Annotated in this window: 210 protein-coding genes (2 of these 210 cut by a window edge); 57 read left to right on the top strand and 153 right to left on the bottom strand. The window is 53.0% G+C overall.

Annotated features, from left to right (window positions below; genetic code table 11):
- The 8 genes from NST04_RS18780 to NST04_RS18745 all read right to left on the bottom strand — a co-directional run.
- A protein-coding gene (locus NST04_RS18780; RefSeq protein ID WP_341185585.1) for an ATP-binding protein crosses the window boundary here: on the bottom strand, positions 1 to 770 show its 5' end (the start). Its footprint begins 1,150 nt before the window's first position; 770 of the gene's 1,920 nt are visible here — the first part of the coding sequence; it begins with the start codon at positions 768 to 770; its stop codon lies off the left edge, out of view.
- Positions 771 to 931: 161 nt separating this feature from the next.
- Positions 932 to 2,248, bottom strand: a complete 1,317-nt coding sequence (locus NST04_RS18775; protein WP_341185584.1) for a hemolysin family protein — start codon at positions 2,246 to 2,248, stop codon at positions 932 to 934.
- A 315-nt stretch (positions 2,249 to 2,563) separates the two neighbouring features.
- Positions 2,564 to 2,965, bottom strand: coding sequence for a spore coat protein GerQ (gene gerQ / locus NST04_RS18770; RefSeq protein WP_341186795.1), 402 nt, complete (start codon positions 2,963 to 2,965; stop codon positions 2,564 to 2,566).
- A gap of 192 nt (positions 2,966 to 3,157) precedes the next feature.
- Complete coding sequence (locus NST04_RS18765) at positions 3,158 to 3,580, bottom strand: cell wall hydrolase (protein WP_036695386.1); 423 nt, start codon at positions 3,578 to 3,580, stop codon at positions 3,158 to 3,160.
- A gap of 240 nt (positions 3,581 to 3,820) precedes the next feature.
- Positions 3,821 to 4,219 (bottom strand): DUF2500 domain-containing protein, encoded by a 399-nt coding sequence (locus NST04_RS18760; RefSeq protein ID WP_036695387.1) that lies wholly within the window; start codon positions 4,217 to 4,219, stop codon positions 3,821 to 3,823.
- Between the two features lie 274 nt (positions 4,220 to 4,493).
- Positions 4,494 to 4,670, bottom strand: a complete 177-nt coding sequence (locus NST04_RS18755; RefSeq protein WP_340753410.1) for a hypothetical protein — start codon at positions 4,668 to 4,670, stop codon at positions 4,494 to 4,496.
- A gap of 229 nt (positions 4,671 to 4,899) precedes the next feature.
- A complete protein-coding gene (locus tag NST04_RS18750; protein WP_341185583.1) occupies positions 4,900 to 6,192 on the bottom strand; it encodes a WD40/YVTN/BNR-like repeat-containing protein in 1,293 nt (430 codons plus the stop codon).
- 41 nt (positions 6,193 to 6,233) lie between these two features.
- The gene (locus NST04_RS18745) at positions 6,234 to 7,619 is read right to left on the bottom strand and encodes an APC family permease (RefSeq protein ID WP_341185582.1); all 1,386 of its coding nucleotides are present in this window, start codon (positions 7,617 to 7,619) and stop codon (positions 6,234 to 6,236) included.
- Positions 7,620 to 7,812: 193 nt separating this feature from the next.
- Between NST04_RS18745 and NST04_RS18740 the strand changes: the two genes are divergently transcribed.
- The gene (locus NST04_RS18740; RefSeq protein ID WP_341185581.1) at positions 7,813 to 8,742 is read left to right on the top strand and encodes an L-lactate dehydrogenase; all 930 of its coding nucleotides are present in this window, start codon (positions 7,813 to 7,815) and stop codon (positions 8,740 to 8,742) included.
- 267 nt (positions 8,743 to 9,009) lie between these two features.
- Here NST04_RS18740 and NST04_RS18735 read toward each other — a convergent pair whose 3' ends face one another.
- Together NST04_RS18735 and NST04_RS18730 are read right to left on the bottom strand one after the other, a co-directional pair.
- The gene (locus tag NST04_RS18735; RefSeq protein ID WP_341185580.1) at positions 9,010 to 9,939 is read right to left on the bottom strand and encodes a tyrosine-type recombinase/integrase; all 930 of its coding nucleotides are present in this window, start codon (positions 9,937 to 9,939) and stop codon (positions 9,010 to 9,012) included.
- Between the two features lie 35 nt (positions 9,940 to 9,974).
- Positions 9,975 to 10,886, bottom strand: coding sequence for a LysR family transcriptional regulator (locus tag NST04_RS18730; protein WP_341185579.1), 912 nt, complete (start codon positions 10,884 to 10,886; stop codon positions 9,975 to 9,977).
- Between the two features lie 120 nt (positions 10,887 to 11,006).
- On the opposite strand from NST04_RS18730, the gene NST04_RS18725 reads away from it, so the two are divergent.
- On the top strand, positions 11,007 to 12,281 hold the full coding sequence (locus NST04_RS18725) for an APC family permease (protein ID WP_341185578.1): 1,275 nt from the start codon (positions 11,007 to 11,009) through the stop codon (positions 12,279 to 12,281).
- 454 nt (positions 12,282 to 12,735) lie between these two features.
- Here NST04_RS18725 and NST04_RS18720 read toward each other — a convergent pair whose 3' ends face one another.
- Both NST04_RS18720 and NST04_RS18715 read right to left on the bottom strand, forming a co-directional pair.
- Positions 12,736 to 14,112, bottom strand: coding sequence for a DUF4179 domain-containing protein (locus tag NST04_RS18720; protein WP_341185577.1), 1,377 nt, complete (start codon positions 14,110 to 14,112; stop codon positions 12,736 to 12,738).
- Positions 14,109 to 14,645, bottom strand: coding sequence for an RNA polymerase sigma factor (locus NST04_RS18715; protein ID WP_341185576.1), 537 nt, complete (start codon positions 14,643 to 14,645; stop codon positions 14,109 to 14,111). Before NST04_RS18715 ends, NST04_RS18720 begins: the two co-directional genes overlap by 4 nt.
- Before the next feature lie 136 nt (positions 14,646 to 14,781).
- On the opposite strand from NST04_RS18715, the gene NST04_RS18710 reads away from it, so the two are divergent.
- Positions 14,782 to 15,732 (top strand): alpha/beta hydrolase, encoded by a 951-nt coding sequence (locus NST04_RS18710; RefSeq protein ID WP_341185575.1) that lies wholly within the window; start codon positions 14,782 to 14,784, stop codon positions 15,730 to 15,732.
- A 96-nt stretch (positions 15,733 to 15,828) separates the two neighbouring features.
- Here the strand turns inward: NST04_RS18710 and NST04_RS18705 are convergent, their stop codons facing one another.
- Positions 15,829 to 16,185: a hypothetical protein gene (locus NST04_RS18705; RefSeq protein WP_341185574.1), complete on the bottom strand. Its 357-nt coding sequence runs from the start codon at positions 16,183 to 16,185 to the stop codon at positions 15,829 to 15,831.
- Between the two features lie 183 nt (positions 16,186 to 16,368).
- Here NST04_RS18705 and NST04_RS18700 point away from each other — a divergent pair, with 183 nt between their 5' ends.
- Positions 16,369 to 17,661 (top strand): outer membrane protein assembly factor BamB family protein, encoded by a 1,293-nt coding sequence (locus tag NST04_RS18700; RefSeq protein ID WP_341185573.1) that lies wholly within the window; start codon positions 16,369 to 16,371, stop codon positions 17,659 to 17,661.
- A gap of 2 nt (positions 17,662 to 17,663) precedes the next feature.
- Here NST04_RS18700 and NST04_RS18695 read toward each other — a convergent pair whose 3' ends face one another.
- Positions 17,664 to 18,893 carry an aminotransferase class I/II-fold pyridoxal phosphate-dependent enzyme gene (locus tag NST04_RS18695; protein WP_341185572.1) on the bottom strand — a complete coding sequence of 410 codons (1,230 nt, stop codon included), beginning with the start codon at positions 18,891 to 18,893 and terminating at the stop codon, positions 17,664 to 17,666.
- 719 nt (positions 18,894 to 19,612) lie between these two features.
- Between NST04_RS18695 and NST04_RS18690 the strand changes: the two genes are divergently transcribed.
- Positions 19,613 to 20,023 carry a MerR family transcriptional regulator gene (locus NST04_RS18690; RefSeq protein WP_341185571.1) on the top strand — a complete coding sequence of 137 codons (411 nt, stop codon included), beginning with the start codon at positions 19,613 to 19,615 and terminating at the stop codon, positions 20,021 to 20,023.
- A gap of 28 nt (positions 20,024 to 20,051) precedes the next feature.
- Positions 20,052 to 21,023 (top strand): aldo/keto reductase, encoded by a 972-nt coding sequence (locus NST04_RS18685; RefSeq protein WP_341185570.1) that lies wholly within the window; start codon positions 20,052 to 20,054, stop codon positions 21,021 to 21,023.
- A gap of 85 nt (positions 21,024 to 21,108) precedes the next feature.
- Here the strand turns inward: NST04_RS18685 and NST04_RS18680 are convergent, their stop codons facing one another.
- The gene (locus NST04_RS18680) at positions 21,109 to 21,609 is read right to left on the bottom strand and encodes an AAA family ATPase (RefSeq protein ID WP_341185569.1); all 501 of its coding nucleotides are present in this window, start codon (positions 21,607 to 21,609) and stop codon (positions 21,109 to 21,111) included.
- A 75-nt stretch (positions 21,610 to 21,684) separates the two neighbouring features.
- Here NST04_RS18680 and NST04_RS18675 point away from each other — a divergent pair, with 75 nt between their 5' ends.
- Positions 21,685 to 21,858, top strand: coding sequence for a hypothetical protein (locus NST04_RS18675; RefSeq protein WP_341185568.1), 174 nt, complete (start codon positions 21,685 to 21,687; stop codon positions 21,856 to 21,858).
- 73 nt (positions 21,859 to 21,931) lie between these two features.
- On the opposite strand, the gene NST04_RS18670 is transcribed toward NST04_RS18675, so the two are convergent.
- Positions 21,932 to 23,716: an ABC transporter substrate-binding protein gene (locus NST04_RS18670; protein ID WP_341185567.1), complete on the bottom strand. Its 1,785-nt coding sequence runs from the start codon at positions 23,714 to 23,716 to the stop codon at positions 21,932 to 21,934.
- Positions 23,717 to 23,861: 145 nt separating this feature from the next.
- On the opposite strand from NST04_RS18670, the gene NST04_RS18665 reads away from it, so the two are divergent.
- A complete protein-coding gene (locus tag NST04_RS18665; protein ID WP_341185566.1) occupies positions 23,862 to 25,103 on the top strand; it encodes an MDR family MFS transporter in 1,242 nt (413 codons plus the stop codon).
- A gap of 518 nt (positions 25,104 to 25,621) precedes the next feature.
- On the opposite strand, the gene NST04_RS18660 is transcribed toward NST04_RS18665, so the two are convergent.
- The 8 genes from NST04_RS18660 to NST04_RS18625 all read right to left on the bottom strand — a co-directional run bounded on the left by NST04_RS18660 (position 25,622) and on the right by NST04_RS18625 (position 34,736).
- Positions 25,622 to 26,989 carry an FAD-dependent oxidoreductase gene (locus tag NST04_RS18660; RefSeq protein WP_341186794.1) on the bottom strand — a complete coding sequence of 456 codons (1,368 nt, stop codon included), beginning with the start codon at positions 26,987 to 26,989 and terminating at the stop codon, positions 25,622 to 25,624.
- 14 nt (positions 26,990 to 27,003) lie between these two features.
- Complete coding sequence (locus NST04_RS18655; RefSeq protein WP_341185565.1) at positions 27,004 to 27,852, bottom strand: carbohydrate ABC transporter permease; 849 nt, start codon at positions 27,850 to 27,852, stop codon at positions 27,004 to 27,006.
- Positions 27,836 to 28,750, bottom strand: coding sequence for a carbohydrate ABC transporter permease (locus NST04_RS18650; protein WP_341185564.1), 915 nt, complete (start codon positions 28,748 to 28,750; stop codon positions 27,836 to 27,838). Before NST04_RS18650 ends, NST04_RS18655 begins: the two co-directional genes overlap by 17 nt.
- 18 nt (positions 28,751 to 28,768) lie before the next feature.
- Positions 28,769 to 29,461, bottom strand: a complete 693-nt coding sequence (locus tag NST04_RS18645) for a hypothetical protein (RefSeq protein WP_341185563.1) — start codon at positions 29,459 to 29,461, stop codon at positions 28,769 to 28,771.
- Positions 29,462 to 29,547: 86 nt separating this feature from the next.
- Positions 29,548 to 30,837 carry an ABC transporter substrate-binding protein gene (locus NST04_RS18640; protein ID WP_341185562.1) on the bottom strand — a complete coding sequence of 430 codons (1,290 nt, stop codon included), beginning with the start codon at positions 30,835 to 30,837 and terminating at the stop codon, positions 29,548 to 29,550.
- A 131-nt stretch (positions 30,838 to 30,968) separates the two neighbouring features.
- Complete coding sequence (locus NST04_RS18635; RefSeq protein ID WP_341185561.1) at positions 30,969 to 31,736, bottom strand: response regulator transcription factor; 768 nt, start codon at positions 31,734 to 31,736, stop codon at positions 30,969 to 30,971.
- Entirely contained in the window at positions 31,729 to 33,534 is a 1,806-nt protein-coding gene (locus NST04_RS18630; protein ID WP_341185560.1) for a cache domain-containing sensor histidine kinase, read from the bottom strand. Before NST04_RS18630 ends, NST04_RS18635 begins: the two co-directional genes overlap by 8 nt.
- 242 nt (positions 33,535 to 33,776) lie before the next feature.
- Positions 33,777 to 34,736: a helix-turn-helix transcriptional regulator gene (locus tag NST04_RS18625; RefSeq protein WP_341185559.1), complete on the bottom strand. Its 960-nt coding sequence runs from the start codon at positions 34,734 to 34,736 to the stop codon at positions 33,777 to 33,779.
- A gap of 101 nt (positions 34,737 to 34,837) precedes the next feature.
- On the opposite strand from NST04_RS18625, the gene NST04_RS18620 reads away from it, so the two are divergent.
- Complete coding sequence (locus NST04_RS18620; RefSeq protein WP_341185558.1) at positions 34,838 to 35,791, top strand: Gfo/Idh/MocA family protein; 954 nt, start codon at positions 34,838 to 34,840, stop codon at positions 35,789 to 35,791.
- A 712-nt stretch (positions 35,792 to 36,503) separates the two neighbouring features.
- Here the strand turns inward: NST04_RS18620 and NST04_RS18615 are convergent.
- The 5 genes from NST04_RS18615 to NST04_RS18595 all read right to left on the bottom strand — a co-directional run bounded on the left by NST04_RS18615 (position 36,504) and on the right by NST04_RS18595 (position 40,328).
- A complete protein-coding gene (locus NST04_RS18615; RefSeq protein ID WP_036695408.1) occupies positions 36,504 to 36,992 on the bottom strand; it encodes a flavodoxin domain-containing protein in 489 nt (162 codons plus the stop codon).
- Positions 36,993 to 37,003: 11 nt separating this feature from the next.
- A complete protein-coding gene (locus NST04_RS18610) occupies positions 37,004 to 37,903 on the bottom strand; it encodes a hypothetical protein (protein WP_341185557.1) in 900 nt (299 codons plus the stop codon).
- A 1-nt stretch (position 37,904) separates the two neighbouring features.
- On the bottom strand, positions 37,905 to 38,537 hold the full coding sequence (locus NST04_RS18605; protein WP_341185556.1) for a TetR/AcrR family transcriptional regulator: 633 nt from the start codon (positions 38,535 to 38,537) through the stop codon (positions 37,905 to 37,907).
- Positions 38,538 to 38,723: 186 nt separating this feature from the next.
- Positions 38,724 to 39,785 (bottom strand): hypothetical protein, encoded by a 1,062-nt coding sequence (locus tag NST04_RS18600; RefSeq protein WP_341185555.1) that lies wholly within the window; start codon positions 39,783 to 39,785, stop codon positions 38,724 to 38,726.
- Positions 39,786 to 39,818: 33 nt separating this feature from the next.
- Positions 39,819 to 40,328, bottom strand: a complete 510-nt coding sequence (locus NST04_RS18595) for a GNAT family N-acetyltransferase (protein WP_341185554.1) — start codon at positions 40,326 to 40,328, stop codon at positions 39,819 to 39,821.
- A 135-nt stretch (positions 40,329 to 40,463) separates the two neighbouring features.
- Between NST04_RS18595 and xerS the strand changes: the two genes are divergently transcribed.
- From xerS to map, 4 genes are all read left to right on the top strand, one after another.
- Positions 40,464 to 41,558 (top strand): tyrosine recombinase XerS, encoded by a 1,095-nt coding sequence (gene xerS / locus NST04_RS18590; protein ID WP_341186793.1) that lies wholly within the window; start codon positions 40,464 to 40,466, stop codon positions 41,556 to 41,558.
- 47 nt (positions 41,559 to 41,605) lie between these two features.
- On the top strand, positions 41,606 to 42,475 hold the full coding sequence (locus NST04_RS18585) for a pentapeptide repeat-containing protein (RefSeq protein ID WP_341185553.1): 870 nt from the start codon (positions 41,606 to 41,608) through the stop codon (positions 42,473 to 42,475).
- Between the two features lie 143 nt (positions 42,476 to 42,618).
- Entirely contained in the window at positions 42,619 to 43,245 is a 627-nt protein-coding gene (locus NST04_RS18580) for a TetR/AcrR family transcriptional regulator (protein ID WP_341185552.1), read from the top strand.
- Between the two features lie 57 nt (positions 43,246 to 43,302).
- Entirely contained in the window at positions 43,303 to 44,052 is a 750-nt protein-coding gene (gene map, locus NST04_RS18575; RefSeq protein WP_341185551.1) for a type I methionyl aminopeptidase, read from the top strand.
- A 546-nt stretch (positions 44,053 to 44,598) separates the two neighbouring features.
- Here map and NST04_RS18570 read toward each other — a convergent pair.
- The 8 genes from NST04_RS18570 to NST04_RS18535 all read right to left on the bottom strand — a co-directional run bounded on the left by NST04_RS18570 (position 44,599) and on the right by NST04_RS18535 (position 51,072).
- A complete protein-coding gene (locus NST04_RS18570) occupies positions 44,599 to 45,873 on the bottom strand; it encodes a molybdopterin molybdotransferase MoeA (protein WP_341185550.1) in 1,275 nt (424 codons plus the stop codon).
- A 185-nt stretch (positions 45,874 to 46,058) separates the two neighbouring features.
- Positions 46,059 to 46,565, bottom strand: coding sequence for a DUF4178 domain-containing protein (locus NST04_RS18565; RefSeq protein ID WP_341185549.1), 507 nt, complete (start codon positions 46,563 to 46,565; stop codon positions 46,059 to 46,061).
- Between the two features lie 38 nt (positions 46,566 to 46,603).
- Entirely contained in the window at positions 46,604 to 47,014 is a 411-nt protein-coding gene (locus NST04_RS18560; RefSeq protein WP_036695415.1) for a DUF350 domain-containing protein, read from the bottom strand.
- Between the two features lie 126 nt (positions 47,015 to 47,140).
- A complete protein-coding gene (locus NST04_RS18555; RefSeq protein WP_036695416.1) occupies positions 47,141 to 47,809 on the bottom strand; it encodes a PspA/IM30 family protein in 669 nt (222 codons plus the stop codon).
- 68 nt (positions 47,810 to 47,877) lie between these two features.
- Positions 47,878 to 48,228, bottom strand: a complete 351-nt coding sequence (lpdD, locus tag NST04_RS18550) for a prenylated flavin chaperone LpdD (protein WP_341185548.1) — start codon at positions 48,226 to 48,228, stop codon at positions 47,878 to 47,880.
- An 87-nt stretch (positions 48,229 to 48,315) separates the two neighbouring features.
- Positions 48,316 to 49,248, bottom strand: coding sequence for a dihydroorotate dehydrogenase (locus NST04_RS18545; protein WP_341185547.1), 933 nt, complete (start codon positions 49,246 to 49,248; stop codon positions 48,316 to 48,318).
- Entirely contained in the window at positions 49,241 to 49,945 is a 705-nt protein-coding gene (locus NST04_RS18540) for a dihydroorotate dehydrogenase electron transfer subunit (protein ID WP_341185546.1), read from the bottom strand. Before NST04_RS18540 ends, NST04_RS18545 begins: the two co-directional genes overlap by 8 nt.
- Before the next feature lie 86 nt (positions 49,946 to 50,031).
- Complete coding sequence (locus NST04_RS18535) at positions 50,032 to 51,072, bottom strand: NADH:flavin oxidoreductase/NADH oxidase (protein WP_341185545.1); 1,041 nt, start codon at positions 51,070 to 51,072, stop codon at positions 50,032 to 50,034.
- A 174-nt stretch (positions 51,073 to 51,246) separates the two neighbouring features.
- On the opposite strand from NST04_RS18535, the gene NST04_RS18530 reads away from it, so the two are divergent.
- Positions 51,247 to 52,143, top strand: a complete 897-nt coding sequence (locus NST04_RS18530; RefSeq protein ID WP_445667926.1) for a polysaccharide deacetylase family protein — start codon at positions 51,247 to 51,249, stop codon at positions 52,141 to 52,143.
- A 144-nt stretch (positions 52,144 to 52,287) separates the two neighbouring features.
- Here the strand turns inward: NST04_RS18530 and NST04_RS18525 are convergent, their stop codons facing one another.
- Entirely contained in the window at positions 52,288 to 52,971 is a 684-nt protein-coding gene (locus NST04_RS18525) for a 3D domain-containing protein (protein ID WP_036695422.1), read from the bottom strand.
- A 300-nt stretch (positions 52,972 to 53,271) separates the two neighbouring features.
- On the opposite strand from NST04_RS18525, the gene ppk1 reads away from it, so the two are divergent.
- Positions 53,272 to 55,392 (top strand): polyphosphate kinase 1, encoded by a 2,121-nt coding sequence (gene ppk1 / locus NST04_RS18520; protein WP_341185544.1) that lies wholly within the window; start codon positions 53,272 to 53,274, stop codon positions 55,390 to 55,392.
- On the opposite strand, the gene NST04_RS18515 is transcribed toward ppk1, so the two are convergent.
- From NST04_RS18515 to NST04_RS18500, 4 genes are all read right to left on the bottom strand, one after another.
- Entirely contained in the window at positions 55,340 to 56,866 is a 1,527-nt protein-coding gene (locus tag NST04_RS18515) for a Ppx/GppA phosphatase family protein (protein WP_341185543.1), read from the bottom strand. The genes ppk1 and NST04_RS18515 overlap by 53 nt on opposite strands.
- A gap of 108 nt (positions 56,867 to 56,974) precedes the next feature.
- Positions 56,975 to 57,697, bottom strand: coding sequence for an amino acid ABC transporter ATP-binding protein (locus NST04_RS18510; protein WP_341185542.1), 723 nt, complete (start codon positions 57,695 to 57,697; stop codon positions 56,975 to 56,977).
- Positions 57,684 to 58,343: an amino acid ABC transporter permease gene (locus NST04_RS18505; protein WP_339314715.1), complete on the bottom strand. Its 660-nt coding sequence runs from the start codon at positions 58,341 to 58,343 to the stop codon at positions 57,684 to 57,686. Before NST04_RS18505 ends, NST04_RS18510 begins: the two co-directional genes overlap by 14 nt.
- Positions 58,344 to 58,478: 135 nt before the next feature.
- Complete coding sequence (locus NST04_RS18500) at positions 58,479 to 59,303, bottom strand: transporter substrate-binding domain-containing protein (protein ID WP_341185541.1); 825 nt, start codon at positions 59,301 to 59,303, stop codon at positions 58,479 to 58,481.
- 234 nt (positions 59,304 to 59,537) lie between these two features.
- On the opposite strand from NST04_RS18500, the gene NST04_RS18495 reads away from it, so the two are divergent.
- Complete coding sequence (locus tag NST04_RS18495) at positions 59,538 to 61,301, top strand: alpha-glycosidase (protein ID WP_341185540.1); 1,764 nt, start codon at positions 59,538 to 59,540, stop codon at positions 61,299 to 61,301.
- Positions 61,294 to 61,665, top strand: coding sequence for a nuclear transport factor 2 family protein (locus NST04_RS18490; protein ID WP_341185539.1), 372 nt, complete (start codon positions 61,294 to 61,296; stop codon positions 61,663 to 61,665). Before NST04_RS18495 ends, NST04_RS18490 begins: the two co-directional genes overlap by 8 nt.
- Positions 61,666 to 62,021: 356 nt before the next feature.
- Here NST04_RS18490 and glgA read toward each other — a convergent pair whose 3' ends face one another.
- On the bottom strand, positions 62,022 to 63,458 hold the full coding sequence (glgA, locus tag NST04_RS18485; RefSeq protein WP_341185538.1) for a glycogen synthase GlgA: 1,437 nt from the start codon (positions 63,456 to 63,458) through the stop codon (positions 62,022 to 62,024).
- A gap of 45 nt (positions 63,459 to 63,503) precedes the next feature.
- Positions 63,504 to 65,420, bottom strand: coding sequence for a 1,4-alpha-glucan branching protein GlgB (gene glgB / locus NST04_RS18480; protein ID WP_341185537.1), 1,917 nt, complete (start codon positions 65,418 to 65,420; stop codon positions 63,504 to 63,506).
- A 216-nt stretch (positions 65,421 to 65,636) separates the two neighbouring features.
- Here glgB and NST04_RS18475 point away from each other — a divergent pair, with 216 nt between their 5' ends.
- Positions 65,637 to 66,857, top strand: a complete 1,221-nt coding sequence (locus tag NST04_RS18475; RefSeq protein WP_341185536.1) for a glucose-1-phosphate adenylyltransferase — start codon at positions 65,637 to 65,639, stop codon at positions 66,855 to 66,857.
- A 107-nt stretch (positions 66,858 to 66,964) separates the two neighbouring features.
- Here the strand turns inward: NST04_RS18475 and NST04_RS18470 are convergent, their stop codons facing one another.
- The 5 genes from NST04_RS18470 to NST04_RS18450 all read right to left on the bottom strand — a co-directional run bounded on the left by NST04_RS18470 (position 66,965) and on the right by NST04_RS18450 (position 72,399).
- Positions 66,965 to 68,395, bottom strand: a complete 1,431-nt coding sequence (locus NST04_RS18470; protein WP_341185535.1) for a sensor histidine kinase — start codon at positions 68,393 to 68,395, stop codon at positions 66,965 to 66,967.
- The gene (locus NST04_RS18465) at positions 68,392 to 69,090 is read right to left on the bottom strand and encodes a response regulator transcription factor (RefSeq protein ID WP_076079320.1); all 699 of its coding nucleotides are present in this window, start codon (positions 69,088 to 69,090) and stop codon (positions 68,392 to 68,394) included. Before NST04_RS18465 ends, NST04_RS18470 begins: the two co-directional genes overlap by 4 nt.
- Complete coding sequence (locus NST04_RS18460; RefSeq protein ID WP_341185534.1) at positions 69,083 to 70,390, bottom strand: hypothetical protein; 1,308 nt, start codon at positions 70,388 to 70,390, stop codon at positions 69,083 to 69,085. The genes NST04_RS18465 and NST04_RS18460 overlap by 8 nt, the downstream gene beginning before the upstream one ends.
- A 33-nt stretch (positions 70,391 to 70,423) precedes the next feature.
- Complete coding sequence (locus NST04_RS18455; RefSeq protein ID WP_036726471.1) at positions 70,424 to 71,149, bottom strand: phosphonate ABC transporter ATP-binding protein; 726 nt, start codon at positions 71,147 to 71,149, stop codon at positions 70,424 to 70,426.
- 89 nt (positions 71,150 to 71,238) lie between these two features.
- A complete protein-coding gene (locus NST04_RS18450) occupies positions 71,239 to 72,399 on the bottom strand; it encodes an MFS transporter (protein ID WP_341186791.1) in 1,161 nt (386 codons plus the stop codon).
- A 160-nt stretch (positions 72,400 to 72,559) separates the two neighbouring features.
- Here NST04_RS18450 and NST04_RS18445 point away from each other — a divergent pair, with 160 nt between their 5' ends.
- The 3 genes from NST04_RS18445 (at position 72,560) to NST04_RS18435 (ending at position 75,101) form a co-directional block, all read left to right on the top strand.
- Positions 72,560 to 73,477 (top strand): ArsR/SmtB family transcription factor, encoded by a 918-nt coding sequence (locus tag NST04_RS18445; protein WP_341185533.1) that lies wholly within the window; start codon positions 72,560 to 72,562, stop codon positions 73,475 to 73,477.
- Between the two features lie 24 nt (positions 73,478 to 73,501).
- The gene (locus NST04_RS18440; RefSeq protein ID WP_341185532.1) at positions 73,502 to 74,254 is read left to right on the top strand and encodes an HAD family hydrolase; all 753 of its coding nucleotides are present in this window, start codon (positions 73,502 to 73,504) and stop codon (positions 74,252 to 74,254) included.
- Between the two features lie 109 nt (positions 74,255 to 74,363).
- Complete coding sequence (locus NST04_RS18435; RefSeq protein WP_341185531.1) at positions 74,364 to 75,101, top strand: DsbA family protein; 738 nt, start codon at positions 74,364 to 74,366, stop codon at positions 75,099 to 75,101.
- A gap of 99 nt (positions 75,102 to 75,200) precedes the next feature.
- Here NST04_RS18435 and NST04_RS18430 read toward each other — a convergent pair whose 3' ends face one another.
- The 3 genes from NST04_RS18430 to NST04_RS18420 form a co-directional block, all read right to left on the bottom strand.
- Positions 75,201 to 77,477 (bottom strand): type IA DNA topoisomerase, encoded by a 2,277-nt coding sequence (locus NST04_RS18430; protein WP_341185530.1) that lies wholly within the window; start codon positions 77,475 to 77,477, stop codon positions 75,201 to 75,203.
- A gap of 103 nt (positions 77,478 to 77,580) precedes the next feature.
- Complete coding sequence (locus tag NST04_RS18425) at positions 77,581 to 77,994, bottom strand: hypothetical protein (protein ID WP_341185529.1); 414 nt, start codon at positions 77,992 to 77,994, stop codon at positions 77,581 to 77,583.
- A gap of 67 nt (positions 77,995 to 78,061) precedes the next feature.
- The gene (locus NST04_RS18420; protein WP_341185528.1) at positions 78,062 to 79,792 is read right to left on the bottom strand and encodes a proline--tRNA ligase; all 1,731 of its coding nucleotides are present in this window, start codon (positions 79,790 to 79,792) and stop codon (positions 78,062 to 78,064) included.
- Between the two features lie 528 nt (positions 79,793 to 80,320).
- Between NST04_RS18420 and NST04_RS18415 the strand changes: the two genes are divergently transcribed.
- Positions 80,321 to 82,321 carry a methyl-accepting chemotaxis protein gene (locus NST04_RS18415; RefSeq protein ID WP_341185527.1) on the top strand — a complete coding sequence of 667 codons (2,001 nt, stop codon included), beginning with the start codon at positions 80,321 to 80,323 and terminating at the stop codon, positions 82,319 to 82,321.
- Between the two features lie 218 nt (positions 82,322 to 82,539).
- Here the strand turns inward: NST04_RS18415 and NST04_RS18410 are convergent, their stop codons facing one another.
- The 7 genes from NST04_RS18410 to pdhA form a co-directional block, all read right to left on the bottom strand.
- The gene (locus tag NST04_RS18410) at positions 82,540 to 84,027 is read right to left on the bottom strand and encodes a glutamate synthase subunit beta (protein WP_341185526.1); all 1,488 of its coding nucleotides are present in this window, start codon (positions 84,025 to 84,027) and stop codon (positions 82,540 to 82,542) included.
- 156 nt (positions 84,028 to 84,183) lie between these two features.
- Entirely contained in the window at positions 84,184 to 84,675 is a 492-nt protein-coding gene (locus tag NST04_RS18405) for a dihydrofolate reductase (RefSeq protein ID WP_341185525.1), read from the bottom strand.
- Positions 84,672 to 85,466 (bottom strand): thymidylate synthase, encoded by a 795-nt coding sequence (thyA, locus tag NST04_RS18400; RefSeq protein WP_036726453.1) that lies wholly within the window; start codon positions 85,464 to 85,466, stop codon positions 84,672 to 84,674. Before thyA ends, NST04_RS18405 begins: the two co-directional genes overlap by 4 nt.
- Positions 85,467 to 85,709: 243 nt before the next feature.
- On the bottom strand, positions 85,710 to 87,122 hold the full coding sequence (gene lpdA / locus NST04_RS18395) for a dihydrolipoyl dehydrogenase (protein ID WP_076079331.1): 1,413 nt from the start codon (positions 87,120 to 87,122) through the stop codon (positions 85,710 to 85,712).
- Between the two features lie 3 nt (positions 87,123 to 87,125).
- Positions 87,126 to 88,781: a 2-oxo acid dehydrogenase subunit E2 gene (locus tag NST04_RS18390; protein ID WP_341185524.1), complete on the bottom strand. Its 1,656-nt coding sequence runs from the start codon at positions 88,779 to 88,781 to the stop codon at positions 87,126 to 87,128.
- 109 nt (positions 88,782 to 88,890) lie between these two features.
- Positions 88,891 to 89,868 (bottom strand): alpha-ketoacid dehydrogenase subunit beta, encoded by a 978-nt coding sequence (locus NST04_RS18385; RefSeq protein WP_341185523.1) that lies wholly within the window; start codon positions 89,866 to 89,868, stop codon positions 88,891 to 88,893.
- A gap of 15 nt (positions 89,869 to 89,883) precedes the next feature.
- Positions 89,884 to 90,951: a pyruvate dehydrogenase (acetyl-transferring) E1 component subunit alpha gene (gene pdhA, locus NST04_RS18380; RefSeq protein ID WP_341185522.1), complete on the bottom strand. Its 1,068-nt coding sequence runs from the start codon at positions 90,949 to 90,951 to the stop codon at positions 89,884 to 89,886.
- Positions 90,952 to 91,216: 265 nt separating this feature from the next.
- On the opposite strand from pdhA, the gene NST04_RS18375 reads away from it, so the two are divergent.
- Entirely contained in the window at positions 91,217 to 91,948 is a 732-nt protein-coding gene (locus NST04_RS18375) for an alpha/beta hydrolase (RefSeq protein WP_341185521.1), read from the top strand.
- A 137-nt stretch (positions 91,949 to 92,085) separates the two neighbouring features.
- Here NST04_RS18375 and NST04_RS18370 read toward each other — a convergent pair whose 3' ends face one another.
- Complete coding sequence (locus NST04_RS18370; protein ID WP_341186790.1) at positions 92,086 to 92,559, bottom strand: low molecular weight protein-tyrosine-phosphatase; 474 nt, start codon at positions 92,557 to 92,559, stop codon at positions 92,086 to 92,088.
- Positions 92,560 to 92,725: 166 nt separating this feature from the next.
- Here NST04_RS18370 and NST04_RS18365 point away from each other — a divergent pair, with 166 nt between their 5' ends.
- Positions 92,726 to 93,367, top strand: coding sequence for a thiamine diphosphokinase (locus tag NST04_RS18365; RefSeq protein ID WP_341185520.1), 642 nt, complete (start codon positions 92,726 to 92,728; stop codon positions 93,365 to 93,367).
- A gap of 280 nt (positions 93,368 to 93,647) precedes the next feature.
- Entirely contained in the window at positions 93,648 to 94,187 is a 540-nt protein-coding gene (locus tag NST04_RS18360) for a C40 family peptidase (RefSeq protein WP_341185519.1), read from the top strand.
- Between the two features lie 74 nt (positions 94,188 to 94,261).
- On the opposite strand, the gene NST04_RS18355 is transcribed toward NST04_RS18360, so the two are convergent.
- The 18 genes from NST04_RS18355 to NST04_RS18270 all read right to left on the bottom strand — a co-directional run bounded on the left by NST04_RS18355 (position 94,262) and on the right by NST04_RS18270 (position 112,649).
- A complete protein-coding gene (locus NST04_RS18355; RefSeq protein WP_341185518.1) occupies positions 94,262 to 95,020 on the bottom strand; it encodes a winged helix-turn-helix transcriptional regulator in 759 nt (252 codons plus the stop codon).
- Positions 95,021 to 95,140: 120 nt separating this feature from the next.
- Positions 95,141 to 95,443 carry a Dabb family protein gene (locus tag NST04_RS18350; protein ID WP_341185517.1) on the bottom strand — a complete coding sequence of 101 codons (303 nt, stop codon included), beginning with the start codon at positions 95,441 to 95,443 and terminating at the stop codon, positions 95,141 to 95,143.
- Between the two features lie 14 nt (positions 95,444 to 95,457).
- Positions 95,458 to 96,525: a ThiF family adenylyltransferase gene (locus NST04_RS18345; RefSeq protein ID WP_341185516.1), complete on the bottom strand. Its 1,068-nt coding sequence runs from the start codon at positions 96,523 to 96,525 to the stop codon at positions 95,458 to 95,460.
- Between the two features lie 77 nt (positions 96,526 to 96,602).
- Positions 96,603 to 98,159 carry an ABC-F family ATP-binding cassette domain-containing protein gene (locus NST04_RS18340; RefSeq protein ID WP_341185515.1) on the bottom strand — a complete coding sequence of 519 codons (1,557 nt, stop codon included), beginning with the start codon at positions 98,157 to 98,159 and terminating at the stop codon, positions 96,603 to 96,605.
- Positions 98,160 to 98,304: 145 nt separating this feature from the next.
- Positions 98,305 to 99,825 carry a serine/threonine protein kinase gene (locus tag NST04_RS18335; protein WP_341185514.1) on the bottom strand — a complete coding sequence of 507 codons (1,521 nt, stop codon included), beginning with the start codon at positions 99,823 to 99,825 and terminating at the stop codon, positions 98,305 to 98,307.
- A 126-nt stretch (positions 99,826 to 99,951) separates the two neighbouring features.
- A complete protein-coding gene (locus NST04_RS18330; protein ID WP_341185513.1) occupies positions 99,952 to 101,019 on the bottom strand; it encodes an SAM-dependent methyltransferase in 1,068 nt (355 codons plus the stop codon).
- A gap of 5 nt (positions 101,020 to 101,024) precedes the next feature.
- On the bottom strand, positions 101,025 to 101,798 hold the full coding sequence (locus NST04_RS18325; protein ID WP_341185512.1) for an ABC transporter ATP-binding protein: 774 nt from the start codon (positions 101,796 to 101,798) through the stop codon (positions 101,025 to 101,027).
- Positions 101,798 to 102,121 (bottom strand): thioredoxin family protein, encoded by a 324-nt coding sequence (locus NST04_RS18320; protein ID WP_340993191.1) that lies wholly within the window; start codon positions 102,119 to 102,121, stop codon positions 101,798 to 101,800. Before NST04_RS18320 ends, NST04_RS18325 begins: the two co-directional genes overlap by 1 nt.
- The gene (locus NST04_RS18315; protein ID WP_341185511.1) at positions 102,118 to 102,978 is read right to left on the bottom strand and encodes a deoxyribonuclease IV; all 861 of its coding nucleotides are present in this window, start codon (positions 102,976 to 102,978) and stop codon (positions 102,118 to 102,120) included. The genes NST04_RS18320 and NST04_RS18315 overlap by 4 nt, the downstream gene beginning before the upstream one ends.
- Positions 102,968 to 103,783: an Fpg/Nei family DNA glycosylase gene (locus NST04_RS18310; protein WP_341185510.1), complete on the bottom strand. Its 816-nt coding sequence runs from the start codon at positions 103,781 to 103,783 to the stop codon at positions 102,968 to 102,970. The genes NST04_RS18315 and NST04_RS18310 overlap by 11 nt, the downstream gene beginning before the upstream one ends.
- Positions 103,784 to 103,828: 45 nt before the next feature.
- Positions 103,829 to 104,617 carry a TIGR01457 family HAD-type hydrolase gene (locus tag NST04_RS18305; RefSeq protein WP_341185509.1) on the bottom strand — a complete coding sequence of 263 codons (789 nt, stop codon included), beginning with the start codon at positions 104,615 to 104,617 and terminating at the stop codon, positions 103,829 to 103,831.
- A 293-nt stretch (positions 104,618 to 104,910) separates the two neighbouring features.
- Entirely contained in the window at positions 104,911 to 105,861 is a 951-nt protein-coding gene (gene rnz / locus NST04_RS18300) for a ribonuclease Z (RefSeq protein ID WP_341185508.1), read from the bottom strand.
- Between the two features lie 235 nt (positions 105,862 to 106,096).
- Complete coding sequence (metH, locus tag NST04_RS18295; RefSeq protein WP_445667947.1) at positions 106,097 to 109,474, bottom strand: methionine synthase; 3,378 nt, start codon at positions 109,472 to 109,474, stop codon at positions 106,097 to 106,099.
- Positions 109,475 to 109,643: 169 nt separating this feature from the next.
- Positions 109,644 to 110,072: a FixH family protein gene (locus NST04_RS18290; RefSeq protein ID WP_341185506.1), complete on the bottom strand. Its 429-nt coding sequence runs from the start codon at positions 110,070 to 110,072 to the stop codon at positions 109,644 to 109,646.
- Between the two features lie 445 nt (positions 110,073 to 110,517).
- Positions 110,518 to 111,303: an HAD family hydrolase gene (locus tag NST04_RS18285; RefSeq protein WP_341185505.1), complete on the bottom strand. Its 786-nt coding sequence runs from the start codon at positions 111,301 to 111,303 to the stop codon at positions 110,518 to 110,520.
- 35 nt (positions 111,304 to 111,338) lie between these two features.
- Positions 111,339 to 111,866 (bottom strand): hypothetical protein, encoded by a 528-nt coding sequence (locus NST04_RS18280; RefSeq protein ID WP_036695464.1) that lies wholly within the window; start codon positions 111,864 to 111,866, stop codon positions 111,339 to 111,341.
- Between the two features lie 47 nt (positions 111,867 to 111,913).
- Positions 111,914 to 112,123: a DUF896 domain-containing protein gene (locus NST04_RS18275; RefSeq protein WP_036695465.1), complete on the bottom strand. Its 210-nt coding sequence runs from the start codon at positions 112,121 to 112,123 to the stop codon at positions 111,914 to 111,916.
- A 109-nt stretch (positions 112,124 to 112,232) separates the two neighbouring features.
- The gene (locus NST04_RS18270) at positions 112,233 to 112,649 is read right to left on the bottom strand and encodes a LysM peptidoglycan-binding domain-containing protein (RefSeq protein ID WP_341185504.1); all 417 of its coding nucleotides are present in this window, start codon (positions 112,647 to 112,649) and stop codon (positions 112,233 to 112,235) included.
- Between the two features lie 197 nt (positions 112,650 to 112,846).
- Here NST04_RS18270 and lexA point away from each other — a divergent pair, with 197 nt between their 5' ends.
- Together lexA and NST04_RS18260 are read left to right on the top strand one after the other, a co-directional pair.
- Positions 112,847 to 113,473, top strand: coding sequence for a transcriptional repressor LexA (gene lexA / locus NST04_RS18265; protein WP_036695466.1), 627 nt, complete (start codon positions 112,847 to 112,849; stop codon positions 113,471 to 113,473).
- A gap of 188 nt (positions 113,474 to 113,661) precedes the next feature.
- Positions 113,662 to 114,000: a L,D-transpeptidase gene (locus tag NST04_RS18260; protein WP_341185503.1), complete on the top strand. Its 339-nt coding sequence runs from the start codon at positions 113,662 to 113,664 to the stop codon at positions 113,998 to 114,000.
- 79 nt (positions 114,001 to 114,079) lie between these two features.
- On the opposite strand, the gene NST04_RS18255 is transcribed toward NST04_RS18260, so the two are convergent.
- The 4 genes from NST04_RS18255 to NST04_RS18240 all read right to left on the bottom strand — a co-directional run bounded on the left by NST04_RS18255 (position 114,080) and on the right by NST04_RS18240 (position 115,347).
- On the bottom strand, positions 114,080 to 114,298 hold the full coding sequence (locus tag NST04_RS18255; RefSeq protein ID WP_036695468.1) for a hypothetical protein: 219 nt from the start codon (positions 114,296 to 114,298) through the stop codon (positions 114,080 to 114,082).
- A 110-nt stretch (positions 114,299 to 114,408) separates the two neighbouring features.
- Positions 114,409 to 114,630, bottom strand: coding sequence for a hypothetical protein (locus tag NST04_RS18250; RefSeq protein ID WP_036695469.1), 222 nt, complete (start codon positions 114,628 to 114,630; stop codon positions 114,409 to 114,411).
- A 93-nt stretch (positions 114,631 to 114,723) separates the two neighbouring features.
- Positions 114,724 to 115,083 carry a hypothetical protein gene (locus NST04_RS18245; RefSeq protein WP_341185502.1) on the bottom strand — a complete coding sequence of 120 codons (360 nt, stop codon included), beginning with the start codon at positions 115,081 to 115,083 and terminating at the stop codon, positions 114,724 to 114,726.
- Positions 115,084 to 115,098: 15 nt separating this feature from the next.
- Positions 115,099 to 115,347 carry a hypothetical protein gene (locus NST04_RS18240; RefSeq protein WP_341185501.1) on the bottom strand — a complete coding sequence of 83 codons (249 nt, stop codon included), beginning with the start codon at positions 115,345 to 115,347 and terminating at the stop codon, positions 115,099 to 115,101.
- A gap of 697 nt (positions 115,348 to 116,044) precedes the next feature.
- On the opposite strand from NST04_RS18240, the gene NST04_RS18235 reads away from it, so the two are divergent.
- Positions 116,045 to 116,443: a hypothetical protein gene (locus NST04_RS18235; RefSeq protein WP_341185500.1), complete on the top strand. Its 399-nt coding sequence runs from the start codon at positions 116,045 to 116,047 to the stop codon at positions 116,441 to 116,443.
- A 380-nt stretch (positions 116,444 to 116,823) separates the two neighbouring features.
- Here NST04_RS18235 and glnA read toward each other — a convergent pair whose 3' ends face one another.
- The 22 genes from glnA to NST04_RS18125 all read right to left on the bottom strand — a co-directional run bounded on the left by glnA (position 116,824) and on the right by NST04_RS18125 (position 145,132).
- The gene (gene glnA / locus NST04_RS18230; RefSeq protein WP_036724635.1) at positions 116,824 to 118,152 is read right to left on the bottom strand and encodes a type I glutamate--ammonia ligase; all 1,329 of its coding nucleotides are present in this window, start codon (positions 118,150 to 118,152) and stop codon (positions 116,824 to 116,826) included.
- Positions 118,153 to 118,181: 29 nt separating this feature from the next.
- Positions 118,182 to 118,592: a MerR family transcriptional regulator gene (locus NST04_RS18225; protein WP_019910684.1), complete on the bottom strand. Its 411-nt coding sequence runs from the start codon at positions 118,590 to 118,592 to the stop codon at positions 118,182 to 118,184.
- A 260-nt stretch (positions 118,593 to 118,852) separates the two neighbouring features.
- The gene (locus NST04_RS18220) at positions 118,853 to 119,386 is read right to left on the bottom strand and encodes an AAA family ATPase (protein ID WP_341185499.1); all 534 of its coding nucleotides are present in this window, start codon (positions 119,384 to 119,386) and stop codon (positions 118,853 to 118,855) included.
- Between the two features lie 60 nt (positions 119,387 to 119,446).
- Positions 119,447 to 120,700 (bottom strand): methionine gamma-lyase family protein, encoded by a 1,254-nt coding sequence (locus NST04_RS18215; RefSeq protein WP_341185498.1) that lies wholly within the window; start codon positions 120,698 to 120,700, stop codon positions 119,447 to 119,449.
- A gap of 174 nt (positions 120,701 to 120,874) precedes the next feature.
- Positions 120,875 to 122,164 carry a GTPase HflX gene (hflX, locus tag NST04_RS18210; protein ID WP_341185497.1) on the bottom strand — a complete coding sequence of 430 codons (1,290 nt, stop codon included), beginning with the start codon at positions 122,162 to 122,164 and terminating at the stop codon, positions 120,875 to 120,877.
- A gap of 32 nt (positions 122,165 to 122,196) precedes the next feature.
- Positions 122,197 to 123,171: an AAA family ATPase gene (locus NST04_RS18205; RefSeq protein WP_341185496.1), complete on the bottom strand. Its 975-nt coding sequence runs from the start codon at positions 123,169 to 123,171 to the stop codon at positions 122,197 to 122,199.
- 90 nt (positions 123,172 to 123,261) lie between these two features.
- Positions 123,262 to 123,918, bottom strand: a complete 657-nt coding sequence (locus tag NST04_RS18200) for a YdcF family protein (protein ID WP_341185495.1) — start codon at positions 123,916 to 123,918, stop codon at positions 123,262 to 123,264.
- A gap of 3 nt (positions 123,919 to 123,921) precedes the next feature.
- Complete coding sequence (locus tag NST04_RS18195; protein WP_076079356.1) at positions 123,922 to 124,476, bottom strand: DUF402 domain-containing protein; 555 nt, start codon at positions 124,474 to 124,476, stop codon at positions 123,922 to 123,924.
- Between the two features lie 158 nt (positions 124,477 to 124,634).
- Positions 124,635 to 127,286, bottom strand: a complete 2,652-nt coding sequence (locus NST04_RS18190) for a transglycosylase domain-containing protein (RefSeq protein WP_341185494.1) — start codon at positions 127,284 to 127,286, stop codon at positions 124,635 to 124,637.
- Between the two features lie 139 nt (positions 127,287 to 127,425).
- Positions 127,426 to 127,665, bottom strand: a complete 240-nt coding sequence (hfq, locus tag NST04_RS18185) for an RNA chaperone Hfq (RefSeq protein ID WP_036695479.1) — start codon at positions 127,663 to 127,665, stop codon at positions 127,426 to 127,428.
- Positions 127,666 to 127,684: 19 nt separating this feature from the next.
- Positions 127,685 to 128,665: a tRNA (adenosine(37)-N6)-dimethylallyltransferase MiaA gene (gene miaA, locus NST04_RS18180; protein ID WP_341185493.1), complete on the bottom strand. Its 981-nt coding sequence runs from the start codon at positions 128,663 to 128,665 to the stop codon at positions 127,685 to 127,687.
- Positions 128,655 to 129,434, bottom strand: a complete 780-nt coding sequence (locus NST04_RS18175; RefSeq protein WP_341185492.1) for a class I SAM-dependent methyltransferase — start codon at positions 129,432 to 129,434, stop codon at positions 128,655 to 128,657. The genes miaA and NST04_RS18175 overlap by 11 nt, the downstream gene beginning before the upstream one ends.
- Positions 129,435 to 129,476: 42 nt before the next feature.
- Complete coding sequence (gene mutL, locus NST04_RS18170) at positions 129,477 to 131,570, bottom strand: DNA mismatch repair endonuclease MutL (RefSeq protein WP_341185491.1); 2,094 nt, start codon at positions 131,568 to 131,570, stop codon at positions 129,477 to 129,479.
- Between the two features lie 481 nt (positions 131,571 to 132,051).
- Entirely contained in the window at positions 132,052 to 134,910 is a 2,859-nt protein-coding gene (gene mutS, locus NST04_RS18165) for a DNA mismatch repair protein MutS (RefSeq protein WP_341185490.1), read from the bottom strand.
- Positions 134,911 to 136,422: 1,512 nt separating this feature from the next.
- Entirely contained in the window at positions 136,423 to 138,108 is a 1,686-nt protein-coding gene (locus tag NST04_RS18160; protein ID WP_341185489.1) for a putative amidoligase domain-containing protein, read from the bottom strand.
- Between the two features lie 455 nt (positions 138,109 to 138,563).
- On the bottom strand, positions 138,564 to 139,121 hold the full coding sequence (locus NST04_RS18155; RefSeq protein WP_036699039.1) for an outer spore coat protein CotE: 558 nt from the start codon (positions 139,119 to 139,121) through the stop codon (positions 138,564 to 138,566).
- A gap of 259 nt (positions 139,122 to 139,380) precedes the next feature.
- Positions 139,381 to 140,400 carry an HD-GYP domain-containing protein gene (locus tag NST04_RS18150; RefSeq protein WP_036699042.1) on the bottom strand — a complete coding sequence of 340 codons (1,020 nt, stop codon included), beginning with the start codon at positions 140,398 to 140,400 and terminating at the stop codon, positions 139,381 to 139,383.
- A 136-nt stretch (positions 140,401 to 140,536) separates the two neighbouring features.
- Complete coding sequence (locus tag NST04_RS18145; RefSeq protein WP_341185488.1) at positions 140,537 to 141,526, bottom strand: aromatic acid exporter family protein; 990 nt, start codon at positions 141,524 to 141,526, stop codon at positions 140,537 to 140,539.
- 95 nt (positions 141,527 to 141,621) lie between these two features.
- Positions 141,622 to 142,374 carry an ABC transporter permease gene (locus NST04_RS18140; RefSeq protein WP_445667946.1) on the bottom strand — a complete coding sequence of 251 codons (753 nt, stop codon included), beginning with the start codon at positions 142,372 to 142,374 and terminating at the stop codon, positions 141,622 to 141,624.
- Positions 142,375 to 142,454: 80 nt separating this feature from the next.
- Positions 142,455 to 143,234 (bottom strand): ABC transporter ATP-binding protein, encoded by a 780-nt coding sequence (locus NST04_RS18135; protein ID WP_341185486.1) that lies wholly within the window; start codon positions 143,232 to 143,234, stop codon positions 142,455 to 142,457.
- A 14-nt stretch (positions 143,235 to 143,248) separates the two neighbouring features.
- Positions 143,249 to 144,220 (bottom strand): ABC transporter substrate-binding protein, encoded by a 972-nt coding sequence (locus tag NST04_RS18130; RefSeq protein WP_341186789.1) that lies wholly within the window; start codon positions 144,218 to 144,220, stop codon positions 143,249 to 143,251.
- A 267-nt stretch (positions 144,221 to 144,487) separates the two neighbouring features.
- Positions 144,488 to 145,132 carry a hypothetical protein gene (locus NST04_RS18125; RefSeq protein ID WP_341185485.1) on the bottom strand — a complete coding sequence of 215 codons (645 nt, stop codon included), beginning with the start codon at positions 145,130 to 145,132 and terminating at the stop codon, positions 144,488 to 144,490.
- Between the two features lie 184 nt (positions 145,133 to 145,316).
- Here NST04_RS18125 and NST04_RS18120 point away from each other — a divergent pair, with 184 nt between their 5' ends.
- Positions 145,317 to 145,556, top strand: a complete 240-nt coding sequence (locus NST04_RS18120; protein ID WP_036699054.1) for a hypothetical protein — start codon at positions 145,317 to 145,319, stop codon at positions 145,554 to 145,556.
- A gap of 137 nt (positions 145,557 to 145,693) precedes the next feature.
- Here NST04_RS18120 and NST04_RS18115 read toward each other — a convergent pair whose 3' ends face one another.
- Positions 145,694 to 145,831, bottom strand: a complete 138-nt coding sequence (locus NST04_RS18115; protein ID WP_179090468.1) for a hypothetical protein — start codon at positions 145,829 to 145,831, stop codon at positions 145,694 to 145,696.
- A gap of 328 nt (positions 145,832 to 146,159) precedes the next feature.
- Here NST04_RS18115 and NST04_RS18110 point away from each other — a divergent pair, with 328 nt between their 5' ends.
- The gene (locus NST04_RS18110) at positions 146,160 to 146,786 is read left to right on the top strand and encodes an FMN-dependent NADH-azoreductase (RefSeq protein ID WP_036699056.1); all 627 of its coding nucleotides are present in this window, start codon (positions 146,160 to 146,162) and stop codon (positions 146,784 to 146,786) included.
- 447 nt (positions 146,787 to 147,233) lie between these two features.
- Here the strand turns inward: NST04_RS18110 and rsgA are convergent, their stop codons facing one another.
- The 4 genes from rsgA to NST04_RS18090 all read right to left on the bottom strand — a co-directional run bounded on the left by rsgA (position 147,234) and on the right by NST04_RS18090 (position 150,865).
- On the bottom strand, positions 147,234 to 148,325 hold the full coding sequence (gene rsgA / locus NST04_RS18105) for a ribosome small subunit-dependent GTPase A (RefSeq protein ID WP_445667945.1): 1,092 nt from the start codon (positions 148,323 to 148,325) through the stop codon (positions 147,234 to 147,236).
- A gap of 537 nt (positions 148,326 to 148,862) precedes the next feature.
- Complete coding sequence (locus tag NST04_RS18100; protein WP_341185483.1) at positions 148,863 to 149,534, bottom strand: HAD family hydrolase; 672 nt, start codon at positions 149,532 to 149,534, stop codon at positions 148,863 to 148,865.
- Between the two features lie 155 nt (positions 149,535 to 149,689).
- Positions 149,690 to 150,148: a DUF3939 domain-containing protein gene (locus NST04_RS18095; RefSeq protein WP_341185482.1), complete on the bottom strand. Its 459-nt coding sequence runs from the start codon at positions 150,146 to 150,148 to the stop codon at positions 149,690 to 149,692.
- Positions 150,149 to 150,268: 120 nt separating this feature from the next.
- Positions 150,269 to 150,865: a DUF2087 domain-containing protein gene (locus tag NST04_RS18090; RefSeq protein WP_341185481.1), complete on the bottom strand. Its 597-nt coding sequence runs from the start codon at positions 150,863 to 150,865 to the stop codon at positions 150,269 to 150,271.
- Positions 150,866 to 151,063: 198 nt separating this feature from the next.
- Between NST04_RS18090 and NST04_RS18085 the strand changes: the two genes are divergently transcribed.
- Together NST04_RS18085 and NST04_RS18080 are read left to right on the top strand one after the other, a co-directional pair.
- Complete coding sequence (locus tag NST04_RS18085; protein ID WP_341185480.1) at positions 151,064 to 152,050, top strand: YpdA family putative bacillithiol disulfide reductase; 987 nt, start codon at positions 151,064 to 151,066, stop codon at positions 152,048 to 152,050.
- Between the two features lie 21 nt (positions 152,051 to 152,071).
- The gene (locus tag NST04_RS18080) at positions 152,072 to 152,515 is read left to right on the top strand and encodes a DUF441 domain-containing protein (protein WP_340753298.1); all 444 of its coding nucleotides are present in this window, start codon (positions 152,072 to 152,074) and stop codon (positions 152,513 to 152,515) included.
- A 105-nt stretch (positions 152,516 to 152,620) separates the two neighbouring features.
- Here NST04_RS18080 and NST04_RS18075 read toward each other — a convergent pair whose 3' ends face one another.
- Positions 152,621 to 154,369, bottom strand: coding sequence for an ABC transporter ATP-binding protein (locus NST04_RS18075; RefSeq protein WP_341185479.1), 1,749 nt, complete (start codon positions 154,367 to 154,369; stop codon positions 152,621 to 152,623).
- Between the two features lie 119 nt (positions 154,370 to 154,488).
- Between NST04_RS18075 and NST04_RS18070 the strand changes: the two genes are divergently transcribed.
- The gene (locus NST04_RS18070; protein WP_341185478.1) at positions 154,489 to 155,004 is read left to right on the top strand and encodes an ADP-heptose synthase; all 516 of its coding nucleotides are present in this window, start codon (positions 154,489 to 154,491) and stop codon (positions 155,002 to 155,004) included.
- Between the two features lie 225 nt (positions 155,005 to 155,229).
- On the opposite strand, the gene NST04_RS18065 is transcribed toward NST04_RS18070, so the two are convergent.
- Complete coding sequence (locus NST04_RS18065) at positions 155,230 to 155,532, bottom strand: HesB/YadR/YfhF family protein (RefSeq protein WP_341185477.1); 303 nt, start codon at positions 155,530 to 155,532, stop codon at positions 155,230 to 155,232.
- Between the two features lie 519 nt (positions 155,533 to 156,051).
- Between NST04_RS18065 and NST04_RS18060 the strand changes: the two genes are divergently transcribed.
- From NST04_RS18060 to NST04_RS18050, 3 genes are all read left to right on the top strand, one after another.
- A complete protein-coding gene (locus NST04_RS18060; RefSeq protein WP_341185476.1) occupies positions 156,052 to 157,800 on the top strand; it encodes an ABC transporter ATP-binding protein in 1,749 nt (582 codons plus the stop codon).
- 22 nt (positions 157,801 to 157,822) lie between these two features.
- Positions 157,823 to 159,916, top strand: coding sequence for an ABC transporter ATP-binding protein (locus tag NST04_RS18055; protein ID WP_341185475.1), 2,094 nt, complete (start codon positions 157,823 to 157,825; stop codon positions 159,914 to 159,916).
- A gap of 168 nt (positions 159,917 to 160,084) precedes the next feature.
- Positions 160,085 to 161,425, top strand: coding sequence for a winged helix DNA-binding domain-containing protein (locus NST04_RS18050; protein ID WP_341185474.1), 1,341 nt, complete (start codon positions 160,085 to 160,087; stop codon positions 161,423 to 161,425).
- 567 nt (positions 161,426 to 161,992) lie between these two features.
- On the opposite strand, the gene NST04_RS18045 is transcribed toward NST04_RS18050, so the two are convergent.
- The 5 genes from NST04_RS18045 to NST04_RS18025 all read right to left on the bottom strand — a co-directional run bounded on the left by NST04_RS18045 (position 161,993) and on the right by NST04_RS18025 (position 165,902).
- A complete protein-coding gene (locus tag NST04_RS18045; protein WP_339310040.1) occupies positions 161,993 to 162,457 on the bottom strand; it encodes a hypothetical protein in 465 nt (154 codons plus the stop codon).
- A 142-nt stretch (positions 162,458 to 162,599) separates the two neighbouring features.
- Positions 162,600 to 163,286 (bottom strand): hypothetical protein, encoded by a 687-nt coding sequence (locus NST04_RS18040; protein ID WP_341185473.1) that lies wholly within the window; start codon positions 163,284 to 163,286, stop codon positions 162,600 to 162,602.
- Between the two features lie 20 nt (positions 163,287 to 163,306).
- Positions 163,307 to 164,251: an ABC transporter ATP-binding protein gene (locus NST04_RS18035; protein ID WP_341185472.1), complete on the bottom strand. Its 945-nt coding sequence runs from the start codon at positions 164,249 to 164,251 to the stop codon at positions 163,307 to 163,309.
- A gap of 206 nt (positions 164,252 to 164,457) precedes the next feature.
- On the bottom strand, positions 164,458 to 164,805 hold the full coding sequence (locus NST04_RS18030; RefSeq protein ID WP_036699084.1) for a four-helix bundle copper-binding protein: 348 nt from the start codon (positions 164,803 to 164,805) through the stop codon (positions 164,458 to 164,460).
- A 95-nt stretch (positions 164,806 to 164,900) separates the two neighbouring features.
- Entirely contained in the window at positions 164,901 to 165,902 is a 1,002-nt protein-coding gene (locus tag NST04_RS18025; RefSeq protein ID WP_341185471.1) for a CobW family GTP-binding protein, read from the bottom strand.
- Positions 165,903 to 166,084: 182 nt separating this feature from the next.
- Between NST04_RS18025 and NST04_RS18020 the strand changes: the two genes are divergently transcribed.
- Both NST04_RS18020 and NST04_RS18015 read left to right on the top strand, forming a co-directional pair.
- Positions 166,085 to 166,600, top strand: a complete 516-nt coding sequence (locus NST04_RS18020; protein ID WP_341186788.1) for a MogA/MoaB family molybdenum cofactor biosynthesis protein — start codon at positions 166,085 to 166,087, stop codon at positions 166,598 to 166,600.
- A 118-nt stretch (positions 166,601 to 166,718) separates the two neighbouring features.
- Positions 166,719 to 166,934 (top strand): hypothetical protein, encoded by a 216-nt coding sequence (locus NST04_RS18015; protein WP_341185470.1) that lies wholly within the window; start codon positions 166,719 to 166,721, stop codon positions 166,932 to 166,934.
- Positions 166,935 to 167,036: 102 nt separating this feature from the next.
- Here NST04_RS18015 and NST04_RS18010 read toward each other — a convergent pair whose 3' ends face one another.
- The 11 genes from NST04_RS18010 to miaB all read right to left on the bottom strand — a co-directional run bounded on the left by NST04_RS18010 (position 167,037) and on the right by miaB (position 180,751).
- The gene (locus NST04_RS18010) at positions 167,037 to 167,636 is read right to left on the bottom strand and encodes a DUF1349 domain-containing protein (protein WP_341185469.1); all 600 of its coding nucleotides are present in this window, start codon (positions 167,634 to 167,636) and stop codon (positions 167,037 to 167,039) included.
- Entirely contained in the window at positions 167,636 to 168,844 is a 1,209-nt protein-coding gene (locus tag NST04_RS18005; RefSeq protein WP_341185468.1) for an MFS transporter, read from the bottom strand. Before NST04_RS18005 ends, NST04_RS18010 begins: the two co-directional genes overlap by 1 nt.
- Before the next feature lie 250 nt (positions 168,845 to 169,094).
- Positions 169,095 to 171,401, bottom strand: a complete 2,307-nt coding sequence (locus NST04_RS18000; protein ID WP_341185467.1) for a thiamine pyrophosphate-dependent enzyme — start codon at positions 171,399 to 171,401, stop codon at positions 169,095 to 169,097.
- 26 nt (positions 171,402 to 171,427) lie between these two features.
- Positions 171,428 to 172,438 carry a 2-oxoacid:acceptor oxidoreductase family protein gene (locus NST04_RS17995; RefSeq protein WP_341185466.1) on the bottom strand — a complete coding sequence of 337 codons (1,011 nt, stop codon included), beginning with the start codon at positions 172,436 to 172,438 and terminating at the stop codon, positions 171,428 to 171,430.
- A gap of 528 nt (positions 172,439 to 172,966) precedes the next feature.
- On the bottom strand, positions 172,967 to 173,473 hold the full coding sequence (locus NST04_RS17990) for a hypothetical protein (RefSeq protein WP_341185465.1): 507 nt from the start codon (positions 173,471 to 173,473) through the stop codon (positions 172,967 to 172,969).
- A gap of 650 nt (positions 173,474 to 174,123) precedes the next feature.
- Positions 174,124 to 175,353, bottom strand: coding sequence for a glycosyl hydrolase family 8 (locus NST04_RS17985; RefSeq protein WP_341185464.1), 1,230 nt, complete (start codon positions 175,351 to 175,353; stop codon positions 174,124 to 174,126).
- Between the two features lie 350 nt (positions 175,354 to 175,703).
- Complete coding sequence (locus NST04_RS17980) at positions 175,704 to 177,155, bottom strand: nicotinate phosphoribosyltransferase (protein ID WP_341185463.1); 1,452 nt, start codon at positions 177,153 to 177,155, stop codon at positions 175,704 to 175,706.
- Between the two features lie 64 nt (positions 177,156 to 177,219).
- Positions 177,220 to 177,762: a cysteine hydrolase family protein gene (locus NST04_RS17975; protein ID WP_341185462.1), complete on the bottom strand. Its 543-nt coding sequence runs from the start codon at positions 177,760 to 177,762 to the stop codon at positions 177,220 to 177,222.
- A gap of 48 nt (positions 177,763 to 177,810) precedes the next feature.
- Positions 177,811 to 178,581, bottom strand: coding sequence for an NUDIX domain-containing protein (locus NST04_RS17970; protein WP_445321783.1), 771 nt, complete (start codon positions 178,579 to 178,581; stop codon positions 177,811 to 177,813).
- Positions 178,582 to 178,723: 142 nt separating this feature from the next.
- Positions 178,724 to 179,176: a RicAFT regulatory complex protein RicA family protein gene (locus tag NST04_RS17965; protein ID WP_036699099.1), complete on the bottom strand. Its 453-nt coding sequence runs from the start codon at positions 179,174 to 179,176 to the stop codon at positions 178,724 to 178,726.
- Positions 179,177 to 179,200: 24 nt separating this feature from the next.
- Positions 179,201 to 180,751: a tRNA (N6-isopentenyl adenosine(37)-C2)-methylthiotransferase MiaB gene (miaB, locus tag NST04_RS17960; protein WP_341185461.1), complete on the bottom strand. Its 1,551-nt coding sequence runs from the start codon at positions 180,749 to 180,751 to the stop codon at positions 179,201 to 179,203.
- 175 nt (positions 180,752 to 180,926) lie between these two features.
- Here miaB and NST04_RS17955 point away from each other — a divergent pair, with 175 nt between their 5' ends.
- Complete coding sequence (locus tag NST04_RS17955; protein WP_341185460.1) at positions 180,927 to 181,709, top strand: MerR family transcriptional regulator; 783 nt, start codon at positions 180,927 to 180,929, stop codon at positions 181,707 to 181,709.
- Positions 181,706 to 182,182: a hypothetical protein gene (locus tag NST04_RS17950; RefSeq protein WP_341185459.1), complete on the top strand. Its 477-nt coding sequence runs from the start codon at positions 181,706 to 181,708 to the stop codon at positions 182,180 to 182,182. Before NST04_RS17955 ends, NST04_RS17950 begins: the two co-directional genes overlap by 4 nt.
- Before the next feature lie 120 nt (positions 182,183 to 182,302).
- Here NST04_RS17950 and NST04_RS17945 read toward each other — a convergent pair whose 3' ends face one another.
- From NST04_RS17945 to NST04_RS17925, 5 genes are all read right to left on the bottom strand, one after another.
- Positions 182,303 to 183,397, bottom strand: a complete 1,095-nt coding sequence (locus NST04_RS17945) for an NADH:flavin oxidoreductase (RefSeq protein ID WP_341185458.1) — start codon at positions 183,395 to 183,397, stop codon at positions 182,303 to 182,305.
- Between the two features lie 108 nt (positions 183,398 to 183,505).
- Positions 183,506 to 184,351, bottom strand: coding sequence for a rhamnulose-1-phosphate aldolase (gene rhaD / locus NST04_RS17940; RefSeq protein ID WP_341185457.1), 846 nt, complete (start codon positions 184,349 to 184,351; stop codon positions 183,506 to 183,508).
- Between the two features lie 70 nt (positions 184,352 to 184,421).
- The gene (gene rhaA, locus NST04_RS17935) at positions 184,422 to 185,678 is read right to left on the bottom strand and encodes an L-rhamnose isomerase (RefSeq protein WP_341185456.1); all 1,257 of its coding nucleotides are present in this window, start codon (positions 185,676 to 185,678) and stop codon (positions 184,422 to 184,424) included.
- 15 nt (positions 185,679 to 185,693) lie between these two features.
- Positions 185,694 to 187,166, bottom strand: coding sequence for a rhamnulokinase (gene rhaB, locus NST04_RS17930; RefSeq protein WP_341185455.1), 1,473 nt, complete (start codon positions 187,164 to 187,166; stop codon positions 185,694 to 185,696).
- Between the two features lie 28 nt (positions 187,167 to 187,194).
- Positions 187,195 to 188,346 carry an iron-containing alcohol dehydrogenase gene (locus NST04_RS17925; protein WP_341185454.1) on the bottom strand — a complete coding sequence of 384 codons (1,152 nt, stop codon included), beginning with the start codon at positions 188,344 to 188,346 and terminating at the stop codon, positions 187,195 to 187,197.
- A gap of 265 nt (positions 188,347 to 188,611) precedes the next feature.
- Between NST04_RS17925 and NST04_RS17920 the strand changes: the two genes are divergently transcribed.
- Both NST04_RS17920 and NST04_RS17915 read left to right on the top strand, forming a co-directional pair.
- Positions 188,612 to 189,367, top strand: a complete 756-nt coding sequence (locus NST04_RS17920) for a DeoR/GlpR family DNA-binding transcription regulator (protein ID WP_341185453.1) — start codon at positions 188,612 to 188,614, stop codon at positions 189,365 to 189,367.
- A gap of 53 nt (positions 189,368 to 189,420) precedes the next feature.
- A complete protein-coding gene (locus NST04_RS17915) occupies positions 189,421 to 190,476 on the top strand; it encodes an ankyrin repeat domain-containing protein (protein ID WP_341185452.1) in 1,056 nt (351 codons plus the stop codon).
- 31 nt (positions 190,477 to 190,507) lie between these two features.
- Here NST04_RS17915 and NST04_RS17910 read toward each other — a convergent pair whose 3' ends face one another.
- The 9 genes from NST04_RS17910 to NST04_RS17870 form a co-directional block, all read right to left on the bottom strand.
- Positions 190,508 to 191,800 (bottom strand): L-cysteine desulfidase family protein, encoded by a 1,293-nt coding sequence (locus tag NST04_RS17910; protein WP_341185451.1) that lies wholly within the window; start codon positions 191,798 to 191,800, stop codon positions 190,508 to 190,510.
- A 106-nt stretch (positions 191,801 to 191,906) separates the two neighbouring features.
- Entirely contained in the window at positions 191,907 to 192,101 is a 195-nt protein-coding gene (locus tag NST04_RS17905; protein ID WP_341185450.1) for a hypothetical protein, read from the bottom strand.
- A 535-nt stretch (positions 192,102 to 192,636) separates the two neighbouring features.
- On the bottom strand, positions 192,637 to 193,569 hold the full coding sequence (locus tag NST04_RS17900) for an IS3 family transposase (protein ID WP_341182892.1): 933 nt from the start codon (positions 193,567 to 193,569) through the stop codon (positions 192,637 to 192,639).
- 5 nt (positions 193,570 to 193,574) lie between these two features.
- The gene (locus tag NST04_RS17895; RefSeq protein WP_340750738.1) at positions 193,575 to 193,889 is read right to left on the bottom strand and encodes a helix-turn-helix domain-containing protein; all 315 of its coding nucleotides are present in this window, start codon (positions 193,887 to 193,889) and stop codon (positions 193,575 to 193,577) included.
- Positions 193,890 to 194,216: 327 nt separating this feature from the next.
- Positions 194,217 to 195,110: a phosphogluconate dehydrogenase (NAD(+)-dependent, decarboxylating) gene (gene gnd, locus NST04_RS17890; RefSeq protein ID WP_341185449.1), complete on the bottom strand. Its 894-nt coding sequence runs from the start codon at positions 195,108 to 195,110 to the stop codon at positions 194,217 to 194,219.
- Positions 195,111 to 195,176: 66 nt separating this feature from the next.
- Positions 195,177 to 196,715 carry a glucose-6-phosphate dehydrogenase gene (zwf, locus tag NST04_RS17885; protein WP_341185448.1) on the bottom strand — a complete coding sequence of 513 codons (1,539 nt, stop codon included), beginning with the start codon at positions 196,713 to 196,715 and terminating at the stop codon, positions 195,177 to 195,179.
- 177 nt (positions 196,716 to 196,892) lie between these two features.
- Entirely contained in the window at positions 196,893 to 197,123 is a 231-nt protein-coding gene (locus tag NST04_RS17880; protein ID WP_341347804.1) for a hypothetical protein, read from the bottom strand.
- A 7-nt stretch (positions 197,124 to 197,130) separates the two neighbouring features.
- Positions 197,131 to 198,348 (bottom strand): Ger(x)C family spore germination protein, encoded by a 1,218-nt coding sequence (locus NST04_RS17875; protein ID WP_341185447.1) that lies wholly within the window; start codon positions 198,346 to 198,348, stop codon positions 197,131 to 197,133.
- On the bottom strand, positions 198,345 to 199,859 hold the full coding sequence (locus NST04_RS17870) for a spore germination protein (RefSeq protein WP_341185446.1): 1,515 nt from the start codon (positions 199,857 to 199,859) through the stop codon (positions 198,345 to 198,347). Before NST04_RS17870 ends, NST04_RS17875 begins: the two co-directional genes overlap by 4 nt.
- A 180-nt stretch (positions 199,860 to 200,039) precedes the next feature.
- Here NST04_RS17870 and NST04_RS17865 point away from each other — a divergent pair, with 180 nt between their 5' ends.
- The 3 genes from NST04_RS17865 (at position 200,040) to NST04_RS17855 (ending at position 203,330) form a co-directional block, all read left to right on the top strand.
- The gene (locus tag NST04_RS17865) at positions 200,040 to 201,146 is read left to right on the top strand and encodes a GerAB/ArcD/ProY family transporter (protein WP_341185445.1); all 1,107 of its coding nucleotides are present in this window, start codon (positions 200,040 to 200,042) and stop codon (positions 201,144 to 201,146) included.
- Between the two features lie 98 nt (positions 201,147 to 201,244).
- Entirely contained in the window at positions 201,245 to 202,105 is an 861-nt protein-coding gene (locus tag NST04_RS17860; RefSeq protein WP_341185444.1) for an AraC family transcriptional regulator, read from the top strand.
- A 118-nt stretch (positions 202,106 to 202,223) separates the two neighbouring features.
- Entirely contained in the window at positions 202,224 to 203,330 is a 1,107-nt protein-coding gene (locus tag NST04_RS17855) for a glycoside hydrolase family 88 protein (protein WP_341185443.1), read from the top strand.
- A gap of 359 nt (positions 203,331 to 203,689) precedes the next feature.
- Here the strand turns inward: NST04_RS17855 and NST04_RS17850 are convergent, their stop codons facing one another.
- Together NST04_RS17850 and NST04_RS17845 are read right to left on the bottom strand one after the other, a co-directional pair.
- The gene (locus NST04_RS17850; protein WP_341185442.1) at positions 203,690 to 204,331 is read right to left on the bottom strand and encodes an alanyl-tRNA editing protein; all 642 of its coding nucleotides are present in this window, start codon (positions 204,329 to 204,331) and stop codon (positions 203,690 to 203,692) included.
- Positions 204,332 to 204,461: 130 nt separating this feature from the next.
- A complete protein-coding gene (locus tag NST04_RS17845) occupies positions 204,462 to 206,579 on the bottom strand; it encodes a glycoside hydrolase family 52 protein (RefSeq protein WP_341185441.1) in 2,118 nt (705 codons plus the stop codon).
- 174 nt (positions 206,580 to 206,753) lie between these two features.
- Between NST04_RS17845 and NST04_RS17840 the strand changes: the two genes are divergently transcribed.
- The 4 genes from NST04_RS17840 (at position 206,754) to NST04_RS17825 (ending at position 209,998) form a co-directional block, all read left to right on the top strand.
- Positions 206,754 to 207,719, top strand: a complete 966-nt coding sequence (locus NST04_RS17840; RefSeq protein WP_341185440.1) for an AraC family transcriptional regulator — start codon at positions 206,754 to 206,756, stop codon at positions 207,717 to 207,719.
- Complete coding sequence (locus NST04_RS17835; protein WP_341185439.1) at positions 207,716 to 208,066, top strand: cupin; 351 nt, start codon at positions 207,716 to 207,718, stop codon at positions 208,064 to 208,066. The genes NST04_RS17840 and NST04_RS17835 overlap by 4 nt, the downstream gene beginning before the upstream one ends.
- A 296-nt stretch (positions 208,067 to 208,362) precedes the next feature.
- A complete protein-coding gene (locus NST04_RS17830) occupies positions 208,363 to 209,115 on the top strand; it encodes a YdcF family protein (RefSeq protein WP_341185438.1) in 753 nt (250 codons plus the stop codon).
- 61 nt (positions 209,116 to 209,176) lie between these two features.
- Positions 209,177 to 209,998 (top strand): aminoglycoside phosphotransferase family protein, encoded by an 822-nt coding sequence (locus NST04_RS17825; RefSeq protein WP_341185437.1) that lies wholly within the window; start codon positions 209,177 to 209,179, stop codon positions 209,996 to 209,998.
- Positions 209,999 to 210,089: 91 nt separating this feature from the next.
- On the opposite strand, the gene ybaK is transcribed toward NST04_RS17825, so the two are convergent.
- The 4 genes from ybaK to NST04_RS17805 form a co-directional block, all read right to left on the bottom strand.
- Positions 210,090 to 210,560 (bottom strand): Cys-tRNA(Pro) deacylase, encoded by a 471-nt coding sequence (gene ybaK / locus NST04_RS17820; protein WP_341185436.1) that lies wholly within the window; start codon positions 210,558 to 210,560, stop codon positions 210,090 to 210,092.
- 12 nt (positions 210,561 to 210,572) lie between these two features.
- Positions 210,573 to 210,845, bottom strand: a complete 273-nt coding sequence (locus NST04_RS17815) for a YolD-like family protein (RefSeq protein WP_341186786.1) — start codon at positions 210,843 to 210,845, stop codon at positions 210,573 to 210,575.
- Between the two features lie 85 nt (positions 210,846 to 210,930).
- Entirely contained in the window at positions 210,931 to 212,355 is a 1,425-nt protein-coding gene (aspA, locus tag NST04_RS17810; RefSeq protein WP_341185435.1) for an aspartate ammonia-lyase, read from the bottom strand.
- A 239-nt stretch (positions 212,356 to 212,594) separates the two neighbouring features.
- Entirely contained in the window at positions 212,595 to 214,274 is a 1,680-nt protein-coding gene (locus tag NST04_RS17805) for a hypothetical protein (RefSeq protein ID WP_341186785.1), read from the bottom strand.
- A 223-nt stretch (positions 214,275 to 214,497) separates the two neighbouring features.
- Here NST04_RS17805 and kduI point away from each other — a divergent pair, with 223 nt between their 5' ends.
- Genes kduI through kduD form a run of 3 tightly spaced genes read left to right on the top strand, consistent with a single transcriptional unit; the run spans position 214,498 to position 216,915 of the window.
- On the top strand, positions 214,498 to 215,331 hold the full coding sequence (kduI, locus tag NST04_RS17800; protein ID WP_340940149.1) for a 5-dehydro-4-deoxy-D-glucuronate isomerase: 834 nt from the start codon (positions 214,498 to 214,500) through the stop codon (positions 215,329 to 215,331).
- Between the two features lie 34 nt (positions 215,332 to 215,365).
- The gene (locus NST04_RS17795) at positions 215,366 to 216,121 is read left to right on the top strand and encodes a DeoR/GlpR family DNA-binding transcription regulator (protein WP_341185434.1); all 756 of its coding nucleotides are present in this window, start codon (positions 215,366 to 215,368) and stop codon (positions 216,119 to 216,121) included.
- Between the two features lie 38 nt (positions 216,122 to 216,159).
- A complete protein-coding gene (kduD, locus tag NST04_RS17790) occupies positions 216,160 to 216,915 on the top strand; it encodes a 2-dehydro-3-deoxy-D-gluconate 5-dehydrogenase KduD (protein WP_341185433.1) in 756 nt (251 codons plus the stop codon).
- A gap of 104 nt (positions 216,916 to 217,019) precedes the next feature.
- On the opposite strand, the gene NST04_RS17785 is transcribed toward kduD, so the two are convergent.
- Both NST04_RS17785 and NST04_RS17780 read right to left on the bottom strand, forming a co-directional pair.
- Positions 217,020 to 218,444: a hypothetical protein gene (locus tag NST04_RS17785; RefSeq protein WP_341185432.1), complete on the bottom strand. Its 1,425-nt coding sequence runs from the start codon at positions 218,442 to 218,444 to the stop codon at positions 217,020 to 217,022.
- Positions 218,441 to 219,190, bottom strand: a complete 750-nt coding sequence (locus NST04_RS17780; protein ID WP_341185431.1) for an ABC transporter ATP-binding protein — start codon at positions 219,188 to 219,190, stop codon at positions 218,441 to 218,443. The genes NST04_RS17785 and NST04_RS17780 overlap by 4 nt, the downstream gene beginning before the upstream one ends.
- Positions 219,191 to 219,357: 167 nt before the next feature.
- Here NST04_RS17780 and NST04_RS17775 point away from each other — a divergent pair, with 167 nt between their 5' ends.
- The 3 genes from NST04_RS17775 to NST04_RS17765 are packed head-to-tail and all read left to right on the top strand — an operon-like array spanning position 219,358 to position 220,681.
- Positions 219,358 to 219,579: a helix-turn-helix transcriptional regulator gene (locus NST04_RS17775; RefSeq protein ID WP_036699162.1), complete on the top strand. Its 222-nt coding sequence runs from the start codon at positions 219,358 to 219,360 to the stop codon at positions 219,577 to 219,579.
- Positions 219,566 to 220,018 carry a hypothetical protein gene (locus tag NST04_RS17770; protein WP_341185430.1) on the top strand — a complete coding sequence of 151 codons (453 nt, stop codon included), beginning with the start codon at positions 219,566 to 219,568 and terminating at the stop codon, positions 220,016 to 220,018. The genes NST04_RS17775 and NST04_RS17770 overlap by 14 nt, the downstream gene beginning before the upstream one ends.
- 27 nt (positions 220,019 to 220,045) lie before the next feature.
- Entirely contained in the window at positions 220,046 to 220,681 is a 636-nt protein-coding gene (locus NST04_RS17765) for an NUDIX hydrolase (protein ID WP_341185429.1), read from the top strand.
- A gap of 103 nt (positions 220,682 to 220,784) precedes the next feature.
- On the opposite strand, the gene NST04_RS17760 is transcribed toward NST04_RS17765, so the two are convergent.
- The gene (locus tag NST04_RS17760) at positions 220,785 to 222,863 is read right to left on the bottom strand and encodes a beta-galactosidase (protein WP_341185428.1); all 2,079 of its coding nucleotides are present in this window, start codon (positions 222,861 to 222,863) and stop codon (positions 220,785 to 220,787) included.
- A 190-nt stretch (positions 222,864 to 223,053) separates the two neighbouring features.
- On the opposite strand from NST04_RS17760, the gene NST04_RS17755 reads away from it, so the two are divergent.
- Entirely contained in the window at positions 223,054 to 223,926 is an 873-nt protein-coding gene (locus NST04_RS17755) for an AraC family transcriptional regulator (protein ID WP_341185427.1), read from the top strand.
- A 373-nt stretch (positions 223,927 to 224,299) separates the two neighbouring features.
- Here the strand turns inward: NST04_RS17755 and NST04_RS17750 are convergent, their stop codons facing one another.
- Both NST04_RS17750 and NST04_RS17745 read right to left on the bottom strand, forming a co-directional pair.
- Positions 224,300 to 226,039, bottom strand: a complete 1,740-nt coding sequence (locus NST04_RS17750; protein ID WP_341185426.1) for an ABC transporter ATP-binding protein — start codon at positions 226,037 to 226,039, stop codon at positions 224,300 to 224,302.
- Positions 226,036 to 227,775, bottom strand: a complete 1,740-nt coding sequence (locus tag NST04_RS17745) for an ABC transporter ATP-binding protein (protein ID WP_341185425.1) — start codon at positions 227,773 to 227,775, stop codon at positions 226,036 to 226,038. The genes NST04_RS17750 and NST04_RS17745 overlap by 4 nt, the downstream gene beginning before the upstream one ends.
- 161 nt (positions 227,776 to 227,936) lie before the next feature.
- Here NST04_RS17745 and NST04_RS17740 point away from each other — a divergent pair, with 161 nt between their 5' ends.
- On the top strand, positions 227,937 to 228,806 hold the full coding sequence (locus NST04_RS17740) for a LysR family transcriptional regulator (protein ID WP_341185424.1): 870 nt from the start codon (positions 227,937 to 227,939) through the stop codon (positions 228,804 to 228,806).
- A 177-nt stretch (positions 228,807 to 228,983) separates the two neighbouring features.
- Here the strand turns inward: NST04_RS17740 and htpG are convergent, their stop codons facing one another.
- Positions 228,984 to 230,686, bottom strand: partial view of a molecular chaperone HtpG gene (htpG, locus tag NST04_RS17735; protein WP_341185423.1) — the 3' portion only. The gene runs 181 nt beyond the window's last position; the window shows 1,703 of its 1,884 coding nt (coding positions 182-1,884); the start codon falls outside the window, past its right edge; its stop codon occupies positions 228,984 to 228,986.

Below are 230,686 nucleotides of genomic sequence, written 5' to 3'. Positions count from 1 at the left end.
TACCGCTGCTCGTTGAAGGCTGCTGACTGGAGTATCCGCTGCCGGTCCCTGTACAGCAGAGCAAGGACGATCGACACAATGAACAGGAAAGAGCCGCAGAGGATCATTCCCAGTATGGAATCCTGCAAATAGAGCACTTGTCCGGCAGCACTGGAATGTTCTCCTATGGGGAATGAAGCGCCTGCCATGGCAGCGTAATGAATACCTGTGAACGCGCCGGTCAGGGTCAGGACAAGCAGCAGCTTTTTGAAGCTGAACATATTATAGGCCTGCTCCAGCCATTTCGGATCATAGGATGCGGTGACCACCGGGACGATCAAGGCGAACAGTACCGCCAGTGTAATAGAGAAGGCGCCTTGCTCATACGTTGCCGTAAGTCTCATCGACAGAATGCCGCTGAAATGCATAATCAGGATGCCGCTGCTGAACAGGAGTCCGCCCATGGCCAGATAGACCCTGCTGCGGGTGTGCGGGTTATTCAGCATAACTAACAGCATATAAGAGGCTGCGACGGGAATCACTAGAGAAAACGCCAGCAGAGGCAGATTATACGATACAGGAACGCCCATTTCCATTGCGCGCATCCCGATGAAATGCATGCTCCACAGGCCTGTGCCAAGCACCAGGGAGATGAGCAGGATGAACCGGGAGCTCCGATGGCCGCGAAGCAGACGTTCCGTCAGGTCCAGCGCCGTGAAGCAGGAGAGAAAGGCTATCGCAACCGACAAGAGGACAAGCAGATCATTGTAAGTGTTAAAAGGATGCTCCAACGCTCCCGCCCCTTTCTTGAATCGGATATATTACATGTATTTACACTTCCTTACCCGCCTTAAATCCGGCCGAATCTCAGTAACGCCAGAACCATCCAGCCTTATAATGACAAAAAAGCACAGCGCTATAGTAGCGCCATGCTCATATTGTATGCAGCAGCTTATGCTCCGGCTTCTTCCGTCAATAACTGCAGCTTCAGCAGCTTAATCCGGGAAATCCGCTTATTATCGGTTTCTTCGACCACGAATAAATGATTGTCGAACTCAATGGACTGGTCCTTTTGCGGCGGACTGACCTCCAGCTTGGAATACAGCCAGCCGCCGATCGTATCATAATCATCAGTCTCCATATGGATTCCGAGCTTGTCGTTAATCTCTTCAATCAGCATTAGTCCGTCAACGGAGTACTCATCCTCTCCCAGCTGCTCAATGCCGGGACGCTCCTCGTCGAATTCATCCTGAATCTCACCGACAATCTCTTCCATAATATCCTCCAGTGTAACCATCCCCGAGGTACCGCCGTACTCATCAATAAGAATGGCGATCTGGGTCTTGGCACGCTGCATGACCTTCAGGAGACTGCTGATCTGAATCGATTCCGGTACCGTCAATATCGGACGGATCAGTTCATTATAGCTCAGTGCCTTCTCCCGGATCATATCCTTGATATGAATGAAACCAAGAATATGGTCCTTGTCACCGTCACAGACCGGATAACGGGTTCTCATGCCGTCGAAGGCAATCTCCAGATTCTCCTCCGTCTCCAGATGCGTGTTCAGACAGATCATCTCGGTACGCGGAATCATAATCTCCCGGGCCATCGTGTCGGCAAATCCAAAAATATTATCCACCAGTGTCATTTCTGTGTTGTCGATCAAGCCGCTTTTGTTACTCTCCTGCATCAGAATGCGGATTTCTTCCTCCGTATGCGCAGTAGCCAGCTCGGAAGCCGGTGTCAGACGGAAGATCCGCAGCAGTCCCCGGGCAAGCCCGTTAACCACCCAGATGAATGGAAACATGATCCGGTAGAAAACGTTCATCGGTCCCGCAGTTAACAGAAGCACCGCCTCAGCCTTGTTCACAGCAATGGTCTTCGGTGCAAGCTCGCCGAGTACGATATGGAGAACCGTGATAAACATGAAGGCAATAATCAGGGAGATGACAAATACAGTCGTTTCATCAAAGCCCAGACCTCTGACCAGCGGCCCCACAATCGTGGCCACGGCCGGTTCTCCCAGCCAGCCCAGTGCAAGTGAAGCAAGGGTTACCCCAAGCTGGCAGGCTGACAGAAATCCATCCAGATTATGGACAATGTTCCTTGCCGCCAGCGCTCTCTTGCTTCCTTCCTCAATCAGCGATTCAATGCGCCCGCTGCGCACCTTCACCATCGCGTACTCCACCGAAACGAAAAAACCGTTAAGCAGCACAAGCAAAATAATAAGTCCTACATGTAATATACCGGGTAAAGGGTCGCTCAATTTATACTCCTATCCACCGTAATCTGTACGGCTGGATAGGCCCACCTCCTTCGTTTGCTCAAAATGTCAGACTCGATTACGCGAAGAGAACCCTTGCGTATCAATTCCCCAATGCCCTCATCTCCTATACAAAATCACGGATTATAAATAATACTTTCATTATATAAATATATTAGGTGAAACAGCAAGCATGCGTGTCCCCTCGAAAAATACAGCATATGTACGTACGGGAGCATAAGTAACGGCTGACCGCCTCAAACCAAGGCGGACAGCCGTTTTTGGGCAATTCTATGGATAAATGGCCGGAAAAGCGGATTAACAGTTACGCACTCCCAGCGGATTCCCGACAACGCCCGGATATTGATAGACAAGCGGCTCTTCGAAAGTGGCGTAATCAAAGTTAACCATCAGCAGCACCACCCGCTGTCCGGTAGCCCGGTCGCTGATAATCAGGTGGTCACGGCCCGCAGCTTCAAGCACCCCGGTGTAGACCTTGGCATTCCAGTCCTTGTTATTCTCATATGTGAAATAGAAGGTGCCCACCTTGCCAAGATTTAGGCGGAAAATATTCTCCACATAGGACTGTTCAAACACGGGGGCAGTTGTGGAGACCACCGTGCCGCCTGGCATCATGGGACTTCCGCTGCTTACCTGAGGCGGCATGGCGACCATGTTTCCCATGTTTCCCATGTTCCCCATGTTTCCCATTTTCCCCATATTTCCGATGTGCCCCATGTTGTTCATATTGGTCATGTTATTCATGTTCTCCATATTGTTCATATTGTTCATGTTGTTCATATTGTTCATGCTGCCTGCGGGATTGCTGCCCATCATATAAGGAACTGGGCGGTAGGGTTGAACGATCATGTACGGATTACCTCCTAAAGTGTAATAACTGCCTTGTCTTGCCTAGTATACTGCCGGACAATCTCCCTGTGTCGGAGTGAAGAAGCAGTGGGCCTTGTAGCGTCCGGTATTCTGCTGATTGTACCAGGTCGCCGGGCAATCGCCGACCGGGCGGAAGAACCAGAGCGCATTCGAGGCCGGCCAGGTTCGCTCCCCGTTAATCGCTCGTTTCGCCAGCCGGATATCGGCCTCCCGCGCCCGCTGATAGAAATATCCCTTTTGCGGGGCTTCGAAGCCGCCGGGGCTCTGATACACCATGTCGTTCACACTGCGGATGTTGTTGAAATCCAGACAGTTGCCAAGAATCCGGTTCACGCCGACATTGCCGACCATCAGCATGCCTGACTCCCCATCCTCTTCAGCCTCGGCCCGCATCAGCCGTGCAAGCACTCTTACGTCCTCCGAGTTAGTTTTGATGACAGCCACGCGTTCTCCTCCTTGCATTCATTTCATTAACAGGTGAAGCTGTGCAGACTATTGTTTTCTCCGTTGTTCTTTTGCTGCTCGCTGTATTGTATGTGTATTCGCCCAGGAGGTGACAGTCTGCACCCAATTTCCTGCCCCCTCTCCGTTCTTTCCCATGCTGGCGGCACGCCAAAAACCCCCTGGTTCCTGAGCGGGAACCAGGGGGTTACAATCACCATCTATAATGCATTGCCATCTTAGCTACTCTGCCGTGGAGTAATGAGGACGCCGTTGAAAGCCATGATACCGGGTCCCCTGATACGTCAGTATACCTTGGTCTCCCTCAGCGCTCATCCCGTATTCCTGTCCCTCCACCTTGAATTCCCTGCGCACCCCATCCTCAGCTTCATAGGTCAGATAGTAGGTGGTGCTGGTCCGGCTGGAGAGACTATCCTCCTGGGACTGCTGCTGGCGCACTTCGGTCCGCTTGCTCACGATACGGGCGGGAATGGACTGCAGGGGGGCTTTATTGTTCCGGCTCCACTGAAGCAATCCCCGGCCCGCAGACACAGCGATGATCCCCACGACCAGAGCGAGAAAGACCGGCAATACCGTTCCTGTAAAATCGAACAGCCAGGATGGATCACTCCCCGTTCCCATTGTCTCTTCCCCCTTATTCCCAAGTAGTTAGCACACCTGCCCATATAGGCTTCTCTACATGTATATGCCTCTTGTCTGCAAGACAGCACCGGCAGAAACGCAAGTAGAAACGGCTTCGCCGTCCTTTTATAGGACGGTACCGTTTCAGCCAGAAATAGAAAGGATAAGTTATCGTGTGAAACCTATAAGTTCTTATAATTGCAAAAAGACCATTCAGGTTCCGGTACTGCCTGGAACTTAAATGGCCTTCTATAATACCCGAGTGGCGGTTACATTAAGCATGTACGAGGTCTAACAGTTGTCTGGTTTCGTTCGTTTCTTCCGGCATCATGCCGTTGTCTGCCCAGCAGGCTTTGCATTGTTCTTCAGTCTGGCACAGGTGAGCGTCATCGCAGTTGTAGCACAGTTGCATCAGGTTTCTAGTCATATAATTCGTTTCAAAAGTTGTCATTGTAATCTCTCCTCTTCGGGTTGGAAGTTTGTTTGAAAGTTTGTGAAAAAAGTAACTTGTTCTCTATGTGTTAAATATATCACAGGATTCAGAATTTGTCATGTGATTTTTTTCACATTTTTAAAGAAAATTTTAAATAAGATTTTTCCTTATATTGTAGAGGCCTTTAAGCAGATTTAATGTGAAAAAAAGAGGCTATCCGTCAGAACGGACAACCTCTTGCAGAGTATTACATTACGCGCCAGCTCTCGCCGCCGTTGGTGGTCTGAAGCAGGATCGACCTGCGTTCCTCCTCCTTCGAGATCAGCAGCCAGCCGACATCGCTTGAAATGAATTGCAGCTTCACTACCTCCGGATACTCCAGAAGCTTGGACTGAAGCACCGTGCTGGCCGGAAGGGCCGTCCAGGTCACTCCCTGGTCCACCGTCTTATAGAGCAGGTTGCCTTCCAGCGACCAGCCCGTCATGGCATTCAGGAAGTCGGGTGCCACATTCCGGTTCATACCGGAGAGCGCCGGCCGCCCGAATGTGGTGAACTTCCAATTCTCTCCCCCATTGGCGGTAAAATAACCGTTAAAGCTCATGCTGCCTTCTTTGTCCTTCTGACAGCCAACCGGCATCCAGCCCCCGGCCGCATTCTTCCCGAAGAACTCAGGGACACCGGTAACCACCCGGTCACATCCTGCAAAGCTATCATTGACCAGGAATTCCGAACCGGGTACCCAGGTCGCCCCTCCATCTCTGGTCATATAGATCTTGGGCAGAGCGCCAGTCTGCAGCATAACAAACCCGCGGCTCTCATCATTAAAGATCATCCCTGTCGTGACACCGGCATGTGGAATCGAACTAGTCGGCAGATTCGGATTATACTGCTCATTCTGCATCACCAGATTCCAGGTGGCTCCGCCATCCTTGGTAGCATACAAAGCTTTGCTCTCTTTGGTGGCACTAGCATCCCACTTGGTCATCAGCCAGCCGTTCAGACCAGAGCTGAAGTATATAGAGGCCAGCTTGTTGGAGTCGGGGAACGCAGAGATCTGCCAGCTGTGTCCTCCGTCTGTGGTACGCAGCACCACGGTCTCGGTAGAGCCGAACGAGCTGCGGATAATCCAGCCATGCTCGGGGTCAGTGAAGAAAATCTCTTTGCCGTAGACCGGATTGCTCAGAAATTGTACATTCGTAGCTGGTGAAATATTCGCCCAGGTCTTGCCGTTATTCAGCGTCATGTACATTCGCAGCTCATTGCGCGTTACCCCCCAGGCCAGTCCTGCTGAAGCATTCAACAGCCGGAAGTCGGTCAGCCGCGTCTGAATCTGGTATTTCTTTGCATTTTCGGGTTCCACATTCTTGTTATCCGGGGTGATGACTGTAATCATCTGCCCTTCTTCCGGCGCTTCAGTCGGCTGAGGAGGCCGGGTAGCCTCCGGCGGAGGGGCGGACGAGCAGGCCGAGAGAACCAGCAGAGTCATAAGAAGCATCAACGCCACTCTTAGAATCTTGGAATATGAAGCTTTGGCTGACAATGCGCTCTCTCCTTTTCTTCATTCATGATTATTTAAAAAGATTATTTCTTCGTATTCAGATTACTGCGTTTGTAGCCATACAACGAGTAGATCACCAGCCCGATTGCAACCCAGATGATGAAGCCGATCCAGGTCTCTTTGCCGAGATTATACATTAAGTAGCCGCAGGTCGCCGCACTAAGGAGCGGAACCAGCGGAACCCATGGAACCCGGAAGCCTCTCTTAAGATCTGTCTTCGTCCGGCGGAGCATAATGACCCCGAGTGACACAACCAGGAAGGCAAATAAGGTTCCGATACTCGTCAGGTTGGCCAGCCTGTCCAGAGGAACGAAGCCGGTAAGCACGGCGATCAGACTGCCCACCATCCAGGTGCTGTGCACCGGGGTATGCGTCTTGGAGCTAACCTTGGACAAGCTCTTCGGCAGCAGCCCGTCACGCGAAATAGCGAACAGCAGGCGGGTCTGGCCGAACAGCATAACCAGCAGAACAGTCGTCATTCCGGCAATCGCCCCGATGGAGATCAGTCCGGCAATCATATTCTGGCCTACGAACCGCAGGGCAAAGGATACCGGGTCGCTGACATTCAGACTCTGATAAGGCACAATGCCCGTCAGGACCAAGGATACGGCGATATATAAGACTGTACAGATAGCAAGAGATGAGATAATACCGATTGGAAGATCGCGCTGCGGGCGCTTCACTTCTTCTGCGGCGGTTGAAATGGCATCAAAGCCAATATAGGCAAAAAACACAGTAGCCGCGCCGTTCATCACGCCATGAATCCCGAACGGCAGGAAGGGCGTCCAGTTCTCCGGCTTCACATAGAAAATGCCGGTGATAATGAACAGCAGCACTACGGAGATCTTGATTGCGACCATCACTGCGTTGAAGCGGGCGGTCTCCTTAACCCCCCGTGTAAGCAGATAAGAGATCAGCAGGATAATAATGACGGCAGGCAGATTGATGAACGTTCCCTTATCCGCATTATACGCTCCAGACAAAGCTGTCGGCAAATGTATACCAAAGCCCTCCAGCAGCCCCTGGAAATAACCAGACCATCCGCTGCTGACTGCTGCGGCAGCAACCCCGTATTCCAGTACAAGATCCCAGCCGAGCACCCAGGCCAGCAATTCGCCGAAGGCCACATAGCTGTAGGCATAGGCACTGCCGGATACCGGCAGGGTCGAAGCAAATTCGGAGTAGCACAAGGCGGACAGCACACAGGCAATCCCCGCGATGATGAAGGATAGCACCAGTCCAGGACCGGCATGCTCTGCAGCAGCCACACCCGTCATTACAAAGATCCCGGTGCCGATAATGGCGCCTACCCCAAGCATCGTCAAATCCAAGGCGCCCAGTGTCTTGCTAAGCTTCTCCGCTCCGGCATTCTGGGGAATGGCCAGCGGTTTTTTGCGGAATAAATCCATACTTCAGTTCGCTCCTGTCAAGTGGTTGAGTGGATAATAGAAAAACCTTAGTTAGCTTACCCTATTTCGGGTAATGGATGAAAAGCGGACAGCTTGAAAACACTATCCCTAGCGATTATGATGGATAAGATTGGACAGCAAGTGGAACGGCTCTGCCTTCCTTATACTACCAAAATACAAATGCTGGAGGAGATTGAACATGGCCCCATTTAAGCCCAATCGCGTTGTAGTCATCGGTACCGGTGCAGTCGGAACCACTACAGCCTATACGCTGCTGCTGCGTAAGCGCATGCCCGAGCTTGTACTGATCGATGTGAACCACCAGAAGGCGCTTGGTGAAGCGCTGGATATGAACCATGGTATGCCTTTTGTAGGAGGCGTGAAGCTATGGGCCGGCACCTATGAGGATTGCCGTGAAGCCGACATTATTATCGTCACAGCCGGAGCCTCCCAGAAGCCTGGTGAAACCCGGATCGACCTGCTCCGCAAGAACATCTCGATCTTCAAAGATATCATCCAGAAAATCACGAAATACAATCATCACGCCATCCTGCTGATTGCGACCAATCCGGTCGATATCCTGGCTTACGCTACCCTGAAGATCAGCGGCTTCGACCGCAGACGGGTTATCGGCTCAGGAACGGTACTGGACAGCGCCCGCTTCCGTTACCTGATCGGAAAGCACAAGGAGATTGATCCGCGCAGCATTCATGGACAGATCATCGGGGAGCATGGCGATTCCGAGCTGCCGGTCTGGAGTCTCGCCAATGTCGCCGGGATTGATCTGGGCTTCGATGAAGCCGAACGCAAAGAAATCTTCGAGGATACGAAGAATGCCGCTTACGAGATTATCGACGCCAAGGGATCGACCTCCTATGCCATTGCGCTTGCACTGGACCGCATTGTAGCGTCCATTCTGAACAATGAAGGCTCTGTTCTGAATGTATCCACATTGCTGAACAACTACAACGGCGTCTCCGATGTGTTCCTCGGCGCTCCGTGTGTTGTAGACCGCTCCGGGGTGCGTGAGGTACTGGATCTTCCGCTCAGCGAAGAAGAACAGAGCTTATTCCAGCAGTCCGCTGACAAGCTCAAGAGTGAAATTTCCAAGCTGGAGCTGTAATTTCAGCATGAACAAGCCGGCCGCCAATCCGCAGGGATTGGCGGCCTTTTTTTTGAAATCTAAGCATCCAAGCATTTACAAGCCGCGAAGACGCGTTAAGCGACTAAAGTGAATGTTGCGATTGATTTCACAATCCGTTTTTCCCTTTCTCATGGTAGCAATTCATAGACAAGTTGTCATCCTAAAAATGCACATTCCATGTAATTTATGCGTTAGGGTATGAACAAAAGTTCATACTTCAAGTGATATGAATGCTGGACAGGCCGATTACAGGCTGCCGCGTAGCTTATCAGCGCTGCTGATTTGCAGCCGGGACATCGCCTCTTCCTTCTCCCGGCTCGTGATATGCGTATATACTGTAGTCGTCTGAATGGAAGAATGACCCAGCAGCTCCTGTACGGTCCGCAAATCTGCCCCTTTGCGCAGCAGCATGGTGGCGAAGGAATGACGCAGCTTATGACTCGAATAGGCACGCTGCTGGGAAGAGGGCAGCTCACTCTGGAAGCGGCTGAAGGTATCCGCAGCAATGCCCTGAATTCCCCGGATCGACAGTCTGCGGCCCTTCTGTGAGATGAACATGGCCTCTTCTTTGCTCCGCCAAGGGACCAGCCGGTCTGCAATCGCCTGATCGAGATAAGGGGCCACATCCTCCGGAACCGGAATGCCCCGCCATTTGCGCCCTTTACCGAAGACCCGCAAGGAACGTCTGTCTACATTATAATCACTCAAATTCAGCGTATGTACTTCTCCTACCCGAAGCCCCATATAGGACATAAGCAGGAAGACCGCCAGATTGCGGCTTCTGTACTTGCCGTCCACCGCTGAGAGGAACCGCTCCAGCTCTCGCTCCTCCAGATAGACCGGCTCACGGTTTTTGTCAGTCTTGGATTTCTTGATTCCTGCCGCCGGGTTAATCGATAACAGCTCCAGCTCGGACAGTGCCTTGAACAGACAGTTGACCGAGGCATGCTTGCGGTTACGGGTGGCATCGCTGACTCCGCGCTCACGTACCGAAGTCAGGTAGGACACCACATGCAGCTTTTTGACCGTTCCCAGCTCCCTGCCGTTCAGACTGTCCAGGAATTCCCGCACATCGGCAAGGTAGGATTTCTGGGTGTGTGCTGTATAACCGGCATCCTTCATCCAGATCAGGAAGGCCTCCAGCTCTTCTTCGTATGTTAGTTCAAGCTTATTCATGATCCGTCCCCTCCCTCTTAAGTACAACTATTATATCATTCCGCAGCAGCAGCTTCTCTCCATCCGGCAGCATGCTTCTCTACCATTCTGAGGAACTCGCTGAGCGCAGGAGACTTCCATTTCTTGTTATGGTAAGCGATCTGGGTGGCCACCCGCTGCGATTGGTCATTCCAGTTCAGCCGGCCCAGCTTGCCTTCCGCCAGCTCGCGCTTCACCGTAATCTGCGGCAGAAAAGAGAGGCCGAGACCGGCCATCACACACTGCTTGATCGCTTCAATGCTCCAGAACTCCAGATTCGGATCAGGAAAGACGCCGTGGCTGTTCAGATGACGTTCAAACAAGGTACGGTAGGTGCAGCCCGCTTCAGTATGCAGAATGGTTACGTTCTTCAACTGATGCGGCTCCACTTCAGCAAGCTCCAGCAGGGGATGATCCAGCGGAGCTACCAGAGCCATGGCTTCATGGATCAGCGTCTCACAGTACACATCCTTATACTCTGTTTCCGGCTGCAGCAGGAAGGCCAGATCCAGCTCCCCGGAGCGGATGAATTCGGTCAGCTCCCAGCAGGCCCCCGGCTTCAGGGTAATCTGCACCTGCGGATAACGGCTGCGGAAATCCTTAATAATGCCGGGAAGCCTAAAAGCCGCCAGGGATTCCGGTGCGCCAATCCGCAGCGAACCGGCTATTTCGTGCTCAGAGCGGAGGGCATTCTCAGCCATCGTGTGCATTTTGGAGATTTCTTGAGCATACGGCAGCAGGCGGCGGCCTGCATCGGTAAGCATAATCTTTTTGCTGATCCGGTCGAACAGGGGTTGCCCCAGCTCTGCTTCCAGCGCCTGAATCTGAGCGGTAATGCTGGACTGGGCATAATCCAGCTTCTGCGCTGCGCGGGTGAAGCTTCCGGTCTCTACCACAACGAGAAAGGTGAACAGATGCTTCGATTCCATGGCGGACCTTCCTTTGATCCATCGGTTTTTCGAATGGATGTTATTTGATAATTCCGTTTTTCCAATGGATCTATTATCTGATACTCTATAACTAAATACAAGGAAAGCAGGATTATACATATGAAGAAACACACTTCGTTAAAACGTACTATCGGCATGCCTCAGGCCATTGCCTTATACATTGGGGCTGTCCTCGGCTCGGGGGTATTAATTGTACCCGGACTGGCCGCCGAGATGGCTGGCCCTGCTTCGCTGCTGGCCTGGGGCTTCATGACTCTGCTCATTCTTCCGCTTGCCTTATCCATGGGCCTGCTCTCTGCCAAGTTCCCTAACGCCGGGGGCGTCTCCCATTTCGTTACGCTAGCCTTCGGGCCGAAGGCCGGGGCCCTGGTCGGCTGGTTCTTCCTGATGTCCGTTCCGATCGGCGCGCCAGTCGCCGCATTGACCGGTGCAGGATACATGACCGCAGCGATGGACTGGGGCGATCCGGCAAGAATCGCCCTTGCCGCCGGGATGCTGGTGATTGGACTCCTAACGAACTGGATCGGAATGCAAGTCGCCGGTAAAGTGCAAATTGCTGTGGTAATCGCTATAGTTGCCGTACTGGTCTTCTCTTTTGCCGCTGCGCTTCCGGGGATGGAGCGTGCCCACTTCACTCCGTTTGCGCCGCATGGCTGGATGAGCGTCGGGCAGGCGGCAGCTATCCTCTTCTGGTGCTTCATCGGCTGGGAAGCCGTTTCGCATCTGTCTGAAGAGTTCAAGGAACCGGAGCGGGCTGCGGTTAAGGGTGTGACCATCGCGGCCATCATTGTCGGTGTCCTGTATTTCCTCTCGGCACTTGCTACTGTTGGTCCGCAAAGCTATCTGCACGGCGGAGCAGATAGCTCCCTGCTCTGGATCATCAGCCAGCCGCTGGGGGCATGGGGCGGCTTCATTGCCGGACTCACGGGTCTGTTCATCTGCACAGCGACGATCATTGCCTATGCAGGTGCGGCTTCACGCGTGGCGTATGCCTTGTCCCGGCAAGGCTATGCTCCGGGCTGGATGGGCCTTTTATCCAGTCGTTATCAGACACCTGTGGGGGCAATCAGCTTCCTGACGCTCTGCTTCACCCTGATATTGTCGCTCTACGGCAGCGGAGCACTCTCGATAACCACGCTGATCACTTTTCCCAACGCCACCTTCATTCTTACCTATATCGGAGGCTGCGCCGCCGGAATCCGCCTCTTGCGCGGCAGCCGTACGGGCGTAACGATCAGCTTCATTTCTTTTGCCGCCACACTGGCCGTGTTCCCGTTCACAGGCTGGGCGATTCTCTACCCGCTGCTGATTACGGTGGTGTTTGCCGGGGTGGACTATTTGAGATCCGGGGTAGGGCGTGTGGGGGAGCGATGAGGGGGATTGTAATGCTACACACTTTGGACTGCTAAACACTTTGGAGTTGGTCTGGAAGGTACTATAATGCTACATACTTAAGGGCTGGACTCGAAGCCTGGTCGTCGCTGCGGTGAACATTTGGCCCTCCGGCCGCTGTTGTATTTAGATTTCCTGATCATAACCGCTCTTCGCGGTAGAAATCCAAATCAAGCCTATGCTTCCGTTGTGAGCTTTCCTGCGGAAAGCTTTCAGGCGGACGCTATCGCTCCTCCAGTTCCAAATTTCCCCTCCGCTTCTTTTTGCTTTTCGTTAATTCTTTAATCAAAATCACCTGCATACCTGCAAACAAAGTCTTCATACGGATGATTCAAACGGATCATTCAAAGTCACATCCTTCCAACTACAAATAGGCCACGCCCGTCCCTGGCAGGACAGTCGCGGCCAATCTTTGATAAACGTTGAATTTCAGCAGCTATTCGTTCCACTGAATCGGAATCCGCAAACGGAATTGTTGTATATCCTCTGGATAGGAGAAGTACCGGGCCATAATCTCAAGCTTATCAGAAGGCTGCACGGGCGGGAAAATCAGCTTAAACGCCAGTTTATCCCGGCTAATCCGCACCGGCTGTCCTGTTTGTGTGATTGGCTGATTTTGTCCTTGCAGTAAGGTTAGCTCGGTTAACTGGCTCATCACCTGACTGGCCTCATAGTATACAACTGTCTGCTTCTCCTCGTAATCAACAGCCGTAACTGTAACCGTTCCTCCCTGATTCCCCTGCAGCGTTAACGGTAATGATCCATTCAGGCTCTGGCGATCTTCTTCTGATTTAATTTGCTTATTTTCTAGTGTCTCATAGGCGATCAGGGTCATGTATTCCGGTTTGGGATTAAATTCTGTCAGCGGAGAGAAGTTGAAATAATAGTACTCTTCAGTCGCCCCATCTCCACCTTTATTCATATACAAGGTCCCAATTTCATCTTCAAGCATTACATAAAGCCATGGATGAGGATAACTTTTCATCACAATCACTTGCGAAGTTACAGGACCCAGTGTCAGCTTGTCTACAGTGTAAAGTGAGTTATCGTACGTGAAATCCAAGTCCTTGGGATATACGGTTGTGCTTAGCGCGGCACTCTTTTCCCTATCCAGCAGGACAGATACATCCCAGTTCCCCCTTGTTGTCCCGATACAATCAATACTCATATTAAGCCTAAGCTGATCCGGCAGGTCCTTGTCCCCGAAGCTTAGACGGGTTGTACCTACGAAGGTATGATCTCCTGTAATCGTAAAATCGTGGCTGGAGATTCTTTGCGGATGATGTCCTTCGAAATTGAGTTTATAGAAGACTGCCGCTTCCTTGCCGGTAATGGGCTCTGAGGATGACGGGTAGGTCACCTCATAATTAATCACCAATGAAATACCGTCATAGTATTCCTCTACCAGATTGAAGGTAATGCCTTTATCGGTAATCAGTGCGCCTGCCGGATTGCTGAGATGCTTCTGTTCAATCGGCCTCAACTCCCCGCGGTCAGCACCTTTGTCATACAGATAATCGAAGAAAGGAATGACTCGCAGCGCCTCTGCTACCGGGGGCGAGATGAATCCGATCCCAACAATTATTCCGGCTGTAATGCCCAGAGCAGCTGCAGCGCCGATGATCCACTTCCTGTATGGTGATAACCGGCGTCTGCCCCTTGGTGCTTCCTTTAATCTTCCTATATGCAGTTGCCACAATTCATCAAAATGAACAGAAGAAGGCATACTATGAATCATGTGTTCAGCTTCTTGCTGCAATTGTGCGGTTACTGCCTCGGATTGAGCATCCAGCCTGTCCTTAGCTGTCGTCATTTAAGCCCCTCCTTCATCATCAGCACGCCGGGGTCAAGATCGCCGCATTCTCTCAGCTTGCGCAGTGCCGCATGAAGCCTGGATTTGCAGGTTCCCAGCGGAATACTTAATACCTCTGCGGTTTCGGGAAGCGATAATCCGGCATAATAGTGCAGGGTAATCACTTCGCGCAGCTTCACGGACAGATGGCTGACTGCCTGCCATAACTCCAGCTGATTCTCACTATGCAGAGCGAAGCTCTCGGCGGAGTGCTCTTTTCCCTCTACAGGAACGCCCGCCAGCAGTTGTATCCAGGTCTTTCTGCGTAACAGATTACGGGACGTATTGACGGCAATCCGGTACAGCCAAGGCCGAAGCGGCCTGGAGGGATCATACAAATGATACTTTGCAAAGGCACGCAGAAAAGTCTCCTGGGTAAGATCATCGGCCAGCACCCGCTGCTTGGTCATCATAAGGGCAATCCCATAAATATAAGCGGAGTGTGCTTCAAACATTTCCTTGGCCTGCTCTTCTGTGATGGGATAATCCTTCACGCTCGCTTCCCCCCTTTCTTACTGGATATACACTTTGAACCGGGCCATCCGTTCGATTTACGTTTCAGAAACTTGTCAGGCGGTTATGGATGAGAAGAGCTTGACCTAATCTGCTAGGAGAAGGAGACTGTAACCTATGTCTGATCATAAAAAAGTTATTCTTGAACCAGCAGCTCAGAAATTCGCCGATGATAATGCCAAGCCTCCCTTCCTGCCCGATCTGGGTCCGGAAAAAGGCCGCGAAACGGTCAACACCGTTCAGGCTGGCGATATCGAAAAACCCGAGGCAGATCTTCAGGATCTGACTGTAGCGGGCGGTCCCGGCGGTGAAGTGAAGGTCCGCATTGTCCGTCCGGTGGGCACCTCCGGCACTTCCCTGCCAGTCATTCTCTATATTCATGGAGCAGGCTGGGTCTTCGGCAACAGCCACACGCATGACCGGCTCATCCGCGAGCTGACTGTGGGCACGGGTGCTGCCGTGGTCTTCCCGGAATACAGCCTCTCCCCGGAAGCCAAATATCCAACGGCCATTGAAGAAATCTACGCGGTTCTGGAATGGATTGCTAGTGAAGGCTCCACGTACGGACTTGACGCCTCCAGGCTGAGTGTCGCTGGAGACAGTGTCGGTGGCAACATGACTGCTGCCATTACCCTAATGGCCAAAGAGCGCGGCGGTCCGGCCATCTCTAAGCAATTGCTTTTCTATCCGGTTACAGACGCTTCCTTCGATACGGAATCGTATCATCAGTTCGCAGAAGGCTATTTCCTCCAGCGCGAGGGGATGAAATGGTTCTGGGATCAATATACCACCGATCCTGAGCAGCGGGCACAGATTACAGCCTCTCCGCTGCGGGCCAGTCTGGACCAGCTTAGCGGTCTCCCGGAAGCCCTGATTATCACTGGTGAAGCCGATGTTCTCAGAGATGAAGGTGAGGATTATGCGAACAAGCTCCGCGAAGCCGGAGTCCCTGTCACAGCCGTACGCTTCCAGGGCATCATCCACGATTTCGTGATGCTGAACGCTCTGGCAGATACTAAGGCTAACCAAGGAGCTTTGCTGCTGGCTACAGCTTGGTTAAAGCAATAACCCCTACAATCCTCTGAAACATAAAGAAGCCCGTAACGGAACATCACTCCGCTGCGGGCTTCTTTCGTTTCGTGTAAATCTGCTTGTAGATATCGTCTATTTCCGCTGGGAATAGAACTCCGCTGCTTTGATCAGCATATCCTTCAGTGAACCGAAGGAAGTAGTCTTTGATACATGCTCGTCAAGCTGATCCTGCGGGAGCGACTTCATCTCCTCTGCCGAGCCGGCAGAGAATCCTCCTTTTTGCAGCAGATCCTTCACGGACTCGAAGGGAGTGAACTTTTGCAGAAAAGAACTCGATAGAAGCTGCTCCAGCGGCAGCTTCTGCAGCAGTTGCTCGAGAGGCAGCTTGTCCAGCGGCAATTTCTGCAGTAATTCACCTACACGGCCGTCTTTGAGGGAACCGACCACTCCTTGTATTTTATCGCCTAATCCTCCAATGTTAAATCCCATAAGGCCAACCTCCTGAATAACTGTAGTTGATCCTTATTACCCCGAATGATGATCCGCGAATTAAATAAGGTAACATAATATTGATTATGTTACCTTACAATACTGTCATTCCTGGTTCAGCAACCATTTGAAGATTTCAGCGTCTTATTGTATAGAACAAAATTTACCAAGGAGCTGAATCTATTGTCATCTTTCCGACCGTTCTTCACCAGCTTACTTACTCTTTCTCTGCTGTCCACGGCCAGTTCCGGCACTTCAACAGTTCTTGTATCCACTGCACATGCAGCATCTGTAGGTTCATCAGCCACTACTTCCTCCTCCGCAAATGCACTGCTGACACCATTGTGGCAAGTATCTGCGGATGGTACCGGAATATATGACCAGCAGCAAGCGGTTATGAACGGCACCCTCTACTATTCCCACAAAAATATGTTATATGCGAAACATATAGCTACAGGCAAGACCCTATGGTCCTACAAACAGGGGGAGCACCCCCAGATTCTCACCTCTAACTCCGTATTCTTCATTAACAATCAGGAACAGCTCGTCAAAGTATCCGCTTCTACCGGCAAGCTGGTCTGGAAGGTTAAGCTATCAGCCAAGCCAATGGAGATTGGCGGACAAGCCCGCCTGATTAATGGGACCCTCTATTTCGCTAACGAGAGCGGAGGAATGGCGGCATATCATCCTGTTACTGGTAAAAAGCTGTGGGAGAACAAAGATATTCCAATGTACGCCGGGAAGATCTACGGTGAATTCTCCGGTGTAATTGTAGCTTCCAGCACCGTTGATAATATTCGCACACAATTCTTCGGCCTGGACCCGTCCACCGGTAAACGTCTCTGGAGAACCGAGGGTTTACACAGCTATGTGACTTCCGAGAAGGGACAGCTGGTGTTGCAGGAGCAAGTGCCTGGATACCAGATCACTCTGGTGCAGCTTAATCCTGTTACCGGCAAGATTTCGGGGCAAGAGAAGTATAAGCCGCACGGCAATGTGTCCGGGCTCAGCAGCTATACGGCTTCCATTCAGAATTCCTATCTGTATTCGGTCAACACTGTTAACGGCAAGGACGAATACGTTCTTACCCGCTTCACACGAAGTAGGGACACAGCGGCCAGCTTCAAAAGCTATGCAAGCTACGGCAACTGGCTAACCGGTCCCATTGGCGGAATGGCGTACTTCCAGCAAGGGACGCAGGTCAGCGGAATCCGGCTTGCCGACGACAGTGTCGTTGTCTTCGATCATCCGGCAGAACCGGTGATGCAGCTTCAGCGTACCAGCCATGCTGTATTCGCCATATATTCGAACGGCAATATCTCAATTAATCATGCCGATACTGGTGCTTTGCTGGGAATGATCCGAAGCGGGGCGTCCTCTCCCCGCTTCGGCGTCATTTCCATTGTGAACGGAACAGCAATCATTCCTACCGAAAACAATATCATTGCTGTTACTTTGCCCGCTGAGTATCAGTAATGTTAGCAGCCTCCAGGAATTGTTCGCAGAAACTCCCCGATTCTCCGGGCGGCTTCTAGGAGCCGCTCTTCCTCCTCAACCAGCGCAATCCGCACATACCCTTCCCCCTGGCTGCCAAAAGCATCTCCCGGAATCACCGCAACTCCAGTTCTCAGCAGCAGGTCTCGAGCGAAACGGCGCGATCTTCCCGCTTCTCCTTGAATTCCATAGGCATCCGGCAGTCTTGCCCAAATAAACATAGTAGCTTCCGGCGAGGATACGGCCCACCCTTCAAGATACAGCGCCTCTACCACTAGATTCCGCCGCCGCTCATACAGTGCAGCCACACCTTGGTCCGGCCCGGAGGCCATCGCTTGCTCCAGCGCGGCAACCGCCGCTTCCTGAATCGGCTCGAAGACGCCGTAATCCACATTGCTTTTCAGCTCCCGCAGCGCCCCTACTGCCTGAGCATTACCCGTCATGAAGCCGATGCGGCAGCCGGCCATGTTGAAGCTTTTGGAGAAGGAATGAAATTCAACGGCAGTGTCCCGCGCCCCAGGTACCTGCAGGATGCTGATCGGCTGGTAACCGTCGAAGCCCATCTCTGAGTATGCCAGATCATGTACAACCAGAACATCCCACTTACGGGCAAGTTCCACCAGCCGCTCCATATAAGCCAGATCCACCGTAACCGAAATTGGATTACCGGGAAAACTGAGCAGGATAAAAGCCGCTTCGCGCCACACCTCCTCAGGAATACTCTCCAGATCCGGCCGGAACGCATTCTCCTCCAAAAGCGGCAGCGGCCAAGACCTAACCCCCGCTATAGCCAGCGCTCCTGAATAGATGGGATAGCCGGGGTCCGGCACAATCGCCAGATCGCCCGGATTGCAGACAGCGAGCGCCAGATGCGAGAGTCCGTCCTGCGAGCCCATCAATGATACGATTTCCTCTTCGGGATCTACCTCTGCGCCGAAACGCCACTGCATCCATTTTGCCGCCTGATTCCGAAAGGCTGTACTTCCTTTGGATGACGGATAAGCATAGCTATCCTCCCGAAGTACCGCATCACTTAACGTCTGACGAATCTCCGGCAGAGGTGCCCGGTCGGGGCTGCCAATTCCAAGATCGATGATGTTAAGGCCCGATTGCTGGGCCTCTGCCTTCCAGGCAGCCACCTCCGCAAAGATCGATGATCCGAGATGAGACAGCTTGTCTGATCTCCATTTCTGCTGCTTGCTGCTATGAATCAATGGACTCCCTCCAGCGTATGTATTTTAAAATAGTATAGCATGGGTTTCGCAATCCGAAGAGGAGAAAGAACAGTCACATTCTCTGCAACGCCCTCCTCATGGGTATTAATTCCATTATTAATATATTATTCTACCAAAATCACTCTATTAAAGGTGACAACTAGTGCGGGAAGTGATATAAAAATCGATTTGAAGCGAAACAGCGTATAATTTATGTTATACGCTGTTTTTTTGAGGTATTTGATGTATAGAAAACTATAGGTTCCTGCTTCATAGAAACGGTGTGTGTACATTTACAGAAGTTCATGGTGCTCGCAAGCAGACACACGGCCTGAATGTATGTCAAAAACAGCATACACCGTGCCCGAAGCAGACATCTGGACCCAATGTATGTCAAAAACAGCATACATTGTGCCCACAAGCAGACATCTGGACCCAATGTATATCAAAAACAGCATACATTGTACTCGCAAGCAGGAATATGGACCCAATGCATGTCAAAAACAGCATACATTGTGCTCACTCGAAGGTAATCTTATTCATCCATTAGGATGTTTTTTTTACTGCATTGGTCTGCCTTAATCGCTCCAGTTTTGTGATCCGGACGATAACCGCTGTCTCCTAAAATAACGCTTGCCTTAAAGTGCTCTTTAAGGCTTAGGATAAGAAAGAACCCGCCCATTCCGCAGGAAAATAACCGATAAGGAGTGATACGGTCCATGACATTCACAATCAAAGAAGCTTCAGAGCGGCTGGGTTGCCCGGCGCATACGATACGTTTTTATGAGAAAGAGGGGTTGCTGCCTTATATTAAGCGGGATAAGAACGGGAACCGGCTGTTCGAACAAGATCATCTGGATTGGATGAGGCTGATGACCTGTTTCCGGGCAACCGGGATGAAGCTGTCGTTGCTGAAGGAGATGGTAAATCTTGCGCTTGATGGAGATTCCACGATTCCACAGCGCAAGGCGATCTTAAACCAGTACAAGGAGGAATTATTTCGACGCCAGAACGAATTGGCCGAAGCGCTCGACGCTGTCAATAACAAACTGTCCATATACGAAGACATCGAGAAAGGTACCCTTCCTTCCGAGAGCCAATTGTTAATGAAGATGGAGGAGTCAGAGTGACAACAAACACGAAAGTGAGGATGAACAAATGAAGCAGAGAATTTTGGGCAATAGCAATATTCGCGTCTCTTCGATCGGACTGGGCATTATGGGGATGTCTCCAGGTATTTACGGGGTGACTGACGATGAACAGTCGATTCAAACGATCTACCGCGCTTTGGACATAGGCGTCACGATGTTCGATACTGCGGACGTCTACGGGAACGGGCATAACGAACAGCTGCTCGGCCGTGCACTTCAAGGACGCCGCGAGCAAGCCATTATCGCCACCAAGTTCTCGTACACTCCGAATTACGAGCGCATCAACGGTCATCCTGATTACGTTAAGCAAGCAGTAGAGGATAGCCTTCGCCGTCTGAATACGGATTACATTGATCTTTACTATCAACATCGCGTTGATCCGCAAATCCCAATTGAGGAAACGGTCGGAGCGATGGCAGACTTGGTCAAGACAGGTAAAGTCCGGGCGCTTGGCCTGTCCGAGGCTTCCGCCTCCACCATCCGCCGCGCTCATGCCGTGCATCCGATCTCCGTGCTGGAGAGTGAGTATTCGCTCTGGAGCCGTGACATCGAAGAGGAGATCCTCCCTGCCGTAAGAGAGCTGGGGATTACCCATGTGGCCTATAGTCCACTGAGCAGGGGCTTTATCTCCGGCGGGCTCCGCACCTTCGAGGACCTTGCCGAAAGCGATCTTCGCAGATGGATGCCGCGGTTCCAAGGAGACAACTTCCGGAAGAACATTGAGGTTGTCGACAAGATTAAGGAGATTGCAGCGGAGAAGGACTGCACCCCTTCCCAATTAGCTATTGCCTGGACGATTTCTGGCGGTGCACTGCCTATCCCGGGTACGAAGCGTATCAAGTATCTGGAGGAAAATGCGGCTGCGGCAGATATCCTTCTTACGAAGGAAGACCTGGAACGCATCGAGCAGGTCAGCCCCAAGCATGACGTTCACGGCACACGTTATATGAAAGAACAGATGACGCTGCTGGACGGCTAGACTATATGAAGAAAAAGCAATGGTCCACGGAACCTGTGGACCATTTGAATGTGGAGATGAATAGAAGATGAATTAATCGGTGTAACTACACATTATTGTTCTCAATAATATGTAGAAGCTCTTTTATAATGACATCAATCTCCTTACCGTTCGTATTCAGCTTTCGTGTATTCATTTCTTTGTAATTTTCTAACCGGTTGATGCTATTTTTAATTTCACTCTCACTCCTCGCATACTGACGCATACGCTTTATCAACTCTTCCTCAGAGCACATTAACGTAACTTTTATTAGCTCATATTCCTTTCCCTTCAAGCCTACTAGAATTTCATCTAATATACTTTCCTTATGAATCACCCAAGAGAAGAAGACATACTCGAACATGGAATTGTCAAGATACTGATTAAGTATAAAATGGATGTTATTCATTACCATAGTTTTGTTCTCTTCGGTAACCTTCCAGGGGTTCATTTGCCAGCACCAATCTCCATCAAGCCATACCGAATGTTGTAATTCTTTATATAGCTTACTGACAATCGTACTTTTTCCCACTCCCATGGTTCCGTTTACGATAACAAGCTTTTTCATAATGCCCTCCTTCGAATGATTTTTCAGCTGAATAAGGCATAGGATAGAGTATTACAGATGAAAGTGGGAATTCACATGTCCAAGAATAAGCGCGGCAAAGCACTTTACAATACCCCCTCCCGGGCCAGAGGCACCTGTCCGATCTGCGGCAGCACGCGGATTAAGCTTTTGTATTTCGGCAAGGGCCCAGAGGGCGAGAAGCTGACGGTCTGCAAAAAATGTGACGGCAAGCAGCAGAAAGCGGTCTGAATTACGCTGTAATTTTAAATGTATCATAAAAAAACGGCCTGTCTCCCCTTCAGGAGCAGCCGTTTCTTTTTGCCTACTGAAACCCCAATTTCACCCACAGCTTGGAGATATCCAGAAATCCGAAGGAGCCGGGTTCCAGGCCGAACAAATTCTGACTTAATTGCGCTTTTTTATTCATGTGACAGCCATACAGTACCCACCCGTTATCCCGCAGCTTGTCTTCGGCCAGCTCCAGCACGTCTGCCCTCTCCCCGGCATCCAGCCGGTCGAAAGGCATCAGTACCTCTTTCAACTCAGATTTCTGGCTGTCCAGCAGCAGGTGATGCAGATAATTGGACTCGTTGCGGAAGTAATTGATCATTCCCCACTGCCAGTCATCCTCCAGCACTTCTTCGCAGATTACAAGATCCGCATGGTGGATTAAGTCCGGCAGATCGTACTCTGCTAAAGGATACAGCTCAAGCTGTAATCCAATCTTCCTGCTACGTTCCTGCAGCCAAAGCGCCTCATCCCGCTCCTCCTGGTGCGTGCGGTAGGCCAGCTTCACTGTCTCTCCCCGGTAGCCGCCTTCCTGAAGCAGCACTCTCGCTTCCTCTAATAATGGTTCTTCGAACTCCCGTTCACTGCTCTGCCAGGGAAGGAAGCTGTCCGCCGGCCTAATCCGGTTGCCTCCCAGCTCACGGATCAGGGCAAGCTGATTGTAGAGAATACGCATGGCCTTCCGGACTGCGGGATGATGGTGTATGCCTTCTTTTCGAAAATTAAACAGAAGGTATCTGCACCCGACAGCCGGATAATCGATACTGTGGCTCCTCCCCTCTTCCGCTGCGGGCACGCTGCTGGGGCTGCTGTTGGCGTCTGTTAACTGATATTGACGTACCCCCGAGGCCAAATGCGGCAGGTACCAGATCTCGACCCGGTCCAGCAGAGGGCGGATTCCATAATAGAGATCGTAAGCGCCGAGTACAAGCACATCCTGGCTCAGATCTAGTACCTGATAGGGCCCTGTGCCGACCGGATGCGCAGCGAAATCCACATCATACGGTACAATGGACATATAGATCGAGCTGAAGAGATGCAGGAAAAAGAAATTAGGCTGCACCAGATCGAACCGGATACGGTAGTCCCCCTCCAGCTCCACATGGATGATATCCTCAAAATGACAGATCGCCGGACTTTTAAGTCCGATCAGACGCTGGAGGGTTTCTTTTACATCCCGGGAAGTCATCATGCGGCCGTGGTGGAAGCGCACCCCCTTGCGCAGATAGAACAGGTAGCTCGTACTGCTCTCGTTAGCCTCCCACGTGTGGGCCAGCCCCGGCAGGAAAACCCCGTTCTGTGCATCATAGGTAATCAAGGTACTGCAAATATGCCCCAGTAAATAGGTCTCAAAAGCGGTGTATACGGTAGCCGGGTCCAGCTTCTCCATCGCACGGTTACGGGAGATTCGCAGCACCTCCTGCCCGGATGTGGAGCCGGGTTCACTCCAGAAGCCCATTTGCATATCTAGAACCGCCAACAGGCGCTCTTTGAGCGGCTCATTGACCGGGTATTGGCCGATCAATTCGATGGCAGGCTTAATCCGGCCTTTGCTGACCAGCTCCTGGAATCCCTCCTCCAGCACCTCATCCACATGACGCAAAAAAGTCATCTGCGAGCGGTTCCCTCTCCCTCTTCCGGGTATCCAGGCAATCAACTGCTGCTCCACCAGCTTCCGCAGGATAAACTTCACATTGCGCGGTGTGCAGCACAGGATGCCGGTCAACTGCTCAATCGTCACCGGAACCGGCTGCTGGTGGCTGTACGCCGGGGCCAAGGCTGCGGCCAAACAGAGATAATGTGTGCTGCTGGTGTCCATCTTCCGAGCCTCCTTATAAAAGGTGAAAAGTTACATGCAATCCTTACACTTTTATTTCCCCCTTTGTTCTATACAATTATACTTAATCTTTCGATAAGAAGCATGCATCACATTTAAAACATCTGATTAGGAGACAAGGATTCAAATGAAACAACATCTGCGCCACATTCACCCGCTGGCCTGGACCATCATCATTGGAACGATGTTCGGCCGGCTGGTTACTTCGATGAGCATTCCTTTTCTCTCCATCTATCTGACGCAGGTGCTTGGCGCTTCCGCAACCCAGACCGGGTTCACAGTGGCCGTCAGCTCGCTGGCAGGGGTAATGGTCAGCTTCTACGGCGGTTATATCTCGGATGTCATCGGGCGCCGGATCGTCATGCTGGTCTCCGTATTCGGCTGGGCCTGCGTATTCTTCGGCTTCGCCGCAGCGCAGCATCTGTGGGTCTTCTTCCTGGTGAACACGCTCAACGGACTGTGCCGCGCCGTATTTGAACCGACTTCGCGGGCATTATTGTCTGATATTACCCCGCCGGAGCAAAAGCTGCTGGTCTTCAATCTGCGGTATGCGGCTGTGAATCTGGGTGTGGTCTTCGGTCCGATTATCGGCCTCCAGCTCGGCTCCGCCAAGTCCACCTTCCCGTTCATGATCGCAGGGATCGTCTATATCGCCTATGGCCTTGTTCTGTTCCTGCAATTCTCGGTCCACCGTGCCAGCATGCCTGTGCATGGAGAAGCCCGGACCCCGAAGCTGCTGGATGCGCTCGCAGTTACCGGCCGGGACAAGGTATTTCTTCCCGTTCTGCTGGGAACCATCTTTTGTGTACTCGGTTATGGCCACTTCAGTTCCACACTGGCGCAATATCTCGCGATGAACCCCCATTTCAGCAATGGCAGCCAAGTTTTCTCTTATATGCTGTCGCTTAATGCAGTGACGGTGCTGGTCGTTCAGTACCCTATTGTGCGTACAGCCAGCAAGTTCCCGCCAATTATCCCGCTGATTCTGGGCAATGTCTGCGTAGCCCTTAGTCTGCTGCTGTTCGGGATGCCAGGAGGAGTCCCTCTGCTGATGTTCAGCGTGGTTCTGTTCACTGTCGGGGAAGTCCTGCTCTTCACGATGATGGATATGCTGATCGACCGGATTGCCAAGCCGGAGTGGAAAGGCACTTACTTCGGTACGATTGGCTTCAATAATATAGGCAGCGTCATGGCGCCTATTCTCGGAGGATTGCTGCTGGATCAATTCGGCGTTCTGAACGGGCCCGCTGTATTCGTACCGCTTGCGCTGACCACGGCGCTCGGTCTTCCTTTCCTGATTACCGCGCATAAAAGACTTCGCATCCGCGAAGCCGCCGAAGCAAGTGCACAGCGTGAGCTTGGTGCTTGAGGTGTTAACTACATGAATAATCCCCTGACCTGCTGTAAAACGGGTTTGGGGGGTTATTTACTTTCATGCAAGTAACCTCTTAATAGTTAACATAACATTTATTACGTTACTAAATGGCAATGTACTTTATTCCAGCCCTGCTTCTTAATTGCCGACGTACTCTTGTAGCTCTGCTGGGTAGTCCCACACAAAGTCAGCTTGAACTACTAGTAGCCGCACCAAACGTCGTACCAGCCCAACCAGATACTGTTTTTAACATACATTCAGCCCAGATACCTTACCCCAGCCGATTGTATGTTGTTTTCAACACACATTTGGCCCCATGTACCTCACACCAGTCGATTGTATGCTGTTTTTAACACACAATCAGCCCATGGACCTTACGCTAGCCAAATGTATGTTGTTTTCAACACACATTTGGCCTAGCTGCCAATGTATATGCTTATAACACCCACGCCCAGCAAAAAGCAGACAACACACACCGTAAATAACGATGCGTGTCGCCCGCCCTATATATCTTATAATACTACCCCATCCCGTTTCAGCTGCTCCTGCAGCTGCGGAATATCGAGCGCCTGCGGCTTCACCCCTGCGGCAGCCGCGAGCGCTGCTGCTGTTCCGGCTGCCTGGCCCGTAGCCATGCAGCTTGGTGTCAAGCGGGTCGTGGCCAGCGCTTCGTGCGAAGTCGAGATGCATCGGCCTGCGGCCAGCAGATTGGATACATTGAAGGATAGCAAGCAGCCGTAGGGAATATCGTACGCGCCGTCTCCGGCGATGAAGGAGGCTGTTACCCCCTTGCCGGACGGATCATGAATGTCAATCGGGTAGCCGCTGCGGGCAATGACATCACTGAACTTCCGGCCTTCTACGACGTCTTCCTTGGTCAGCTGGTAATAGCCTTTGATCCGCCGTGATTCGCGGATGCCGATCTGCGGCGCTACCGCTGAGATCGAGGCCCGTTCGAAGCCCGGAATGTCGCGCTTCAGAAACTCGGCCATGTGCAGCACCTGCTTGCGGCCCTCCTGCTCCGCTAAGGTCAGATCCTCTGCATTCGTTGCGTCCAGCCCCTGAACGCGGGTACAGTTGATCAGCACCTCGTCGTCTGCCGGACCGGCAAAAAACAATACCTGGTCGCGGTTGATCGGCACCTCTGCCCGCTTCCATTGCGAGTAGAACCCGCTTACTCCGGTGAGCGGCAGGTCCGGCAGCTCGGCGATCGGCGTTTTGCTGTAGAACTCTTCGGGATGGCTAATCATATACGCTTTGACCTTGTGCAGATCAACGCCGCGCATTCTGAACTTCATCGTCATCGGCTGGGAGCGGTTGTCCCCGTCCCGGCCTTGCAGCGTTTCTGCCCCGGACAGCTTCGCTACGTCGGCATCTCCGCTGCAATCCACGAAGATGCGCCCCGCAACAGGCGTGCGTCCAGATTTGTTAGTCACCACGACATGTTCAATGGCGCCGTCACGGGTCATCACCTCATCCACAAAGCTGTGCAGCAGCAGCTTCACCCCGGCTTCGCGCAGCATATCTGTAGCTACCACCTGATATATCTCAGGATGGTACGGCGTCAGCGTATGCACGAAGCCGACCGTATCCCGCAGATGGCCCGGCGAACCCCCGCTGGCCTGCAGCCGGTCTACAATTTCCTGGGCGATGCCCTTAATGACCTGTTCACCTGAGTCTGTGTGAAAGGTCATCCAAGGATAGACCATAGCAGCGGTAGACATTCCGCCCACGAACCCGTATCGTTCAATGAGCACCGTCTGCGCCCCCAGCCGTCCGGCGGCAATGGCCGCCGTGATTCCTGCCGGCCCTCCCCCTACGACAACGACATCTGCCTCTATTGCAGGATTCATATCATCTACTCCTCTCTGGTGTGTTATTCCTTTCCGGTGTGCTATTCCTTCAGCCCCGTCATAGCTACGCCCTCGATGAACCGCTTCTGCGCCAGGAAGAAGACGATCAGCAGCGGCACGGTTGCCATGACGGTGGCGCTCATCAGATAATGCCAGGAAGTGCCCACTTCATCTGTAAACAACGATAATCCCAGCGGCAAAGTCATCAGCTCACGCGTATTAATGAAAATAAGCGGGTCGAAGAATTCATTCCAGATGGACACGAACGTGAAAATCGTCAGTGTTGCCATCCCGGGACGGGCAATCGGCAGCATGATCTTCCAGTAAATGCGGAACCGGCTGCAGCCGTCGATCATCGCCGCTTCCTCAAGCTCCGTGGGTACAGTGATGAAAAATTGGCGCATGACGAAGATCCCGAACACGCCGCTTGCGCCGAAGATCGGCAACAGAATCAACGGCAGATGCGTGTCAATCCAGCCCAGGTCGCGCATGAACAGGAACATCGGGATCGCCGTCACTTCATGCGGAATCATCATCGCACTGAGCAACACCAGAAATACGGCATTTCTTCCGGTGAAGGGAATCTTGGCAAACGCATAACCGGCCAGCGAAGCGAAAAACACCGTTCCCGCCACCACGACAAACGAGATATAGACACTGTTAAAATAGAAGCGGTGAAACGGGATCAGCGTAAAGACATCCACATAATTCTGAAACTGAAATACCGGCGGAATCAGCTGCGGCGGGTAGGTGAAAATATCCTGCGGCCGTTTGAAGGAGGTGGACAGCATCCACAGAAACGGAACAAGCATAATCAGCGATACCGCCGTTAATGCAGCATACACTCCTGCTACAGACCACTTTTTGCTGGCACTAGGCGTCGCTCTCATTGAATACCCACCTCTTTCGCAGCTGCCACTGCAGCAGAGTCAAGATCAACACGACAAAGAACAACACAAATGCAAGCGCCGAAGCGTAGCCCATCTGGAACAGCTTGAACGCTTTTTCCCAGATGTAATAGACCAGCACCTTGGTGCTGTTACTCGGGCCGCCCTGGGTCATGACATAGATCTGGCCGAATACCTTCAGCGAGCCAATTACGGTCATCACCACGGTCAGAAATACGGTTGGCGTAATCATAGGCAGGGTCACGTTGAAAAAGCTCCGGGTTTTGCCTGCCCCGTCCAGCTCAGCCGCCTCGTAGAGCGAACGCGATACCTGCTGGATCGCAGCGATGAAGAGCACCATATTCAGCCCCACGTTCTTCAGTACACTTGTTACGATAACAGCCGGCATTGCCAGTCTCTCGTCATACAGCCAGGCGGCCCCTTTAATGTTGAACAGCATCAAGAGCTGATTGATCAGCCCGGAATCGGTGGCGAACATGTACTTCCAGACGATGGACCATACGATCAGCGAAGTCATTACGGGAACGAAGATCGCGGTACGGAAGATGCCGATACCCTTCAGGCTTCGGGATAACAGCAGCGCCAGCATCAGAGCCAGCACAATGTTAAACGGCACCAGACCCAGTGTGAAATAAGCCGTGTTGCCGAAAACCTTCCAGAACAGCGGGTCCACCGCAATATCCTTGTAATTATCCAGACCGACAAACCGGTGCTCGCCAAGCAGCGGCCAGTCATTTAGGCTCATATAGAGCGCTTTCCCCATCGGAAATAACAATAATAACGTGAAACCAAGCAGCATTGGCGATATAAAAAGCCATCCGGTCACCTGTGCCTCGCGGGCAAGCGGACCCTTGTTTCGTCTCTTGACCTTTCTGTTCATGCCGGAATTCACCGCCCCCTAGCTCAATTTGTCTATGGCACCACGGAACGAGCTAACCGCACGCCGCAGCTCATCTTCTGTCTTGCCCGTCACCACTGCACCTAACATGATCGCTTTCACTCCCGCGCGCTGCAAGGACGGTACATCTCCTGTAACCAGCTTGCGCTGGGAAGGCACCAGTACGGGAAGACCGGAATGGTCGGCCAAATACCGGTATTTCAGCAGATCTGCGAAGCTAAGACCCGTCCCGTATTCGCTGCCAGGCACAATCGAAGCTTCAAGCGCTGTGATCCCGAACTGCGCCCCTTCCCGGACCTGACTGAGATCATAGGTGTCATTAATGGCAAAGGTCCGGTCCAAGCCGTGATCCTCCAGCATAAAGGACGGCAGATGATGGGCATAGATCGAATAGAAATCGAACCCGAGCGGCGCAAGCCGCCTAACCTCTTCTTCCGACACACCTTCTAAGCTGCCTGAGGGCACTACCCCAAAGGGACCGTCAAAGGTAGAGCGAATCTCGCTAAAAATATCTTCATAGCCCTCAAGCGGACCGAAATGCGTACCGCTGGCCCGGTGGCCGACATTAAAATGAACCTTCAAAGCATCTGCGCCTTCCTCAAGCGCTGCTTTTGCCAGTCTTACATCATTGGCAGGAAGGCTGATAATCAAGGACAGGCCGCTTTGCTCCAATCTGCGCTTCAATTTACCCATTGTATTTCGCTCCCCATAACGGGCGGTCCGTCAAGCCGGACGCTGCACTCTGCTGAACGCCGGTTGACGGCCCCTTGCCCGGAGTCTTATTTCAAAATGGCCTCGACATCGCTCTGCATCTTCGCCATGTTGTCCTTGGCGGATGCGGATTGGCCGAACAGGCGGTCAAAGCCTTGCAGCACCGCATTATCGATATCTTGCCAGCGGATGTGGCCTGGAATGATGCGCGCCTTCGGCATTTCATCGATAACAGCTTGCATGATGTGCTCGGCTGGCGGGTTGTTCGGCTGATTCAGGAACGCATCGGAACTCAGCACCGATGTGCGCGGAGGTACGAAATAAGTAGATGTCGCCTCAATGCCTGACTGGCTGGCGAACAGCTTGAGAAGCTTTTTGGCTTCCTCCGGATGCTTGCTGTCCTTGAACAGCGTATAGCCTGCTTGGCCCAGCATCGGAACACTGCCTGCGGAGCCGGACGGCATCGGTGCAATGCTCCATTCAAACCCTTTAATGTCTCGCGCTTTCGAGACATAGCTGTAGTTGTCGAAGAACATTCCCAGATTCCCCGCATCGAAGCTGATCTGCTCGCCTGCTTTCGGGTGGGATTCGTCCTTATACATCATCCGCTCCAGCAGCTCCAGGGTCTCCACGCCGTACTGGTCGTTCCAGGTGAAAGCGGTCAGATCCTCATTGAACGGGCCGCTTCCATAAGACCAGGCGTACGAAGACAGAATGGCCCAGGTCTTCCAGTCACGGAAGAAGTTCGCGCCATATACCCGGCCCCCAGCGTCTTTGACAGCAATTGCTTTGGCGGATTCCTCGAAGGTCTTCCAGGTCCATTTCCCTTCGGAGGCCAGTGTATTCGGGTCGGTCAGGTTCGCCTTATCGAACAGCGTCTTGTTGTAGAACATGACCACCGGCGGTGTCGAGAACGGCAGGCCAAGCAATTGATCCCCGTCCCGGAACAAATCTAGCGTGCTCGGAATATAATCGTCCAGGTTAAAGGAAGCATCGTCTTTGAAGGAGGAGACATCCGCCAGAATCCCGTTGGCCTTGAACTGCGGGATCATCCGCTCCGAGACCCAGGCGATATCCGGAAGGGATTTCCCAGCGGCCAGGACGGATATTTTCTGCTGATAATCCGTGAATGGCACCGAATCCATGGTCACCTTAATGCCCGGATTGTCTGCTTCAAATTGGCTGATCAGCTTGTTGTACACATCCATATGCCCTTGATTGCCCCACATCAGAAACTTTAACTCCACATCTCCCTGTTTCCCGGGACTCTCAGCATTTCCGCTTGCTGCGGGCTTGGCACAACCTGCCGTTAAACCCAGCAGCATGGCTGAAAGAAGCACTACTCCTGCTTTTTTCATGAATATCCCCCTTTGATATGTTAGTTTTAATGACTCTTTTAGTATAAAGGAGACGTATCCGGTGTAGAAATCATCCAAAATACAGGAATGGTTCGTTATATTTATGTTTTTACGTTAGATTAACTAACATTTCATTCTTGACTATTAAATTGATTGCGGTATTCTCCACCCGTCATCCCCGTCTGCTGCTTGAACACCAGCATGAAATGCTTCGGGCTTTGATGGCCGGATAGCCGGGCGACATCATAAATTTTAAGCTGGGTATGGCTGAGCAGCCACTTTGCCCGTTCCATGCGGGAATCGGTTACATAGTCTGAATAATTGCAGCCCGCCTCCCCCTTGAACAGCTGGCTCAGATACGTAGCGTTCAGATTGACATGGGAAGCTACCGTCTGCAGCCGCAGATCTCCATCAATATGCAGTCTGACATATTCCTTAACATCCCGTATGATTTTGCGTGTATCTCCACCGCTCTCCACCCGCAGCGGGTCTGGCATCTGTTCCAGGGATGACATTCCGTGACGCTTATCTAGCAGCAGCCGTGCTTTTTCCATCACGCTAACCAGCTCATGGCGTTCTACCGGCTTTAACAGGTAATGAAGAACGCCGTATTCTATGGCTTTTTGGGCATATTCAAATTCTCCGTATCCGCTCACAATAATGACCAGCAGCCCGGGGTACATCGACTTCACCTTTTCAGCCAGCGCCAGACCGTCCATTTCCTTCATACGAATATCGGTAATCATCACGTCCGGCAGCTCGGACTTTAAGTACAGGAGCGCCTCCCGTCCACCCGGCATTTCAGCCGTTACCTCGAAAAAGGGCGCCGACCGGCTAATGAGCTCGCGCATCCCTTGTCTGATCACGATTTCGTCCTCTACGAGCAGCACTTTATACATCCTCTTCTCCCCCTGATTCCGGTATCGTTATCGTAATGGTCACGGCCAGCCCTTGCCCCGGACTTCCGTCAACCGTAAGGCTCCCGCCTTCCCCGTACAGCAGCTTAATCCGCTGGCCGATATTGCGCAGCCCCAGACTCTCCTTCTCGCTTCGCCGGAGCGAATCCATGGAGGGGTCTTGTTCGATCTCCCGGTTCAGCGCCGTGAGTTCCTCCTCCTCTAAGCCGTTCCCGTCGTCACGCACCGTAATGAATAGCTCGTTGTCAAAACGCAGCGCTGACACCCAGATCGTGCCTGCTTCACGCCCCGCGATCCCGTGATCTATTGCATTCTCCACCAGCGGCTGAATGGTAAGCTTCGGAATGCGCAAATGCAATACTTCTTCTTCAATCTCGTTATGCACCGTCAGCTTACCGCCGAAACGAATCTGCTGGATACGCACATAGGAGTCTACGAATGCTATCTCCTCTCCCAGCGATACGAGCCGGCCGGCCTTGTCAATGGTATAGCGAAGCAGCTTGCCCAGTGCGGATACCATATCCGATACCTCTTCATGCCTGCGCTGGACGGCCATCATATTGATCGACTCCAGCGTATTATAGATAAAATGCGGGTTAATCTGGCTCTGCAGGGCGGACAGCTCTGCCTCCTTTTCCCGGAGGCGGGTCACAAGCACCTCATGAAACAGGCGGTTGATTTCGTCCATCATCTTGTTGAATCCGCGCCCGAGCTGCCCGAATTCATCTCCCCCCAGCGGACTGACCCGCTTGTTGAAATCGCCCCGCTCCACCCTGGACATATTACTCTTGAGCTCCACCAGCGGGAGGGTAATCCGGTACGATACCGCATAAGCGAGCAGAAGCACCGTCACCAGGCAAAAGAGGGCAAGCCATAACGTGAAAATCATCATCGCGCGCGATTCCTTCAGCATAACTCCAATGGGAGTCAGACCGATCACGGACAAGCCCGAATACGGGGACTTATGGCTGATAAACAAATAATCTGTGCCGCCCAGCCTCTCCCGCTCCCCGCCACGCAGCTCATTGATCCGCCCGGAGCCCATAAGCTGGCCGTAGGCCGACTGCCCGTTATCCGGCTTTTGCTCATACAGCAGCCGCTGGTCTCCATCGATGATCATCAAATTCGTGGACTCTTCAATCTTCAGCTTCGAGAAAACGGAGCCGAAGGCCGATTGCTTAGCGTCGATAAGGATATAGCCCAGACGTCTCAGCGTACTAGGTTCCTTGATAACTCTGGCCACCGAAATATATGATGAGGGGTCGGTTCCGGCATAATAAGACGGAAGATGCGGAGGAAGAATAATCCACTCGCCGTCCGACCGCGTAAGGGCGCTGAACCATTCGTCATGCCTGCCATCCCACGAGGTGTTGACCGCAAGCGGTTCCACGTTGGAGAACAGGGTTCCGCTGTTACTAAGCAGGTGAATCCCCCGGATTTCCGGGCGATCATAGGCCTGTGCAGAGGTATATAGCTTCATTTTCTGATAATCATCAGACAGTGCCCATGTGCCTGAGCCCATAGGACCATCGTATTTAGCCAGAATAGATAACACCTGTTCATCATACAGAGGCATCAGCGACAACCGCTCCAGATCCTTCAGCAGCCTATCCAGATTGGCGTTGGCCTGTCCGGCCACATCCACTGTATATTGCTTTGTTTTCTCGTTCAGGGTGGAGGAGAAATGACGGTACGTCACCATCCCCTGCACACTTAACGGCAGCAGCGTCAGCATGGTGAACAAGAGCAGCAGTCTGGTGCGCATTTTACTTCTTCTCAACCGTAGGATCAGCCCCCGCAGCATCTCAAGTCCTCCTTTTGTTAAGTAAGCTGACATCTAAACCTCTTTACAGTTTATCGTATAATGTTCTGTAATTGAATTCTATCCTCTTATGTTTGGAAAAGGTACGGTTCAACAAAGTCAATAAACCCCAAACCTGCTGACAAGCAAGGTCTGGGGTTTATTATTGTCACTCTTGGATCACTAGTTAGGTTAACATAACATTTATTATGTTGAAGTAACTAGTGATTATACATTTTATCCCACATTTGTACTTGATTGCTGAAATACTCTCTCAGCTCCGGCGGTCCCACAATTTCAGCATGAACCAATAGCGGCAGCACCCTCGCACAGGCTGAGCTATAATCATACATATTCACCGTAACCAGCTGAGCTTCTCCATCAGATTGGGTATTCATGACCTCCAGCCCCTGCAATATCTGCTCATTCTTAACGCGAGTACGGATGACCACCGGATAGAACTCCCGCGCTCTGCTGGTCAGAACGAAGGCTTGCTCTGCTTGACTCCAGTAGCCTTGGAGAGAGAACTGCTCAGGGATGGCATAGGTCTCGTCCAACAAGGTAACGGCTGTGAACCTTTCGCATTTGAATGTTCGCAGATCACCTGCCCGCTCGCAATAGGCCGCAAGATACCACTCCCCCTGCTTCACGATCAGTCCATAGGGCTGCAGCTTCCGCAGCGATTTCTCCCCATTCACCTTAAGATAATCTGCCGTAATCTTCAGCTCCCGCCACACCGCAGTGCGCAGAGTCTCAAGATACGGCACTGTTGCCTGAGCGCTCCACCACGGCGTAGCATCGAACAGGAACCGGCGCTGCGCGGTACGTATATCCTCCTGGTAAGGTGCGGGCAAACTTGCTTCCAGCTTCAAAAGCACACTCTTGAGCAGCAGACTCGTCTCTCCTGAACCGCTGGCCGGCATGCCCATCCCTGTCAAAAAGAGCTGGACCACCTCTTCCCCATGCAGCCTCCGCAGATTGACCGTATAGCCTTCCATGAGCGAAATCCCGCCGTTCGGCCCGGTGGCCGACACAAGTGGAATGCCCGATTCCGCCAGGACATCAACATCCCTATAGATCGAACGGACAGAGGTTTCCAGTGCTTCGGCCAGCTCCTTGGCCTTCATTTTGCCCCGGGATTCAAGCAGTAAAAGTATAGCAATCAGTCGGTGCAGCCGCATGCGTCTCCCCCAATTCTCATGATTCGTTAGCTATTCTTGCCACTCTGTTGTCAATAATACTGCGTTAAGATGAATGTATCAAAATCAAGGAGCTGCTGCAAATGAACATTGGCATATTGGGAACTGGATTCGGGGCGTATCACGCCTCTCTGCTGAAGCAAATGGAGTTCGTGAACCAGATCGTGGTCTTCGGGAGGAATGAGGCCAAGCTGCTGAAGCTGAAGGAAGAGCTCGGGGTAGAGATTACGATGAATGCTGAGGACATTCTGTCTGATCCCGCGATTGACGTAGTGGATATCTGTCTGCCGTCTGCGTTACATAAGACCTATGCGGTAGAGGCGCTGAGACGGGGCAAACATGTTTTTTGTGAGACGCCAGTTGTTCTGGAGCCTGAAGAAGGGCGGGAGCTAATGGACGCTGAACAGCGGTATGGCCGCAGCATCCTCGTTAACCAATTCATCAAATTCGATTATGCCTATGAATACCTGGAACAGGCGGTTCGTGAGCAGACCTACGGGAAGCTACTGCATCTGAGTATGCGCCGGGAGACTGCTCCGCTCTGGGGAGATCTGGGCCTCCCGGCCATCGCTGCCAATCTGATGATTCATGAGCTGGATTTCGTCGCCTGGCTGATGGATTCACCTGAACCTTCTGCGGTCTGGGGGACCTCCGGGGGCAAGGATGGACAGGCGCTGGTCCTGGCCTCCTTCCTGCAGCCCGAGTGGAGTGCACAGCTCACCGTTTCTTCGCAGATGCCGGGGAGTTATCCTTTTACTATCGGGTATGAAGCCTATTTCGCGCAGGCGAAGCTGGAGTTCCGTGAGTGCAGTGGTGCGAATGGGGTGATCCAGGCGAGCCTTGCCGCGTACACTTCCGAGGGACAAGTGTCCATCCCGCTGATTCCGAGTAATACCTATGCCAAAAGCTTGCGCCACGCCCTCTTGAGCCTCAGGGACGGGACAAATTCTACGCTGTCGCTGCGACATGCGCTGAAGTCTCTGAACATGGCCTTCCAAATGACGGATCAGCTTACAGCGGGCACAGTAGCTTTGTGATTCTGCCGGCCAGAAACTGGCCAATGCAGGCTTCAAGTATCGGGCCGCCCGGTACTAAGCGAAGTTTGGGGAACGGAAGTTGTTGGATTTTCTACATTTGCTGATGAACGAATCGTCCCTCTTGGGACAACAGTTGGAAAAATGGCACTTCTTCAGGCGCATTCCCGGCTAATACGTAACATCGCCTCCAGTAGATGCTGTTTTTCCAATTGCTTCGGGAAATCTATTGAATACTACTGAAACAAGATACATTTTTCCACGTGTTTCCTTCAACAGCTTCACTCGGCAACCCTCTGCCGGCTCATCCCTCACTGCCTTGGCCCAATGGGTTGACAACGAAGGCCCGATTTGGCAGGGTTTTTCCTCCTTTTTCCGTGTGTTAGCCGCTAAGTTCAGATCAGAGTTTGACGTTAGGCGTAGTGATTAGGGGAGCTTGTATTTTTGTTTTTTCTATTGTGAATTTTTCATATGTTGAAATATGGTGATTAGAAAGTGTGGAGTTGCTGTATTCCGTTTTGTGGGTTTTGTTTTGTTACACTATCGTTAGCGACTTTAAGTTAACATAATATTTATTATGTTCTATCGATGTATTGCCGTCGATGTTTTGCCGTCTCTCTTTTCGTCTAATTCCCCTTCAATTTAACGCATTGGCGCTTCAAAATACTGCTGCTCCACCTCATTACATCGCCGCTAACCTTCGTTCTCCTCCACCCTACCCGCCTGCCGCCATCGTATGCGCGAAGCGTTCCAGCTTATCCATGGACAGCCCGCCTCCTGTCTTGTGCTCCTTGCCTTTTACCATACGTATAACCCACTTATCCAGCGCAGATATCCGGTCCGGGTAGATCTCATCGCCCATGATCTCTCTGGCAAGCGCCTTGTTGTAGATGATCCCGGGATATGCCTGCTTAAGCTCCTGCTCCCCCTTCTCCCCTGTCATTCCTGCACAGATGTACAATCCCAGCCGTTTGGTTAAAAGCTCTTGCTTGTGCTGGGCTGTAAATGCAGCCATCTCCTTACGGATTCTTCCATAGTAGATCGAGCCGCCTAAAATTACTGTGTCGTAGCCAGTCAGATCGGGCAACTTGCCAGATCTCAGATTCACCACCTCAGCCCCGTCCAGCCTGGCTTGCAGCAGTAAAGCGGCTTTTTCAGTACATCCGTATTTGCTTGCATACACGATCAAGATCCGATTGCTCATGAAGTCCGCCTCTATTCTATAGGTAATGGGATTGCAGGTGGTGCGGGTTCCTGCGCGTTGCGAAGTACAAGAATGAGACACCAGATGACTGCCAGATTGAAGATTGGAAACAGGATCAACTCTACCATGGAGACATGAACTCCTGCCCTCAGCATCCCAATCATCATGGAGGAAATAGAGGTTAGCAGGGTTGCCGCTTTTACCAGGACAACAGGAGCCAGAAGGTAACCGTAAGACTGCCTACGGACGAGCAATCCCCCTGTTAGCACCATGACCGGAAGCAATACAGCTAAATCCAGTGCCTGAATCACCAGCGTGGTATAATGCTCCAGCCCCTCAGGTGAGGTACCCTGCCGCCAGCCGCCGGCAATCCGTCCCAGCCAAAGCATGATAATCAGGAAGGCGATCAGCAGCAGGATGAAGCCAATTCTTACCGCCGGAAGCTGCGAATTCATCAATACCCCATCCCGCTCCAACGAGCGAAAGACCATAATAAATGCAAATAAGCTTGCCGAGAAGAGCATGACATAGACCAGAAACAGATCATTATACATGGCCAGAAAACAGTATGAAGCATAGGTATAGGTGAAATATCCGAGCGCTCCGGCCAGCAGCAGCCGTCCTCTGATCATTCCTCTAAGACTCAGGAGCAGAGATACGAGCAGCAAAGGAATTCCCGCCACTAGCGTAATGCCATCTTGAGCGATCGCCTGAGAGGCTGCGGATAAAGAATCATCCTTGTAGATGCCGGTACCGTACAACTCAATCTTTTCTCCCCGGATGGAGGTATAGAATGGATGACTTCCCCCCTTCTCCGCCCCGTCACCTGAAAAGAGCCCGATTCCTGACGCAACAATCCCAAGCACTATCACCATCCACGTTAACAAGCTAATGGTTCGTCTATGTCTCACCTTAATCCCCCGATCCTTGTGCAATATGGACCATCGCTTCTATGTGCCGGTTAATCAGAGCCTCCTTCTGCGCCTCAGGCAGATTCCCCTCCACCATCAGCCTCATAATCAGCCCAAAAGCTGCGCTCCAGATAATTTGGGCGGTGAGCTCAAGCTCCCTCTGCTCACAGGAGGCCATACCGCTAAATTGACGGAGCGTATCACAGAGACCCGCGATCCCGCTGCGTTCCAGGGCTGCTCCCTGATGCAAAACCCCAGTGTGGCTAAGCACGGACGGCGAATCATTCAGCATCATACTCCGGTACTGTGAGCCTTCTGCGGTTGTGACCTTAATGAACTGTCTCAGCGAGCGTCTTAAGCGCTCTTCTGGAGAGGTTTCATCCGCTGAAGCTTCCGATCCGGCAATCAGTCCGCCCATTAGCTCCCGGTAGCCCCGCTGAAGAAGCTGCTCCACAATGTCCTCTTTCCCCTGAAAATAGTGATAAATAATACCGGCTGAATACTCCATCCGTTCAGCGATTTTGCGGATCGACAGCTGCCTGATCCCCTTCTCTGCCAACAGCTCGCCAGCCGTAGTCAGAATCAGATTACGCATCGCTTCGCGCTCCTGCTCTTGTCTCTCTGCTTTGCCCATGATCGTTAGACTCCTTCTGTTTGGGTGTGGCTGTTCCGGACTCAATTAAACACTGTAATGTTTTTGAACACCGTTCAACCTAAATTATAGCCGCCGGGACCTTAGAAGGTTGTGATTATTTATACAGCAAAAAAGCCTGAAACCCCATAGGTGTCTCAAGCTTTCGAGCTTCGGCAGGTGCTCTGCCTAATCAATACTAGCGATCTTCCACTCCCCTTGCTTATTCAACAGCAGGGAGATCTCAATGTTGCTGTCCGTAATATAGCCCTCAGAGGTCATCTGCGTAAACTCCACAAAGAAGGCCGCCCGTTTAGTTCCCTCGACAGGAATTCCGACTACGGTCAGTTTATTGAAGCGGTAGACATTCTTATTATCCAGTAAGTAGGGTTGTAAGTTGTCATTAAGCAGCGGTGAATACATCGTGGCAGCGAACTTTTCTTTGTCCTTAGCTGCCCAGGCTGCAATACAGTCCAGTGTCTCCTGGAGCGCTTGCTTATTGCCCGGACTGGAGCCTACATCAGGGACCTTGAAGAAGACCCCCGGCTTAATCGGAGGTTGCTTCTCCATGTACTCCATACCACTCAGCATGGATGTGAAGAGGGGAAGCAGCTTATCCCGTTGTTCATCTTGAATGTGGATCTCGGCCCGGTAAGAATCCTTGTTGGCTGTGAAAATAAAGGCCTCAACCCTCCGGTCCCCCTCCACCCTGCTCCCATCATACTCCTTGAACTTCAGCAGTCCCGGGTCTGTACCCGGTTCGAACTTCCCGCCCATTGCATCCTTCTCAGAGCTTAGCTTAATTAACGTAATATAATTATGCTTGTCCGCTGTCCCCCACGCCGTTCTGCCCTCCTGTTCAAAACGAATCATCGTCTCCGGCAGAAACACTCCCAGCGGTAAAGTCTTGTCTGCGGAGTAATCCGCTTGGACATTGACGCCATCCAGCTCGTAGCCGCTGCCGCTTCCTGTATACTCCCGTACTTCGGGAATCAGCGACTTGGATTTGACAGCAGGCGCGGCTGTTGCCGACGGAGCCGGAACCGCGGTTGCAGGAGCCGCTATTGCCGTAGCTGCTGCGGGCGTTGCTGACGGCTGATCCGTATGCTCAACACCCGAAGACCCCTGATCCGCGGCATTACTGCAGCCTGTGCTGATTGCTATTACAACCGCTATACAGCCCGCTCCCCATAAGCTCATTCGCTTGGACAATCTAATCACCTCAGTTACCAGACGCCGGATACGATCCAAAGTTGCGCTGAAGCCTGCCAGGAATAGCTACATTTATTTCTTAACTCCGTTAGTATTTAATGTGCTGAAGTATTGGCTGGGATTGCCTTGGCGCGAGTTGAACCGCTCCTGGAAATCACCGCCGGTATACGCTCCGATGACCCGGTGCCAGAAATCCCGCGCGGGGGTGTTGGCACGAATCTGCGACACCTTCCAGCTGCCGGGGAACATGTCGAACAGCCGGTGTGCCGCCCAGGTTCCTACGCCGCTGCGCCGGTAGCGCTGCATCACAAAGAACTCCGTCATATAGAACTCGCCCTCCGGGTCGCGCAACAGACGGTCGATCAGGGCAAAGCCTGCGACATTGCCGTCTACGGTGAACAGGTAGGCAAATTTATTTTTACCGCTGCTCCAGTAAGCCTCAAGTCCGGGATAGGACGGGAACAATCCTTCACGGTCCACCTGCAGCTCCAGGTAGCGGGTAAAGTCATACAAATAGAACTGCATCAATCTGCTTATAATCTGCTTCTGTTCTTTAGGAACCAGCTCGATTCCAAGTTCCATTAAGGTTCACCTCTGCCGTTTTCGTTTACTACCCATCATATAACTTTGTCTCATCAGGAGCAAGGTTTGCCGGAAACATGGTAAGATAGAAGCACAGCCCTCCCCCTGGGGGAAACTATAAAGAAGGTGAAGCTCATCAGTATTCAAAAAGCTACCGACCGGGCAAACCTGGATCAGCGGCTGCCGCAGATGCCCTGGTTCGTCCAGCAGTTTATCGACTATAAACGGCCGGATCTGTCCCCCTCCACACTGCTGGAGTATATCCGGGACTATGAATCCTTTTTCGGCTGGCTGCGGGGTGAAGGTCTGTCTGTTGCGGCCAGCAATGCTGACATTACTCTGCTTGAGCTGGAGACCCTGCATATGGACAGCATTGTCGGCTACCGTCTGCACTTGACCACCCGGGCTGAGAATGCCAATTCGCGGGTGACCGTCTCCCGTAAGCTGTCTGCGCTGCGCTCGCTGTTCCATTATCTGAGCCAGATTGCTGAGGATGAGAACTTCTACCCGCTGCTGAAGCGTAACATTATGGCCAAGGTTGAGATCAAGCGCATTCACAAGCCGAAGGATACGGCCGCCAAGCTCAAAGGTAAAATTCTGGAGGACGAAGAACTGCTGGAGTTCGTGGGCTACATTTATGATGGATATGGGACAGATGTGGAAGCCAATAAGCAGGCTTATTATTCTTGGCAGCTCAACCGTGAACGGGATGCCTGTATTGCCAGTCTTATTCTGAATTCCGGCCTGCGCGTCTCCGAGGTGGTCAACCTGAACGTGGATGATCTGGATGTCAACAATAAGCTGCTCTATGTCTTCCGTAAGGGTCATAACGACGAGACCTTCAAGACCCCGGTCTATTTCCGGGAACAGTCGAAGGATGATCTCAGCTTGTATCTAGGCCTCCGCCAGAGCAGGTATAAGACGCCGAAACGGGAAAAAGCCCTCTTCATTGCCCTGCCCAACGGCAGCAAAGAAGGCAAACGGATGACCAAACGGGCGATCCAGGAGATGATCATTAAATACGCCAAACGGTTCGGCAAGCCTTATCTGACGGTGCATAAGCTGCGGCACTCTTTTGCCACCGATTATTACCTGCAGAACGATATTTACCGGACGAAGGAACAACTGGGCCATGCTTCTACGGAGACTACCGAGATCTATGCCCACCTCACGGATAAAACGATGTCTGAGGCGATTGAACGCCGTATGGACAATGACCCGCCGCAGTAACGTATGAACCGCTATGTTAATCCCAATCATTTTTTGGAGGAATACACTTGTTAGACAATCATTCATTTCCTGAATCCCATACTACGAATCCCGGACTGCCGGAGCTGCAATCGGATTGCCTGAACTGCTTCGGACTATGCTGCGCAGCGCTTCATTTCTCTGCTTCCTCAGACTTCGCTATTGACAAGCCTGCCGGACAGCCCTGTCCCAATCTGCGGGAGGACTTCTTATGCGGCATTCATACGGAGCTAAGAGAACGCGGCTTCCGGGGATGTACAGTATACGACTGCTTCGGGGCCGGTCAGAAAATCTCCAATCTGACCTATGGCGGACGCGACTGGCGTCAGGCTCCCGAGACTGCGGGACAGATGTTCGAGGTTCTTCCTGTAATGCGCCAGCTGCATGAGCTGCTATGGTATCTGCACGAGGCACTGACGCTGCGCGGGGCCGAGACCCTGCATGTTTCACTTATCCAAATGCTGGAGCAGACGCAGGCCCTCACCCTGCTCAGCCCGGAAAAGCTGCTTCAGCTCGAAGTGCCTGTGCACCGGGCTGAAGTCAACGAACTGCTGCTGCATGCCAGCGAGCTAGCGCGCACCGCTGCCCGCAAGCAGCTCTCACCGGCTCCGAAGCGCCAGAAGAACTTCGGACGCGGGGCTGATCTGATTGGGGCCAAGCTGCGCGGGGCCGACCTTCGCTGCCTCAGCTTACGCGGCGCGTATCTGATCGCTGCAGACCTCAGCGGTGCTGACCTGCGGTTCGCCGATCTGATTGGCGCAGATTTCCGCGACACGAATCTGCGCGGAGCCGATCTGCGGGGCAGCCTCTTCCTGACTCAGGCGCAGCTGCAAGCTGCCCAAGGCAGTCCGTCCACCAAGCTCCCGGAAGCCTTAAGGCATCCGGAGCACTGGGTCTAAGGAGAATAAACCGGATGATGTTCTATCCGGTTTTTTTTGTGTTGTTCAGAGGGTTGGTTCAAACATTTCTCCTTGCCATATGCCTACCTTTGTTTTATATTGACATGACAGCAGGTCTAAAACAAACGAGGTGAACGGATAAGATGACTCCCCGCACGAAGGAACAGAACGAAGATATCCGGCTGCGGCGGCTGGTGCAGATCCGCAAAGCAGCAGCGGACGTATTTTTGAATAAAGGGCCTCTATTAGAAATCCGGGATGTGGCTGCGGAGGCCGGTCTCGGTTATGGTACGGTCTATCATTATTACAGCAATAAGGGCGATTTGCTTCACGACTTGTTATGGGATGCGCTCGACCGGGCAGCGGAATGGCTGAAGTCTCCGCCTATGGCAGAGCCGGAGCTACCGTTAAAGCTCCCGCTGGAGAGCTCTGCCGCCGGGGTGCGGCTATTGCAGCTATGGGCGGAAGATCACGCTATCTATCTGTTGTGTAAGCAGGCGGGTGAGGGATTCCCTACCCTGCCTGAAGCCCGCTCTTCCCCGCTCATTGCCGGGTTCCGCCGGGAGGTGCTGACCCCGCTGTCCACGATGCTTGGCACCGGACTTATGGAGGTCTCAGTGTCTCCTGAGCGAGCAACTGTCGATGCGCAGCATGAATTACAGCACACAGAGATGCTGCTAGCTGCTCTGGTCGGCTGTGCTGCATTGTCCCTCCGCAGAGGGCAGCTGAATGAAGATGCAACGGAGATCGTCAGAGTTCTGAAACTATAAAAGAAAGACACTAAAAGACAGACACTATTGAAAGATGAAGGAGCGGATACACACAACATGATTATTCTTAAATCCCCCAGAGAAATTGAAGAGATGAAGCAAGCCAGCCAAATTGTTGCCGATTGCTACCGCGAGGTGTCCAAACACATTGTACCTGGAATCACTACGCTTGAAATTAATGATTTTGTGGCCAAACATATCACCCAGCTCGGCGGCAAGCAATTCACCAAAGGCTACAACGGATTCCCTGCCGAGACCTGCATATCTATTAATGATGTGGTTGCTCACGGGATTCCATCCAGCAAACGGGTCGTGAAGGAAGGTGACTTGCTGAAGCTGGATATTGTGGCGCAATACGGAGGTTGGTTCGGAGATTCGTGCATGAGCTACGCTGTGGGTGAGATCGGGCCGGAGGCGCAGAGATTAATGCAGGTTACGAAGGAATGCCTCGACCTGGGCATTGCCCGGGCTGTTCCGGGAGGACGGCTGGGTGACATCACATCGGCTATCCAGCAGCATGCCGAAGCACACGGTTATTCCGTCGTGCGTGATCTGTTGGCGCATGGCATCGGACGAAGCCTCCATGAGGAGCCGAGCTATGTACACATCGGCACTGCTGGCAAAGGCATCCGCCTCAAAGAAGGCATGGTATTTACGATTGAGCCGATGATTAACGAAGGCACATACGAGATCACCATCGACGATGATGAATGGACCGCGAGAACGGCTGACGGCAAGCTCTCCGCACAGTATGAACATACCATTGCAATTACTGCAGATGGACCTTTAATTTTAACGGCACAGTAATTATTGTAGTAGAACCCTCCCGTTTCTGTCTAGGGACTGTCCCCTATTAGAAAACTGGAGGGTTTTGTTTGTTACCCTTGTAACCGGGTTTTGCGGTTATGGCGTTGGAAGCAGTCGCGCGATAGGATGGTATTGCTTGTTGGGTGCTGGTTAGTGTTTTGGGGGTAGATTTTGAACTTACTATTGTGAATTTTTCATGTGTTGAATTTTTAACTAATTTTGAATTCAAAGCAGCAGTTATTCGGGTGCTGTAGACGCTGGAACGATAGCAACTGTATTTTGTACAATAGAACGCGGTAAAAACGGCTTCGAAATAAAATCTATTGTATTCCGTACAATCGAATGTTGAACAAAGGACCTTTTTCATCCAAAACACAACATTCTACTGTATGAAGTACAATAGAATCTCATTTCACGGTCAATTAGGCGGTTTCTATTGCAGGAAATACAATCAGCTACCGTTATCAGATAAATGACCGGGTTTTGCGGTTCTATTATGAATTTTTCATATGATGAAATAGTATAATTACTGAGACTTGCCATGTCTCATCCCCTGATCTCACCAGGCAGCTTCAGCACAGTTACCTTGTCACCAGCAGATAATTGTCCGCTGTCCGGCGGGATGACGATCAGGCAATCGCTGTCTTTGATCGTAACCGTGACGGATGACTCGTCTACAGCGGCTGGATAAGCATAGAGCACTGCTTCGCGGATCTCCAGACGGGCGCGGACATAGCGGGTGAAGCTGTTGGCCCGCTTATAATCTTCACCCAGCACCGCGGTCCACTCGGGCAGATACGGCTGGGCTGCACCCTGCATCAGCCCGATGACCGGACGGGCAAACAGCTGGAATCCTACGAAACAGGCGCCCGGATTGCCGGATAAGGCGAGCAGGATGCTCCCGCCGCGAACGGCTGCTGTAGTGACGCTGCCGGGGCGCATGGCTATTTTATTGAACAGCATCTCTCCGCTCTGCTCACGGACCAAATCCCCCATAATATCATAATCACCGACAGATACGCCGCCGGTAGTAATCACCAGATCATAGCTCTCCAGGGCCATCTGCACCTTACTGCGGGCCAGCTCCATATCATCGATGATCGCTCCCAGCATCACGGGCTCACCGCCCGCCTCCCGGATTAGCGCCTCCAGCATGGGGGAGTTGCTGTTGCGGATTTTGCCCGGGACTAACGGCTCGTCCACCTCCAGCAGTTCAGTTCCGGTAGCGAAGACCGCTACCTTGGGTCTGCGGCGGACCGGAACCTCCGGCACCCCGAGCGCTGCCAGAACAGCAATTTCACCAGCGCCGATTAGAGTCCCTTCAAGAAGCACTGGATCACCTGTTCTAAGCTCTAACCCGCAAGGGGTAATATGCAGCCCCCGCTCTTGCGGCTTGCGAATACCGACATAGGTAACTCCGCCTTCCATCCGGCTCTCCGTAGCTTCCATCATAATCACTGTATCTGCGCCGCCTGGAATCTGCGCTCCCGTCATAATGCGCGCAGCAGTACCTGCTGTAATCTCTCTGGAGGCTACTGCGCCGCAGGGAATGACATCTACGACTTCAAGCCATACCGTGTCAGGTTCTCCTGCCGCTAAAGTGTCTGCCGCAATCACGGCAAAGCCGTCCATGCTGGAGCGGTCAAACGCCGGAAAAGGATGCGGTGCATGTGCAGACTCAGCCAGATAACGCCCGCTGCTGAGATGCAGGGGTACAGCTTCCTGTGCAAGCAGCGCAGCATAAGGCTTCAGCCTGCCTTGCGCCTCTGCAACTTGAAGCGCTGCCCGCTGAAATTTATCATTACTGTATTCGTTTGTCACTCTTCAATTCACTCCTTCTGTTTCATCCGGTGGTTTGCTGCTCATTAAGCCAATTATGCCCTATTCTAACATGAAGACATAGCAAAAGGGATGCACAGGCCTGTAACAAGCACATGCATCCCTTATTCAATCCCAATTCTGTTCCATTGTCTGCTGTCAGCAGAACAGCCCTGCTCCAGTCAAGCTTATGACGCGCGGATCACTCTGACATCAGCCGAAAGGACACTTTCACCCTCATAGAGCATGAACCGTCCATTCTGCCATTCCACGCGCAGCAGCCGCGAATTATCCGACTGGTATTGCCAGACATGCTGCTCCCCGCCGTTCATATAAGGCGTCTGTCCGGTAACGGCGGCATATCCTTCATATTCTTCTTCCAGATAAAAGGTCCGGTCATCCAGCTCCAGGGTAGCCGGAACCTCGGAAGGACTGTCCAGACGCCCGTCGATCGGGTGATACAATCTGTATTGCAGCTCTTCCCGCTCTTCTATATACAGATAGGCGATCCGGCTCCCGTCGCGCAGCGTCAGTACGACTGCATTCCGGCCGCTCGTCTTCGTCCGGCCCGTCACTTCATAGGTGACCAGGGAGACCTCACAGATATCTCCGGGAGACAGGGTCAGCATGCTTGCGGGCGCTTTAGGCGCCTCCGGCTTCGAGAACAGATTGCCGATTCTTTTCCAAAGACCCAAAGCCATCATCCTCCTACAGATTGGTACGCTAATCTTTCTTATCCGCGAATAAAGGCCGCAATAATCAATGCTCCGGTCACATGCAGCGAGCCTGCCATCAGGCCGTAGCCGACCTTGCCAAGCTGGGTGCCATGATCCAGTTCAAGGTTCCCCCACCGGCTCAGGAGCTGCTCTACCGTCTTCTCCAGCACGAATAACAGGACAAAAGATACTATAGAGACTATAAGGGCGGTCCCGAGCCGGTTCGCCGCAGCAATGGATGCCGATAAAATATAGCCTTGTGACAGCAGCTTCAACACCAGCCGGGTAGTCACAGCCATGTTCCCCGCCTTCAGCTCTTCCATATCATTATAACGGGTAAACAGCGAATCCACGAGCATCAGCACACACAGCAGCACTGCGCCGCTGACCGTCCATACTACCATGGACACCAGGGTATCGAAATCCATTACTCCAGCCCCCGCTTGTTCATATTTCCTAACAGGTAAGACAAACATAAAGCGAAGGAGAAACCGCTGGTTCTGTCTCCCCTTCGCCTGTGGACAATTGCCTAAAGTCCGGCTTCTGCCAATATGTTATTGTTTCTCGTATTGCTTCATCAGCGCAGCCAGCTCATCTTCAACCGCCTGGTCTTTGCCCAGTTTCTCGAACTCATCATCCAGCGATTTGTTGCCCGAGCTCATCTCGTTGCTGGCTTCTGCCTGTGCTTCGGCCTGCAGCATCTTGTCTTCCATCCGTTTGAGTCCGGCAGAAGCGGAGTCGGAGCTGAAGCCGCTCATCGCTTTGTTGATTTCGGTCTGCGCCTTCGCAGCGTTGTAACGGGCAACGAGTGTCTCCCGCTTGTTTTTCATCTGGGTAAGCTGTTTGCGCATTTCGTCGAGCTTGCCGCGCAGATTGTCTGCGGAAGCCTTGTTCTGGTCGAAGCTGGCCTTGTACTCTACAAGCTTGGCTTCAGCCGATTTCTTCTCTTCAAGAGCACGGCGGGCCAGATCGGCATTACCGGCCTGAGCGGCTGCATGAGCTTGCTGATTACGCTTGTTCACCAGCGCTTCCTGCTCTTCGTACAATTGTTTGAATTTCTTCTCAATAGCGATCTGGGCAGCTACCGCTTTCTCGGCATCCTCCAGATCCTCCGTCATGTCACGGATGTACTGGTCGGTCATTTTAACCGGATCTTCTGCTTTATCAATAATCGCATTCACATTGGACATGGTCAGATCACGCAATCTTTTAAATATAGACATGGTTCATTCCTCCAAAAGTAAAGTTAGTGGTTCAATGGTATCTTTTACGCAGGGAGATGAGGATCGTTTCAAAAATTTCTTCCGGCCTTCTGCACTAAATATTGCTCCACCTTATCATTCACAATATTTACGACCGCAAGGATGCCTTCTTTGCTCAGATCGTCATAGTGAATGCCCATCACAACCGTGACTGTCCGGTTCAATGCGGCCGCAGCCTTCAGCGCAATGGCTTCACTGATCGTATGCTCCTTATGATGGGGAACGGCAGAGGTCATCACCCGCGCGAGTTCTCCGTCCATGTACGCCGTACTTGCCGCACCGATATGGCGCACTCCACCAGTAATCAGCAGCAGCAGATCACGGCCCACCTCGGTCTCGGATAACACAATATCATCAGGATGCACCGGATTCGTTGTCAAGATGAACTCCCCTCCCTTTATATTAACCATAGGCTGTAGAGATCTCTCCTTCTGCGTCAAAAAGATCATTGCAAACCGGCCTGCTGCCTATACAATACCACGGATCTCATCCAGTGAGGAAATATTCTCTTCCTTCATAAACTGCTGCAATTCTTCTACAAGCGTGCTGCCCGCCCGCAAATTCATGAAGTTGTAGGTTCCAACCTGTATTACAGTCGCTCCCGCCATAATAAATTCAATAATATCCGTAGCCGAAGTGATGCCGCCCATACCGATTACCGGAATGCTTACCCTGCGGGATACCTGGTGCACCATACGCAGAGCCACCGGCTTAATGGCTGGTCCGGACAGTCCCGCATAGAGGTTATTGAACACACTGCGGCGGCGGCGGACATCAATCTTCATCCCGGAGATCGTGTTGATCAGAGAGACGGCGTCCGCACCCTCTGCTTCGCACATCACTGCCATCTCTGCGATATCCTCGGCATTCGGCGACAGCTTCACGGCCAGCGGCAGGCTTGTAGCCGCCCGTACCGCACGAACCACTTCCTGGGCTGCCGGAGTTTTGATGCCAAAAGCAATCCCGCCCTCCTTCACGTTCGGGCAGGAGATATTCAGCTCAATCATATCCACGGCCGGATTTCCGGCCAGAAGACGGGCATCCGCATCACGCTGAATCAGCTCAGCGCCCAGTACGTAATCCGCCAGCGTGTTGCCGCCAAGGTTCACAATACGTGCGGTATCTAGTGTCTCCCAATATGGAAGTTCCTTGGCCAGAAAAGCTTCTACGCCAGGATTCTCAAGTCCTACGCTGTTCAGCATCCCGGAAGGGGTCTCATAGACGCGGATTCCGGGATTACCGGCTTTGGCATGAAGCGTAAGCCCTTTGCCGGAGATTCCGCCAAGCAGTGAAACATCATATAACCGGCCATATTCACGGCCGAAGCCGAAGGTGCCGGAAGCCATCACAATCGGGTTCTTGAAGGATACACCGGCAATCGTTGCACTTGTATTAATCATGGAATAATACCTCCTCAGCCAGGAAGACAGGACCGTCTGCACAGGCTTTGCGCTGCCCGTCCTTGCAGGAGACGCTGCAGACCAGACAAGCGCCGATGCCGCAGGCCATCCGGTTCTCCAGCGACAGATAGACGTCTGGGCGCTTACCTGCGGAATCCGCAGCGGTTCCCTTAAGCTGTGCGGCCTTCAGCATCGGATGCGGGCCGCAGACGAAGATATGGTCATACGCCGAGAAATCCACGCTGTCCAGGATCAGTCCGCCTACATCGACGGTCAGCTCAGCAGCCAGAGGACGGAAGGCTTCAGTACGGAATGGCTCGCGGCTGAAGCCGAGATAGATATCGCTTCCCGGAAGCTTCTGCGCACAATAATACAGCGGAGCAATTCCGATCCCCCCGCCCACTAACGCAACCTTACCTTCTACCTGCGGGAAGCCTGTACCGAACGGCCCCTCCAGCTCCACCGGATCGCCCGGATTCAATCCGGCAAGGATCTCAGTACCTTCGCCTACTACGTGATACAAGAATTCAACACCGTTATCATTCACCTGATGTATGCTAAGCGGTCTGGACAGCAGCGGATAGGCTCCCCACGCCCGCAGCATGTAGAACTGACCCATCTCCCCGCTGTTCCCCCCTTCAACTGCCAGGTGGTATACTCCTTCAGCCAGCCGCTCATTACTAATCACCGTCGCCACGTTATCAAGCTCCTTCAAATTTAATCTTATTAACCATGCCTGAGAAGGAACTTAAAATCTGTGACATTTTTCACAAATGATGCCCTCTATTTCTTGTTCCAGATTCCGCGCACATAAGGCTTGGGCAGATCGGACGGATTGATTCCGCCCAGTGCCTCGGCAGCGTGAAGTACCCAGTACGGATCACTGAGCATGCCCCTGCCTATAGCCACCAGCTCAGCCTTCGCTTCTGTAATGACCGCCTGCGCTTCCTCATACGACTCCAGACGCCCTACTGCGATAACAGGGACCTGCAATCCGCTGCGTATGTATTCGGCAAGCCCCACCTGATAAGCCGGTCCTGGACCTGGTCCGCCATTGGACACGGCTGGCCCCTCCCCGCCCGAGGATACATGGAACAGGTCTACGCCTGCATCCTTATACCGGCGGCAGAATTCCAGCGCATACGCTTCATCATAACCACCCTCCACGTATTCCTTGGCGGACACCCGCATGATCAGCGGCATCTCAGCCGGCAGCACCTCACGCACTGCCACTACCACCTGTTCCCCGAACAAGATGGGGTCTTGTCCATACTCATCATCCCGGACATTGGAGAGCGGGGAATGGAACTGGTGGATGAGATAGCCGTGCGCTCCATGCAGCTCTACAGTATCGAATCCCGCTTCGACTGCACGGCGCGCCGCTTCCCGGTAGGCGGTGATCAGCCCGGCGATCTCTTCACGGCTAAGCGCCTTGGGCATTGCATAGTTGCCGTCGAACGGAATCGCTGAAGGAGCAACCGGCGGGGCGGCATCGACAGCTTTGCGACCGGCATGACCAAGCTGAATCGCTATCTTCGCTCCATAGGCATGAACGGCCTCCGTCAACCGCTTGTACGCCGGAATCTGTCCATCGTCCCAGATCCCGGTGTCCTGATTCGAGATCCGTCCGTCCGGATGAACCCCGCTCATCTCTACAATAATGAAGCCTGTACCGCCGACCGCACGGCTGACATAATGCACATGATGCCAATCCGTTGGAATACCGTCCTGCTTCTCAACCGCATACTGGCACATCGGCGGCATAACCACGCGGTTCTTCAGGGTTAAAGCCTTAAGTTCATAAGGTGTAAACAAATCAGCCATGCTTGTCTCCATCCTTCCCGTATCTATGATCCATCTCAGTATACAACGATTTGGGGAAGTGATAAATCTTTGAATACTCTGCGGACGGTACGGCATAAATTCACGGCTGCTTGGAAATAACAACCCTTATATTCTAAACTAACCGGACCCATGGTTGGAGGAGGCATCGTCCTGATGAAACTGGCAATATTCCGCCGCATAGTGCTGTTTATATCCGTCATTGCCCTGGCCCTGTCTGCACCGGCTGCCGAGCTTGTGTCTGTCTCTGCAGCTGCGGCAGATAGTCCTGCGCCAGTGCCTGCACAAGAGATCCGGCCATCGTCCCGGCCACAAGCTTCTATTGAAGACGAACCGGCGGTGCCGGCCGGATCGGCGGCCTCCCAATCTTCTGTCAGACACCCTAAAAAAAGCAAAGGCCTCTCCCTCAGCCAGTTGCTGCGCAAATACCCGGAGACCCTCAAGACCCAGGGGCCCCGCCGCAAGATCATCGCTCTTACCTTCGATGATGTGCCTGATCCGCGCTTCACCCCGCAGCTCCTGGATGTGCTGCGCAAATATAAAGTCAAAGCCACCTTCTTCGTGGTCGGCAGCCGTGCCGAGAAGCACCCTGCCCTGGTAGCACGCATGATCCGCGAAGGCCATGCCATCGGCAACCACTCCTATAATCACCCCCAGTTCAGCAAGCTGAGTATGAATGCGTTCCGCATCCAGATTATCCGGACGGAGAATATTCTGCAGCTGCTGGCCGGATACAAGCCGAAGCTGATCCGTCCGCCGTATGGCGATATCAACGAGCCTCAGCTTAAATGGGCGAAGTCGCATGGCTATAAGCTGGTGAACTGGAACGTTGACTCACTCGACTGGAGAGGACTGTCCAAAACCCAAATCAAGCACAACATCCTCTCCCGGGCCGGCAGAGGGGCTATTATCCTTCAGCACGGGGGCGGCGGCAGAGGCAGTAACCTCCAAGGGACGCTGCAGGCGCTGCCAGAGATCATCGGCATTCTGCGGCAGCGCGGATACAGCTTCGTGACCGTTCCCCAGATGCTCCAGGTCAGCAAGAGCAAATAACCGCTTGATCATTAGTTATCGTGTGCAACATATAAATTCTTATATTTTAAAAAAAGGAAACAAAACCGGCGGAAGCTGCCTGGTTTTGTTTCCTTTTCATGATTACATATTGCGCTTGCTATGGTGCAAAGATTCATTATCGGTTTATTCAATAATATATAAATGTACATACTGATAACCGAAATCGGCTACAAAGCTCTGGCTGCCCGGAATAAAGATATCGATCCGGTTGCCCTTGATCGCACTCCCCATATCCGTCGCTGTCGCTACGAAGGCTTGCTTCGGAAGGCCCGGATGGGTATACCCGGTCACGAGCACCTTCGTTCCCAGCGGAATCACGCTCGGGTCAACGGCGATGGTTCCGAGCTTCAGCGCATTGCCGAAATAATCGACTGCGCCCCATTTGCCATTCTCGCTGGCTGCCGAGGAATAGGCGGAAGCTTTGACCTGCAGCACTTTGGCATAATTAAATTCTTTGCCCCAGGCTTGAACTGTGTTGGTTGCCGGCTGCACACTCAGGGCTTGAACTTCTGCTGCGTCCACAGCTTCTACTGAAGCTGCTGCAGTATTGGCTACTGCCACAGTCTTGGCTTGAACATCACCCGGAATGGTAAATTTCAGCCCGGGATAGATATTTAGCGCTGAAATCTGCGGGTTCGCATTCATAAGCTCATCAACGCTTATGCCATAATGATTGGATAGAGTATAATAGGTAGTAGTATCTCCAGCGATATGTACGCTGTCAGCTTGAACGGGAGCTGCGTGAAGCAAGGTGCCGAGTCCCAGTACGGCCGCCAGGGCGGTGATGGCTCTGATCTTGAGTTTCATGAATTGCCTCCTTCAATGGTGACGCCAGGTTTGTAAACTAACAGTAATGAATATATCACAACTTTGTAACCATTGGCTATGTTTTTGTGGCAATTGGAAATAATTATCCCAAATAAAGCGTTAACACCGATATAAATATTACATATTCTTAATCATTATTAAGGGACCCGGCATAAATATGCCATGTTTCCTGAATATTCGCAAAAATTTTACACAGTTTTAACATTTCTCACGCAAGCAAATAGTAGAATGAAAGAACACGATATCTTAACTAGACATTGAAGCAACCTTGGAGGGTCCATGAACGTGAATACAGATGAGAAAAAAATCAACAATATTAGTCCTGCAACAGCCTATCTTAACCGTGACCTCAGCTGGATCGAGTTCAACCGCCGGGTGCTCGGCGAGGCACAGGACCCTGAGAACCCGCTGATTGAGCGGGCTAAATTCCTGGCCATAGTGTCCAGTAATCTGGATGAGTTCATCAGTGTCCGGGTAGCCGGCATCCAGGATCAGATCCGGGCGGGATATACCAAAAAAGACTTTACCGGCTACACGCCCTCCGGCCTCTATAAACGCCTCAGCAAACGGGTCACCAAAATCGTCGCCGACCAGTACCGCACCTTTAAGGATATTTCACGCAGCCTGCATAAAGAGGGTATTGTGTTCGTTGATTATGAAGACTTAACACCGGCACAGGAGCAGTCGATTGAGGAGTACTACCGTGATATTATTTTTCCTGTGCTGACTCCTATGGCCGTCGACCAGAGCCGTCCGTTCCCGCTGGTCCACAGCCAGTTCATCTATCTGGCTGTCGTGCTGACAAGGAAGAACAGCCAGGAGGAAGAGCCTTACTTCGCCATTCTGCAGATTCCGTCCAATCTGCCGCGATGCATTCCCTTGCCGCACCGCGCGAACAGCAAAAAACGGCAATTCGTATTCATTGAAGATGTAATCCGCCATCATATTCAGACCTTGTTCAGCGGTTATGAACCGGTAGCCGTCAGTGAATTCCGCCTGACCCGCAACTCTGACCTGACGATAGATGAAGAAGGCGCGGAGGACCTGCTGGAGGAGATTGAGAAAGAGCTCCGCAAACGCCGCCGCGGTGTGCCTGCCCGTCTGGAAGTCCAGAAAGGCATCCACCCCTATGCGCTGGAGCAGCTGCAGGCTGAATTCGAGCTGGAGGACTTCGTCTTCGAAATCGAAGGCCCGCTTGATCTCGGCTTCCTGCGCAGCTTCACGAGCAGTCTGAAGGGCTTCAGCTATCTGCTCAATCCGCCTGTCGAGCCGATGTATCCGGCGGAGTTCGATGAGAATGAAGATTTCTTCGAGGTGCTGAGCCAGCGCGATGTGCTGGTCTATCATCCGTACGAATCCTTCGATGCCATGACGGATTTCATTATCCAGGCCTCCGAGGATGAGCAGGTGATGGCGATCAAAATGACGTTGTACCGGGTCAGCGGCAATTCTCCGCTGATCACTGCCCTTGCCAACGCGGCCGAGTCCGGCAAGCAGGTTACGGTGGTCGTGGAGCTGAAGGCCCGCTTCGATGAGGAACGCAACATCGCCTGGGCGCGTAAGCTGGAGCAGTCCGGCTGCCACGTGGTCTACGGTCTCGTTGGCCTCAAGACCCATGCCAAGGTGACGCTGATCGTCCGCCAGGAAGGCTCGGAGCTGCGCCGTTATGTTCATGTAGGAACAGGCAACTACAATGACAGCACGGCCAAGGCCTATACCGACCTTAGCCTGTTCACCGCCAATCATGAGATTGGCCTGGATGCGTCAGAGCTGTTCAATCAGATGACAGGCTACTCTGCCAATTACAACTGGAACTCCTTCATCGTAGCACCGACCAATATGAGTCTGTCGCTCCAGAAGCTGATTCTGCGTGAGGCGGAGCATGCCGCCGCAGGCCGGCCTGCCCGGATTATCGCCAAGATGAACTCCCTGTCGAACCAGGAGGTTATTGACTATCTGTATAGCGCTGCCCAGGCTGGAGTATCTATAGATCTGATCGTCCGGGGAGTCTGCTGTCTGCGTCCGGGAATTGAAGGCCTCAGTGAGCGCATTACGGTCCGCAGCATTGTGGACCGCTTCCTGGAGCATTCACGCATCTATTACTTCGAGAACGGCGGCGATCCCGAGGTCTACCTGTCCAGTGCCGACTGGATGACACGTAACCTGACCCGGCGGATCGAGCTGATGTGTCCGGTGAAGGATAGCAGTATCCGCGATCAGATTGTCAAGATTCTGGAGCTGTCGCTGATGGACAATGTCAAATCCAGCTTCCTTCAGCCCAACGGATATTATGAACGGATCGACGACAAAAAGGCCCCGCTCCGGAGCCAGTTCGCCGCTATGGATGTTACCCGCTGGAAGGGAAGCCGAGCTTTACCTTCACCGACCAAGCATTCCTGAAGGCTTTGAGTGCATTCTCAATGTCCTCCAGGCCGATAAGCACTTGTCCGCCCTGAAGCTCCAGATCCAGCGTATGATTATGCAGACGGGACTTCAGCCCGCTGACAATGCCGATCTCGGTGCTGTCCAGCGCAATGCTTAACTGCACTAATGTACCCAGCTTATGAATCCATTCCTCGTCGGAAGGCAGCAAAATGTCCTTATGCATCAGGGACAGCTTCTGCTTCCGGCTTTTTGTGCTGTAGGAAGCGATGTACGCGCTAAGAATCAGCTGGCGGTGCGTCAGTCCCCGGATGGGTGAATTCATCAGCCAATAGTGGGTGTGCCGCTTAGATTGATAATAATTAATGTTAGAGCCTGTCCGGTGCAGCATAATCGCCACATAGACCAGCATCTCCTGCTCCTCCCGGTTCCCTTCCCGCTCAAAGGCCCCCAGCAGACTCAGCGCCAGCTTGTTGATATGGTCGAGATGCCGCTTGGAGGTACGGATATCGAAGCGGATAATCGTATCCAGACTGTACTCCAGCGCGCTGTCACGCACCGGCTGCTCCGGCTCCAGCAGATCATGCAGCATGCCCTCACGCAGGCCTTCGCCGCTAATCAGCGCCCGGCTGGCACCAATGTAATGATAGACGGTATGGAAAATAATCAGCCCGGACACGATGATATCCGCCCGGCTTTTGGACAGCCCGTCCAGGTCCTTGCGCTTCTCAAACGAAGTAGCAGGCAGAACCTCCATGAACCGTTCGATCGTCTCGTGCTCCAGCGCGTAACCATGAGAATTAGGCAGCGAATAATCGCGGTTCCTCTGATCGAGCTTAGCCAGTGAGCGAAGCGTTCCTCCCAGCCCGTATAGCGGAAGTCCTGTGCCCGTCGATAGCCAGTCATGCTCCACCAGCCTGCCGGTTACGTATAATTGCAGCTTGCGGATCTGATCCGCATTCCAGTTGCCGCCCTGGCTGAACATCTGATTTGTGTTGACCGCACCGAACGGGAACGAGATACTCTGCTGATAACGCCGTCCGCGGAATAAGGTAACCTCGGTACTCCCTCCGCCGATATCAATCACGAAGCCGTCCTGGACGTCAAAAGCATTGATGACTCCAAGGAAGCCGAAATACGCCTCCTGATATCCGGTGACCACTTCAATCGGAATGGACGAAGCCTCGGACAGGTAGCTGATGATCTCCGCAGAGTTCGCAGCATTACGGATGGCGGCGGTGGCGCCTGCGCGGATTTTCTCAACTTCAAAGTCATCACAAATCTCTTTGAACTGCTGAAGAACAGGTATGATCGTATTCATATCCTTCTTCTCCAGCCGGCCTTCCTTCGTAATCTTCTCGCTCAAACGGGCAGAGTACTTACATTCCTTGATGATTTTGTAGCCGCCTGCCTGTGTCGTGTCATAAATTACAAGCCGTATGGAGTTGGAACCAATATCAATAATGCCGATCCGGCAAAGATCATCTCTCATCTGTATGTACTCCTTTTCAAGTAGATTGATCATTTGTATACTATATCAAACATTGTGCACTCCGCCAAAATAAAATAACCCCATACGGTGGGGTTATTAGCCGGCCTACTATAATACCTTGCTGAGAAAATCGCGCGTGCGGGCATGCTTGGGATGACCGAACACCTCTGCCGGTGTCCCTTGCTCCACAATCACGCCGCCGTCCATGAACAGGATACGGTCCCCCACCTCACGGGCGAAGCCCATTTCGTGCGTTACAATCACCATGGTCATGCCGTTCACTGCCAGCTGCTTCATAACCTCCAGCACTTCACCGACCATCTCCGGGTCCAGCGCCGAGGTTGGCTCGTCGAACAGCATGACATGCGGCTGCATAGCCAGCGCCCGGGCGATTGCGATCCGCTGCTTCTGTCCGCCGGAGAGCTGGGCCGGATAAGCATCGCGCTTGTCCTCAAGGCCTACCGTACGCAGCAGCTCCATCGCGAACTTCTCCGCCTCCGCAGCCTGTTGCTTCTTCACCTTAAGCGGGGCGAGCATAATGTTCTGGAGCACAGATTTGTGCGGGAACAGGTTGAACTGCTGGAACACCATCCCCATTTTCTCGCGGGTCACGTTGATGTCATGGCGCTTCGCGGTAATGGATTGACCCTCGAAGCTGATCTCGCCGCCTGTGGGCTGCTCCAGCAGGTTCAGACAGCGCAAAAAGGTGCTTTTGCCCGATCCGCTGGGGCCGATGACAACAACGACCTCGCCCTTGTGAATATTCAGATCAATGCCCTTCAGGATCTCCAGCTTCCCAAAGCTCTTCCGCAGGTTCTTAACCTCGATCATCCGTGTTCAGCCTCCGTTCCAATATACCCAGCAGCTTGGATAGTGTGAATGTCAGTACGAAATACATGATGGCAATAATAACATAGGGTGTTAGCCCCTCATACGTAATCGTTGTAATGGTCTTCGCCTGAAAGAACAGGTCTGCAACCCCGATCATAGACACGATTGAAGATTCTTTGATGATGGTAATAAATTCATTGCCGATGGCTGGCAGCACGTTCTTAATCGCCTGCGGCAGCACGATGTAGCGCAGCGTCATCCCCTGCTTCATTCCGAGGGAACGCGCCGCTTCAACCTGACCGCGGTCTACACCCTGAATCCCCGCGCGGAAAATCTCCGCCAGATAAGCAGAACTGTTGATGGTTAATGTAATCGCACCGGACTGGATCGGCGTAAACTCAAGTCCAAGCTCCGTTAACCCGTAGTGAATCAGAAACAGCTGTACCAGCATAGGCGTCCCGCGTAAGAATTCGACCCATGCGGTGGCGATAAAGCGCAGAATTCTCCATTTGGACATCCGCAGAAGCGACACCAGGATGCCGAGTACGAAACCGAAGAATACCCCCAGTACTGCAAGCAGCAGTGTGTACTGCAGACCGGATAAGAATAAATTACGGTACTCATAAGCCATATCGAATACATTCATTGCCCTCAGACCCTCCTCTTCTCAAAAAAATAGAAAACGGCGGATCACCGCCATTTTCTGCATGGTTGAGCATGATCCCGCAGCCTGCTGCGGGCCTATCTTGATCTCTGCTATCCGCATACGCGGCTTCGCGTATTATTTGCTCTCAGCAAGCTCGCTTGCTGCCGCTACGAATTCATCAATCTTGCCTTCGGAGTTCAGGCGTCCAAGTGTCTTATTCACTTGATCGAGCAGCTCGGTGTTGCCCTTCTTCACGCCAATGACATAACCGTCATCTTCAACCTCCGGCTTGGCATCGGTAATCACGAGGCCCTTGACGTTCTTCACAAAGGACTTGGCTACAGGTCCTTCCATGATGGAAGCATCCACCCGGTTCGACTGCAGCTGCAGGACGATTTCGGAGATTTTGCTGAGGGAGGTCAGCTGTGCGCCTTCAATGCCCTTAGCGATACCCTCCTGGATGGAACCGGTCTGAATTCCGATCTTGGCGCCCTTCAGTGCGTCCATGGTAGCGAATTTGTCCTTATCAGCTTCACGCACTACAACAGCCTGCTCTGCCTTATAGTAGATGTCCGAAAGGCCTACAGCTTCAGCGCGTTCCGGTGTGGGGCTAAGTCCCGAGATAACCATATCGATCCGGCCGCTAGCCAGCTCATTCAGCAAAGAGTCGAACGGAAGATCCTTAATCTCCAGCTCCTGGCCCAGATCAGCGGCAATCTCCTTGGCAATCTCGATATCGAAACCGACAATCGTATCCTTACCTTCAACTATCTTGTGGAATTCATATGGAGGAAAGTCTGCGCTTGTGCCCATAATCAGCTTCTTAGCCGGCGCCTCTGTGCTTGCAGCACCGCCATTTCCGCTTGCTGCGGTATTGTTCTTATCGTTATTGGAGCCGCATCCGGCCAAGAGTCCTGCTGCCAGCAGCAGTCCCATAGAAAGTTTACCCCATTTGTTCATTTGTTCCGTCTCCCCTATTCTGTTTATGTTCTCTCTACTGTTCCGTCTCATTGACCGATTTATTATAAATCACTTCGTATGAATATGCAAAGACAATTTTGTGACAAAAACCTGTTACGGCGACAAAAAAATGCACATCCTATGAAGGTGGTATATAATACTATCTACTATAGATTATCTCCAATTGCCGCATGAATCATTACAGCTTCCACCCAACTTACAGGAGGTGCTACTATGCTGCTTGAAGCGATGTACCATGTTCCCCGTGACAAATGGGCCTATGCCTATGATACTGAAACGATTCATCTGCGTGTGCGCACCAAACGTGATGATGTGGACTATGTAGTCGCCCTTACCGGCGACAAGTACGATTGGCAGCATACTTCTTATGACATTATTATGGAGAAGGCCGCCTCCGATGACAAATTCGACTACTGGGAAGCGGCGGTCCGGCCCAAATATAAGCGGCTTAGCTATACTTTTCGCGTGAGTAAAGGGATGGAGACGGTCTATCTGCTCGACAACGGGATCCGCTCCGAATGCCCGCCGCCGCCGAATCACTTCTACGAATTCCCCTATATCCACGGGATCGACTTGTTCCGGGTTCCTCCCTGGGCGAAGGATGCGGTGTTCTACCAGATCATGACCGAGCGGTTCGCGAATGGCAATCCCCTGATTAATCCGGAAGGCACGCAGCCCTGGGGCGGCAAGCCCGAGCTGAATAATTTCTTCGGCGGCGACCTTCAGGGCGTGCTGGATCATCTGGATGATCTGCAGGAGCTGGGCGTCAATGCCCTCTACTTCACCCCGCTGTTCGTCTCCCCCTCCAACCATAAATATGACATTGTAGATTACCGGAGAGTCGACCCGCATTTCGGCGATAATGAGCTGCTGAAGCAGGTCGTCGAGGAATGCCACAGACGGGGCCTGCGCGTCATGCTTGATGCCGTATTCAACCACTGCAGCGACCAGTTCCCGCCCTTCCAGGATGTTATGGCCAAGGGAGAATATTCGGTTTACCGGGACTGGTTCCATGTGAACTCTTTTCCGGCTGAGATTGTGGACGGCATTCCCACCTATGACACGTTTGGCTTCTACGGCAATATGCCGAAGTTCAACACCGCCAATCATGAAGTAAAATCCTATCTGCTGGAGGTGGCCGAATACTGGATTAAGGAGATCAAGGTGGACGGCTGGCGCCTGGATGTGGCCAACGAGGTGGACCATCACTTCTGGCGCGATTTCCGCAAGGTGGTCAAAGCGGCGAACCCGGATGCTTATATCGTCGGCGAGGTGTGGAGCGATTCCTTAACCTGGCTGCTCGGCGACCAGTTTGATTCGGTGATGAACTATCCCTTCTCGGGGACGGTGCTGGAATTCTTCAACGGCGGGATGGACGGCATCACCTTCGGTCAGCGGATCGGCGGCCTGCTCATGCGTTATCCGCAGCAGACGAATGAGGTGGTCTTCAATCTGCTCGGCAGCCATGACACTCCCCGCTTGCTCACCGTGCTTGGTGAAGACAAACGGAAGCTGAAGCTGACGGTGGTCTTCCTGTTCACCTTCATGGGCACTCCCTGCATCTATTACGGTGATGAGATTGGCCTGACCGGCAACGAGGACCCGGATTGCCGCAAATGTATGGAATGGGATCAGGGCAAGCAGGACCGCGAGCTGTATGACTTTTACCGGATGATGATTAGTTTGCGCAAGGAGCATAAAGCCCTCCGCGAAGGCCGCTTCCGGATTCTTCAGGCCTGCGAGCACGACCCGTGCATCGTCTATGAGCGCGCCGATGAGCTGATCCACTTCACGGTCTGGATGAACAATTCACCGCAGCCCCGCACGCTCAGTCACCCGATGGAGACCAGTGACTGGCTGGATGCACTTACGGGTGAGGCGGTCGTTCCAGAACGCGGGATGATGAACGTGGCGCTTGAGCCGTACGAGTACCGGATTCTGTTCCGGCATATTGTGGAGGTGGAATCAAATGATTGAACGTGAGCAGCGGATTAGACAATATTTCGATTCATGGATTAATAAGGAAAACTCTATATTAAGTACCATCTTCGATCCCAACATTGTATACACCGAAAGCTACGGCCCTCAGTATCGGGGATTTGACACCCTGATGTTGTGGTTCGAGGACTGGAATACGCGTGGTACGGTACTCAACTGGACGATCAAGCAATTCATCCATCAGGGCCATATGACTGTGGTGGAATGGTACTTTAAGTGTGTGTATGATGATGTGACCGATGCGTTTGACGGAGTCTCCTTAATCGAATTTAATCCCGGGAACCAGATCGTGAGTCTAAAAGAATTCCAATCCAAAATCCCCCATTCTTATCCTTATACCTGACTTGAATTTTCTTATTTCTTTAATGCTACTTGTTTAGTTGGAAAAACGCATCTTAATTTAGCCAATTTTCATGGTTAGAGGCAATTAGTTGGATAAACGTCATCTCTTTTCGCTGAATCCCTTAATATGAGGAAGTTTGGGCTAATTAAGTGCCATTTTTCCATTTGCTGCTGAGGATGTGTTTTTCCTTCCGTTAACAAGTGCCTGAAATACACCTATTCCCTCCAGCTAATCGGCACAAATCCCCCTGGTAATTATGGTTCCTCGAATCCGGGGAATCAAGTGCAACAGAAAAAGGCATCCCTTAGTTCATGATGAACTGAGGGGTGCCTTTTCCATCCTGATCCTGCTATTTCCTATTCCGCTGGAGCGGCCGTAATGTTGTTATAAATATCAATATACTGCTGTGCGGATACGTTCCAGCTGTAGTCGCCGGAGAATGCGTTTTTGGCTACTTTTTTCCAGTGCTCGGGCTTGTGGTAGAACGATACGGCGCGGCGGAGCGTGTGCATCATATCATGGGCGTTGTAATCTTTGAAGGTGAAGCCGTTGCCCTCTCCGGTGTATTCGTTGTACGCCTGCACGGTATCATTCAGCCCGCCTGTCTCACGGACCACCGGAATGCTGCCGTAACGCAGTGCGAGGAGCTGGCTGATGCCGCAAGGCTCGAATTTGGACGGCATCAGGAAGATGTCGCTGGCGGCGTAGATTTTGCGCGACAAGGCATCACTGAAGGTAATCTGCGAGGACAGCTTGGTCGGATAACGCCACTGCGCCTCACGGAACCAGCGTTCGTAGACTTCATCCCCCGTCCCCAGCAGCACGAACTGAATGTCATCATAGTACAGCAGCTCATCCAGCACACGGGTCAGCAGATCGAGTCCTTTGGAATCCACCAAACGCGTAACCATAGCTACCATAGGAATGTAAGGAGCGACCGGCAATCCAAGCTCCTGCTGTAGTCCCAGCTTATTCTCGGCCTTCTTGGCCAGGTTGGAGCGGTACTTGGTGAAGATTGCCGTGTCACTGGACGGATTATAGCTCTTGGTATCAATTCCGTTAACAATGCCGCTCAGCGCGTCAGAACGCGAAGTCAGGAGGCCGTCGAGACCATAGCCGTAATACGGGGTCCGAATCTCATCGGCATAGGTCGGGCTAACGGTAGTGACATGATCACTGTAGACAATCCCGCCCTTCATATAATTCACATTCCCGTAATACTCCACGCCCAGGAAATAGCTGTCATCCAGACCCAGCAGCTCACCCAGCACCGTATACGGAAAGACTCCCTGATACAGGAGATTATGTATGGTGAATACCGTACGCATCTCACTGTAGAACGGATTATGCCGGTAGTGCGCCTGCAGCAGCAACGGAACAACCGCAGCATGCCAGTCATGGCAATGGATCACATCCGGCTGGAAGCTAATCGCCGGCAGGCATTCCAGCACCGCCCGGTTGAAGTACGCGAACCGCTCGCCGTCATCCATATAGCCATAAATTCCGTCACGGCCGAAGTAATACTCATTGTCGATGAAATAGACGGGAATCCCTTCAAACACCACCCGTTCGATCCCGCAATACTGATTGCGCCAGCCAATCGGGACCTCCAGCGTAGCGACATGCTCCATCTGTGCGGAATACTTCTCAGGAATTCCTTTGTATTTGGGCAAAATCACCCGCACATCGACGCCGGCCGCCTTGAGGGCCTTGGGCAAAGCGCCGATGACATCGGCCAGCCCGCCTGTTTTGATAAATGGATGGGCTTCCGCTGCGGCAAATAATACTTTCATTCCATCTCCCCCTTATATAGTGGCTTCTTCGGACAATTCCTGCCCTTAAACGGTCTTGCGGCCTGACTTCTTAAGCACCAAGAAGCTCAGCGGAGGCAGGGTCAGCTCTATACTGTTCACCTGATTATGCCACTCGGTCTTGGTGCTCTTCTGCGGCTCATTATGGAAGCCCGATCCGCCGTATTCGTTGCTCTCCGAGCTAAATAACTCTTCATATACTCCGGGACGCGGCACGCCAATACGGTAATGGCGGCGCTCGGCCGGCTGGAAGTTGATGATTATCAGCAGCGTGTCCACCGGACGCTTGCCTCTGCGGATATAGGATACGACACTCTGCCCGCTGTCATCAGCGTCAATCCACTGATAGCCAGTCATGTCATGATCGAGCTCCCACAGCGCTTTTTCGGCAAGGTACAGCTTATTCAGCGCAGCCGTATAGGCCTGCATCCGCCGGTGGCTCTCATAATCCAGCAGCAGCCAGTCGAGCTGCTCCTGATCCTTCCATTCAATGAATTGCCCGAACTCTCCGCCCATGAACAGCAGCTTCTTGCCCGGGTGGCTGATCTGATATCCGAGAAGCTGGCGCAGGCCGGCGAATTTCTGCTCATAGGACCCCGGCATTTTGTCCAGCAGCGACTTCTTGCCATGCACCACCTCGTCATGTGACAGCGGCAGTGTATAGTTCTCGGCATACGCATAGCATATCGGGAAGGTCAACAAATTATGATGATACGGGCGTGCTCCGAAATCCCGTTCTATGTAGCCCAAGGTGTCATTCATCCAGCCCATATTCCATTTGTAGTTGAAGCCAAGGCCGCCTTCATGCACCGGTGAGGTAACGCCCGGCCAGGCACTGGATTCTTCCGCCATCATGAGCGCCTTCGGATAATACTGGAAAATCGTCTGGTTGAGCTGCTGAATGAAGCGGATGGCTTCCAGATTCTCCAGGCCGCCATGCTCATTCGTCCGGTACTGATGGTGTTCCTTCTCGAAATCAAGCCGCAGCATACTTGTAACCGCGTCCACGCGCATGCCGTCAATATGATACTTCTCGAACCAGAACAATGCATTTGAAATTAGGAACGATGAGATTTCAGGCTTGCTAAAGTCAAAGGACAGGGTGCCCCAGCCCGGCTTCTCCGCCAGCATCGGATCGGCATACTCATACAGCGGCGAACCGTCGAACAAGCGCAAACCATGGGCATCCTTGGCAAAATGGGCCGGTACCCAGTCCAGAATGACCCCGATGCCTGCCTGATGCAGCTGATCGATCAGGTACATCAGATCCTGCGGCTCTCCGAAACGGCTGGTAGCGGCAAAATAACCGGTTCCCTGGTAGCCCCAGGACAGATCATAAGGATGTTCAGCCAGCGGCATGAACTCCACATGGGTATAGCTCATTTCACTCAGGTAAGGAATCAGCAGGCTGCTGATCTCCCGATAAGTATAGAGTTCGCCGTCTTCCTTTTGCCGCCAGGTGCCTAAATGCATTTCATAAATGTTCATGGGTGCCTGATATGGACCTTTACTCTTCCGCCGCCATGCGGCATCCCCCCATTTGTAGCCGTCCAGATCCGCCACAACGGATGCTGTAGCCGGACGCACTTCAGCGTGGAAGGCATAAGGGTCTGCTTTGAGGAAGCTTGTACCATCTGCTCCTGTAATCCTGTATTTGTAAAAAGTTCCCGGCTCCATTCCCGGGAAAAAACGACTCCAAAATCCTGAATCGGGTATCTTATATAACGTATCAAGATCGGATGTTCCATCCCAGCTGTTATGATCTCCCGCCAGTCCTACATATGCCGCATGAGGAGCCCACACGGTAAAGCGAACGCCGGCCTGCCCTTCCTGGACGGCAATGTGCGCGCCAAGCATCGTATAGCTGCGATAATTCGTGCCCTCATGGAACAGATAAATATCTTCAGCGGACGGGAGGTTCTCTGTCTTTGGTAAATCGGCCAAATCATCACCACCTTTGTATATAGGATGCACCTTTTACATTACCCGAATATGCAGCATTTGAAAATGATTTTGAGAGTGAATCCGGCGATTTCTGAATAAAGAAAATGTTTATGTAATTTTTCTTGATTCACAGCAATATAATTCACCTATGCCGTTTCAAGCGCCCAGCTTGCGTGTATATTACAAGCATTGACAAAAAAATGGGAGGGATAACAAATGAGTAAAAAAGATTGTATCGCCATGCTCCTGGCAGGCGGGGAAGGCCGCAGATTGGCCCCTTTGACTTCCAGCATGGCTAAGCCTGCAGTCCCTTTCGGCGGACAGTACCGGATTATTGATTTTCCCCTCAGCAACTGTGTGAATTCCAAGATTGATACTATCGGAGTATTGACTCAGTACGAAGCAGAATCCTTACATCAGCATATCGGTGAAGGCGAGCCCTGGGGGCTGCACAGCCGCAGTGACCGGGGTGTACGGCTACTCCCTTCAGGTATTGAAGGCAGAGAGAGCTATACAGGCACCGCCGATGCTATTTATAAGAATATTGAATATATAGACAGTCAGAACCCGGAGCATGTACTTATCCTGTCGGGAGACCATATCTACCACATGGACTACCGCAAAATGCTCGATTATCACATTGCCAAGTCCGCAAAAGCCACCATTTCGGTCATGGAGGTCCCTTGGGATGAAGCAAGCCGCTTCGGCGTGATGAACGTGGATGAAGATTTGAAGATCTCCGAATTTGCCGAGAAACCGAAGGCTCCGAAGAGCAATCTGGCTTCCATGGGTATTTATCTGTTTGAGTGGTCGTACTTGAAGGCTTATTTACTGCGGGATGCCGCGAATGCGGAGTCCGGTCATGACTTCGGCAAGGATGTTATTCCGGCCATGCTGGATGCGAGCGATGAACTGTTCGCTTACCGCTTCGAAGGCTACTGGCGGGATGTGGGTACCGTTGGCAGCCTATGGGAAGCTCATATGGATCTTCTGCAAAAAGATGGATTCCAGCTGGATAACTCACGCTGGCCGATGTACAGCCGGGCACAACGCACCAAGCTGGCTGCGATCAGACCCCGCGCTCAAGCTGCTTCAGCAGATTGCCTGATTCATGAAACCTGCCAGCTCGAAGGCAACCCGCAGCGCTCAGTCATCTTCGGCGGTGTGGAGATCGGCAAGCAGAGCAGAATCAAGCAGAGCGTGGTGATGCCGGGTGCCCGGATTGGGCGCGGTGTTCTCATTGAACATGCCATCATCGGTGAAGGTGCTGTGATCAAGGACGGTGTTGTCATCAAAGGCACTGCAGACAATATCGTTGTTGTAGGCCCGCATGAGATTGTAGCAGCCAAGCCGCTGGTCCGTACCCAGCCTGCCCGCCTGCTTCAGGAGGTCTATGAGACGGCCGGCCGTCTGCGCGCCGAAGGAATGCCTTCATAAACAAAAGTTCAGCCCTAAGGGCTGCTACATACAAAGGGATACAGCTCCGGTCCGCCCGGATGATAGCTGTATCCCTTTTGTATATATCTTTCCACTTGGCTTGCTTATCAAGTTGTTGGCGAATTACTCACGCGGGCATTCCCCTGCTGGCAATCATCCAGCGGCAGAATGACGGTAACCTGAGTACCCTTGCCCAGCTCGCTGTCCATTTCCAGCTTGCCGTTATGAAGCTCCACAATCTGCTGGGAGATCGCCAGCCCCAGGCCCGTCCCCCCGTTAAGGGCATCGACCTGGAAGAAGCGGTCCCGCACTCTTGACAGATGCGCTTCGCTGATGCCAATACCGCTGTCACGAACAGTGACAGCCATCTCGGTACCGGATAGACGCTCCGCCGACAGCACGATACTGGAATCCTCCGGCGAGAACTTCACCGCATTATCCACCAGATTGAGGAAGACCTGCTTGAGGCGGTTGGCATCCCCCTTGATGAAGATCGTCTCCTCGCATTCCAGCAGCAGATGAATCCGTTTCTTCTCAGCCTTGGCCCAGATATTGAGCAGCGTCTCCTGCAGCAGAACCTTAATATCCACTTGTCCCATCGACAGCTTCATTTCGTTCTGTTGCAGCTTCGAGAAGTCGAGGATTTCTTCCACCAGCCCGATCAGCCGGTCACTCTCCCTGGAGATAATTCCGACCCCAAGCTTGGTCTCTTCAGGGTCATAGCCCCCGGAGACCAGCGTCTCGCTCCAGCCCTTGATGCTGGTCAGCGGAGTGCGCAGCTCATGAGAGATCGAGGAGATGAAGTCATCCTTGATCTGGTTGCTGCGGACAATCTCGTCCGCCATATAGTTGAGCGTTGAAGCGAGTTCCCCGATCTCGTACCGGTAATCGCCTTTGATCCGGGTCGTGAACTTGCCCTTCGCCATCTGCACCGACACTGCCGTAATATTATTCAGCGGACGCACAATCGAATTGGCGAGCCCGAAGCTGAGCAGCAGTACGATGGTGAGGACTGCCACACCGATGCCAATAGAGAGCAAAGTAAGGTTAAGCAGATTACTGTTCACGCCTTCCAGCGATGTCAGATAGCGCAGGACATAAGTGTCATGAGCGGTGATCTGCACCATTTTGGATACTGCCATGACATTCTCATTGGTACCTGCCTGGCGGCCCACCCAACGTCCGATACTGCCGCCTACCGCCTCGGGAACATCACTGGTGGTAATCGTCCGGTCCGGCTGGAACCCGGTTGAGCTGGTAATAATATCCCCTTTAAGCGTCAGGACCTCCAGCTCGGTAAACTCCACATTGAATAATCTAAGCAGCTTCTGCAGCTGGGCCTGTGAACTGTCTCCCGAAAATTCATATTTCACCAATGTCTCGGCCACACTGATATGCGTGGTGATTTTACTGTAGATACTGTTGTAATAATAGGTGCGAATCGACAGAAGGAAGATCGTCTCGACCAGGAGAAGCGCTACAAAGACTACAAGAATATAGTGCAGTACGATCTGTCTGCGCATCCCCTTCTTAATCATTGTACCTGGCCTTTCCATTTATAGCCGTGTCCCCACACCGTCTGCAGGTATTCAGGCTCCGATGGATTATTCTCGATTTTTTGGCGCAAGCGGCGGATATTGACGTCAACGATCTTGGGGTCGCCCATATATTCTTTGCCCCAGACATGATCAAGCAAGGAGTCACGGCTGAGCGGTGTATTCTCCTTCTCCAGGAAGAACTGCACCAGCGAGAACTCTGTGGGAGTAAGCTCAATGGCTTCTCCGCTCCGCTTGAACTGCTTGGAGATCAGATCCAGGGTGAACGGACCCGACTGGAACGATACCTTGGCTGACTGCTCGCGGTGAACATTGACCCGGCGCAGCAGCGACTGGATACGTGCGATCAGCTCAGTGGGACTGAACGGCTTACTGACATGGTCATCTGCCCCTACGGACAGCGCATAGACCTTGTCCTGCTCCTGTACCTTGGCTGTCAAGAAAATAATCCCCAGCCGTTCATTGGTCTCCCGGATGCGTCTGCATACCTCAAAGCCGTCGATGCCGGGTACCATCACATCCAGCAAGGCGATATCAATATCATGTATAGTGGTCAGCTTGTGCAGCGCCTCGTTACCGTCTGCCGCCTCCAGCACCTCAAAGCCGTTGCGCTTCAGGTTAATAACAATAAAACTGCGGATGGACTCTTCATCCTCCAATATCAGTACTTTACTCATCGATTCCCTTCCTTTCAATAGAGGATTTGATTCGTCCGTCCTCTCCTCCGATTGTACTCTGTTCCAGTTCTCCCCGGTATCCAATCATCTTATCCAGATCGCGTCCGAGCAGCTTCCAGCCGGTGTTCTTCACATTGTCCCATTCCGCAGGCGAGAAGAATTTCACTTCAGCGACCGTCTCTCCGGTATCCGTCATGATGAATTTGAGCGATTTGTTCTGAACCGACTTCGTGTCCACCGTCACCCGCTCCTGCCATTCGGGGGCAAAGTTAATGGTGAACCGGTCCAGCGGATCATTGTAGAGCTGGGTACTGAAGGTCAGGCCGTCTTTCCCGTCCCATTTGTAATAAGAATTGAAATAAGGAATGGCCTCAGGATCGAAATACTCCCAGCCCTTGGGGGGAACCAGCAACCCTATCTCTATAATTCCATCCGAATCAATATCCTCGCTGACAATTCTGCGGTCCTTGAAGGTGTGGCTATCCCCTGGAATAGCGACACGCAGCTTGTTATTCTCCATTACAACTAAGGTTGTATAAGCAGAACGCGCATCCACAGCAGAATCCAGAACAATACCTTCTTTATTTGCAGCTACTTTTCCTGAGACAATATTGTAATAACTATTGAAATAGGGGTCCAGATCGTCGAGTTCATCCAGCACCTTGAAGCCGTCATTATACTGATAGGTAGTTATTGTAGCGAATTCATTACGCTTGAAGTACACCACGGTAATATCCACGATTCCATCCTCGTTCAGATCATCGATGATATATTTGGTATATGGCTTGGTTAGAATCTCTTCCAGCACTCCCCCGGAATAACTGTAGACAACCATGCCCTTCACACCCTTATCTTCCGTGCGGGAATAACCGGCAATAATGTTGAGCTTACCGTCACCTGATACATCCTGAAGATCTACAGAATCAAGGGTGTTGCCAATACCATCGAACGTAAGCTTCTTGACCCAGGATTCCCCCTGCTTCTCCAGAATCATCCCGTGATTAACCACGGCTTCATTCTTCGTCTGGTAGAACACAAGCGTCTCCATCACGCCATCCCGGTCCAGGTCCTCTGTAAAGATGGAGCTATTATCATCATTGGCCGGACGGATCAAGGTGCCATCCAGCGCCTTCAAGGAAGAATTGATGGCTGCCATCAGCGAAGCCTTGTCCGCAGGCAGCTGGGGCACCCTCATCTGGGATACCGGATCGCTGATGAAGGTGCAGCCGGGCAGGGTAAACAGCGACAGGGCGGCTGCGGCAAGTCCTCCAAGAACACGCATACGCATATTCAACTTCATTTACGCTCTCCTTACTGAACGCCTTGCCTTACTTCACAGATGCAGCCGCTCCTGTGAGGTCAGCCGGCGTCCTTTGACATCATGCTTAATTCTTCCGTCCTCCAGCACCCACAGACGGCTGGCGTAACGCTCGGCCAGCTCAATCGGCAGCACCGTAAGCACGGTAAGTCCTGTCTCCTTGCACAGATTGCGGAGGGTCTCCAGAACATTCTCCGCAGTCTTGGGGTCAAGGCCCGTAACCGGCTCATCCGCCAGGATGACCTTGGCGCCGTGGACCAGTGCCCGGGCAATGGCTACACGCTGACGTTCACCGCCGCTGAGCTGGCCGGACTTCAGCTTGGCCTTGTCAAGCAATCCTAGCAGATCAAGCTGGTCCATCGCCCCCATATAATCATCTGAGCGGACCATGCCTGTAGCCATCCGCCACAGCGGCGTCTGGGAGGCTTGTCCAATCAGCACATTCTTGAGTGCAGTGCGGTTCGGATTCAGCTCCGCATTCTGCTCCAGATAGGCCCATTCCCGGCGGATCTTACGTTTGCCGGCGAAGGGGCTCTTCATAATATCCTGCCCATCTACCCTGAAATTCCCTCTGTCCCACTTCTCACGCAGGGCAAGGCAGCGCAGCAGTGTTGATTTCCCGCTGCCGCTGGCTCCCAGCAGCGCTACAAATTCTCCCGGTTCTAATTGAAATCCGATATCCTGAAGCACCGGTGTTTTATCTTCCCCGACCGCTTTGGCCAAATGTTCAACTGTAATCATAGGTCAGCCTCTCCTGTCTTCGACTCTACTCTATAGTGTACTCTGAAAGCGGGATCAAATTCCATGCGAGCATTCGTTCTTATTCTACCTCATATCGTCTTCCGTGGCGAGAACAATAACCCTGCCAGCCCAAATACAATATACAGCCCGCCCATCACGGCAAACACACTGCCGCCCCAGCCGAATTGCAGCAGCAGCCCGCCGATGCCCGGACCCGCTATACTTCCCAGACTATAATGGAAGGAAGCGACTACATTGGCAGCGGGAAGCAGCTTGCGCGGCAGGATATCGGCGGCATAGCTTAACCCCAGCGAGAAAAAAGAGCCGACAAGTCCCCCGGCCACCATCAGCACCAGCAGGGTGAGCAGGAAATGGTCACCGGTAAACGGAAGCAGCGTGAAGGCCAGGCCTCCTCCTGTCCCCGCAGCAATCAGAATGGCCTTGCGGCCAAAGCGGTCGCTCCATATGCCGAGCGGCAGCTGGAGCAGCAGGCCCCCGATGCCTGCAAAAGGCAGCAGGGCGGCAATCTGGTCTGTACTGAATCCGGTGCGCAGCCCGTATACCGGGAAGCTGCTGTTCAGGCTGGCTTCCATATAGCCGTATAGCAGCGCCGGAATCAGCGCATACCAAGCAAGCCGGTAGCTCCGGCCAAACCTGCTTGCCTGGCCTTCGCTGTGATCCATAGCTTCCGGCCGTGAGTCAGGCAGCTTGAAACCGACAATCAGCAGCACAATTACGAACAGCAGGGCTGTAATCAGGAACGGTGCGGACTGTCCGAACCGCAGCAGGCTGATACCCAGCGGTCCGAGGCTGAAGCCCAGGCCGTAGGACATCCCGTATAGCGACAGGTTCCGTCCACGGTGCTCTGCCGGCGTCATGAGCAGCACCCAGAGCTGCGCGGCGTAGTTAACCGCCGAATCGCCGATCCCGACTAGCACGCGGAGCACGAACCAGATCTTCACGCCGGTAAGGAGCGGGAACAGCAGCAGTGATACCAGCACGAGCGCGAGACCCGCGGCGATCAGCTTTTTGAAGCCGATGGCGCCAAGCACCCGTTCCGCAATCAGGGTCATGGCAAATGAGCCTACATACAGCGCAGCTGCGTTAAGTCCGTTCAATGAGGACGATACGCCCTCCTGCTCCAGCAGAATGGATAAGACCGGCAGCAGCATCCCCTGGCTAAGCCCTGCCAGAATAATCACAGCAATCAAAATCGAATAATTCATTCTACCGCTCTGACCATGCGGCATCGGTGTGGAATCTGACACAAATAAATCCTCCTATGTAATTCATTGATGTGCGGAACCTGATGTCCATGCGGCAAACACCGAACATTATAGTAGACAACCCTCTTCAAAACAAGAGATAATATATAGAAGTGACTGATTTTCTGGAGGTGATCCGGCTTAAATGAAGTATGAACTTAACATTGATGTTTCCCCCGTATACGAACTGCTGGACAGTTTCATGCTATATGTAACCAAGAAATGGACTTCTAACCTGGACATCGGCACCGACTGGATCCGGGATGTGGACGGCCGCTTCACCCCCGCTCAGCTGGCTGCACTGAAGCAGGCCGCCGAATGGCCGTTCGAAGATTATGATGTACTCTATGCCTGGGCCTACAGCCGGGGCGAGGCTTCCAAGGTGCTGCAGTTCCTGGCTGCGCTGGAGAACTCTTCACTGGAGGATTGCCTCCGGCGGACCGAGCCGTTCTTCCATAACTTCACGGCTGAGGAATGCGCACGGATCAAGAACGGGTATACGCCACTTTTGCGGATATGGTATGAGCATTATTTCCGCCATGTGGAGCATACCCTGCTGCCGCTTCTGATTGAAGACGCCTCCGAGAAAAAAATGCTGGAGAGCAAAATGGACATGGTCCCGCTGATCGAATATGCTTCCGGCGGAATTGTCATTGAGGATATTCCCGGGCTGGAGACGATCGTGCTGCTGCCTACCGTGCATAACCGGCCGATCAACACGTATTGCTTCTTCAAGAACCTGATGCTGGTGCAATATCCGGTAGATGTCCCTTCCGATAATGAAGAGGAGCCGCCTACGGTGCTGCTTCGTTTAACACAGGCTCTCTCTGACCCTACCCGGCTGAGACTGCTGCGATTCGTGGCAAATGAACCGAAGACACTGTGGGAGATGCAGTCCGAGCTGAACCTGTCCCGGGAGATGCTGATGCATCATCTGCTTAGTCTGCGGGTCGCAGGGCTGCTGCGGGTCCATCTGCGCGGTGAAGGCACCGAACGCTATAGCATACGCCCTGACGGGGCCTCGGAGCTCCAGATGTTTCTGGAGTCTTACATCCGTATCTAACACACCAACTTAGGAGTGAACCTCATGAAGTATTTGACCCAACAAGTGATCTTTGATCTCGACGATACCCTGGTGCATTGCAATAAGTATTTTGACCTCATTCTTGGACAGTATTTCGAGCTGATGTCAGACTGGTTCAGCGATTATCAGCCTACCATCGGCGAATTGCGCACTAAGCAGCTAGAGATTGATGTCGAGACCGTTAGCACAAGCGGCCTGGCCAGCGACAATTTCCCGAAATCGCTGATTGCCACCTACCGTTATTTCTGCAGCAAATATAACCGCAAGCCCGATGCGTTCGAGGAACGGCAGCTGATGAAGCTGGGGATGAGCGTGTATGACCAGGAGGTGGAAGCTTATCCCGGCATGGTGGAGACGCTGGATACCCTCAAGCAGGAGGGCCATTCGCTCTATCTCTATACCGGCGGCGACGACACCATCCAGCAGCGCAAAATCGCCCAAATGAAGCTGGACGCCTATTTCGATGACCGCATCTATATCCGCCAGCACAAGAATGTGGAGGCGCTTGAGAATATCCTGACCACCTACCCGTTCGACCGCAAAATCACCTGGATGATCGGCAACTCCCTGCGTACGGATGTATTGCCCGCGCTGACTGCCGGGATCAACAGCATCTATCTGAAGCAGCCGAATGAGTGGCTCTACAATCTGATTGAGCTGGAACGGGAGATGCAGCAGTCCGTCCTGACCATCTCTGCCATTCACGAGGTGCCTCCGGTGATCCGCACCGCTGCGCTGCGGGAGCATCACGGCTGATTGACCAGCATCATCTGAAGCAGGCAATTGTTACAAATGGCATAGGCAGCCTGCCGCCGGTATGTTTATACTATCTGAGTAGATTTTCACACCGCTCAGGAGGCTGGCCATGAATAACAAAGCTAACCGTTCCAGGAACACCCCGAATCACGGGCGTCTGCTCCCTATGCTGCTTGCAGTGATTGCCGTGCTGCTGATTGCCCTTCTTGCCTTCTTCCTTACACAGGGCAAATCTTCCGGCACAGAGGCGCTCGATAATCTCCCCAACTACACCGATGTGAAAGGCAAAATTGTCGTAGACGGGCTGAAATACGAGAAGCAGCCGCATTTGGGCAGCGAAGACGCCAAGGTGAAGGTGATCGAATTCGCCGATTTCAAATGCCCTGCCTGCAAAAATTGGACCGCCACCTACCTCGATACGTTCATCAAGGACTACGTTGACAGCGGAAAGGTCCAGTTCTACTTCATGAACTTCGCCTTCATTGACCGGGATTCTTATCTGGCCGCCAGTGCCGGGGAAGCTATCTATCAGCAGAATAACGAGAAGTTCTGGGAGTATCTCCACAAGCTCTACGAGAACCAGGGTGACGAGAGCAAGATCTGGGCAACCCAGAAGTTCATCAGTAAGTTCGTGAAGGATAATATTACAGGAATTGACCAGGAGCGGTTCGAGCAGGATCTGAAGAACCATACGTATATGTACGATGTCAAAGAGGACTTCAAAATCGCCGGAGCCTACGGCGTCAACGGCACACCAAAGTTCATGGTGAACGGCGTCCTGCTGCCGGATTCCTCCTATGAAGGCTTAAGTGCCGCCATTGAAGCAGCCTTAAGTGAAGCTAAGTAACTTAACCCCAAAACACTTAATTTCCTATTAAAAGAGCGCCCCGGCCGGGAGATCTGGCCGGGGCGCTCTTCAGTTAATGAATGATCAACAGGTAATGAATTATTCCACAGCCAGCTGGCCCGTATCCATATTCTGCAGCACCAGCTTGCCTTCAAGCGGCTGGCCGTCCTCGCCGGTCAGCTTCAGCTTCCCGGTTCGGCCCTTCTCAATCAGGGCCTTCACCTGAGTGTCGGTAAGCGTGCGCCCGTGATTCTCCTTCCAGATCACGAAGCCGCAGCCCTCCTTATAATGAGAGCAGCCGTAGCCCTTGCGGCCCATGAAGATCATGCCGCCGCAGCCGGGACGCGGGCAGCTGCCGATGACCTTCGGCCCGGTATCCCCGCTCTTCCCGGCAGCCGCAGGTGCCGCGCGCCGCGATTTTGCCGCTGCGGGCGTGCCCCCGGCCGGTTTGGATTCGGCGGCCTTGCGCGGCGCAGCAGCGGAGCTGCGGCCCTTGCCGCCGCTGTTCAGCGAAGGCGTCTCGCCTTCGAAGGAGGTCTTGGCGGCGCGCGACTGCACGCGTACCTTGTCCACAATCATCGAAGCGAAGCGCTTGACGTTCTCCATGAATTGCCCGTCCGCTGCGGTGCCGCGGGCAATTTCATTGAGCCGGCGCTCCCACTGTCCGGTCATTTCCGGGGAGGTCAGCAGCTCCACGCCTGCCCCGCGGATCAGCTCAACCGCCGTCCGCCCCTTTTGGGTGATGGCGATCTTTTTCCCCTGCATCTCCACATAGCCGACATTCTTCAGCCGTTCAATCGTAGCTGCCCGGGTCGCCGGAGTGCCCAGCCCCGAGTCCTTCATGGCATCGCGCAGCTCTTCATCCTCAATCTGCTTGCCTGCACTCTCCATGGCCTTCAGCAAGGTTCCTTCCGTGTAATGCTTCGGAGGCTGGGTATCCTTCTCCTTCACAATGGCATCGCTGCAGAGCACTTCACCGTCCGCGTTGACCGAGAACGGCTCGTTCACCTCAAGCTCCTCTTCCTCCTCATCCTCCTTGCCTTTACCCTTGGCCGGTTTGGATTTGTCCTTCTTCTGGTCTGCATAAATCACCTTCCAGCCGAGGCTGAGCAGCTCCTTGACCGTCGTCTTGAACTTCTCGGCTTCCACTTCGGTCATCACCGTATGCACCTTATATTCCGCTGCCGGATAGAACTGGGAGAGAAAGCGGCGGACAATCAGATCATAGAGCTTGGCCTCATCCGCACTCAGCCCGTTCGCCTTACGATTCGTAGGCAGAATCGCATGGTGATCCTCCACCTTGGACGGATTACAGATAAATTTGTTGCCTTTATGGACCAGGTTACGGTTCGCACCCTTCACCCAATCGTCGTACTGCGTGCCCTGAAGGGCCGACAACGTCTTGTGCATTTCAGGAATATTCTGCTCCGTAACATAGTTGGAGTTGGTACGCGGGTATGAGATTACCTTGTGCTTCTCATATAGCGCCTGGGCGATATCCAGTGTTTTTTTGGCGGAGAAGGCGTATTTCCCGTTCGCCTCACGCTGCAGCAGCGTCAGATCGTACAGCTTGTTCGGATATTCCTTGGTCTCTTTGACCTCATAGAGAACAATCCGGGCGGGCTTGCCTTTGACCTTGCCCGCAAGCGCCTCTGCCTTCGCACCATCCGTTAACCGGTCACCCTGCCACATTCCCTTATACGTCAGCTCATTCTGGGTGAAATGCCCTTCCACCTCAAAGAACTTCAGCGAGGAGAAGGCCTCGATGGTCTTCTGACGGTCATAGATCAGCGCAAGCACCGGGGTCTGTACCCGGCCTACTGAGAGCAGCACATTATGCTTGGTGGTAAAAGCGCGCGAGCCGTTCATCCCGATCAGCCAGTCCGCCTCGCTGCGTGCCCGGGCCGCTTTGGTCAGATTCTCGTATTCCGACCCGTCCTTCAGCTCCTGGAAGCCCTTGCGGATCGTCTCCGGTGTCAGATCTGAGATCCACAGCCGCTTCACCGGCTGGTTCAGCTCCAGGTAACGCTGAATCAGCGAGAAAATATGCTGACCCTCACGCCCGGCATCGCAGGAGTTCACCAGCAGATCGCTGCGCTTCGCCAGCTCCCCGATCACCTTCAGCTGATCCATGGTGCGTGCATTGGGCAGCAGCTTGAACTCCTCGGGGATGATCGGCAGATCATTAATGTTCCATTTTTTATATTTATTGTCGTAGGCTTCAGGCTCTGCCAGGCCAATCAGATGCCCAATTGCCCAGGTGATGATGTACTGCTCCCCTTCCAGATAGGAACGGTAGTTTTTGGCCTTCGGTTCTATTGCGGCGGCGATATTCCGCCCCATGTCCGGTTTCTCCGCAATAATGAGTGTCTTCAACAATAATCGCTCCTTACCCTCGGTTCATTACAAAAGTTGTCCAGTAGTCTATTATACCATTCCCGGACCCCAAAATCCGCTTCACATGATTAAAGCCTGTGACCTATGGGCGGAAGATAGCCATCAGAATGAGCAGCGTCCCGACGATCAGGCTGAACAGCTCAAGCACATCTCCCCTGGACCAGTGCCTGCGGAAAAATACAATTGCAGGCTGGGCAAGCCCCGCTATCAGATACAGAACGGCCAGCAGCAGACCAAAGGAAAGTATGGTGAAGACAGGCGCATTGCTTTGCGGACCCCCAATGAAGGTAATCAGCACAATTAGCACGGACAGAATATACAGAATACACCGGAAGAAGATAATCCACGGCCCGGACTTTGCGGGTGCCGGTTCTACCGGGACTTGCTGTTCCTTGGCCCGCTCTTCCAATAGGCGGCGGATCTCTTCGGGATGCTCGTTACGCATTTTCTGCATCTGTCTGGCATTGTCAAGCCGGCGTCTCAAGCGTCCAAACATTCTTTCCCCCTCCTCTCCAAGGTAGCGGATTCATGTGGCTTTTCCCCTATTTTACCAGAGCTTCAATTCAAGCAAAAGCAGTATCCGGTGCGGACTTCAGACTGCTTACGCGCAGCACGGCCTCACCCATATCAATTACTTCCTTGTTACCCGTTCTGCGGTCCATGTATTCAACCCTGTGCTCTGCGGCCAGCTTGCCGACAACCAGCGCAAACGGTATACCGATTAGTCCGGCATCCTTGAATTTGACCCCGGCCCGCTCATCGCGGTCGTCCAGCAGGGTATCGATGCCCAAGGCGGTCAGCCGTGCATACAGGGCTTCGGCCAGCTCACGCTGTGCTGTATCTTTGATAGACATCAGCAGAATATGAACCGTATATGGAGCCAGGCTCTGCGGCCAAACCAGCCCTTGGTCATCGTTGTTCTGCTCAGCCACTGCGGCCAGCAAGCGGGAGATTCCTATGCCGTAGCAGCCCATTACCATTGGCTGGCTGCGGCCGTCTGCATCCAGATAATCTGCCCCCAGCTTCTCGCTGTAGACCGTCCCCAGCTTGAAGACATGCCCTACCTCGATGCCCTGATGGAAATCCAGCTCCCCTTCCCCGCACTGCGGACAGCTGTCGCCAGTGACCGCATTACGGAAATCCCCCACCTGCGTCAGCGGAAAGTCCCGGCCGGGCACCACTCCACGCAGATGGTAATCCTCATCCCCCGCGCCTGTGACTGCTTCAGTCATCGCTGCAACAGCAGCATCTACCAAGACAGGCACAGACAATCCGGCAGGACCGACATAACCGTTTACGGTTCCGGCGCTCTCCTGTACATGCATGGCATCAGCCAGCATAATGTCACCGCAGCTGAGGTACTTCTGGACCTTCAGCTCATTCACCCCATGATCGCCTCGGACCAGCACAGCAAATGTCTTGCCTCCGCCCGTGTAGATTAATGTCTTGATGATATCCTGCGGTCTGAGCTGACTCTCCTGCTCCAGCTGCTGAATGGTCTTCTGGGCAGGGGTATGGAATCGCTCTGGAGCAGGCCGTCCGGCAAAATCTTGTCTATGCGGCGCGGCCCCGCTCTGCACTTCCGCCTGCTCCAGATTCGCAGCATATCCGCATAGGGAACACACAGCTACCGTATCCTCGCCTCTCTCTGACAGAGCCATGAATTCATGATTCTGGCCTTTGCCGCCAATCGCTCCGGCATTCGCCTGCACCGCCCGGTACTTCAGGCCGCAGCGGTCAAAGATCCGCTCATAAGCGCTGTACATCACCTGATAGGCCAGATCCAAGCCTTCCCAGTCCGTATCAAACGAATAGGCATCCTTCATCAGGAATTCCCTGCCCCGCAGAAGTCCTGAGCGCGGACGACGTTCATCCCGGAACTTCGTCTGGATCTGATAGACGGTCAGCGGCAGCCGCCGGTAGGAGCTGATCTCTCCGCGCATTAGCGCCGTAACCACTTCCTCATGGGTCGGACCCAGCACGAACTCACGGTCGTGACGGTCGCGGAGCTTCATCAGCTCTTTGCCGTACACCTCATAACGTTCCGATTCTCTCCAGAGCTCTGCTGGCTGCATGGAAGGCATAAGAACCTCCTGCGCACCGGCGGACTCCATTTCCTGGCGCACGATCTGTTCTATCCTGCGCAGCACCCGCCGTCCGAGCGGCAAATAGGTGTATACCCCGGCGGCCACCTGCCGGATATATCCCGCACGCAGCAGCAGCTGGTGGCTCCTTGTCTCTGCTTCGGCAGGAGCTTCGCGCAGAGTAGTAACTAATAGATTGGTTTGACGCATACAGATCAGCCTCTTTCGTCGATAAGTGTGTACAGATATAGAACATTTCGCTGCCATAATGAGAACGCAAAAAAGACGCATCCGTCAGGGACGAATGCGCCGTGTTACCACCCTGTTTCAACCTCCAGACTCTCCAAGCCTGCGGTCCTCTAATCCGGATAACGGCCGGGTCCGGCAGAATTATGCCCATCTTCAGCATAAGCTGCAGCTTCCAAGGCAGGATTGGTGTCTTACGCACTCGGGGGATCTTTCAGCCGGTGAATCCCCTCGCTGTTCCGGCGCTTACAGATACCAGGTCCTTGGTCAACGCTGTTACGTTATAAATGTTGGTACTTAATCTATACGATATTTCGGGCTGCGTCAAGGCGGCGATGAACAGATCGTGAATGCAATTAAATATTTTGCAGCAAATATCTTCAGATATGACAAGAATGTGTCGATAAATTCAATAGGATAAGAGGTATTCAGAGAGAAACGGCTAGCGATACTACCAGCCGATTTCCATGTACCAGAGGGGGAACCGTTCCAATGTTCAAGTCAGTCAACCGCTTCATCAGCAAGCTCAGATCACGATCACTGCAAAGGCAAATGATGATGCTTTTCACCATAATGCTGGTGATTCCGATCCTCTTGGTCAGTTATTTCTCCTATTCCAGTGCGAAACGGGAATTGGAGCTTAAAATGCAGAAAGCCACACATTCCAGTGTCGATCTGGTCGCCGGGACCATTCAAGAATATGTATCCGCTGCTATGCGGAATGTAGATTTGCTCAGCCGCCAGATTGAGTCTTCCGAGGTCGATGTTAAGGCTCCCGGCACACGCACGCTCATTGATCAGTTCATGAAGGCACATCCTGAGCTGGAGATTCTTACGGTGGGCAACGAACAAGGAGCCTGGATGAAGGCCCCGGACCCCGGCAAACAGGATTATGATCCGCGTACTCGGGACTGGTATAAGGCGTCCATGCAGAATGCCGGTACCACAACAATCATTGATCCTTTTGTCTCGGCAACTACCGGCAACTATACGCTGTTCCTGTCCCATTCGCTGGAGGATGGCAAAGGAGCTGTCACCACCAGCCTCAACCTCAAGGCAATGAGTGAAAGAATCCATACCACCCATCCAGGTGAAACCGGCTATTTCTACATTGTGGACCGTAATCATAAATTCGTCTCTTATCCCGGCAAAGCTGCAGGTGAGGATGTAGCAGATTATATAGTGAAGCTGCTGGCTAACGACAGCGGGGACCTGCATTATACCAATCCGGACACGAAAATGGATATGCAGGGTTACTATACAACTGATCCGAATACCGGGTTCAAAATTGTCGGCATCCTGCCCACCCAAGAATTCTCGGATGCCTCACAGCCCATTATCTATACTGGACTTATGGTTCTGGGCGTGGCCTTGATTGTCGCCCTATCGCTGATGTTCCTGATTGTCCGCTCCATCACGAAGCCGATCCGCAGTCTGAACCGTTCTGCACAGCGGGTAAGCGAAGGCTATCTGAATGAACAGATTGAGATGAACCGGGTGGATGAGATCGGTCAGCTGGCACAGAATTACAACCTGATGATAGGCTCTCTGCGCGGCATCGTCTCGGATATTTCGGACACTTCGGGACAATTGGCAGCCTCCAGCCAGCAATTGAATGCCACCACTGAAGAGAACTCCAGAGCCACCGCTTACGTGGCTGAACTGGTGCAGGACTCCTCTGAGGGTGCGCAGACACAGACCTCGGCTATGGCAGAGACCTCGCGCGCGATGGAGGAAATGTCTTCCGGTATTCAAAAGATTGCCGAAGCCGCTACCTCCATCGTCGATTCTTCCGCGGACACTGAAGCAGATGTGCGCAGCGGCAGCCGGAAAATGGAACAGGTCAGCCAGCAAATGGATGCCATCCGGACCTCTACTCATCACTCTTCGCAGCTAATCGGGCAATTGAACGGCCTGAACGATGAAGTCTCCGCAATGAGCAGTGCAATTTCGGCCATTGCCGTACAGACGAATCTCCTGTCGCTTAATGCCGGCATTGAAGCGGCCCGGGCCGGAGAGCAGGGCCGGGGCTTCGCCGTCGTGGCTTCTGAGGTACGGAAGCTGGCTGATCAATCGAAGAATACCGCCGGGGATATTCAAGATACCCTCCAGCAGATGACCCGGTTGATCGACGAGACCTATGAAGCGATCCGGCATACCGTTGCAGCCGATGTAGAACTGGGTATTCAGGTTACCGCCGAAGCCAAGGAATCCTTCACCAGCATTGAACAGTCGACCGCAAAAATCAACAGCCAGCTGCATGACATCTCCGCTATTACCGAGCAGATGTCAGCAGGAGCGCAGGAGGTTGCCGCTTCCGTACACGAAATCTCCAGTATTTCCCGTTCCACCTCAGATGCCTTCCAGAGTGTAACGGCAGCTACAGAAGAACAGCTCGCTTCCATGGAAGAGATCTCCGCCTCCTCTACAGAGCTGTCCAGAATGGCGGGCGATCTGCAGCTTAAGATTGAACGGTTCAAGCTGGAAGACTAATCCCAGTGATTATGTGAGCGGTGAAGGCCATTCATTCTCATAGCAGCATAATCCCATAGCGCACAAGTGGAAACGGCTTTGCCGTCCTTTTAAGGACGGTACCGTTTCAGCGAGAAATAGAAGGATAATGTATAGCGTGAAACATATAAATTCTTAAATTTTAATAAAAAGCCGTCTCTCAACAATGCTGAGAGACGGCTTTTTCGTGCATATCGGATTTAAGCAAGTACAGTCGAACCCATCAGATATTTATCCACTTCACGAGCTGCTTCGCGGCCCTCGTTGATGGCCCAGACCACCAGACTCTGTCCGCGGCGCATATCGCCGGCTGCGAATACTTTATCCACGTTCGTATTGAATTTGCCATAGCGGGCCTTCACATTGGTACGGCGGTCCGTATCCAGCTTAAGCTGCTCAATGATATCCTGCTCCGGTCCGTCGAAGCCAATCGCAATCAGCGCCAGCTGAGCCGGATAGACAGCCTCGGTTCCCGGAACCGGCTGATAGATCTTCCGTCCTGTCTCGTCCACCGTCCGGCGGATCTGAACTGTATGCAGCTCCTTGAGGTTACCTTCTTCATCGCCGACGAACTTCGTCGTCATGATAGAGAATTCGCGCGGGTCTTCACCGAAGACCGCTTTGGCTTCCTGCTGGGCATAATCCAGAGTGTAGACATTCGGGAACTGGGGCCAAGGGTTGGCAATCGGATCACGCGTAAGCGGCGCTTTGTCATGGGTGCCGAACTGGGTGATGCTATTGCAGCCATGCCGCAGGGAAGTTGCTACACAGTCGGAGCCGGTGTCGCCCCCGCCCAGCACGATTACGTCCTTGCCTGCGGCGGATACGTAATTGCCATCCTCCAGATTGGAGTTCAGATAGCTCTTGATCGTGCCGTTCAGATAATCCATGGCATACATAACCCCTTTGAGGTCATGGCCCTCCACGTTGAAGCGTCTTGCCTTGGTCGCACCGCCGCAGAGTACAACGGCATCATATTCATCCACCAGCTGCTGTGCCGGAATGTCTTTGCCAATCTCTGTGTTAACCACGAACTCGATACCTTCTGCAGCCAGCAGATCGACGCGGCGCTGTACGACACGTTTGTCCAGCTTCATCGTCGGAATCCCGTACATCAGAAGGCCGCCGATCCGGTCACTGCGCTCAAAGACAGTTACCGTGTGACCCGCTTTGTTCAGCTGGGCGGCTGCGGCCAGTCCTGCCGGACCGGAGCCGACAATGGCGATCCGTTTGCCTGTACGCTTCTCCGGCGGACTCGGGACGACCCAGCCCTCTTCAAAGCCCTTGTCCACAATGGCCAGCTCGATCGTCTTAATCGTAACAGGCTGTCCAATCAGACCGACGGTACAGGAGCCCTCGCAGGGTGCAGGACAGATGCTGCCGGTGAATTCAGGGAAGTTATTGGTCTTGTGCAGGCGCTCCAGCGCTTCCTTCCACAAGCCGCGGTAGACCAGGTTATTCCACTCCGGGATCAGGTTATGCACAGGACAGCCTGAAGTACCGCCGCTCATATCCATGCCGGTGTGGCAATACGGTGTGCCGCAATCCATACAACGGGCACCCTGGGTCCGAAGCTCGTCCTCGGTCAGATGCTCGTGGAATTCTTCCCAATCCTTCACGCGCTGCTCGGGATCGCGGTCCCCTGGGAGCTGGCGCTTATACTCCATAAATCCAGTAGGTGTAGACATATATACGTTTCCCCCATCCGTTCTCTTCGTGTTGATGTATAGTACACCATTTCTAATTTTAATTATATTAGCATTCAATACTTTCGCACTGTAATGGACTAATCTGCTGATTATTTGTACTATTTCACATCTTGTGTCAGAGAAAACGCTTCATCGTCACTCCTTGCGGTCATACACCATAAAACGATAATCATACGGATTCTGCTCATTCTTGAGTCCCGGGGTATTGGAAACTTCCTTCCACTGGGTCCAGTCTACCTCAGGGAATCGCGTATCGCCTTCAATCTCCGCCTCTATCATTGTAACACGCAGCTTGTCGGCATACGGCAGCATCAGGCTGTAGATCTCGGCTCCGCCGATCACCATCAGCTCATCCTCCTTGCGCCCCTCAGCCAGCGCCTCAGCCAGCGAATGGATGACCTCAGCCCCTTCGGGTGCGAAGTCCTTGTCGCGCGTCAGAATCAGGCTGGTACGTCCCTTCAGCGGCTTGCTGCCCAGCGAATCCCAGGTTTTACGGCCCATCAGCATCCGTTTGCCGAGTGTCTCTGCTTTGAAATAAGCGAAATCCAGCGGCAAATGCCAGGGCATATCGTTATTTTTGCCAATTACGCCATTCGAGGCCATCGCCCATATCATGGTAATACTCATATAGCAACCGGCGCCTTGATTCCCGGATGGTAGACATAGTCGGTAAATTCAAAATCCTCAAAGGTATAATCAAAAATACTGTCCGGCACTCTGCGGATGTTAAGCTTCGGCAGCGCATAAGGCTCGCGTGCAAGCTGTGTAGCTACTTGTTCCATATGATTTGTATATATATGCACATCTCCGCCGGACCAGATGAAATCTCCGACCTCAAGCCCCGTCTGCTGCGCCACCATATGGGTAAGCAGCGCGTAGCTGGCAATGTTGAACGGAAGCCCAAGGAATGTATCCACCGAACGCATTGTAAGCATGCAAGAAAGCTTGCCGCCGGCTACGTAGAACTGAAAAACGAAATGGCAGGGCGGAAGCTTCATCTGCTCAATCTCGCCTACATTCCACGCACTAACAATATGGCGCCGTGAATCGGGATTATGCTTAATCGACTCAATTACATTCGCAATCTGATCGATATGCTGCCCGTCCTTGCTCTCCCAGGCCCGCCACTGCGAGCCGTACACCGGTCCCAGCTCCCCGTTCTCATCGGCCCATTCATCCCAGATCGAGACGCCGTTCTCCTTCAGATACGTTGTATTGGTATCCCCTTTGAGGAACCATAGAAGCTCATGTACCACCGACTTCAGATGAATGCGCTTGGTGGTCATCAGCGGGAAGCCCTTCGACAGATCGAAGCGGAGCTGACGCCCGAAGACGGACACTGTACCTGTACCTGTCCGGTCGCTCTTAGCTGTACCGTTGTCCAGAATATCCTGTAATAAATCCAAGTAATTACGCAAGCCGTATCGCACCCCACTCTCTTTTTTCTTCTACCAGTTTACCATGAGCTGACGGTCGTTGTAACTTCCCTAATGATAAAAAAAAGCAAAAAAACATTCATTTCTCTCCCCGAATTGGGCTGACTGCCAGCTATTTCCGAACATTCATGACAGTGACTTCAGTCAAAAGAGGATGTTCCCTGACCATCTGCATGGCTTCGGGAACATCCTCCTATGTTCTTACCGCATAAGCTTAGGCGGTTATTATTTCATTACGTGGATCGGGTGGCCTTCTACCAGCTCAGCCGCTTCCATGACGATCTCGCCAAGGGTTGGATGCGCATGGATGGTCAGTGCGATATCTTCAAGCGTTGCGCCCATTTCAATCGCCAGACCCAGCTCAGCGATCAGGTTGGAAGCTTCGATACCGACGATTTGCGCGCCAAGCACCTGATTGTTATCGCTCTTCGCTACAATCTTGATGAAGCCTTCAGGAGCATTCAGGGACACGGCACGGCCGTTGCCTGCGAACGGGAACTTGCCGGCTTTCACCGCATAGCCCTTATCCTTCGCTTCCTTCTCGGTCAGGCCTACGCTGGAGCATTCTGGATCTGTGAATACTACAGCCGGCATTACCTTGTAATCCACAACCGATTTGTGTCCGGCAATGGCTTCCGCAGCAATCTTGCCTTCGTAAGAAGCTTTGTGCGCCAGGGCAAGACCCGGAACGATATCGCCGATTGCGAAAATGTTAGGAATGTTAGTCCGTCCCTGATGGTCTACCTTCACCAGACCGCGGTCATCCAGCTCAACGCCGATCAGATCCAGACCCAGTTCGCCGTCAGTATTCGGGCGGCGTCCAACGGTTACCAGCAGGTATTCAGCAGTAACTTCTTTGGATTCTCCGCCAACGGAGTACTTCACAGTAACTTCCTTGTCGTTCTGAACCGCAGATTCTGCTTTGGCGTTGGTTACAATTTCAATGCCAGTCTTAGCCATATTTTTGGCCACCAGACGGGTCATGTCTTTGTCGAAGCCAGGCAGAACAGTGTCCAGACCTTCAATGATGGTAACCTTGGTGCCGAATTTGGAGTACATCTGACCCAGCTCCGCACCGATGTAGCCGCCGCCGATAACGATCATGCTCTTAGGAATTTCAGGCAGATCCAGCGCTTCCGTGGAGGACAGGATGCGTCCGCCGAACGGGAATGGCTTCAGTTCAATCGGACGGGAGCCCGTTGCAATAATGCAGTTATTGAACTTATAGCGCGGGGATTCATGATCATTGAACAGACGGGCTTCGTTTGTGCTGATGAACATAGCTTCTCCGCTGAATACTTCGATCTTGTTGCCCTTCATCAGGCTGGTAACGCCGGAAGTCATTTTCTTGACTACGCCGTTCTTGAAGGCCTGAGTCTTGGACCAGTCCACCTTCACGTTCTCGGCAGTAACACCGAATACTTCACCGTGCTGGGCAGCCTCGAATTGATGAGCAGCCGAGATCAGAGCCTTGGAAGGAATACAGCCGCGGTTCAAGCACACGCCGCCGAGTTCCGATTTATCTACAATGATGACCTTTTGGCCGAGCTGGGCGGCACGAATTGCCGCCACATACCCGCCGGGACCTGCACCAATTACCAATGTGTCGATTTCGATTGAAGCGTCTCCGACTACCATTAATTACACCTCCATAACTAACATATCAGGATTTGCAAGCAGGGTCTTAATGTAATTCATGAAATTCTGTGCTGTTGCGCCGTCAATAATCCGGTGGTCAAAGCTCAGGGACAGAGCCATTACAGGTGCTGCAACGATTTCGCCATTCTTCACAACAGGCTTCTCAGTGATACGTCCGGTTCCGAGAATAGCAACTTCAGGGAAGTTGATAATCGGAGTGAAGAACATACCGCCGGCAGAGCCGATGTTACTGATCGAGATCGTGCTGCCCTTCATTTCATTCGGTGCCAGCTTGCCGTCGCGACCGCGTACAGCCAGATCTGTAATCGCACTTGCGATCATCCAGATGCTCTTGCGGTCAGCGTCCTTGATGACAGGAACGATCAGACCGTTGTCTGTATCCGTAGCGATACCGATGTTGTAGTACTTCTTGTAGACAATTTCGTTCGAAGCTTCGTCAATCATCGCGTTAAGCGCAGGGAACTGACGGGAAGCAGCAACGAGTGCCTTCACGATGAACGGAAGATAAGTAACCTTCACGCCCTTCTTCTCGGCTACCGGCTTCATGCGGGCACGGAAGGCAACAAGCTCCGTAACATCCACCTCGTCCATGATGGTAACATGCGGTGCAGTGTAAGCCGATTTAACCATAGCATTGGCAATCGCCTTACGGATACCCTTGAATGGTACGCGTTCTTCTTCCAGGTTTGCATTGCCGGAAGCTGCTGCCGGTGCTGCTTCTTTGGCTTTGGCTTGCGGTGCTGCCGCCGCTGGTACAGAAGCTGCAGGAGCCGCTGCCGCAGGAGCTGTAGAGCCGCCTTTCAGGAAGGCTTCCACATCTTCAAGTGTGATCTTGCCGTTCTTGCCGGAGCCGTTCACCTTGGAGATATCTACGCTATTGTCGCGGGCATACTTGCGTACGCTTGGTGTTGCCAGCACTTCACGGTCAGGAGCTGGAGCTGCTGCTGCCGCTGCCGGAGCTGTACCTTGGGAAGGAGCTGCTGCCTGGGCACCGGATGCTTCAGCATGGCCGCCCTCCTCATGAGGAACATCACCTTCTGCAGCAATGATAGCCACAACTTCACCTACACGGCAGACCTGACCGTCTTTGGTGAACACTTCGACTACAGTACCGTTGACTGGAGAAGGAACCTCCACCACTGCTTTATCATTCTGAACTTCCATAATGATATCGTCGTCGGTGATTTTGTCTCCAACCTTGATGTGCATCTTGATGATTTCCCCTTCATGCAGGCCTTCGCCCAGTTCAGGGAATTTGTATTCAAAGTTCGTTGCTCCGCCAGTAGCCGGGCTGCTGGTTGCCGGAGAAGAAGTAGTATCTGCTCCGCCCTTGGCTGCATCAGCTTCCTGGGAAGCATGCTCTGCCGGATGGCCGCCTTCTTGCTCAGGGATGTCGCCTTCGGCATCAATAATGGCTACAACTTCGCCTACACGGCATACTTGGCCGTCCTTGGTGAAGACTTCAAGCACTGTGCCGTTGACCGGACAAGGCACCTCTACTACCGCCTTGTCATTCTGAACTTCCATTACGATATCGTCATCGGTTACTTTGTCGCCGGCTTTGATATGCATTTTGATAATTTCGCCTTCATGCAGACCTTCGCCCAGCTCAGGGAACCGGTACTCAAATTTTGCCACCTTGATAACCTCCTATAAATTATGTTGAGTTATTCCAACAGCTCTGTTTAGCAGAAGACAGAAACGGCTGCCGCCCTTAAATACAAGGACGGCAAGGTCGTTACTTATCCTAGAATTCCATGACTTTCTTAACTGCCGTAATAACACGTGCAGGGGTAGGAATCCAAGTGTCTTCGATTTGAGCGAACGGGTAAATTGTATCTGGACCTGCTACACGAAGCACTGGGGCTTCCAGGTGCAGCAGAGCTTTTTCATTAATCTGGGCAATAACCTCAGCGGCTACGCCGGAGCTCTTCTGAGCTTCTTGTACAACAATCGCACGGTTGGTCTTCTTGATGGAAGCCACAATAGTGTCGATATCAATTGGGCTAACGGTACGAAGGTCGATAATTTCGACTTTGATGCCTTCTTTTTCGAGCTGGTCAGCCGCTTTGGTCGCTGTATGTACCATTAGGCCGTAGGTAATGATAGATACATCCGTACCTTCGCGAACTACATTCGCTTTGCCGAGTTCAACGGTATATTCGCCTTCAGGCACCTCTGCACGGAAAGCATGATACAGGTTCAAGTGTTCCATGAAGAATACAGGGTCATTGTCGCGGATCGAAGCGATCAGCAGTCCCTTCGCATCATATGGGTTAGAAGGAATAACTACCTTGATCCCAGGGCTCTGGGCAATCAGACCTTCCAGGGAATCGGTATGCAGCTCAGCTGCTTTAACGCCGCCGCCGAATGGAGTACGGAAGACTACAGGAGCGTTGTACTTGCCCCCGGAACGCCAGCGCAGGCGTGCTGCCTGAATAACGATCTGATCAAGAGCTTCGAAGATGAAGCCTACGAACTGGATCTCAGCGATCGGGCGGAAGCCCTGCACGCCGAGACCGAAAGCCAAACCGCCGATAGCGGACTCTGCCAGCGGTGTATCGAAGATGCGCTCCTCGCCAAATTCCTTCTGCAGCCCTTCTGTTACACGGAACACGCCGCCTACATTACCAACGTCTTCTCCGAAGATAAGGACATTGGGGTCACGAGTCAGTTCAACGCGCATTGCGTCACGAATTGCTTCTTTCATATTCATCTGTGCCATTGCCTGATATCCCCCTTATTCAAAATCGGCTTTTTGTTCTTCAAGATGTTTCGGAGTTACCTCGAACATGCTGTCGATCAAGCCGGGAATGGTCATTTTTTCGGTCTGTTCTGCTTTCTTAATCTGCTCGTTAACAGTCGCTTTCGCTTCTTCTCTTACGCGCAGAGTGTCCTCTTCAGTCCAGAGGCCTTTCTTCTCCAGGTACTTGGCAAGACGGGCAATCGGATCTTTCTCATTCCATTGTCCTTCTTCTTCCTTCGTACGGTACTTACTGGCATCATCGGAGAGGGAATGCGGACGGAAACGGTAGGTTACCGCTTCGATCAGTGTGGCGCCTTCGCCTTTGCGGGCACGTTCAGCAGCCTGCTGTACAGCAGAGATTACTGCAAATACGTCCATACCGTCGATCTTGATTCCGGGAATCCCTGCGGCAACCGCCTTGTGGGCGATGGATTTCGCTGCCGTCTGCTTCGAGAACGGAGTGGTGATGGCATAGCCGTTGTTCTGAACGAAGAAGATCACCGGCAGCTTGAATACTCCTGCATAGTTAAGGCCTTCGTAGAAGTCACCTTCAGACGAACCGCCGTCACCGGTGTATGTGATTGCAACGTTCTGCTGTTTCTTCAATTTGAAGCCCATAGCAATACCGGTAGCATGAAGGATCTGTGCTCCGATAATGATCTGCGGCATCAGTACATTCACGCCATCAGGAATCTGTCCGCCATGCTGATGTCCGCGGGAATACAGGAAAGCCTGATATAATGGAAGGCCATGCCATACGAGCTGTGGAATATCGCGGTAGCCCGGGCAGACGAAGTCTTCCTTCTGCAAAGCGTACTCGCTGCCGATCATTGTAGCTTCCTGTCCGGATACCGGTGCATAGAAGCCGAGACGGCCTTGACGGCCCAGGTTGACAGCACGGTCATCCCAGGTACGGGTAAATACCATACGGTACATAATTTCTTTCAGTTGGTCATCGGTAAGTTTAGGCATCATTTCCTTGTTGATAATTTCTCCATCCGGGGAAAGAACCGAAAGGGCCTCAACGTCCTCTGTATACACTTCATAGGGAACCTTAGTCATTATCTTCACCTCAATAAAAAAATTTGAATATCAGTGGTCTCTGTTATAGAATTATTATACACCTGTTGTATCTGTTTCGTCAAAGAAATACGCATAAAATTTATGTTTCCATAAATTTTGTATGTATAACAGGCGTTTAAATATCCTATAACAGATTAAAGGATATTTATCAAGTAAATGATATATCCCACATTTGCCGCTTGGCTAATTTTAACGCAACACTAAGTCTTAAGCAAAATTCGACATGAAAGGTGACGATTTGACAATGAGCGAACCTGTTTTTCTGAAACGTACAATTGTAAAACAAACACTGTGGAGTGAACACCTGCAGGAAGAGCGCAAGCTGCGTATCTATCTTCCCCCCGGATATAATGAAGTACTCAGCTATCCCGTCGTCTACTGCCAGGACGGTGAAGAATTCTTCAACTTCGGCCGGATTGCCACCTTGGCCGGTCAGCTGATTCTGGAGCAGGATGTGGAACCCTTCATTATAGTGGGCGTCGAAGTGAACGTGGCAGTCCGCACCGCTGAATACGCTCCGTTCGGCAGCCGCTTCAAGCAGTACCTCGCATGCTTCGCCGAAGAGATTATTCCCTACATTGAACATAATTATCCTGTCCGGCGTACACCCGAGGAGCGGATCGTAGCCGGTGATTCCCTGGGCGGCAGTGTCTCCCTCCACCTCGCACTGGCGTATCCGGGATTATTCAGCCGTGTGCTTAGCCTCTCCGGCGCTTATTATCCCGAGACCCGCGAGATGCTCTCACAAGAGGAGGATCTCTCCTGGCTTCAGATCAATATGGTTGTAGGGCTTCAAGAGCGGGACTACAAGACCGACACCGGCGTCTATGATTTCGTAGAGATGAACCGGGAGACCAAAGCCATGCTTGAAGCCAAGGGGGCGACGGTGTCCTACCGCGAGAAGGACGGCCAGCATCTTTGGGGTTTTTGGCAAAAAGAGCTCCCGGAATCATTACTCTATTTCTTCAGCTCCTGAAACAGCAAATAGAACCTTAAAAGTGAACATCTTACGAACTTATGTATTGCAGCTCGATTGACTGCGCTTTCATCACCAATCGGACATACGGTGCCGTTCCTTAAAACATAAGGACGGCAACCGGTCCGGCTGTGGCACTATGCCTGCTGTAGCTTCTCCCCAATAATCTGTTCCAGCAGCACATCACAACCGGCGTTGATTAAATCATAGACCTGCTCGAAATTGCCGGTGAAATACGGGTCAGGCACTTCACGCAGCTCCTCATCCGGTAACAGATCCATGAAGAACAACAGCTTGGACTGCTCACCGCCGGGAATTTTGCGTACATTCTCCCCGTTGGACTTGTCCATACAGATGATATATTCGAATCTCTCGAAATCCTCACTGGCAACCAGTCTTGCTCTCATATTCTCATAGCTGATACCGTGCAGATCCAGGATACGCTTTGTCCCTTCATGCGGCGCTTTCCCGATATGCCAATCTCCCGTCCCTGCAGAATCCACTGTAATCTGATCCACAAGCTGACGCTGTTCAATCTTGCTGCGCAGCACAGCCTCCGCCATCGGCGAACGGCAAATATTCCCCAGACATACAAACAACACGTTAACGATCCCTCTCACCTCCTGCGCTCAAGCATTCCTTAACATCCTCTACGGATGGGTGCGGCCAGCCGCACTAACCCTATTTTAGCGTCAGCGCGGCAATTGTACAACTTTTGAAACTGCTATATACTGTTCAGGATGATGAACTTAATTCAACTACAAGGAGGGGGAGCTATTGCCATCCGGGCGTATTGTAATTGTTGCAGGCGGCAAACTTACAGCGGAATGCCTGCACTTATTAGATGAAGAGGATTATATTATCGGCGCTGACCGGGGAGCGCTGTTCCTGATTGACCATGGCTTCACCCCCCAGCTTGCCGTCGGTGATTTCGACTCTGTCTCTCCTGAGGCACTGGAGCGGATTCAGGCGGGAAGCAAGGAGACTATCAGCTGTGATCCGGTCAACAAAGACCTTACTGACAGTGAAATGGCCCTGGATCTTGCCCTGAACCTCCAGCCGCAGTCTATTCTGATGATCGGGGTAACGGGAACACGCATGGACCATACGCTGGCCAGTATTCAGATGATGACAAGAGCACTGCAGCGGCAGGTAGCCTGCTCCATTATGGATGCGAACAACTACATTACGCTTACCGGCTCTCAGGCGGTTGTAGAGGAACGGGGATATACCTATGTCTCCTTGCTGCCTCTGACTCCCGAGGTAACGGGCATCACCCTTCAGGGCTTCCAATATCCTCTGGAGAACGCCACCCTCAAATTAGGCCAGTCCCTGGCCGTGAGCAATGTGTTGCAGGAGCACAAGGGAACCGTTCATATCGAGAGCGGACTGCTGCTGATTATTCAGAGCAAGGACTGAATACATAGATCTTTTGGAGACATAGCTGTAACCTTTGTTTCAAAATCAAAAAGCCGGGAATCCCTTGACGTTCAAGGGAATCCCGGCTTTTTTTGTCGAGTAAAATATCTAAATATTAATATTTTGTAACTTTTAATGCGATTTTAATATAACGCTTACATTGTATATCCCGCCTGCTTTTAGCCCATCTCTTCCATAATTTAGGTCTGTCATAACCTGCTATACTACGAATCAGAGAACGAAACTACTAGAATAGATTACAAACTTGGAGGTATACAACATGAATAAGCAACAATGGTTTAAGCAAGCAATGACAATCGGTCTATGCACAACAATCGGGTTCAGCGCCTTACTCGCAACCGGAGCAGGAACAGCCCCTGCCGCCGCTTCTGCTGTATCCGCTGATGCTGTATCTGCCGATTCCGTATCCGCATCTTCCACCGGCTCCAAAGTGGTCAGCTTCGGCAAAAAGTATCTGGGTACGCGTTACCAGTTCGGTGCCTCCACTTCAACTACACGTTATTTTGACTGCTCCTCCTTTACTCAATATATTTTCAAAAAATATGGTGTAGATCTGCCCCGTACGTCCGTAGCCCAATCTAAAGTGGGTAAATCGGTCACCAAGGCCAATCTGCGCGTCGGCGATCTGGTGTTCTTCTCCAGCGGAAGCCGGGCCAACGGCAAGAACGTCACCCATGTGGCTGTATATGCCGGCAATGGCAAGATTCTTCACACTTACGGTTCACCCGGCGTAACCATTTCAGATCTGAATTCGGGTAACTGGAAAAAAACCTACCTGAAGTCGCGCCGCGTACTGTAACAGCCAAAAGATCTATTATAGCTTGTACCAAGAGAGTACATGCCTATTAGCCGGAGAGCTGCTTGCAGCGGCCGTCAGCTTATGGCCCCGCTCTCCGGTGTCCGCAGTACATATCCGGTTCCACGCACCGTATGAATCAGTTTATTCCGGCGCCCTTTATCCACCTTGAGCCGCAGATGCCGGATGTACACATCCACCACATTGGTGTCCGCATGAAAATGATACCCCCACACCTGCTGTAATATCTCAGCCCGGGGACAGACTTCATTCAGATTCTCTGCCAGATAATACAGCAGATCGAATTCCTTGGGGGTCATCTTCAGCTCGGCTCCATCCCGGCTGACCTGCCGGCGCCCGGGATCAAGAATCAATCCGTCTACCTTAAGCAGCGTGGCCGTATCTCTTCGGCGGCCTGTCAGCTTAAGTAAATTCAATAATCTGCGTTTGAACTCACCGGTATGTACAGGCTTCTCCATATATTCGTTGCCTCCGGCATCAAATACGGAGACAGCCGCTTCCCCTCTGTCTTCAGGTGTTCCTCCGGATAGGACCATTACCGGCAGAATCATCCCCTCCTTCCGCACCTCCGAGACGGCTTCCCAGCCCGCCCAGCCTCCGGGTTCATCCAGCTCCGCGAGCAGAAGCACAGGCTCACCGCCTGACAGCAATAAGCGAAGACTATTCAGGTCTTCGCTTATTGCTGTTGTCATCCCAAGGCTATGGATGGCTTCCTCAAGCCCGGTATGACCGGCTGCCCTCTCCTCCCGGTCTGCATCTGCTTCAAGGCTATCCGGGCGCGGTCCGGGTATGTACCATGCGATCTTTTCATTCACCGGGATCGTCCCCCTTCACCAGTCTTGCACCGGCTGTGCCGCCGCAGATGATGCTTAGAATTCCCGCAAAACAAAGAGACCATTCGGGGGAATGGTCTCTTTACGGCATTAATTATAACCTTAGAGTACGAAATCAATCTCCTGGAACGCAGCGACCTGAGTGTCCCAGCGTTCTGCTACAAAAGCCTGGTGCGCCGGATGATGATTATAGGCATCATAAGCTGCCTGATCAGCGAACTCCATCGAGAAGGCGTACTGGTGCTCACATTTGGCGCTGACCTGACGCAGCACCTCGAAATTCCCGACCGCCGGAATCGCGCTAAGAATCTCAGCTCCATCCCGCAGGAAAGCTGTAGTCTCCTCTGAATCGGGGGCGGATTTCAGTGTAAATACCGCCATGTGACGGATGGCTCCCTTGTTCATTGTGATCTCCTCCATTATCCGAAATACCGGTGATAATAGCTGCGGGCGGCAGCGATATCACTCGTTCCATGTATTAAGGCTCTCCCGTCTGCGAATACAACCATCCGGTACGGCTCCTCTGTAAAAGAAACCAGATACGGGTTGCTCTCCACCTTACCGCTGCCGAGCCTGGACAGGCGGGCAGCCGTCTCCTCCAAGTCAAGACTTCTACGGTGTGCCGGACGAATCTGCACCGTATCTCTGCCGCACAGCACATCGCTGCGCTCTGTGTTAGAAGCTGACAGATACGGATAGCTCCGTGATTCACCACATGAGGGACAATCGTTCTTCTTCGCCGTCCGAACCCCAATCTCCTGCTGCTCATTACGCCAGATATCGAAGGTCAGCAGCTTGCCGCGCAGCTTGTCCTTGAATCCCCCGAGCAGCTTCAGCGCCTCGGCCGTTCCGTTCGTGGTAACCATCTGCACCGCTTGCGGAAGAATGCCCGCTGTGTCGCAGGTATCCCCGCCCAGCGGGATCGTGCCCAGCAGACAATTCAGACAGGGGGTTTCACCCGGCAGAATCGTATATGTAATGCCGTAACTTCCTACACAGGCTCCGTAGATCCAGGGGATGCCGTGCTTTTGCGCCAGGTCATTAATGATCAGCCGGGTATCGAAGTTATCCGTCCCGTCCATAATCAGATCCACGCCTTCAAGCAGGCTCGCAAGCTCCTCTGCACGCACATCAAGCACATGGGACTCGATCACAATCTCCGAATTGACCGCCGTCAGCCGGGTACGGGCTGCAGCCGCCTTAGGCATGCGCAGACGGGCATCTTCTTCCGTATACAGCTGCTGGCGTTGCAGGTTGCTCCACTCGACATAGTCACGGTCAACGAGGATCAGACGTCCTACTCCGCAGCGGGCCAATGTCTCGGCGATCCCTGTCCCCAGCGCCCCCATGCCAACGACCAGCACACTGGAACTTGCCAGCCCCTGCTGTCCTGCTGCGCCGAACGGCGCGAAGCGGACCTGTCTTGAATATCTGCCATCCCTGCCGGCTGAAGAAGCCGGGAGCGGCGTGTTTTGGTCAGGACCCATCTCTGAACAGCCCCCTATGTACGTTTTTGGTGAAAAACCGGGAAAAGCGCAAACCTCCACTTTTCCCGGACTCCATATTATACGGTCTGTGCCGACCACTGCTCCACATTCCAGACCTTCGTCACCCAATCCTCGTAAAATTCCGGTTCATGGGACACCAGCAGAATCGTACCTTTATATTCCATAAGCGCCCGCTTCAGCTCAGCCTTGGCCACAATATCAAGGTGATTCGTAGGCTCATCGAACAGAATCCAGTTGCTCTCACGCATCATCAGCTTGCACAGGCGTACCTTAGCCTGCTCGCCGCCGCTCAGCATGTTCATCGGACGGGTGATATGCTCGTTTTTGAGACCGCAGCGGGCCAGATGGCCGCGCACTTCATTCTGGGTCAGACCGGAGAATTCACTCCATACGTCTTCAATCGGCGTGATATTTTGGGCCTTTAGCTCCTGCTGGAAATAGGCGGAACTCAGATAATCACCAAGATACGTTTTTCCGCTGAACGTAGGGATGACACCCAGAATCGTTTTGAGCAGCGTAGATTTGCCGACCCCGTTGTAACCGACAATCGCAATCTTTTCACCGCGTTCTATCATCATATTCAGCTTACCTGGCAGCAGCGGACGGTCGTACCCGATCTCGAAATCAACGCCCTCGAACACCGTCTTCCCGCTGGCCCGGCTCTCCTTGAACTGGAAGGTAGGCTTCATCGCCTCTTCCGGCTTGTCAATCCGCTCCATCCGTCCAAGCTGCTTCTCGCGGCTCTTGGCCCGGCCTGAGGTGGAGGCACGCGCTTTATTGCGCTGGATGAAATCCTCCTGCTTTTTGATGAAATCCTGCTGCTTCTCGTACGCATCAATGTGCTGGGCCTTGTTCATCCCCGCCATCTCCAGGAACTTCTCGTAATTGGCCGTATAGCGGGTCAGCTTCGAGAACTCCAGATGATAGATCACATCAACCACCTTATTCATGAATTCCGTGTCATGGGAGATCAGCATGAATGCATACGGATATTGCTTCAGATAATTCGTCAGCCAGTCTATATGCTCCACATCGAGATAGTTGGTAGGCTCATCGAGCAGCAATACATTCGGTTTCTCCAGCAGCAGCTTCGCCAGCAGAACCTTGGTACGCTGACCCCCGCTCAGGGAAGTGACATCCCGGTCCAGACCGATCGCGCTCAGGCCCAGTCCGTTCGCCATCTCTTCAACCTTCACATCGATGAGATAAAAGTCGCCGATATCGAGCTGCTCCTGAATGTCGCCCATCTGCTCAAGCAGCAGGTCCAGCTCCTCGGGAGTCGCCTCCCCCATTTTATCGGTAATCGCCATCATCTCATGCTCCAGCTCCAGCAGCGGCAGGAAGGCATCCTTAAGCACATCGCGCACGGTTTTACCGGCGGTAAGCAGGGTATGCTGATCCAGATATCCGTAACGGACCCGCGGCGTCCACTCCACCTTGCCGTTGTCCTTCAGTAATTTGCCGGTCAAAATATTCATCAGCGTCGATTTGCCCACGCCGTTCGCACCCACGATCCCCACATGCTCTCCATCCAGCAGACGGAAGGACACATCCTTGAACAACACCCGGTCCCCGAAATTATGGGAAACGTCTTCTACACTAAGTAAACTCATAAATTCTCTGCAAGCTCCATTCTATATTGTAAATACCAAGAGGTTCAATAATTATAGATATCGCTCCATTTTAGCACACCTGCGCCCTGCACTGAAATAGAAATAAAGCCCGATTTCTGAAAATCCGTCAATAATCTCTGAGCATTCAGCTCTTTTTCTGAAACAATCTACTATTCTTTGCAGGAAAACGGGCACCTTTAAGTGGTCCGAGCAGCGCCTTGATCGTCTGAACCAGCTTTCCCTTACTCTGAAAAGGGTCCTGCTGAAGCGGCAGGCTGCATACACTGGCAGGTTCAAGCAGGGAAGCCAGCAGCTCCACAGTATGCTCCCCGGCCAGCGGCAGACCAATCCGCCATTCCGGCAGGGGAGTCAGACCTCTGCGGCGCAGCCAGTGCAGAATATCCTCCAGCCGCCAATCCGCACCGGAGGCAATCAATAACGGGAGCCTGCTGCCGGTGAACACCCCCAGCGCCCCCTCACCGCCGCCGGTTCCAAGATCCAGAACGATGTAAGCATAGGCTTGATCCGGCAGCTGCGGGAGTCCCTCCGAAGGGGGAAGCTTCCAGTAGTCCACCCCCATCCAGTTGAACGGTTGCTCCTGTGTTCCCTGAACAACGCTTATTTCAGGGCTCCCCGCCATTTCCTTCATGCGGTTAAATACCTGCGAACCGGGATTACAATCTACCCATGCCGTCCGTCCTGCGGGCGACAGGCAGCGGCTGACAGCAAGCGATGTATGCGTGGTCCCAATTCCTGGGGACACCCCTAATACTGCCACCACCACAGCAGAGGGCTGCGACTCCTTGTCATCCGCAGCCTTGCGCATGTTCGTCCGTTCATGTCCAGCTTCCACCCCGCCGCCAATCTCCAGTTGCCGGAGAGCCGCCCTTACCTCCTCAGCACTGCCATACCGTTCCTCCGGGTGATGCCGCAGCAGACGTCTGATGACCGGAATCATCCGGCCCGGGAGACGCCCCTGCAGCTTCCGCTCCATCCCGGGCTGCCAGGCGCTAAAGTCACCGCCGGAGGCCATATACAGCAGCAGCGCGCCAAGCCCGTACAGGTCCGATACCGGACTGCTTTGCCCGCCGCCATATTGCTCGGGGGCTGCGAATCCGGCTGTCCCCAGCTTCTCGGTGTCCTCACCGGAGCCGTTCCTCAGCCTGCGCGCAATCCCGAAGTCAATGACCTTCAGCTCATGCTCCCCAGTCAGCATGATATTCGAAGGCTTGAGATCCCTGTAGATGATTGGCGGCTCATGGCTGTGCAAATAATTCAGCACCTCCAGCAGCTGCCGCGCATAGCTTAGAATTCGCTCCCCCGTCATTGCAGCAGGCTGCTCTGCCATATACTCATGCAGGGTGATGCCCCCAATATAATCCATCACCAGATAGGTGTAGCCTTCAGCGTCCGGCGGGAAGAAATCCGCAATCTGCGGCAGCAGAGGATGACGGAGCGAGATTAACAGCTCTGCTTCCGCCTGAATCGCGCCTGCACCATAACTCCCCTCCCGGATTACGCTCTCTTTAATGGCCCGCAGCATACCCGGCAGCCGTAGATCCTCCGCCAGATATACCCGGCTCATTCCGCCTGTCCCTATCAGCCCGGTTACATAATAGCGCCCTCCCAGCATCTGTCCGGGACTTAGCTTTCCTGTGAATTCCATTTCTTCCCCGCCTGTTCTTATAGATTAATGTATAACGCAAAAAAAGCCCCCACTGCCCGCACCGGAACCGGCATGAAGCCGGAGGTGCAGACTGCGGGATGCTTTCCCTTAATCCTGAAATATGAATTAATACTTAATCATATAAAGTGTAATCTCGTCCCGGTTGTGGAACAGCTGCTTCGCACGCTGGACCTGCATCCGCTGGCCTTCAAACATGGTGATGATCTCCTTGATCACCGCCATGGGCTTCTTGTGCATCAGCTTCACCGTAACAATTGCGCTGCCGCCCGGTGTCAGGCTGTGCAGCAGCTCTGTGACCAGCTTCGCCATCAGCTTGGGGCTCCAGCTCATATCGCAGACCAGCAGATCGAATTCATTCTCACGGAATTTGACCTCACCGGCATTTTTGCGCAGAATCTTCAGACCCGGATGCTTGCGCAAGGATTCGTGCATAAGTGCAGGGTCAACAGCGGTAACCTTGAGGCCGCGCTCCAGCAGGAACGAGGTCCAGCCGCCCGGAGAAGCGCCGATATCGACCGCATTCTTAAAGCTGTAGAACGGAATGGCGAATTCCTTCTCCGCCTCCATCAGCTTGAATTTGGCCCGCGAGATCTGTCCGTCCTCCTTTCGGAAGCGGATCATGCCGCCATTCCAGCTGGACAGGTTCGCCTCCGGCCGGGATACCCCGGCGTACAGCGCATCACCGTCCGCATAGACGGAGATCACCCAGGCAGGCTCCTGCACTGTGAATTCGGCACCCAGGCTGTCAAGCCTGGCTTGCAGCCACTCGCGCAGCTCGCCCGGACTCTGCTCCCAGAAGGAGGACGGGCCTTTACGGACATGCAGCGATACCTTCTCGCCTTCCAGCTCCGCATGCCGGCTTAAGAATACCGCCAGCCGTTCCAGAGCCGGCAGATCGCCGGTATCCTGGAAATCAACAGGCTGGATATGGCGCAGGAAGATCGGCAGATTCTGTGCCAGCCGCTGCGTTACCTCCTCCGGCTCCGCCTCAAGCGACGCCAGGAAGATTTCTCCCGGCAGCAGCAGGGTGCTTTTCACCGCTCCGAACAGGCGTCTAAGCTCCTCCTGCGCATAGGGGGCGAAGCCATGGTTCGCCGTGCAGATATATCTTGAGAGGATCTTATCCTGTGTAGCAGTATCCTGCTCCGGTGTAACTTCTGTGAAATCGTTCAAATCGCTTAGCCTCCAGAACTTATTTTAATCCAAGGACGTCCATTGTCCCAGTCAACCGTCACCGGAAGATCGTAGGTAGCCATCAGCATCTCCTGCGTCAGCACCTCTTCCTTGGGACCGGCACCTGCAAGCTTCCCGTCACGGATCAGCGCCACGTGAGTGAAGAGCGGAACAATCTCCTCCACATGATGGGTGACATACACCACTCCAACATTATGCTGACGCAGCTTGTCGATCTCGGCGAGCATTTTCTCCCGTTCATATAAATCAAGACCGGCGCAAGGCTCGTCCATAATCAGCAGCTTAGGCTCTGCGATCAGGCAGCGGGCCAGCATAGCCTTCTTGCGCTCTCCCTGGGATAACAAGCCGAACGGATGATAGGCTAGTTCGCCGAGGTTCATCTCCTCCAGCAGCTTAAGCGACCGGTCCTTCACACTTTGCGGAATCTCCTGGTAGAAGCGTAAATACGCATAGGCGCCAGTAGCGACAACCTCCCAGACAGGGTCGGTGAGGGAGAGCTTTTCCATCAGGGACGGGCCGATATAACCAATCTCCTTGCGCACCTCGCGCAGATCACATTGACCGTATTTATACCCCAGCACTTCAACAGAACCCTTACTGGGGAACAGGTAGCCGGTCATCATTTCCAGCAGGGTGGTTTTGCCGGAGCCGTTACGTCCGAGAATGACCCAATTCTCCCCCTGCTTCATGGTAAGCGATACATCGTCAAGAATCTGGCTCTCGTCCCTGCGCAGGGACAGATGTTGTAATGATATCATTATAATGTCACTCTCCTTATGTATGCCAGCACCCGTTCAACAGAGTGTATGGAATAGATGATGTCCGGTTCAGCGCTGCGGTCAGCAGATACGGCCAGCAGAGCAGGCACACTTGAGATTTGATAGGTGTTCACCAGATCAGGGAGCCTATTCACATTCCCCTCCGCAATCAAAAGGCCAGGCGGAAGCAGATGCTCCGCCACCTCTATCATCCGCCGCGCTGCCTTACAGGTTCCGCATAGCGGGGTATGCAGGAACAGGACAAGCGGCTCGCCCTTCGTGGCCAGCAGCTCCAGCAACTCCGGCTGATTCATTTCCTTCATCCTCCGTCATCCCCCGTCTCAAACCAGGTCCTCACAGCAGCAATTTCCGCTCTGTGGGTGCCATCCGGTCCCTTTTCTGTTTCCATAACGATCACTTTATCAGCCAGAGCCTCCATCTTCAAAAGCCGGCTAAGCGCCGCTTCCCCGATATATCCGCTGCCGATTCCGGCATGCCTGTCCCGCCTGGAGCCGAAGGGGAACCGGGAGTCATTCAAATGCACAGCCGCCAGATTCGCCCAGTACCCCAGCCGCTCACCCCGTACGATAAGCTCCTCCGTCTTCTCCGGATTCCAGATGCCCGCCGCGAAAGCATGGCAGGTATCGAAGCAAAAACCGATCTTCTCCGGGTAGAGGCACAGCTCACGGACCTTGACCAGCTCTTCTGGCGTCATACCCTCATGTCCATGATTCCCTGCCATATTCTCAAGCAGCAGCTTGGTATGTCCCGTCCAGTCCGCCAGCACCTCGTTCATACATTGAATAATATTTTGATAACCCTTTAGCGGCTCCATGCCGGCAAAATGTCCGAAATGCACCACAATGCCCACCGATCCGCACGCCTCAGCAATCTCCAGATCGTTGCGCAGGGAGGCAATCATCACGTCTCTATCACCCGGTCCAGCAGCCAGATTCGTCGGATACGGGGTATGGGCAATAGAAGCCATCCCCTGCTCACGGCAGTATTCCGCGCAGCTGGTTGCATCGCGGTAGTCTACCGGCTTTGGCTTCAGGCTGCGGGGGTTCTTCGGAAAATACTGAAAACAAGCAGCACCGCTCTCCCTGGCAGACCGGGCAGCCTGCCCGTACCCGCCGCGTATGCTGACATGCGCCCCTATAAAGGGGCTGCTATGCGTCATGCTGGCAATCCGGGCAATAGAATACCTTGCGTCCGGACAGCTCTATCTTCATTATGGTTCCCCCGCCGCGCAGGCAAGGCTCGCCTTCACGGTCATACACTTTACAGGCATCATTATAAGAACCGGTCACGGTGTCGCCGGTCATGAACGGCATTTCCATATACCCGCCAATTTCAGTGGCTTCGGTTAATACCTTACGCACGCTGTCGTACAGCCGGGTCACCGCTTCCGGTGACAGATTCTGAACAAGCGTGGACGGAAGCAGACGCGCTTCATAAGCAATCTCGTCGGCATAGCAGTTGCCGATCCCAGCCATTACATGCTGGTTAACCAGCAGACTCTTCAGCGCGCCGCGCCGTCCCTTGAGCAGTCCGGCGAAGCGTTCGGCCGTCATCCGGCGGTCCAGCAGCTCGGGTCCAAGCTTCCCCATTGCCGCTTCGCCTTCCTTGACGGACAGCAGATGGAGATACCCAAGCCGCAGTCCCATGAAGTAGAGAATATGCTCACCGAACGCCAGCTCAACCTGTGTAGTACGGTCAGGACGTTCTTCCTCTGTACCATAGAACAGTAGTCCGCCCAGCATCAGATGCAGCAGCAGTCTGCGGCCGTCATGCAGATGGAAGAGGATATGCTTGGCACGGCGTTCCACAAATACAATTCGGGCACCGACCAGCCCCTTCACGAATTCTTCAGTCTCCATATTGATGGTCTTTTCTCTATTTACGGTTACCCCTGTAATGGGTACGTTTATTAGATGTTGGCTAAGCAGCTTTCGGTAATTCTCCATTTCCGGCAATTCCGGCATATTGTCATCTTCCCTTCTTGGATGGTCAAAAGGTCACCTTTGTCATTATACACCGAGCAGTACCATAAGTTCAGCTAAATCAGCACAAATTTCATCAGGCTTGACTCCGGTCAGCTGCTGGTAATGCTCCAGATTATCCCTGGTGGTAAGTCCCGTTAGCACCAGCACAGTCCGGCAGCCTGCATTAGCCCCCGCCAAAATATCCGTTCTCATATTGTCGCCCACCATCACCGCATCCTCCGGCTTGATGCCGAGCAGAGATGTCGCATACGTCACCAGGTGCGTTTCGGGTTTGCCAATGACCACAGGCGCTACCCCGCTGGCTGCTTCAATAGCTGCACCTATCGTACCGGCACCAGGCATCACTCCATCATCGGATGGGAGCATCAGGTCGGGATTGGTCAGGACGAATCTCGCCCCTTCCCGGATCCAGCGCGAGGCACGGGCCAGAGCTTCGTATGTAAAAGAACGGTCGATCCCCTGCACGACAACCTGCGGATGCTCGGTGACCAGGGTTAGCCCTGCCTCCGTGCAGGCTTCCACCAGCCCCTCTTCTCCAAGTATCGCCACGGTTGCTCCAGGAGATTCTCCGGCAATATAACGGGCCGCAGCCAGGGATGAAGTGCAGACCTCCTCAGGTCTTGCTTCAATACCCATTCCGCGTAAATGTTCAGCTACACTGGCTGGTGTTCTTGAAGAATTGTTCGTCACATACAGGAACGGAATCTCCGCTGCCCGAAGCGCCGCGATCAGCCGCTGGGCCCCGGGAATCATTCTTCCGCCATGATACAAGGTGCCGTCCAGATCAATTAACAAGCCTCCGATATTGTTCATAAGTCCTCCTGTTAACTCGAGCTAAGTGATTCATCCTATATATTATTAATCCTATGAACTATATTTCAGAGCAGCGGCAGCTTCTCATGGAAGCGCGCTGCGAATGGATTTATTGCCCGCCTGCCTGCGATTTTTAACCGCTTTGTTTCGGCATTTTCTCTACTGCTTCGTACGCTTATTCCTTAGGTTTTACTTTAAATTTAACGTTCTTCGTCGAACGCTAGCGAACTCCTGCAGCCCCCGGCTATTTTTGGCACAGCCCTGTCATTTCCTGCGCTTTCCCGGAAAATAATTCAGTCCGCAGCGTCATTTCCCGGTGTTCTCCGGTAGACCGGGAAGGTGCAGAATTCCTCCGCCAGCAGTGTATTCGGGAAGATCTCCTGCGCTTCCTTCAGCAGCGGAGCGAGCTCCTCCTGCGAAGTGTAACGCGAGCTGAAATGGGTCAGCAGCAGCTCAGCCCCGCCTGCCTCCCTTGCCAGTTCCGCAGCCTGCTGTGCCGTACTGTGATGATATTGATGAGCCATATCCGCCAGTTCATGGGCAAACGTGGCCTCATGAATAATCAGATCGGCATCCTGCGCCAGCGGCAGTGACCCCGCACAAGGCCGGGTATCTCCCAGAATAACTACGATACGTCCGCGCTTAGGCGCATGAATCACCTCAGCCGCCCGGATCAGCACGCCTTCATCGGTAGTGATATCCTCGCCCTTTTTTAACCGGCCATACAGCGGTCCCGGCTTCAGTCCATAGCTCTTCAACAACACTGTATTCAGGTTACCCGGGCTGTCCTTCTCTGTAACCCGGTAACCATAGCTGTCAATCCGGTGCTCCAGCAGTCCCGCTTCCACCTTAAAGGTCTCATCCTCAAAAATCACCCCGCCGCTGTGCTCCACAATCTCCAGCTTATATGGAATGCGGGACTGGCTGACGGACAGCGATATGTCCAGATAGGCCTTGAGCCCGGGAGGTCCGTACACCGTAAGCGGTGAAGTCCCGCCCTGGTAGCCCCTGCTGGAAATGAGTCCGGGCAATCCAAACAGATGATCACCGTGCAGATGGGTGATAAACAGCTTCTCCAGCTTGCCCAGCCGCAGCGGCGAGCGCAGCACCTGATGCTGTGTCCCTTCCCCGCAGTCGAACATCCAGAAGGTGCGCCGTTCTTCAAGCAGCCGGAGTGCAACCGACGTCACATTGCGCTGCAGCGTCGGCACCCCGGCATTCGTTCCGAGAAAATAGATTTCCATTATGCCCCTCCTCTCTCTCGCCCTGATGTCTTTATTATTTTTTGAGATCTTGACCGTTCTTATGACAAGAATTCTACTCTGTTTTGGCTGCAAAAGCATCTTTTCAAGTGGAATCGGCTTTGCCGTATATCGTGAACATATACATTCTTATATTTGCAGCAAAAAACCTCCCGGTAACGGGAGGTTCCGAAAAGTCGGGGCAAAGCCCCTTCCGGCCGGTTAATCTGCGGAAGGCTTAGAGCTTCTCCACATTGAAATACTGCGCTTCCGGGTGGGCAAAGACCATTGCCGAGACCGAAGCCTCCGGTTCCATCATGAAGCCCTCAGTAAGCTGCACGCCAATATCCTCAGGCTTCAGGAGCTTGAACAAAGGCCCCTGATCCTCCAGATCCGGGCAGGCCGGGTAGCCGAAGGATACCCGGATCCCCTGGTAACGTGCGCCGTGTCTTTGCTTCATGGTCATATCTGCCGGGTCCGGGAACCCCCAGGTGTCGCGCATCATATGATGGACACGTTCAGCCAGACCTTCTGCGACCTCAAGAGCGACTGCCTGCAAAGCATGGGAGCGGAGATAATCTCCCTTATCCTTAAGCACCGTCGATAATTCACGGACGCCATGGCCCGCAGTAACCACCAGGAAGCCTACATAGTCCATGACTCCGCTCTCCACCGGCTTCAGGAAGTCTGCAAGGCAGAGATGCGGCTCCACATTCTGGCGCGGGAAGGTGAAGGTATGCAGCACCTTAGCCTGATCCTGCGGATCATAGATCAGAATGTCATTCCCGCGTGACTGGGCCGGGAAGAACTGGTACATCGCATGCGGCACGATCGTGCCTTCGAGCATCGCCTGATGCAGAATATCATCCACAGTCTCTTTCAATTCTACTGTACGCGGGTCACGCGCTGCCAATTGCGCCTCTACAGAACCGCGCAGGCCGAGATGATGGCCGAGCAGCATCTGCATATTCACATAAGGAATCACATGTCCCAGCGGATAATTACGCAGGACATGACGCTCCAGATCAGGCGGGATGAACACTGGGGCATCTGCCGAGATCTTGGAGCGGACCGCACGGGTCAGCTCGGGAAGCGGCGCTTGCGGAGCGACAGCTACAGCAGCCTCAGCCTCCTGGCGGACCTCCTCCTCAATCTTCACCCGCTCCAGCGGATTCATCAGCCGGTTGGCAATATCCAGACCATCCATGGCATCCTTCGCGTATAAGACGAGACCGTCATATTCGGGACGGATTCGGGTCTTGGTGAATTTGCGGGTCAGAGCTGCGCCGCCCACCATAATCGGCACATCAATACCGGCGGACCGCAGATCCTGCGCAGTCAGCACCATCTGCTGCGCCGACTTCACCAGCAGTCCCGACAAGCCGATGGCGTCGGCCTTTTCCTTGCGGAAGGCCTCAATAATATTCTCTGGCGGAACCTTGATCCCCAGATTGACGATCTCATAACCGTTGTTGGAGAGAATAATCTCAACCAGGTTTTTGCCGATATCATGCACATCACCCTTGACGGTCGCAAGCATGATTCTCCCCTTAACCGAAGTCTCATCCTTCTGCATGAACTGCTCCAGATGGCTTACAGAGGCCTTCATGACCTCCGCACTCTGGAGTACCTCTGCCACGATTAATTCATTGTTATTAAACAGCCGTCCGACCTCAGACATCCCTGCCATCAGCGGTCCATTAATGATCTCCAGCGGCGGCGAGGTCTTCAGCGCTTCATCCAGATCCGGGATCAGTCCCTCCTTGGTGCCTTCAACCACATAGGAAGCAAGACGCTCCTCCAGAGAGAGATTGGAGATCTTCTCCTTCTTCTCTACCTTTTTGCCGCGAAAAGCTGCTACGAACGCAGACAAGGTATCGTCGTTCGTATTATAGATCAGCTCTTCAGCGAGCTTGCGCTCCTCTTCAGGGATCGATGCATACCGCTCCACCTTCTCGGTGTTCACAATGGCATAATCCAGCCCGGCCTTAGTGCACTCGTACAGGAATACCGAGTTCAGCACCTCGCGGCCGGCTTCCGGCAGACCGAAGGAGACATTGCTGATGCCGAGAATCGTGTGAACAGCCGGCATGGCCTCTTTAATCAGACGGATACCGTCAATCGTCTCCTTCGCAGAGCCGATATACTGCTCATCCCCTGTTCCAACAGGGAACACCAGGGTATCGAAAATCAGATCCTCGGGAGCCAGACCGTATTTGTTGACCAGCAGATCATAGGAACGTCTGGCAACCTCCAGCTTGTCCTTAGCCAGGATGGCCTGACCGGTCTCGTCGATGGTGCCTACAACAATCGCTGCTCCGTATTTATGAATCAAAGGCGTAACATGCTCGAATTTCTCTTCACCATCTTCAAGGTTAATGGAGTTAATGATCGCTTTGCCCTGACAATATTGCAAGGCCAGATCAATGACCTTCGGGTCCGTCGTATCGATCATTAACGGCACCTTGACCTTCTTCACCACCAGCTCCAGGAACCGCATGATATCTTCCGTCTCATCCCGGTCCGGGTCCTGCACACAGACATCAATGACCTGTGCGCCGCTCTTCACCTGGGCACGGGCAATCTCCGAAGCTTCCTCATATTTCCCCTCAACGATTAGACGCTTGAACTTCCGGGAACCGAGGACATTGGTCCGTTCACCGACCATATATGGACGGTTCTCACTCTCCACATACACCGGCTCAATCCCCGACAAAGCCGGAGGATGCTGGCCGTCCAGCTTACGCGGCGGGTAGGCTGCCATGACCTCAGCCATCGCCCGGATATGCTCCGGCGTGGTTCCGCAGCAGCCGCCGGCAATATTCAGCCAGCCCTTCTCAGCGAAGCCGCCCAGCTTACGGGCCAAGGAATCCGGGGATTCATGATAATTCCCGTTCTCATCCGGCAGACCCGCATTCGGGTAGCAGCTGACAGCTGCTGAAGAGATCGCGGAGAGCGAACGGATGTGATCACGCATGAACTCCGGTCCGGTGGCACAGTTCAGTCCGATAGATACCGGCTTCAGATGCTCCAGTGAAATATAGAAGGCTTCTATATTCTGTCCGGCCAGTGTGGTTCCCATAGGCTCAATGGTCCCCGAGATCATCACCGGCAGCGTAATTCCGCTCTTCTCAAAGGCGTTACGGATGCCAATGCTTCCAGCCTTCACGTTCAGGGTATCCTGGGATGTCTCCAGGAGCAGTGCATCCACCTTACCGTCGATCAGCGCAACCGCCTGTTCTTCATAGCTGTCTATAAGCTCCTTGAATGTGACTCCCCCGGTGACAGAGAGCGTTTTCGTGGTCGGACCCATAGCTCCTACCACATAACGCGGGCGCTGAGGTGTATCATATTTATCAGCGGCATTACGTGCAAGTCTCGCGGCCGCAAGGTTAATCTCCCGGGCACGGTCCTGAATATCATATTCAGCAAGCACCACTGAGGTGGCACCGAAGGTATTCGTCTCGATCAGATCCGCACCGGCCTCCAGGTATTTCTCATGAATGTCCTGAATAACCTCCGGCCGGGTCAGGACCAGCATTTCATTACAACCATCCAGGTCATCCCCGCCGAAATCCTCGCCGGTGAGCGGCACCTGTTGAATCATGGTACCCATAGCTCCATCCAGTATCAATATGCGCTGCTGCAAGCTCTCAGCAAGTGTGTATTTGGCCACTTTCCATCCCCCCAGTGAAACATTAGAGTAATTTTAGCAGAATAAAGGGATTTCGGAAAGCCTTCCTTTCCACCCTGCATTATTTGTATTTCTATTGATTTCATTCCTATTACGGCGCTACCACAAGATTCTTGCTTGGCATGGAATGCTGTGTCCGGGCAGTCACATGTGAAGTGACGCTGAATTCGCCCGCCTCTTCAAAGGTATGTTCCCCGACATAAGCCCCTTCTCCGGCACTTTCACCCTTGATTTCAACCTTCTTGGTCTTATCTGTGGACTCATTTACCTCAAACATAACTTCTCTAGCATCATCTACCGGTTCACCGTCCTGTGTCACCACAGCCTTGAAGCTAACTGCCGTCCCTGCGGTTACTTCCTCCGGAGTCCAGCTCAGCTCCACTTTAATCGGTGACATGGAGGAATTGGCCGCTGCCTGCATCTGCATCTGCATCTCATCTTCCTTATTCCCCGAGCATCCGGCTAGTGTCATCCCCATCACAATACATATAAGTCCCCTGCGCATTCTTGGCTTCATCATCTGAAGTCCTCCCGGTTCATAGGTAGATTCTTCTTCATTCATGAAACATATCAAGCATGAAACATATCAAATCTATATTACAATGAAAGTCAGATCTCTGCTCTCCTTATTATACACATTTTATTCAATTTGCCTTAAAAAAGCTGCATGATTCACTCATGAACATGAGAATAGTCATATCTTTGATTCAAAGTGTTTGTATTGGGATTGCCGTGACTCCAAAGAATGTTTGGCCCTCCGGCCGCTGTTGTTCCCAGATTTCTTGAATTAAACCGCTGCTAGCGGTTGAAATCCGGTAACAAAGGCGGACGCTAACGCTCCTACAGTTCCAAAATTCTCCTCCGCCACTTTTCCCTTTACAGTATATTTTCAAGTTCAAACAATATAGCAGATACATAAAAAAGCCAATACCCACTAAATAGGATACTGGCTTCATAGAATTCAATTATAGGGAGTCTACCAGCGGCAGTAGCTCGGAGAGATGGCTGATCTGGTAATCCGGCGTAATCTCCGGGTCCGAAGCTTTCGCATTCCGGTTGATCCAGACTGTGGTCAGTCCGGCAGACAATCCGCCAAGAATATCTGTCGTAAGCTTATCGCCCACCATGATCCCTTGCTCTGGAGCAATATCCAGCAGTCCGAGCGCATGCTCGAAGATTCCCTTGTCCGGCTTGCCTTTGCCGAAGCTTCCCGAAATCACAACATGGTCAAAATACGGAGTAAGCTCCGGCACACCGTCCAGCTTCTCCTGCTGAAGTGCCGGACAACCGTTCGTCAGCAGCAGCAGCTTGACCTTACCGCGCAACTCGTTCAGCACCTGAAGCGTCTCTTCATAGATATAAGGACGGCTGCGGCGCTCAGCGGCGAACTTGTCAGCCAACTGTGCAGCCAGCGCTTCATCCTCTACCCCGAGTGCGGCGAGGCCGCGGCGCCAGGATTCCTTACGGTAGACAGGGGCAAGCTGTTCCAGTTGACGGAACTCCGGCTGTTCACCGGCAGTGAAATTCGCCCATAGCGCTTCAAATGGGTTAATACCGATTAGCTTGGTGAACGGATATGTCTCATAGGATTCATAGAGGGCACGGGCTTCTCTGCGTACAGCAGCTTCCAGCTCCTGCGGATCAACGGAATCTCCAGCCGCCTCACAAGCATAGCGGAAGGCTTCTTCCACGCTGCGGTCATCCCACAGCAGAGTATCGTCAAGGTCAAATAGTACGGCGGTAATCGGCATTAGTTCTCCCACTCCCTATATGCTGGTCTGTCTTCCTATTCGTGCACTAGTTCAATATTGTTGTTCTTGGCGAACTGCTCCAGACGTTCCCCCATCGCAGCGGTGTCATAACGGTTAATCAGCTTGGAGAAAATCCACTGCTTGCGCTTACCCTTATACTTAATGGTAACTACACTGCGCGATAAAGTGATCTTCTCAATATCCGCCGCAGCCAGGAAACGTTCGCGGTTGTATTTAATAGTAGAGATACGCGCACGCTCAACCTTAAGGAACGGACGGCGGAAGAACAGCAGCGCAGCGAGCAGGAAGTACAGCACTACACCCAGCCAGTTGGCCAGAATACCGCTTCCTTTAGCTTCGTCAATCGAGCCGACCACCCAGAACATGATGCCAAGCAGCATCAGTACTACGGGGAATACAATATTGCGGCCTTTGAAAATATCGATGCTTTTCGCGGCAGTCTTAGTGCTGGAAGTGTAAATAGAGTCCTTCCCCTGCTTCTTTCTTTGCTGGTTAATTTGCTTCGTGTTGCGTTGAACCATTCTTTCCCAAGAACGGGCCATGTAAGTTCCCCCTAGTCATCCTGTATTATCTATGAAAAGGCAACAGGCTAATGCTTAAGTCCATTATTGCCCTCTTCATGCTCCGGATTGTCCACAATTTCGATAGTATCAAGCTGGGCCCGAAAGTTAGTGCGGATATTCCCCAGGTAAATCTCGCGGAGCTTGGCACGTTCAGCCAGTTCCTCTTCATTCAGGCCGCCGTTCTTAGCTTTGCGTGCCAATTCATTGATGCGTGCGACCAATTCGTCAATATTCAATACGTTTCCCTCCCTCTAAATTCATTTTAACTTTGCCATGAGAAAAAGAGCTTGTCAAGGTCTACCCCCTGAAAGCTCTCCGAGTCGATCATTAGTCTGACACAATCCTTCAATATAAAGGTAAAGTCAGAATATCTCCGGCCTTAATGACGCTGTTCTCCAAATGATTCGTCTTCATTATTCCTTCTATATATACGGCTGTCCTCATGTCCTCAGGCTTGTTACTTAACGCAATGCTCCATAAGGTATCTCCGCGTTCGACTACGATCCGCTTATCCGGCTTCAGTGAAGAGACCGAACCGGCAAAAACATTCCCCACTACAGTGAATCCAGAAATGACAAGCATCAGCACCAGGACCATCTTCATCAGGCTGACCTGACGGAATAGTGATGATAGCGCAGCGAGACTATGAAGAATCTTGTCCTTGACCTTGGTTACATTACTATGAGCAATTGGATTACCGGGAGCGGACACCTTGATATCGTCATTATTGTAGATGCTGTTGTATGTACTATACTTTAACATGATCATCATCCTCCAAACACATGTTCTTGCTTTCGAAAATAATATAACACGAACATGTGTTTCGAACAAGAGTTTTTTCGGAACATTTGTTCTCTTTATTTCCGTTCTCGTTTTTTCCTCATTTTAGAACTTATGTTTGTACGAACGGAAGTTCTATGTTATAATTTTCCCAAACATAGTATATGGGGTTGATACCGATGTCAAAGATTTCTAGTCGTCAGCTGGCGATCCTGGAATTTATACGTAATGAAGTCCGCAGCAAGGGTTATCCTCCGTCTGTCCGCGAGATTGGCGAGGCTGTCGGCCTGGCCTCCAGTTCTACTGTGCATGGGCACTTGGACCGGCTTGAGAAGAAGGGCCTGATCCGCCGTGACCCTACGAAACCGCGTGCGATTGAATTGCTCGGCCAGGAAGATTCAGAGAATGTGCATCAATTCGTCCAGACCGTTACCCGCATCCCGGTAGTGGGTAAGGTTACAGCTGGTGTTCCTATTACTGCAACAGAGAATATTGAAGATTACTTCCCGTTGCCTGCTCATTATGTAGGCGATAACAAGGTATTTATGCTTTCTGTCCTTGGTGACAGTATGGTGGATGCCGGAATTATGAATGGGGATTATGTCATCGTACGCCAGCAGCAGACTGCCGACAACGGCGATATTGTTGTAGCGATGACCGAAGAAGATGAAGCAACGGTCAAGACCTTCTACAAGGAACGGGATCATATCAGGCTGCAGCCGGAGAATCCGGCGTACGAGCCTCTCCGCCTTAACCGCGTTACGATTTTGGGCCGGGTCATCGGATTATTCCGCGATATCCACTAATCTACTCCCCGCTTAAGAACAGGCTGCTCCGCACCATGCGAAGCAGCCTGTTTTCTGTTCATTTCATTTCGTAAAGTGGCCAAAAAGCAGAGCGCGAACAAATGTTTGTATTCTGCTTTTTGGCCACTTTTTCTGTGAACCGCTGTACCGCTCCGCACATATCCTGATATAAAGGAGTGCTGATCTGTATGCCCAATTATCGAATTATCGTCGATCTGTCACAGCGCATGTTGTACCTGCTGGATAATGACGTTGTCACCAGAGGCTTCCCTGTCGGCATCGGCAAAATGTTAACCGTCTCGCCTGTAGGCGAATACACCATCATTAACAAGCAGCCCAATCCGGGCGGCCCGTTCGGTGCCTTCTGGATGGGACTGTCCAAGCCGCATTACGGCATCCACGGAACCAATGACCCATCCTCCATCGGCCACATGGTCTCTCACGGCTGTATTCGTATGTATAACGCAGATGTACTGACTCTGGCCGCCCTCGTTCCCATAGGTACCCGTGTCACCATCCGGGAATAGGAACGTCACAAAAACCCTTGAGACGCCAGATTGCGCCCCAAGGGTTCCTGTGACTCCTATAAATTAGAGCGGATACAGACTACAGCACACTTCTCAATAGACGGATAGCCACCGTATTCAAACGGATGGCCTCGCGGATTGATTCTCTGGCTGCCAGCAGCTCTCTTCTGGCCCGCGAACCTCTAGGCACTCTGCGCAGATTCTCATTGATTTCTTCCAGTCTCTCCAGCAGGACAGCCCGCTGTGTCAGCAGGACATTAATGGCTCTGCGAATCCGGTTACGTTCTCTTTGGCTCATCTTTACACCTCTTTTACACTTAGATAGTATAAGAGATGCCAAGAATCGCTCCAAAGCTTGTGTGATTCGGCAGTAATGTTAGAGCTGCAAGCAGCGGACAGGTAATCTGCTTACTTTTTGTTCAACCGCACCCGGAATTCAAATTCATCGCGTCTATAAGTCATTCCGGCCAGCACTATGTACTCCGGTGTCCATTTCTGTACAGGTCCGGCATAATCAGCAATCACATGCGGTTTGCCATCAACCAGCTGAACGACGTAGACCTGTACCTGTGCCAGTGCGGCAGCGAATAGATCAGCATCACTGGACAGTACTTTATAAGCCGTATTCAACTTCGTTCCTCCTTGTTCCACAACCATGATAATAGATTTACCCCAACAATCTATTCAATTATACCGGGTTATGGAACAATATGTAAACCATAATTAGAGCTTGATAAAAAGGATTTTGAACAATCCGATATACTTCTTAGTAGCCCCGCCATCCCCGGTAAAAAAATTGGTATTCTTAAGGTCCGGTACACTGAATACTGAGAACAAAATGTAGTTATCCCTCTTGGTCAAAGACTCAATTACAGGCTGGGCCACCAGCTTGCTAATTCCGTCTCCTATTTCCTGATCTAGCGTATTCTCCAGATTCTTTACAGAATATTCACTGAAAGCTTCCTTCCCCGGATTCGTAACAGCCATCACAATCAGAACTAGGATAAGGACCAGTAACGACTTACCGCCAGATCTCCTGCGGACTCTGCGTGCAGGACTTGGCGTATCATAACGCGAATTCATTCTTTTCCCCCTCAGCTACAGAATATACAGCATCTCTTGCAACAGGACTCCCAGCGGATTCAACATCATCCGGTACACGAACAGCATCCCACCTGTAATTCCACTCACGCCGACATCAACGCTGCTCCAATCCCACACCGGCGGAGGCGGCGCATCCAGCCCATATTGCTCCACAAGCCTTTCTTGGGTCTCTGCAGGCACAGCCACTCCTTCAGCTCCTGCCACCTGACCCATCAACGTCAGCACCAGCATCAGCGAAAGCATAATCTTATATGTATTCTTCATCATCCGCTCCCATGTCTGCCACTAGAATTCTCTTCTGGTTAAGTATATAGGAGATGGAATAGTATGTAAAATGATTTGATTTGGAGTTTTAATTCCTTTATATTATGATGTAAGGGCTTTGCTCCGTCTTCATCTTCACTCTCTCCCCCACACTAAAAATCGGGAGAGTTTTTTTATTTAGGAGGTAAATGTATGAACGGAAATAAAGTTATCCTCATTCTTCTGTCCATATCCATACTCGGTATACTCCTTTACTTCGGAATAGCTTATGGATTGCTATGGTATGCCTTCCGTTCCTCGGTTCCTATTGAAGAATAATCTAAGAACATCGGAGGACATTGTGAAGAAATATAACAGATCTGAAAAAGTCATTATTGGAGTGCTGCTTGGCATGACGGCTGTGCTATTTTTGGGAAGCCTGTTTTTTTGGTATGTCTTCAGCACAATATAAAACAACTCCGTCGCGCTCAGGTGGGGACTATTAGCCCCTTATTTATGGTGGCTTGGTTTATTCATGACAAAAAAATAGAAGGCAGGAAAAGCTTCCTGGCCTTCTGTGTTTGTACATATTTCTATGAAGTAATAATATCATTGATATAGTAGATCGTTTTACGAATCAGTGAACCAACCTACTATAACGTTGCTTAGTTCTTGTAATATAAACGGAGGTTATAATGTGGCTAAATTAAAAGACTATTATAACAGTAATAAGTATTTGAATATGAAATTTGTTTATTATGATAATAGACCTGATCAAGGCTGTAGATTTATAGTATCGAATACTGAAGATGGAAACAGCATGACTAGTGAAGTAGGATGGACTAATTTTACATTAAACAAATTTATTGAGATGCTCAATAACTTCCCGATGGATTCTTATGATGGATATTTCTCACATTATGATGAATCGTTTGAATGGAAATGGATACAACAACCTGATAAAGAAGTATTTTTGCTCACGGTTTTTTCCTCAGCCAAAGAATTTTCTTATTACAGCAGCATTAAAGACATTAAAAAATTTGGTGAAGCAGTTCTTAAGGATATTAACCTTGCTCAAAAATTCGATTCAATCTAAAGGTTCATTGCTGCGCTTGGTGATTCTGTCGGAACGATGGACTTCGGCCTTGACCTATACTTCTCTCATTTCACCTCAGACTTTCAAACAGTGGCCCTTTATCCAGTGAAGTAATGCCATTTCCCACAGCCTGGGCAAGCCCACTGACCTGAACCGTCCGCATAATAACCTCATGATTGGCAGATCCAATCCGGTACACTCCTAAGCTTCAATTCCAGTCGCTTAGAGAAATATGAAGCCCACATGAAATCAATCCTCGAATAAACACCCACCAGTATTTGTGGGCATTTTGTGGGCACTATTAATTTTGGCCCCTACTGTTCCCGCCAACCAAACACAAAAAAGCCCCCAGCGCGTATAGCGCCGGGGGCTGCTGTATCCTAGTAAAGCGTCATGTACTGATCTCTTTCCCACTCGTGGACCTGGGTGCGGTAGATATCCCATTCGATTTCCTTCAGCTCGTAGAAGTGGGCCAGGGCGTGTTCGCCGAGGGCTTCTGTGATCACGTGGCTGCGGATCATTTCGTTCAGGGCTTCCTTCAGATCGGCTGGCAGACTTGGGATGCCTTCTTCGATCCGCTCTTCTTCAGACATCACATAGATGTTACGGTCGATAGGAGCTGGAAGATCGAGCTGACGCTTGATTCCATCCAGACCTGCCTTCAGCATAACAGCCAGTGCAAGGTAAGGGTTAGCTGCTGGGTCCGGGTTACGAACCTCAACGCGTGTGCTAAGTCCTCTCGAAGCCGGAATACGGATCATCGGGCTGCGGTTACTTGCTGACCAAGCTACATAACAAGGTGCTTCATAACCAGGCACCAGACGTTTGTAAGAGTTGACAGTCGGGTTAGTGATCGCTGCAAAAGCACGTGCGTGCTTCAGAATCCCTGCCATGTAATAACGGGCAGTCTTGCTAAGGCCCAGCTTATCGCTCTCATCGTAGAACATATTCTCTTTGCCTTTGAACAGGGATTGGTGAGCGTGCATACCAGATCCGTTCATACCAAACAGTGGCTTAGGCATAAAGGTTGCATGCAGGCCGTGATGGCGGGCTACCGTCTTCACGACAAGCTTGAAGGTCTGAATCTGATCCGCTGCCTTGATAGCATCGGCATATTTGAAGTCAATTTCATGCTGGCCGGAAGCCACTTCATGGTGGGAGGCTTCAATTTCAAAGCCCATTTCTTCCAGTGTCAATACGATTTCACGGCGGCAGTTCTCCCCAAGATCCATCGGCGCAAGATCGAAATAACCACCCTGGTCATTCAGCTCTGTAGTCGGATTGCCCTTCTCATCTGTTCTGAACAGGAAGAATTCCGGCTCTGGTCCAACATTCATAGCGGTGAAGCCCATTTCTTCCGCTTCCTGCAGACAACGCTTAAGGATACCGCGCGGGTCTCCGGCAAACGGCGTGCCATCCGGCATGTACACATCACAAATCAGACGTGCCACACGGCTGTCAGTCACCCAAGGGAAGATAACCCAGGTGCTCAGGTCCGGATACAGATACATGTCGGATTCTTCAATCCGTACATAACCTTCGATGGAAGAGCCATCGAACATCATTTTATTGTCGAGTGCTTTTTCAAGCTGGCTTACAGGAATCTCTACATTCTTGATTGTTCCCAGCAAATCGGTGAATTGCAGGCGAATAAACCGGACGTTCTCGTCCTTGGAAATGCGCAGAATATCCTCTTTAGTAAAGCTCACGTTACCCTCTCCCTTTCAACAGCTCTATATTATTTATTAAAAAACCGGGATAGCTCACCTTGGATTAGAGACACTTGTCCCGGTCTTTTACCGGAAACCAGCTCCTGCTTCAGCAGACGGTGAAGCTGCGAATCAGACAACTCTCTACGTCTCACCTCTGTATCAGGGGTAATAACCGTAGCTTCTTCAGATTCCTTCGAGACAGGATTCATCACCTGCTTGATGCCGGCAATGTTAACACCCTTCTCAATCAACGCCTTGATCTCAAGCAGACGTTCCACATCATTAAAAGAGAACAAACGCTGGTTGCCGGAGGTACGTGCAGGTACGATCAGGCTGTGCTGCTCATAATAACGAATCTGTCTGGCGGATAGATCAGTTAACTTCATTACGATTCCAATAGGAAATAATGCCATATTTCTGCGGATTTCATCACCCATGACTCATCCAACCTTCCAATGATCTTTTTCTCATCTCATTGTACATTTCCTTATATGGCGTGTCAATGGTATGTGAGTTTTTCTCACAAGATTTCTTTCACCCATTGTGAGATTAAGAGATCAAAGTGTCAGATGCATGAAATTTGGTTTCCCGAAGTATACCACATTGAGCAATCCTCACGCAAAATCACAGGCTGCGGCGAAGGCTGCAACAAGCCAGTATTCGGCTGTACAACCCTGGTATCCCGCTTCATGTCATGTTATGCTTCAATAATCCATTCCCCTTCACCCGTTGGCGTCTCAAATCCGTTCAGGAAACGGGTCAGAATCTCCCCGGTAATGGTGAATGCCGCATTGGCGTCAAACCGTGCGCTGCGGATGCGGAGCCTCCGGCGCAGCTCTACCGGCTCTACCTTAAGATAAACCAAGACCCACTGTCCGCCGTACTGCTCGATCAACTGTTTGTATTCGTCACGTCTTCGCTGCTGCCAAAAGCTGAAATCTATCACGACATGACGCTTCCCTGCAAGCAGCTCTATTAGCTCCTTGCGCAGCTTCTGTTCCGACTGCTCTTTGAAGGATTCATAAGCCTCTTCAGGGTAATCAATGCCATAACGGCCATGGGTGCTCCAGATATCCTCATCGATGGACAGCCGGACGAATCCCTCCTGCTCCAGCTTGAGCGCAAAGGTTGTCTTGCCCGATCCCGCTACTCCACACATCATTACAGCAACCGGAGCTGCATTCTCCTGCTTTCTCTGCAGCAAGCTTTCAATAGCTGTTGATTCCTCCAACGTACGACCCCCACTCCAAGTTTGATGCATAAACATCACGGTTTCTATGTCGCACTCATCCTACAACAGCTTGCGCTCCCTCATACTCTGCAAGGCCATTAAGACCCCGTATTTGACATGAGAATAGGTTAATCCGCCTTGCATATATCCGATATACGGTGCGCGGATGGGCGCATCTGCCGACAGCTCCAGGCTGCCGCCCTGGATGAATGTCCCGGCAGCCATGATGACCGGATGCTCATACCCCGGCATGTCCCAAGGCTCAGGCACGACATGGCTGTCTACCGCCGCTGCGCGCTGGATGCCCTGTACGAACGCAATCAGGTGCTCAGGTCCGTCAAAAGCCACCGCCTGGATCAGATCCGTACGCGGCTCATGCCAGGCAGGCTTGGTAGTGAAGCCGCAGCGCTGGAACACCGCCGCAGCGAAAATACTGCCCTTCACCGCTTGTCCCACCGTATGCGGGGCCATGAACAGACCTTGATACAGGCCGCGAGTCGTGCCCAGCATCGCCCCTACCTCGCCGCCGATTCCAGGGGCAGTCAGGCGGTAGGCCGCCAGCTCCACCAGATCTGCGCGGCCGCAGATATAACCGCCGGTCTCAGCGATTCCGCCGCCGGGATTCTTGATCAGCGAACCTGCGACGAGATCAGCGCCAACCTGCGGCGGCTCCAGCTTCTCGGTGAACTCTCCGTAGCAGTTATCCACGAATACGATGACATCCGGCTTCATGGCTTTTACCCGTGCTGCCATCTCGCCAATCTCAGCGACCGTGAAGGATGAACGCCAGTCATAGCCGCGTGAACGCTGGATTCCGATGACCTTGGTCTTGTCATTTATCGCTAAGGCGACCTTATCCCAGTCAACCTTACCCTCTTCTGTCAGCGCAGTCTCACGGTACCCGATGCCGAAATCGGCCAGAGAGCCGGTCCCGTCTCCGGGCTTGCCGACTACCTTATGCAGCGTATCATAGGGGCGTCCTGTAATATATAGTAGCTCATCCCCAGGCCGCAACACGCCGAACAGAGCTGTAGAGATCGTATGCGTTCCTGAAGCGAAATGCGGCCGGACCAGCGCAGCTTCCGCACCGAATACTTCGGCATAGACCAGATCCAGCACCTCACGCCCCCGGTCATTGTATGCATACCCGGTAGAGCCTGCGAAGTGAAAATCACTCACATGCTGACGCTGAAAGGCTTCGATCACCTTCCACTGATTATGATCCACAATCCGGTCCAGCGCCTTGACCGCGCCTTCGATTTCCAGCTCTGCAGCTTCCGCTGCCTGTAATAAATCCTCTGCAAATCCTGCCATGTCCCCTTCATCTCTCCTAACATTCTGTATAATGATGTCCCGCTTCTGCATCAGGGAAAACCCGCACAGCAAAGCCTGCCTGGATCAGTATCCAAAGCAGACTGTTGCCGTGCGGGGATATAGATACTTCATCTCTAACCAGCCAAATCAGCTTCAAATGGGTCAGATAAGCAATTATTGCGGCTCCACGAATTCAGCCAGCTTATAGCTCCATTTATCGTAATCCTCTTTGTTCAGCCGCACGTTATAGAGTACGTCGCTTCCGTCATAATCCTGTTCAAGCACCTCGCCCACCCGGTAGAGCAGTGAGGACAGATCGCCCCGGTCTCCGGGAATGCGGAAGATAAGAGTATCCCCGGCAAGCTGGTCGCTGATGATCTCCGTAATCCGTGAGAGGTCGTCCTCATTAAAAGCACTGATTTTCAGGAAGCCCTCTCCGGTCGGGAGCATCTCCAGCTGCTGCGGCTGACACAGATCGATTTTGTTGAACAATACAACCTGCGGCTTGCCTGCCGCGCCCAGATCCTGCAGAATAGTCTGAACGACCTCCATCTGCTCCTCACGCATCGGAGAAGAGGCATCCACTACATGCAGTACCAGATTGGCTTCATTCACTTCCTCCAGGGTAGCGCGGAAGGAGGCTACGAGATCATGCGGCAGATTCTGAATGAAGCCGACGGTGTCTGTAAGCACGACCTCCTTGCCGCCCGGAAGCTGAAGCACACGTGAGGTAGGGTCAAGGGTAGCGAATAATTGGTTCTCGATGTACACATCGGCATCTGTCAGCTGCTTCAGCAGTGTGGATTTGCCCGCGTTGGTATAGCCTACCAAGGCCACCTGAACCGCACCGCTCTTCCGGCGGTGTTCACGGTGCAGCTCACGCGTCTTGACCACCTCGTCCAGCTGGCGCTTCAGCTCGGTAATGCGGTCACGGATATGCCGGCGGTCCGTCTCCAGCTTGCTCTCTCCGGGACCTCTCGTACCGATTCCGCCACCCTGACGCGACAGATTCTTGCCTTGCCCGGACAGACGCGGCAGCAGATAAGACAGCTGAGCAAGTTCTACCTGGATAATCCCTTCACGGGTCTTCGCCCGTCCGGCAAAGATATCGAGAATCAGCTGCGTACGGTCAATGATTTTGAGATCCAGCGCCTCTTCCAGATTGCGCACCTGCGCCCCGGACAGCTCCTGATCGAAGATGGCGGTATTCGCGCCAAGCCCGTCAGCGGCCATCCGGAGCTCTTCCACCTTGCCTTTACCGATAAACCACCTGGAATCGGGGGTCTCCTTGTTCTGCCGCAAGACATCCAGCACCTCTACCCCGGCGGTCTCTGCTAATTGTACCAGCTCCTGAAGCGATAGCTCCGGGTCGATCCCGGTGCGTTTGATCTTGTCAGTCACCAGACTGACGAGAATCGCCCGGTCCTGCACTTCTGTCTCTGTGTCATGTGTTGTAGTTGCCATTCATTCCATGCTCCTCATCTATTCTTCCTGGACTATCCTTTGAAATCCTCGGTCCGCAGCGTCATTAGCTCCTGCTTACCCGGACTTGTACTCTCATACTGGTTCAAGAGCCGCACAGCCTGAGCGCGTACCGCCTTCTCAATACTGTTGCGCACATACCTTGCATTGCTGAAAGCATGCAGACTCTCTGTCTTCTCCATAAGCAAATGCTGCTTGAGTCTGAGTATGGCCTGCGGCATCAGAATATAATCACGGTCCTTGGCCATCAGCTCGGCAATCTGCAGCAGCTGGTCGATGGTATAATCGGGAAATTCAACCTGGATCGGAAACCGCGAGGGCAGACCCGGATTGCTCATCAGAAAATAATCAATCTCGCCGGAATACCCGGCCAGAATCAGAACAAACTGGCTGCGGTGGTCCTCCATCGATTTGACTAATGTGTCGATGGCCTCTTTACCGAAATCCTTATCTCCGCCACGGGCCAGACTGTAAGCTTCATCGATGAAGAGAATGCCACCGAGCGCTTTTTTAACGAGATCCCGCGTCTTCTGGGCAGTATGTCCGATATATTCGCCTACCAGATCTGCGCGCTCTACTTCAATCAGATGCCCTTTGCTGAGCACACCCATCCGCTGGAACAGCTTCGCCACAATTCGTGCAACTGTGGTTTTGCCTGTCCCCGGATTGCCCTTGAATACCATATGGTAGGCCTGGCCTCCGGTGGCAAGTCCGGCTTCACTGCGCATCTGGGCCACCTGCAGCAGGGCATAGATCTCAAAGACCAGTTCTTTGATGTTATCCAGACCTACAAGTGCATCCAGCTCCCGGCTCAGCTCCTGGAACAGTCCGCTATGGCTGCCGGGCTTAGGAGTTGCCGTACCGCCCGCGTGATCAGCCGGCAAGCCGGACACCGGGGCCGGAGCCTGATTATTCAGCACAATGTTAATCTGCCTGGACGGTCTGCGTTCTTCCCGTCCGCTGCTTGCCGCCGCTACATGTCCGTTCACCTAGTTCACCTCATTATACAGGTCTGACTTGCTCTAACCAGTCTATTCCAGTATAAAAGGCGTTATTAGCAGTTTTGAAAATTAGCAGATTTACAGCGACAGCTCCTGCAATTTCCATTTGGTGTAGGCCAGAATCTCGCGGGGCTTGTACTTAAGCATTGACATCACTTTAGACTCCGTGACGCCAAGCTCCGGGTTCTTATACCCCAGCTTACGCGCAATCTCCAAGGCGCGGCGGCCATGGAAATCATGGGTAATTACGACGGCTGAAGACAATCCTTCCTGCTGCATAATTGTCTTGCTGAACAGCAGGTTCTCGTAAGTGCTGGTAGACTGGTCCTCCAGATAGATCACCTTATCCGGGACTTCATGGGCAACCAGATACCTCTTCATACCTTCGGCTTCCGTGTATTTGTAGTCCGGCTGATCCAGCCCTCCAGAGACAACAAAATGGCTGAATGCACCAGACTTATACAGCTCAAGCGCATAATCCAGCCGTTCCTTCAGCCCCGGACTCGGTTCATCCCCCCACATCGACATCCCCAGAATGACTCCCGCGTCCGCCTTCACCATGGGCGAGGTAGTTGCTGCACTGTTAATTCTGTTAAAGACTACTCCGCACCAGATGAATCCGGCCACAATCAGTACCAGCAGCGATACCGTCAGTACCCTCTTCGTACGATGGTGGCGCCTCCGCGACACTTTGCGGATCGGGGATGAACCCCGTTGATAGACATACCAATCCATGATCTACTTCCTCCTAAATTCTCCGTGATGAAACAATTCGGCACGATGCTTCAGTGAAAGGGAGAAATACGGAAAGGCATGAGCGTCTATCGCACGCAGTATGGCATTGGCTGTTGACCAGGCTAACTGATAATCACTGTCCGTGATATCTTCCCGCTCCAGCGCTTCCTCCAGTTCATCCTCATCCAGCAAAAACACTTCACCATTCCACAGCACTACAACGTCCAGATACAGATCGTCGAACCAGGGAACCCCTTGATCCGTTACGCCCTGAACCTTGCAGGTGTCAATGTACCACTGCACAATATTTTGCCGTTCATCAAACATGGCCGTCACAATATAGTGGCTGTCCTTGGGAAAATACTGCAGCCATGAATATCCCTTGTCCGCAATGCGGTATGTATGCCTGCCGTAACTCTTCCATAGCGGCTCCTTCAGCCCGTATATAGTGTAGAGTGTGATATAACCGCTGAACTCCCGGGTCTCCACATAGCGGCAGGCAAAATGGCGGCGGGTAATCCTGCGCCAGTTGGCCCGGTCTCCGAATTTACGTTTCATATGAATAACCCTCTTCTGATAATGGTGCATTCAGCTTAACACATTTTGCAGAGACACTCAAAACAAGAAAACCCCGACATCCGGCAATTCTGCATCGTGCAGAGCTCCCGGAGCTGTCAGGGTGATCGTTAATGCTATGAATTTGACTTCATGTTATTCTAATGCACATTGCCGGGGCCTTCAACAAAACCGCTGCCCGGATCACTTGCCGGATCAGTTTCCGCATTCGGGTCAGGGATGATTCCGGGATCGACAGTACCGCTCGTCGCCTCCGGTGCCGGTGTCGGTAACGGCTCTGGCGTGGCAGGCGGCGGTGTCATCTCAGGCGGGGATGTGGCTGCTCCGCTGCCGTCCTCCCCTCCTTGACCATTGCCGTTATTGCCAGGACCATGGTTACCCGGTCCATTATTGCCGGAACCGTTATTTCCCGGTCCATTATCCGGCGGATTGCCGCCATTCTCGCCATTTCCGGAATTGCCGCCGTTATCGGGGTTATCCGTAGGCATATTCGGGTCAGGCGTTATCTCTGGCTCAGGGGTCTGAAGCTCATCCTGAACGGACACTGTTACAGTCTCGGACGGTTCGCTCTCCTGATCAAGCTCCTGATAGTATGCAGTCACATAATATTCATAAGACAGTCCCGGCATCGCACTGATGTCCCCTATATTGGAGGCCATGGTGTTCATGAGCGGGGTGAAATCTGTCTCAGACGTCTCGCGGCGGTAAATACGGTATTCCACCCCGCTGGCCGCAGCAGGGTTCCAGCTCATATTCACCGTCATCGTGGAAGGATCATACGCTGCCTGGAAGCCCGTCACCGTAGTTACCGCTTCAGGCGTCGGTGTAACCTCTACCTCTGGAACAGCTCCCTTCGGTACCGGGAACTGCTTGGCAGGTACACCTTCCAGCGCCTTCTCCATGACCTTACCCCAGAAGGCAGCAGCCAGCGGACTGCTGTTCTTCAGCAGATGGGTCTTGCTCGGCTTGTCATAGCCCATCCATACCGCTGCTGTCCATTCCGGCGTATAACCCACGAACCAGACATCCCGGTTCGAGCTGATGCCCTTATACCCGCTCTGCGTTGTACCGGTCTTACCGGCTACCGGACGGTTAATTTTCGCTTTTTTACCCGTACCGTCCTGTACAACACGCTGCATCATCTCAGTCATCTGATAAGCGGTCTGTTCACTCATCACGCGCTCAGGCTTAGTGTTCGCCTTGTAGACCGTCTTATCATCACTATCGGCTATCGACTTAATAGCATATGCTTCCCGCAGCTCTCCGCCATTGGCGAAGGCGCTGTAAGCCTGTGCCATCTCCATCGTGTTCGTTCCCTCACTCATCCCGCCGAGGGCGAGCGACAGGTTCTTGTCTTCATCCTTCAGGTTGATCCCCAGCTTCTTGGCGAACTGGAAGCCGGTATTCACACCGATCTCATTCAGCAGCCAGACCGCCGGAATATTCTCCGACTTCGTCAGCGCATCACTCATACTGATCGATTTCGAGTACCCGTGCAGATTGTTCGGACAATATTTGCCGAAGCACTGCTTCTCATTGCTCAGCATGGAATCATTCGTGAATTTGCCGGATTCCAGTGCCGGTGCATAGGATACCAGGGGCTTGAAGGCAGAACCCGGTGAGCGGCGGCTGCCGTCGATCCGGCTGTAGCCTTTTTTCTCATAGTTACGTCCGCCCATCAAGGCTACAACACTGCCATTCTCCTGATTCACAATAGTCATTGAGCCCTGGACCAGCTCATCGTCCACACTCTTCTCGAAGTTATCACTGTCGGCAAAAGCATCCTCAATCGTCTCCTGGGCATGCTTATCCATGGTTGTATAAATCTTATAGCCGCCAATGTTGAGATCATCCTCGGTCAGCCCGAATTTGTCCTCAGCCTCACCAATCGCATAATCGATGAATGCCTGGTAACGCTGCTTCTTCTCAGGCGGCTTGTAGTTGTAATCCACGGCCTTCGCCTCGTCCATCTGCTCCTTGGTAATCAGCTTCTGCTCATACATGAGTTGAAGCACTACGCCGCGGCGTTCCTTCGACAGCTCAGGGTTACGCAGCGGATTATAGCGGGACGGCCCTTTGGGCATTGCAGCCAGAGTGGCTATTTCCCACAGCTCAAGTTTATTCAGATTGCTTTCCCCGAAATAACGGATGGAAGCAGCCTTGATCCCGTAAACCGTTCCGCCGAACGGAATCCGGTTCAGGTACATCTTAATGATTTCTTCTTTGGTTTCTGTTTTCTCCAGTGCCACGGCAATCGAAACCTCGGTCGCCTTACGGAAGAAGGTCTTATCCCGGGTCAGGAAGATATTCTTTGCCAGCTGCTGGGTGATCGTACTGCCGCCTTCAACCATGCTGCGCGCCGCAATATCCTTGACAGCCGCGCGTCCGATGGACCAGAGATCCACCCCGTTGTGCTCGAAGAACCTTTTGTCCTCGGTGGCTACGAATGCGTCAATCAGCAGCTTGGGAATATCCTGGTATTCCACCGGGTCGCTCTTCTCCAGCGACAGCTCGCCGATCAGATTCCGGTTCCGGTCAAAAATCTGCGTCGGCGGGTTCACCGTCAGCTTATCCCTGTTCTCATCAAGCAGCTTCTGCCCGTTCAGCATGATGAACAAGTAACCGCCCAGCGCGCAAAAAATAGCCAGCGCAACTGAAAAAAACAAACTCCACAGCACACGTTTTTTGGTTAAGAACCTTTTCTTTTTTTTCTTCGGCTTCCCTTGGGAGCTAGACGGCTGACTTCCTCTGTTTCTATTGCCGCCGCTCCGGGTTAGTTGGTCTCTGGACATGCTGCCTCCTGACTCCCTTAACGGAAAAAACATAAATGATGTTCACGAATGAAAAGAACAACCTTCTCAGGTTGCTCTCTCGCACTCTCTATTCAAACGATTTATAAACAAAAAGGTTTCGCTTCAAAACAGTAAAATCTTAATTCTCGTTATTGTTGTCCTGCATCAGTGATACGCTTCGCTGCGGAGTAAACGTGGAGATCGCATGCTTGTACACCATCTGCTGGCGCCCGTCACTGTCGATGACAATGGTGAAGTTGTCGAACGCTTTGATAATTCCCCGGATTTGAAAGCCGTTGGTCAAATATACTGTAGCAGGGATATTCTCTTTGCGCAGCTGGTTCAAGAACGTATCTTGAATGTTAATGGACTTGTTCATATGACGTACCCCCAATGGTTCAATTAGATTGTTCAGAAGTATATTCAAGACCTGTAAGAAACTTTCCTGCTATTATACCATTTAATTTCGCAAAATTCTCAGAAAAGTTTTGGCTCTCCAGGATGTCAATCCACTGAATCTCCTTCATGTGGCGAAACCATGACAACTGCCGCTTGGCAAACCGGCGGGTATCACGCTTCAGCAGCACCACGGCTTCCTCAAGCGTCATTTCCCCCTCCAGATAGGCGGCAATTTCCTTGTAGCCCAGACCCTGCATAGACACAAGACTCCTGCCGTAGCCTTGATCCAGCAGCCGCTGCACCTCAGGCACGAGGCCATCCGCCAGCATCTGATCGATTCGCTCTTCAATACGTTTATATAGTATTTTCCGGTCCATTGTCAAACCGATCAGACATAAATCATAGGGAGACTCCTTGTTCTGGCCGGCCAGCGAGTCGGATAACGGGACGTTCGTCTGGTGAAAAATCTCCAGCGCGCGGATGATCCGCCTGCGGTCATTGGGATGCAGCCGCTCCGCGCTGGCCGGGTCCACCGCTGCCAGACGGGCATGCAGGGCATCAGCCCCATGCTCTTCGGCGTAAGCCTCCTGCTGCTCGCGGAACGCCTCGTCAGCCACTGCTTCAGAGAAGCGGAAGCCGTAGCATAACGATTCAATATACAGTCCTGTTCCGCCCACAATAAAAGGCAGCTTGCCTCTCGCGCTGATCTCCTCGATCAGCCTTGCCCCCTGCTCCTGGAATTCAGCCGTAGAATACGCATCCTGCGGATCATGAATATCAATCAGATGATGGGGGATGCCCTTCATCTCCTCAGGCGTAATCTTGGCCGTCCCGATATCCATCCCGCGGTAGACCTGCATTGAATCCCCGGAGATGATCTCGGCTCCGTGCGCTTCGGCCAGCTCCAGGCTCAGTCTGGTTTTTCCGACCGCAGTCGGTCCCAGCAGTACAAGCACTTTGCGTTTCGTCTCAATTGTCAATGGTAATCACCCCGTACGATGTTTTGGCATTGGCCCGCAGCAGCTCCTTGAAGCCGAGGCGGGTGAATTCTCCGCTCAGCGCCTTCTCCTTGAGCAGCACGGTCTTGCGTGCCACCCTGGTGGCCTCAGCCACGCTGTCAGCCGATAGCGCAGCAGAATTGGCGAATTGCCGCAGCGGCGAGATCGCTGCCGAATCCGTCAGCGGGACCCGGAACATCGGATCGAAGTAGACAATGTCGATGCTCTTGTCCGGCTGGGCCCGCAGGTATTCCAGATGGTCCCCGTGCCGCACATCAATACGGCGCAGCGCCTCATTCACCTTCACCTGGCCGGATACATACCCGCTCATCCCTTCCAGAAGGAGGGCGTACAGCGGCAGCGAGCTTTCCAGCGCCGTCACCTTGGAGGTCTCCCCTCCGGTGACAGCGAACAGCAGCGAATCCGCTCCCAGTCCGGCCGTGCAGTCCAGCACGCTGTCGCCGGGGACCATGCCTGAGGCATCGATCATGGGGTCCGGCTCACCTCTTAAGATTCTTTTGGCGCGGACAAAACCCATGCTGGGATGGAATTCCATCGGCGGTATTCCCGGTGTAATCAGCCGGACCGCCTCCTGGAGGACCACCAGAATCTGTTCATCCCCGTAATGCTCCACCAGCTTGCCCATCGAGAATTTCGCTCTCGGAGCATAGGCGCAGCCAGTGCGGTCCGCAAGCTCCCGGGCCCGGGCCACCACTTGCGGTATCGGGTCAAAGCCCGTCGTTATAATCATGTTGCCTCCGATCCTGCACTCTATAAATGTACAATATAGCCACTACATCACGCGCTTAAACAGCTTCTCCAGATCATAAGCCGAGAATGACACAACGATCGGACGTCCATGCGGGCAGGTATAAGGCTGACGGCAGGCCGCGAGCCTGGTAAGGAGCGATTCTACTTCCAGCTCTGTAAGCTTCTGGTTGGCTTTAATCGAAGCCTTGCAGGAGCAGAGAATGGAGGATTTCTCGCGCAGCTTGGCGAGGTCAATCGACCGTTCGCTCAGCACCCACTCTGCCATCTCTTCAATGACCGCCTTCTCGTCCCCTTCCGGGAACCAGTACGGCAGGGAACGAACCAGGAAGGTCTGGCCGCCAAAATGCTCAAGCACGACCCCCGCCTGCTCGAACCAATGCAGCCGTTCGCTAAGCTGCCTGCTCTCCGAAGGCGTGAACTCCAGCGTAATCGGCAGCAAAAGCTCCTGCGAAGCATCCTCCGGCTTGCCGAATTTCTCATAATAGAATTCATAATTCACCCGCTCATGCGCAGCGTGCTGGTCAATCAGGTACAGCCCGCTGTCATTCTGGGCGATGATATAGGTTCCGTGATGCTGGCCGATATAATTCAGCTCGGGAAACTGCGGAAGACCAGTGTCAGTCTGCTCAACAGGTGCGTACAGCTCCCCGGCCGCCTGCTGCTGCCCCCGGCCAGCGGTGGCTGCCTGAGGACGGTAGCTGTCGCGGAAGCCGCTAAACGGCTGGCGGTATGAACCCTGGGTGGCGTTACCGCCGCTGTATGCAGCGGCCGTCTCTCTGGCCTGCTGCGTATTGCTGCTATATGGCTGGGTATTCCCGGATGCTTGGGAAGCAGTATAAGGGGTTCCAGCGGCAGGGTTGGCAGCGTCCGTTAATGGACCAGCACTGCCGGAGAACGGGACGCCGCTCCGTCCGCTGACAGGCGGCTGACTGCTCCCTCCAGCGCCAGCACCGCCAGGCATTCCCTGGCCGTAGCTGGTCGGAGTTGCTATCTTGTCTGTGCCTCCCGTTTCCGTACCTTGCTGAATACTGCCCGGAGCTGCACCTTTGGAGAAGGCGAATTGCTCCTGAATGAAAGAGCTGCTATTCTTGCCGCCGATGATCTCCTTGGTAGGGCGCGGAATCAGGCTCTGGCCCATCAGCAGCGCGCGGAGCTGCTGCTCAATGAACCCGTACAGCTCAGGTTCTTTGCTGAAGCGCACTTCAAGCTTGGCCGGGTGCACGTTGACATCCACCAGTGACGGGTGCATCTCCAGCTTCAGGACCAGCAGCGGATAACGGTTGATCGGCAGCAGCGTATGATAAGCGCGCATAATCGCTGCGTTCAGTCCGTTGCTGCGGATGTAACGTCCCCCGACCAGCGTCGTAACCGCATTGCGGTTCGAGCGTGTCCACTCCGGACGGCTGATATAGCCGGAGATCCGGAAGTCCGGATCTTCCGCCGACACTGGGAGCATGGCCTTAGCCGCTGAGGTGCCATATACTGCAGCAATCACCTGCAACAGGTCTCCGTTGCCCAGCGTATGCAGCAATTGATTGCTGTTATGCTGGAGGGTGAAGGAGATATCCGGGTGGGCCAGTGCCATCCGGTACATGGCATCCGAGATATGGCCCAGCTCAGTCTGGATGCTCTTCATATACTTCAGGCGTGCAGGCGTATTATAGAACAGCTCGCGCACGGTAAGGTCACTTCCCTTGCCGGAAGCTGCATCTTCATTACGGATCAGCCTGCCGCCCTCGATATCCAGCACCCGGCCCTTCCCGTCGTCTCCGCTTGCGGTCAGCAGCGTCAGCTTCGATACCGCAGCGATACTCGCCAGCGCTTCACCGCGGAAGCCGAGGCTGGTGATCAGGAAGAGATCACGGCCGCTGGCAATTTTGCTGGTCGCATGTCGGTAGAAGGCGGTCTCGCAGTCCTCCGGCTCGATCCCCGAGCCGTTATCCTTCACCCGGATGCTCTGCAGTCCCCCCTCTTCCACTGAGACTTCAATGCGGGTGCTGCCTGCATCGATCGCGTTCTCGACCAGCTCCTTCACTACGGAAGCTGGACGCTCGACTACCTCCCCGGCCGCAATCTGGTTGGCAATATGCTCATCCAGCACATGAATTTTAGCCATATTCGTTCACCCCGCATTTATTTAATTTATAAATATTATTGAACACTAACGGACTGTAAAGACTTATTCGGACAAGCGGAAGCGGATTTTCCGTCCTTTGCCGTCCTTTTAAAGGACGGTAATGTATGCTGTTTTTCACATACATTCAGGCCGTTTGCCTGCTTGGGGCCTGAATGTATGCTGTTTTTCACATACATTCGGGCCGCGTGTCTGCTTGCGAGCACAATGTATGCTGTTTTTCACATATATTCGGGCCGTGTGCCTGCTTGCGAACACAATGTATGCTGTTTTTCACATACATTCAGGCCGTTGCATGCTTGCGGGCACAATGTATGCTGTTTTTCACATATATTCGGGCCGCGTGTCTGCTTGCGAACACAATGTATGCTGTTTTTCACATACATTTGGTCCATATTCCGCTGTCAGTCAAGTCCGGACCTTGCTTTACTTTAAACAGGATGCCTGCAGCAGTTCTGCTGAACTACAGCTCTCTTGCCTTCAGCTTCAGCTCATTCAAGAGGCCCATCGCCTGCAGCGGGGTCATGTTCATCAGATCCGCGCCTTGCACGGCGTTGATTAACTCTTTGAGCAGCGGATTGTCTTTGACGGCAGGTGCCGCTGCTCCGCCCTTGCGGTTCTTGCGCGGCTCTTCCTCGCCAAAGATAGACAGTTGTACCACTTCATTGTCCTCTTCCTCTACAGGAGAAGCAAGGGATACGGCAGCTTCCCGCTGTCCGGCAGCCATAGAAGCCGCTGCTTCGGGATGCGGATCTGGATGTACCGGAGCCCCCGTGGTGCGTTCACCCGAATAGGACTGGCTGCCTGTGGCAGCTCCCTCTCCGGCATCCGGCGTCTGCGCAGCGGTAGCCTGATTCTCCTCTATAACCGTTCCGCTCCCGCTCCGGTCACTGTAACCCGTGCCGTAATTCAGCGCTGCGCTGCCCGGCGGAGAAGCCTGCTCAATGCTCTGAAGCAGCCCGTAGGCCCGGTCTATAATTCCTTCCGGCAATCCGGCCAGCCTTGCACAATAGATCCCGTAGCTGCTGTCCGCAGCTCCCGGCACCAGCTTGCGGAGGAAGTTCACCTTGTCGCCGCTCTCCTGGACCGCCATCGAATAATTCCGCAGCCCCTCAAGGCTCTGCTCCAGATGGGCCAGCTCATGGAAATGCGTCGAGACCAGTGCCTTACAGGCGATGGTATCATGCACATATTCGATCACCGCCTGGGCAATCGCCATCCCCTCGCTGGTCGAGGTCCCCCGGCCCAGCTCATCGATGATGATCAGGCTGCGGGCAGTTGCTTTCTCGGTCATGACCTGAATGTCGGCCATCTCGACCATGAACGTGCTCTGGCCGCCGATCAGGTCGTCCGCTGCACCGATCCGCGTGAAGATGCGGTCGATCAGTGCCACCTCGGCGCTGGCCGCAGGCACGAAGCAGCCGATCTGGGCCATGATGCAGATGAGCGCCACCTGGCGCATATACGTGCTTTTGCCGGCCATGTTCGGCCCTGTAATCAGCAGGATATTGCCCTCGTCCTTGCTGAGTGTGCTGCCGTTGGCAATGAACGCCGAATCCTTCAGCACCGCCTCCACGACCGGATGGCGTCCGCCTTCGACCCGCAGATCATAGCTGTCGGACAGCTTCGGCTTCACGAACCGGTGCTCCGCGCTGACCGCTGCGAGGCACTGATACACATCAATCTCTGCCACCTTCTCGGCCAGCGCCTGCAGGCGCGGAACCTGGCTGCTGATCCGCTCGCGCAGCTCGGTGAACAGACTGTATTCCAGATCTGTCATCTTGTCCTGGGCTTCCAGGATCAGCGCTTCCTTCTCCTTCAGCTCAGGCGTGACATAACGCTCGGCGTTGGCCAGTGTCTGCTTGCGCTCGTAACGGCCTTCCGGCAGCGAGGACAGATTGGAGCGGGTAATTTCTATATAATATCCGAAGACTTTGTTGTAGCCGATCTTGAGGGATTTGATCCCGGTCACCTGGCGTTCCTTCGCTTCAAGCTCGGCAATCCAGCGCTTGCCGCTGCTGCTGGCTTCCCGCAGCTCGTCCAGCCGCTCATGGTAGCCCGCGCGGATAATTCCGCCGTCACGCACGGACACCGGTGCATCCTCCACAATCGCCCGTTCAATATCCTCACGAAGCTCCGCACATTCATCCATGGACGCGCCGATCTCCCTTAAGGTAGAAGAGCCGGAGGTCAGGCACATCTCCTTCAGCGCAGGAATCTGAGCCAGAGACAACCTCAGTGCATTCATATCCCGCCCGTTCGCGCTGCCGAAGGCAATCCGTCCGACCAGCCGCTCCAGATCGTAAATCTCCTTCAGCGCCCCGCGCAGATCCTCGCGGACGATGAACTGGTTATACAGATAATCGACGGCTTCCAGACGGCGCTCAATCGGCGCGCGCTGCAAGAGCGGCTTATCAATCCGGCGGCGCAGCAGGCGGCCGCCCATGGAGGTCTCGGTGCGGTCCAGGAGCCAGAGCAGCGAGCCTTTTTTGGAGCGTTCCCTCACAGTCTCGGTCAGTTCAAGATTACGCCGGGTGAACGGATCGAGAATCATATAATTCCCCGGCTCGTAAGGTGAGATCTGGGTAAGCTGTCCCAGGGAACGGCGCTGGGTCTCACTGAAATAGGAGATCAGCAGCGCCAGGGCACGGCCGCGCTCCTTCTCCAGCCGGACCCAGGCCGCTTCGCCGAATTGGCGGCGGGCCAGCGCTTCCTCCTGCTTGTCCCATGGGGTATAGACCACCGGCTTAGCCAGCAGAGAAGCTTCACTGCGCAGCTCCTCCAGCAGGGCCGAATCTCCGATAATCTCCGCAGGCTCATAGATACCAATCTCATCGCGCAGCCACTCGGTGCTTGCGAGTACCGAGGTAACATACAGCTCACCTGTCGTCAAATCGCAGGCGGCCAGCGCCATCATCCCGTCTTCCTCTGTTACGCAGACGAGATAGTTGTTGCTTTTGTCCGAAATGATCTTGCCGTCCATCACCGTACCTGGTGTTACGACCCGGACGATATCGCGGCGGACCATCCCTTTGGTCACCGCAGGATCATCCAGCTGCTCGCAGATCGCGACCTTGTAGCCCTTCTCGATCAGTCGCTGTATGTACCCCTCGGCGGCATGATACGGCACACCGCACATCGGAATTTTTTCCCCGATCCCGCCATCGCGGCCTGTTAAAGTAATCTCAAGCTCTTTGGATGCAAGCAGCGCATCCTCAAAGAACATTTCATAGAAATCGCCCAGACGAAAGAAAAGGAAAGCATCTTTAGCCCCTTCCTTGACTTTGAGATACTGCTGAATCATCGGCGTATAGTTTGCCATCGTCTACCTCCATACCTGCTTCATACTGTTCTCTATTATAGCAGAAACTCCGCTCCCCGGGTTACCCCCGGCAAGCACGCGGCGTTTGCTAAAAGTTGGGGCGGGTGTGGCGGGCGCTGGGGGCGGGTTGTTCGTGGGGAATTAGGGTCTTTGTTGGGAGGAATGCGCGATGTGAGTGTAGGAGATATGGTGGTTTGAGGGTCGGAGTAATGCGGAGATGTTGGGGGCAGGTGTAAGGACGGGGTGAGGCGGATAATGGGGCGGTCGTGAGTAGCTGCTGTGGAGGAGATACGCGTGCGAGGGCAGGGTGAGACGGAATGCTAGGGCAGGCGGAGATGTGCGGAGCGAGAGTAAACTGTGGGGAGAGATGCGCGTGCGAGGGGCTGAGTGAGATGGGATGCTGGGCGGGGTAAGGGTGTGGGGGCGGGTGTGTGGAGCTTGTGGGTGATCGAGTCTAAGAGCTGAGTGAGACGGTATACTGGGCTAGTCGGAGATGTGGGGGCGGGTGAGAGTAACTTATGGGGATCGAGTGTAATGTGTATGCGGAAGAATGTTGGTCAAAAAATCAGTACAGAATGTGGGTGAGCATATCGGTGCAGCTGAGAACGCTTGGTCAGAGTGCGGACTGCATGTGGTAGGAATATAGTTGAGAATGCTGGGTGAGGATGTGGCGCTGGCGGGTGTAACTTCTGGGGGATTGCAAGTGTGGCGTGCCGAATGGGGCTGCATGTGTGAGCGAAAAATATGGTGGCGGAGGCCCAGACCATCATAATGAAGCATGGTGCTGAGAGTTCCCGGTAATTTTTTCATTCTATTGCACTTTATACTTTAGATGGTCCTGTAAATAGCTAAAAAATGGGATCTGTTGCAATTTGTACAGTAGAAATCCTGAAAACAAGAGTTTTCGGACCAAATCCCAGAAATCTAATGTACGAAATACATTAGAATGAATCACAGCGCTGGGAAACGGCGATTCTGCTGCAGTAAATACAATCACTTTGATAACCACTTCCTTAATGACTCCACCAGACCCATGTAGTTGCGATAGCGGGGTTAGAATAGTAGTTGTATTGGGCGTTAGGCTTAATTGCAGTTCGTACAACTAAAACGTCCGATATTCCACCGATTATCCATTTAGTTGTAATCTGTACATATAAAAACCCATCTGTACTTGGGTTCTGGCGATTCGGGCAAATTTAGTTGTACACACTACACTTAGAAGAGAAAAAGCTTCTTTTAGAGTGTGTTTAGTTGTACAGAGTACACCTATCGCTAGGCACCTATCACTGAATGATCGCTTCGAACGAAGTTTCATATAATGGGCGCAAGTTTGAAGGGGATGATTAGCTGAGTAACTTAAGTATTCAGAGTAATTTAGAGTACTTGTAGTAATTTAGAGCAATTGTGCACAGTAGTTTGTTTTTAAAACAGCCGCCATAGTTACAGATTTCCACACCTAGCGGTGCAGAAAAGCTGTAACCGGCGGCTATCTGGACTTGACGGCGGCGGGCTCTATTGATAAGCATCCGCCCGCCCGGAGGGCAGCGCCCCGGAGTCCGGCGGGGCGCTCCGTACCCAGGAGCCGCGGATATCCCGCGACTCATCCCAGCTCTGCTGCTCCGCTATGGCGCGCAGCAGCGGATCAATCCACCGGGCGGCGGCAGCGTAGCCGCCCAGTGCGCGCAGCTGCGCCTCCAGGGGAGGCCAGGCTGTGCGCAGAAGGTCTTTGCCGCCGCTGTAGAAGGCGGCATGCAGGTCTTCCCGGTCGAGCGGACGCAGCGGCAGGTCTTCATAATGGCTCACGATCAGGTGAGCCAGGCAGACCGCGCCTTTGGCGATGACCGGGGAGACCAGGAAGCTCGGCAGGGTCCGGTACTCGAAGCCGCCATGCGGCTGCGGACGGAAATCGCCGAGCACGCCATAGCGGGGACGCCGGGCCGCAGCCCGGATGTCCTCCAGCAGGAACAGGGGCAGCGCTAGATAGTTATCTAGCGCGCGCAGGAGCGGCGCACACAGCGTGACGCCGCTGAAGTGCAGGTGGCCGCCGAGGGCCCAGCCCCGCAGCGGCATACCTCCCGCCCGCCAGCGCAGCGAGCGGTCGGCAATGAGCCGGTCCGCCTCGCGTGCGGCGGACATCAGCTGCGCCAGCAGCGCGCGCGGTTCCCCGCGCGGCGCAGGGCGCAGCTCCGCCACCGGGAACACGCCGCGCGTTCCCGGGGGTCCGGCGTCGCAGCCCGCGACGCCGTCCATGGGCAGGTACCGCGACGCCGGCACGACGCGGCCCGTGGATTCCCGGAGCAGCAGGAACTCCGGGTCCATGCCCATGAGCAGCCCAGGCCGGCCCGGCTGCTCACTGTCGAGCATCCGAGCAAGCGCTGCGGATGCTGACCGGTACGGCTCAGGCAGCGCTCCTGAGGAATCAGGCATCACCGGAGTAATGCCTGTCACCATATACCGCCGCCCGCCCATGGCCCGCAGCTCCACCTCGCCGCTGTCCAGCCCCAGACTATAGAGCGCCCGCACCGCTGTAGTCCGCAGAACCCCCGCAGTCCCCCGCAAATCCCTTCCCCCACCACCTAAACTGCCAAGCTCATCCCCACGACTCCCATACTCACCCTGCCCTTCAACTCCCCCACCAACACTCCAGTACTCACCTTGCCCTTCAGCTCCTCCCACACCACTCCCATACTCATCTTGCCCCCCTGCTACTCCCTCACTACTCCCATACTCACCTTGCCCTCCAGCACCTACTCCATTACTCCCATCCCCATCTCGCCCTCCAGCTACACGCCCAACGCTCTCATACTCCCCTTGCTCTCCAGCTCCTCCCATACCATTCCTATACTCCCCCTGCCCTCCGACTCCCCCACCATCACGCTCATACTCCCCTTGCCCTCCAACTCCCAGCCCGCCGCTCCCATCCCTACCCAACCATCCAGCCGCTCCCCCGCCAGCGCCCATAGCTGCTCCCGCTCCAAGCGGCTGGCAGTCCAGCACGGCCAGATTGAAGATGAGCACGCGGTAGTGCTGTCTGTAGCTTGCAGGGTCTTGTCCATGTGAGTGGGCATGGGTACCTCTTGTATCTTGCCGCGACCCTCTAGCGATAGAATCGGAGTCGGCCTCAATCCCGCAGCGCCGGAGCCTGCGTTCCATCTGCTCCGGCGCAAGCTGCCGGAATACGTTCAGCCCTTCATTCATGTCTAATGCCTCCGCCCATACGAAATTCCTCAGTGCCTTATCCCCTTGCGTACCATCCTGTACCGGACAATACCCTTTGAGCATAAGCCGCTGAGGAAGCCTGACCCCCAAATGTTCAAGTGGAAATAGCGTGAAAACCAAAGTAAAAATAATACATATATAAGACCGTATAAAAATTGAACCCGAAGCTTGATCGCCGCTGCGGTGTATACTTAGACATCCGAACGCCGCCCTGTTTAAATTCCCTGATGAATGCCGCTTCTCCAGCGCAAGCCTCCCCCTCCGCATCCCTGTGCCTTGAAGGATACTCAACAACCTGAAGCCTAAATCCTTACCCTGCAAAAAATATTTTTATTTTTTTAAAAAAAGAGGGCATTCGCCCTCTACGCCGCTGCCCTCTCATCATATAATGGATCATAACCCACACAGTACTTCAGGCAGCGGCGCATTCCTTCCTACAACTCATCATCCAGAGCGTCAGGGTCCAGATCATCGTAATCATAATTCTCGCCTTCAAAATCATAATCCTTGTCTTCCAGATCGTCACTCTGATCACTGACAAACACGCGGAGCTTGGTCTCAGCCACCAGTTCCGCATCGAACTCGCGTTCCACGCGGAGTGTCACACTGCCTCCGCCCGGTGATACCCCGGCTTCCACACAATTGGGTTCCTGCGTTGCCTCCGCAGAGACCTGTGCCGTGGAAGCACGGTGTCTCGGGTCGAGGTACGACAATGGAATAAGCTCCACATAGGAGACCGTTTCCTTGGCAACCTCGGTCTGCTTGTTTTTGTCGTACGAATACCAGATGTTCACATCATAGGTACCAATCACTTCGATTCCGTTCCCGGCGGCAACCGCTTCGTACTGGTGGTTAATGATCCAAGCCCCCAGAATACTAGTCGGATGATGTGGCGGAGTCACGGTATGGGTTGCTGTAGAGAACTTACGACCTTTGCCGCAAATTGCCTTCGTAATGATCTCCCTTGTTTGACGTTTATGGCTTAATGACATCTTTGAACCTCCTCCATACAATCATTCACTATCAAGTGTATGCACGTTCTGGGCATTTGTTGATTGTTAGAGTAGAAATAAATTTGGGTAAGCCCTCAGATGCCGTAACTGAAGCCCTTTGCTTCATTTTATTGCCGGATTTAGTCCATTATGAGTCTCCTGATCCGAAAAAAAACAAAAGTAGCGGCTCCCCCAAACCGGGAAAACCGCTACTTTTTGTTGTGCCAACATCTTAAGCCGGGAAGGGCCAGGCTCTCTGCTAGGAAAGCACACGTACGATACCAAGCTGCCGGTGGCGGCTGAGATCGATGAAGTCCTCACCGATGTTCACCAGCGGACGCAGCGGGTCATGGGCCAGAATCATAATGATTTTGCCGATCTGCCCGTCCGTCAGGAGCACCTCATTGCCGATCATCGACTGCATCAGCTTATTAATGAACACACTGCAGATATACGGGTCCAGCTTGCCGTAGACATTCTCGTCCATCTGCTTAAGCACCTCATACAGCGGCGCGGCTGTACGGTAGAACCGGTCCGAAGTCATCGCGTGGAAAATATCCGCCACCGCTACGATCTTGCTGAAATCCGTAATCCGGTGGCCCAGCACGCCGAACGGATAGCCGCTGCCGTCCATCCGTTCGTGATGCTGCAGCGCCACGAGCGCCTGCATATGATTGGTTCCCACCGTATCGCGGATCATCTCATAGCCATAGGTCGTGTGCTTCTTCATCAGGGCATATTCATCCTCACTCAGCGGACCCGGCTTGGTAAGGATCTCGGCCGGAATCATAATTTTGCCGATATCATGCAGCGTCGCAGCAATCGTCAGCATACTCAGCTCGTCAGGCTTCAGCTTCAGCCATTTGCCGAGCAGTGTAGAGATGATCCCTACTGCCACATTATGCCTGTATGTATAATCATCCTTAGTCTGCAGCGCAGACAATATTCCAAAGAAATCATTCTTCTCGCTCACCTGCTGGATGAACGGGATCACTTCATTCCTAAGCTCAATCATCGGCAGACGCTTCGTCTTCGTATAGCGCAGCTGTTCAAAAATACTCTCCATTGCCGCCGTACAGTCATCCACAGCCAGCTGATAGAATGCAGCGCTATCGACCTGGACCACATCCTGCGGCTCCAGAACGATCTTGTGCTGCGTAATCAGGCGGATATGCTCTCCGGTGAGCAGGGTCAATGCCGGCAAGACAAATACACCGCTATGATTAAAAAGGTTCGCTACCAGCTGTTTGCCGATATATTGATCATTGCTGTTATTCATATTCCTCACCTGCCAGACCAAGATTCTTGAGTTTTGGACATCACTTAAGAGACAAGCTCACTTGCGGTGCTTATGTTTCTTATCGTTATTTTACACCGGATTGTGAATACCTGACACCTAAATTACATGGATTTGCTTACGCTTTGCCCTTCGCAGGCTGCTTGTCCTTCGCCGGACGCAGCTCCACCGGGCTTTTATAGCGTTTGGCAATCTTAAGATACAGCGCAAGCTCACGGCATAATTGCAGAATCGCGGAGCGGATCTCGAATTCCTCACGCGAATCCGGCAGCTCCATCTCCTGGAACTCCTGCTGCAGCTCCTCCAGCAGCCGTTCGGTCCGGCCGGTATATTCCTCAGCCAGCACATCACCGCTAAGCTGGTCGAACAGCTCTGCCACCATATCTCCGTGCGGCAGCTGCCGGTAGACCTGCGAGAGCAGCTGCATCATATTCTGGATGGACTCCAGCTGCTCCTTACGCATATAGAAGTACACATTCCAGGCTTCATCCGGGTGGATCACATGATTCTCCATTTCCCTGGATGCCGCGCTCAGCCCCTTCTGTACAGCCTCCCCTGCCCCGATCAGCTCTTTCCCGTCCCAGATATAGCCGGGATCACGGAGCGTTCTGGCCATTTGCCGGAAGATGACCGAGAAGTAGCCGTCCACCTCTTTGCGGATGCCCGCAATGATCCCGCCGGTCTGCGGCATATAGATGAAGTTCACAAGTCCGGCGGAGCCGAGGCCGATAATCAGCAGCTCCACCTGTTGCAGCAGGATATGAACCGTGATATCAGCTTGTCCAAACACGCGGAACACAATGACCGAGCTGGTGACGATCCCTTCCTTGAAGCCGGATTTGACGATCAGCGGGAAGCCGAACAATACATACAGTCCTAGTACCCAATAATGAAAGCCCAGGGCCCAAAACAGAATACAGCCCAAAAAGAGTCCCACCAATGAGGCGAAAAAGCGCGCCGAAATCGTGCGTAGACTCCTTTTACGGGTCGTTTCCACCCCGAGAATGGCCAGCAATCCCGCGCTTTGGGCATTAGGGATACCAGCGGCGGCTGCCAGCAGAATAGACAGCAGAGTTGCAGCCGCCGTTTTAATAATACGAAATCCCATGTGAATATCTCTCCTACACCGTTAAGCTTCAACATTCAGATAAAGATATAGTCATGGTACAAGATTTTGCCAAGAGACACAATATGACATGGTTCTTACCGTCTCGACAGCAGCAGCTTCTCCACATACACCACCAGCTGGTACATGGCCGTAGCCACAGCCGCAATAATGAGCAGGCTCGACATGACCAGGGTGAAGTTGAACACCTGAAAACCGTAAATAATCAGATACCCCAGTCCCGATTTCGCCACCAAAAATTCACCGACAATGACACCGACCCAGGACATGCCGACATTCACCTTGAGGGTGGAGACCACCGCCGGGAACGACGCCGGGAGAATAACTTTGCAGAACTCCTGGCTTTTGGAGGCGCCGAAGGAGCGGACCACCTTGACCAGATTCGGGTCCACGCTGCAAAAGCTGTTGTACACTACCAGAGTCGTGATAATCACGGTAATCGATAAGGTGGTAACGACGATGGCGGTGAAGCCTGCCCCGAACATGACAATGAAGATCGGTCCGAGCGCCACCTTCGGCATACTGTTGAATACAACCATATAAGGGTCCAGGACGGCGGACAGAAAAGGTGACCACCAGATCACGACAGCCAGCAGCGTCCCGATTAAGGTGCCCAGAATAAAGCCCACCGCGGTCTCGCCCACGGTCATTCCCAGATGCGGCCACAGACTGCCGCTGACCATGTCCTCCCAGATCTGCCCGAACACCTTCGTCGGGTAGCTGAACAACAGCTCATCGATCCAGCCCATTCTGGCCCCGGCTTCCCAGAGCACGAAGAACACCAGCAGCAGGCTGCTCCGGACCATAAGCACCTGACTCTTGCGGCGCAGCTTCTTCTTCCTGTAATCCGCATGCTTCTGTTCCAGCCACTGCGCACGGGAGGCCGTCTCACGGGGCTGCGCTTCTGTATTCACATCTCTTCCCTCCCTGCCAGCTCCATTTCCTTCCATACCTCGTGAAAAAGCTCCGCGAAGCCCGGCAGGTCCCGCGCATACAGCGGCGGGGTGCGGCGGATCGCTTCCGGAATCTCAAAAATCCGGCGGATTCTGCCCGGATTCGGCTGGAGAAGAATGACCCGGCTGCTGACCGCAATCGCTTCAGACAGGTCATGCGTAACCAGAATCGCCGTGGTTCCCCGGCGCATCAGCGTCTCCGAGACCAGATCCTCCAGCTGCAGCTTAATCTGGTAGTCCAGCGCCGAGAATGGCTCATCAAGCAGCAGCAAGCTGGGGTCGGTAGCCAGCGTCCGCACGAGAGCAACACGCTGGCGCATCCCTCCCGAGAGCTGTGCCGGATAGGCTTGCTCCTTGCCTTCCAGCCCCATATCGGCCAGCAGCTGCAACGATTTGGCACGCGAGCTTCCGGTGAGCCTTCCGGTCAGCTCCAGCCCGAGCAACGCGTTATCCTCAATCGTTCTCCAGGGAAACAGATAGTCCTGCTGGAGCATATAGCCGACTTCCGGCGAAGGTCCCGCGGCCTTACGTCCGCTGAGCAGCACCTCACCGCGTGAAGCCTGCAGCAGCCCGGCGATGATCGACAGAATCGTTGTTTTGCCGCAGCCGCTCGGTCCGACCAGACTGACGAACTCGCCTTGGCCAACGCTGAGATTCAGATCCTCTATAGCAAGCGAAGCCTCGCGGTCTCCCAGATAGGCGTGCGTGACTTCCTTAAACTCGACTACTGGAAGCATAGTGGTCGGCCTCCTCACTCCTTGATGGTGCTCTCTGCCTGCTCTGCAAAGCTGTTATTAACTATTTTAGCGGCAGGGATTCGTTCCTTCAGCTCACCGGCATGGTCAATAACATCCAGCAGATTATTCCATTCCTTGTCATCAATTACCGGATTCACCGCATAGGTATCCTGTTCCTTATAACGGCTGATGGCAGAGACCACAATGCCCCGGTCAATCTTTTCAAAATAAGGCATGACCGCGTCAGCAATCTCCTCAGGACTATGAGCCTTCACCCATAACTGGGCACGCTGGACCGCATTGGTGAATTTCTGCACCGTGTCCTGATTCTTAGTAATGTAGCTCTGCTTGGACATGAATACCGTATACGGCAGATAACCGCTCTCTACCCCGAAGGAAGCAACCACCTGGCCCCGGCCCTCACTCTCGAAGATCGATGCCTGAGGCTCGAACAGCTGTACATAATCCCCGGTCCCTGAAGCAAACGCGCCGGCAATATTGGCAAAATCAATGTTCTGGATCAGCGTCAGATCCTTCCCCGCATCAATCCCCTTATTCAGCAGCGTGAATGCGCCCGCCATCTGCGGCATGCCCCCTTGCCTTTGCCCCAGGAAGGTCGAGCCCTTCACTTTGTCCCATGTGAAATGGCTGTCCGGTGTACGCGCGAACAAGAAGGTTCCATCCCGCTGTGTAAGCTGGGCAAAATTGATTACAGGATCATCCGCCCCCTGCTGGTACACATAAATGGAGGTCTCCGAACCGACCAGCGCCACATCGATTGCTCCTGATAGCAGGGCCGTCATGGTTTTATCTCCGCCAGGTATCGTCTGCAGCTCCACATCCAGCCCTTCATCCTTGAAAAAGCCCTGCGATAAGGCCACATATTCAGGCGCATAGAACACGGAACGGGTAACTTCGCCGATCTTCACCTTGACATCACCGGATTTACTGCCGCAGCCTGCAAGAACAGAGCCGAGCACAAGCATTACCAAGAACGGCAATGACAGTCTTTTGAACCCTTTCATCCTCTCCACTCCTTTCCTCCCGGGTCTTTCGCCCTTGCTCTATGCATATGCGGGAGTCTATGGAAAGGTTAAAGTACAATATATAAAGCGCTTACATTAAATTGCGTTCGTATACCCCGCCCGCATTATGAGCGATCGCAGCGCCGTATTCACGCTGTACCGGACCAGCGAGCCGGACCCGTCAGAGTTAGTCGGTGCTTCCGCCAAAGCTATTTTGCCAGAACAATCTTAATAGAGCAGCCATTCCCCAAAAGCATGACATAGCTCTGCCCGGGTCAGCGGGAACGCAATGATATAACCGTCATCCTGTTCACTGCTGCTGCGTAGAAGCCATCCGCCCGAAGAAGCTTCTATGTAAGAGATCTGCTGCAGGGTCCAGCCCTCATCATTCCGCACACATAACCGCAGTTCACCGGAAGCTGTCCGGTTCTTAAGTACTTTAGCCAATTCTACAGAGCTGTCAGGATCACCTGTCTCCGCTTCCAGTGAAGCCGCCAGCACACAGAGGTTCCACGTTCCGGCCTTCTTATGAATCTCCTCATAACTCCGTCTGGACAGGAATACCGCTGGAGCGGACTGGTTCCGGGGCTGCGCACGCTCGAAGCAATTGAACAGGTAACAGCAGGCGCGCTTCATCTCTGCCGGCTCTTTCAGTTCGTAGGCGAAATCGTCCTCTTCTGTTAACCCTCTCAGGAGGATCTTATCCTTATGTACTTGCAGGCATACATCCTGCGCATATTCACGCTCATTGAATTTCACTCTGCAGATCCGCTTGGAGCCGGAGGCTGCGTGCAGGAGCTCCGCCACCACTCTACGCTCGGTCTCACCGGGGAACAGATACTGTGCCAGACAGATCACCTCTTGCTTATTCACATTCTTTATCCCTTCCTTTTAGGCATACATCTATGTTTTAATGTAAATGAGTGGCTTTCAAAAAAACAAGCAAAACTATAAAACTTGCAATCTTTATGTTATCATAAGCTAATTTTAAGGTAAAATTAAGAAACACAGGGTAAGATCAATACCATGAAATACTTTTAGCGAGGTGGTTTTCAAAATGAGAATGCTCATCACATTTCAAAACAAGCTTGTCCCTGTATATTTCACAACAGAAAACAAACAGCCGACCCAAAAAGTACTTCGACTGCTAAACAGCACCCTTGAACTCAAAATTCAAAAAGGCAAAAACGCCCTGCAGACCTGTTTGAATTCCCTGATCAGTATCGAAATTAAAGGCTCAGAAGCTATATTGCACAGTTACAGTGAAAATGATTCATTGGCCTTATCCCTCTATTAAACAGAGGGATATTTTTTTGCCGGTATTTGGCGGTATACATATATGGATAAACAACTTAAAAAAGCACATTCCCGCAAGTGAGGGATGCGCTTAGTCTATGGTTTACAGGGGCTTAACACTCAACATTATACCGGCAGTTATCCAATCCGGAGGTTCCGGTTCTCCTCTTTCTCCGCCTTTTTAATTCGCAATTTGAACAACTTCACCAGGTTACGCCGGGTATGCTCTTCGTGACAGCTGTCCAGTTTCTTCAGGATGAAACGGTCGATGGACATGTCAATCGCTCCTTTAAATGGGGGCTTAGTCCCGTGATCTGGAGAGGGAATCATTTCCTCTTCTCCTTATATCACCTATATAACCGGGCCGCAGAATCATTAAACTTGTCCCTGGCTGCGCCTGCACCGCTTGCGAAATTTGGAATACTACATATAGACCGTTCCCGGGCGGATTAGAGCGCTGTTATAGAAGATATGGTACATTTGCGAAGAATAGCAGCTTCTGCAGGCAGAATAAAAATTTTATACGACGGATATTTACAAACTAAAAATTAAATGCTATATTATCGATAGTTAATATTAAATAGATATCTAAGGAGAAATCATAATGTCGAATGTACTGTTTATCAAAGCTAATAACCGCCCTGCCGAGCAATCCGTAAGTGTTCAGCTCTACAACGAATTCCTGTCCAGCTACAAGGAGACTCATCCGCAGGACCAGATCACTGAACTCGACCTGTTCGCTGAACAGCTTCCTTACTACGATAACACTCTGATCACTGGTGTATACAAAGCCGCTCAAGGCTTCGAAGCTACTCCTGAAGAAGCAGCAGGCGCAGCACTTGTGAAGAAATATCTGGACCAGTTCCTGGCTGCTGACAAAGTAGTATTCGCCTTCCCGCTCTGGAACATGACCGTTCCGGCTGTACTGCACACTTATATCGATTACTTGAACCAGGCTGGAACTACCTTCAAGTATACTGCAGAAGGTCCTGTAGGACTCTTGACTGGTAAAAAAGCAGCTGTTCTGAACGCCAGAGGCGGCGTGTACTCCGAAGGCCCGGCCGCAAGTGCTGAAATGGCTGTTAACTTCATCATGGGCAACCTGAACTTCTGGGGCTTCAAAGAAACTACACAGGTAATCATCGAAGGACACAACCAGAACCCGGACAAATCCGCTGACATCATCGCTTCCGGCCTGCAACTGGCTAAAACTGCAGCAGCATCGTTCTAATCTGATCATAAAAGCTTTTTGAAAGTCTTCGTAGGGAGACTGACCAAAAACGGAAAGCAGCGATTCCCCACTAACGGGAGAATCGCTGCTTTTTAGTGTGCCAGATGCCATTTTTATAATAGTTGCTGAAGCAGGTGGATTTTCTCCACTTGTTATTTAATAAGCGGCCTCGAGCTAGGGAGCAGTTGGAAAAGCAGCACTTAATATCCTTGATTTTGTCCAAATGAGCTATTTACGGTGTAGTAAGTGACGTTTATCCAACTAATTTCCTCTCTAGCTCCCAAACCACCAAATTAAAATACGTTTTTCCAACTACTCTCCAGGGTGGCGTAGCTCCTACTTACACAATGCTCAGCATCCAGCAAGCTTATTCCGTTATGCAAACTTTCATCCCTATTCCCAAGCTCGCTTCCATGCTCCTGCAACGCCCTGCAATGTCATCGCTGCTTAATATTCATCCAACACCCGCTGCCAGCTGTTGCCCTTGGCACGGGGCGGGGTGCTCTTGGTGGAGGCGGCGGCTGTCTTGCGCTTCTGCCGCGCTTCCTTGCTGTTCTGGAACTGCAGCTCCTTCTGCGTCTTGTGGTAATTCTGCAGCCGCTTCCCGTCCAATACTCCGCTCGCGGCCGCCTCAAGCACGGCGCAGCCTTCCTCCCGTGTATGCGTACAGTCACTGAAGCGGCATTCAGCCGCAAGGCTGCTGATCTCACCGAACGCCAGGTCCAGTCCGCCGTCATCCTCCCACAATTGCAGCTCGCGCATTCCCGGCGTATCGACGATAATCCCGCCGTCCGGGAGGACAAACAGCTCACGGTGAGTGGTCGTATGACGTCCGCGGCTGTCCCCTTCCCGCACATCCTGGGTGAGCTGCAGATTGCGGCCGCTGAGCCAGTTAACCATCGTGGATTTGCCGCAGCCGGACGAACCGGTCAGAGCTACCGTCTGGCCGCTGCCGATGTAAGGCTGGAGCTCCTCCCGTCCGTCGCCTAGTAAGGCGCTGACCACATGGACCGGGACACCTGGAGCCGCCTGCTGCATTTCGGCCATTTTCAGCTCCGCATCAGTGCACAGATCTGCCTTGGTCAATAGAATGACCGGATTCGCCCCGCTGTTCCACGCCATAATCAGATAACGCTCCATCCGCCGCACATTGAAATCATCATTCAGTGCACTGACCAGGAATAGAGTATCTACATTGGAAGCCACGATCTGCTCCTCCTGAGTCGGGCCCGCCACCTTGCGCGAGATGACGCTGTGACGGGAAAGCACGCCATGAATTACTGCATGTGCTCCTCCATCCTGCATCGCCAGGACCACCCAGTCGCCTACCGCTGGATACTCGCCTGACCCGCTCAGCGAATGCCGGAACTTGCCTGACAGCTCACCCCATATTTCACCTGCTGTGGTAATTACTCTGTATTTACTGCCGAAATCCCCGGCAATCCGGCCCGCTGCATAGTCCCTGCCGTCCAGCAGCCGCAGCTTATCTGTCCATTTCCGGTTCCATTCTTCATTCCAGCCGTACTGTTCAAGCTTAATATCGATATTCATGCATTTCCTCCTGAATGGGTTATTATTGTTCTTAATACATCCGCTTACCACACATCCATGTATCTCCGGGAAGTAATGCTCCTTAAGGCGCACGCAAAAAAGCCGCCGGAACCCAAAGGTTCCGGCGGCAGAGGCAGACCCGGCAGCGAGCTGGCCCATGCTGTGGTACAGCAAAGAACCGCCCGCTGGGCAGAGTCATTCCAGAATAGCGGAAGCTACTCTCTTCGCGAGAAGGAGCAGACTCCGCTATTTCGGGCGTGATGCAGCAAAACTGCACACGCAAAAAAGCCGCCGGAACCGATACGGTTCCCGGCGGCTCTAGAAGGCAACATAGAGCTTACTTGCGAAGCTGGGATTAATAATTACTCCACAGCCGCTTTTCCCGGAAGACACGTATCCACAACAGTAGCAACCAATCCTGAACCGCTAGTATAAACTGCCATTTGACATCGTCTCCTTCCGAAATAATATGCTGTTATAATATACGGCCCGGATGCCGTTTGTCAACAGCAGGCCCTAACTTTCTTAAATAATGCCCCGCAGCTCATCCAGCTCTTGAATAACCGCGACCGGCTTCACATTCAGTGATTCATCCCAAGGGTGATTGCGTTTCAGCCAGATCGTATCCATCCCGCTTCTAGCCGCCCCCCAGATATCATTCACGGGGTGATCCCCGATGAAGATCGTCTGTTCCGCCGTGGAACCCAGACGTTCCAGGGCTAACCGGTAGATCGCAGGATCAGGCTTGCTGATCCCGGCTTCGCCCGAAATGACAATCGTGCGGAAGTAGCCGCGGAGTCCGAGCAGATCGATTTTGCCATATTGAATATCTGTGCCGCCGTTCGTGACCAATCCCAGCGGATATCCGCGTTCCCGGCAATACTCCAGCGTCTCCACCGCATGCTTCATCATCGCCCCGTGACGGATATAGGTCTCGTCATAATAGGCCCGGATGTCCGCAGCGGTCAACGCCTTCTCCCAAGGCAGAACCTCGCTCAGCTCCGCGAAAAACCCGTCCTTATCCCGGTATCCGTCGGCATCCCTGATAATCATATCCTCCACCACCTGCAGTGCCTGCTCTTCGCTAAGATGTCCCAGGAAATCCTGCACAAACTTCATGCTGAAGCTGCGGAAGGTCTGATCACGGTCCATCAGGGTGTTGTCCAGATCAAACAGCAAAGCTTGTACCTCTCTCATGTATACGCTCCCCTTCTGTCGTCCATTTCTGCGATAAAACACCAGATGCTTATTGTACTACGCCCCGTAGCGCAAAATAAAGACCATTCCGCCGGGAAGGACAACCTCTCCTTCGTCAGAATGGCCTGTATAGGGGAATCAGGTTGGCTGAGCTGTCAGGATTCAAAATGCTCTGCCCGGTGCGTCAGCATCATTTCCTCGTCGGTAATATAGAGCGGGAACGGCGGTGTCTCCTTCAGATAACGCTCAGTGGAGAGCAGCCGGTAATGAACCTCAGGGAGCCAGGCGTCTTCGAGCAGCGGGAGCTTGCCAGTGTCACTGATATAATTGTCTACCGCCGATTGAACCATGTCGAGGTAGTATGGCACCAGCTTGTCAGATTCTTCAAAAATCTCAAAGGTCTCGCTGGACATATAGAACTTCTGCTGCGGGACTCCGCCTAAATATCGTTTGAGCCGGTTCAGGTCAATACTCTTATCTTCCTGGATCAGAGCGGTACGGTTAATGGGAGCGGGCATATCTTCTTCAAATTGCCTTACAGCCTGCTTGATCTGCGGCAAGGTAACGGTTGGATGATTGGGTTGCAAGTTTTTTTTGGCACGTTTGAATATCATACTGAAGGTCTCCTTTCGAAGCTTTTGTCAGATAACGCTTACAATACCATTTTATTCGTTATTTGAACAATTAATCAGCAGTTTCGCACTTGTCATAAAAAATCCCCATTTATTAGATCATTATTTGACATTTTCCCAGTGAGTCCAGAGTTCGGGCGGGTTGAGCTCGTACTTATCATTCTCCCGGTACATGAACTGGTGCATAATGAACTCGCGGCGGATTGTGGCATAATCATCATGGAACGGCTTAATGAACTCGTTGATCTCTTTCTCCGAATAGACTGTGCCGGGTTCGAGCTTCTCCACCATATATTGCAGCGCGATTAATTTCTTCTTGTATTGTGCGGGAATCTGGCGCAGGCGTCCGTCTTTGGCAAAAAAATTACGGAGCACCGACTCCTTCAGACTGTGTTCAGGCGACTCTTCCTCCATCTCCTCCACCCCCTTTGCAAAAATAAATTTCAGCGAAGCCTCGGAGCCTGACTGGATAAACTCGGGATTCAGCTTAAAATATACGGTATTCTTGTCTCTGCGCTCCTGAATCAGCGCGGCTTCGCGCAGCTTGGCGGCATGGTGGGTCACGGTAGGCTGCGAGAGATTCAGCTTCTCGGCCAAGGCATGACCGTGAACCTCGCCCCGGGAGAGGAGCAGCAGTATACGAAGCCGGGTCGGATCGGATAAGGCTTTGTGATAGGCGACAATTTTCTCTAATTGCAAGCGGGACCACGCTCCTAGTGATGTTCGTAATGCAGTCTGTGTGACCTGACATCTTAAATTTAGATATATATCTAATTATATACCCATCATGACCTTGGATCAATCCCCAATTTGCGGAATTCACCGGCCATGGCAAAAAACAAAAATATAAGGTACCATTTACTGAATAGAATACTACCTTAGGAGGACATAGATATTATGCTAGACGTGATTATTATCGGCGCCGGTCCCTGCGGACTGTCTGCAGCCATCGAATGCCAGCGCCAAGGGCTCTCCAGCCTGATTGTGGAAAAGAACTTCATTGTCCATTCCATCTACCTGTATCCGACCAACATGCAGTTCTTCAGCACCACCCCGCTGCTCGAGATTGGAGATGTGCCCTTCACCTCTCCGAACGACAAGCCCTACCGCCATGAGGCGCTTGTCTACTACCGCCGCGCTGCCGCGCAGCATCAGCTTGAGATTGCCGCTTATGAAGAAGCGCTGTCCGTTCTGCCGCAGGAGGATGGCAGCTTCGTTGTACATACGGTCAACAAGCGCGGTGAGGAGCAGCAGCGCAGAGCAGCAAATGTAGTCATCTCTACCGGTTACTTCGACCAGCCTAACCTGATCGGGATTCCCGGGGAGGAGCTGCCGAAGGTCACGCATTATTTTGGCGAAGCACATCCTTATTCCGGCATGAAGGTGGCTGTAATCGGGGGCAGTAATTCAGCGGTGGACGCTGCGCTGGAGCTGCTGCGGGTAGGCGCCAAGGTGGATATGGTCTACCGGGGAAGCAGTATTTCGGACAATATCAAGCCTTGGGTGCGTCCGATCTTCGAGAGTATGGTGCAAAAGGGGAGCATAACCCTGCATCTGGAATCGCGCGTCACGGAGATCACCCCGGCCTCGGTTCGGGTAACCTCCTCCGTGAACGGGGAACCTACCGAGCTGGATAATGACTTCGTGCTGGCGATGACCGGCTTCCGTCCCAGCAGAGCCCTGCTCACCTCTGCCGGGGTGCAGATGGATGACTCTATGGATAAACCAGCCTTTAACCCCGCGACAATGGTGAGTAATATACCGGGCATCTATGTCGCCGGGGTTATCGCTTCCGGACGGAATGCCAACGAGGTATTCATCGAGAGCGGACGCGGGCACGGTAAGCTGATTGCCGATCATATTGTGAGCACAAGGCTTACTTAAGAGAAGGAGTGTATCCAAGCTATGGATATAACCTCGTTATTGCTGCTGGGTCTGGCAGCGCTCGGTGTCATCAGCAGCAACTCGCCGATTACCATCGCCATGGTTGTGCTGCTGCTGATCCGTGTGCTCGGACTTCAGCAGGCTTTTCCCTGGCTGGAGAAATACGGGCTGACCGTCGGCATCATCATCCTGACCATCGGGGTTATGACACCACTCGCCAGCGGGAAGATCTCCCTCCAGACCGTCGGACAGTCATTCCTCCACTGGAAATCCCTGGCCGCCATCGGAGTTGGTGTCCTGGTCGCTTACCTGGGCGGACGCGGAGCTGTGCTCATGGGCAGCCAGCCGACCATCGTCGCCGGGCTTCTCATCGGAACTGTCCTTGGCGTGGCGCTGTTCAAAGGCGTTCCGGTCGGCCCGCTTATCGCTGCCGGCATCCTGTCGCTGCTGATCGGACGGATGTAAATCTAGATACACCTCAAGACCAAGCAAGACGAAACAGGCTGCAAGTCCACCTGCGCGGGTGGAACTGCAGCCTGTTTGTTTTGAATAAGAATAATATTTGCCGTATTAAGCATCCAGCCGTTGAACGTTGAACAACCGGGCGTAACTCCCCGCAAGTCCCATGAGCTCTTCATGGGTGCCGCGTTCGGTGATTTCCCCGTTCTCCAGCACGATAATCTGGTCGGCATGGGTAATCGTGGACAGCCTGTGGGCCACAATCAGCGTCGTCCGCTCAGATGCCAAGGATTGCAATGCCTGCTGAATCAGGTGCTCAGATTCCAAATCCAGCGCGGAGGTCGCTTCGTCCAGAATCAGCACCTTGGGGTCTTTCAGGAATACCCGTGCAATCGCCACGCGCTGCTTCTGTCCGCCGGACAGCTTCACACCCCGCTCCCCCACCTCGGTATCATAGCCTTCCGGCAGCTGCATGATGAAGTCGTGGGCATTCGCAGACACCGCCGCCTTCATGACCTCCTCTTCCCCCGCTTCCGGGTTGCCGAACCGGATGTTGTCGCGTACCGAGCCGCTGAACAGGAAATTATCCTGCAGCACCATGCCCACCGTCCGCCGCAGACTCTCCTGCGTCAGTCCGCGGATATCGTGGCCATCCATGCGCAAACTGCCTTCGCTGATGTCGTAGAAGCGCGGTATCAGGCTGATCAGCGAGGATTTGCCGCCACCGCTCATCCCGACAAAAGCCACCGTCTGGCCTGGAGCAATGCTCAGATTAATGTCCCGCAGCACCCACTCATGCTCGTCGCTGTACTTGAACCACACCTTGCTGAATTCGATCTTCCCGGCTGGCTTCAGCAGCGGCTTCGCGCCCGGAGCATCAACAATATCATACGGCTCATTCAGCAGCTCCAGCACACGCTCCAGCGAGGCCGATGCCTGGGTCAGCACCGTCGAGGAATTAATCAGCCGGCGCAGCGGCGCATACATCCGGTCCAGATAGCCGAAGAAGGCCACGAAGGTTCCGAGGGTCAAATTGCCCTGGATGACCTGGTATCCCCCGTATCCGATGACAAGCAGCGGAGCAATATCGGTCAGGGTGTTGATAATCGCGAAGGTAAAGGCATTCCAACGCGTTTGCGCCAGCGCTTTTTGCAGAAACTTGCCGTTGATCTCCTCGAATTGCTGCTGGTCTACCCGCTCCATCGTGAAGCTGCGGATGACCGCAATCCCTTGAATTCGTTCATGCAGATAGCCCTGTATGACGGCAAGAGCCTGCGACCGGTCTTTGGTCAATACCTTTAGGCGTTTGTACAGCGTATTGACGGCAATGCCATACAGCGGCAGAATCGCAATCGCCACCAGCGTCAGCACCGGATTCAGATAGAGCATGAAGCCCAGGGCGAAGAGCAGGGTGAACATATCCAGCCAGACATTCATCATTCCGACCTCAACCAGGTTCTTCGACTGCTCCACATCGTTAATGAACCGGGAGATAGCCTCGCCTACCTTCGTATTCTGGTAATAACGCAGCGACAGCCGCTGCAGATGCCCGTAGAGCTTGTTGCGCATATCGAATAACACCTTGCTCGTAATCAGCTGGGCGAAATACTGGCGGTAATACTCCACCGGCCCGCGGACAATCACGAATAGAACAAGGCCCCCGCCTATCACCGTCATCAGCTTCGAGACCCGCTCCGCTATCGTCAGTGCGGGATTACCCAGCAGCTCATCGACCACATATTTCAGAATCATCGGCAGCGTCAGCGGAATGCTGAATTTGACCATCCCGATGATCAGAGTGAGCACAATCCATTTCATATACGGCCGAACAAAGGTATAATAAGATTTCCAAGATTTCACGGCGTGTCAGGTCCTTTCCAATTCATTCTTCATCAGGGTACAGTTGACATTTGCGCGCTGCAGTGTTTTATTATTTTTAAACAGTTACGGTTGCAGTACCGAAATTCAGGAGGATAATGATGCCCAGACAATTTGTGACGGAAGCCGTCATGATGGCGATTTACGGCCAGCTTCTCATTCCGCGGAGCCCTGTAGAATATATAGTCCCTTATACCACAATTATGGAGCTGTACGAGCTGCGGGACAGCGATGAGCCGGTGATGAGCCAGGCGGATGACGACAAGCATGTCAGACTCAGAATCCGTGAGCTGATCAACTATTTCGAGGAGCCGCTAAATGCCAAGAAGATTAACCGCTGCCTGAATATCCCCTGGGCCAAAAGCTCCGGCATCCTCCTCGGCGGACACGCGCAGATTACCATCATCAACAGCATGGACAATGCCTCCTACGGCGAAGCTTTCGATCCGATTGAGACAGAGCTGCTGCTGGCTTCCCAGCGTGAGAAGGTGCCGATTCTGACCGACCAGTTCGAGCTGATCCAGCGCATCATTGAAGGCGGGGTTCCCGTCCAGGTGTATGATATTGATGATTTCGAATTCGCCATGGAGGAAGAAACCTTCCGCAGCTCACACTGATCGCGTCACCTGAACAGCGGGCGGTTTCCCTTTCCTGATGCGTACAAGTGGAAACGGCTTGGCCGTCCTTTTAAAGGACGGTACCGCTTCAGCGAGAAATAGAAGGATAAGTTATCGTGTGAAACCTATAAATTCTTATATTTTGGAACAAGCCCTTGCCGGACGGCAAGGGCTTGTTCCGCATCCCCGGCAGTGCCGGGATCTGCCATTCGCTCCAGCACTCCCTTATGCCACCGGCACAGGCTCATACTTATATTCGATGTCATCCTCAGCTTGCGAATAGACAATCGACAGATTGTACCCCTCCATATACCACAGATCCTGCTCTTCCATGTAGAAGGTCAAGCCGCCCTCCATGAACTTCACAGCAGGACGTCCAGGCTGCTCGGTGGCAATGCCCAGCGAGAAGCCTGGGTGCAGGCCCCCGCCTGAGCTGTACCGGGGAAACAACCGGATATATGCCCCCTCCTGGAGGCTCAGTTCTCTTTTGAACCAGGCGGCTGCTTCCGGACTAATGAATATGTTCATCTCTCCACTCCTCCCCTCTACCCCAATCATACCCAAAAAACTTCAATTCACCAAATCATTGCAGCAATGCAGTCAGATATCCTGCCGCCCCGCAAAATTAAGTTTGACAATTCTTAAAGTGTGATGATAAACTCGGAACATAACGAAACGTCTTCAAGTAATTACCAAAATGAAGAAAGGGTGATCTCGGTGTTTAACATGGATATGGTATACCTCGCCACTATTGTAGAAAACTATACCCAACTGAATACCGAAGCAGCCCGAGCAGTGGAGAATTCCTGAGGTTCATGCGTATTACGCGTAACGTATGAGAACAGGCTTAACTTATCTCTCACATGTCTCTGTGCTGCTTATAGCACCGTGGACATGATAACCGCAATTACAGGCGTATCATCCGTTTTCGGATGGTACGCTTTTTCGCGTGCTGTGAGGTTATAATCCGCTGCAAAGTGTCCATGAATGTTCCGTTAACCAAGCTAACTTAGTAATTACTCCAAGCACGAAAGGAAGGGATTCACCTTGTTCTCCGTACTCCGAAATCTCGGCTGGTTCTTCCGCCGGGAAAAAAGGCGCTATACTATAGGCCTCATCCTTCTTATTGTGGTAGGTGTGTTAGAACTCCTGCCTCCACGCCTGCTCGGCAACGCCATTGACGAAATCGTCACCGGTGCCATCACTGCAGGTTCACTCATGAAATACATTGGCCTAATCGTACTTATGCTGCTGATCATTTACTGGATCACCTACATATGGATGCATAAGCTGTTCGGGGGATCGAATCTGGTGGAGCGTCTGCTCCGCTCACGCTTCATGAATCATCTCATGACGATGACCCCCGCCTTCTTCGAGCGTAACCGCACCGGGGATCTGATGGCCCGCGCCACCAATGATATCCGCGCGGTATCCGCCACCGTGGGCTTCGGGATGCTCACCCTTGTCGACTCCACTGTGTATCTCACGGTTGTCCTGTTCGCTATGGGGTTCCTGGTCAGCTGGAAGCTGACACTGGCTGCCGTCATCCCGCTTCCGATGATTGCGGTAGCCATGGTGTTCTACGGCAAAGCGATCCACGACCGTTACAGTCTGGCGCAGGATGCCTTCGGTGACATGAACGACCAGGTACTGGAATCCGTATCGGGCATCCGCGTCATCCGTGCTTATGTGCAGGAGCGGCATGATGAGAAGTGCTTCTCTGACATTACAGATGATGTATACCGCAAAAATATGGCGGTCGCCCGGGTCGATGCCTTCTTCGAGCCGACGATCCGCTTGTTCGTGGGCCTTAGTTATATCATCGCTCTGACCTACGGAATCTATCTCGTATTCCGCAATCAGATTACGCTTGGCGATCTGGTATCATTCAATATGTATCTCGGGATGATTGTGTGGCCGATGTTCGCCATCGGCGAGCTGATTAATATCATGCAGCGCGGCGGCGCTTCATTGGAGCGGATCGACGAGACGCTGAATGCGAAGCCTGATGTCAAGGATGTGCCTCATCCGGTTCCGGTAGCCCAGCCGACTACCATCGAGTTGAAGGATGTAACCTTCCGCTATCCGACCTCTACCATCGACAATCTCAGCGGAGTCAGCTTGTCTCTCTCCCAGGGCCAGACGCTTGGCGTGGTCGGACGGACCGGCAGCGGCAAATCGACGCTGCTGAAGCAGCTGCTGCATGAATATCCGGCTGGCACAGGTGAGATTCTGATCTCCGGTGTGCCGATCACCCAGATTGCTCTCGACCAGCTTCACAGCTGGATGGGCTACGTGCCGCAGGAACAGATCCTCTTCTCCAAGTCCGTGCGCGAGAACATCCAGTTCGGACATTCCGGGGCCAGCGATGAACGGATCATGCAGGCGATTACCGCCGCAGCCTTCCAGAATGACCTCGGCACGTTGTCTGACGGGCTGGATACGATGGTTGGCGAGCGCGGCGTCTCCCTCTCCGGCGGACAGAAGCAGCGGGTCTCCATCTCCCGGGCCTTCATCGCGAATCCTGACATTCTGATTCTGGATGATGCTCTGTCTGCCGTGGACGCGCGGACAGAAGCGAAGATTATCGAGAACATCCGCGAGGAGCGCAGCGGCAAAACGACGCTGATCTCCACCCACCGCCTCTCGGCGATTGAGCATGCCGATCTGATCGTTGTCCTCGAAGACGGGCATATTACAGAACAAGGTACACACCAGGAGCTGCTGGAACTCGGCGGCTGGTACCGTGAGCAGTTCGACCGCCAGCAGGTTGAGAATAATCTGACGAATGAATAACCCCATACAGGAGGTGTCACCGTTGACACAGAGTACAGGCAAACGTCTGCTGCAATATGCACTGACCGCCAAAAAGACCTTCATCGCCGCCCTTCTGCTCCTTACGATCGGAGTAGCGGCTGAGCTGGCAGGGCCTTTTATCGCCAAGAGCATGATTGACAATCATCTGCTTGCGATTGAGAAGCCCTACTTCCAGACAGCCTCGCCGGAGGATGCTGCGGAATATAACAACACTTATTACAAACGCGGTGACCGTTTTGCCGCAGGTGAAGCCAAGGGCCAGGAAGTCCGTCTGCTTCAGGCAGGCAGAAGCTTCTACTTCATCAATGAAGCTGTACCAAAGGCCGAAGGCGAGCGCAGCTTCACGGACGGTAAGCTCCAGATCAAATATGGCGAGCAGACCACGGTCTATCCGGCCGTCAAGCTGTCGGCTGGTGATCTGTTCTCCTTCTACAAGCCGGAGCTTCCGGGAATCTATCAACTGGTCGCTCTATACGCCATGTTCCTTGTGATCTCTATTATTGCTGAGTTCGGCAAAACCTACTGGCTGCAATCGTCTGCCAATCAGGTCATCCGCAAGCTGCGGACCGATGTCTATGCCCATATCCAGCGCCTGCCGGTCTATTTCTTCGATAACCTGCCTGCCGGAAAGGTAGTCTCCCGGGTAACCAATGATACAGAAGCGGTCAAGGATCTCTTCATTGCCGTGTTATCCAACTTCGCTACAGGGATCATCAATATCACCGGTGTCTATGTAGCCCTCTTCCTGCTGGATGTGAAGCTGGGACTGGTCAGTTTGTTCGTTGTACCGATTATTATTCTTTGGATCGTGCTGTACCGCAAAATCGCTACCAAATACAACACGATCATCCGCTCGCGGCTTAGTGAGATTAATGCCATTATCAATGAATCGATTCAAGGGATGTCGATCATCCGGATTTTCCGCCGCCAGAAGCAGAGTAGTGCTGAATTCGAGCAGCTCAATGACGACTATCTGAAATATCAGAACAAAATGCTCAACCTGAACGCCTTCACCTCCCACAACCTGGTGAACTCGCTGCGCAGCCTCTCCTTCGTGCTGGTACTGTGGTATTTCGGCTTCGGCAGCCTGGACGGTTCAACCTTCGTATCGCTTGGCGTTCTCTATGCGTTCGTCGATGTTCTGGGCCGGATGTTCCAGCCGATTACGGGCATGGTCAACCAGCTGGCGAATCTGGACAGCTCAATGGTCTCCGCCGGCCGCGTATTCACGCTGATGGATGAGCCGGGAGAGCCGGTCACTGACGGATCGATGCCGCGATACAAGGGAAATGTCGTATTCAAGGATGTCTCCTTTGCTTATAAAAAGGACTTCGTCCTGCGCGATATCTCCTTCGAGGCGCGCCCTGGTGAGACTGTCGCCCTTGTCGGCCATACCGGCTCCGGCAAAAGCTCCATCATCAACCTGCTGTTCCGCTTCTATGATCCGCAGCAAGGAAGCATAACGATCGATGGGCAAAAGGTCAAGGATCTGCCGAAGCAATGGCTGCGCAGTCATATGGGCATCGTGCTTCAGGACCCCTACCTCTTCACCGGTACCATTGCCTCCAATGTCAGTCTGGGTGACGAACGGATCTCAAGAGAGCGTGTCGAACGCGCCTTGCGCGAGGTAGGGGCCGATAAACTGCTGGCCCATCTGCCGCAAGGCTTCGATGAACCTGTCATTGAGAAGGGCAGCACCCTGTCCGCCGGACAGCGGCAGCTGATCTCCTTCGCCAGAGCGTTATCCTTCGATCCGGCGATCCTGATTCTGGATGAAGCCACGTCCAACATCGATACCGAGACCGAGAGCATTATCCAGCAAGCATTGGAGGTGCTGAAAAAAGGGCGGACCACCTTCATCATCGCCCACCGGCTGTCCACCATCCGCAGTGCGGACCAGATTCTGGTACTGCACCGGGGCCAGATCGTCGAACGCGGCAGCCATGATGAGCTGATGGCACAGGGCGGCAGATACTTCCGCATGTATCAGCTTCAGCTGGGTGCAGGTGCCGGGAACGGCCCGGGCGAGCCGGCTCCGGAGTCCGGGGACTCTGCTTCTGCCGCCGGACTCCGGCCATCGCTGGAACAGATCTAGGCCGGCTGCTTAAGCCAGGGGCTCGAGTACAGCAATTTAGCCTAATGGCAGGCAATCGCATATACCGTTACATTGCATTAAGAACACCCCCTGACGAAGGAAGGCATCAGGGGGTGTCTTTCACTTGATATCAGAACGTTTGTTCTGTATAATGGAGCAATACATATTATGGATGAGGTGAAGATGATGATAACCTACAGTCTTAGCAAGCGGCAAGCCCGGCTGTTCCTGCTGCGCCATCAGCGGCTTGTCCCGGATGGATTGCCCGGCGGTAAGCAGAGCATCTATGACTTCGTCCGGCATGTAGGCTGTATTCAGTATGATCCGCTCAGCATAGCCGGACATAACCACGAGCTGGTACTTCAGGCGAGAATCCCCGGCTTCGTGCCCGAGATGGCCAATGAGCTGCTATATAAGGACAGACTGCTGATTGACGGCTGGGATAAGAACATGTCGATTTACTGTACAGAGGATTGGCCGTATTTCCAGCGGCGCCGGGAAGCTGCCGCCAGGCATCAGCATAACGAGGCTATGGCGGCCATGATTACTCATGTCCGCGCGGAGCTGGATGCACGCGGACCGCTCTCTTCACTGGACTTTGCGAGCAAAGAGAAGATCGACTGGTCCTGGGCTCCGGCAAGACTCTCCCGGGCTGCTATGGAGAGCATGTACTTCTGGGGCGAGCTATCCATCCATCACCGGGTGCACACCCGCCGTTATTACGACTTCACTGCCAAGCTGCTTCCTCCTGAACTGCTTAGCGCAAGCGATCCTAACGAGACGCTGGAGCAGCATCACGATTGGTATGTGCTGCGCCGGATTGGCAGTATCGGCCTGCAATGGAACCGGTCCGGGGACGGCTGGCTCGGCATTGCAGGCCTGAAGAGTAAGGAGCGGACAGCATCTGTGCAGCGGCTGCTGGAGAAGGACCTGCTCCGCGAGGTACAGGTGGATGGACTAAAGCTCCCGCTATACATCCGCACAGCAGACGTCCCTGAGCTTGAAGCCGTATTGCTTGAAGATGATACTACGGGTGCAGATGAGTCCGCAGCAGGGTCTCAGGCTGGTAATAAAGGCGGGGCCGGTCATGCTGAGGGAGCGTCATCCTTCGCAGCGGCACTGGCTCCTCTGGACAATCTGCTGTGGGACAGAGAGCTGATCCTACAGCTATTTGGCTTTCAATACCGCTGGGAGGTCTATAAGCCAGTGCTTGAACGGGAATACGGCTACTATGTCCTCCCCCTCCTCTACGGCGACCGCTTCATCGGCCGGCTGGAGCCGGTGATGAACAAGAAGACCGGCGTGCTGACCATCGTCCGCTGGTGGTGGGAGGACGGGGAGGCGCTTGAACGCACCATGCTCCCCGCGCTCACCGGAGCCTTCTCCTCGTTGCAACGCTCGACCGGAGCCACCGCGATCCGCTTCGCGCCGGATGTCGTTCACTCCTGCGGACTGCAGGAGCTGGAGGAGGCACTGTCTGCTACAGCTACGCCTGTAAAGACAAATTAATTCAATCATCTGATACCCCAGCGGGTGGAGGATATATGGACTTATGCGGTCTACACAGCTTGTGTGAACCACCTCTCACACATTACTCACATCCACCCGCTTCTGGAGCAATCAGCGAATTCAGGGGCACTAGTGCTCCTCATTTGGACTTTTGGCTCGTATCCGCTGAATTCAGGGGCACTAGTGCTCCTCATTTGGACTTTTGGCTCGTATCCGCTAAATTCAGGGGCACTAGTGCTCTTCATTTGAGCGTTTAACTCGCATCCGCTGAATTCAGGGGCACTAATGCTCCTCATTCGGGCCTTTGGCTCGTATCCGCTGAATTCAGGGGCACTAGTGCCCCTCGCAGCTCTCCGTCAGCCCACATGACGTCTCTCCAGCACATTGTATTCAGTTTTCTGCATTCATCCGGCATACGCACAACCTACCCCAATGTATTCAATTTTCCGCATACATCCGGTCATCCCCTGAGCTCAGCTCGCACTACCAAAAAAGACTCCCTCTGGCGCAGTCATGCTGCGATAAGGGGAGTCTTCTCGTAGGTGTAGCTATATTTCATTGGACACGTCATTGGATATGCTCTTCCTCAAGACCCAGCTTGCTGTACATCTCTGTACAATAGCCCTGCAGCTTAATCTCCAGCCGGCTTGCCTTGTTCTTGAAGCGCTTCAGTTCACGGATCATATGGGCCCGGCCGGCCGGGGTGAAGGTCTCTTGAATCCGTTCCTTGAAGTAATCATGGACGATATGATTGCGTTCCTTCCATACGGCCTGCAATTGACTGGTCTCTTCCTCAGAGAAGGGGAAGTGATGCTGGATTTCTTTGATGAGCTGGCCGAGTGAATTGCTAAGCTTGCGTTGATACAACTCTGCGATTTCGGCATCGGTTGGCGTCTTACCCCGCGACAGCTTCGTCAGCAGCAGCAGATTCGTTAATTGCTGCTCCAGTGCCTGGCAATAGTACACAGCCAGCCCGAAATAGGCAAATAGCTCTTTGGATTGTTCACTCTCCGGTATTTGTGTATCCTTCATCGTTCCTCCCGTCCTTAATCTGGTTATTTGATCGTGTGTGGTTGAACTTTTCGTTCTATTTTGGAATAACCGTTACTGCGGTGAATATTTGGCCTCCGTCACCTTTTTCAAATTGTAAATCATCAAGTTCAAAGGACACAGCTCAGTTTGTTTTGTTATAGTCCATGCGGCCGGAACGGTAGATGTAGAACCCGGCAAGCAATATTATGTACGCCAACGCATGGGCATAGGCTCTGAGCACGGAAGAAACCGGCAGAGTCTCTGCATTCATCATCCTGTCCATAACCGGATATACCGGCGGCAGGAGAATGGATACAACGGGCCCAGGCACCACTTCAGCCACTTTACCGGCGCTAATAGATAAAATGAGGAGAATCAGCATCATTCCGGCCGCATAGCCAGCCCGCGGTACCCACGAGGATTGCAGGTACAAGGAAAGAGTGATCCCTAATAACCCCATTAGAGCATGTCCGGCCAAACCAAGCAAGATCCGCTGAAGTCCGGCAGGTTCTTGGAAGCTTCCGGCCAACACGGGATAAAGTACGATGATTATATCCAGCAGAAGCGTAAGCAGAACAAGGGTCAGCAGACTTCCGATACTGTAGCGTCGGGCACTACGGAGCTGAACAATAACCACCTGCTTCTGCACCGCCTGCTCATGGTTAAGGAAGCTTAGGCCGAGCCACGCACAGGCTACGAATAAAAAGACTGCCGTTGCCGAGTAGCTGCTCATTACCGGGTTAGGCTTATAGGAATACAGTATTAATACCGGAATCATAATGCCGGCAACCGGTCCGAAGAACCGCTGGGAGACTGTATAACTGTGCAAAAAATAACTGATTAGCCCTTTCACCCGCGTTCACTCCCGCTCTGATCCTTGGGGTCCATCCACTCGGCCAGGTCACTTAATCCCCCGAGAGGCTTCACCGAAACTATAGAACCGCCCGCTGCAAGAATCTGCTTCAGGCATGTATCTGACATTTGCTGATCTACAGTCAACCCTGTACAAGCTGTACCGGCAAAATCCGGCTCCGGTAGCACGCGGATGACTCCAGACAAGGCTTCCAGAGCCTGCTGGGCTTGTCCCGGCAGTGCCGTATAGACGATATTCACTACTGGAGCACTCTTCAGCTTCTCCGCTCCATGAATCGTCCGGATGGTCTGCCCTTCATGTAATACATATACTGTATCCGCGACAGCTTCGATGAGCTGCGGTTCGTGAACGGACAAGACGAGTGCTGTCCCCTCCGCCTTCAGCTCCAGCAGGATATCGATAAGCGTATCTTGTGCGGGCAGATCCAATCCTGACACGGGCTCATCGAGCAGGAGCAGCTGCGGCCGGATCAGCAGACTCTGGATCAGGTTGACCTTCTGCAGCATCCCCTTGGAGAAGCCAGCCAGCTTGCGGCTGCGGGAGGATTCGAGACTGAACAGCTGCAGCAGTTCGTTGATCCGGGATGCCGAAGCCGCTTCGGAGAGTCCGGCAATCCGGCCCATGCAGCGCAGATAGTCTTCGGCGGTGAGCTTCAAGCCGGGAAAGGCTTCAGGTGCATAGCCTGTGGTTATCGCCTGGCGGTCGCAGGTAAGCGTGCCGGAAGTCAGCTTCAGCAGTCCCGCGAGGATGGACAACAGCGTACTCTTGCCGGACCCGTTGCGGCCAATCAGAGCGGTGGCCGTGCCAGGAAGAACCGTCATCGATATCCCGGTAAGTACCGGGCGGCTTCCATACCGCTTGCTGCCTTCAGTAATTGTAATTAGAGGTGATGCATTCGTGGCTTCCAGGCCTCCTTCCATTCGTGCATGCCAATGGGCCTCACCGGACGGCAGCCTGATTATTCTCTTAATGTAACATTCGCCGGAATGCCTTTATTCTCCTTTTTAATTTCCCGGTTCCATCCATTTCACATCGAAAAAACCAGAACTGTGCAGAATAAAGTCTGCAGCCGCCCTGGTTCCTGTTAAGTATTCAATGCAGTATATGTCAGTCCTAAAGGGTGATGTCAGGCGTAGACTTCAACAGCTTCACTGACCCTTCTGCAGGCCATGGCTGCATTGCGGCAGGTATCGATGCAATCCTGGCAATGGTTATGCTTATGACGGCTGCTTGTGTCGGCGCAGCGGTCACAGATGTCAGCACATAATTTGAGGATTTCGGCCACGAACGGGCTTCGGCGGGTCATCGCTTGAATAGCGAAGGAGCAGATGTCTGCGCATTCACGGTCCAGCTGGATGCTCTCCCGCAGATCGGCCAGATCATATTCCTTGAGGCTTGAGACATAGCTATAGTTACAGGCATCCATACATTTAATCAAAGCATTAATGCATTCCTGATATTGAATTCGGGTCATAGCCTTACAACCTCCTGCAATTAGTATAGGGTATGCCTATGTATTAACCTGCAAGAATAAGAACGAACCATTCATAAGGAACTGCAGATGGTTAACTATAGGCTTCGTTTGACCGCTGCGGGTCTGGTCACTAGACGTCTCTCCAGGCGCAGAAGCTCCCTGCGCAGATCGCCGGAGGAGAAATGCTCACCGATAAATACCGCAACATCCGGCACCTCGCCTTGGGGCGTAATTCTCATGAAATCCGCCTCCCTGTAGGCGTACTGAAATAGAAACCGGCTGGAGGTATCTGTAAAAGTTACGATTCCCTTGGCCCGGTACACATCGCGCGGCAGCTCCTTCACAAACCGTTCAAATTCCTCGCTGTTCACGGGATTCTGGAAATAATGGGTGTAAGCCATCACATGATCATGGGACGCATGCATCGCCCCCTCAGCCCCGCTCTCCACCTGCTCCCCGCCCGCAGACCGGTCATCCATATGAACGGCTCCCACACTACCCAGCAGCACTTCTGGCTCCAGTTCACAGCGTACCGCCGGCAGAATCTCCGCGTAGGCGTTCCACTTGCGCAATACTTCCGAGATCTCTGCAATCTCTGCGGCTTGAATGCGGTCTGTCTTGTTCAGGATCAGGACGGATGCACAGCGGATCTGCTCCTGCATCAGACGGTAGGTAGCCCCTTGCTGGGAACGGTACAGCTCCAGCAGATGGGCGGCATCGACGACGGTAATCAGCCCCTTCAGCTCCACTTGCTGATATAAAGAGGTCTCCGTCACCGCATCCACAATCTCCAGCGGGTTGGCTGCACCCGTAGCCTCGATGATAACTACATCCGGCGATTCTTTTTTGATTAGCGTGGTCAGCTCCGTACTTAAGTCCCCCCTGCTTGTGCAGCAGATGCAGCCGCCCAGCATCTCAGCCATGGGCACAGACTGCTCCACCAGCAAGCCATCCAGATTCACTTCACCCAGCTCGTTCATGATTACAGCCGGCCGCAAGCCCTGAAGGTTCCAATGATCCAAAAGACGCTGTAGTAATGTGGTCTTGCCGCTGCCGAGAAATCCCGACAAAATATATACTGGTAATGACTGTTCCAAGTTTGCCCTCTCCCTGCCTCAATCGGTTATGGTAGCGAGTGTACTACAATGACCGCCTCTGTGCAAGGCGGTACTGTCTATGTAGGCTACAGCAGCTTCCCCCGGAGCTTGTTATTACTGCTTCCATCCCCTATCATGAGAAATATAAGCTGCACAGCAGATAATAAAGGGAGCTGGTTCGTATATCATCCGTCGAAGAACACCGGAGCGAAGCCCCGGATTCAGTCGCTTGCTACATCATAACGGTCTCGGATACCCGGACCACCGATACGGACACAGGAGGTCCGCTGATCCAGAGCCTGCTGGAAGCCGCCGGTTATAACGTGATCGGCCGCACCATCGTGAAGGATGATTATGAGGATATCCGGGAGCTGGTCTACAAAAGCTCCGTTCATTCCGGCATCGAAGCCGTGCTTCTGACCGGAGGGACCGGTATTTCCCCCCGTGACACCACCTATGAGGCCGTAGCCTCTTTGCTGGACAAGTCGCTGCCGGGCTTCGGGGAGATTTTCCGGCTGCTTAGCTTCACAGAAGATATCGGCTCTGCCGCTATGCTCAGCCGGGCCATTGCCGGGACGATCGGCAGTACCGCTGTCTTCTCCATGCCGGGCTCCACCGGTGCGATCAAGCTGGCCATGGAACGGCTGATCCTGCCCGAGCTGCGCCATGTCATGCGCGAGATTTACAAGCGTTCCTGAGACGAAGCATGGGCAGCATGGACGGACACCTATTTTGCCGAAAAATAGACGAATGAACAAGCAGGCTCCTACATAACGCGTATACTGGCATAAGTCCACTGCGAAGGAGCTGAGTGTAATGAGAAATTGTCCGAAATGTCCTACCCAAACGGTTACAGATCCCACACAGGTTGTATATGAAGATTACTATCATCCCCAGGAAGTCCAGGTGGTCCACCATGTCGAGGTCGTCAGACGCCATCACTGTGTTCCGGTCCCTCACCATATCTACACTTATTCCGTCCGGGATGAAATGTGCGGGCCTACCGCAATGGTGCGCAGCAGAAGAAGATAGTCTGCCTCTCCCGTCTGTACGATAGTATATTGTAAAAAGCAAAACCGCCGTCTGCGCTTGAAAGATACGCACAGCGGCGGTTTTGCTTTTGTCCGGAAAAATCTATACGATTGGCGGGTCTGTATGAACATCTGCATCGGGTACTGTAGCTGCCCAGCGTGTGAAGGTAACGTGAAAGCCGGCCCGCGTTGGAGCGCACAGGAACGGTCCCGCTTGGGTGCCATTCTCATACGGGAACCGGGCAACACGGATAGTCCGCCATGGATGATTCTCTGTTCGCGCTCTGAGGATTACCGCATCCTTCATCCGCGAAGCCCGGAGGGTAACCACCTCGCCCTTCCATTCGGGAACAGGGGACAATGACCAGTCAGAGTAACCGTCCGTCACAACTGCACCTATATGAGGAACACCGTCATTCAGCTCAATACCGGCCTTGATCCATTGCTCGCCGCTGTGCCATAGCATAATGCCTGCCTGGTCATACAGCTCCGTGAACCCGTCCAGCGCGAAGCTGATCTCTACCGCCTCTGCCGTATTCCAGGGGGCAAGCAGCGCATGACCGTTGTCATGCTGGAAGCCGTACATCGTCTTTTCCCAGTAATCGCTGCCCTCCGCTGCAAGGGTCACCAGTTGACCGTCCACGGTCCTGCTTGACACCGGTTCATTGCTCCATACTCCATCCTGCCACTCTATGAATCTCATTACAGGTTCACCTCTCCTTGTCGTTTGCTCATCATCCTATTAATGATTTCAGAGCTTACTATCATCACTATGATATACCCGATCATTGCCGGCGGGAGAATCATGAAGGTGCTCCGCGCCGCCGCCCAGCCCAACAATGGAGGCAGAAACGCACCGCCGGTGTAAGCCAAGGCCATCTGATACCCCATAATCTTCTGCGAATTCTCCGCTCCGAACCGGGCGGGCGTCTCATGCAGCATGCAGGGGAAGATCGGTGCCGAGCCGAGGCCAATCAGAATAAAAGCGACCAGTGAATATACCGCCGGAAGCGGCAAGGCCAGCAGCAGCGCACCACCGAGTGAAATCGCCAGCCCGCCGCGAATCAGCGTACGGTTGCTGAAGCGGAAGGTAATGAAGCCGGTGATCAGCCGCCCGGCCGTGATTCCGCCATAATAGAGCGAGACCCATCCGGCGGCAGTTGCCGGGGATACTTCCTTTACGTTGACCAAATAGCTGCTGCCCCATAGCCCCACCGTGGCTTCTACTCCGCAATAGAACAGAAAGGTAAGCATCGCCAGCTTCACGCCTTTGATCCGCAGCACCTTACCCTCAGCGGGAACGGCCGCAGGCCGGGAATCTGCCTTCTCAGACATCCCAACAGGCTGCTGTCCGCCCCGTTTGCTTACCTTTGTCCACAGCGGCAGACTGAAGAACAGTACCACGACTAGTGCGAACTGAATCATGCTGACCGCGAAAAACCCTGTTCTCCAAGACTCGCCATTCGCAATATACCGCGACATCAGGATCGGCCCCAGCATAGCCCCTATCCCCCAGAAACAGTGCAGCCAGCTCATATGATGCGCTTTGTAATGAGTCGCCACATAATTATTCAACCCTGTATCAATCGAACCGGCCCCCAGACCGAGCGGCAAGGCCAGCAGAGCCACCCACAAGGCGGAAGAGGAATAGGAGAAACCGAGCAGGGCCAGAGCCGTTACCGCCACGCTGATAAAAGTAACCATTCCCGTTCCGAGCCGCTTCAGCACCACACTGCTGGCCAAGCTTGAGATAATCGTGCCGGCGACCACTATCATCGACAGCAGTCCGGCCAGCTCGACCGGCGCCCCGAAGTCCAGCCGGATAACCGGCCAGGCTGCGCCAAGCATCGAATCCGGCAGTCCCAGGCTGATGAACGCCAGATAAATAATAATTAAGAATACTGTTGCCATGCTACCCCCGCCTAACCTTCTAATGGTTGCTGAACTCCTCCACCTGTAGCGGTGGCGGCTTGACCTCGAAGCTACTTTTTAACTGTCTGTCGCCTCGTTACTATATTACTTTATAAAAGTATTATACTAAATAGTTTTTTCGGGTTACTTGAAGCAGCAAATAGCCCGGCAGAGTGACTCTGCCGGGCGGGTACTAACTTTAGCTGTTGCGTATGCTTAAGAATGCTAAGCTTCCAATAGATTCTGCACCTTACAAGTCAGGATGCTCATGCTTAGCTTTGAGGCGGCTCCAGCGGCGCTGAACTTCACCCTCGAAGCTGCGCAGAGCCGGTTCATTCTCCGGCTTCAGCAAATGGCGGGTCTTGCCCATCGTCTTCAGCCAAGCGGATACTTCTATCCGTTTGTCCTTGTCTTCCGGGTTATAGGTGATATTGGTAATTCCCTGCTCAACCTCATAAAGCGGGAAGAAGCAGGATTCGACAGCCAGGGACACGATATCTGTGCCGTCCTTGTCTTCGCTCATCCAGTTCAGCGGACAGGCAATGAGAATCTTGCCGTAGACCAGACCTTCATTTTGTGCGTACCACTGAGCTTTTGCCGCTTTTTTCAGCATATCCTGCGGATAAGCTTCACAGCCGGTGAAGACATAAGGAATGTTGGTAGCCGCCATAATCTGCGCTGTATCCTTGTGCTGGGTCACCTTGCCCTGCTGGGTTTTGCCAATGCTTGAGGTGGAAGTCCGGTGTCCGAGCGGTGTCGAATAGGACTGCTGTGCACCTGTGTTCATGTATCCTTCATTATCATATTCCACGATGATCATCTTGTGGCCGCGCAGCGCTGCGCCGATCGCAGGCCCCATCCCGATGTCCATCCCGCCGTCGCCGGTAACCATAACGAATGTGAAGTCTTCCTTCAGCCCCAGCCCGTCAAGCTCACCGCGGCGTTTGCGTTCCCAGAACATCTCAACCACACCGGACAGTGTAGCCGCACCATTCTGGAACAGATTGTGGATGAACGTCGATTTATGGGAGGAATACGGATAACCTGTAGTCGTTACCATCGCGCAGCCTGTGTGATAAAGTGCTACAATATCGCCTTCGATCCCTTTGAAGAACAGCTCCAGCCCGGAGAAAATCCCGCAGCCCGGACATGCGCCGTGCCCAGGAGACAGACGTCTTGGCTTCTTCATCAGCGAACGCACCGGCGGAACTCTGACACTCAGCTTGCCAGTCTCTTCGTTCTGGGTTACCGTGATCAGGCCGGTCTTCAGCTTATCGAAGTCCATCGGCTTCAAGAGACGCTTCGGCGCATTCTCCGGCGCTCCCGGATTGTGGCCATAGTAATCGAACGGAATCTCTACACGGTCTGCAACAACGGCATCCATAGCCAGCTGGAAGAAGTGGTGTCCGTCTTCGGCGTAGAAGTCTTTACCGCCAAGTCCGTAAATCCGGCTGATAACCTTAGTCGTTGTATTGCCGTAAGTGAAAAGTGCTGCCTTAATCTCGTTCACCATATTACCGCCGTGTCCGCCAACCGAATCTGCACGGTCACCTACAGTGATGGCTTTGACATTCTTCAGCGCTTCGGCGATCTGCTTCTGCGGGAACGGGCGGATCATGTTCGGGGAGATCGCTCCTGCCTTGATTCCCTGCTCGCGGAGCTGATCGACTACGTCCTTAATGATCTCCGAAGCGGAGTTCATCAGGAAGACAGCGACATCGGCATCCTCCATCCGGTACTGCTCGATCATCTCATAATGGCGTCCGGTCAGCTCTGCGAATTCCTGGGCAATTTCTTCAAAGACTTCACCCGCATTGTACATCGCAACGGATTGCTGATATCGGTTGTTGATGTAATCCGGTTCATTCATGTAAGGCCCCACAGTGACCGGGTTATTGCGGTCAAGGGTATCGGTAAAGCCTGCAGGCGGCTGTTCGCCAACGAACTTATGAACATCCTCACGATGGGCAAAAGCCTGCACCCGGCGCTTCTGGTGCGAAGTGAAGTAACCGTCAGAGGCCACCATCACCGGCAGCCGGACCTTGGCGTGTTCCGCCAGCTTCAGCGCCATCAGGTTCATATCATAGACCGACTGCGGATCACGGCACATCAGGATCGGCCAGCCGGTGTTCAGGGCAAAATACAGATCGGAATGGTCTCCGTGAATATTCAGCGGTCCCGAGATCGAACGGCAGACCAGATTCATGACCATCGGCATCCGCGTACCTGCTTGTACAGGCAATTGCTCCAGCATGAACATGTACCCTTGAGCGCTCGTTGCATTAAATACACGACCGCCTGCTGTCGAAGCACCGTAGCAGATCCCTGCAGAGCTGTGCTCGCCATCGGACGGTACCAGCATAATATCGTGCTGGCCGCTGGCCTTCATCGTATCGAGGAACTGGGCCACCTCAGTCGATGGGGAGATCGGGAAATAACCCATGACATGATAGTTAATCTGATGCGCGGCATAGGCCGCCATTTCATTGCCGGACTCGTATAGGAATTTCTGCTCCACCTTGGCGGAGCCTAGTTCTTTTTCATAATCAATAGCCACAATGTATTCCACCTTTCTTCCGGGTTTTAGACTGGAGTTACCAGATCGAACTGATGCTTCACGGTATGGCTGTCTGCGAAGCCTTCCTTCTCTCTCATGCTGGATAATGCTGAGGTCGGGCAGGCACCGATACATTTCAGGCAGCCTTTACAGTACTGGTAGTCAATACCAAGCAGGAACATCTGCGAACGGCCCTTGCGGTCCAGGCGCTCTTCCCACACGAAGCACTGGTCAGGACATACCGTGTCACACTGTGCGCAGTTGATGCAGGACTCCATCTCAAAGACCGGAAGCATACCGGAACGGGAGATGCTGAGGTTCTTCAGGAAGCTGCCGCCTGGATTCGTGATCGTTCCGCCCATCGGCTGAGTCTCATAACCGAGAGCCGAGATATCGGAACGGACATATTCAGGCATCGTATCACAAGCAGCCAGCTCAAACTGCATGAATTTCACTTCATTGTAGCCGCGCTCGAAGGTGGTGATAGCCGACTGGACGGCCTGCGGATATTTTTTGCCGAGGGACTTCTCAATGACGCCCTTCATAATATCTGTGTCCAGGAACGGGCAGAGCCGGAAAAGCGCCCCCAGCATGGCCATATTGACGCGGTTCTTCTCCTTGAGTGCGATGCTGGTAGCATCGATCACTGCAATCGTGCCGGCCTTCATCTTCAGCAGCTCTCTGAGTTCTTCCGGCGTCTTGGCCGAGTTCACAAGAACGGTGCTGTGTTCATGAATTCCGCTGGTTACATTAACGGTCTTGGCAAGTGCTTCGTGAAATACCCCTACAACATGCGGACGCTCGACCGGGGAAGTATCGCGGATATGGGTATCCATATCACAGAAACGGATGTGAGCCTTAACCGCAGACCCCTTCTTCTCCGAACCGTACGATGAGAAGCTGACGCCGTTAAGCCCTGCGCCGACCACTCCTGCTTCCGCCAGCATTTTACCTGCCAGGTTCGCGCCCAGGCCTCCAATGGACTCCAGACGAATCTCAAAGAATCCCAGCTCATTTACTATTGGCAATTGTACCACCGACATAACCCCTTTCTTAGTACATCCTTTTGACTTTTTTAAGCGATTGTAACTTGATTTTGCAAGCCGCGAAGTGACATATCTTGCATTTTCCACGCTCAGGAAATCACAATTCTTTATAGATTTATGCAGGTTTCTTTATACGCGACAGTGCGGTGTTATTTCAATAGAAGGAAAGCTTCCATGAAAACGACAAAATGTGAAGATTCTGTGTAATTCCGCACTTTCCTAAGCAAGCTGTGGATGAGATGTCATCCTTAATTTAGCAATAAAATTAAAAATTAAGATGTTAAAAATATCACAGAAATTCGCGTAATGCACAGCATCGTCAATGATCTTCATCCCTTTTTGAAACAACATCTATTCTAATGGTTCAGTACATTGATAAGAGATTTGTAAAAGGGAGTTTTTGTACCTTGTTCAAGGGGGATTTATAATCAAGAGTCGATGTAACTGTAAAAGAATACGTAGGTTAGCAAACGAAAAAGAGCACCCCTTTAATCGAGATGCCCTTTAACTTTCAATGTATTAAATTGGAAGTGCAAAAAATACAAAATGGTAAGCCGACATATTCGGGTTATTGGGTGAATCAACTCTTACGTATACCGTTGCTCCCGGGGCAATGACCATATTAGCAAAATTTTGTCTTTCCGCTGTATTTGCTTGATCGAGATAAATAGGACCAGTGTCACCCCAGCCCTCCTTTTTTATGATAACTGCCGCTCTAGTGGGTCCATTGCCTGGGAAGCCTCCCACTAATGCACTAGCCCGTAAATAGTTTGGCGTAGTGTTGGTCCATTTAAACCAATCTTGTTCTGTTCCATTTTGAATAAAAAGATCATAGGTTACTCCCCCTAAGACCCCACCTTCTCCATTCAAAATTAAACTTATTGCAGTAGACTCACTATCCCCAACTCCAACCGATGCAGGAGAAACTTCCACTGATTGTACATTTTCTTCGGCAAATGCGGAAGCCGATGGAATCAATACAACAGCAGAGATAAGAAGAACAGACAGAAACTTTTTAATTTTCACAATTCTTCCGCCTTTCCAAGCATTGTTAATCGGCCGATTACATCTTAAATAATACATCTACCCCTTTATTATTTATATAGTACATAAGTTGTTAAATAATATATATTTATGGATGATTATTTTGTAGTATTTTGTTATATTATTGCATTAAATATTACTTATTGTCATATTTATCTTTTCACGCATATTCAATGCAGGGACAAAGTCTGACATATGAAGGCATAAGATAAACGTCCTCACCGACCGGTTGCTTGGAGCCGCATTGTTGCACATCTTGCAGGATTCCTCTAAAAATGTTACGGGCTACGCTACATTGTTGCATCATTTGCAGGAATTCTGGTGTTTAGTGCAAGTTAGCGCTGGCTTTGTTGCATTTCATGCATGATTTCAGCATTTGGCGCTTCTAATGGGTAGTATTGCTGCACTTCATGCAGGATTTCTCTCAAATGTTACGGGCTGCCGATTATGGAGCCCGTCCTTTATCGCAGCAGCACCGATTGTACTCGGATTTCCGCATACATTTCGGCCACTTCCTTCGTAGCAGCACATTGTGTTCAGTTTTTCATATACATTCCGGAAGAAAATCATAATTCCTAAACAACAAAAAAAGCAGCTTCACCGATTTACACCGGGAAGCTGCCGGGGAGTGCCTAGTAAGTCCACCAGTTGCCTGACATAACAATCATCGAGAACAGCTTAATACTGTCTTCATAGTAATCCTCTGCTGCGCTGCTGGCCGTATGGCTCCAGAGCGAGTTCAGCCAGCTCTGATTGGCGGAGGAGGTCATGGCGCTTACACCGAAGGGGGCATAGAACGCGCCGCTGTTATAGCTGCCGAAGGTGGTTCCGTTCAGCTTGTAGCCATCTTTGATGTTCCCCGGTGTACTGCTAACTTTGGTCTTGATCCAGCTGTTCAGCTGATTCAGCTGGGCTAAGGCCCGGTTATCGCCTGTCAGCAGATAATCGGTGGCGATCCGCCACGGTGTACGGCAGGAATTATAATTATAGTTGCCGTCGTTGGCATCCTCCAGGAAATTCGCGGCAGCTGGCTTATAGGTATTGCTGGAGTAAACTACGAAGTCCGGCAGCAGGCCGGTGGTTGAGCTATAGCCGGTATAGAGGCTATTAATAATCGTGTAGGTCTTGTTCGTTACATTCTGCCAGCGGGCATCCCCGGTAGCGGTCTGGAAAGCCTTCAAGTGATTCAGCATGAAGTCTGAAGGCCGGGTAGCCGTATTGTATGAACCGCTATTCGCCCAGTCTCCAAGACGGATTGTCCACTGAGTCTGATTAATCTCCTTATCCATGATGGCGTTAATCATGTTTGTTGCTGCCTGCAAATAGTTGACGGTTCCGCTGCTTCCCCATTGCTTGTGGGCCAGCAGCAGCGAGAAGGCAATATCCATATCACCGTCGGTTGCGGAGTCTTGTCCTTCTATATTCTGGAAGCTGCTGTTCTGTTTCCATGACATCAGATAGGGATTGATGGCGCTTGGATGTGCTGTGTAATAATTGTAGAGTCCGTTATAATAGGTCTGCGCATTCGTGTCATAGCCGGCCATCAGCACAGTGAACAACATGCCATAGCCATGCGCTTCGGAGACAGTCTCCCCCGCCGAATTATATTTGACATAATACTTACCGGTCCCGGCCGGCTTGAGATATGTGCCTTTCCATGCATCCCATTTGGTCTTAACAGCGTTATCCATGACTGTCTGTGTGACATTGTTCGGTTTAATGGTTCCGCTCGTATAGGTGGTGTGCTGCGGGAACGGTTTGTTCACTGCGGCGAAGACGGACCCGGCAGGCAGGATGAACATTGCCAAACATAGAAGCATCAGACTTTTCCAGTGCAGCTTGCGTTTCCCTTGCTTGTTCATAACCCGTTCACTCCTCATCGTTGGGGTGGATACTTCAGAGAATCCATTGTACTTACAAACGGACAGCTGTAGGAAAAGTTCACCTCCTCAATCGGGTGTGGCGGCTACAGAAGAGAACATAGCGGTTATAATGAGCTGAAGAGTAAAATTAAAGCGCTTAAACTTTTGTTGCAAAAAAACTCTTTCTTCCAAATCTGTTAACTGGAACATTTTAAATATATGATTTCAGAGACTTGCTGTCAATGAGTAAATGGTCGCTCACACAAAAAGCCCCCTCATACCGCCGGGTTCGCACGGCAGGCCTGAGAGGGCTGACTATATTCTGGTTCTAATGAAATTCAGGCCAGATTCTACTCCACATCCGTAATCATATGCTCCGCAATCAGCTGCTGCTTGCGGTTCCATAACTGTTCGCTGAGATTCACGCGGAAGACTTCCGGGTTCAGCTTGCGCAGGTACTCCGGCCAGAAGAGGTCTAGCTGCTCCTCATGGTAACGGCGAATCTCCGCCAGCTCCGGCAGGGTATAGACCTGGAAGCCGTTCACCACAATCGGCTCCAGCATCCGCAGAGCGTCGTAGCGCTCCACATGCTTCTTCATATAAGGGTGCAGCGGGTTGAACAGCTTCAGCCGGACACCGCTGCGGGGCGCAGGCTCATCGGCGAAGCTGATATAATCCGCCAACGCTTTTCCGTTCTGGCCGATAATGCGGTAGACTTCCTTTTTGCCGGGAGTGGATACCTTCTCGGGATTGGAAGAGATCTTGATCGTGGGGATCATCTCGCCGCTTGGAGCTTCAATCTCGACCAGCTTGTAGACGCCGCCGAGCGAAGGCTGATCCGCAGCGGTAATCAGCTGGGTGCCGACACCCCATGTATCGATTGCAGCCCCCTGCGACTTCAAGTTCATAATGGTGTTCTCATCCAGATCATTGGAGGCCACAATCTTCACATACTGCAGCCCGGCTTCATCCAGCATCTCACGCGCCTTGCGGGACAGATAAGCAAGGTCACCGCTGTCCAGCCGGATACCGTTCATCCGTTTGCCCTGTGCCTCCAGCTTCTTCGCCGTGTTGATGGCATTCGGCACCCCGCTGCGCAGGGTATCGAAGGTATCCACCAGCAGCGTCACGCCGTCCGGCATCACTCTGGCGTACGCGTCGAACGCCTCCTGCTCGCTTGGGAAGCTCTGCACCCAGGAATGGGCATGGGTGCCCTTCGTAGGGATGCCGAATTTCTTGCCGGCCAGCATGTTCGAGGTTGCATGGAAGCCGCCGACATAAGCGGCGCGTGCGCCCCACACTGCGGCATCCGCTTCCTGCGCACGGCGCGTTCCGAACTCCAGCAGCGTGTCGTCCGGGGCCACCTGCTTGATCCGCGAGGCCTTGGTAGCGATCAGCGTCTGATAGTTCATGAAGTTCAGGATTGCCGTCTCGACCAGCTGCGCCTCCATAATCGTGCCTTCCACCCGGATCAGCGGCTCATCCTGGAAGACCAGGGCCCCTTCCTTCATGGAATGGAGGCTGCCCTGGAAATGGAACTGCAGCAGCTCCTCCAGGAATGCGGGTGCATAGTTCTCCTCCTGCTCCGACAGGTAGCGGATATCGTCTTCCGTGAACCGCAGCTCGGCGATATACTGGGCTATCCGCTCAAGCCCCGCGAACACGGCGAACCCGTTGCCGAACGGAAGCTTGCGGAAGTAGGCTTCGAACACGGCCTTGCGCTTGTGGGTACCGTTCATCCAGTGGGCGTACATCATATTAATCTGATATTTGTCTGTATGTAGAGCAAGTTCTCTCCTCAAGTCCTCATCTCCTAATGTATGCACTGCTGTATAAGGGCTCTGCAGCTGCTATTGTGTTGGAACTCTATTCCGCCGTGACGACCTTCGCGCCGAGACTGCCGCGGAAGTGTTCAAGCGCCCACACGTGGCCGTCCGGGTTGAAGCTGGCTACGGCATCCTCATGCACGATGATCCCGAAGCCGTGGTTGTAAGCATCCACTGCCGTATGCAGCACACAGATATCCGTACATACTCCGATCAGATGCACCTCTGTAATGCCCCGCTCACGCAGCTTCAGCGCAAGATCCGTGCCGCAGAAGGCGCTGTAACGCGTTTTGTCCATCCAGTAGATGGCTTCCCGGTTATCCTCGTAGACAGCCTTCAGGCTTCCGTACAGCTCACGTCCCTGACTTCCCCGCAGATTATGCGGCGGAAACAGCTTGGTCTCCGGGTGGTACGCGTCATCCGCCTCATGCAGATCTACAGCCATCACCACATAGTCCCCGCTCCGTACGAATTGTTCCGTCAATTCACTGACTCTGGGCGCAATATCGATGCCGGGCTGGCCGACAGGCAGGTTCCCGTCAACGAAATCATTCGTGAAATCAATTACAATCAGTGCTCTCATGGTAGATCAGCCTCCTCCAAGGTTAATGGGCCTGCACTTCCCGGCAGCTTACGTATAAATGGATAATAACGGCTCATGGTCCGTGAACATATAGAGCTGTGCCGGGCGCTGGGAGTATTGATTGGAGCTGAGCGGGTTCCCCGCTTCATCGCTCACTTCTTTTAATATACCCTGACGGCTGCGTGTTGACGTAATTTTGCGGATAAAATTCGGTTCTTTGAATTCCGGCACCACCGTCTGGATCACCTGGTACAGCTCGCTCAGCGTGAAATGGCGCGGCAGGAACTGCCGGGCAATCGTCGTCTGCAGCATCTGCTGCTGAATCCGCAGGTAGGCATCGGTAATAATATCATGGTGGTCAAAAGCCAGCTCCAGCTCCTCCAGCGCTTCCTGCAGGGTGAACAGGCCAACCTCGCCTGCATCATCCGAAGCCTGCCGTTGCTCCAGCATCCACTCCTCCACTAGCGCAAAGAAGGCGTGGCTGATAATCCAGCCGCGCGGGTCACGGCCCGGCTGGCTGTAGACGCCGAGATATTCCAAATGTCCGCCGTCCACGCCCGTTTCTTCCTTCAGCTCGCGCGTGGCAGCATCATAGATCGATTCATCCTCCTGGCAAAAGCCGCCCGGCAGGGCCCACATGCCCGCACACGGCCATTTTTTGCGCCGGACCAGCATCACCTTCAGTTCGCGCAGCGGCAGTGTCTTCGTGACGGTCTTCCGCTCGCGCTTGGTTAGTGTAAACATGACAATATCCGCCGGAACGCCATCCGGAGTGCGGTACTTCTTGGCGTTATAGGCTTGTTCCGCGTTCTCAGTCACTATAGATCATCCTTTGCCGTGCTATTGTTTGTTGTTCGTATCTTTTAATGTACCAAACCTGTCCGCCCAAAATCAACAGGAGCCGGCCTGCCGGCTTATGTAAAAAGGGACGGATTCACATCCGCCCCCGGGGTGTTCTGCATTAATCTCCGCAGGTGGAGGGCGGTGCCTCGGTGCCTGCTTCCACATTGATTTTATCCGAAACGGTATCCCTGATCACTGAAATCACCATCTGCAGCAGATAATTGATATCGCTCTGGCTCTGCTGGAACTCGTTCACAACCGGGATACTGTCGATCTCATCCTGCAGCTCTTCGATCTCACGTTCAATCTTCTCGACCATGGCCTGATTCTTGAAGCTCTCGAATGCCACGATCTCCTTCTGCTTCTTCTTAATCGTAGCAATGAGTCCCTGCACACGCTCGTGATTCAGAATCTTCTGCTCGGCCTGCTGAAAATGACGGACCTCCTCACTGGTGGAGATGAGTGCAGCCAAGTCCTTCGCCTTGCCCATGATATCCTCCCGGACAATTAAATCGCGGGTATTGTGGGTCTGCATGCCATATTCATTCAGTCGTGCTTCTTCCTGGCTCATTCTTCTCGCCCCATTTCTCTATAATTAGAGGACCGCTGCGGCTTCCGCCTGATAGTCCCCCTGGATGTACCAAGTCTTCGCGCCGGTAATGCTCACCTGCACCAGCGTGCCGATCAGGGAGGACGGGCCTTCAAAATGCACCAGCTTGCTGTCACGGGTACGTCCGGCCAGCATCCGGGCATTATTCTTACTCTCGCCTTCCACCAGAACCTCCACCCGCTGGCCCAGCATCCGCTCATTCCCCAGCCGGCTCTGCTCCTTGATCAGATCATTCAGACGCTGGAGACGCGCGCTCTTGACCTCTGACGGAACATTATCGTCCATCCCGGCTGCAGGAGTCCCTTCACGCGGAGAATAAATGAAGGTATACGCCATATCATACCCTACTTCGCGCACCAGGGACAGTGTCTCCTCGAACTGCTCCTCCGTCTCACCCGGGAAGCCGACAATAATATCGGTAGTCAGCACCGCATCCGGCACGTTTTCCTTAATTTTACGGACCAGCTCCAGATAGGCTTCACGGGTATATTTGCGGCTCATGCGCTTCAGCACAGCTGTGCTTCCCGACTGCACCGGCAGATGGATATGCTCCACCAGATTGCCGCCTTTGCCCAGCACATGAATCAATTTATCGTCAAAATCACGCGGATGCGAGGTCATGAACCGGATACGCGGAATATCGATTCCCCGCATGTCGTCCATCAGGTCGCCGAAGGTATAATCAATGTCGGTAAAATCCTTGCCGTAGGCATTCACATTCTGCCCCAGCAGCGTTACTTCCTTGAACCCCTGGCGGGCCAGCTCCCGCACCTCGGCAATGACATCCTCGGGACGTCTGCTCCGCTCCTTCCCCCGGGTGAACGGCACAATGCAGTAGGTACAGAACTTGTCGCAGCCGTACATAATGTTCACCCAGGCACGCAGACCCTCCCGCTTCTTCGGCAGATTCTCAATGATATCGCCTTCCTTGGACCAGACCTCAATGACCAGCTCGCGGCTGAATACCGCTTCCTTGATCAGCTGCGGCAGACGGTGGATGTTATGGGTGCCAAAAATCAGATCCACGAAGCCGTACCGGCTCATGATCCGGTTGACCACGCCCTCTTCCTGGGACATACAGCCGCAGATTCCCAGGAGCAGGCCGGGCTTCTCCAGCTTCAGTGTTTTGAGATGGCCCAGCTCTCCGAATACCTTATCCTCCGCATTCTCGCGGATCGCACATGTATTAAGTAGAATAATATCAGCTTCACTGCGGTCTTCAGCCGCCCGGTAACCGAGCTGCTCCAGCATTCCCTTCATCGTCTCCGTGTCATGCTCATTCATCTGGCAGCCGTAGGTGGTAATATGATAGCTTTTGCCTGCACCGAAATCTGCCATCTCCGGCGGAATGTCGAAATGATAGAGCACCTCGATCTCTTCCTTGCCCCGCCGCTTGCCTTCCTTGTAATCGGGCTGGCTGTTGATCTGCACGTTTCTGCCTTTGATCCGGTAAGTGGTCTTGCCTTCAGTCTCGCTGATCAGTTTGGCATCCGTGAAATCGAAATACTGCCCGTAATCCTTGCTCCCCTTCACCATGCTAAAGTCACATCCTCTGCTGATGTCCCCGTATTTTCAGAGCTTTTCTAGTGTAAAATTATATCATAAGAATCCCAATAGATACCATTCTATATCCGGGGTCAAGTTGGATTTAAAAGCTTTACTATAACGTATACGTTATCGTTTATAGTGTTACTAAGGAGGGAACGTAACTATGATCCGCATTGGGGAGTTAGCGAAAACCGCAAATATCAGCAAAAGAACCCTGTATCACTATGAACAAATTGCGCTGTTACAGCCCGCACTTATTTCAGAGAACGGATATCGCTATTATGATGCCAAAGCCATCCTCCGGCTTCAAAAAATTCTTTTATTGAAATCGGTCGGCTATACCTTAGAACAGATTAAAGGGCTGTTAGAGAATAAGCATTCTGCGCAAGAAGATGATAATTGGATTGCTTCATTAAACGAGCAGATAGAGCTGATAGAACAGAAGAAGGAAGAGTTAAGCCGCAAGCAGTATTATCTCCGGTCAACCATTCATGCCATCCGGCTCAAGGGAACGGAGAATTTGCAGGATCTGACGCACATCATTAGTGCCATGAATAACCGCCCTTTGAGCGGAGAAATCATACCTGCCGAATTCACGGAGGATTCACCCTTTACGGCTAAGGAAACCGGGATTCTTCAGCATCTCCCTGTGCTTGGCAGCAACAACCGGCAGATGGAGGAGCTTTTGGATATTTTGGAGCAGGCAGTACGGTTAAAGTCCTCATCTCCCTATTCTCAAGAAGCACAACATCTGGCGGGCCGGTTGTACGAGAAGGCACTGGAGCTGTTCGAGGGTGATGCCAAGCTGCTGGATAAGTATTGGGAGCAGATCAGACCCGCTGACGGGGCAGAGCCTGTCGTAATGGGCATGGATCGCGCATTCATGTCCTTTGTAGATGAGATGATCCGCTATTATCTGCACACCAGGAAAGGAGAACAGACATGAGTAACGCTAAACAAATAAAGATGATGTTCAGGAAAATAGGAAGGACAACCCTGCTGGCCAGTGCACTGCTTCTATTATCGGCCTGCGGAATAACACAAGAATCCAAGGATGGAATGACCGCTGAGCCCTCCCCAGTACAGGCTGAACCGGATGCCGATGCCATACGGGTAGAGGTGCTAATTGAAAGTGACAGCGATTCGGCAGTTAATCTGGAGGTGGACATCGATGCCCGGAAGCATCCGGAAAGTGTCTATCTGGATACTATCGAAGTTCCTTACAGAGAGGAATTTACCATCCCCAAGGACGCCTTCATCCCGCTGACCTCCACTAAGGTGCAGGCAGACAAGGATGAGGCGGCCAGCTGGATCAGCTGTACCATTCTGTATGACGGAGAGGTAGTCGCAACTCACAAATCCAGAGGTGATAAAGCGAAGGCTGTTTGCGAGAAGAATTTCCGCTTGGGGCCGGGATAACGGATAAGAATTAGGCTTCACGGACAAAAAAGAACACCCCATGCGGGCAGCCATGAGCTGATAGACTTGAAGTCTAACCTAATGGCTTGGCACAGGGTGTTACAGATCAAGCTCTATTGATTAATACAAAGTCTGGGTCGCCTCGGAGGTGAACGGAATAATCTCGTCCGGCTTGCCCGCCTGCACCTTAGCAGGCCATGCAGGATCGCTGATCAGCGCCCGGCCTACTGCTACCAGATCGAATTCAGCCCGTTCCAGGCGTTCCAGCAGACGGTCGATATTGTCGTCCTGGTCCTTCTCCGTGACCGCACTGGTGAACGCACTATCCAGTCCCACGGAACCTACTGTAATGGCAGGCTTGCCCGTGATCTTCTTCGTCCAGCCTGCCAGGTTAAGCTCCGAGCCTGCGAATTCCGGCTCCCAGAACCGCCGGGTCGAGCAGTGGAAGATATCCACACCCGCATTGCTGAGCGGAGCCAGGAAGCGGGCCAGGTCCTCAGGAGTCTCAGCCAGCTTGGCGTCATAGGCTCCGGCTTTCCACTGCGAGAAACGTAGGATGATCGGGAAATCCGGTCCTACCGCGCGGCGGCAGGCATCAATCACTTCCACCGCAAAGGTGGTGCGCGCTTCCAGATCGCCGCCGTATTCATCGGTCCGGCGGTTGGTCTTCTCCCAGAAGAACTGGTCGATCAGATAGCCGTGGGCACCGTGCAGCTCAATGCCGTCGAAGCCGATGGCTTTGGCCGCCTTCGCCGCCTTGGCAAAGGCACTGACGATGGCCTGAATCTCGCTCTTCGTCATCGGCTCCGTGACCTGCTCTCCGGCCAGATTCAGCCCGGACGGGCCAATGGGCAGCGCCGAAGCGTTAGGCCCTTCACCGATGCTGCGGGCCATGCCGACATGCCAGAGCTGTGGCATGATCTTGCCCCCTGCGGCATGCACCTCGCGCACGACCTGCGCCCAGCCCTCCAGGGCGGCTTCGCCATGGAAGTTCGGGATATCCTGATGGCTGACCGCTGCCGGATGATCAATGGCTGTGCCTTCCGTTATGATCAGGCCTACCCCGCCTTCCGCGCGGCGGCGGTAATATGCTGCCACCTCAGGACCGGGTACGCCTCCAGGGGAATGCACCCGGGTCATCGGTGCCATCACCACACGGTTGCGGAGGGACAGGCCTCCATATTCAAAAGGTTCAAACAATGCAGCAACATTCATAATCCACTAGCCTCCAATTCATACAATGATTACTTTAAGTAAGCATAGTATGACGGTTTCCGGCGGCAAATGCAAATTACTGCCAGTCTAAGAGCGGCTGATAATGTCTTATAAGTCCAGCACGCCGGCTTTCGGAGTCACCCGGAAGGCTGCAGCCAGATCCGCCAGCTGCTGATCGGTAATCTTCTGCTTGATTTCTCGTCCGCCGATCAGATTATAGACGATGGCGGCCTTCTCAATGGTCTCTACTAATCCGAACGTCGCATCCATAGTCTGGCCGGTTACGAAGATGCCATGCTGCGGCCAGATGACCACGCGGTAATCCTTCATTTTATCCGCGGTGGCCCGCCCGATCTCACTACTGCCCGGAACCATCCAGGGAATGACGCTGACGCCATCCGGGAAGACCACCAGACATTCCGTGCACATCTCCCACAGAGTCTTGGTGAATTTCAGCTCATCCAAATCATGGGTGAACGTCATGGCAATCACGTTCGTTGCATGAGTATGCAGCACAATCCGGTGCGCGGGATCTACCTTCAGCCGCTCAATGTGGCTCATGAAGTGGGAAGCAAGCTCACTGGTCGGAATAGCGCCGCTGCGCAGTCCCCACAATACCTCCACGCTCTCGCCGCTGCTGCTGACACGCAGTACACCAAGGTTGGCTTCCGGGTCCTTAATCACATTACGGAAATACTTGCCCGATCCGGTAACGATGAAGTATTTGCCCGCCAGCTCGGTTACAGGGAAGGTAAGGCTGATCGTACGCAGCGGCTCGCGGATATTGATATATTTGGCTACCTCTTCTTCATCCAGGAGGTAACTGACATTGCCCCCGTTCAGCTCATCCCAGCCCAGCGACCACATGTGATGGGTAATTTCGGACATTTCCTCGATAAAAGGCGCAGTGACGCCAGATATATACCCCTTGGATTCAATTACGGATGTACTCATATGCTCTCTCCTTCTATATGCCCCTTCAGCGTGCGGGTACTTGTTATTTTGTGTTTTCAGCAGCTTGATCTTATCTTAGAGCCAATACTTCCTGCTCATAGCTCTTCACTTCAGCCAGCCACCCCTCGCGGACCGGGGTCCCCTGCGAAGCGCAGTAGTAATCCCAGACGGCACCGAACGGATAGGACTTGAATTCTTCCACCAAGGCCAGCCGCGAGGTGTAATCTCCAGCCCGTTCAATGGCCCGAAGCTCCTCTACCGGCTCCAGCATGGCGCGCAGCAGGGCCTTGATCGTATTGCGCGTGCCGATTACCCAAGCCGCCAGATGATTGATACTGCCGTCGAAGAAGTCGAGGCCGATATGCGTGCGCGGCAGCAGATCCCCGCGAACCAGCTCGCGGGCAATCTCCAGCAGCTCATCGTCCATCGTGACTACATGATCACTGTCCCAGCGGACCGGTCTGCTGACATGCAGCAGCAGCTGCTCGCTGAACATCAGGATGGAGCTGAGCTTGTTCGAGATCACTTCCGTCGGATGGAAATGTCCGGCATCCAGGCAGATAGCCTTGCCGCGTGTCAGGCCGTAGCCCATGTAGAACTCATGCGATCCGACCACGTAGCTCTCCGAGCCGATACCGAACAGCTTGCTCTCCACGGCATCGATCGTGTACTGCGGATCCATCTCCTCGCTGAAGATTTCATCCAGCGATTCCTTCAGGCGCATGCGCGGTGCCAGTCGGTCCACCGGAGTATCCTTGTAGCCATCCGGCACCCAGAAATTCGTGACACACGGCTGGCCCAGCTCGCGGCCGAAGTGCTCGGCAATGCTGCGGGAGGCCTTGCAATGCTTAATCCAGAAGCTGCGGATCTCTTCGTCCGCATGGCTGAGGGTGAAGCCGTCCGCCGCCTTGGGATGCGAGAAGCAGGTCGGATTGAAATCAAGACCTAATCCCTGCTCCTTGGCCCATTCTACCCAGTTCGTGAAATGGCGCGGCGCCAGCTCATCCAGATCCACCTGTTCCTTCGTATCGGCATAGATCGCATGCAGATTGACCTTATGCTTGCCGGGAATCAGCGAGAGGGCCTTCTCCAGATCCTGACGCAGCTCATCCGGTGTACCGGCCCGGCCGGGGTAGCTGCCAGTCACGGCAATGCCGCCGCTCAGCTCTTTATCCTTGAACAGGAAGCCCCGTACATCGTCGCCCTGCCAGCAGTGCAGAGATACTTTGATCTGCGCCAGCTTCTCCAGTACCTCATCCGTATGAATCCCATGGGCTGCATATAATTTCTTGGCTTCGTTGTAGATGTTAATGATGCTCTGATCCATGCTGTTGCCTCCTAATTACGTATTGTGAACATTCGCTCCCGGTTGAATCTGCTCCCAGCGGATCAGCAGCTCCGCCAGCTGAGGAACCGGCTGCGGCAGATAAGACGGAATCGCGAAGGACTGGCCGATGATCTGCCTGGCTTCATGGATGTCAGCCATGCGGCCCGCCTCAATCATCTGCACAGCCAGATTACCCAAGGCTGTGGATTCGGTCGGTCCGGCCAGCACTTCCCTGCCGGTAACATCCGCTGTCAGCTGGCACAGCAGACTGTTGTTAGCTCCACCTCCTACAATCTGCAGCACTTCTATGCACTCCCCGGTGAGGTCTTCCAATTCAGCCAGATAGCTGCGGTAGGATAACGCCAGACTGTCGAAGATACAACGGGCCAGCTCGCCCGCCGTCTGCGGCACAGGCTGACCGCTCTCCAGGCAGGCCTGGCGGATCTCCTGAATCATATCGCCGGGCTTAAGAAACCGCGGATGATTGCAGGGAATCAGGCTGCGGAAGGCTGCGCAATCAGCGGCCTGCTCTGCCAGTTCCGCGAAGCTATACCTTTCGCCGTCCAGTCTGCGAACTTCCTGGATCAGCCAGAGGCCCATAATATTCTTCAGGAACCGGTAAGTCCCGTAAGCGCCCCATTCGTTGGTATAATTGGCTGCCATCGCTCTGCTGTCATTGAGCGGGTGATCCAGCTCTACTCCCAGCAGAGACCAGGTCCCGCTGCTAAGATAGGCTGACGCACGGTCCTTCTGAGCAGGCACACCGAGTACCGCAGATGCTGTGTCATGTGTGGCCACGCAGATCAGGCGGCATTCAGGCAGATCATACTGTTCCACCAGCTCCCCTGAGAGTAAGCCAAGCTCTTCCCCAGGCTCGGTCAACGGAGCAAATTGTTCACGCCGCAGACCCAGGAATTCCAGCAGCTCCGCATCGAAATCACGGGTCGCAAGATTCAATAGCTGCGTCGTTGAGGCATTGGTAGCCTCGTTCATCTTCCGTCCGCCGAGCCGGTAATAGAGATAATCCGGCACTAGCAGAATCTGATCGGCCGCCTTCAGCTCTTCCTGGTCATGCGCATATAGCTGATAGAGTGTATTGAAGGGAAGCTGCTGTATTCCGGTCTTGGCGTATACCTTATGCGGCGGAAGCTGCTTCGCGACCTCCTCCATCACCCCGTCCGTCCGGCGGTCACGGTAGGCATAGACCTCATTGATCCGCTTACCTTCGGCATCCAGCAGCACATAATCTACCGCCCAGGTATCAATGCCAACGGTGCACTTGTTAATTCCAGCCAGCTTCGCTTGATGAAGCCCCTTAATAATCTCATCTATTAAATAATCCATATCCCAGAAGCAGGAGCCGTCCTGCTCCGTGAAGCCATTGCTGAAACGGTGAAGCTCCGCAAGCTGGAGGCTCCCGTCCACGAGCTGTCCGAGTACCAGCCGTCCGCTGGAGGCGCCGATATCGACGGCGATATGATAGGTCATAGGGAATCTCCTATTCTATGGAGGTGATTTACAGAATTTTGCGGAATAACGCGATTACTTCATCTTTCGTCGGAATAAAAGGATTACCGGGTGCGCAGGCATCCTTCATGGCATTCTCAGCGAGCAGATCGAGATCTACTTCAGCAACACCCAGCTCGGACAGCTTGGCAGGAATGCCAACCTCCTTGGACAGGGCTTTGATCGCTTCAATGACGTAATCCGCACATTCCTTGTCGCTTCGTCCTTCGGTCTGCAACCCGGCCGCTCTGGCAATCGCTCTGAATTTCTCCGGCACATGCTTGGCATTCTCTTCTTCCACATAAGGCAGCAGCATCGCATTGCACACACCATGCGGCAGATCATAGACCCCGCCGAGCTGATGGGCCATAGCATGCACGTAGCCTAGCCCTGCATTATTGAAAGCGAGACCGCCGAGGAAGATGGCATAGACCATCTGCTCACGCGCTTCAATATCGTGTCCATCCGTCACCGTGCGGGCCAGATTGGCGAAGATCAGCTCCACCGCTGCCAGTGCGGTAGCATCGGTTACCGGATAGGCGCCTGGAGTGACCAGCGCTTCAATGGCATGCGTCAGAGCATCCATGCCCGTTGCCGCCGTCAGCGCAGCGGGCTTATCGGCCATCAGCTCCGGATCATTCACCGAGATGGTGGCGATACTGTTCTTGTCCACCATGACCATCTTGATCTTGCGCTCTTCATCCGTGATCACGTAGTTGATCGTCACTTCACTTGAAGTCCCGGCCGTCGTGTTCACCGCGACAATCGGCAGCGATTTATGCTTGGATTTGTGAACGCCTTCATAATCGGCAATATGCCCGCCGTTGGTGGCAACAATGCCGATGCCCTTGGCCGTATCCTGCGGCGAGCCGCCGCCGATAGAGATCAGATAGTCACATTCGTGCTGCTTCAGGAAATCTGCGCCGTCATGGACATTTTTGCAGGTAGGGTTCGGCTTCACTTCATCATATACCACATACTGAATTCCCGCTTCTTCCAGCACGGCCAGCAGCCTTCCGGCGATTCCGCTCTTCATCAGGAACTTGTCTGTGACCACAAGCGCTTTGTGCAGATTCAGCTCTTGAATGTACGGGGCGATGTCCTTCAGACAGCCCTTTCCCATAATGTTAATTGACGGCACATAATAGACATGAGTACTCATTGCTTAACCAGCCTCCCGGGCGCATAAATAGTATATGAACACTATAAGCATGCTTTCAACCTGTTGACCTTCCCATCGTATCGCCGTTAATCTGTGTTGTCAACACTTTAAACACATAATAAGTTGTTTTAGTTTGTTTATTGTTTGTTTTGTGGAAAATAAGCAATGATTACTGTGGGTTTCAGCGCAATTCGGGTTCACTATGTTGTACAACACAGAAATAACAGGCTATATTAAGACTATCAACTCTGGAAAGGTGATACATATGCTCGCTGCCGAAAGACGCAAAAAAATAATCGACCTTGTCCATCAGGACAAACGGGTGCTGGTCTCCGATCTGAGCCGGATGTTCGAGGTGACGGAGGAGACGATCCGCAGAGACCTGGAGAAGCTGGAGAAGGATGGCATTGTAAGCCGGACCTACGGCGGAGCCATGCTGAACAGGCATACGAATGAGGACCTGCCTTTTCTGACCCGGGGAGCACTCAATACGGATATCAAACGCAGAATAGCGATCCAGGCGCTCGATCTGATTAATGACGGGGATACACTGATGGTGGACCCCAGCTCGACCTCGTTTGAATTCCTGAAGCTGCTGGGTAATAAAAGTAATCTGACGATCATCACCAATTCGATCAACATTCTCCATGAGTTCGCGAGCTCGAGCCACAGCATTATTTCTACAGGCGGCTCACTCCGCCACCGTTCCCTGTCGCTTGTCGGCCCCGTAGCCCATGAGACCATTCAGCGCTACAATGTGGACACCGCCGTAATCAGCTGCAAGGCCCTCGATATGGACCGCGGGGTCACCGATTCCAATGAACCGGAATGTGAGCTGAAGAAATATATGCTCCGCCAGGCACACAAGGTGGTGCTGCTCGCGGACCATACCAAGTTCGACCAGACGGCCTTCGCCAGACTCGCAGAGCTAAGCCGGATCGATGTGCTGATTACCGACCGCAAGCCTTCGGAGGCGTGGCTGAAGGTGTTGTCCGAGAAGAATGTGGAAGTGCTGTACTAAGTTCATGGTAGATCTATCAGGGGAGATTCATCTTAGGGAGGAGAATTAATCAAATGGGCAAAAAGAGAATTACCTTACCCGCGGACTTCCGCGAGCTGGTTAAATCAGGGGATATCGATCTACTTAAGGCTGTTTTTGAGAAATGTGACTGGAATGCAACCTTGGGATCGTACAAAGAACCCGCGCTCAGCATCCGGCAAATTCCGGATGAGCTGGTCCGCTGGCTGGTAGAGCAGGGTGCTGACATCAACGCCAGGGATAAATATCAGCGCACTCCGCTGCATTCGCAGGCCGGACACTGGTCGGGTAATATCCCGCTGTTCCTTGAGCTTGGCGCTGAGCTGGAAGCCCTGGATTATCAGGATGAGACCCCGCTGCACGCCGCTGTCAACTACTACCGGACTGGGGCGATCCGTGATCTTATCGCTCACGGCGCCAACATCCATGCTGTGAGCAAGCGCGGGAATACCCCGCTGGCCAAGGGCTTGATCAATTGCCGGAATGCCGATATCACCGGCATGGCTGAGATCGCGCAGGCGATGCTTGCAGCCGGGGCAGAAGTCACACCGGAGATGAGGGAATCCGTGACGAAGATCGGCAAGAATTTTGAATTCAGCAAAGCTAATTTCAATAAAGACTACCTGGATGATACCATAGCAGCCCTGGACAAGCTGTACAAGCTGTTCGGTGTGGAGCCTGTAGCCGGTCGGGTGATGCATGACGGCGTTTCTAAGATCGAGGTTAAGAGCACAAGGTGGCAGGATCAGCATCAGGAGCTATGGGAGGCGCTCATCCCCGGCTCAGGACCGGCGCTTACCGTACAGGGGGAGGTCATTCGCATCACTGGACGGATCTCTTATGAAATCATGAATAACGGCGGCGGCAACTGGGATGCGGATTTCCGTAAAATGCTCAGCGCACTGCTTCTGCACTTCGCCTCAGGCACGCCTCTGGACCCTGCACAACTGAAGGAAGCTGCGGAATTAGCCGGTTATCTGCGCCATAGCAACGGTAATGATGAACCGGCCAGATTATGCGAATTGGCCGTGAATTGGGTACTAGCCAATCCACAGCCTGTTTCCTTGCCGCAACCGGATTACAAACGCTAAACGCTGAGACATCCGGACCTTGTCCTGCTCCTTATGAAGAAGCGGCTCCCTTGGAGAGCATGATATTCAGAATGGCCTGGTCTGTGGCGGCAAGCCCCTCCTGGACCAGGGTCTCCATATTCTTGATCGTATCCTCCACCTTCTCGAAGATGACACCGTCATTCAGACTCGCGGAGATATTGTTCATAGCCAGGGTGGCAGACTGAATGGCTGCGTTGGTGGCCGTGGAGATTTTGAGTGCACAGGTTGGCTTCGCACCATCGCAAATCATGCCTGAAGTAGAGGCAATCGTATTCTGGATGGAGTGTTTGATCTGCGCCAGCGTTCCGCCCATCAGATAAACAATACCGCTGCCCGCCCCTACTCCGCCGGCAATGCCTGAGCCGCAGAGCGGGGACAGACGGCCAATGTAATGCTTCACATGAATAGTAATCAGATTGCTGAGCGCCATCGCTCTGGCCAGAGTCTCCTCATCCTTGCCGAGGAGCTCGGCCAGGGCAATGACCGGCATAGTGCAGGCAATCCCCTGATTGCCGCTGCCTGCCGTAGTCATTACCGGCATGGCACTGCCGTCCATCCGTGCATCGGATGCCGCTGCCGTTGCGGCGATAATCCGGTTCGCCACATCCGCGCCGAACAGATTGAGGGCGGATTGCTGGCTCATTTTCCGGCCCACCTGGAGGCCATATTCCCCGCGCAGCCCTTCCTCCGAGATCGCCTTATTCATAACCGCTCCCTCAAGCAGGAAACGAAGATCCTCGAATGGTGTATTCTGAACGAAGGCATAGATGTCTTCGAGTGAGACCGAGTATACCTCAGGGTCCAGACTATGCGGGTCGCCGCAGTCGGCCTTGTCCATTTTCGGCTCAAGCCGCTGGCCATCCTTCGCAAGATACTGCACATTCGTGTGCTCTTTTACCAGGATTGCTGTGGCGGTATGGTTCTTGCTGTGTACTCTCGCTTCTATATATAGCTTCTCCGGCGTATCCTTCAGCTCAACCTCCAGCAGCTTACGCTCCAGCAGTCCCTCTGCACTTGCCAGCTCCGCCGGGGTCAGCCCGGACAGAATCTCAAGCTTCCTCTCCGAGCGGCGCACCACCGCACCCAAGGCCGCCGCTATCGGCAAGCCCGTCTGGCCAGTACCAGGAATCCCTACGCCCATTGCATTCTTGATGATATTGCCGCTGAGCAGCAGCTGAATCGCCGTAATCTCCTCTTCCACCAGTTCAGCGGCCAACGAGACGGCATAAGCCACTGCAATCGGTTCGGTGCAGCCTTCTGCGGGCATAATTTCTTTGTGCAATACTTCCAGTAGGTTAATCATCTGTGCATCACCATTCCCTCTGTCTGTCGATCTATGTCTGTATCTATATCTATTTCTTTATATAGTACATCAGATAGACAGTCCGGGGAATCCCCGTTATTACCCATCACCCGCCCAGCTTCACCAGCCGCTTCAGCCCTTCCGTACAGGCCCAGCCCCCCGCTCCCGCCAGAATCGTATTATGAAACAAGCTCCAGGCCAGCGAATACGTCATACTGCCGATAATCACCTCGACCACAATAAACCGCAGGATATCCCGCTTTGTGATCAGATAGACGGTAAACTCCTGATTGTGCGTCACCGGTCACCTCTCCTGTCTATTTCTTGTTTCTGTACTTATATGCTTCTGGCGGGTTGTCTGATGAAAAGTACTGCTCTTTTGGTTTGGGGCAGATCTTTATTGAGGAGTGGGATCAACGTGAGCACTTAGATGAACGCTCCGCAAACAGAACGTTGTTACAATCGCTGTTGTGTCCAGATTTTTTTCATTCCCCTTAGCGGTGAAAATCCGGACACAAAGGCGACCGCTTCGCTTTTCGACAATAGTTTTGCCCGCTCCGCTGTTTAAGCTGGAGACGAAATACATAACATTCCAAATAATACAAACTATTCATCCCAATGATACGAGCTTAGTAACGCTCAATTTTAGCATGGACCAACTGACTCTGAATTTACTGAATGCAGCCCAAAAGAGCTAATGTAGTGTATAAATACACTTGAATTCACCAAAAGTGAGCAAAACGAGCAAATATAGTGTATAAGTACACTTGAATCGGTGCGACCCCCTTATCCCGGAGTCCTCCGTATCAAATCGGTACTTGTCGTAGAAATGCTCTTTATTTCGCTTTTTCTCTCGGCCAGAAGAAGCGGGAGCGGTCTTCTTGGGTCAGGACCCACTCCGCAAACGTAGCTGGCGGCATGTTCCGAAGGCTCGTATGCATTCTGCGGTTGTTGTAAAAGTCCATGTACCGGTCCACCGCTTCATAGGCCTCTTCGAACGTGTCGAATGCCTCTTTGCGGAACAAATCCCGGTCAATATTACTGTGGAACGATTCAATAAAAGCGTTTAAATCCGGCGTTCGAGGCGGAATGCGTTCATGGGTCATTTCCCAGCTTTCACACATGTCGCCAAACAGGTGGCTGACGAACTGTGGGCCGTTGTCGGTGCGGATCACCGGGCGTACGCTGCCAGGGGCGCAGTGTTGCTCCATGGCGCGTCCCAGCGTCTGGCAGGCGTGCTTGGCCTCACACGACGATCCGCGGTGGTAGCCGACGATGACACGGGTAAACACATCGATAATGCTCAGGACAAAGAAATGCCGGTCCCGGCCCGCCACGTACCCGTACTTAATGTCCATCTGCCAGAGCTGGCCTGCTCCGGTAATGACCCGGTTCTCCGGCAGCTTCCGGGGATGCTTAAAACGCTTGTGACGCTGCGGCTGCAGGATATCCAGCGCCTGACACAGCCGGTAACTTTTCTTGTGATTGAGCTTTAAACGGTGCTGGTTCCACAAGCACTTGGCCAGCAGTTTGTATCCGTACACGTGCTCTTCTCCAGCGATTAATTCCAGCAGCCATTCCTGGATTTCCTCGTCGCTAATTTTCGCTCCAGACTCGGTCAGAGAGTAGCCGGGTACGGGTCTTCCGCGCCCCTGGAGTACGGCCTGTGCATCCTGTGACTTGCGTTTCTTACGGTCGTAGTACGTGGACTCTGCGAGCCCGATGAGACGTAGTACCAACGCTGCGGAATATCCCTGCTTAATGAACATCTCGGCTACCTCGATTTTTTCGGATAAGCAGGGGTTGGCTTTTTTAGCAGTTCACGCAGAATCTCAATCTCTAACTCCTTTTCACCGAGCATCTTGACCGCCTTCTCATATTTCTGCTCGACCTCTACCAGGCGCTTCAGTTCCTCTACCTGCTCCTGGGGGTACGGATGATCTTGTTCTCCATGGGCTTCCCGGTAATCCCTCACCCACTGATTCACCGTGGACGGAGTCACCCCATACTTTCGGGCAACCACCGCCGCCTTAATGCCAGATAACACCTCTTGCGCTGCCTTCTCTCTTGTTCCTGTTAAGTGTCCCATACCGTTCATCCTCCTCCTATCTCTAGTCTACATTTTTGTGGGGGAGGACTCCAACTTCATTAGGGGGCTGTGGAGGAATTCCAAGAAGTGAGTAAAAACGAGCAAATATAGTGTATAAGTACACTTGAATTCCAAAAAGTGAGTAAAAATGAGCAAATGTAGTGTATAAGTACACTTGATTCAAGGGGATGTATCCCTTTCACTTCCCGTACGGCCCACCTCCAGCCCGGCTTCCGGCCAAATCCAAAACAAAGAGGCTGCCCAAACAGCCATTGCATGGCTATGGACAGCCCCCTGATATCAACGCTTCAGCCTAGTTGCTGCTGCTTACTTCGACTCCACCGCATGGCCGCCGAATTCGTTACGCAAGGCGGCGACGACTTTGCCGGTGAAGGTGTCGGTCTCCAGCGAACGGTAGCGCATGAGCAGAGCCATGGCGATGACCGGAGTCGCTGCCTGGAGGTCGAAGGCGGTCTCCAGCGTCCAGCGTCCCTCCCCTGAGGAATGCATGACGCCCTTGATATCCTCCAGCTTGGCATCCTTGGAGAAGGCACGCTCGATCAGCTCCATCAGCCAGGAGCGGACCACCGAGCCATTATTCCAGACGCGGGCCACCTGCTCGAAGTCGAAGTCATATCCGCTTTTCTCCAGCACCTCGAACCCCTCGCCGATCGCAGCCATCATCCCGTATTCAATGCCGTTGTGCACCATCTTGAGGAAATGTCCGCTCCCGGATTTGCCGGCGTACAGATATCCGTTCTCTACCGCAGTATCCCGGAACAGCGGTTCAACGACCGTCCACGCTTCCTCATCGCCGCCAACCATGTAGCAGGCCCCACTCCGCGCGCCTTCCATTCCGCCGGAGGTTCCCGCATCCAGGAAGTGAATTCCGTGGGCACCCAGCTCCTCATGACGGCGGATCGACTCTTTATAATGAGAGTTCCCGGCTTCAATGATGATATCTCCCTTGGATAATAGCGGCGTCAGTTCAGCAATAACCGAATCTACAAAAGTATGGGGAACCATGATCCAGAGAACGCGCGGGGAATCAAGCCGTCCCGTAAGCTCCTCCAGGCTTGCTGCCCCGGACGCACCGCGTCCGGCCAATTCCTGCACCGCAGCAGGATTCACATCATACGCTACCACTTCATGGGCATGCTCCAGCAGGTTCTGGCCGAGATTGAAGCCCATTTTGCCTAGTCCAATTAAACCGACTTTCATTACGAATCCCTCCGAATTGTAGTCATATATGAGCTAACTCTGTCCGCTTGCTGTTATCGCCGCCGCTTAGGCTCCAGGCCGGATGACTTCCGGCTCTATCCCTGCTGTCCGGTGAACGCGTGCAGGCTCTGTATTCTCCGGTTCATCCAGCCACCAGTGGAACTCGCCAAGGAGCTGTTCTGCCGCCGCGGGACCGTTAGAGCCGGCAGGATACAGGTGCAGCGGCAGGCTGCCTTCTGCTGTTGCTTCGATTATAGGCTGAACCCATTGCCAGGACAACTCTACTTCCTCCCAATGAGCGAAGAAAGTGGCATCGCCAAGCATCGCATCATAGATCAGATTCTCATAAGCCTCCGGCACATCGGGATTGCCCGGCTCATGCTTAATGCTAACCGGCTCAAGCTCCCCGTGCTGAAGCGGATTCTTGGTATTCAGAGTCAGGGAGATGCCCTCATTCGGACCAATATCAATCACCAGCAGGTTAGGGTCAAGCGGCAGCTTGTTACGGTTCTTGTTATGCACATCATTAAACGGCTCTTTGAATTCAATAACAATCCGTGTGGATTTCTCCTTCATGCGCTTCCCTGTGCGAATGTAGAACGGCACATCGTTCCACAGCGGATCTTCGATCCACAGGCGTGCAGCAATATATGTCTCATTCTGAGAAGTAGCTGCAATCCCCGGTTCAGCGGTGTACGCAGGCACTTGCTGTCCGCGCATCTCCCCGGCTGCATACTGGCCGCGCACTACATGCTGTGTTACCTCTTCAGCGAGCAGGGGGCGGACGGAACGGATGACATGCCGCTTTTTGCTGCGGACGTCCTCTGGTGTACTGCCCTTCGGAAGCTGCATCGCCATCATCATGAGCAACTGGAGCATATGGTTCTGGAACATGTCGCGCAGCGCGCCAGCCTTATCATAGTAACCCGCCCGCTCTTCCACACCCACCGTCTCACTGGCGGTAATCTGAACATTCGCGATATAACGGTTCTGCCACAAGGCCCGCAGCACAGGGTTAGAGTATTTCAGCACCTCCAGGTTCTGCACCATCGGCTTGCCGAGGAAGTGGTCAATACGGAAGATTTCCTCCTCTGCAAAAGCTGCGCTCAAGCTCTCATTCAGCACGCGTGCCGACTGCAGATCCCGTCCGAACGGCTTCTCGATGATCAGACGTTTCCAGCCCTTGGTATCCCCGAGTCCGCTGGCATTGATATTACCGGCAATCTCTCCGAAAAATTCGGGACCGACTGACAAATAGAACATCCGGTTCTGCGGAAGCCCCAGTTCTTCCTCCCGGCGCTGTACATGCCCAAGGAGCTTCACATAATCCTCAGGACGTCCGACATCCAGCACACTATATTCAAAAGCCTGCAGGAAATTCTGCAGCACTGCTGTATCCTCTACCGGACGGCGCGAGAAGGTACGCAGCGAATCCAGCACCTGACGCTGGAACGTCTCGTTGGTGAGTTCCCGTCTGCCCAGCCCAATGACTGAGAGAGGACCGGAAAGCTTGCCATCAGTAAACAGGTTGTATAGAGCGGGGAAGATTTTCCGCTTCGCCAAGTCCCCGGTTGCGCCAAAAAGTACAAATGTAGATGATTCCACTTTCATTCCTCCCGTTGTTATCATTTTATTATATAGTTACTTATTATTACTCAGGAACTTTTATAACACACATCATACGACTATAAAATCAATTCGTCAATCTCAATTCGACATTTACGATAATTACCCAAACATGCCAAATAGCAGGCCTTCTATTTAGAAGACCTGCTGCGTTACTCAGAACCAGGAGGCTACCAGATCATTGAACGGCTTGTAGATCACCATAATCATCAGCAGCGGGCTTGGCACCTTAATTTTCAGCAATGTGCAGCCCGCAGCAGCGAGTCCGCCAATCCAGAGGATGAAGTACACCCAGCGGTCCCGCCGCTTCTGCCTGCCCTTCAGGTTAGGGAGATCAATCACCATACAGCCCACAGCCAGGATGAGGAATACCAGTAACATCAGCAATGCAGGATCACTCCTTGATTTCATCGATGAAAGAATTATCGATCGTTCCAATCCGGTTAATGGTTACAGCGGCTTTGTAATGCACGGGCAGGCTTTTGAGATATTCATCATTTTCTTTCACGCTGGACCATATTTTAGGGCTCTTGCGGTATATCAACTGGCCGAACCCAAAAACATCAGCATTATACCGCTCAGTTATGTTCTTCACTGCCGCTTCCATCCGCTCTACAATCCGCTCCTGCGTCTTCAGCTCCAGCTCATGGATTTTACTCTCGGTATCAATCTTGTCCGGACCTTCAATTTCCTGCACATTGCATAACGCCTCCACACTCAGAAAAATATGCGGCTCGCCGTCAATAATCTTCACCTTACGCTTGGTTGTTGTGTCCAGCGCCTCCATTACAATCAGGCTTCCATTCTTGTCTTTGAAGTACCCTGTATTCTTGGTTACATTATCAATTACGTAATTGTATCCGACGGTTACTGCATCATCCATCCAGCCGATCAGCTTATCCCCTTTGAAAATGGCTACACTTTTATAGCGGAGTCTTGTATCCGGATTGGTCCGTTCAATATTACTCTTGCCGGCGCCTGCCTCAGGATCTCCCTCTATCTCAACGCCTGTCAGGACGGGGTTCCTTCCTTCATAGATCAGATCCTCAATGAATTCGTCCAATGTGACTGCAATAGTCCTGGACGAGATTCTGTAGGACTTGTCCAGTGAACTGAATAGCTTGTTCGCAGGCAGCCGGTCCAGCGGTGTTAGCACTTTCAGCACATTCGCTGCAGTAGACTTCCGCGCCACCATGACGTAGAAATCCATACGAGGCTCGCGGCTTCTCTTTAAAACATCCAGTGTCTCGCCCACCCCCAAGCGTGCCAGTTCCTCACCTATAACCAGCACTCGAATATGGCCCATATAAGGCGAACGTGAACTGACCAGATTGAACTTGCGCAGCGATTCATACACCGTTTTAACCTTGAAGGAATAGAACACTACAGGAACTCCGCTTCCGCCTGAACCCCCGGCACTCTGGGATGTAATCGAGGAAGGGATCACTACCTGCATGGAGACCAGGTAGCCGTCCTCCGCCTTGTCGAGACCCAGTGCGATTACAAATGCCAATTCGTTGAGCTCCTTTCGCTCCCAGCACCCGCTGAGCAGCATAGGCAGCAGCAATATAGGGATGCAAGCAGCCAGCGCCTTCACCATTCGTTTCTTCATCTTAGGTTCCCCCCGCGCTTGGGAGGAGCCTGCCGCTGCAGATTCTGCGTGCGGTTCTGCCTGGGTCTGGTGCGCAGGAGCGGCCAGGTCAGCCTGAAGATGGAATCCTTGAGATCTTCGCGGACGAAGGGGCCGATCGGACTCATATAGGGCACACCAAATGAACGCAGGCTTACGAGATGCAGCACCAGCACGAACACTCCGCATAGAATCCCGTATAATCCCATGAACCCGGCCAGCATGATCAACAAGAACCGTATCATTCTCGCGGCCACTGACATTCCAGCTTCAGGGATAACAAAGCTTGAAATCGCTGTAATCGATACAATGATGACCATGGCCGAGGAGATGAACCCGGCGGCAACGGCCGCTTGCCCGATGACCAGCGTGCCGACGATAGAGACCGCCTGTCCAACATTCTTCGGAATCCGCACCCCCGCCTCCCGCAGAATTTCATAGGTCAGCTCCATCATCACTGCTTCGACAAAAGCCGGAAACGGCACCGTCTCCCGCTGGGCAGCCAGACTGATAACCAGATTGGTTGGAATCATCTCCTGATGATAGGTGGTGATTGCTACATAGAAGGCAGGAGCGAACATCGTCAGGAAAAAGGCCAGAAACCGTACCCACCGCAGCAACGAGGAGATATCCGCCCGTTGATAATAATCCTCTGCCGACTGGAAAAAGGAAACAAACACCGTCGGAGCCAGCAGCACAAAAGGGGTGCCGTCCACGAGAATAGCTACCTTCCCTTCCAGGATACCTCCGGCTATCGTATCGGGACGGTCACTGTTATAGATTGTGGGAAAAGGCGTAGCCGCCGTATCCTGAATGAACTCCTCAATATAACCGCTCTCCAGAATACTGTCGGTATCAATCGCCTCCAACCGGCGCTTAACCTCCTCGACCAGCTCAGGATTGGCAATATGCTTCAAATACATGATTGATACGCTGGTCTGGGTTACACGCCCGATCTGCATCGTTTCGAGCCATAGCTGGCTGTCTTTGATTTTGCGGCGGATCAAGGCTGTGTTGGTTCGCAGGTTCTCCGTGAAGCCCTCCATTGGCCCGCGCACGACCGACTGCGAGTTGGGTTCACTTACATTACGGTCCTCCCAGCCGGGCAGGCCGATGCGCAGCGCTTCTGCCGACCCCTCCACCATGATCATCACATTGCCGGATAACAGATCATGAATGAAGGGGACATAGTCCCGGACGATAGTAACATCTCCAGCCAACAGTACGCGCTTGCTGAGAAGCTCTATTTTCCGCTCAGGACTCTCTGCTTCCAGCAGATCACAGATCCTACCTTCCTGCAGCGAATACAGAATGGAGTTATGCAGCAGCTGATTGTCAATAAGACCATCTATATAGAATACATTAAGCTCCGTATGTTCTCCCAGCTGCAGCCGTTTGCTGACCAGATCTGTGCTCTGGCCGAGCAGCCGGGATAGTTGTTCCTCATTGGCCTCCAGCCGTGCGGATAATTTGCCGTTCGCTTCATCCTTCATGCAGCTTCACCCTCTTCATTTGAGCAATTCGGTACGTTGATAGTTTGGTTGAAACGCTAGTTAATTATTCCGCTGCTGAACACAAGACAATGAGCACATAATTTCTGGAAGGAGCTGTCATACTAAGAAGATTGCAGCAAAGCAACCTTATGACTTGTTAAAGGAAAGGAGGAGCGTTAGGTGGGTATTGAAAAAGAACGAATCAGCACCGCGCAGATGGTCATTCTCGGTCTGTTCACTTTCATCGGGGATATGGCTCTGGTCTATCCGACCACCATGACGGCCGAAGCCCATCAGGATGCCTGGATCGCCGCACTGATCAGCATACCGCTCGGCATGGCCCTTATTTATCTGCTAATCAATGTAGCGAACATCAGTCCAAACCAAACCATAATTGAGATCAGTCAGCAGGTGCTGGGAAAATGGGCGGGCATTGCAGTAGGCTTATTCTATCTGAATTTCTTCGTCCTGGCCGCCTCGACATATGTGCGCGAAATGGAGGATTTCCTGACCACCCAGATCTATGAGGGGACACCGGGCGGAGTCATCCGGTTTATGAGTCTTGTCATCCTGGTGTATGGCCTGCGTCTGGGACTGGAGGTGGTGGGCAGGGCGGCACAGGTGTTTTTTCCGCTGTTTGTCCTATTCCTGGTCTCGCTGATGGTCCTCTTATTTCCGCAGGTTCAGATAGACCGGCTGTACCCGATGATGACCACGCCGCTGCCCGGGATGCTGCATACCATTATGTTTGGGGTCTTTTACCCGTTCGGGGAGCTGTGCGTCTTCTTAATGGTGTATCCCTTTACCCGCAAGAACAGCAAGATCAATCGTGACATCTTCATTGCACTCTTCGCGGGATCCGTTGGGCTGAATCTGATTCTGTTCCTCTCGCTGACCGTGCTGGGCGTCTATTTCTCGGAGCATAATTTCTATGCCGCCTATATCCTGGCCCAAAAAATCAATGTTGCCAACTTCCTGCAACGGCTGGAAGCGCTCATGGCCACCGCCTGGATTATTACCACTTATTTCAAAACAGCGCTATATTTCTATGCCTTCGTCCTGGGGACTGCACAAATGTTCAAGCTGAAAAGCCACCGTCCGCTGATCTTCCCGGTTGCCTTCCTGATCTATGGACTGTCCCAGCTCAGCTCCAATGATATTGTTTTTTATGTAAAAGAAATTCCGGCCTATTGGGTCGATTGGAACCTCACACTCTCCTTCGTTCTCCCATTGACGATCCTTATCGTCTATAAGTTTAGAAAACGCAAACCTGCCTCACAAGGATAAAAGAAGGAGCTGTTACTGTAGCGTTCTCCCGGCAGGTCCCCTATAATAGGAAGCAGTGAAATGTTTCTATTTTGTCATTGTGGGGGATGAACTGCAGCATGATGAAACAGCTGTTCGAGCCTGTACTGTTCGATAACCGGCAGTCGCTGATCTGGGACTACCGGATCTATACCGATGATCATTACAAAGGGTATTACCACTGGCACCAGTGCTGTGAAATCATGTTCGTGCACCGGGGTCAAGGCAGTATTGTAGTCAACCAGCAGATGTATGATATCCGTCCGGGGATGCTATTCTTTTTCCAGCCCTATCAGCTGCACCGGATCTATTCGGAGGTCTCTGCGGAGCGTCCGTTCGTACGCACGATCTTCTATCTCGACCCGCATACTGCCGAGCAGCTGCTACAGGGCTTCCCCAAACGCAAGGCTGTCTTCTCTGCGCTCTGGCAGGGCAATAATCCCTCTTGCGGCTTCGATCTCAGTGACCGTATGGAGACCATGGAATGGATCTGCGCGAATTATAACCAGTGCCGGAGCAAGAGCACCGGGGAAGAGACTGAAGATATCTCCATGCTCCTTCTCCAGCTCCTCAGCTGTCTGGGGACTGGAGAACAGTCGCTGATCCACGCCGGAGACAAGCGGCAGCTTCGCTATTCGGAGCAGATCATGAACTGGATCGAAGCCCATTACCACGAGGAGATTAGTCTGGAGCAGCTGGCAGCAGAGACCCATCTGTCGAAATCTTACGTGTCGCGGATTTTTCATCAGGAGACCGGCGGACGGCTCGTAGATTATCTTACAGCCCGGCGGCTCAAGCAGGCCTGCCGGCTGCTGGAGACCACGGACCTGACGGTGGAACGGATCGGCAGTGCTGTCGGATTCCCGAATCCCTCCTACTTCAACCAGCTGTTCAAGCGGGTGCTTGGCCTTTCTCCGCTGCAATACCGCAAGGGAAGCTGAGAGCCCCTGAGGGAAAACAGGACAATAAAACAACATTTCGTGATATTAAATGACAACTTTCGGTTCGTCTTAGGCGTTATACTGAGGCCATAATCTAATGCAAGTGGAGGCTTCAGCGATGACTACAGCTTATTGGCAGGAAGTAATGAACAAGCTGGATACGAAGGTATCCAAGATGATAGAGCAGTTGGGCGGAAGAAGCCCGCATATGGCCGGAGAAGATGGCCTGTTCGACAATCCCGCTACGGACTGGTGGACCTCCGGCTTCTGGCCGGGAATGCTCTGGGTCATGCAGGATATGACAGGCAAGGATCTATATAAGAACGCTGCATGGGACTTTGACGAAACAATTGGACAATGGTTCGCGAAGCCGACCGAAGAGCTGCATCACGACGTCGGCTTTCAGTTCCTGGCTACTGCGGTAATCAAGCATACGCTGACCGGTGACGCGGAGGGCTTGCGCCGGGGACTTGAAGCGGCTAACTATCTGGCTGCTCGTTATAATCCTGCGGGCGGGTTCATCCGCGCCTGGAACGGGGACAAGCACGGCTGGGTCATCATCGACTGCATGATGAACATCTCGCTGCTGTTCTGGGCCAGCCGGGTAACCGGTGATCCGCGCTACCGTCATATTGCGGTCAGCCATGCCGGGACTGCCATGACGTATGGTGTGCGCGAGGATGGGTCCACCAAGCATATTCTCTCCTTCGATGCCGCTACCGGTGCTTATATTGAGAATTTCGGCGGACAGGGATATTCGCCTGAATCCTGCTGGAGCCGGGGTTCAGCCTGGGGGCTGTACGGCTTCACGAACACTTACCGCCACACCGGGGACGCGCGCTTCTTGAATACCGCCAAGCGCATCGCCCATTACTTCATCGCGGCTCTCCCGGAAGATCACGTCCCGCACTGGGACTTCCGGCTGGCAGATGACAAGCGTATGGCCAGAGACAGCTCGGCCGCCGCGATTGCCGCCTCTGGCCTCCTGGAGCTCGCAGAGCTTGTGCCGCCGGGCGAGAAACGTGTCTATGCGGATGCCGCAGAGCGTATTCTGCGTTCGCTGACCGAGAGCTACGCTACCTGGGAGCAGCCCGGGCATGAAGCCATCCTGCTGCATGGCGCAGTCAGCGGCGACTCCCACATGGATGTGTCGCTGATCTACGGCGACTACTTCTACGTTGAAGCTGTAGCGAAGCTGAACGGCTGGAAGCACCGGGTGTTCTAGTCTGGCTGGAAGCAGGCACAGACAGCTTGCATGGACGCGCGGGCCGAATGTAATCGGAAAACCGATTACATTCGGCTCTGCGTGGGCATGCGGGCTCAATGTTATCGGAAAACCGATTACATTCGGCACTGTGCAGGCGTGTGGGCACAATGTAATCGGAAAACCGATTACATTCGGCACTGCGCAGGCGTGTGGGCACAATGTAATCGGAAAACCGATTACATTCGAGCACTGCGTGGGCGCGTGGGCACAATGTAATCGGAAAACCGATTACATTCGGCACTGCGCAGGCGTGTGGGCACAATGTAATCGGAAAACCGATTACATTCGGCGCTGCGTGAGCATGTGGCCCAGTTGTTTTAAATACATAAATAAATTTCGATTCTTTCTTTCCCTCTCCCGATATTGTTACGCTTTAACTTTATTTCTCCAACTTCACCTGTTTTCTTCAAGTGAGTTCCACCGCAGGGAACCTTTGAGAAGCCTTTAACTTCCCAATATCTTCTTCCATTTCCTTCATCGCTGAAGGCACTAATAATATCTAGGTTTGCCTCAATAATCTTACGGAATTCTTTCTCGATCAAAGAAAATGATTTTGAAATATTCTCGTGCCAAGCAAAATCGATTCGGGCTTTATCCTGAGAGATATGAGCGCCTATTTTCTCAATACCTGTCAACTGTTTATAAGCTAATTCTAATACAACCTCCGCAGCAAAATGTAGTCTCATAAGTCTGTAACGACGATCCCAATCTACGGTCATAGATACTACATCACCAACCTTTAAGTCATGCCCTTCTTCAAGGGTATAAATGATTTCATGACCCTCTTTTTTGGCTTGATGTACAGAATACCCGTGAATCAATCCTGTATCACTCTCTTGTCCTCCAGAGAATGCATACAAGATGGTTCTTTCCACTGTAATGTCATTGCCGTTAACACTGGATATACGAGTATCTAATTTCGTTAAATATGGGTTAGTCCAAAATACTTTTTCAACCATATCAGCACCTCTATACTTATTTTGTTTATTATATTATACAAAAATAACAATATAATAAACAAACAGCGAATCCCCGTCATGGGAGATTCGCTGTTTAAGTCAACACCGCCGGACGTCCGGCTTCAACTATCTACGCCCGTTGTTCCTCCAGCCACAGAATGGCCGTTACTCCGCGCGGGTAATATTTGCTGCCGGTGATTTCGCCGGAGATAATCTGGTCACTCCAGCTCCAGATCGAGAGCTGCGGATGCGTAAGCCAGGCCGTATGGGCCTGATCTGCCGCGCGGCCCTTCTCATCCCATTCCAGGCCGAGAATTTCTCTGGCGATGAACTGGGAGAGATAGATTTTACTCAGCCAGCTGTTATTGCTGGTGGAGGAGATTTTCCAGCCGCCGTCATCGAACAGACAGACTCCCTCCACGAGCACAGCCTTCAGATGCGTGTCCAGTGCCTCAAGATATTCGCCGAACCGTCCTCCGCGCTCCAAGGCTTCCTTGCAGCCGGTGAAGTAAGGGAACACCAGGCCTTCGATGGCCGGGATAATCTTCGAATCATTGCCTTCGCCGATGACCGCCGGAATGTAGCCGCCTTTGGTCACACTCGCCACGATAGTAGCCGCACAGAGTTCAGCCTGCCGGCCGGCAGTCTGGGACAGCTCCGTATTGCCGTTGTCGCGGAAAATCCGCTCCATAGCCAGATAAGCAGCCCAGCATTTTCCTGCCAGATAAATATTGTTGCGCGCCTGGCCCAGGGAGACATCCAGACTGTCATAGGTCGTAATCTCTGCACCGCCCATGGTCCGTGAGCTGTCGAGCGCCATCACACCGTTGCGCTTCGCCGGGTCCGGATGATCCCGGTTCAGCATACTCTGCAGGCAGCTCTCCAGTACCGTCAGATTGCGCTCCATCCAGCTGCGGTCCCCGGTATGCTCCACATAAGTTGCCGCAGTGAGAATCCAGTTGACCAATTGCTCGTGGGTCATATGCGAGAAGCAGCCATCAATGCCGTACAGCTCATAGGAGGAATACCCCGGACGAGACACGGCGTTGGCTACTCCCATATCATGCGTGAAGCTAAGTCCGCCCGGATACTCGATCAAGTCTCCCGGGAAGCGGACGGTGTCGGCATAACTGAACCGGTCCACGAACATATCCAGCTCATTACGGACGGTCCACGGATTCATCTTCAGCTCAAAGAACAGCTGGTCTACCGTAAGATCGAACGTATTCATCATCCGGTACTCGCCTTCGTTGACGACCCAGAACGGCTGGCCTTTGTACTCCAAGAGCTCGGTAGAGCCGTAATAGCTGCGGATAGCGTGAGCAAGCATGAAGGTCTGGTCGTCACTTAAGGCCGTTCCCTCCAGCATTCCGTTCGCTTGTTCAGCCTGCTGCTTCAGCGTGTCGAACCGGGATAACGCATATTCCGCAACAGCTTCCACATTGCTGTAATAGCGGTTATAGTAATAGCTCGCATCCATTCCTGATGTCACATAACCGGAGCGGTGGAAGCAGACCGCGAACTGGTACACCTTGCGTTCACCGGCGGGCACATCCATAATCAGCGCGCCAACCTGCCCCAGCCCGAAGGTCCAGTTCTCCTCCAGCTCCGCTGCAAGAATATCCTCCATTGTAAAATGCATTGCCGCCTTCACACTTCCCTGCTTCGCGGCAATCGCCAGGAACCGGCCCTGGCCGACACCCGTCAGATCCTCCTGGCCTCCATCGAATCTTCTCAGGGCGCTATACGGGTCATTCCCCTGGAAACCGAAGAAAGCACGGCGCGCAGAGCTGCCCGCTGTGTTATCGACTTCAAGCTCTACCAGCACGGCTGGAAGCAGTACTTCCTTCAGCTCTGCCTCCGAAGCCGTCTCCGGGTCCGGAACGGGCCGGACGGGCGACAGAATGCGGAAAGTGAGATCGCCGGCCTGCCAGCTGTCCGTTGTAAGCCGGAAATCACGCGTAATTTCATCTTCCCCGAAGTGAAACAGCGTCTGCGGCTTGTCCGGACTCGGGTCCGGGTTCTCAATATCGTAGCGCTTGCTCTCATCGTCACTGCCCTGCTCATGGAAGGGCAACGTATCATAACCGCGGCCGTCCTTGCGCGCAAGCCCAATATATATGTTCTGTCTTGGCGGTCTGCCGAGTTCGAGGTCAAAGCCGCCGGACGCTCCTTGAAATCCGAGGGTGAAGCTTGAGAATGATCCTATCGGTGAATGATGGGCATTGAAGAATTTGTTAGTTGGCATACAGTATATACACTCCCTCCAGCTGTGTCCCGGCAGTGCCGGGCTCTAGCTCTATGTTAGCGCTCCCCGCCCCTCAGGCAACAGGCGCAAAGCCTCCAATTATTTGGACAAATCAATCGGACGCAGCGGCCTATGCTATAATAGATCCATCTTTTAACAAAGAAGAGGTTGAACATGAACGTATTAGATCCCGGCACACAGCATTCCATGGACGGACGCATGTCCCCGGATGTTCAAGCTGCCTTCCATCTCTTCGCCGCCCACTGGCGCAAGGTGAACAAAGAGTGGCAATATCCGGCACACACTCACCCGATGTTCGAGATCAACATCGTTCTGCAGGGCTCGCAGCACATGGCTGTAGGCGGACATTCTTACATCCAGGAGAGCGGTGACATTCTGTTCATCCGCCCGGGTGTGCAGCACTCCAGTCTGGGCGCAGCCGCAGGGGATGAGATGTCTTATTACTGCCTGCACTTCGACATTGACGATTTGGTTCTGCGCCGCTCCTTAATGACAATGGATACCGTCAGTCTAAGCGGAGACACCCCGGAGCTGAAGGCGATCCGCGCTTCCCTGGATGACATTATCCGCTCAACCATTCTCCCGGAGGCCAGCGATGCCCAGCGGGGCCGGCTGGTGATGCTGAACGCTTCGCTCCAGTTCTTCACCGCCCTTAGCGGCTGGGTGCTGGCTGCCCTGCCTTCTCCTGCCCGGAGCACCCTGCCGGGAGTGACAGAGAAGACCGTCGCCCTGGCGAATGCCATGGAAGGGCTGCTGCAGGAATCCGTCTTCACCGCTGCGGCATCAGGCAGCAGAGCTGGAAGCATCGAGGAGATTGCGGCCAGGCTCGGCTATAGCCCCAACCACTGTAACCGGGCCTTCCGGCAGATCTACGGGCTGCCGCCGAGACAGTATCTCTCCGATCTCATTATCCGCCATGCCAAGCTCCTGCTGCTGGACAACAGCCTGTCTGTAGAGAGCATCGCCTACCGGCTGGGCTACCGCGATGTGTCCCATTTCAGCAAGCAGTTCAAACGCTGGACCGGCCTGCCCCCAATGGGCTACCGCCAGCTTACGGAGGAGCCGGGTAAGACAGACGATGGAGCGCCTCTTCCGCGCTCACAAGGAGGTTTACAATGAGGATTTACCATTTCAAACCAGATTCAGGCAAACCAATAACCGCCTTCAATTCCGATTTCATCCTATCCCGGATTATCCAGACTGAGGAGAAGACGCATATCGGCTGCGTATACCTTGGACACCAGGGAGTAATCGGTTTTCATCAGGCGACCTGTCCGCAGCTGCTGCTCATTGTGAACGGTGAGGGGTATGTGCGCGGAGAGGAAGCTGAATTTACAGCTGTGTGTGCAGGTCAAGCCGTCTTTTGGGAGCGGGAGGAATGGCACGAGACCCGGACAGATTCAGGATTGACTGCGATTATTATTGAAGGAGATTCGCTGAACCCTGCCGCCTACATGACTCTCTAACTGACAAAGATGAGGACTGAGCTTCCGCTATATGAGCAAATCAGGTGAAATTTTGGGACAATCGGACTGAGATTCCGTTATGCGTCCTAACAGGTGTCCTCTGAGGCTCAAAAGTACAAACTAGCGGAATCTCAGTCCGTTTCGGCGCTAACACACGTGATTTTGGCAAAATAACGGAATCTCAGTCCGCTTCAGAAGGCAGATCACCGGGAGCGCGCATGGAGGGCACTTGAAGCACGAAGCACGAAGCACAAAACAGCTTATCTTTTATCCTATTTGTAAAAGTTGGTGACCGTATGATCTATCTCATTAAATTCGTATACAGCTTTGTCCTGCCGCCCGGGTTATTTGTCCTGCTGCTGCTGGGCATGGTGGTCTGGCTGTGGAAAAACAGCCGCCGTCCTGCGGTCGTGCTGCTGGCGGTCACGCTCCTGCTCTATCTGTCGATGACCTCTGCTGTCGCCGACACACTGATCGGGAGCCTGGAGCGGAAGTATCCTCAGCCTGCCGCCGCAGAGGGGGATGTGATCGTTATTCTCGGCGGCGGAGCCACCTCCGGCACCCCGGATCTGGACGGGCAGGGCAATATGTCCGGTCCGGCGGCGAACCGGCTACTGGCAGCTGCACGGCTGTACCGTGAGACCGGCCTGCCGGTCATTTTCTCCGGGGGACAGGTATTCGCCGACAGCGGCAATGAAGCGGATATCGCCCGGCGGCAGCTCATCGGCCTCGGCATCCCCGCAGAGGACATCCTGCCGGAGAACCGCTCGCTCAACACGGAGCAGAATGCGGTCAACACCGCGAAGCTCATGCAGGAGCATGGCTTCAGCCGTCCTGTTCTGGTAACCTCCGGCTTCCATATGCCGCGCAGCATGGTCCAGTTCGGGCAGGCCGGACTTACGCCGCAGGCTTTTCCAGTAGATTTCCAGGCCAGCCGTCCGATGTCACTCTATGTAAGCAAATTCACTCCTTCTGCCGGAGCCGTCTCTACAACCGGGCTGGCCCTGAAGGAGTATCTGGGGTTAATAGCCGCGAAGCTGCTGCCTTGACCCCTGCAGCTGGCTGCACACGGCCGTACGCCCATCAAAGAAAGCGAGGTACCTTTAGCCAATGAACCCGTACGATGAAGAGAAATTAACCGGCGGAAATGTAAATGAGATTATCCGCAAGGCAGACACCGTCCGCCGCCCCACAGGGAGCTGGAGCACAAGTATTCATGCACTGCTTCAGCATTTGGAGCAGCAGAATTTCGCTGGAGCCCCCAGATTTCTGGGCATAGATGAAGCAGGGCGCGAGATTCTATCCTTTCTACCCGGCGAGGTTCCGGGCAACGCGTATCCTGAGCTGGAGCCGTACATGTGGTCTGAAGAGACCCTTACGGGCCTGGCGCGCCTGTTACGCAGCTATCATGATGCAACGGAGGGTTTTGTAGCGAATAGTATACATATGGAGTGGCAGCTCCCCTATGCCGATCCTGCGGCACATGAAGTGATCTGCCATAATGACGCGGCGCTGTACAATGTGGTGTTTCAGCATGGTGCGCCCGTGGCGCTGATTGATTTCGACATGGCCGGTCCGGGCCCGCGCCTATGGGATATTGCCTATACCCTCTATACTTCAGTTCCGCTCGCCAGTTTTGCTCCTGACTATCTGACAGGCTCCACAGTACCTTACCAGACAGACCTCCATGCAGCAGACCGGCAGCGGCGGATTGAGCTATTTTTCGAAGCCTATGGACTGCCTGTCCCGGAAAATCTGCACGACTGGCTGACCCGGCGGCTCACGGCTATGTGCGATACGCTGAAGAAGGAGGCCGAGGCGGGCAACCCTGCTTTTGTCCGTATGGTGGAAGAAGGCCACCTGGCCCACTATGAGCGAGAGCTGCAATTCATAGCTGACCATTATAGCGAATGGACTACTGCTTCTCTTTGAAAAAGAAAAAAGCAGCAATTCTCACATTACTGGAGAGTTGCTGCTTTTCGTTTTTTGCTAATTAGGAGTGAATATCGCATCCCACGTTACTCTACTCTTTAACCAACTCCGTAAAAACCGCAGACACCGCTTCGCCCAGCAGCTTCGGCTCAAGCTCCATCTGAACGCCGATCCGGCCTGCGCTGACTGCAATGACCTCAAGCTCCACCGCACTGCTGTGAATGAACGTAGGGTAAAGCTTCTTCATCCCGACAGGGGAACAGCCCCCGCGCACGTATCCCGTATGCTTCAGCAGCTCCTTGAGCGGCAGCAGCTCAATCTTCTTGACTCCGGCGGCTCTGGCCGCGGCCTTCAGATCCAGCTCTTCAGCAACCGGAATCACAAAGACGTACGGCTGCGGCCCGCTGTGTGCGACCAGTGTCTTGAATACTACTTCAGGAGGCAGGCCAATCTTCTCAGCAACCGCTGTTCCGTGAATCAGCCCGTCCTCATTGTCGTAGCTATGAATGGTATAGCTTATCTTCCTTGCATCCAGTATGCGCATGGCATTCGTTTTGTTCATCTGCCGCTCCCCCTAATCCCGGGGGTAATTGATTTGCATAATGTCCATGAACGGCACCTTGATAATCTCTTCATGATTTCTGACATGCACCCTGCCGGTACGCGAATCCATCTCTACAATCACTCCGCGCACCTCTTCTTCCTTCCCCCAGACCGTCAGCAGAATCTCGGAATCCTCCTGCTTCGCCTCTACCAGCTGGTTGCCCAGCTCCTCAAGCACGAATTCGTCGCGGGTTGGACGTTTTGCCACTTTTGCCTTCGCCACACTTTGCCTCCAGTAAGCCATTACAGAATATAGGATCATGCCCGGTGTAAATGCTCCTGTCTATTATACCATGAGAGGAAGCCTGATTTTACACAATTCACGATTATTATTCATGATTCAAAAGCGCCGCCCCCGCGATGCCGGGATGGGTCATTTCATACGGGTCCAGAATGAGATTCAGCTCTTCTTCACTCAGTACATTGTATTTCAGACACAAGGCCCGGACCGATTCTCCGGTCAGAATAGCTTCCCTGGCAATCCGCGAGACGACCTCATATCCCAGATGCGGGTTCACGGCGGTAATAATGCCGACGCTTCGCTCCACCTCACGCGCAAGCTTCTCCTTATTGGCTTCAATCCCTGCCAGACAATAGTCGGTGAACACCCGGAAGGAATTGTTCATGATGCTGATCGACTGAATCAGATTGAACACCATCACCGGCTCCATCACGTTCAGCTCCAGTTGACCGGCCTGAGCGGCGAGACAGATCGTATGATCATTGCCGATCACCTGAAAAGCCACCTGGTTAATCACCTCGGCCATCACCGGATTCACCTTGCCGGGCATGATAGACGATCCCGGCTGGCGGGCCGGCAGCGTAATTTCATTGAAGCCCGAGCGCGGGCCGGAGGCCATCAGGCGCAGGTCGTTGGCGATTTTGGACATATTCATCATGCAGACCTTCAGGGACGCCGAGACTTCGGTATAGGCATCCGTATTCTGCGTGGCATCCACCAGATGCTCCGCGCTGACCAGCGGCAGACCGCTGATCTCAGCCAGCAGCTCGACGACCCGCGTAATATAACGGGGATCGGCGTTCAATCCGGTACCCACGGCGGTCGCGCCCATGTTCACCTCATAGAGATGGCCCCGCGTATGCTCGATCCGCTGAATGTCGCGCTCCAGCACCCGGCTGTACGCCTCGAATTCCTGTCCCAGACGGATCGGCACCGCGTCCTGCAGGTGAGTCCGTCCCATTTTGATGACCGAATCGAATTCAGTAGCCTTCTGCAAAAATACACCGTGCATCGTCCGCATCGTGATCAGCAGCTGCTCCAGCAGCGATAGTGTAGCAATATGAATCGCCGTCGGAAAAGCATCGTTCGTCGATTGCGCCATATTCACATGAGTGTTCGGACTAAGCTGCAGATAATCTCCCTTGGCCTTGCCCAGCAGCTCCAGCGCACGGTTTGCAATCACTTCATTGGCATTCATATTGAGCGAGGTGCCCGCGCCGCCTTGAATCGGATCGACGATGAACTGCTCATCCCAGTTCCCCGCAATCACTTCATCTGCCGCTTGGACGATGACCTCCCCCAGGCCTTTATAGAGGCGGCCGATTTCCATGTTGGCGAGCGCAGCGGATTTTTTGACAATCCCCATCGCCTTGATTAATTCATGATGCACACGGTAGCCGGTAATCGGGAAATTCTCCACCGCCCGGAGGGTCTGTATCCCGTAATAGGCCTGATGCTCCACCTGCTTACTGCCCAAAAAATCCTTCTCCAGCCGATATTCTGTCTCTGACATCCTGCTCTCCCCCATGTCTTCAGTAGTAGATCCTCAGCTGCAAATTAGTCAACTTATTCTTTCCTTGCAGCCCTAAAGATATTACCTTCATTGCTGCTCCATGCTCAGGCCCTATGCGGGTAGCGCAAAGAACCCGGCAGCCATTGCTGACCCCCGGGCTCTATGTCATTGTAGCTTAAAATTTGAGATAGTTCCAATCTGAAAAAATCTTAAGATCCCCAGGAGGCGGAGTGTCCCGTTTAGACATTATAATGTTCAAATAATACCGGTTTGCCGTTAATCTGCGAAAGTATTCCCGTATGCTTATTGTCAATGCTGAGCTGCAGGCGTTCATTCCCGCTCCAGGCCGTATACGCTGCCGAGAGGCCCTCTCCCTCCGTAAATTCCGGTGCCCGCTTCATAGCGGCTGCAGCGAATTCCTCAAGCCCGTATATCCCCAGCTCTGCCGCCTGATCTGTGCTAAGCGCTTCGACCACGACGCCTCCCGGCATGTTCTTGGACGTTACCTCCAGATAGGATGACCGCTCCAGCAGTTCATAATCTTGTGATACATAGACGGCAAAATACACATTGCCCGCATAGCCAAGCAGCGCCTTGGGCTGCCTGATCCATTCGCCTAGCGGAAGCACCCCGACGATGGCTGTATCTGCTCCTTCGGGCACAGGGAACAGCGACAGTACCGTGTTCCGGTGATATAGCACCTCCATATAAGGACTCTGGTGCCGGGGATCGCCCGGCTGATAGCCTTGACCCGGATGGAAAAAGTAAAGCCGGTTCACACCTTCCGCCGCCGGAACCGGCAGCGAGAAGGCCCAGCGCAGCTGCTCATTGTCGAATTCCTCCACCCGCTCCCACATCCCGCCTGCCGCGTAATCCTTGCAGATATAGGCGTAAGAATGCAGCGCCGGCTGGCGCTCCGGGGAACCGGCAACCACCTTCTCAGTCTTCTTGCAGACCTCCACCGGTAACTGGCGGTTCAGCGCAGTAGAGCGCACCTCTTCCGGTGCTTCATAATAGAGGAACCCTGCGTATTCGGTACGGGGCATCTCCGCAGGCAGAGCAAAATCCCCGAACTGCACATAGTCGTGCAGCACATTGCCGTCTGCCGGAACATCATGCGGCCAGCCCCGGGAATGCGCGCCTGCCCACGCCCCTTGCAGATACCATTGGCTCCGCTCAGCCCACAGGAAGTCCAGCATCCCGCCAAGCATCTCTCTGACGCTGCTGTCCTCTTCAAGCTCCCAGGCACAAGTGAATGCCTGTACCCAGTGCCAGAACCACGGCAGGCTGCCATACTCCGGCATGCCCTTCGCACGGATATGCGCCAGCGTGATCTCCAGGCTGTGCCGCCCGTCTTCCCGCAGCTCCTCATCCTCAAACAGCTGGCCGAAGATCAGCTTCGCCGCCGTATATTTCGCTTCATGATGGCCGAACTCCGCTACCTGCTTCCGGAAGAAGCCGCTGCGGTAGATATGTCCAATTGCTGTATGGAACGCCACGCGCAGTCCCGCGCTGAACCGGGCGGAATATCGCTTGCAGAACCAGACCATCAGGCTGCCCATGATCTCCACCGGCAGCTCATGCGGTGCAGCCTCCTGAGGCGCGGGGCTTAGCCCCAGCGGCCAATGTCCATATAAGGGTGTTCCCGGCATCCGGTTCTGAAGTCTAACCGTCTCTAAAAGTACAGCTTCGGCCTTCCGCTTGGCATCCTCCCGGCTGAACGGCAGCTCCAGGTTATCATCCACCGCAGCGGCAAATAAATAGGAAGCATAATAGAAGTTGTTGCGCACATCATCATGGAACCAGAGTCCGCTGAACAGCAGCGGACGGCGCTCTGCCTCCACTGCGGCAGCGTACATAATCTCCCGCTGGCGTACTATATAAGAAGTCTCTTGCTGATGCTTAGGCTGGTCTGTCATATTGCTCACCCTCCACAGTGATATTTCTATCATTTATTTTACAGTGCAATTCGTTCTCTCCTGCTCTATTGTGCACGCTTTCAGTACATATGGCAATCTTATCAGTGAATAAATAAACTAAAATAAACGTACTAAAAAAGATTATGCTTGATAAATGAACGTAAATGGATTAAATTGTACCTATACGAACGAAAATATGTTTTCTAAGGAGACTGAATATTCGATGGAAAGACGTTTTGCATCACATCCGAATGAAGTGAAGCAGTTTGACACTGAGCGCCTGCGCAAGGAGTTCCATATCCCGGTGATCTTCGCACCAGACGAGCTGAAGCTTGTCCTGACGCATGAAGACCGTATGATCGTTGGCGGAGCAAATCCGGTGAACGGCGAGGTGGCTCTGACTACGGACCTCAAGGAGCTTGGCGTAACTTACTTCCTGGAGCGCCGTGAGCTGGGCGTTATCAATGTCGGCGGCAAGGGTTCGGTTGTTGTGGACGGAACTGAATATGAGGTTGATTTCAAGGAATGCCTGTATGTGGGCCAGGGCTCGAAGGATGTTATTTTCAAGAGCGCAGACAGCGCTAAGCCGGCAAAATTCTATCTGAATTCTGCTCCGGCGCACCAGTCCTACCCGACTACGAAGACTACGCTGGCTGAATCCGAATCCGGGGCTATGGGCGGTCTGGAGAATTCCAACGAACGGACGATTCACCGCTTCATCCACACGAACGGCGTGCAGAGCGCACAGCTTGTCATGGGGATGACTCAGCTGAAGCCGGGCAGCATGTGGAATACCATGCCATCGCACACGCATCCCCGCCGGATGGAAGCTTACTTCTATTTCGATCTGCCGGACGATTCCATCGTCTTCCACCTGATGGGCGAACCGACCGAGACCCGTCACATTGTAATGCACAATGAACAGGCTGTTATCTCTCCAAGCTGGTCCATTCACAGCGGTGTGGGCACGCATAACTACACCTTCATCTGGAGCATGGCTGGAGACAACAAGCGTTACGATGATATGGACCCCGTAGGGATGAAAGAATTACAATAGAAGCAAATCAACTACGGAAAGATGAGGCAGGCGGATGAACCCGATACGGCGGCACGAGATGATTATGGAAGTTATGCTGAACCAGAAGGATGTAACCGTGAACGAATTGAGCGACAAGCTCCAGGTCACCGGCAAAACGATCCGCGAGGACTTAAGCAAGCTGGAGGAACAAGGACTGATTATGCGCGTCCACGGCGGCGCCGTGCTGGCACAGAGCGATCAGTTCGGCATTCTGCCCCTGCGCAATCCGCTGGATAAATACGCTGAGGAGAAGACGGAGATTGCCCGGCGTGCGCTGGCGCATATCGCTCCGGATGACATCATTGCCCTGGACGGCGGAAGCACAACGCTTGAGATTGCCCGGCGGCTGGACAATATTCCCCTTACGGTCATTACCAATGATGTCTACATCATCAGTGAGCTGGTTCCCAGAGACAACATCCGGCTGGTCGTTCCCGGCGGTTACCGTGTCCGCAATATGCTGGCCGGTCCCGAAGCCGTGTCCTATGTACAGAAGCTTAATATTCAAAAAGCCTTTCTCTCGGCCACAGCCGTTCATATTGAACACGGCCTGTCCATCTACACCGGCGATCTTATAGATTTCAAACAGGCGTTAGTCTCCACGGCCCGTCAGGTGTTCGCCGCATGCGATCACCACAAATTCGGTCAGACCGCGCTGCGCACCTTCGCTTCCCTGCAGGAGGTCGATGTGCTGCTGACGGACAGCGGGCTCGCCCCGGAGACCGCCGGGCTGTTCCGCAAAGCTGGCATTAATATTGAATGCGGGTAACTATACAATTCCAATAGCTCAAAGGAGAGATTAATCATATGTCATCTTTATTCAGCTTGGCAGGTAAAACAGCAATCGTAACAGGCGCAGCGCAAGGTCTTGGACAAGGCATTGCCATCGCCTTCGCAGAAGCCGGTGCAGACGTAGTCTCCGTATCTCTTAATTCCAGTGACGAGACCGTAGCAGCCTGTGAAGCTTTTGGCGTCAAAGCACTGAGCATCTCCGCTGACCTCAGCGATCATTCCAAGCTTCAAGGCATGTTCGACGAAGCCGTTGCCTTCACCGGCAAAGTGGATATCCTCGTTAACTGTGCAGGCATGATCCGCCGCACTCCGGCCAAGGACCATAGCGAGAAGGACTGGTTCGATGTCATCAACCTCAACCAGAACACCGTCTTCCTGCTGTCGCAGATCGTCGGCCGCCACTTCCTCGAAAGAGGCAATGGCAAAATCATCAACATCGCCTCCATGCTCTCCTACCAGGGCGGCATCAATGTGCCGGGCTACACAGCAAGTAAGCATGCCGTAGCCGGTCTGACCAAAGCCTTCGCCAATGAATGGGCCGGCTCGGGTCTTAACATCAACGCGATTGCTCCAGGCTACATGGCTACTGAGAACACCGCTCCAATCCGTGCGGACCAGAGCCGCTCCGATTCCATCCTTGACCGTATTCCAGCCGGACGCTGGGGAACTGCTGAAGATGTGAAGGGCCCTGCCGTATTCCTGGCCTCCGCCGCTTCCGACTACCTGAACGGCCACATTCTGAATGTGGATGGCGGCTGGTTGGCTAGATAAGGAACGACAAGTAGAAACGAATGCCGTCCTTACAGAGACGGCACCCATACAAAGAACCCCCGGTTGCTTCTTAATGAAGCATGGCCGGGGGTTTTGTATGTTCCTTATAGTCTGCTCATGAGCTGAGGCCGGGTTATGTTGTCCGAGATTCTTTTTAAACAGATCAGATTGCCAATTACAAGAATCACGAGATAGATTATGGCCCCTACTAGCATATCCGGAACCAAGTAGATGACCGCTAATACCGGGAACACAAACAGAAAGGACAGAAGGCTTGTCGCATACAAGCCCTGACGCGGAGTTCTGAGCCGCAGAGAAAGAATAGCTGCTATGAACATCATGGCGATGGATGAGAGCAGACCAACGGGAAACAGCAGGATAAGCTGTGCAGCTGTATAGCCTTGGATGGAGACAAGCTCAGGACTGATCAGCGCTGCAATAGATACCCCCGCCAACGTCAGCAGGGATGAGAGGGCCAGCATGACCGCCGTTACAAGCACTGGAATCATACATTTAGCCAGAAAGACCGGCCGGATCTGCAGAGGTGTAGACAATAGGGCTTCCCCTGTCTTATATACTTTTTTCCCGCCTATGGAGTACGCTATCAGGTTAGTCGGCACTCTCGGTATCATTAGCACGGTTAGCAGGACGGCATAGTTGAGGTCAAGCGTTCCCGTAAAATACAGCAGCAGAGACACCATAGCAACCGGCGAGAAGCACAGAAATCCAAAGCTCAGGAGCATTCTTTTCAAGGTCATCAGCATCTTCCATTCCAATCTTAACACTATGCCAAACTGAGATCCCGGGAGAGCTAAGGATATACGCTGCTGACGCCCTCTCTCCGGCTTCTGGATGGCTATCGGCTGGAAAAAATCCGGCTGCTTCATCTTCCTGATCTTCGCCGCGAACATCGATATAACCCAAAGGTAAATCAATGTACAGATGCAACTTACAATCAGCGCCGAGAACAAGTCCACAGTTCTTATAACCGACAGACAGATGACCAGGAGAAAGCTGAGAGGATAAGCCATTAGCGACACCCGCTGGTTGGCAGCCCGCAAATCTCCTGATGTGGAGGAAACATACACCCCGCCCATGCATATTGCACTATAATTCAGTCCAGCTACAATCATGATGCACATCCATTGCCAAGGAATCAACGCTGCTCCGCCGCCGGTAAGATAGCTCGTTAACGCAGAGCAGAGAACGGTTATAGTGAAGTAGACCAGCGCAAATAAGAAGCAGAACTCAAACTTCCTCCAAAGCATGCTTTTCCCATGGATGGGACTGGACAGGAGTGTCTCCAAAGTGCGGTGCTCCCGTTCCCCTGCAATGCTGCCCGATAACATGGGTCTCAGTAAGACTGACGTAAGTAATGCTGCGGTGGCTAAGGAGACTTCTACCCCGTGCATGAACAGTGGAAGGATTATACCGGTAATGCCTATGGACAGGCCGTAAAAGAAGAGCATCCCTTTGTCACTTGTAAACTCTGCGCACTGCATACGAAAAACGGGATAGGATCTGTTCATCTGCCTCCCCCCTGCTCTATCTCCATGTACAGCTTCTCAAGACTGAATTGCCCGTTCTCCATGTAATGCTCGCTGTCCCGGAGCGCTGAGATGGAATCGGTAAAAATATTCCGCCCGTGCCGCAGAATCGTGATTCTATCGCATAGCTTTTGGACCTCTTCCAGGTGATGCGTGGTCATAATGATGGTGGTTCCCTCATCCTTTGCCAGCCGCAATAACATCTTCCTTAGATCGGTTGTACTGACAGGGTCAAGCCCATTCGTCGGCTCATCCAGGATCAGAAGGCGCGGTTTATGCAGTATGGCCCGGATCAGGGCAACCTTTTTCTTCATGCCGGTAGACAAGCCCTTAATCATCGTTCGTTTCTTGTCATGCAGTTCAAATGTCCGCAGCAGCTCGTCAATACGGCTACTAGATTCTACACGGCTCATACCATAAATGTCAGCGTAATACATCAGGTTATCCCAGACACTCAAAGACTCGTACAGCCCTGTATCTTCGGATAATACTCCGCACAGCCCGCGCACGCTATCCCCCTCCTGTATAGGATTCCGCCCAAAAACAATGACCTCCCCGTCGTCCGGCTCCAGCAGACCAAGCATCAGGCGAAGCGTTGTGGTCTTTCCCGCTCCATTGTGCCCAAGCAGTGCGTAGACCTCGCCCTCCGCGATACTCAGATCCAGGCCGTTTACGGCAGCGACATCGCCAAAGGACTTTCTGACCCCTGCGAACCGTATATTCTCCATGCTCCCCGCACCATCCTTTAGGTTATCTTATGTATAGCTTACTGCACATATTTAGTGTAGTCAACTACACATAAATGGTATAGTGAACTTGACTAAACCCGTAACCGTGCAACATAATAACAGAGTTGAGGTGCAGATAACATTACTTCAGGGGAGGTGGCTGGTTATTGAAGACAAGAATACGCGAGCTGCGAAAAGAGCGGCGGATTTCCCAAGAGGAATTGGCTAAGGCACTGCGTGTCACACGGCACACCATCACTTCAATCGAGAATGAAAAGTACATCGCCTCCCTCCCGCTTGCCTATAAAATTTCAAAATTTTTCGGTTTGCCGATCGAGGATATTTTTGATTTTTCAGATGTGGAGGATATCGACTATGAAGTCTTTTGAACAGGAGCTGCGGCGGCGGATCGTTATCAATTCCTTCTACGCGGCAGGTATGGGGATAACCGTTATTGTGGCGTTTATACTCAAAGCATTCGTATGGGGCAGGCTCGACATGCTGGACAGCTGGGATATAGGGATTCTCGCCGGTTTATTGTCCGGTTCGTGGATTTCTGCAGCTCTCCGTATTGCCAGGCTCCGCAAGGCGCTCAAAAACCCTGAAATACTAGAAGCGTTACATATTGCCGCGCAAGATGAACGTAACCGGATGATCGCCTTAAAAACGGGCAGGGCTGCTATACGTCTGTTCTTACTTTTATTGTCTCTTTCTGCTGTCGTCGCCTCTTTGATTAACCAAACCGTGTTCTTAACAATTGCTGTGACTTTGCTTACCCTTATGTTGTTGTACCTTCTGTTATCAGCATACTACTCCCGGAAAATTTAACTTACCGGGACAATGGAGGCGAATTGTATGAACGAAGAATTATTAGCTACATTCGATGAACAAGGAAATCGTACGGGGACGGCTCCCCGGGACGAGGTGCACCGCCAAGGCCTCTGGCATGAGACCTTCCACTGCTGGTTTGTCCGTAAGGCTGACAACGGGCTGAGGATCTGCCTCCAGCTGCGTAGTCAGCAAAAGAAAGATTATGCCGGGCTGCTCGACATCACCGCTGCCGGACATCTGCTGGCAGAGGAGACGGCCTTGGACGGCATTCGCGAGGTCCAGGAGGAGCTGGGACTTGCGATAGCTTTTGACGAGTTACAGCCGCTCGGGGTCATCCCCTACCAGATGGATTCCGCCGGATTCATGGACCGTGAACGGGCGCATGTATATGTCTATGAGAACCGCTATGCGCTCAGTGCATTCACGCCGCAGCTGGAAGAAGTGGCAGGCATCGTAGAGGCCCGCTTCACTGACTTCCGCAGCTTCATCTCGGGCGCAGACAGCAAGCTTCATGTGCAGGGCTTCCAGATTAACGGGAACGGTGAACGAACGGACATCGATGAACTAGTGGACTTCACGCGCTTTGTCCCGCATGAGCGTGAATATTTTAGGCGGGTGATTGAAGGGATTGAGCGGTTGTACGGTCCAGCCATAACCTAAGACATACTTAAAAGGCAGAACCCGTCGATGGGGTTCTGCCTTCTTCATCTCAATGTATCTTTGCAGATACATGTACTATATAACGCGATTCAGCCGCTTCTTCTTATGCTTTAGCCGCTGCGCGCTTCAGAATTGCCAGTCCGTTCACTGCCAGCGTCAGCTCGGCCGGGGCCGCTGCGCCGGATTCAACATCAGTGTAGGCTTGTCCGTCCAGCTTCACTACTTGCTCAGAGCCGCTGAAATTCTGCACGAATACATACTCATGCTCGCCGTCGGAACGCAGTTGGGCGGTTACTCCGGTCGGAAGCTCACTGTTCAGGGTGCGGCTAATCCGCTCTTTTCCGGTAATTGCGGCGTACAGATCCACATAGAACTGCGCGTCCTTCACACGTGTTGCCAGATGATAAGCCTTACCCGCTCCCAGCTTATTCACAGTGAGTGCAGGACGTCCGGCGTAGAAGTCGCTGCGGTAATGACCCAGCGCCTCAGCGCCTTCCAGATGAATCAGCTCGGCAATCTCATGCGCATCGTATTCACCGCTCAGCTTCAAGCTGTTGCCGGGGTCAAGCACCAGACCGTTCAAGTCGCGGCTATGCAGCCCTTCTGTCTCTTCGGCCCAAATGCCCAGCGTTCTGCGCAGCGGTCCCGGGAAGCCGCCCAGGTGACACAGATCAGTCTCGCCGACCACTCCCGACCAATAGGTAGCCAGGAAGGTTCCGCCCTGTTCAACGTATTTCTCAATCCGCTTCCCGTTCTCTTCGCTGATCAGGTACAGCATCGGAGCAATCACCAGCTTATAGCCGGACAGGTCATCGCCTGAGCCTACCACATCTACCGGAATTCCAAGCTCCCACAGTCCCCGGTAATGCTGAAGCACCGTCTCTTCATATTTCAGGCCGGAATTGCGGATCCCTTGGGCATCCTTCACCGCCCAGCGGTTATCCCAGTCGAACAGAATGGCTGTCTCAGCAGGAGTTGTAGTACCTACAACTTCCTCCAGTCCCGCCAGGGTACGGCCTACCTCAGCTACATCCTTGAAGACACGGGTCTCCGTATGTCCGCTATGGTCGATCACCGCACCGTGGAATTTCTCGCTGGAGCCGCGGCTTTTCCGCCACTGGAAATACTGTACGGAATCCGAACCATGCGCAACTGCCTGGAGTGAGGACAGCTTGTGCATGCCCGGACGCTTCAGCTTGCTGACAATCTGCCAGTTTGTGAGGGAAGGCGTGCTTTCCATGAGCAGGAACGGCTTCTTTTTGAAGCTGCGGTACATGTCATGATGCATCGCTGTCCAGGCGGCCAAGCGGGCGTCATCATCGTCCTCGGTATATCCCCAGTCCGGGTAAGCATCCCACGATACCACATCAAGAATCTTAGCCATGTTGCGGTAGTCCACGCCGTCAATCATGTGCATATTAGTAGTTACCGGCAGATCAGGGTTGAAGCCGCGCACCGCGTCAATCTCATGCTGGCAGAAGTTGATCGTCTGATCGCTTACGAACCGGCGCCAGTCCAGGTTAAGCCCGTGAACCTGAGTCTCACCATGCGGAGCAGGGGACTCGATCTGTTCCCAGGAAGTGTACGTATGGCTCCAGAAGGTAGCCCACCAAGCGTGGTTCACCTCATCCAGATCATTATTGTATTTCGCCTTGAGCCAGTCTCTGAAGGCATCCTGACAGTAATTACAGTGACATTCGCCGCCGAATTCATTAGAGATATGCCAGCCGATCACTGCCGGATGATGCGCGTAACGCTCAGCCAGCTTGGAGTTGATCAGCGCTGTTTTTTCACGGTAGACCGGTGAAGTGAAGCAGTGATTATGACGGACGCCGTGCAGGTTGCGCACCCGGTTCCGTTCCACCCGCAGCACTTCAGGATACTTCTCGGACATCCATGCCGGACGCGCACCGCTCGGAGTCGCCAGGAAGGCGTAAATTCCATTCTCTGCAAAACGGTCCAGGAGCTGATCCATCCACTCAAAGTTAAATACTCCTTCTTCGCGCTCCAGGGATACCCAGGAGAAAATTCCGACAGACATGACATTACAGCCTGCCAGCTTCATCATGCGGATATCTTCTTCCAGCACCCCCGGATATTTCAGCCATTGCTCGGGATTATAGTCGGCACCGTGAAGCATTACAGGAGCCTTGCTGCTGATTGCAGGAACTTTGCTGCTCATATGATTTCATCCTCTCGTTTATGTGTGATAGCAGATGTCAGGATGGGACTTTTCTCGGATACAGTTTCTTCTGTAGCACTGTCCCTCTTGCTTGTATCGATTTATACTATTTATAATAAAGGATATTCTGTGATCAATGGTAGGATAATAATAGCGTTAACATAGCACAAAATGAATATGAGGTGTTCGTATGCTCCCCTTCTCTCTGATTGAAATGCCGCGTGACCTGAATGCTTTTCCCCTCTATCCATACTCTGTCGGCCGTCATATCCAGTATCACCATGTGCGTCCTGCCGGATTCCCGGTGCATCAGATTTTTCTGATCCGCAGCGGCAGCGGGCGGTTCCGTGATCTGGAGGACGGCACCGAAACGGTGTTGCAGCCGGGGATGGCCTATGCCTTTCCGCCTGACCGCGGACATGAATATTATCCGTTATCCCACGAACCGTGGCATGTCGGCTTCATCGGGTTCCACGGCAGCCAGTCTGCCTCTGTTCTGGAGAGTCTCGGCCTGTTGCCTTCGGCCCCGTTCCGCCCCGAGCGGTTCGAGGAATGCTGGGACATGCTCGGCGGGATCTGGCACACGGTGAACGGGAACAGCTCGGCGCGTCAGGAGGAACAGCCGATGCAGGAGTTGTCGGTGACGCTGTACCGGCTGCTGCTGATGCTGCGCAAAAGTGAAGTCTCCACAGGTCCGGCGACCCGGCTGGAGAACGAGAATGTCCGTAACGATGCGCTTAATAAAGCAGTCAGTCTGATCAACGAGCATTTCACCGAACCGCTGCTGATCACCAATCTGGCGGCGGCTGTCGGTTATTCCGTCCAGCATTTCCAGCGTCTGTTCCTGCAGGAATACGGCGTCACTCCGCATAAATATCTGCAGAACCTGCGGCTGCAACGCGCCATGCAGATGCTGACCGAGGACCCGGAGCGTCCCGTGCAGGATATCGCCCTTAACCTCGGCATGGAGACCAATTACTTCATCCGGGTCTTCCGGAAGGCCCATGGAGTAACTCCCGGGGTGATGCGCAGCCGGGTGCATCCGGGCAAGGATCATTCCTGAGCTGCTCACGGAAACCGATCAACCCGAACGGCCATGGCCTCAGAACCATGTGTTCGGTTTTCGGTATACATTGGGCCCAACTGCCTTCTCGACAGCAATTGTGCACCTCATTTCCGCTTTTCGCTCGCATCCGGTGAATTCAAGTGCACTTCTGCACCTCATTGTGTTCGGTTTTCCGCATACATTTGGTACAACTGCCTTCTCGCCAGTGATTGTGTTCGGTTTTCCACATACATTCAAGGCGCTGTTCCTCGCCGTCAGGTTTCCGGCGCCGCTTCCCCCTGTTCCTTCTTCTTTCCCATAAAATAAAAATAGCTGCGGCACACTTCCGTAGAAGTTCTGCCGCAGCTATTCACAATAATCGTATACCTAGTTACACCGCCGTAAACTGGCTGTTGTACAAGCGGGCGTAGTAGCCTCCGCTCTCCAGGAGCTCATCATGCGTTCCGCTCTCCACGATATCTCCATCCTTCATGAACAGGATGTGATCCGCCTCGCGGATCGTGGACAGCCGGTGCGCAATGACGAAGCTGGTCCGGCCGGTGATCATTGCCAGGAAGGCCTTCTGTATCCGCGCCTCCGTCAGCGTATCAATGCTGCTGGTCGCCTCATCCAGAATGAGCATCGGCGGATCAACCAGCATGACGCGGGCAATGGTGAGCAGCTGCTTCTGGCCCTGGGAGAGATTATCTCCCGAGGTGCTGATCTTGGTGTCATAGCCTTCAGGCAGGCGCTTGATGAAGCTATGTGCATTCGCGGCCTTGGCGGCTGCAATCACCTCCGCTTCGGAGGCCTCCGGCTTGCCGTAAGCAATATTGTCGCGGATGGAAGCCCCGTACAGCCAGGTCTCCTGCAGCACCATACCGAAATTGCGCCGCAGACTGTCACGGGTGATGGAAGTAATATCTACGCCGTCAATCCGGATCGTTCCGCTATCCACCTCATAGAAGCGCATCAGCAGGTTAACCAGCGTGGTCTTGCCCGCCCCGGTCTGGCCGACGATCGCCACGCGTGTGCCCGGCTTCACCTCCAGACTGAAGTTCTTGATCAGCGGACGCTCCGGTGTATAGGCGAAGCTTACCTTGTCGAAGGTAATGGTTCCCCGGCTGTTCTCCATCACATAGGCATCCGGCTGGTCCGGGGCCTCCTGCGGGAGATCCAGAATGGTGAAGATCCGCTGCGCCGAAGCTGTGGCGGACTGCAGTTGTGTAATAACGCCAGTAATCTCATTGAACGGCTTCGCGAACAGACTGGAGTAGATCAGGAAGCTGGACAGATCCCCTACGGAGAACAGGTCTCCGATAACAAGCACACTCCCGATCATCGCAATCAGCGAAAAGGTGATATTATTGACCAGCCGCGTGGTCGGGTTCGAGAGCGAGCCATAGAACTGCGATTTCGTCCCTGTCTTGTACAGCTCATTATTCCGCTCCGCAAAACCTGCAAAGGAACGGTCCTCGTAATGATAAGCCTGCACCACCTTCTGCCCGCCGACGATTTCCTCGACATAGCCGTTCAGCCCCCCGAGAATCTTGGCCTGCTCACGGAACAGCTGCTGGGAGCGCATCGTAATGAAGCGGGCAACGAAGAAGGTTGCCGGAGCAGACAGCAGCACCACCAGCGTCATTATAGGGCTGATATAGAGCATCAGGCCTATGGCTCCGGCAATGGTTACGATCCCCGTCAAGAGCGTGGAGAAGCCTTGGAGCAGCCCGTCAGACACAGCATCCATGTCGTTCACGAACCGGCTGATGCTGTCGCCCTGGGGATGGTTATCATGGAACTTCAGGGGCAGGGCGTCCAGCTTGTCAAACAGCTCGCGGCGCAGGTCATAGACCGTGCGGAACGCCAGCTTATTCGTATAATAAGTGAGCAGCCAGCCGAAGAAGCTGCCGACCAGATACACACTGCCCAGGATCAGCAGCAGGCGCAGAATCTCCGGGAACTCCACCCGGTCCGGCCCAATCATATGGTCAATGGCGCGGCCAATCAGGAGCGGCCCGATCAGGCTGGCAATCACGCTCAGGATCGCGCAGAAGATAGCGCCATACGTTATTTTCCGGTACTCACGGGTATATTGAAACAGACGTTTCCAGGTCATTGTACTGGTCATTGTAATGCCTCCTCGCTTGAGAGCTGTGACATGCAGATTTCCTGATAGACTGCGCAGCTCTCCAGCAGTTCCTCATGCGTGCCGATTCCGGCAATCCGGCCTTCCTCGAAGACGATAATCTGATCGGCCTGCCTTACTGTGCTCACCCGCTGGGATACAAGCAGCACGGTCATATCTGTACTGTTCTTGCTTAGTGCACGGCGCAGTGCCGCATCCGTAGCGAAGTCCAGCGCACTGGAGGAATCATCCAGGATAAGGATCGGCGGATGTCCTACGACAGCCCGGGCAATGGTCAACCGCTGCTTTTGTCCGCCGGACAGGTTATGCCCGCCGCGTGCGACCAGCGTATCCAGCCCTTCCGGCAGCCGGGTGATGAACTCCTCAGCCTGGGCAACCGCCGCTGCGGCCATGATCTCATCCCGGGTAGCAGACGCCTTGCCCCAGCGGATATTCTCAGCAATCGTCCCGGTGAACAGCACCGCCTTCTGCGGCACGATGCCGATTCTGCTGCGCAGCTGCTCCAGCCGGTAGTCCCGTACATTTACACCCTCGACTCTAACTTCCCCTTCCACAGCGTCATAGAAGCGCGGAATCAGATTTACGAAGGTGCTCTTACCTGAACCGGTACTGCCAATTAGCCCAACCGTTTGCCCTTTAAGGATATCTACAGAGATATTCTCCAGGGCCAGTTCACCGGTCGTGTTATAGCCGAAAGACACATTGCGGAAGGAAATCACCGGCGCTGCACCGTCCGGCTTCGCAGCAGGTGCAAGAGCAGGCACTTCAGCAACGGAAGCTGTCATAGCCAGCACCTCATTGATCCGGTTCGCAGACGACGAGGCTTTGGTGAACAGAATGACCAGATTGGAGACTACGATCAGGGCCAGCAGGATCTGGGTTACATAGTTAATGAATGCAATAATCTCACCCTGCGACAGACTCCCGGCTTCAATATGAAAGCCGCCTACCCAAAGTATAGCAATTATTGCCGCGTTCACTACCAGTGTCGTCATCGGTCCCAGCCAAGCGGAGATCCGCCCGACACGGATGGCCGTCTGCGTCAGATCCTCCGAGGCATCATTGAAGCGCTGCTTCTCGCGGCGGCTCTCGGCGAAGGCCCGGATCACCCGGATGCCGGAGAGATTCTCGCTGAGCACCAGCGCCAGACGGTCCAGCTTCGCCTGATATTTGCGGTACATTGGCGAGCTGCGTGTAATGATGAAGTACAGAATGATTCCGAATACAGGAGTAGCGGCAATCAAGATCAGCGACAGGCGGAAATCCAGAATCATCGCCATAATAATCGCCCCGATACAGATGAACGGCGCGCGGATGACCAGCCGGATCAGCATGGCTACCGCCACCTGCAGCTGGTTGACATCGTTGGTGATCCGGTTGATCAGGGAAGGCGTGCCGATAATATCCAGCTCGGCATACGACAGCGAAGAGATATGCTTGAACATTTTGTTGCGCAGCGAGGTCCCAAAGCCCTGTGAGGCCCGCGCCGCATAATATTGGCATACCAGGGAGCAGCCGAAGCCCAGGATGGCCATTACCACCATCAGGGAGCCCATCTTGTAGACATAGCTGCTATCCTGCTTGGCAATTCCGTTGTTGATGATCAGGGCTACAATGGTCGGCAGCAGCAGCTCCAGAATCGCCTCCAGCAGCTTGAATACCGGCCCGATCGTCACTTCTTTTTTGTACGGTTTTAAGAAAACTGCAATTTTGTGCACATTGATCCTCACCTAACTTAGCGTAGTATGTAGTTCCTATTGAAAATAACAAAAGACCCGTTATGATTATGTCATACCTGTTTACATATTGATAATATTGGTTTCGTATCAATCCCATATGGATAGCATATGTCATAAACCTTAAGAACGGAGGCTGCACCATGGATATCCGCCAATTGAAATATTTCCTGGCGATTGCCGAGGAAGGACAAATTACATCCGCAGCCAGGAAGCTGAGGATGGCCCAGCCGCCGCTCAGCCAGCAGCTGAAGCTGCTGGAGGAGGAGCTGGGGGTCAAGCTGGTGGAGCGCGGACCGCGCAGCATACAGCTCACAGATGCCGGAATCATTCTGCGTAACCGGGCTCAGCAGATTCTGGAGTTAACGGACTCCACCGCCCGGGAGATCAGCGATTATGCCAAAGGGCTGAAGGGCAGCCTTACCATTGGGACGGTCTCTTCTTCAGGCGCCACCCTGCTTCATGAGCCGCTCACAGCGTTCCATAAGAGCTATTCGGGCGTGTCCTTTGAAATCCATGAAGGCAATACATTCATGATTATCGACCTGCTGAACAGGGGCATTGTTGAGGTGGGCATTGTCCGTACCCCGTTCAGCACCAGCAACCTGGAGTGTCTGTATTTCCATTCAGAGCCGATGATTGCAGTAATGACCACAGCTTATGACTGGGCCCCCAGCCAGAGTGCTGCCCAGCTTGGCGAGCTGCAGGACAAACCGCTGATTATTTACCGCCGCTTCGAGCAGCTCATCCGCGAGACCTGTCTGGAGCACGGCTTTGAGCCACAGATCTTCTGTATGAACGATGATGCCCGGACCACGCTGCTCTGGGCCAATGCGGGACTCGGGATCGGGATCGTACCCAAGTCGGCGTTCGAGCTGGCTAATCACAGCAACCTGATCTACAAAGAAATCCTGTGCGAGACTCTTCGCACCCGCGTGGCCGCCGTATGGATGAAGGATAAGTATTTGTCGTCCGTGGCGACCAAGTTCATCGAGACCTTCAAGTCCATTTGAGCCGGCCGCGCACTACTTCCAGGCTCCGCATTCAGGAGGATGTCCAAACCCGGCGGCATTCATCCGCAGGCTGCCCGGACGCTGTATTCCCTGATCAACGCAAATACCCCGCTACCAGTCAGCACCAGTAGCGGGGTTTGTTATTCTCTCAGGTCTGCGCCCGGCGATACGCCGGTATTAGACCATAATTTTACAAATATCGTTCGTGAACTGCACCGGATCATTAACCTGCAAGCCTTCGATCAGGAGCGCCTGGTTGTACAAGAGGTTGGTGTACAAGCCCAGCTTCTCCTTGTCGCCCTCGGCCGCCGCCTTCAGTGATTTGAAGACATCATGGTGAATGTTGATTTCCAGCACCTTGTCCGCTTGCACATCCTGGCCGCCGTTAGGCATGGCCTTAAGGATTTTCTCCATCTCAATCGTCAGCTCGCCTTCGGTGGACAGGCAGACCGGATGGGATTTCAGCCGCTTGGAGGCTTTGACCGCCTTCACTTTGCCGGACAGAATGCCCTGCATAGCTTCGAACAATCCCTTGTTCTCATTCTCTTCCTCTTCAGATGGCTTATCCTCGGCACTCTCTTCAATGCCCAAGTCACCGCTGGAGACATTTCTGAACTCCTTCTCCTTATAAGCCATGATCATCTTGATTGCGAATTCATCGATATCATCGGTGAAGTAGAGAATCTCGTAGCCTTTGTCCAGCACCATTTCGGTCTGCGGCAGCTTCTCAATGCGTTCTACCGATTCACCGGAAGCGTAGTAGATATATTTCTGGTCTTCCGGCATTCTCTCTACATATTCAGCCAGTGTCACCAGCTTCTTCTCTTTGGAAGAGTGGAACATGAGGAGATCCTGCAGCGTTTCTTTCTCCATACCGTAGTCGTTATAGACCCCGAACTTCAGCTGCCGGCCAAAAGACTTATAGAACGTCTCATACTGCTCGCGCTCATCCTTCAGCAGGCTCAGGAGCTGGCTCTTGATCTTGCTCTTGATATTCTTGGCGATCATTGTCAGCTGGCGGTCATGCTGCAGCATCTCACGGGAAATATTGAGCGACAGGTCCTCGGAATCGACCATCCCCTTGACGAAGCTGAAGTAATCCGGCAGCAGATCGGCACATTTGTTCATAATCAGCACGCCGTTGGAGTAGAGTTCCAGACCTTTTTCATATTCCTTGGTGTAGTAGTCGAACGGAGTATTCTCCGGGATGAACAGAATGGCGTTGTAGACCACTGCGCCGTCGGCACTGATGTGAATATGCTTCAGCGGCTTGTCGAACCCGTAGCGCTTCTCTGCATAGAAATTGTTGTAATCTTCATCAGTCAGCTCTTTCTTGTTCTTGCGCCAGATTGGCACCATGCTGTTGACCGTCTGCTCTTCAATCGTATCGATGAATTCATTCTCAGCGCCCTCTTTGGGCTGTCTGCCGGTAATATCCATCTTGATCGGGAAGCGGATGAAGTCCGAATACTTCTTGATGATCGATTTCAGACGGAATTCTTCCAGGAATTCATCGTAATTATCGTCCTCGGTGTTCTCTTTGATCTTCAGCGTAATTTCGGTACCGACTGTATCCTTCTCACAAGGCTCAATCGTGTAACCGTCCGCGCCCTGGGATTCCCATTTGAACGCCTGCTCGCTGCCCAGCGCCTTACTGATTACGGTCACATCGTCAGCCACCATGAATGCGGAATAGAAGCCGACCCCGAATTGTCCGATGATGTTGTGGCCGTCCTTGGCTTCATTATCCTTCTTAAAAGCAAACGAGCCGCTGTTCGCGATAATCCCCAGGTTATTCTCCAGCTCTTCCTGTGTCATCCCGATGCCGGTATCGGCAATGGTTAACGTGCGGCTTGCTTTGTCAGCGGTTACTTTAATGT

The organism is Paenibacillus sp. FSL H7-0756, assembly GCF_038006765.1.
Taxonomy (GTDB): domain Bacteria; phylum Bacillota; class Bacilli; order Paenibacillales; family Paenibacillaceae; genus Paenibacillus_AQ.
This window is presented reverse-complemented; position numbering and strand designations above follow the sequence as displayed.

Bases quoted from the DNA above. Each gene is read 5' to 3' on its own strand.
- NST04_RS18305 (WP_341185509.1), bottom strand. From the start codon at position 104,617: ATGAACAATATCGGAGGCTTGTTAATTGATCTGGACGGCACCTTGTAT.
- NST04_RS18190 (WP_341185494.1), bottom strand. From the start codon at position 127,286: ATGTCCAGAGACCAACTAACCCGGAGCGGCGGCAATAGAAACAGAGGA.
- rnz (WP_341185508.1), bottom strand. From the start codon at position 105,861: ATGGAAATCTATTTTCTCGGAACGAATGCCGGGGTGCCGACGCTGCAG.
- NST04_RS18720 (WP_341185577.1), bottom strand. From the start codon at position 14,112: ATGACGACAGCTAAGGACAGGCTGGATGCTCAATCCGAGGCAGTAACC.
- NST04_RS18070 (WP_341185478.1), top strand. From the start codon at position 154,489: ATGCCCAGACAATTTGTGACGGAAGCCGTCATGATGGCGATTTACGGC.
- NST04_RS18255 (WP_036695468.1), bottom strand. From the start codon at position 114,298: ATGAGCCAAAGAGAACGTAACCGGATTCGCAGAGCCATTAATGTCCTG.
- NST04_RS18405 (WP_341185525.1), bottom strand. From the start codon at position 84,675: ATGAGTATTACCATGATATGGGCGATGGCCTCGAATGGCGTAATTGGC.
- NST04_RS18675 (WP_341185568.1), top strand. From the start codon at position 21,685: ATGTCCAAGAATAAGCGCGGCAAAGCACTTTACAATACCCCCTCCCGG.
- NST04_RS18705 (WP_341185574.1), bottom strand. From the start codon at position 16,185: ATGGGATTTAACATTGGAGGATTAGGCGATAAAATACAAGGAGTGGTC.
- NST04_RS18690 (WP_341185571.1), top strand. From the start codon at position 19,613: ATGACATTCACAATCAAAGAAGCTTCAGAGCGGCTGGGTTGCCCGGCG.
- NST04_RS18320 (WP_340993191.1), bottom strand. From the start codon at position 102,121: ATGAAGGAAATGAATCAGCCGGAGTTGCTGGAGCTGCTGGCCACGAAG.
- hfq (WP_036695479.1), bottom strand. From the start codon at position 127,665: ATGAACAAGTCCATTAACATTCAAGATACGTTCTTGAACCAGCTGCGC.
- kduD (WP_341185433.1), top strand. From the start codon at position 216,160: ATGTCATCTTTATTCAGCTTGGCAGGTAAAACAGCAATCGTAACAGGC.
- NST04_RS18420 (WP_341185528.1), bottom strand. From the start codon at position 79,792: ATGCGTCAAACCAATCTATTAGTTACTACTCTGCGCGAAGCTCCTGCC.
- NST04_RS18755 (WP_340753410.1), bottom strand. From the start codon at position 4,670: ATGACAACTTTTGAAACGAATTATATGACTAGAAACCTGATGCAACTG.
- NST04_RS18555 (WP_036695416.1), bottom strand. From the start codon at position 47,809: ATGTCTATATTTAAAAGATTGCGTGATCTGACCATGTCCAATGTGAAT.
- NST04_RS18500 (WP_341185541.1), bottom strand. From the start codon at position 59,303: ATGAACAAATGGGGTAAACTTTCTATGGGACTGCTGCTGGCAGCAGGA.
- NST04_RS17795 (WP_341185434.1), top strand. From the start codon at position 215,366: ATGAACCCGATACGGCGGCACGAGATGATTATGGAAGTTATGCTGAAC.
- NST04_RS18760 (WP_036695387.1), bottom strand. From the start codon at position 4,219: ATGGGAACGGGGAGTGATCCATCCTGGCTGTTCGATTTTACAGGAACG.
- rhaA (WP_341185456.1), bottom strand. From the start codon at position 185,678: ATGGATCAGAGCATCATTAACATCTACAACGAAGCCAAGAAATTATAT.
- NST04_RS18415 (WP_341185527.1), top strand. From the start codon at position 80,321: ATGTTCAAGTCAGTCAACCGCTTCATCAGCAAGCTCAGATCACGATCA.
- NST04_RS17740 (WP_341185424.1), top strand. From the start codon at position 227,937: ATGGATATCCGCCAATTGAAATATTTCCTGGCGATTGCCGAGGAAGGA.
- gnd (WP_341185449.1), bottom strand. From the start codon at position 195,110: ATGAAAGTCGGTTTAATTGGACTAGGCAAAATGGGCTTCAATCTCGGC.
- aspA (WP_341185435.1), bottom strand. From the start codon at position 212,355: ATGTCAGAGACAGAATATCGGCTGGAGAAGGATTTTTTGGGCAGTAAG.
- NST04_RS18160 (WP_341185489.1), bottom strand. From the start codon at position 138,108: ATGAATGAAGGGCTGAACGTATTCCGGCAGCTTGCGCCGGAGCAGATG.
- NST04_RS17830 (WP_341185438.1), top strand. From the start codon at position 208,363: ATGATCTATCTCATTAAATTCGTATACAGCTTTGTCCTGCCGCCCGGG.
- NST04_RS18120 (WP_036699054.1), top strand. From the start codon at position 145,317: ATGAGAATGCTCATCACATTTCAAAACAAGCTTGTCCCTGTATATTTC.
- NST04_RS18725 (WP_341185578.1), top strand. From the start codon at position 11,007: ATGAAGAAACACACTTCGTTAAAACGTACTATCGGCATGCCTCAGGCC.
- NST04_RS18530 (WP_445667926.1), top strand. From the start codon at position 51,247: ATGAAACTGGCAATATTCCGCCGCATAGTGCTGTTTATATCCGTCATT.
- NST04_RS18360 (WP_341185519.1), top strand. From the start codon at position 93,648: ATGAATAAGCAACAATGGTTTAAGCAAGCAATGACAATCGGTCTATGC.
- ppk1 (WP_341185544.1), top strand. From the start codon at position 53,272: ATGAACGTGAATACAGATGAGAAAAAAATCAACAATATTAGTCCTGCA.
- NST04_RS18680 (WP_341185569.1), bottom strand. From the start codon at position 21,609: ATGAAAAAGCTTGTTATCGTAAACGGAACCATGGGAGTGGGAAAAAGT.
- NST04_RS18470 (WP_341185535.1), bottom strand. From the start codon at position 68,395: ATGATTAAGAAGGGGATGCGCAGACAGATCGTACTGCACTATATTCTT.
- NST04_RS17770 (WP_341185430.1), top strand. From the start codon at position 219,566: ATGAAGTCTTTTGAACAGGAGCTGCGGCGGCGGATCGTTATCAATTCC.
- NST04_RS17840 (WP_341185440.1), top strand. From the start codon at position 206,754: ATGAACGTATTAGATCCCGGCACACAGCATTCCATGGACGGACGCATG.
- NST04_RS18375 (WP_341185521.1), top strand. From the start codon at position 91,217: ATGAGCGAACCTGTTTTTCTGAAACGTACAATTGTAAAACAAACACTG.
- NST04_RS18505 (WP_339314715.1), bottom strand. From the start codon at position 58,343: ATGAATGTATTCGATATGGCTTATGAGTACCGTAATTTATTCTTATCC.
- NST04_RS17965 (WP_036699099.1), bottom strand. From the start codon at position 179,176: ATGAGCCAGGAAGAAGCACGACTGAATGAATATGGCATGCAGACCCAC.
- ybaK (WP_341185436.1), bottom strand. From the start codon at position 210,560: ATGAACAAAACGAATGCCATGCGCATACTGGATGCAAGGAAGATAAGC.
- metH (WP_445667947.1), bottom strand. From the start codon at position 109,474: ATGGGTACCATGATTCAACAGGTGCCGCTCACCGGCGAGGATTTCGGC.
- NST04_RS17875 (WP_341185447.1), bottom strand. From the start codon at position 198,348: ATGAAGAAACGAATGGTGAAGGCGCTGGCTGCTTGCATCCCTATATTG.
- NST04_RS18110 (WP_036699056.1), top strand. From the start codon at position 146,160: ATGTCGAATGTACTGTTTATCAAAGCTAATAACCGCCCTGCCGAGCAA.
- NST04_RS17900 (WP_341182892.1), bottom strand. From the start codon at position 193,569: ATGTTCATTAAGCAGGGATATTCCGCAGCGTTGGTACTACGTCTCATC.
- NST04_RS18515 (WP_341185543.1), bottom strand. From the start codon at position 56,866: ATGAGAGATGATCTTTGCCGGATCGGCATTATTGATATTGGTTCCAAC.
- gerQ (WP_341186795.1), bottom strand. From the start codon at position 2,965: ATGGGGAAAATGGGAAACATGGGGAACATGGGAAACATGGGAAACATG.
- NST04_RS17985 (WP_341185464.1), bottom strand. From the start codon at position 175,353: ATGAACAAGCAAGGGAAACGCAAGCTGCACTGGAAAAGTCTGATGCTT.
- NST04_RS17955 (WP_341185460.1), top strand. From the start codon at position 180,927: ATGATCCGCATTGGGGAGTTAGCGAAAACCGCAAATATCAGCAAAAGA.
- NST04_RS17920 (WP_341185453.1), top strand. From the start codon at position 188,612: ATGCTCGCTGCCGAAAGACGCAAAAAAATAATCGACCTTGTCCATCAG.
- NST04_RS18005 (WP_341185468.1), bottom strand. From the start codon at position 168,844: ATGGCAACAGTATTCTTAATTATTATTTATCTGGCGTTCATCAGCCTG.
- NST04_RS17915 (WP_341185452.1), top strand. From the start codon at position 189,421: ATGGGCAAAAAGAGAATTACCTTACCCGCGGACTTCCGCGAGCTGGTT.
- NST04_RS18525 (WP_036695422.1), bottom strand. From the start codon at position 52,971: ATGAAACTCAAGATCAGAGCCATCACCGCCCTGGCGGCCGTACTGGGA.
- NST04_RS17945 (WP_341185458.1), bottom strand. From the start codon at position 183,397: ATGAATGTTGCTGCATTGTTTGAACCTTTTGAATATGGAGGCCTGTCC.
- NST04_RS17785 (WP_341185432.1), bottom strand. From the start codon at position 218,444: ATGAACAGATCCTATCCCGTTTTTCGTATGCAGTGCGCAGAGTTTACA.
- NST04_RS18215 (WP_341185498.1), bottom strand. From the start codon at position 120,700: ATGGCAGGATTTGCAGAGGATTTATTACAGGCAGCGGAAGCTGCAGAG.
- NST04_RS18620 (WP_341185558.1), top strand. From the start codon at position 34,838: ATGAACATTGGCATATTGGGAACTGGATTCGGGGCGTATCACGCCTCT.
- NST04_RS18450 (WP_341186791.1), bottom strand. From the start codon at position 72,399: ATGCCGCATGGTCAGAGCGGTAGAATGAATTATTCGATTTTGATTGCT.
- NST04_RS18270 (WP_341185504.1), bottom strand. From the start codon at position 112,649: ATGTTAAAGTATAGTACATACAACAGCATCTACAATAATGACGATATC.
- NST04_RS17975 (WP_341185462.1), bottom strand. From the start codon at position 177,762: ATGAGAGCACTGATTGTAATTGATTTCACGAATGATTTCGTTGACGGG.
- NST04_RS17925 (WP_341185454.1), bottom strand. From the start codon at position 188,346: ATGAGTACTCATGTCTATTATGTGCCGTCAATTAACATTATGGGAAAG.
- NST04_RS18650 (WP_341185564.1), bottom strand. From the start codon at position 28,750: ATGAACAGAAAGGTCAAGAGACGAAACAAGGGTCCGCTTGCCCGCGAG.
- NST04_RS18605 (WP_341185556.1), bottom strand. From the start codon at position 38,537: ATGGGCAAAGCAGAGAGACAAGAGCAGGAGCGCGAAGCGATGCGTAAT.
- NST04_RS18635 (WP_341185561.1), bottom strand. From the start codon at position 31,736: ATGTATAAAGTGCTGCTCGTAGAGGACGAAATCGTGATCAGACAAGGG.
- NST04_RS18015 (WP_341185470.1), top strand. From the start codon at position 166,719: ATGAGAAATTGTCCGAAATGTCCTACCCAAACGGTTACAGATCCCACA.
- NST04_RS18435 (WP_341185531.1), top strand. From the start codon at position 74,364: ATGAATAACAAAGCTAACCGTTCCAGGAACACCCCGAATCACGGGCGT.
- NST04_RS17860 (WP_341185444.1), top strand. From the start codon at position 201,245: ATGATGAAACAGCTGTTCGAGCCTGTACTGTTCGATAACCGGCAGTCG.
- NST04_RS17850 (WP_341185442.1), bottom strand. From the start codon at position 204,331: ATGGTTGAAAAAGTATTTTGGACTAACCCATATTTAACGAAATTAGAT.
- NST04_RS18315 (WP_341185511.1), bottom strand. From the start codon at position 102,978: ATGACGCATAGCAGCCCCTTTATAGGGGCGCATGTCAGCATACGCGGC.
- NST04_RS18080 (WP_340753298.1), top strand. From the start codon at position 152,072: ATGGATATAACCTCGTTATTGCTGCTGGGTCTGGCAGCGCTCGGTGTC.
- rhaD (WP_341185457.1), bottom strand. From the start codon at position 184,351: ATGAGTACATCCGTAATTGAATCCAAGGGGTATATATCTGGCGTCACT.
- NST04_RS18645 (WP_341185563.1), bottom strand. From the start codon at position 29,461: ATGGGTAAATTGAAGCGCAGATTGGAGCAAAGCGGCCTGTCCTTGATT.
- NST04_RS18510 (WP_341185542.1), bottom strand. From the start codon at position 57,697: ATGATCGAGGTTAAGAACCTGCGGAAGAGCTTTGGGAAGCTGGAGATC.
- NST04_RS18560 (WP_036695415.1), bottom strand. From the start codon at position 47,014: ATGGATTTCGATACCCTGGTGTCCATGGTAGTATGGACGGTCAGCGGC.
- NST04_RS18100 (WP_341185483.1), bottom strand. From the start codon at position 149,534: ATGAGAGAGGTACAAGCTTTGCTGTTTGATCTGGACAACACCCTGATG.
- mutL (WP_341185491.1), bottom strand. From the start codon at position 131,570: ATGGCTAAAATTCATGTGCTGGATGAGCATATTGCCAACCAGATTGCG.
- NST04_RS18460 (WP_341185534.1), bottom strand. From the start codon at position 70,390: ATGAAGTTGAATATGCGTATGCGTGTTCTTGGAGGACTTGCCGCAGCC.
- NST04_RS18145 (WP_341185488.1), bottom strand. From the start codon at position 141,526: ATGGGATTTCGTATTATTAAAACGGCGGCTGCAACTCTGCTGTCTATT.
- NST04_RS18240 (WP_341185501.1), bottom strand. From the start codon at position 115,347: ATGCTTTCGCTGATGCTGGTGCTGACGTTGATGGGTCAGGTGGCAGGA.
- NST04_RS18670 (WP_341185567.1), bottom strand. From the start codon at position 23,716: ATGGACACCAGCAGCACACATTATCTCTGTTTGGCCGCAGCCTTGGCC.
- NST04_RS18095 (WP_341185482.1), bottom strand. From the start codon at position 150,148: ATGATATTCAAACGTGCCAAAAAAAACTTGCAACCCAATCATCCAACC.
- NST04_RS18640 (WP_341185562.1), bottom strand. From the start codon at position 30,837: ATGAAAAAAGCAGGAGTAGTGCTTCTTTCAGCCATGCTGCTGGGTTTA.
- map (WP_341185551.1), top strand. From the start codon at position 43,303: ATGATTATTCTTAAATCCCCCAGAGAAATTGAAGAGATGAAGCAAGCC.
- NST04_RS18260 (WP_341185503.1), top strand. From the start codon at position 113,662: ATGCCCAATTATCGAATTATCGTCGATCTGTCACAGCGCATGTTGTAC.
- NST04_RS18245 (WP_341185502.1), bottom strand. From the start codon at position 115,083: ATGAATTCGCGTTATGATACGCCAAGTCCTGCACGCAGAGTCCGCAGG.
- NST04_RS18045 (WP_339310040.1), bottom strand. From the start codon at position 162,457: ATGAAGGATACACAAATACCGGAGAGTGAACAATCCAAAGAGCTATTT.
- NST04_RS18735 (WP_341185580.1), bottom strand. From the start codon at position 9,939: ATGAATAAGCTTGAACTAACATACGAAGAAGAGCTGGAGGCCTTCCTG.
- NST04_RS17835 (WP_341185439.1), top strand. From the start codon at position 207,716: ATGAGGATTTACCATTTCAAACCAGATTCAGGCAAACCAATAACCGCC.
- mutS (WP_341185490.1), bottom strand. From the start codon at position 134,910: ATGGCAAACTATACGCCGATGATTCAGCAGTATCTCAAAGTCAAGGAA.
- NST04_RS18285 (WP_341185505.1), bottom strand. From the start codon at position 111,303: ATGCCGATTACCGCCGTACTATTTGACCTTGACGATACTCTGCTGTGG.
- NST04_RS17910 (WP_341185451.1), bottom strand. From the start codon at position 191,800: ATGATTAACCTACTGGAAGTATTGCACAAAGAAATTATGCCCGCAGAA.
- NST04_RS17815 (WP_341186786.1), bottom strand. From the start codon at position 210,845: ATGGCTTACTGGAGGCAAAGTGTGGCGAAGGCAAAAGTGGCAAAACGT.
- glgA (WP_341185538.1), bottom strand. From the start codon at position 63,458: ATGAAAGTATTATTTGCCGCAGCGGAAGCCCATCCATTTATCAAAACA.
- NST04_RS18335 (WP_341185514.1), bottom strand. From the start codon at position 99,825: ATGGAATTCACAGGAAAGCTAAGTCCCGGACAGATGCTGGGAGGGCGC.
- NST04_RS17895 (WP_340750738.1), bottom strand. From the start codon at position 193,889: ATGGGACACTTAACAGGAACAAGAGAGAAGGCAGCGCAAGAGGTGTTA.
- NST04_RS18035 (WP_341185472.1), bottom strand. From the start codon at position 164,251: ATGGAAGGAGGCCTGGAAGCCACGAATGCATCACCTCTAATTACAATT.
- NST04_RS18310 (WP_341185510.1), bottom strand. From the start codon at position 103,783: ATGCCGGAATTGCCGGAAATGGAGAATTACCGAAAGCTGCTTAGCCAA.
- NST04_RS18030 (WP_036699084.1), bottom strand. From the start codon at position 164,805: ATGACCCGAATTCAATATCAGGAATGCATTAATGCTTTGATTAAATGT.
- NST04_RS18350 (WP_341185517.1), bottom strand. From the start codon at position 95,443: ATGAACAAGGGAGCCATCCGTCACATGGCGGTATTTACACTGAAATCC.
- rhaB (WP_341185455.1), bottom strand. From the start codon at position 187,166: ATGACCTATCATATCGCCGTCGATATCGGCGCCTCCAGCGGACGGCTG.
- NST04_RS17760 (WP_341185428.1), bottom strand. From the start codon at position 222,863: ATGAGCAGCAAAGTTCCTGCAATCAGCAGCAAGGCTCCTGTAATGCTT.
- NST04_RS18730 (WP_341185579.1), bottom strand. From the start codon at position 10,886: ATGGAATCGAAGCATCTGTTCACCTTTCTCGTTGTGGTAGAGACCGGA.
- NST04_RS18195 (WP_076079356.1), bottom strand. From the start codon at position 124,476: ATGAAACGTAAATTCGGAGACCGGGCCAACTGGCGCAGGATTACCCGC.
- NST04_RS18385 (WP_341185523.1), bottom strand. From the start codon at position 89,868: ATGGCACAGATGAATATGAAAGAAGCAATTCGTGACGCAATGCGCGTT.
- NST04_RS18685 (WP_341185570.1), top strand. From the start codon at position 20,052: ATGAAGCAGAGAATTTTGGGCAATAGCAATATTCGCGTCTCTTCGATC.
- NST04_RS18280 (WP_036695464.1), bottom strand. From the start codon at position 111,866: ATGGCCCGTTCTTGGGAAAGAATGGTTCAACGCAACACGAAGCAAATT.
- NST04_RS18200 (WP_341185495.1), bottom strand. From the start codon at position 123,918: ATGGATTGGTATGTCTATCAACGGGGTTCATCCCCGATCCGCAAAGTG.
- NST04_RS18595 (WP_341185554.1), bottom strand. From the start codon at position 40,328: ATGGAACTTGGAATCGAGCTGGTTCCTAAAGAACAGAAGCAGATTATA.
- miaB (WP_341185461.1), bottom strand. From the start codon at position 180,751: ATGGTGAAGGGGAGCAAGGATTACGGGCAGTATTTCGATTTCACGGAT.
- NST04_RS18225 (WP_019910684.1), bottom strand. From the start codon at position 118,592: ATGGGTGATGAAATCCGCAGAAATATGGCATTATTTCCTATTGGAATC.
- lexA (WP_036695466.1), top strand. From the start codon at position 112,847: ATGTCAAAGATTTCTAGTCGTCAGCTGGCGATCCTGGAATTTATACGT.
- NST04_RS18345 (WP_341185516.1), bottom strand. From the start codon at position 96,525: ATGGGTCCTGACCAAAACACGCCGCTCCCGGCTTCTTCAGCCGGCAGG.
- NST04_RS18535 (WP_341185545.1), bottom strand. From the start codon at position 51,072: ATGGCTGATTTGTTTACACCTTATGAACTTAAGGCTTTAACCCTGAAG.
- NST04_RS18325 (WP_341185512.1), bottom strand. From the start codon at position 101,798: ATGATATCATTACAACATCTGTCCCTGCGCAGGGACGAGAGCCAGATT.
- NST04_RS17845 (WP_341185441.1), bottom strand. From the start codon at position 206,579: ATGCCAACTAACAAATTCTTCAATGCCCATCATTCACCGATAGGATCA.
- NST04_RS17765 (WP_341185429.1), top strand. From the start codon at position 220,046: ATGAACGAAGAATTATTAGCTACATTCGATGAACAAGGAAATCGTACG.
- NST04_RS18475 (WP_341185536.1), top strand. From the start codon at position 65,637: ATGAGTAAAAAAGATTGTATCGCCATGCTCCTGGCAGGCGGGGAAGGC.
- NST04_RS18085 (WP_341185480.1), top strand. From the start codon at position 151,064: ATGCTAGACGTGATTATTATCGGCGCCGGTCCCTGCGGACTGTCTGCA.
- NST04_RS18655 (WP_341185565.1), bottom strand. From the start codon at position 27,852: ATGAGAGCGACGCCTAGTGCCAGCAAAAAGTGGTCTGTAGCAGGAGTG.
- NST04_RS18410 (WP_341185526.1), bottom strand. From the start codon at position 84,027: ATGTCTACACCTACTGGATTTATGGAGTATAAGCGCCAGCTCCCAGGG.
- NST04_RS18135 (WP_341185486.1), bottom strand. From the start codon at position 143,234: ATGCTTCCAGTAGTCGAGTTTAAGGAAGTCACGCACGCCTATCTGGGA.
- NST04_RS18115 (WP_179090468.1), bottom strand. From the start codon at position 145,831: ATGTCCATCGACCGTTTCATCCTGAAGAAACTGGACAGCTGTCACGAA.
- NST04_RS18615 (WP_036695408.1), bottom strand. From the start codon at position 36,992: ATGAGCAATCGGATCTTGATCGTGTATGCAAGCAAATACGGATGTACT.
- NST04_RS18465 (WP_076079320.1), bottom strand. From the start codon at position 69,090: ATGAGTAAAGTACTGATATTGGAGGATGAAGAGTCCATCCGCAGTTTT.
- NST04_RS18130 (WP_341186789.1), bottom strand. From the start codon at position 144,220: ATGCTTGTGCTCGGCTCTGTTCTTGCAGGCTGCGGCAGTAAATCCGGT.
- NST04_RS18150 (WP_036699042.1), bottom strand. From the start codon at position 140,400: ATGAATAACAGCAATGATCAATATATCGGCAAACAGCTGGTAGCGAAC.
- NST04_RS17870 (WP_341185446.1), bottom strand. From the start codon at position 199,859: ATGAAGGATGAAGCGAACGGCAAATTATCCGCACGGCTGGAGGCCAAT.
- NST04_RS17855 (WP_341185443.1), top strand. From the start codon at position 202,224: ATGACTACAGCTTATTGGCAGGAAGTAATGAACAAGCTGGATACGAAG.
- NST04_RS17780 (WP_341185431.1), bottom strand. From the start codon at position 219,190: ATGGAGAATATACGGTTCGCAGGGGTCAGAAAGTCCTTTGGCGATGTC.
- NST04_RS18445 (WP_341185533.1), top strand. From the start codon at position 72,560: ATGAAGTATGAACTTAACATTGATGTTTCCCCCGTATACGAACTGCTG.
- NST04_RS18175 (WP_341185492.1), bottom strand. From the start codon at position 129,434: ATGATTATAACGACGGGCTTTGACCCGATACCGCAAGTGGTGGCCCGG.
- lpdA (WP_076079331.1), bottom strand. From the start codon at position 87,122: ATGGTAGTCGGAGACGCTTCAATCGAAATCGACACATTGGTAATTGGT.
- NST04_RS18065 (WP_341185477.1), bottom strand. From the start codon at position 155,532: ATGAACATATTCATTAGTCCGGAAGCAGCCGCCTGGTTCAAAAGAGAA.
- NST04_RS18495 (WP_341185540.1), top strand. From the start codon at position 59,538: ATGCTGCTTGAAGCGATGTACCATGTTCCCCGTGACAAATGGGCCTAT.
- NST04_RS17755 (WP_341185427.1), top strand. From the start codon at position 223,054: ATGCTCCCCTTCTCTCTGATTGAAATGCCGCGTGACCTGAATGCTTTT.
- NST04_RS17750 (WP_341185426.1), bottom strand. From the start codon at position 226,039: ATGACCAGTACAATGACCTGGAAACGTCTGTTTCAATATACCCGTGAG.
- NST04_RS18665 (WP_341185566.1), top strand. From the start codon at position 23,862: ATGAAACAACATCTGCGCCACATTCACCCGCTGGCCTGGACCATCATC.
- NST04_RS18455 (WP_036726471.1), bottom strand. From the start codon at position 71,149: ATGATTACAGTTGAACATTTGGCCAAAGCGGTCGGGGAAGATAAAACA.
- NST04_RS17805 (WP_341186785.1), bottom strand. From the start codon at position 214,274: ATGACAGACCAGCCTAAGCATCAGCAAGAGACTTCTTATATAGTACGC.
- NST04_RS18710 (WP_341185575.1), top strand. From the start codon at position 14,782: ATGTCTGATCATAAAAAAGTTATTCTTGAACCAGCAGCTCAGAAATTC.
- NST04_RS18625 (WP_341185559.1), bottom strand. From the start codon at position 34,736: ATGCGGCTGCACCGACTGATTGCTATACTTTTACTGCTTGAATCCCGG.
- hflX (WP_341185497.1), bottom strand. From the start codon at position 122,164: ATGGCAACTACAACACATGACACAGAGACAGAAGTGCAGGACCGGGCG.
- NST04_RS18490 (WP_341185539.1), top strand. From the start codon at position 61,294: ATGATTGAACGTGAGCAGCGGATTAGACAATATTTCGATTCATGGATT.
- NST04_RS18155 (WP_036699039.1), bottom strand. From the start codon at position 139,121: ATGTCATTAAGCCATAAACGTCAAACAAGGGAGATCATTACGAAGGCA.
- NST04_RS17950 (WP_341185459.1), top strand. From the start codon at position 181,706: ATGAGTAACGCTAAACAAATAAAGATGATGTTCAGGAAAATAGGAAGG.
- NST04_RS18290 (WP_341185506.1), bottom strand. From the start codon at position 110,072: ATGATGAAGCCAAGAATGCGCAGGGGACTTATATGTATTGTGATGGGG.
- NST04_RS18050 (WP_341185474.1), top strand. From the start codon at position 160,085: ATGGATGAGGTGAAGATGATGATAACCTACAGTCTTAGCAAGCGGCAA.
- NST04_RS18440 (WP_341185532.1), top strand. From the start codon at position 73,502: ATGAAGTATTTGACCCAACAAGTGATCTTTGATCTCGACGATACCCTG.
- NST04_RS18425 (WP_341185529.1), bottom strand. From the start codon at position 77,994: ATGTTTGGACGCTTGAGACGCCGGCTTGACAATGCCAGACAGATGCAG.
- NST04_RS18545 (WP_341185547.1), bottom strand. From the start codon at position 49,248: ATGATTAATACAAGTGCAACGATTGCCGGTGTATCCTTCAAGAACCCG.
- NST04_RS18340 (WP_341185515.1), bottom strand. From the start codon at position 98,159: ATGAGTTTACTTAGTGTAGAAGACGTTTCCCATAATTTCGGGGACCGG.
- NST04_RS18745 (WP_341185582.1), bottom strand. From the start codon at position 7,619: ATGGATTTATTCCGCAAAAAACCGCTGGCCATTCCCCAGAATGCCGGA.
- pdhA (WP_341185522.1), bottom strand. From the start codon at position 90,951: ATGACTAAGGTTCCCTATGAAGTGTATACAGAGGACGTTGAGGCCCTT.
- kduI (WP_340940149.1), top strand. From the start codon at position 214,498: ATGGAAAGACGTTTTGCATCACATCCGAATGAAGTGAAGCAGTTTGAC.
- NST04_RS18010 (WP_341185469.1), bottom strand. From the start codon at position 167,636: ATGAGATTCATAGAGTGGCAGGATGGAGTATGGAGCAATGAACCGGTG.
- NST04_RS17825 (WP_341185437.1), top strand. From the start codon at position 209,177: ATGAACCCGTACGATGAAGAGAAATTAACCGGCGGAAATGTAAATGAG.
- NST04_RS18580 (WP_341185552.1), top strand. From the start codon at position 42,619: ATGACTCCCCGCACGAAGGAACAGAACGAAGATATCCGGCTGCGGCGG.